The following is a 230,686-nucleotide window of genomic DNA, read 5'->3' on the forward strand; positions in this document are numbered from 1 at the left end:
TGCGGCCAGTGCGTCGGTTTCGCTTGGGTCAATTTCGCTAATCGCGGCAAACAGTCGGCGCTGTTCGGCATGATCGTCTAAAATAATCTGTGTAACGTCCATAGTTGATCCTTGTGTTTTTTTGAATGGCTTTTAAGTGAAGGCTAATTGACACCTCATTTTTTAGAGCTCTTCTTTTACGTGATTTTTTGAAGCCATTTATTGTTAAAGAAGACAGCAAAAGAAGTTACACCCCATACAGGTACGCTTTAAAACACAATTTAGATTGCTCGGTATTTCAATTTCATCTGACTCCAATAGAGGCTTCTTTTTGATTCCTGCTCTTTACTAGAGGCTTTAACAAAAAATCATAGGTTTGTTATGGTGAAGGAAAGAATGAGTAAGCGATGATCTACCTGTCTACTTTTCTATAAGGGTTGATATCCTGTCTCTTACACGATTTACCTTAAGGTATCAGAGCAAAACGGTTTTGATACCTTATGCAATCATTATCTTTTTAGCACCCGTCCTCTGCATAGGCGCTGTATTGTCTATGTTTAGGTCCAGTAACCAAGATAAGGAAGCTACCATGAGTGATACGTTTAATGTAAAAGATACGATCTCGGTTGATGGTAAAGCGCATGCCTACTACAGTTTGCCAAAATTGACCGACACCTATGAGAACATCAGTCGATTGCCATACAGCATGAAAATCGTCTTAGAAAACCTATTGCGTAATGAAGACGGTGGTCAGTCGGTAGGTAAAAACCATATCGAGGCGGTGGCCAATTGGGATGCGGGGGCTGAAGCCTCAAAAGAGATTGCGTTTATGCCAGCGCGTGTGGTATTACAAGATTTTACTGGTGTGCCATCGGTGGTGGATCTGGCTGCGATGCGGGATGCGGTGGTGAAGCTTGGCGGTAAAGCGGAGCAAATCAATCCCTTTATCCCAAGTGAGCTGGTGGTTGATCACTCTGTACAGGTCGATGCTTATGGCCGTGAAGACTCGCTGGATTTAAACGAAAAAATCGAATTTAAACGTAACCAAGAGCGTTATGAGTTTTTGAATTGGGGTAGTAATGCCTTTAAAAACTTCGTTGTGGTGCCGCCTGCAACGGGTATTGTGCATCAGGTCAACCTAGAGTACCTCGCTCGCGTGGTGATGGCCTCTGAGGTCGACGGCGAGCTAACGGCTTACCCTGATACCGTGTTTGGTACCGACAGTCATACGACCATGATTAATGGTATTGGTGTGCTTGGTTGGGGGGGGGGCGGCATCGAAGCGGAAGCGGCCATGCTGGGTCAACCTTCCTCAATGCTGATTCCCCAAGTGGTTGGGTTCGAGCTGACCGGGAAATTAACGGAAGGCGTGACCGCCACCGATCTGGTACTGCGTGTGGTTGAAATGCTGCGTTCCCACGGAGTGGTGGGTAAGTTCGTTGAGTTCTTCGGTGAAGGCTTACACAACATGCCGCTTGCCGATCGTGCCACCATTGCCAATATGGCGCCGGAATATGGGGCGACGTGTGGCATCTTTCCAATAGACCAAATGGCGATTGATTACTTGCGACTGTCCGGTCGCGATGAATCTCAAATCAAGCTGGTTGAACAATATGCCAAGAAGCAAGGGCTTTGGCATGATGCCGACACGCCAGCCGCAACTTACTCAAGCAAGTTAGAGCTTGATTTATCGTCTGTACAACCTGCCATGGCAGGGCCAAATTTACCGCAGCAGCGCATCAATCTATCGGATATGCATAAGAAATTTGGGGAAACCCTCGCGCAGATGGCAAAAGGTCGTACCCCTGAAAGTGACGCCAAAGCGCGGTTTGATCACGAGGGTGGAGAGAAAGAGCAGGCAGAGGACTTAGCGGCTGAGCCAAAACAATTGGGGTCAGATGAAAATAGAGCTCAAATAGAGCTCAAATAGAGCACTGACTCCATACGTATTCCCCAGACACATATTATGCTATTTTTTAAATTTCTTATCCTAATGTAATCCATGCTTCATTCAATCCTCAATCCAGCTTGACCTATCGAGTCGGCAGGCTTGTGTGCCGAGCCTACAGCCCCCAAAACCTGTTGTCACAATCCCTTGTCAAAACTATACTGTATAAATATACAGTATATGGGTTTTGCGCATTATGAAGGTCACTTATCTTGGCTCTGCTGAATCGGCCGCTTTTCTTTCAGCTAATAAGTTAAATATCCCACTCTATGTTGAGTCTGTGTCGGCTGGGTTTCCGTCTCCAGCTCAGGACTTTGTGGAGCGTACGTTAGACTTGAACGAGCTGTGCATTCAGCACCCGAGTGCGACCTTTTTTGTTCGCGCTCAAGGGGATTCTATGGTGGAAGCGGGGATTCATTCAGGATATATCTTGGTGGTGGATCGCTCATTAACGGCTCGCCATGGTGACATTGTGATTGCGTGTCTGCATGGTGAGATGACGGTCAAAACCCTTGAATTAAAACCTCATGTCTTACTCCGTCCGAAAAACAAAGCCTATCGTCCGATTGAGATCACAGAAGAATCCCAGTTGGAGATTTTCGGTGTGGTGACTGGGGTTGTCCGTAAGCTTGAGCGTGGCTGATGAATACTGCCTGAATGCGTTACTCCTGTTTGGTGGATGACAGGTTATAGCGGAAAGGGCACCGTATTCTCAGCCTCACAGGGCATCAGGCCTCAATGGTCTATGAAGCCTTAGCATCTGTCCTCAGCGTAGACCTCTGGATGAGTTGATCAACCGCTTCACGACCGTTATCTTGCTCAACAGCAAACAGTGAGAGAGTTTGTTCCACATCCAATCCCGGTTCTATTTTCAAAGCCAGTTCACAGTATGTCGTCATGTCGCTACCCAAGTACGTTTGTGTCATGTCATTAAAGACCAATAATGACAGCTTGTACATGTTACCGTCAGATCTTGGTATTACCACTCTGCAAAGGTGCGCAATAGAGCTTACTATTCTAAAATGGATTAACTTATATTGATCTTTAGAGGGTACGGGCAATGAACTCGATTAGTTTTAAAAGTAGCTTCGATGTGCTTGGCTTAGATTCAGAAACAACTGAAGGTTTAAAGCGTCGCGCAGAGCTAATGAATAAGGCTAGAGATTTGATTAAAGAAGCCGGTGGGGTGCTTGTGAGAGACGAAGCGGGGAAGTTTTCTAGTACATTCAAAGTGCCATCAACTCATTACGATTTACGAATGGATCAACTTGATGACTTAGTGCTCGAGGAGATCGTTAAGTTTCGCAAACACTCCGAAGAGGTCGAGGTTTGTATCGATAACCTCTGAAAATCATAAGTCATGAGAGTAGATAGTCATTTAAAGGCGTCTACTGAACTAGTGGCGATTCAAAGTAGGGTCATTGAATTGGTTTCTCTTAAGGATCATGATCTAAATAAGTTCAGTTTGACATTAAATTAGTAGTGCGTGATATTGGTAGTTCAATAAAAGTTCATGGAAGAACATATGAATCAGCAGCAACTCGTTACCTCATTACTTCAAGTTCTTGAATCCATCACACTCGAAGATATTTCAAATATTCCAGACGATCACCAACATATCGTGGCTGAGCGAATAGAGCAGCTGCACGATGTGGTTCGTGCCATGAAAGATATGGAAAGGGAGATCGTTTATTGAGTTTCATGGGAAAGCTTCCTTTTATATCTGCGATAACCAGAGTTGATTATGAAAACGCATTTAAGAGAATATACTACATAAAAATAGGAAGAGGCGTTCTTAAAGGTGCTTGCTAGAAAGCTTAAATATAAAGTAAGAGTTAAAGGAATATAAAAATGAATAAGCATCTAAATATTTTTACTACTTATGCAAAAGAGAATAGAACCTATCAATTAGAAAATGATCTAACCAGGTCGCTTGCAATATGCTTACAAGAAGACGCCTTGTTTTGCCACGAAATTCTAAAGACTATTTTAACACCAGTAATTTTTGATCAGATATTTGAAGATTTTGAAGGTGAATCAAATGTTCAAATAGAGATACAGAAAAAGTCAAGCCAAATATCGGAATTCGATAAGGCTTATGCTGTTTCTATAAGTGAATATGAGATGTCTGATTTCTGGTCACAAACGGATAATACTGACTATGATCCTATTTGTGATCTAGTGGTGACTGTAAATAATATATTGATTGTTTTTGAGACTAAGCGGGACAATATTGATTGTACACAACAGCTATACAACCAAATTTTTAATATATTCAAAAATCAAAATAGAGACATTAGCGATTGCCGAAATGAAATTGAATCGTTTGATTTGAACTGGAAGAAGTTAATGGCGATTGCAGTAAAAGTAGCTAGTTTTGAAAAAACGGTTGGCAATAACAATCGTTTTCTTAATGATTTTATAGGTTTAGTCAGAGATCATAATTATAATTGGTTACCAGAGACCCCTATTGGTTCATTGAGGAATGTCAATTCAAAATCGATTTATTCAAGAATTGAGTCTGCGTTAAGTGAGTTTTGTAATAATGATCCGGTTGTAAGTAAGTTAACTTATAACGATAGATCAGGTACTGACTTCACAAAAGGGTGGGCTAATGAACTCCTATTTTACATAGATGAAAATAAAGGAGATTTATGTGTTGAAATATACCCAGGCAATACTAAAAGTCAGGGGTATTATATTTTCCATAAAGAACCTAAATTTAATAAAGAACTAACTATTGGAAATAAAAATTATCCCGTGACTATTGGGTATCATATAAAGTTTATGGGGCAGCAATATATAACAGGGCTCTGGCTTAGAGATGAAGATTTCAATAAAAATCTATTTACTAGAGATAATTTTTATAATCAAACTGGCCGAGTATATAGAGAAGATTGGCCCCTCACAGAGAAACTGCTAGATGAGTATATTAATTCTGATTGGAAATCTGAGTGCAATTGGTCGGAAAAAATAATCAAATCAAATAGATCATTGTTTAATATTTCTTTTGGTTACAACGTTTCAATAACTATTCCGTTCATTGATTTGGCGAAAATTGATGTGAATAAAAATGATATATCATCGTTAGCAAAACTAATTGGAAGTATTTATAGAGCATTTGAAACAGAGCTGATTGTTGAGTAGGGCATACACTGCGAGCAGACTATGGAACAACTATCTATCAGGTTAAGTGAAATTGATACGCTAGAAACATGGAAAGACCATGTAAAGGCCTTTCTAGATCTGAAGCAGCGGAAGCCTATGAAAGAGCGCAACCTCTATGGGTGCATAGGATGATTTGCCAGAGCAAGCTCTATTTACACCCAGATATTGTTAAAGAACTAGAACAGACAAGTTGGATACCAAATTATCTTCATAAGAGGATGATATGGGCTAGCCTGATTGCTTCTGATGAAAGTCAGAATAGTAAGAAGAGAATGTACAGGATAAAAGATAGCCTTATCAGGAAGTATGGTAAGGATTGGTGGGAAGATGTTTACTCTCGTCTCAAGCCTGTGTACGCAGCCAAAGAAAGAATAAAGAGAATTCACTCTGGACCAGCAGTATCAGCCTTTATTGCTAAAACATACATTGGCGCAGAGGTCGAAGATGATGAACGAATAGAAGCGCTAATGATGATTCCGAAATCATAAATCGCACTATGTGAGGAGCTATGCCTAAACACACACCGTCGATGGCAAAGAACAAGATTCGCAGAAGTCTTGTCTCAATCATTGATCCGTACCCTTCGAAAAGTGAAGTCGATCAGCTTTGGGAATATTTTGAGTCACGTTGTGCTTACTGTGGAATATCAATTAACCGTGGTTCACGCACTGGCCACCTAGATCATTTGATTCCATCATCAGAAGGCGGCAGTAACAGCATTTACAATCATGCTCTTTCATGTGCTAGATGGGTAATCCCCCGAAAATTAACAGCAGTCAAAAGTAGAATTTTCTCGTAATCTAAACGCAGGAGGTTCTGCATGAAAAAGTCACGTTATACCGATAGCCAGATCATGGCGATTTTGAAGCAAGCGGAAGCTGGCACACCGATTCCTGAACTATGTCGGGAGCACGGAATGAGTGCGGCTTCATTCTACAAATGGCGAGCAAAATACGGTGGTATGGATGCATCACTAATGGCTCGAATGAAAGAGCTTGAAGAAGAAAACCGTCGTCTTAAAAAGATGTATGCTGAGGAACGCTTAAAAGCTGAGATCATTCAGTAAGCCATGGCAAAGAAGTGGTAAAGCCATCTGAGCGAAGAATGATGGCTTTGGATGCTGTAGCAACTAGGGTGGTGAGCATTCGTTTGGCGTGCTCGGCTTTTTCGATTAGTGAAACCTGCTATCGTTATCAGAGCCAAAACAGCGATGAAAACACACAGATTGCAAAGCTACTGGTCAATCTGACCGTAGAGCAATCGGATTGGGGCTTTGGGCAGTGTTTCAACTACTTACGCAATACAAAGGGCCACTCTTGGAATCATAAGCGCATTTATCGCATCTACTGTGAGTCGGCTCTGAACCTACGCATTCGCCCAAGACGACGGCTTAAGCGAAATGCACCGGAACCACTAAAAGAACCGACAAAGACGAACCAAGTCTGGTCGATGGACTTTATGCATGACCAACTGGCAGATGGACGAAAGTACCGTCTGTTTAATGTGATCGACGACTATAAACGTGAGGGATTGACCATGGAAGCAGGCTTCTCCTTGCCGTCACAAAGAGTGATTCGGGTTCTGGATCAACTACTGGAGTGGCGAAAGAAGCCTATAGCACTTCGCTGTGATAACGGTCCGGAGTTCATTAGCCATGAGTTCGTTAAATGGGCAAAAAAGAAAGGCATCAGAATAGACTATATTCAGCCAGGTAACCCTCAACAAAATGCGTATATGGAGCGTTACAATCGAACGGCGAGATATGGATGGGTCAGCAAACATCTATTTGATACGCTTGAAGAAGTCCAAGACTATGCAACAGAATGGCTGTGGTTTTACAATTATGAAAGGCCGCATACTGCCAACGGAGGTAAGCCACCTCTAATGGCTGCTTAACCTCTACTTTTGAACTGAGTTAAAAAAGGGAGAATTACCGATGTAATGGAGATGAGAAGCTTAAGAAATCTTGGCAATCATTTCTTAAGCAAAAAGCAAAAAGCAAAAAGCAGGAAGCTCAGAGGTGTTTCAAGAGAGGAAGGAAATAATCACTACTTGGTTATCTCAAGTATTGGTTGCACCGACCGATCGCGACGTCACTTCGCAAGCAGAAGAAATCATTGAAAAAGCAATCGAAAGCTTTAGAAATCCGTTGATGAAATGAGAGATTTGCGAAGAAATAGCTCTTAAGTTGGCTTGATAATAAGCTTGCTGAAGCCTGTGTTACTTGGAATGACCCCCAATAGTTGGACATTCCAATTACTGGGGGTCAGTTGATTGATCGGCATTTTATTTAAAGAAAGCCTGGAATCAGGCTGGTTGCTTAGAGGTAGACCATTTGTAGTTTCATTCCGGTTTTACTGGTGCCAGTTATAGTGTCATTTACTTCATTCAATGAATTCACTTCAGTGATGAGTTGTTTCAGTTTGGTCTCTTGATGTTTGAGAACATCAATGGCCTCAGGAATGTTTTTATTGAGTGAGTGAGAGCCAAGGATCGTTATCTGGCGACGGAAAATTTCAAAAGGTGAGAGGTTAATTTTGGCATCTTTTGGGCATACACCATAGAAAATGATGTTCCCGCCACTGTTTGTAAATGAAATCAATGACTCTGCAACCGCAGATATGCCTGTAGCATCAACGGTTAAGTCATAGGTCTGTAATTCATTACTTTCACAAACTGCTGTAAACCCAAGCTTTGATGCGAATGATGCTCTTTCCTGATTGATGTCGACAACCGTCACATCTGTAATCCCCCTCGCGAATAGAGCAATGCCAAGCATTAACCCCATTGGACCCGCGCCGTATATCAAGGCGTTCTGTGTCTTAGAAAGGTTTGCAACGCCTAAAGCGTTTAATACGCAGGCCATCGGTTCTGCAAGAGCAGCGACTTTCATATCTAGGTTTTCAATGGGATGAAGATTTTCTACTTTAACGATGCTGTATTCACCAAAACCACCATTTTGAGTCACCCCATAAGCCTCTAAATTTTCACAAAGATTGGTCAATCCTTGTTCGCATGATCGACACGCACCGCAGGCTATGTTTGGATCAACAATGACTTGGTTCCCTACTTTTACTCGATCGCTTTTAGCGTTTACTTCCACGACAACGCCAGAGTATTCATGCCCTGGTACGACTGGGTATGCGTCTTCTCCATAGTTTCCTTTCAGGATTTCAATATCTGTATGGCACAGGCCGCATGCAGAGGTTTTAACCAGTGCTTCACCTTCCTTTAAGGTGGAAGATTGATTGATATTTACGAGATGGCTTGAATTTTTAGCTTCGAAAACGATGGCCTTCATAATCACTATCCTTTTTATATTTGTTGTCGTTTTTTGATAAGGACCAATGTACTACCTAGCATAATTTATCCAACATTTTTTACTCAAGTAAAAAAATAATTGACTCGTGTGTTTTTGTGGATTAGCTTTATCTCTGAAGCCTGACTTCAACCACTTACAATTAAAATAATTTAGAGGTAGCTCCATGTTTCAAAAGCTCACAAAAAGCTCAGGAATGACTGCATTAGCACTTAGTGTTCTAGCAGGGGCAGGTGCAGGAACGCTGCAAGCTGAGACCTTAACGATTGCTACGGTGAACAACGCTGACATGATCATCATGCAAGAGTTATCACCCAAATGGGAAAAGAAAACCGGTAATAAACTTAATTGGGTGATTCTGGAAGAAAACGTATTACGCCAACGTGTTACAACAGACATTGCGACGAATGGTGGCACATACGACATCATCACAATTGGTGCATACGAGGCGCCACTTTGGGGTAAGAATAACTGGTTGGTGTCATTGGATGATTTCGATAGTTCTTACAACTACGACGATATTTTTCCTACTGTTCGCAATGGTTTGACAGCGGACGGTCATCTATATGCTGTTCCGTTTTATGCGGAGAGTTCATTCACTTTCTATCGTAAAGATCTATTTAAAGCAGCAGGCTTGACTATGCCTGTTAATCCTACGTGGACCCAAATTGAAGAATTTGCGGCTAAGCTACACAAACCAGATCAAGAGCAATATGGCATTTGTTTACGCGGTAAAGCCGGCTGGGGCGATAACATGGCGGTATTCGGCACTATGGTTAACGCTTTCGGTGGTCGTTGGTTCGACATGAACTGGAAACCAGAGCTGGATTCTCCAGAATGGCTTAATGCTCTGACTTTCTACACGGATATCGTGCAGAAGTATGGGGCACCGGGTACACCTAATAATGGTCACAACGAAAACCGAGCGATGTTTGCATCCGGTAAGTGTGCCATTTGGGTTGATGCTACCTCTGCTGCGGGTTACATCTACAACCCTAAAGAATCCAGCGTGGCCGATGTCACTGGCTTCGCTGCAGCGCCTTCAGAAGTAAGCGAAAAAGGTAATGGTTGGTTCTGGGCTTGGGCATTATCTGTTCCTAAGTCTTCTAAAAATGAAGACGTCGCAAAAGACTTCCTAGCTTGGGCTACGTCCGAGGAGTACGTCAATCTTGTGGGTGAGGAGAAAGGCTGGGTTGCTGCACCTCCAGGAACGCGCAAATCCACTTATGCTAATTCTGATTACATAAAAGCTGCACCGTTTGCTAAGACGGTTCAAAAACAAATTCTGAGCGCCGACCCTGCAAATCCGTCTGCTAAGCCAGTTCCATATACTGGTGTTCAGTTTGTGGCAATTCCTGAGTTTCAAGGAATTGGAACATATGTGGGGCAAATGGTCTCAGCGTCACTAGCTGGCACAATGTCGCCATCTGAGGTGTTAAAAGCTTCTCAGAACTACGCGCGTCAAGAAATGACCCGTTCGGGTTATATCAAATAAGTACAACGATTTATTAGATAAATCATTTCCATAACGAGCAAGCCATGCTTGCTCGTTCCTTCAATCGAATCAGAGATTTTTGCTATGTCAACGCTACACTCTCGAAGAGCAGCGAAGGTTATGCTGACCCCGTCGGTTTTGCTTTTGCTGGCTTGGATGGTCATCCCATTAGGAATGACCCTCTACTTTTCGACCTTGCGCTATAACCTTTTAATGCCTGGAGCCACGCCATTTGTCGGGTTTGAAAACTACTACTGGTTTTTTAAAGATCCAGCATTTGGTGTTTCCGTCCTTAATACGTTAATCCTTGTAGGTGGTGTATTGATCACCACAGTAGTAGGAGGCGTACTGTTAGCGTTGCTGCTAGAGCAACCCATTTTTGGTAAGGGTATTGCTCGTATATTGGTTATTTCACCATTTTTCGTCATGCCAACTGTTTCTGCATTGGTCTGGAAAAATATGTTTTTTAACCCAGTGAATGGCTTGTTTGCTTATGTTGCTAAGCTATTCGGGTTCCCGCCTTTTGATTTCTTAGCTCACGCGCCGTTATTTTCAGTGATTGTAATTGTCGCTTGGCAATGGCTTCCTTTTGCTGCGTTGATTTTCATTACCTCCCTGCAAAGCTTGGATTCCGATCAGATTGAGGCATCTCAGATTGATGGTGCCAGTAAGTTCCAACGTTTCATCTACATCGTGGTACCGCATTTGACTCGCGCTATGACGGTTGTTGTCCTGATTCAAACGATTTTTTTGTTGGGTATTTTTGCTGAGCTTCTGGTTACGACTGGCGGTGGCCCAGGGGTGGCTTCCACCAACTTAACCTTCTTGGTCTATGTGCGTTCGTTGTTGCAATTTGATGTAGGAGCGGGGGCTGCTGGGGGGATTGTGGCGGTCATTCTTGCCAACATCGTAGCGTTTTTCTTAATCCGCATTATTGGCAAGAATCTGGAGGCATAAATGGCACGTCAAGTCACAAATCGATATCGAGTGTTGGTAACGCTGGCAGCGTGGTGTGTTGCGCTCACTTTGTCCTTTCCAATCATATGGACACTGCTTACTAGCTTTAAAACTGAAATTGAAGCGATTGCATCACCACCTAAGTTTTTCAGTTTCGATTGGACCATTGAAAACTACTTTATTGTTCAAGAGCGGTCAGACTATTTTCATCACTTTTGGAACTCAGTTGTTATCGCTATTGGCTCAACTTTACTGGCCCTAGTGATTGCAATTCCAGCTGCTTGGTCTATGGCTTTCGTTCCAGGTCGTCGTACCAAGGATATTTTGATGTGGATGCTTTCAACCAAGATGATGCCGGCGGTAGGTGTATTGATCCCTATCTATTTGTTGTGCAAAGACTTTGGTCTTTTGGATAGTCGTATTGCTCTCGTCACGATTCTCATGCTGATGAATTTACCCATCGTAATTTGGATGTTGTTTACCTACTTAAAAGAGATTCCGGGTGAGATTTTAGAGGCTGCCAGAATGGATGGTGCGAATCTTAAAAACGAGATTTTGTATGTATTGGTACCGATGGCCGTTCCAGGTATTGCATCAACGCTTTTGCTGAACGTGATCCTGTCGTGGAACGAGTCTTTTTGGACCCTCAATTTAACGGGCGCTAATGCGGCACCTCTCACTGCATTCATTGCGAGCTACTCAAGCCCCGAAGGCTTGTTTTACGCCAAATTGTCTGCGGCTTCCATTATGGCCATTGCGCCAATCTTAATTTTGGGGTGGTTCAGTCAGAAGCAACTCGTTCGTGGCCTTACTTTTGGCGCAGTAAAATAATTTTAGGAATTAAAAAATGGGCAAGATTGTACTTAAAGACGTCACTAAATCCTTTAACGACGTAAATGTTATTCCTCCGTTGAATCTAGAAATTAACGATGGTGAATTTGTTGTATTCGTTGGTCCATCTGGCTGTGGTAAATCGACGTTATTACGCCTCATCGCTGGTTTAGAAGATACCAGTAGTGGACACATTATGATCGATGAGAAAGAGGCCACGAATATGTCACCTTCAGATCGAGGTTTGGCAATGGTGTTCCAGAGCTACGCCCTGTACCCCCATATGACGGTCGAAAAGAATATGGGCTTTCCTTTGAAAATGGCGGGCATGTCTGCTGCAAACATTGAAGAGAAAGTCAAAGCGGCAGCCGAAACATTAAATCTCACACAGTATCTCGATCGAAAACCTGGACAGTTATCAGGGGGGCAACGCCAACGTGTTGCAATCGGTCGAGCTATTGTCCGCCAACCTTCAGCGTTTTTGTTTGATGAACCGCTTTCTAATCTTGATGCGGCGCTTCGAGTGACCATGCGCCTTGAGATATCTGAGCTCCATCAAAAGCTGAAAAGCACCATGATCTATGTAACCCATGATCAGGTAGAAGCGATGACTATGGCTGACAAGATTGTTGTATTCAATGCAGGAAACATTGAGCAGGTTGGAACGCCTGTAGAGCTGTATCGAACACCAAAAAATATGTTCGTGGCAGGCTTTATTGGAAGTCCGAAAATGAATTTTGTTACGGGAGATGTGGCTGCTAAACAGGGCGCTACAACGTTAGGTATTCGTCCTGAGCATATTGATGTTTCAGCAGACCAAGGTGAATGGGAGGGGACTGTTGTTCTGGGAGAGCACTTAGGCTCAGATACCTATTTTTACATCGATACTGAGATGGGAGCTATCACTGTGCGCCAAAGTGGTGAAGTCGGCTTTAAAAATGGAGACCGAATTTTCTTAAACCCACAGGCCAATATGATCCATTTATTTGATGAGCAAGGCGTCCGTATAGCGGACTAAATACTGATTTTAAACAACTAAACAGACTTTTAAAAAATAAGAGAGATAACCATGAAATTACAGAACAAAGTTGCCATTGTTACAGGTAGTGCTGACGGTATCGGTAAAGCGATTGCAAAGCGCTACTTAGCTGAAGGGGCTCGGGTTGTTGTTGCCGACATCAATGAAGCAAAAGCTCAAGCAACTGCCGAAGAGTTAGGCGGGCTATGTATTGCTATTGCTGTGGACATTACTAAATCAGAATCGCGTCAGGAAATGATTCAGAAAACCGTTGAAGCGTTTGGGCAGATCGACATTTTGGTCAATAACGCTGCTGTCTTTAACATGGGGCCATTATTGGATGTGACAGAGTCAGACTTTGATTTTGTCTTCAATGTAAATGTCAAGGGCTTGATGTTCACGTTGCAAGATGTTGCCAAGCAAATGATTTCCCAAGGCACCAAAGGTCGCATTATCAACTTCTCTTCTCAAGCGGGTCGCCGAGGCGAGCCTCTTGTCGCTACCTACTGCGCAAGTAAAGCTGCGGTGATCAGTCTGACTCAATCCGCAGGGCTGTCGTTAGCTCGACAAGGTATCAATGTCAATGCGATTGCCCCAGGCGTGGTGGATACGCCAATGTGGGACAACGTAGACGCATTGTTTGCTAAGTACGAAGGCCTAGAAATTGGTCAGAAACGCAAGATGGTAGGTGAAGCGGTGCCTTATGGCCGCATGGGGCATCCTGAGGATCTTACCGGAGCTGCGGTATTCCTAGCCTCAGAAGACAGCGAATACATCGTCGCCCAGACACTTAATGTGTGTGGCGGTAACTGGATGAGCTAAGTCGTCGGGTGATGATATGAAAGAAGTTTTGACGTTAGGAGAAATATTAGTGGAGGTGATGGCTAAGAACATTGGCCAGACCTTTACTAAAGCTGGGGAGTTCCTTGGACCGTTTCCAAGCGGAGCCCCTGCGATTTTTATTAATCAGGTCGCCAAAATGGGGGTTCCTGCCACCATGATTGGATGTGTTGGTAAGGATGATTTCGGCAAGGTTTGTCTAACTCGCTTAGAAGAAAGTGGCGTGGATTGCAGATTGATAGAGACTCATGAAGATCGTCCTACCGGTACAGCATTTGTGACCTATCACCAAGATGGAAACCGAGATTTTATCTTTAATATTCAACACAGTGCAGCGTCTCTGTGTCGTTTGAATAGCGCAGCAATTATGGCGCTACAGAATTGCTCTGTGTTCCATATTATGGGTTCGTCCATTAACACCCCAGATATGATTGGACTTGTACGTAGTGCTATTGCACTGGTCAAAGAAGGCGGGGGCTTAATCTCTTTCGATCCTAATGTGCGCAAAGAGCTTTTGAAAGATCCAGTTGTAGTGGGCTTTTTTAATGAAGTACTGAGTAAAACCGACATCTTCATGCCAAGTGGCGATGAGCTACTGGCGTTAACAAACACAGAATCTGTGGAATCGGCTCTTAAAGCACTTTGGGTCATAGGAGTACGGGAAGTTGTTCTGAAAAAAGGGCAGCAAGGGTGTGATTATTTTGATCGCAACAATGTTATTTCCAAGCCTTCTTTCTCCGTAAAAGAAGTGGATGCAACGGGAGCCGGAGATACTTTTGGCGGAACGTTTGTGGCGTGCCGTGTGCTGGGTTATCCCCCTGAACGTTCACTTCAGTTAGCCAATGCGGCAGGCGCTTTGGCCGTGAGTTCTATGGGGCCGATGGAGGGCGCTGCCAGAGAAGGCGAACTGGATGTCTTTATATCTAATTGGCACACGCAGGAGGAAGTAGAGCATGCCTAATTCACAAACACTTAAACAAGTAGTACTGGCAAATCGAGAGGGTAAAGGGAGAGGTATCTACTCTGTTTGCTCTGCTAATCGATATGTCTTAGAGGCAGCCATGCTGGAAGCTCATGAAAATGGTTCCGAGTTGTTGATTGAAGCGACCTGTAATCAGGTGAACCAAGAAGGTGGCTACACTGGCATGACACCTGCTGATTTTGTTGATTACATTGAGAACATCGCTAATACATTGTCTTTTGATATGACTAACGTGATTTTAGGCGGTGATCATTTAGGTCCGAATCCTTGGCGTAAGTTAACGGCGGATGAGGCGATGACCAAGGCAATGACCTTAGTCCAAGACTATGTGGCTGCAGGGTTTAGTAAGATTCATTTAGATGCCAGTATGTCTTGTGCGGATGACCCAGTGCCGCTTCCGCCAGAAGTCATTGCGGAACGTGCAGCGCAGATGTGCAAGGCTGCCGAGTCAGTCGTTGTCAATGTTAAGCCCCATTACATCATCGGGACAGAGGTGCCGGTACCGGGTGGCGCTCAAGAAGATTTGGAAGAGTTGGCCGTGACCAGCACGATCGACCTGAGTGAAACCGTCGCGACACATCAGACATTGTTTGCTGATTTAGGGATTGGATCAGCTTTTGAAAGAGTTATAGGTGTGGTGGTTCAGCCAGGAGTGGAGTTCGACCATGCGACTGTGATTGAGTATCAACCAAACAAGGCCTTGGAATTAAAGTCTGCGATTCATCAATTTCCTGATATGGTGTTCGAAGCACATTCAACGGATTATCAAACAGAAACCTGTTTGTCTGAATTGGTTAAGGATCATTTCGCCATTCTCAAAGTTGGGCCGGGGTTAACGTTTGCATTTCGAGAGGCTGTTTTTGCTTTAAGCCATATTGAAGAGGCTTGGATCAAACCTGATCAGCGTTCCAACATTCGACAAGTGATTGAGTCAACAATGGTAAATAGCCCAAAATACTGGGAAGACTATTATCACGGTGACTCGGAGTCCTTAAGGTTTGCTCGCCAATACAGTTTCAGTGACCGTTCACGCTATTATTGGAACTACGATGCGATTGAGGAAAGTCTTGATCAATTGATTGAAAACTTGTCGAGCAATCCACCTCCTTATCCTTTAGTGAGTCAATTCATGCCATCTTTGTACAATCAGGTACGGGAGAAACATCTAGCGGTTTGTCCTAAACGACTGTTGCATGACTATATTCGGTTAGAACTAGGTAAATACGCGCGAGCTTGTAAGCAGTTTGGCGCAGCCGCTTAGCTGTGTAACAATCCTCACTTATTTACGCATGTGTGTTGGGGAGTCCTATTGAAAAAAGTTAATACCATGGAAGAGTTTGCAGGCTTAGCTGGAGTCTCTCGTCCAACGGCTTCTAAATACTTTGAAAACCCAGAAGCGGTAGGCGTTCGTTCCAGACAGAAGATTGAGGCAATGCTGGAAAAGGTGGATTATCGCCCCAACATGCTCGCTTCGATGTTAATGCGCAAAGAAACGAAGATCATAGGTGTCTTGATCCCCTCTTTAGGGGATCCGCTTTATGCTGCTATTGTTCGTTCTATTGAGCTGCATGCCATGTCTTTTGGGTACTCTGTGCTGATTGAATGTTCGTATGGCCAGCCAGACGTCGAAGAGCGTGCCATTGATAACTTGCTAGCGCTTAAAGTGGCTGGGATTTGTTATGCGCCATCTGGTATAAAAGCTATCGAAGGTCGTTTACAACGGATCCAGAACGAGCTTCCATTTGTGTTTTTTGATGCCTCGTTTGAAGGCGTTAAATACAGCGTCCAAAATGATAACGATCAGAGTATTGAATTGATCACAGACTACATGATTCAAAGTGAACGCAAACCAGCATTCTTTCCTATGCCTGACGTGAACAGTAATGCGAATGAGAGGATGTCCACTTATAAGCGAACCATGATCAAGCATGGTTTAGAGCCTAATGTTTTACCGGTCGATACAGAGATATGCTGGGACTTCGAGCGTTGGGGAAAAGAGCAAGCACTGAAAATGATTCGTATGAAGCGGATCAATGAAAACGGTGTCATTTGTGCCAACGATCGAATTGCCTTTGGGGTGTTGTCGGCGCTGTTTTCGGAAGGATTACTGAGTGCGGATTTGAAGCATCAAAGCATTCCGATTACTGGTCATGATAATCAACCTTTGAGTGAATTCACGTGTCCTCCATTGACGACAGTTGCGCAAGATGTAGAGGGTATCGGTAAATTGTGTGTTGAAAAAATACTAAGCCTAGCGGGAACAAAGAATTTTCAATTGCCCGATGAAATACTGCTGAAAGCGAAATTGGTGTTAAGAGAATCGGCTTAATAGAACTAAGGGGGAGGCTAAAGCGAAGAAGCTGCTCTCCGCGTTAGCCTGTCTAATTCAATAAATGTTTTATTGCATTTTATGGTTTTTAGTGTGTTTTTTGATCAAGTTTCGCTTTTGGGGTAAAAGTTAACAGATCAATTCCAATTTTGTTCAATAATGAGAACGCAACCATGCGGTCTACAGCGTCAAAAAGTTAACTTTCTCCGTTTCTGTTGGAATTAAACCGTTAACTTTTTAGCCCGAATTTCCCTCTAATCGCCCCAATGCTATATGCACAGGGGCTTTCAGCGTTTTTATCGCAAAATACCGCCTAAAATGCCTACAAAGAGACGTATCTACAAATAAGTGGGTTGATTATCTCGCGTAGCGAGCCGTAGCTAAGTCGTACTTCTGGCTGAAAGCGAGCACTTTTGATTCGGCACATGGCACGTCTTAGCTGTAACGACAGCAAAATGTGATTAAACCAATTTTAGGTTTCAGGACCGCTCGTAAGTCATTTAAACCGTTATCGACATTGTACTGATTTGAGTCTATAGGCACTGCCTCGCGGCCATTGAATTGCTCAACAGCAAACAGTGAGAGGGTTTGTTTCACATCCAAGCCCGGTTCTATTTTCAAAGCCAATTCACAGTATGTCGTCATGTCGCTACCCAAGTACGTTTGTGTCATGTCATTAATGACCAATAACGTTGACTTTTACATGTTTGAAGATAGTGCGCTATTTTTCTATGACGCTAGCTAGTAGCTAGTAGCTAGTAGCTAGTAGCTAGGATTTTTTAGATTTCCGTTTGGTAAGAGTTTTGCTAGCAGAATATGCATGGTGCATGTGTCTCTTAATTTTTTGCTTGTCGCTGAATGGGTATTCCGAGATGTATGCTGTGTAGATTCAGTTTAGGTTGCTTGAAATCAATTTGAGTCTATTTTGTGCGAACTACTTTGTGATGCACTATGATTATGCAATGATAATTTTTTATCAAAAATAAAAAAATTAATAATTTAATGACCATGTTTAAAGAAAAATCAATATGAACAATAAGTTAGATCTATTTAAAAGCATTGCGGCATTTTTGGCACAGCAGATGCAGGACTGTGAATTCGTGATACATGATTTAGTTGATTTAGAGCATTCGATTGTATTTATTGGTAACGGTCACATTAGCGGCCGGCAAGAAGGAGACTCTGCAACAGATTTGGTGCTCAGGGTACTGAAAGATAAGGAATATTTAAAATCAGATTACACATCGATTTACAAAAGCGTTTCTGCTGATGGCAAGGTTTTTAATTCATCAACTTTCTTTATCAAAGATGATACGCAACTACTTGGATTATTGTGCGTTAATCAAGATCTGACCAAGTATCAAGAGTTATATGATTCTGTTTCATCTGTGTTGGGCCTCACATCCAGACCAGAAAGGGCGAGTACACCGGTTAATGAACGACTGGTTCCTGCAGTAGATAGTTTACCAATCAATGTTATTGACGAAGTGCTACATAGAAAGGTCGTTAATGTAAATCATTTAACGAAGGAAGAGCGGTTGGATGTGGTACGAGAACTGGACAGAAAAGGTGTGTTTATTCTTAAGGGGGCAATTAGTGAAGTAGCCAAAACGCTAAAAGTGTCTGATGCGACAATGTACAGATACCTTCAAAGCATTAGGTAAAAAAATTTACCATCAAATGATAAAAAATTATTAACAAGATAAAAAAATCGCAATAGGAACAGTATGAATTTTATTAACACAGTAGAAGCACCCATGCCTGAAGGTGCATATGCACAAGCGACATATAGTAATGGTTTTGTTTTTGTCTCAGGGCAACTGCCATTGACGAAGGAGGGAAGTTTAGTTGAAGGCGTATCTACTCAAACCCAACAAAGTCTTATAAATATTCAAGCAATACTGGCTGACAAAGGGCTGTCTAAAGAGAGTGTTATGAAGGTTCAGATTTTTACGACAGATCTTTCTGCTTTTGCTGAAATCAACGATGTATACCAAACATTTTTTGGAGAGCATACACCTGCTCGAGCGGTGGTTGAGGTAAGTGCTTTGCCGAAAGGGGCGTGCGTTGAAATTGATGCAGTTGCTGTTTACGAGGATGGGTTATGAAAAATCATATGATTGATGCTTTCTCATCTGTTTCCGGAGGGCTGTTTGATACTGTCATCAAAGCTGATGTTGGTGAAGGGGCTGGAAAAATTATTGAGTCCGGAGGCACTATTTTAGCTTGGGCTGATCCGGATTTCCCAGATCCTGCAATGCCTGAGAGTGTCAAAAATGCTCTCTTGAACAGCGTAAACGAAGGCGTCTCTTCGCACTATGTTATGCCAATCGGGCCAAGAGAACTTCGCGTGGAGATTGCTAAAAAAATAGGTCGCCAAACGGGATTAGACTTAGACCCCAGTCGAAACATCATTGTGACACCAGGTTCAGACTCGGGACTGTTTTATGCGATGTATCCTTTTTTGGAAGCCGGTGTGGATGTTCTGGCTCCAACTCCCACTTATCCGAATAACTTAGTAAACGTTGCTCTTATGGGGGCTAACGTTATCGAGGTTCCAACCTCTAAAGAAGATAATTATCAAATTCGTAAAGTAGATTTGGAACGGAACCTAACGGCCAATACAAAGATGTTGGTGATCTGCCATCCGAATAATCCAACTTCCGTGGTTTATCGCCCTGACTCTATTCGCGAGATTGCTGAGTTCGTGATTGAGAATGACTTGATTTTAGTATGTGACCAAGCATTTGAAGACATCATTTTCGATGGGATTGAATTTATCGCACCTGCGTCTCTCGATGGCATGCTGGATCGGACAATTACTGTTTGCTCGTTGTCTAAAGGGTATGGCCTGAGCGGACTGCGTATAGGCTATTTGTACACCAGCGATGTCTTGATTGACAAATATTATGGTGCTGCCGTCAACATTCTCGGTGCGCCGTCTCACCTCTCTTGTGCTGGTGCAATTGCTGCATTGAAAGATGAGTCAATTATAGAAGAACGGAAAGTACGCCTTGGTCAAAGGCGAGATAAAGTCGCGCAAATCTTTAACAGTATCCCTGGAGTCAACTGTAAAAAGCCGGAAAGTGGCATTTTGCACTGGGTAGATGTGAGTGAGGTGACGGCTGATGGTGAAGAGTTGACCCAGTTCATTCTGCAAGATCAAAAGGTACTGGTGAATCCGGGCGGTCAATATGGTTCTGGTTACGAAGGAAGCCTTCGGATGATTTTCGGCTGCTTCCGTGACAATGATAATTTATTCAATGCATGTGAGAGGGTTAAAAATGGAATCGTTAACTTTAAACAGCGCTAAGCCAAATGTAGCGAGCAGTGCACCAATTTTTACTAATAAAATGGTTGCTTTGCTCCCGTTAGGATTGTTTTTTATTTCCTGTATGGCTCTCTTCTCGCATTACAAGACATATGATATGCATGTCTTGGCGGGGGCAGCATTTATCAGTCTTATGATTACTGGATTATTTGCATCAAACAAAAACGCATTTTGGGAGTCCGTTATAAGAGGGATTTCCAGTAAGGAGAGCGTTACCATCCTACTACTGCTGTTACTTATCGGGATGTTTTCTCAGATGATTAAGGTAAGTGGTCTAACTGATGGCCTGATTTGGTTTGCGCAATCTTTTAGGTTTTCTGAAGGCGGATTTGTTGCGTTTACATTCATTGCTGTTTGTATCGTAGCTACGGCAACAGGTTCCTCTATCGGAACCATGTTTGCGGCTTTTCCAGTATTTTTTCAAACGGGTGTTGATATAGGAGTGGATGGTGCATTGCTGGCTGGTGCTATTGCATCTGGTGCCATATTTGGCGACAACTTAGCTCCTATCTCAGATACAACAATCGCCTCGGCTTCTACGCAAGTGAGCAAGAAGACAGGCCTTACATCTGATATAAGTGGCGTTGTACGTTCGCGTTTTAAATACTCTGTTGTTGCGGCCATTATAACGATTATTGCGTATTTATTATTATCAAATGGGCATGCGCTGAGCTATGACACCTTTATACGTGAGGTCTCTCCATTTAATCTGATTATGCTGATTCCGGTCGCGGTACTTTTAGTTGTCGCTCGTATAACCCAAAATATTTTTGTTGCCACCAGCACTGCTCTTTTATTTGGAGTGATATTGGGAATTGCCTCGGGTGTGTTCGGTATTGAGCAAGTCTTTTTCTCAGATGGCTCTTTAGGTAACCATGCATCTGGTTTCTTGGCCGATGGCATCAAAAATATGATGGGCACAGCAATCTTAGTGGCGTCCATATTTGGGATTATGGGAGTCATCAAGGCAGCTAAGGTGGTTGAAGCGATTACTGAAAACTTGATGAATTCTGCTATCTGTCAAACAGCGAGAGGATTTGAATTGGTTAGTGCTGTATTGCTTAACGTCGTAACGATGCTATTTGGCGGCGTCACAAGCGCAACAATTTTATCCGTCGGGCCGATTATTAATGAAGCGGGCCAAAAGCTCAACATTCATCAATATCGTCGCGCGAACATCTTAGATGGTTTTTCCAATTCACTTGCCGTCGTTGTTCCTTTTTTCAGTGTATTCGTCTTCATAGCTGCTGCTTTGAGTGGGATAGAGCCGAACGCTGTCGCGGCTGTGTTCGTATACCCAGTAGCTTTATTTTCTGTTCTCATGCTATCTGTATTGACAGGTTTTGGGCGCAGATATGAGGAATAGACTAAATTCGCCATACATTTAAAAAATGTTCTCTAAGGGATATGAATAAGATGAAAAGCTGGGTGATATGCCCAGCTTTTTTCGTAAGGCGGATGCTGAACTCTGTACTCTCATTAATCTAATGATATCCATTTCAGATATTCAGTTGAATAAGGTTCGCTTTCTTCACGGTATTGCTTCAATCGGGCTAATACTTTGCTTTTCGAGTTGTTTAGATGAAGCTCCAGGGCCTGACCCGCTGTAACACCATCACCACGTTTCATATGCTCGAGTATGTCTAAATGTTCCTGCATGAAAGGATCATTTTCTGGCATTGCGAGATGATCACCAAGCAAGTGTTTGCTCACGAAGAGGATGGGGCGGGTACGTGCAAGCATCGCAAGAATTTCATTATTGGCACCGAATTCAAGCACTTCTTTATGTAAATCATTCTCGAGTGAATCAAGTTGTTCAGGTTTTACGTTTGGGTATAAGCGAGCAATCGTTTGAATTTTATCAATATAGTGGTTCAGTGTCTCTGTCGGTATGAGCTCAGTTGCTCTTTCTACCATATAAGGCTCCAATACAATTCGTGCTTCATACAGAGCACTTAGCCTTTGATCATTTAGCGGTACGACGTGCCAGCCACTATATCTTTCATGCTCAACTACACCGAGACTTTGTAAGCGAACAAGGATGTGTTGAGTTACCGCTCGGCTGACGTCGAAGCATTGAGCCAGTTTAAGTTCATTAACTTCCCATCGGCCCATCATGGAGCTTAATACCGCATCTCTTTCAACCTTAACAATAAGATCGCTCCACGGCATTTCCCTGTTAACTGTCACAGTCCCTACAGTCTTTATTTCATCAACACTGATCTGCCTTCTTATGACCTCGCTAGGTGCGCTGCCAACGAGATAGCCTCTGCCGTCAAAACGACAAATGAGCTCTTCATCAAAGAGTTTTTGAAGTGTTTCCCGAACAGGGGAACGGCTAGTCGAAAAGACTCGAGCAATGTTGCTTTCTAATAGAACGAGCCCTTGTTCAAGGGCTCCGGACTCAATTCCATTTTTTAAAGTGCTGTAAAGCTGATCTTTTAATGTTTCAGCCATATTATATTTAACCTTCTTTTACAACTGACATTAGGTTACTGCACCGATTGGCCAAGGCACAAATTCATTGTTACCGTATCCTAATGGTTCACTAGCGCTCTCTGTCCCAGAGGCTATAGCAAGAATTTTTTCAAATATTTCTTCGCCAACTTCCGCTATCGATTTATTGCCATCGGCAATTGTTCCGCAGTTTATATCCATATCTTCTGAGATACGATTAAACATTGATGTATTTGTTGCTAACTTGATACATGGAACGGGTTTAAAGCCAGATACTGAGCCCCTGCCTGTTGTGAAGCAAACCACATTTGATCCAGAAGCAATTTGTCCAGTAACAGATATCGGGTCGTAGCCTGGACTATCCATGAAGTTAAATCCTGTCACTGAACGCTTTTCTGCGTAGAGCAGTACATCGTTCAAACTAGAGGTGCCTCCTTTTGCGACCGCACCCAATGATTTTTCAAGTATGGTGGTTAATCCTCCTGCTTTGTACCGGGGCTTGGGTTATTGTTCAGTTCAGCGTTATTTATTTTTGTATAGTGTTTCCACCAATCAATGCGATCCAGTAACTTCTGTGCAACATCCTGACTGATTGATCGATCTAGTAGTAGATGTTCTGCACCATAGATTTCTGGTGTTTCCGCTAGGATTACGCTTCCCCCATGTTTGACTATAAGATCTGCCGCATAACCTAGAGCGGGATTGGCAGTGATACCAGAGTAACCATCCGAACCGCCACATTGAAGTGCAACACACAGGTGCTTTAGTGGAGCTTTAGTGCGAGCAACTGTTGGATGCGATCTCGCTAGTTCTAATAGTGTTTGATGCGCACGTTCAATACTTGCTCTCGTTCCGCCAGCATCTTGAATGTTGAAATATGATGTGTTGCTGAAGGGTAATCCCCCCGAAAATTAACAGCAGTCAAAAGTAGAATTTTCTCGTAATCTAAACGCAGGAGGTTCTGCATGAAAAAGTCACGTTATACCGATAGCCAGATCATGGCGATTTTGAAGCAAGCGGAAGCTGGCACACCGATTCCTGAACTATGTCGGGAGCACGGAATGAGTGCGGCTTCATTCTACAAATGGCGAGCAAAATACGGTGGTATGGATGCATCACTAATGGCTCGAATGAAAGAGCTTGAAGAAGAAAACCGTCGTCTTAAAAAGATGTATGCTGAGGAACGCTTAAAAGCTGAGATCATTCAGTAAGCCATGGCAAAGAAGTGGTAAAGCCATCTGAGCGAAGAATGATGGCTTTGGATGCTGTAGCAACTAGGGTGGTGAGCATTCGTTTGGCGTGCTCGGCTTTTTCGATTAGTGAAACCTGCTATCGTTATCAGAGCCAAAACAGCGATGAAAACACACAGATTGCAAAGCTACTGGTCAATCTGACCGTAGAGCAATCGGATTGGGGCTTTGGGCAGTGTTTCAACTACTTACGCAATACAAAGGGCCACTCTTGGAATCATAAGCGCATTTATCGCATCTACTGTGAGTCGGCTCTGAACCTACGCATTCGCCCAAGACGACGGCTTAAGCGAAATGCACCGGAACCACTAAAAGAACCGACAAAGACGAACCAAGTCTGGTCGATGGACTTTATGCATGACCAACTGGCAGATGGACGAAAGTACCGTCTGTTTAATGTGATCGACGACTATAAACGTGAGGGATTGACCATGGAAGCAGGCTTCTCCTTGCCGTCACAAAGAGTGATTCGGGTTCTGGATCAACTACTGGAGTGGCGAAAGAAGCCTATAGCACTTCGCTGTGATAACGGTCCGGAGTTCATTAGCCATGAGTTCGTTAAATGGGCAAAAAAGAAAGGCATCAGAATAGACTATATTCAGCCAGGTAACCCTCAACAAAATGCGTATATGGAGCGTTACAATCGAACGGCGAGATATGGATGGGTCAGCAAACATCTATTTGATACGCTTGAAGAAGTCCAAGACTATGCAACAGAATGGCTGTGGTTTTACAATTATGAAAGGCGCATACTGCCAACGGAGGTAAGCCACCTCTAATGGCTGCTTAACCTCTACTTTTGAACTGAGTTAAAAAAGGGAGGATTACCATAAGAATTGGGTTATCCATAACTTTTATCCTGATTCGAACTCGTACACATGGTCTTTAGAGCTTTCAAAATCAGGTGTAAAGTATGTTTCTTGTTAATCGTTAATCGTTAATCGTTAATCGTTAATCGACTCTCGGCTTTATCGAAGTTGGTGTAAATTTAGTCTAGCTTTCTTTTCTCCCTAGGTTGATTTTGAGCAGAATGGAATTCAGTAAGATGGAAGTGTAAAAATCCGTTTTCCTCGATGATTTAGAAGAAAATATTACTTATTTTTTTAAAAGAACTAACCGACATCCGTACGATAGCTGTGCAATTAAACTGTCCACTATTATCATTGCTTTCACTTAGTACGCTGAGCAACTATGAATAGCTTCATGAACCATAATAGTGCATGAATTTGTGAAAAGTTAACGGTTTAATTTTATTTGTATGATTTTTGATCGATGAAGGGCTTGCGATGAAAAGTTAACGGCTCAATTTAAATTTGATCAAAAAACGATCGCGAAAGGGTGCGATCTGTGGGGCAAGAAAGTTAACGGTCTAATTTGTTGCTCCCAGGATTGGATTCAATAAATTAAACCGTTAACTATTTAATTGCACCGTTAACTTTCTCCGGTTTCCATTAAATTAGACTGTTAATTTTTCAGCCCGAATTCTCCTCAAATCGCCTCAGTGCTTGATGCACTGGGGCTTTCAGTGTTTTCTTCTCAAAATCCCGCCAAAAATGGAGTTGAAGCGTTAACTTTTGAAATTCGCACTAATACGGTGCGCCTGTCGAATGAAATAACGAATCTAGTTTAAGTAGGATTTATCCGTATTCAGGCTGTAGCTACGTATAAGCAACTTGCTTCGAAGGTAATTCATAAAAGGGCTGGAAGACATTACACACTCCTTGTGGATATTTTTATAAAACTGTATAGATATACAGTTTATTTTTGCCTTCGCAAGTTGTTTGCCTGTTTTCATAATCTGAGTGTGGTTCAGTTTCTCGATTTGTCATAGAAGCGTCAACGAAAAAGTATTAAGATCAATAACTAACCAATGACACATCCAGAATAACGTGCTGTGGACAAGTGATATAACGCGCATTCTCGATTTCATGTTTTGAATTGCTATGGGGTAAGCTAGGAAAATGATTTTAAAACAGAGCATGAGAAGGTATTTCCTGAGCTTTCCAGTATTGCTTAGATAAGCATGCGCACTATTAAAATGTTATGTGTACTCATTGATACTCGGCGTATTACGAGCCACTTGGATTTTTTCTAAAAAAGAATAAGAATCTTCAAGTAAGTTTGTTGGCATATTCATACCTTTATTGAAATCAATCCTAGCTTCAAGTAAATCAAACATATTGAATCTGGCATTCATTTTAGCATCACCTTCAGGCGTTCCTCTCATGTCACTCACACTTCCATCGCTATTAACTTTTAAAAGTGATGAAGGTAAAAATGCTGAGCTTAAATCACCTTCTCCAGCTTTGATTAAAGCATTGGCAAGATCCATGGATTCTTTGTAACTCATATTCTTAGGGTCAAATGATTCAGAAAGTTCACGAATAATCTGTTTTTCCGGCTGCATATTGCCGGTAACGGGTGTATTGGGTGGCAAATTATTGCCGATTTTCTGCGCTGACGTTATAGGTGGTAATGCGCTTGTTGAGCTTCCAATTTGCATAGTTAACTCCTAATATTGATGGCTAAAAATTAGTTAGCAAGCCATATGCCAATAAACTGGTGCGTACAAACACATAACAAGTTGCAGCAGTTCGCGCCTTCGACGCCGGACGCTCGTACCTCGTACCTCGCGCCGCTGTGCAAAGCGTTAGAGCCGTAGCTGACCAAGGCCATAAGGAGTCGTTTTGGATAAGTTTCCGCCCGAAGTAGTTGATAGGCTAAAGAACTATGTATACCGGCTTATCGATCCGCGCAATGGCGAGACCTTCTATGTTGGTCGAGGTATTGGAAATCGTCTGTACTCCCATATTCGTGACGAACTGGGGAATGAATCTGACGTGGTTGGCGACAAACTAAGAAGGATTAGAGAAATACGCCTCGCTGGTTTTGATGTTGCACATGTTGTGCATCGGCACGGGATGGAACCCTCCGTAGCAAAGGAGGTAGAAGCAGCGCTTATCGATGCGTATTCCGGGCTTACGAATGTAATGGGCGGAGAAGAAAGCGGAGAGCGAGGCGCGATGCACGCTGATGAGATCGTTCGAGAGTATCTTGCTCAACCGGCAGTATTCGAGCATCGAGCATTGTTGATCAGTGTAAACAGAAGTGCATCGGAACGACCTTTATACGAAGCGACACGATTTGCTTGGAAGCTCAGTCAAAAACGAGCAAAAGAAACAGAAGTAGTTTTAGCGTCTGAAAAGGGCATTATTCGAGGTGCGTACATCCCTGAGAAGTGGTTGGAGGCGACAGCTGATAATTTCCCAGGACGTCCTGACCGGCCCGGAAGATTAGGTTTTGTCGGTCGCAAAGCACCAACTGAAATTCAAGAAATGTATGTTGGGCGGCGGGTACCTGATGATTACCGCTTCGGTACAGCCAATCCGATCCGCTATACATGGAAGTGACACAAAGCTCTAACAATCGCATCCAGCCGACACCAAAAGGCGGCGCGGCTGATGCGTGGCGTTAAAGCTATGCGTATGGTTGCGAAGTAAGGAGCTGCATTTAGAAGTTTATCACTCTGTTAAGAGTTAATTCGATTAGCTTTTTTGTGGTTATTCCTTTGCTACTTTCTAAGCAATAGTGCCAGTTTGCCTTCTTGAATCGTTAGGTTTGGCGTTTGTTTGCCGATTAATACTAGCCATACTTTAATCCTGGTTAGGTTCATCTCTTTGCCAACTGCGGCATGGGGGGCTTACTGTTCTTCTCTGATTTCTTAGACCCTTCTTTGCAAAATGCGCGTGATTTACCCATTTCGTCACACACTGTGCACTAATCTTTATGTTGTCATGTCTTAAAGGGTGGCTTTGGCAAAACATCATAGCCATCTACATAGGCTTACTTTGGTCTATGTTTAAGTCCAGTCACAACGATAAGGAAGCTACCATGAGTGATACGTTTAATGTGAAAGATACGATCTCGGTCGATGGTAAAAAGCATGCCTACTACAGTTTGCCCAAATTGACCGACACCTATGAGAACATCAGCCGATTGCCATACTGCATGAAAGTTGTCTTAGAAAACCTGTTGCGTAATGAAGACGGTGGTCAGTCGGTGGGCAAAGACCACATTGAGGCGGTGGCCAATTGGGACGCCAAAGCCGAAGCGTCTAAAGAGATCGCGTTCATGCCAGCGCGCGTGGTGCTACAAGATTTTACTGGTGTGCCGTCGGTGGTGGATCTGGCCGCGATGCGGGATGCGGTGGTGAAGCTTGGCGGTAAAGCGGAGCAAATCAATCCGTTTATTCCCAGTGAGCTGGTGGTCGATCACTCTGTACAAGTGGACGCCTATGGTCGCGAAGACTCGTTGGATTTAAACGAAAAAATCGAATTCAAGCGCAACCAAGAACGTTATGAGTTTTTAAACTGGGGCAGTAATGCTTTTAAAAACTTTGTTGTTGTGCCGCCTGCGACGGGTATTGTGCATCAGGTCAACCTAGAGTACCTCGCCCGCGTGGTAATGGCCTCTGAGGTCGACGGCGAGCTAACGGCTTACCCTGATACGGTGTTTGGTACGGACAGTCATACGACCATGATTAATGGTATTGGTGTGCTTGGTTGGGGGGTGGGCGGCATCGAAGCGGAAGCGGCCATGCTGGGTCAACCTTCCTCAATGCTGATTCCCCAAGTGGTTGGGTTTGAGTTGACTGGTAAATTGACCGAAGGTGTGACTGCCACCGATTTGGTGCTGCGTGTGGTTGAGATGCTGCGTGCTCACGGTGTGGTTGGAAAATTCGTTGAGTTCTTCGGTGAAGGCTTACACAACATGCCGCTGGCCGACCGAGCCACCATTGCCAATATGGCGCCGGAATATGGGGCGACGTGTGGCATCTTCCCAATAGACCAGATGGCGATTGATTACTTGCGTCTGTCCGGTCGTGATGAAGCACACATCGAGCTGGTTGAGCAATATGCCAAAAAGCAAGGGCTTTGGCATGATGCCGATACGCCAGCGGCAACTTACTCAAGCAAGTTAGTACTTGATTTATCATCTGTACAACCTGCCATGGCGGGGCCAAATTTACCGCAGCAGCGTATCAATTTATCAGATATGCATGAGAAGTTTGGGGAAACCATCGCGCAGATGTCAAAAGGTCGTACCCCTGAAAGTGACGCCAAAGCGAGGTTTGATCACGAGGGTGGAGAGAAAGAGCAGGCCGACAACTTAGCCGCTGAACCCAAAATCGATGTGGATACCCAAACCGAAGACAGTAAGGCCTATCATCCGGCAAACGATGTCTTCTCAAGCGTCAGCATTGATGACAAAAAACATAAATTGCGTGATGGCTCAGTCGTTATCGCAGCGATCACCTCGTGTACCAATACCTCCAATCCAGCCGTGATGATTGGGGCAGGGCTAGTCGCCAAAAAAGCCGCGGCAAAAGGTTTAAAAGCCAAGCCTTGGGTGAAAACCTCCCTAGCGCCGGGCTCTAAAGTGGTCACCGATTACCTAGAGAAAACCCATTTAATGGATGAGCTGGAAAAAACCGGCTTTTACTTGGTAGGTTACGGCTGTACAACCTGTATTGGTAACTCAGGGCCACTGCCTGAAGCGATTGAAAAAGGCATTGAAGAAAACGATCTGGTAGCAGCAGCGGTGTTATCCGGTAACCGTAACTTTGAAGGTCGTATTCACTCACACGTCAAAGCCAGTTACTTGGCGTCACCACCGCTGGTGGTCGCGTATGCGCTAGCGGGCACCGTGGACATTGATTTGACGACTCATCCAATTGGTCAAGACCAAAATGGCGAAGATGTGTTTCTTAAAGACATCTGGCCGACCTCGGATGAGATCAATGAGCTGATCGCAAACAACATTGATGCCGACATGTTCCGTAAAAACTACGGTGAAGTATTTAAAGGCAGCCAAGCCTGGAATGCCATCAGTTCAGAAGACAGTCAGCTGTATCCTTGGAGTGAGGAGTCAACGTACATCAAAAACCCTCCTTTCTTCGATGGTATGACACTCGAGCCAGAAGGGATTCCTGATATCGATGGCGCGCGTATTTTAGGTCTGTTTGGGGACTCGATTACCACCGATCACATTTCGCCCGCCGGTAGCATCGCGCCTGACTCGCCTGCCGGCCAATACTTACAATCGCGTTGTGTGCTGAAGGAAGACTTCAATAGCTATGGCTCACGCCGTGGTAACGATGCGGTCATGACTCGAGGCACCTTTGCCAACATCCGTATCAAAAATACCATGTTGGGGGGCAAAGAGGGCGGCTATACCTATTACTTCAATGGGGACAGTGCCACGCTGCAAGATGGCGAAGAGATGCCTATTTACGATGCCGCGATGAAGTACAAAGCGGACCAGCGTCCTCTTGTGATTCTCGGTGGCGCGGCGTATGGCTCAGGTTCCAGCCGTGATTGGGCGGCGAAAGGTACCAGTTTGCTCGGCGTCAAAGCAGTTTTGACTAGCTCATTTGAGCGTATTCACCGCTCGAATCTAGTGGGAATGGGCGTATTACCTTTGACCTTTAAAGGCGACGAAAACGCGGCGACCTATAAGCTAGACGGCTCGGAAGTGCTAAGTATTACAGGGCTTGATAACGGTGAGAGTAAGAACGCGACGGTCACGGCCACTCGTGCCGATGGCTCGACTGAAGTGTTTGAGGTCAATGTGATGTTACAAACACCAAAAGAGTGCGAGTACGTGCGTCATGGTGGCGTTTTGCATTATGCGCTACGCCAATTGGCGCGCGAAAATATCGACGCAGCATAATGGCTTAATGTGTTTTTGATAGGACAAAAGTTCAACCCTGTAGCATTAGGGGTTGGGCTTTTTTGTTACTGAGAAAAAGTGTATGAAAGTGGGTAGCCGTCACCTGAGCATTGATTTTTGAGTGGATGATCCCCACCTCTTTTGTAAACACCATAAGAGGGTAAAAATATGAGTCGTCATTTTGAGCAAGCCGAAGGCTTGTGTGAAGAGAAAGATCCTGCCACGAATGGATTTGTTTTTAATCAAACCATGTTGCGTATCGCTGACCCTGCTCGTTCGTTAGATTTTTATACGCGTGTGATGGGGATGACGCTGCTGAAGAAGCTCGATTTCCCAGAAATGGAATTCAGTTTGTATTTTCTGACGTACGGTGAAGATTTCTCGGATGTCAGTTCCGATGACGAGAAGCGCACGGCGCAAACCTTCGGTCGTCCAGCGGTGTTAGAGCTAACCCATAATTGGGGGGATACGGCCGACACAGTCGAATATCACAGCGGTAACAGTGACCCACGAGGGTTTGGTCACATTGGCTTTCATGTGCCTGAATTGGAAAAGGCTTGTCAGCGTTTTGAAGATTTGGGTGTGACTTTCCAGAAAAAATTGGCGGACGGCAAGATGAACTACATTGCGTTCATCAAAGACCCCGATGGTTATTGGATTGAGATTTTCGACGCGAATCGTGTAAAAGGCTAAGCTGAGCTTTTTATCAGGCATAAGTGCGGTGTGCAAAACGCCTTCTGCCTACCTGCACTAAGTTTCAAATCCACATTGTGCGGCTGAGTATATTTTTCTCAGCCGCGTTCTTACTTAACAGCCTGCACAAACATACTAAATCTGTTTAAGCCAAACTGAGTTTGTGCTTCTTTAATGATGTGTCTGCCTATTGGTAGTGCTGACGTAGCCGCAGGAGATGGGGCGTTACACACATTGATGGTACGAGCCGTTCTTACGAATAAAAAGTCATCCACCAACTTACCGTCTTTAGAGACCGCTTGCGCTCTGACGCCTGCTGGGTAAGGGGTCAGGTCTGATTTTTCTACGGAAGGGCAATATTTTTGCACTTCTTTTAAATAGCCGCCTTTAAAGAGCGAATTTTTCAATTCCAATAGCCCAGGCTTGAGGTTGTCCATCAATACCTTGCGGATACCAGGGTAGCGAAGGCTTTCTAAGCTGTCCGAAAACGAAATATCGGTTTTACGGTAGCCTTCACGCTTCCACGCTAGAACAGCGTTTGGCCCTACTGTTACCGTACCATCAATCATGCGCGTTAGATGAACACCAAGAAAAGGCATGGCTGGGTTGGGGATAGGATATATCAAATGATTGACGATCTGATTGTGTTTTTCGGGTAACAAAAAGTATTCACCGCGGAAAGGACAGATTTGAAACTCCGGCTCAAGCCCTAGCATTCTCACAACTCGATCCGCCATTAAGCCAGAACAAGATATCAAATATTGGGCGTTATAAGCCCCGGTTGTTGTGTGTGCAGAGACTTCCTGAGGTGTTTCATTCAATCCAGTGACATTTGTGTTGTAACGAATCTCGCCACCGCGTTCAATCACATTACGGGCCATGGCTTGGGTGACTTGCTTGTAATTGACGATGCCACTGGATGGGACAAAAATTGCGCCGATGCCGGTGATGTTCGGTTCACGCTCACGCAGTTCGTCCGCGTTGAGCCAGTAACGTTCCAAACCATTGGCCTCGGTGCGCTCCCATAAGGCTTTCATGCGTTGCATTTCGAGCGCATTGGTTGCCACTAACAGCTTGCCGCATTCATCATAGGGTATGTTGTTCTCTTGGCAGAATGCTTTGGTGTCACGGTTACCTTCTAAACAAAACTGGGCTTTGAGGCTACCAGGCGTGTAGTAAACCCCTGCATGAATAACACCAGAGTTATGGCCCGTCTGATGTTCTGCGGGACCGGATTCTTTTTCAAGTACTAATAGCTTTTTATCTGGGTAGCGCTCAAGCAACTGCATTGCCGTTGACATGCCGATTATGCCGCCGCCAATAATCATAAAATCGTACATCTGTATTGTCTCTTGAAGAGTCCATAAATCGACATCACCGGCCGTGTCTCCGGTGATGTTCGGTAGACGTCTATTCTAGTGTATTTTGACCATTACTGGGTCGGGTTGCGTAAGGTTTTTGCGTGGGTGAAGTAACCACGCTGACGCATGAGCTCACGACGCAACCCTTGGTGTGCGATAAATTTGTCACGCCCATGTAGCCAGAAATGATTGTTGATGATGAGGAAAGAGCCGGTTGGGACAGGCACGGACAAAGTAGCCCTACTGGTTTCAAGAGATTCAGATAAGTCTGTTAACCAGTTCCCCTCGACATCATCTTTCGGCTGAACAAATTGATCGATGTACGACATGATGGGCTGCCCGCAACGATCAATATCAAACACAGCGTGAAAGATATCCTTGCTAGTGTTTTTGCTAGGTGGTGCGCTCCAGCGTATGCTTTGATGTGCCAAGGGGTCTGTACTGAAACGCTCAAGATCTTCCCAATCATCCAAGTGCAGCAACAACGAATTACCGCCTTCCATGTTTTGCTCGTCCACTTTCAGCATCATCACATAGTCAGTGTCTTGCTCTACGTATGTGCCATCGTTATGCAGCTCCATTACACGATGTGCTTGACGTAGATAACTGTCTGAGTTGTCTTCGTTTTTGACGACAAAACGCGCGTAATACTGGCCGCTCATGGCGTCAAAGTTAGAGCGTCCTAAAAGATGAGCGATGGCCGTTGTAAATTTGACCATATCTTCGGCTTGAGTGACTTCGTTCAAACCTTCAGGCGTGATCAACAAAGCGCCGCTGTTTCGATCAACAAGTGTTTCTACTAAGACAGACTGAAGTTGATCATCACAAAGCCTATTTAAAATGCTAGCAACACGAAATCGTAGCATCGATTTATATTCCAAGGCTTGTACCGGAAATTTTTCGACCTCTTTAAGAAAGGCAGTAATCAGTGATTGCTCGAAGTGAAGTTGAAGCAAGCGTGGGCTTTGCTCAGACGGCCTTAGAGAAAAGCTTGAATGGCTATGGCAGTTAGGCGAATTTGATACAGCGGCTATGGACATGGGGGCCTCGTTCATCTTTGTAATTTTTTGGGCATGACATTGTTGTTTTGAAAGTGGGTAAGCAATAAATAATATTTACGTTTTTTAAAAATATCTACATTTTTGGTTTTCGTCAACAAAATATCTACATTTACAGTTTTTGACGATAAAATTGCTTTGTGTGGCATTATGGGAATGGCTATAATCCGTTCACTCATACACCTTTGATATGGATGCTTCATGGCTACCAATGACGAAAAAAACAATCTGGTGAACCTTGCCTATGTTGCGCTAAAACGAGACATTACTGAGGGTGTATATCGACCCGGTGATAAGTTGCTCATGCGGGGGTTAAAAGAGCGCTACGAGATTGGCTCTGGCCCTATGCGCGAAGCGCTTTCACGACTTGTTTCTGAACACCTCGTCACCGCTATTAGCCAGCGCGGCTTTCGTGTTGCATCGATGTCGATCGAGGAACTGACCGATCTCTACTTTGCCCGTGCCCATTTGGAAGCCATGATTACCGAGCTTGCAGTGAAGTTAGGGGATGAAAGCTGGGAAGCAGGTGTGATTGCAAGTACGCATACGTTATCGAAAGTGGCTCAGTTAACCAGTGCTGAAGACATGTTAGGGCTGTGGGATGCCCGTCATAAAGCATTTCATCTCGCGATCGCCCAAGGCTGTGGTTCTGCTAAATTATTAGAGCTTCGACTGACGATGCTTGATCAGGTTGAGCGATATCGACAACTTTGGTTGCGCCATACGGTGTTTTCTGCTGATGCTTTAGAGGCGAAACGCGAAGAGCATCGACAGCTTGTTGAGGTATTACTGTCTCGAGATCACGTTAAAGCACGAGACATGATGTTCGAGCATATGACTGGCCCCGTGTCGATCATTTCAGAAATAATAGAAGCGCGAGACCTAGCCTGTCAGGCATAAATTAACTGTTTATTTAGTCATGCCTCTAAGCGCCCTAATTCATAACGTTTCATGTCGGGTCTTATCAGAAAAAGGCAAAAATTAGTATATTCGCATTGCGACGAGTCTTAGGAAGGTAATCTCGAAAAGCTTTATGGTAGGTTACGGAGTCTAAAATAATAGTTGAGTGTAATTGCTAAGGAGTCGCAAAATGCGTTTGAAGTCAGGTGTGATGGTCTTGGGTATGTTGCTAGGGGCGGGGAGTGTGCCTGCGTTGGCGGCGACATTTGAAGTACCTCAGAATTTTGAAATCATGTATGTGGACTTAGAAAGTACCAGCTTCGGAAATGATTTTGAAACGGATATAGAACCGGGCGAACGTCAGTTTGTAGTGCGATTTAACCAGCGTATCGGCGGTGGCAGTAATGCGGAATTTTTTGAGTCTCAGCCATACATTATTGATGTCAAAGTGAAACAAGATTCCGATATTGTTCTTCAAGCACCATATTTCTTCAATAAGAGCGATGCTGAGCGTTTCGCGAAAGCGCCTGAGTTTTCGTTAGTTGATGAAGGTCGAATGGATAAATTGGATTATCAAATCCGTATGCTACCAAAAAAATCAGGCTTTCAACCATCGCGTGATTACAAAAGTGAGATTCGTGAGTTTACAGCAACTTATAAGCAGCCAGTCGCAGATAAGCCTACAGCGGAGGCAAAACAAGTCGCGGTTACTGAAGAGCTTGAGATGCTTAAGTTCTGGTACAACAAAGCTGATGCCGCAACCCGCAAAGACATTCGTATTTGGATGATTGATCCCTCGCATAAAGCAGAACAGAGCAACAATGCCTACGATATGATGGTGTTTTGGTTCAAGAAAGCCTCTACAGAAGATCAAAAAGCCTTCCAAGTTTGGCTGTTAAGCGAATAATTGATGCTTTAGCCATGGGGTTAGATTTCAATGACGAATATCTGACTCCTTTGAATATTATCTAATACATCTATGATCATTTTAAATCTGATGTAGGGCTCTGAGTAGACAATCGAGCGTTCAATAGATTTGGCATTCGGTGATGACATGTGGGAAGAAGCGCTTTCAATACAAACCTTGTTTTCTTAAATGCTAAGCTTTGCCCAAGGTAACGGGGTTGCGTATGATGTTCGATTTAACAAAAGACGCTGTTATTGAGTGCTGATATGAAGTTTTATTTATCCCGAATGCGAGCTAAAGATATATGCCCGCCACGTAAGCCTTTTAGTAAAATTGTGTGGTCTTGGATAGGTTCCTTTTTAGGTATCTTCTTGATCGCAAGCTTGGGCGAACTGTGGAGTTTTAATCAAGATAGTATGCTGTTTTTGATTGGCTCGTTCGGCGCGTCCGCTGTGTTGATTTTTGGTGCTCCGCTTGCTGAGTTCTCTCAGCCTCGTAATTTGGTTGGCGGGCATTTTTTTTCAGCTTTGGTCGGGGTGACCGTCCATATAGCGATTCCAAGTGACGTTATTTTAGCCAGCTCGTTAGCCGTATCTTTATCCATCGCCACCATGCATTTTACACGTACTCTACATCCACCCGGTGGAGCTACGGCGCTTATTGCTGTGATTAGTGGGGCGCAGGTACAAAGCCTTGGTTACTGGTATGCACTCACTCCTGTATTGGTGGGGGCTCTAATCATGCTTATGGTCGCACTGTTTGTGAACAATATGTCTGGCAATCCAAAGCGGCATTACCCGGTTTATTGGTGGTAAAGAAGCGATTGGCATTTTCTGAGTCGATGGTACGCTCTCGTCTCATAACACATTAAGGTGAATCTGATGCGTACGGCTTGGAAACAGAACAAAGACCTTTTGTTGGTGTTACTTTTTGTTTTCTTTGGTTGGGTCGGTTTTATTGACCAATACGCCGAGGTATATATTAATGCTTCACTTGTATCCGCCGGCGCGTCGTTTGGTGTAGCGAAACTGTTCAATGCGACGGTGTCTGTTTTATCCACGATTACACTAAACGTGCCAGTGGTTGGCTCGATCCAAATTGGTCAGTTGTTAGACCCTCTAAACGATCTTGTCGAGGATTTTTCCTCGGTCATGAAATACGCGATCTCATCGCTTCTGATTCAAAAGTTTTTAGTCGAAATACTCCAGACAATCCATTTCAAAGTGTTCTTGCTGTTTTCTGGGGTGGTCTTTGTACTTACTAAATATACCTTTAAAGAGTATCGAACCGTCGCATATAAAGTGTTCCTGTTCGCAGTCATGTGTAAATTTTCGATTGCGGCGGTGGCACTCGGCAGTAGCTGGGTGGACAGCGCATTTATTGATGATGTCGTTCAAAAAGAAAACGCCATTTTAGAGGCGTTTCCCGTATCGCCAAGTCAGCTTGATGATACCTTAGACTTATCCAGTGAAATAAATAAACAGATTGCCTCTAAACTTGAAACGGCTCAACTTGAGCAGAAACTCATGCAAGTACAATTAGATACGTTGGCTACAGAGGAAGCGGAAAAGCAACAGCAGATTGACGAGATTGACCTGACGTTAGTTGAGCTATCAGGTGGCAAAACAGGGTTTTCTGCATTATTTGAAAAAGCCAGTGATGAACAGCAGTCATTAAACGCTCAACGAACGGTCTTGGCGCATCAGTTAAAGCGTATTCAATACGATATTGAAGCAACTGAAGATGAAATCGCTGAATCCAAAGAGACTGCTTCTGATCTAAAAGAGCGTTTAGAAGGAGAAAAAAGTACCTTTCAAAGCATCCGCGATGGCTTTAACCAAGTCACCATGGCCGCGAAAAACAAAATCACTGGATTTGTGAGTACGTTAAACCAATCGATGGATCATTTTTTAAATTTGATCGCTTTGTTTGTATTGAAAACCGTGATCATCCCACTAGTGTTTTTAGTGGCGACTTACAAAGTATTTGTCAGACTCTGGGGGATGACACCAGTGGCCAGGGCCAAGCATTTGCAAGATGCTGTTGTGCGCACTACATCTGAAAATCTGGATGGCCCCCAAAATACCTTTGATAAATAATTTTAATCAATTTCAGAAAAACCTTTATGTTGGCATTCAAACGCAAAGGCTTCGTTGCTGTTGGTTATACGCTCCTAAACGTCTCGTGTTGAAACACGATGTCTTCGCGGGTGATGTTGTTAATGTCCCGATGGCCAATGAAGGCCATGGTTAATTCTGCTTCTTGGTGGAAAATGTCGAGCATTTTGGCGACACCTGCTTTGCCCATTGCACCTAGGCCATAAACCATGGGGCGGCCTACCATGACACCTTTCGCGCCTAATGCTTTGGCGCGAATAATGTCTTGGCCGCTGCGAATACCGCTGTCGAGCCATACATCAATCTGATCACCAACGGCGGCAACGATTTCTGGTAGGGTACTGATTGATGAGCGAGCGCCGTCGAGTTGACGGCCACCGTGATTGGAAACGACGATGGCATCTGCGCCAAGTTTGACGCATTCTTTAGCGTCTTCCACTTCCATGATGCCTTTGATGATTAATGGACCTTCCCACACATCACGAAAATAGCGAATATCTTCCCAGCTAAGCTTTGGATCAAACGAGCTGGCAGTCCACTTCATTAAATCGTGCATATCATCGACGCCCGTGGCACAGCCTTGAATATTGCCGAATTCTCGGTTGTCAGTTTTTAACATGCCCAATGCCCAGCGAGGGCGACGAGCAATGTCAACAATATTAGGCAAGGTCAGTTTGGGCGGCGCGGTCATACCATTACGATGATCAGCGTGGCGGCGACCAATCATTTGCAGGTCAAGCGTCACGACGAGGGCAGAACAGCCAACGGCTTTCGCTCGATCAATCAGCTTTTTAGTGAATGCGCGATCTTTCTGTACGTATAGCTGAAACCAAAATGGTTGAGTGGTTTTTGCGGCGACGGCTTCAATTGAGCAGATACTCATCGTTGATAACGTAAACGGCACACCAAACTCTTCAGCGGCTTGTGCAGCAAGAATCTCTCCATCTGGGTGCTGCATTCCCAGCAAACCGACAGGTGCTAATGCTAATGGCATTTTGACATCATGACCCACCATGGTGGTTTTGAGTGAGCGAGGTTCTAAGTCTCGTGCCACACGTTGACGAAATAGAATACGATGAAAGTCAGACGAATTTAGTTCCAACGTTTGTTGTGTCCATGACCCCGACTCACAGTAGCCTTGAAACATTTTTGGAACGCGTTTGTGATAAAGACGCTGTAAGTCACTGAGTTCGCAGATGATGCTCATTTTATTACTCCTAAAAATGAATGCATGTGCAGGTAAGACGAGTGCCGCTTAGATGATCAAATGGAAGGGCGTTTAAATGTTCATAATAACAGTACTGCTAGGGAGATTTGTATTAGACGAAACGCTGATAGTAATACTTATTTAGTCAAACGCAGCTTTGCTCACATTTTTGCAACCTCAATCTGATAAAAAAGAGCTTTCCAATCATATTTGAAAGGTAGCGCTATGGAACGCTCCGTTTTATTAGATTTACTTCGTATTACTGCCATTGTATTGGTCTTTGTGGCACATTTCGGACAGCTATTAGATACTCAAGCAGGTATGTTTTTTGGTATCAAAAACTTCTACTACGTCAGCCTAGGTGGGGTTGGGGTGACGATGTTTTTAGTGTTATCCGGCGTGTTAGCGGGTTTGATGGATATGCAGCGTCCTATTTTTTACCCAACGTATTTATTCAAGAAAGTACTGCGCATTTATCCGTTATATTGGATGACGATACCCCTGTCTATGCTGGGTTATGTGCTTAATGGGTTAATGATGGATGGAACTTGGATGACGCTATTCCCCAATGGCTTTGTTCAAGATATTTCTGGCAGTCTGACAGGTTTTTATGCATTTATGGGACTGTGGGGTGGACCTTACAACCCGCCAAGTTGGTTTATAGCGCTGATTATGACCTTATATGTGGTCTTTCCTGTAATAGCGTATTTTATGCGTCGGGCACCTAATATCACACTCCTGAGCTTGCTCATTATCAGTATTCTAAGTCGTTGGTATGTGGGGCTGTATGGGGTTCCGTTTGTGCCGAGTAACTGGTTTGATGATATCGAAAGCTGGGCATATCGACTGTACGGCTTTATGCCTGGAAGACCGGGGGATTGGTTTGTTTTATGTCGTTTGTTTGAATTTGGACTTGGTGTCTGGTTGGCAATCATGTTGACACCTAAAGTGTGGACTATTTTTAATGGCTTTCCCCTCTGGTTGAGGCACCCCATAAGCATTTTAAGTGACTTGTCCTTCCCTTTGTTTTTGCTGCATTACCCATTCTTATTTCTGGTTGTCTGGTTATCAGAGTTGGACATGAACGTCAGTGTTGCCATTGTGGTTTTGATGACACTGTTAATGCTAATAGCGCTTTACGTCCAAAAATTGGACAGTAAATTGCCCCGTAAAGCATGGATGTCTGGAATAGATAAAGCACGTGATTAGAGCTGTCGCGTTATTCGCTTATGCCAATAATGGATAGCAATTTCACAATTTTGGATGCATAACATGCACTAACAAGTATTAGACTAAACTGTTTAGCGAATAAACAAATATCTTTAAGAATAGATTCTTAATCCTAGATTAAAAAAATAATTACATTAGGGGTTGGATATGACGATTTGTCTAACAGGATTTGATCACGAGGTCAGTGGTATTTCTGCCCAGTCTGTGTCGAGTTACTTAATCAGTAAACGCTTTGGCGAACATCAGCTAATTCTAGGTGCATCTTCCTCGTCGCAGGCTGACATCAAGTTTAAAGGCTTTGGTGAACTGTCGATTTCAGAGCATACATTCGGTTGTGCGGTACAAATGCATACGCCAATGATGTCAGATACGTATCACCTGCAAGTAATGTTAAGTGGTCAAAGTAAAGTACACTGCAACGGTACGACACAGCATCTAAATACTGGGGATGCGCTGATCGTACCGCCGCGCGCTTCTTTAATAAGCGATTACTCTGAAGATTGTCGCAAATTGATCATCCGTATTCCTGCAGAGTTTATGATGCAGACGGCGCGGGAGTTTGGTTACCACATGAACCACGACCGGATCCATTTTTGTTTTCAAAAGCAGCCTTTGCCAACATCGGGTTCTTTTATAAGTTTATTGGACGATATTTTGCAACAGCCACAAGGACAGTTGTGCGAGCGGGGGCTGATGTATTACAGCAAACTGTTGTGTAATGCTATTTTGGGCACATTCGAATGCAATCTTTGCTTAAGCCAAAGTGCTCAGCTTTCACAGCATCGTTACATAGAACGAATAAGAGATTATGTATTGAGCCACATTACCAGTGACATATCGGTAGATGAGTTAGCAGAACTTTGTCAGATCAGCCGTAAATCTTTATACAATTTATTTGAACGAGAGACAGGTTTAACACCATCAACCTACATACGTTGCTTAAAACTGGAAAGTGTTCATTCGGAACTGAGTCAAAACCAGAGTATTCGCAATGTAACGGAAGTGGCGCTTAAATATGGCTTTACCAATTTGGGGCGTTTCTCTGCACAATATCGTGATCATATTGGTGAGCTTCCCTCCCATACGCTTCGCAGCGTGGCGTGTTAACGTTGTTATTTTCCAGAGCAAAAAGATAACCCAAGCAAGGGGAGAGCTCGGGTTATCTTCGTACGGTTTTGTCTTAGAACTTATACATCGCCATTAGCTCAACCTGTTTACCTGCTGGACGAGCAGAGGTTCCTTGTGAGCTTGGTGGACGATTGGCTGCATTTTGGTCACGCAGTTCTACGCCGAACTCCACTTTAGGAAGATAGGTATAAATCATGTTTAGCGTCGTTTGTTGAATAGTATCTTCCGATAAAGCTGATTTGTCAGAATGTACTTGGCCATAACGAAGGTTGGCGCGCAGTTTGTCAGAGAACTTGTGGCCAATACCTGCGCTGAAGCCTGTTAGTGTGACCATGTCACCGTTCGCATCAACTTCAGTTACGCCAGAAGGGCCTGTATTACCTAAGTAGCCCCAACCTGCATAAACACCTGCACCTTCACCAGTAAAAGCACTTAGACTAAGTGATGTATCACCCATTTTAAATTTGGATGCTAATGAAATAGCCGCACCATAATCTGATTGGTCGTCGGAATTAACAGTAGGTGTAGTATCCACTTCACGACCTGTTACGGCTACGTTAAAAGCATGGCCGCTTTGTGTTCTTAGCGTGTAAGCAACTACAGCATCCGGCACATCAGCATTGGAGTATACTGGATCTTGAAGTGTGAAACGCCAGCCATTGGTTGTGTAATGCACAACTAGATCAGGGCGAATAGGTGCACCATTGCCTGCAATCGTACCAATACCTAGACCCCAAAAGTTGATCATTTCGGTATCAAATGGTGCATTTGCAAAGAACTGGCCATTCCAAGTTTGACCAATGGTTAGGTTGTCAATGTTGATGTAAGCGTGGCGTAGTCGCCAAGCGTAGCTGCTATCGCTAGAGGTATTGTTATCCCAAAAATCACCTTCGATAAAGCCTCGTACTTTATGGCCTTCGACCATGCTTGAAGTACCCAAGTTGAAGCGAGACTGACGGACGCTGCCTTCTACCGTATTTTTTCCGTTGTCTGGGCGGTCAAACACGGTTTCAGCTTTTAAATAGCCGCCTACGTTAAATTTTGTGCCGTTAAACTCACCCAGTTCAACCGCTAAAACCTGTGACGAAAGACCCGCTGCTAATACTGCTAACGCTACTTTTGTTTTAATCATCATACTTTTAAAGCCTTCGTTATTATCATTGTTAAAGGTAAATTTACTATCGCAAAGGCCTTGGGGATTCGATATTCAAATAGTGTAATCTTTGTACATTGTGTAAGAAATTAGTCCTTCTGGCTGGCTTTAAAAAATTACGGCAGCTTTTAAATACAGTATTACTTGCTTGTGTATTTCTAGTAATAGATTAAAAAACGTCCAGTTGTAACAAAAATGCATGATCTAGTGCGTTATAAAGGTAGCGAGGTAAATAACCTATGTATAAATACTTTTTAATGGGGTGCATTGAATGTCAGTACAATCTATTGAGTTTGAAGGAACGGATATTCGAGTGGCGGAATTGCAAACAGGGCGATACTTCAACAAAGCTGATTTGTTACGCGTTGCAGGGCGCAAACCACAACAGGAAACAGAGAGTCAATATCTAGATATCTTGGAAGCATCTAAGCTAGTAGGTTTTGAAAGAGAGACCTTGTTGAACGCTATGCAGTTATGGGCACCGCATTTGTGCCGAAATCGTATGGTTGAGCTGCACTAGTCCCATAGGGTTTGCAAAGCTTCTAAAAGCGCGTATTAATACGCGCTTTTTTTGTAATTCGAGAATGCATTCAGATAACCAATTTTTCGTTATCTGTAGTGGTGTTGTGGCACAATTCTTTCATGTCATTAGGCAAAAATTGGGCCATATCATATCGCCTCATACGGGGTAATGTGCGAAAATGACCAATTAGTCAAGAATTACTGCCGAGAAGAGGTTTCCATGAGCGTTCATGAAATTCGTCACCCCCTAGTTCAACATAAAATTGGCTTGATGCGTAATCAGAAGATGAGTACGCGCGGCTTTCGTTTACTTGCCTCTGAAGTGGGTAACTTGTTGACCTATGAAGCAACAAAAGATCTAGAGCTTGAAGATTACGAGCAAGATGGCTGGTGCGGCCCAACTAAATGTCAGCGAATTCGCGGTAAAAAAATTACGGTTGTGCCGATTCTGCGTGCTGGCTTAGGTATGTTAGACGGCGTACTAGAGTTGATCCCAAGCGCAAAAATTAGCGTGGTAGGCATTTACCGTGACGAAGAAACACTCGAGCCGGTGAGTTACTTTGATAAACTTGCAAGCGATATTGATCAACGTATGTCGTTGGTTGTAGACCCTATGTTAGCCACAGGTGGATCTTTGATAGCAACCATTGATCTGCTAAAGAAAAATGGTTGTGACACCATTCGAGCTTTGGTGCTGGTAGCGGCCCCGGAAGGTATTAAGAAAGTTCAAGAAGCGCATCCTGATGTGGATATTTATACGGCCTCAATCGATAGCCATCTGAATGAGCAGGGGTACATTGTTCCAGGGTTAGGCGACGCTGGCGATAAAATCTTTGGTACTAAATAAGAGAACGGTTCCCTTCACATGACAACTCAATCTGATAATTTACTAAGCGGTTGGCGCGTTATCTTGGCCGGTGCACAAATGCTGTTTGTGGCATTTGGCTCATTGGTGCTTGTGCCGTTGATCACTGGGCTTAATCCAAGTGTAGCATTGTTCACAGCGGGGCTCGGCACGCTAATCTTCCAGCTGTGCACAAAGCGTAGTATGCCAGTATTTCTTGGCTCTTCCTTTGCGTTTATTGCGCCGATTATTTTCGCGGTAGAAACATGGGGGCAAGCTGCGACGATGGGGGCACTATTTTGTGCTGGCTTGATTTACGTGCTGCTCTCTATTTTGGTGGCGCTGCGCGGACCGGGCTTCTTGCATCGTTTATTGCCACCTGTGGTGACAGGTCCAATTATTATGGTAATTGGTCTCGGTTTAGCGCCAGTGGCGGTTAACATGGCCTTAGGCAAAACCGGTGATGGCGCGGCACAATTGTTTCCTTATACCGATGCGATTCTAGTATCCATGCCAGCACTTTTAACAACCTTGCTCGTTGCAACGTATGCAAAAGGTGTTTTTCGTTTGGTGCCGATTATTGCGGGCGTGTTAGTTGGCTATATTGTTTCGCTGTTAATGGGGATTGTTGACTTTACGCCTGTTGATCAAACGGGTTGGCTAAGTGTGCCAGGCTTTATCATGCCTGAGTTTCAGTTAGCAGCAATCTTGTTTATGTTGCCTGTTGCGATTGCGCCAGCGATTGAGCACGTCGGTGACGTATTGGCAATTGGTTCGATTACGGGTAAAGACTACGTTCGCAAGCCTGGTTTACATCGTACGTTACTTGGAGATGGTCTTGCGACGTCTGCTGCCTCTTTATTCGGTGGGCCGCCAAATACGACTTATTCTGAAGTAACGGGTGCGGTCATGCTAACCAAAGCCTTCAACCCAGTTGTAATGACATGGGCAGCTGTGTTTGCAATCAGTCTGGCCTTCATTGGTAAGTTTGGCTCTATCCTGCAGACCATCCCAACGCCTGTAATGGGCGGTATTATGATTTTGCTGTTTGGGTCGATTGCTGGTGTCGGAATGAATATTTTGATCAAAGCACGCGTAGACTTAGGGGCACAACGTAACCTTGTGATTGTCGCTGTTACGCTTGTATTTGGCATCGGTGGCATGACGCTTGGCTCGTCTGACTGGCATTTACAAGGTGTTAGTTTGTGTGGCTTAGTGGCGATTACGTTGAATTTGATTCTGCCTAAAGCGGATGAAACCAACGATCTGCATGAAGAGCAGGATGTTGTAGAAGAATTGCTACACCACAAAAAATAGAGAGATAAAATGTGGGCATAGGCCCACTTAGACTGCTAATAAAGTCCTCGCCTTCGTGCGGGGATTTTTTTATAACTACCTCATGCTTAAAGAACATCTTCAAAGCCAACCAAATCTGCTAAAGGTTTAATTTGCGCAAACAATACTCAAAACGGCCTATTTAATGGCTTCAAGACTGATTGTTTAAAAGCTGAGTGAGAATGCAATCGCCCTCTGATTTTTAGAATTACAGTGCTTTAAAAACAAAACCCCAGTAAATATACTGGGGTTAGTCGACACGCTGGTTCGGTATAAGCCAACTTTTTATGGTTAATGTATGACAGTATGATCAATGTTGTTTTAAAAGCCGCTAAATTGGAGTGCTGGAGAAAGAGCTGGCTCATCTTTTGCCATTTTATCAACGCTGTAAATGTTCCAGCGCTTAGTTTGCGAAACTTGTTTAGCGTGCAAGTTGGCAATTACGCGACGGTTTTGGAGTCGCCCTTCAGGCGTTTGGTTTGAGGCAACTGGTTGAGTCTCGCCATAACCAATACCGCGAATTCTATTACGATCGATGCCAAATTGACGAATTAAAACCAAAGCTATCTCGTTGGCTCTATTTCGGGAAAGTTCAAGATTTTGTTGAGGGTCACCAACATTATCGGTATGACCTTCAATAACCACCGTTGAGCCAGGATTAGAATAAAGGAAATCAGCAATTTGCTGGATTTCGGGATAATATTGAGTTTTAACCTCATATCGGCCTGTATCAAACAACACTTGTAAATTAATCGATTTCTGCTTGGTGTCAATGGATGGACACCCATCATTATCAACTTTAGCATCTGCCATCGTTTCAGGACAAAAATCGCGAACATTAATGACGCCATCTTTGTCATCGTCAGCAAGGTTTTGTGGAAGAGTCTTACCGTCGTATAGCGATTCACCAGCTATGCTAAAACTAGCTAGTAATATGCTTACAAGTGTAATGGTGCATTGAGAGAATTTAGTAAGAGTCATTATTATACCCTGTTTCCACAGTTGTTTGTATTAACTATAGGCCCAGAGGCTTTAGGGCTCTAGACCTATATTTGTTAAAGCGATGTCTTTACTAAGTAGCTTTGTAAATATATGTAATCAAACGTTACCAAGACCCTGTATTTCGCATAGAAGCCCAAGGTTCTTGTTGCTCCAAAGAGCCGTTTTTTTGTAATAACTCAATTGAAATACCATTGGGGTCTTTGATAAATGCCATGTGTCCGTCACGAGGTGGGCGTAAAATGGTGATTCCCATGTTCTGCAAGTTTTCACAAGTCGCGTAAATATTGTCAACTTCAAATGCTAGGTGGCCAAATTGATCACCACCAGAATAAGTTCGGTCGTCCCAGTTGTGAGTTAGTTCTACTTCTGGGGCACCTTTTTCAGTGGCGTAGTAAATTAGAGAGAATTGACCTTGTTCGCTATCATGGCGGCGTGTCTGTATGAGACCTAACCCTTTCGTGTAAAAATCATGACTTGCTTCAGGGTTCGCTGTACGGATCATTGCGTGTAGATATTTGATGCTCATCTAGATTGTCTTCCGGTAATTAAAATTTCTTTTATAGTAGTGGAACCTAGATGCATGGGCAAAGCGTCAAAAGATCTTACGAGGACTTTCCTTAATCCTCCCAGACGTAGCGAATAGGTTCACCAAAGTCATCGTAAATTATTTTCTTTTGTGGCTTTCTTGGTTTCAGTGATGGAATCGGGGCGGGCTTTTTGTCGGATTTACGTTGCTGAAGGGCTGCGACAATATGATTTAGTGGGGTGCGTTCCTTTTTGGGCTCGATAAACCCCATGTTGCTCGTGTTATACTTACCATCTTGTAATCCAGAAGCGCCCATCTCGACTTGCTCTATTTCGCCTTGTTCGCGGATAAAGTTTTCGATCTGAGATTCGATTTCTTGTCGAGTTTGCGCCTTTGTCTTCGTTGATTTTGTCATAACGTCTGTTTCGAGCATTGCCTCATTCGGCTTAAAGAAGAATTACAAACCAATCATACTAATAGTAAGAGGTTGCTAGTGTCTATTGCCAATTTAATTGTCCATGAAGTTCAGAAAGAAGAAGGTGAGTCGAAAGCACTGTTGGTAGCTCGTCCAACAGAAAACCCAATTGATGCGGACGCTGAACAATTGGCTGCAAAGGTGACTAACCTTTTTAATCGCTCTGGCATGAATACTGGGCAGTTTTCCAACCCTGAAGGCAGTGAAGAGGGCAGTAAGCTACCTGCTCTTTTGCATAATCACTTTAATGGAGAAGGCTTTGATGATTTTGCCGCGTTTACAAAGGCATGTGCAGCAGAATACGTTCGCTTTTTAGAGCCAGTCAGTGAGGCTGAAGGTGGACTGCTTTGGTTTAATCATTATGAACTGGGCGGCGCTCATTTCTTGTTTATTGTGTTACTTAAGCGTAAAGCCGGTATTACTCTTGGTGAAGACTTGAGCTTTGCTCAAGTAAACCAGCTCGAAACAGATAAATTGCACATGGCGATGCGAGTGAATTTGTCTGCGTATCATGACCGTGATGACACTCGTTATATCGCTTTTCGTTTCGGTAAAGCACCTAAATGGGAAAGTGAATACTTTACCCAGTTCATTGGTTGCGATGAACCAAAAGTTGCTGCAAAAGAAACGCGTAAGTTAGTGGAGGCGGCGTCTGCGTTTTGCCAAAGCCAATCAATGTCTTCTAAAACAGCTAATGAGTTTAAACGTGCAGTGGCTGAGCAATGTCTTGAAAAAGCGGCTGAGCGTGAGCCGCTTGAACTGAATGATGTCGCAAAACAAATAGAGTCCCGCTTTTCGACTGATCAAGCCCATCAGTTTCTTGAAATGGCTGAGTCTGATGCCTTTCAGGTAGAAAAGGAGATTTTTGTTGAAAAGGCGGCGCTGAAGAAGCTTACGCGAGCGTCAGGGTCAAATCGTGCCCTAACGCTAAGTTTTGATACGGATTTACTGGGAGAAAGCATTGAATTCAATGCGGATACAGGCGCACTTACTATTAAAGAGCTGCCTCGTAGTTTATTGAAGCAGTTGATGTCACTTGAGTCCAAGTAAGACCATAAGCTCTGCCATTGACTCGAAAGTGGCGGATGCGCCTGCTTCGATTTGAGCCTCTGCGGGTAGAACGTCGCTAAATGCCAGTACGGTTGCGCCGGCAGCTTTGCCGGCTCGAATGCCAGCTAGAGAGTCCTCAATAACGATGCAACGTTCAGGTGATACTTGCAAAGCGTTGGCGGCGGCTAAATAGAGGTCAGGAGCGGGTTTTCCATGGGTGACGTCGTCAACAGCAAAGCGTGTTTTGAACTTGTGTGTTAAGTCGATTAGCTCAAGTTTAAGCTCCATCTCAGCCCGTTGCGCATTGGTCGCCATGGCAATAGGGCAAGTGATGGCATCGAGTAATTCTCGAATACCTTCGATTGGGTGAAGGTTCGTTTTAATGGCGCAATTAAATTCGTCCCGATAATGTTTCAGAAAATTATCAGGGAGAGGTTCGCCTAGCATGCTTTCTGCGAGAATGAGATTCTTATCAGTAGTAAAGCCCGCAAATTGCGTGTGCATAGTACGGTCGTCTAACTCAAGTCCTAATTCGTTCAACATACGCTTGAGAATATCGGAAGACAAAGTCTCGGTGTCGACGATCACGCCGTCACAGTCAAATAGAATGGCTTGGTAAGGGAAGCGCATAACAACTCCTAATAATTGAGTGGTTGAGCGAACAAAGTGTAGCGAGGGACGTTGAAGAAAGGGAGGGGTATTATTATTTTTCTCCCCAAATACTTTTTTGTTGTGAATTTCTTTCAGCTTACTCCGGTTTGAAAGATGTTTTAGTGGCTTGGAAGGTGTGCGCTAGCGCTATGCTTTTTTGACATAAGCGTGGTGGCAGAGGCCATGTTAAAGCTAGATTTGAGTGCTTTGCTAACGGCACGAAAGAATGTGGATGCGTTTTTAATAAATGCCGCGGTAGTGCTAGGTTTCGTAGGGTTAAAACCCCAGCTGTTTAGGAGCGCTTCGTATTGTTCTTGAGAGTCCTGTGTTTTCTTAGCTGCGCCAGTGTAGTGAAGATTGTAAAGCGCTGCAGTGTTTACGTCTTCTGATGTATACATAATGTATCTCCTTAGGTATTAAAGTTTTAAATGTAGTTTTATTACTACATTTAAAGGGTAGTTGTTTGCTGTGCGTACTTCAAACGATGCTTTTTCACTAAATAGGTTAATTTTTTTCATCAATTGGGTGGTGTATGTCTCAATATCGACCGTTATCAGGCAGCGGTAAAGAGTGGGTTTTTCGTCGTGGTGAACCTTTTGTGTCTGAACAAGATCGAGCTCAGATTTTACTTCTGAGTCATGTCGCTGGTGCTAATATATGGCGAGACTACATCTCTGATGCATACTTGTTTCCTGACTTGTTTGCTGATGAGGTGTGGGTAAAAGCGAATCGCTTAGGTAGTGTAGATTGGGAGACACTATGGGAATCTGATGAATTAGGGTTTCCGGTAGAGGCTCTAGAGCATTGTGATAATTGGGGGAGCGACACCAAGATTTATTTCTGCTGCCATGCTGATTTTGTGATTGAGACGACATGGGGTGTTTTTCTGCGTACTTGGAAAGCATTCTTGTTCTTGGACAGTGATGCAATTCTTGTGGGTCGTAAAAAGAAACAAGCGCTACAATTTTGTGAAAAAGGTGATGTGGCGTTGCTTGTTCGTTAGTGGTGTATAGTTTCAGCAGTTAATTGCTTTCATCCAAAATAGCGAAGGATAAACAAGTGCTAAATAACAATGCACCGACTACTAAGGGTGGTGCGGGGAAGAGGAGTACAAGCGTCCCCGTCCCAGCTCAAAGCGATCTTACAACCTTGCGTTTGGCTAGGTATTGCTCGGATTGACGGCGATAGTGTGCGTGTTTGATAGGCCTTTTTTCATCGATGAAGTCGCGCTGATACCAAGTTGGCATGAGCGTGATTATTGCAAGATATAGGTAAAATTCAATGACTGCCTTCATCATAGTGTGAGCCTTGCTTTCCTTGACCTTAACAAGAATCGTTAGTTTGTATTTTAGGTGATTCTAGGGTTTTTGCTGATTTTTCTTGTTTTTATTTATATAAAGTGAAGGTGTTGGCGCGGTTTTAGTGAGGAGACTTGTTTTATGGTGAGTGCTAAGTCGGGGTGTCGCGTCTTTTTCGACTCCACATGCTGTGATCATTAAACACTCGATAATAGTTGGCTAGGGCAGCGCTTTGTGTTTCTGCATTAGCTTGAGCAAGTAGCATGGCAACGACTTCCGCGGTGGCAAATTGATTGTCGTGCTTAGCGTGTCGCACTTTAAAAGATCGTTGAGCGTCGTCGCTAATCGCGAACGTGGGTATGTCATCAAGCCATCGACTTTGGTGGAGCATTTTGCTGGCCAGTCGCCATGTGGCATCTAGGATAATGACGTTTATAGGTGTCTCAAGCGAAGACGGGCGTTCTAGATCCTTATTTAGCTCAATCCTTTTTTCTGTATCGGGGAATAGAATGATGTTCCTTCCCTTAAAGTTATCCAGATGGTTTAGTAGTTCATCATCTGGGGTTGTTCGCGACCAGATGAATGCTTTTGTCTGTTCTGGAAATAGGTCTGCAATTAAGCGCCCGCTATTTGTTGGTTTGTGTATTTCTGTGTAGTGAAATAGCAGTGTGAAGTTTACTGGGCTGGTTTGAAGAGTTCTTTGGTCGCAAAAGCACGCGAACGATGCCATTAAACAACATGGGCAGCGTTCTGCGTTGGCACCTCGAGCTATAAATGCGCGCTGACTGTTTTGTTTGGCGACTTCTCTTAGTTTATCGACGCAATGTGGTTGATGCTTTCTAGTACTTATAGATGCGGGGGTGTTTGTCATAGAAGTTGTGTTTAGTGAGGTTATTCTAGAGCTGGTTAGTTTGACGGGTTTAAATATAATTTTCTATTAGAAATCAGTGAGCTTTACGCAAAATATGCAAATTTGATGGAATCACTGCAGAACCCTGAGTTGCTTACTATCTACTGGCTCAATGTCGCGCTAAGGTTAGCCTTGTGATGTTTGTATGAGTAGATTATGAGTCGTTACATTTCGCCAGTGTTGTACGTTTTACTGATGTTAATTGGGTGTGCGGCGTTTTTCTCAATTGCCGGTGTCCGAGTAGGTTTTATTGACCCACATACTGCTTTTGGGTTGCTGCGTAAAACTGTATTTGCCGCTATCGCTCTTACTATGCTTACAATAGTTTCGCTATTGGTCTGTCGTCGCGAATGCAGTGCCGGTGGTCGTCGATTTTTTATTCTTGTGGCGGTTGTTTCCTCAATCTACAGTGCAATGTGGGTCGGTTTGTATACTCAAAAGTCAGCATTGCCAGACTTGTATGACATCACTACTGATTTCGAAAATCCTCCAATTTTTATCAATATCGCTTTTTTGCGCAAAGGCTCTGAGCATGATCTTGTCTACAATGAGGCTTGGGCGTCATTACAGGAACGATACTATCCTAATGTTAAGCCGCTAGTTGTAAAAACCCCATTTAAGCAAGCCTATATTGAAGCAGTTCAGCTAGTAAAAGAGCGTGGTTGGGATCTGGTGTCCCAGTACCCTAGTGCTGGTGTGATTGAGGCTACGGCTCGAACCCCCATTTTTGGTATGCGTAATGATATAGTCATACGTATTACGCGACGTGATAATTTTGCTGTGGTGGATATGCGATCTTGTTCGAGATCTGGTAAGTCTGATCACGGTAACAATGCTGAGCGCATAACAGGATTTTTAGGGGAACTTGGTAATCGTTTGACGCCTGTTCCAAAAGGTCTTGCCTCCCGAAACTGATGTTTTAATGTTCACCCGCTGCTCACTTTTAGTTAGACTCAATGGGTCTGACACATGGAGTAAGTTACTGTGAATCGTCGTACTCAACAAAAAGCTACTACTCGAGCCAAAATAAAAGATACAGCTAAAAAATTATTTTCTGATCACGGTATAGATGCTACGACTACGCGCGAAATCAGCCGTTTGGCTGGTGTTGCAGTGGGCACCTTTTTTGTTCATTTTCCTGATAAGTTAGATTTAGTAAAAGAAATTTATTTTGATGAAATGGATGCTGCTTTAAACGCGGCGGTAGGGGCTTTCAAACCAACATCATCCCCCACTGAATATATTCTTCAAATTGCTCAAACCCTTTTCCCCTTCTATGCCAGTCACTTAGCGTTTACTAAAAATATCATGACCGATAGTGTGCTTAATGGTGGATTTCACACGCAACAGATGCTTTCTATTAGTGAGGGAATTAGTAAGCGATTTGAAGCGGTTGGTATTGATCAGAAAACAGCACGTATTTTTTCTGAGAACATGCTTGCTAATTATTGGTTAGTTTTTATTGAATCAATACCCGGTAACGCATTTCTTTCAGCGCAAGCGATACAGCGCTTAGAAAGTCTAAATCTTCCTTTTAAAGTGTCTTATGAAAATGCAGTCAAATAACGCTAGTCCTAGCGTACCTCGTTTGCTTTTCGGTAGGGGCCTTGGTAGTCAAAAAGTAATTGGGTGACTTGCCAATAACGTTTGGTCTGTTCGGCGATAACAAAGTCTGGGTGAGGTAAGTGTTCGATGAAAGGGGTGACTTGCTCTGCTTTATCAAACTCTACTGGTGTAGTGCCACCGCCAAGGCGACGGGAAAATTCTTGATTGAAGCTATCGCGCCCTTTTGTGAAGTCAAAATTATAGGTTTGTTTGAGTTCTTCACCATCTTCATCATGATAATGGATGGTTAGTTTGTTGCCGTTTATCGATATGGAAATGGCTTGGCAGCGTATGACTTTATGGCCTTTTAAATTTAACGCCTTTTTTAAAATGTCGTCTGGGTCGATGAGTCGTTCATGACAGTGCTGGCAATGACGTGCAGCGATGTCATTCTCTTCATTGCAGTATGGGCAGCGCTTGAACACAAAGCGATAATCGCATTGAAATTCACCGTCTAATGTCTCTACTAGTCCTTGGCATCGGCGACCATAGTGTTCAACAAGTGTGCCGTCCGCGGCTTTTATGCCCCAGAATATATTCTGATGCTCGCATTGCGGGCATTCCACTTGAACCAATTGAGACTTGCTGTTGGGTTTTTGCGAACCTATCTCGGGCTGGAAGACATCATAGCCGCTGTTGGTGTAATCTAAGATCAGGCAGTCCTGTTTATTGGGGTATAAGCGTAGACCTCGACCAACCATCTGCTGGAATAAACTAACCGATTCTGTGGGGCGCAATAAAGCGATTACATCCACGTGTGGTGCATCAAATCCAGTAGTGAGCACCGAAACATTCACTAGATATTTGATTTTTTGCTGCTTAAAGTCATGAATGATTTGGTCCCGCTTAGTGATCGCTGTGTCGCCAGTAACGATTTGAGAGTGTTCAGCCGGTAAGTACCCCATTATTTCTTTGGCGTGTTCAACGGTGCTGGCGAAAATCATCACCCCCAGTCTGTTTTTTGCTAGCTCTTCTATCTGTTCACAGATAGCTTTGGTGACACGAGGATGTTTGCTAACCAGTTCGTTGAGTTGTTGTTCAACGGGGGTCTGGTCTTCGTTGTATTCATTGCTGAGGAGCTGACTAAAGTCGTAGTGAGCAACTGCGGCATCAAAGACTTTAGGCTCTGTTAAGTACCCCGATTTTACTAGGCGTCGCAGTGGTAATTCATAAATACATTTTTTGAAAAACGGGTTGTCTGTTTCTCGCGCAAAGCCCCAATAATGGTTTTGATAGATCCAGCCGCTGTCTAGGCGGTAAGGAGTGGCTGTTAGCCCTAAGATTTTTAAGGCTGGATTGAGTTTTTTGAAATGCCGAATAACCGCATGATACTGGCCTTGTTCGGATTTAGGGATGCGGTGGCATTCATCAATAATGAGCAATGATAGAGGCTCATGATGCTGCTCAAGGCCACGAGCAATGCTCTGAATGCTGGCAAAGGACACTTTGTTTTGGGTGTCTTTTCGGCCCAGCCCCGCAGAATAAATCCCTGCATCGACGCCAAGTGCTGTGAGCTTTTGATGATTTTGTTCTACCAGTTCTTTTACGTGGGTCAAGCAGATCACTTTTTGCCGAGCTAAGCGGCACAGCTCGGCTATGACGAGGCTTTTCCCTGCGCCGGTTGGTAAGACAATCACAGCGGAATCGTCGGTGCTGCGAAAATGATTCAAAGTGGCGTCTACGGCCTCTTGCTGATAGTCACGTAGTTGATACATTTGCAAAGAAATCGTCTAATAATGAGTGTTCTCGCGGGCACGCTACAGTATCATTCGCCGCTTTACAATCTTCATAGATAATAGGTTTCCTTTATGAGTGTTATCCAGCCGTTCACCTCCCACACGCCGTTTGATCAAGTGGTTGCGGATATTTGTGAAAAGGGGTGGAGCGTGACAGATGGGTTCTTTTCAGAAGAATTGATTGGAGGGCTGCTAGCGGATATTTCGGAGCTTGATAACGCCTATATGAAGCAGGCCGGGGTGGGGCGCTCGAGTGATCATCAGGTCGTTTTGAATCGGCGCAGTGATTATATTCGTTGGATTGATCCAGTAACGTCCGCTCGTGCGGCTTTTTTGGATGCCATGTCAGAGTTGCGTTTAGCGTTTAATCGTCGATTGTTTATGGGGCTTTGGGATTACGAGGCGCATTTTGCACGTTATGAAGAAGGTGCTTTTTACGAAAAGCATGTGGATGCATTCAAGGGTAAAAGTAATCGTGTACTGTCAACGGTGCTGTATCTCAATGAAGCATGGGGCGATCAAGATGGCGGTGATTTTGTTTTGTTTGATGAACAGGATGAAAACAAAGAAGTGGGTCGCTATGCCCCAATTAAAGGGCGTTTGGCCGTGTTCCTGAGTGAAGATTTTCCTCATGAAGTGCTTACGGCTAAGCGAACACGTCACAGTATTGCTGGCTGGTTTCGCGTGAACAATAGCATTCAAAACAATGTTGACCCGGGTCAATAAAATTCGCAATCAACTCCTCTTTTCTCTATAATGCGCGCCTTCAATTAAAGGCTCTGGTTTTACGTTCCAGAACGCATTAGGAGAGATAGACGTGTCAAAAGTTGTTGTATGTGCTTTATATAAATTTGTTCAGTTGGATAACTACGAAGCGTTGCGTGAACCGCTTCGTCAAGTGCTAGAAGACAATGGTGTACGTGGTACTTTGCTGCTAGCAAGTGAAGGTATTAACGGCACGGTTGCCGGTACTCGTGAAGGTATCGATGCTATGCTGGCATGGTTAGCCCAACAACCGGGTTTGGATAATATCGTCTACAAAGAATCCTTTGATGAAGACATGCCGTTCTACCGCACCAAAGTTAAGCTGAAGAAAGAAATCGTTACGATGGGCGTTGAAGGTGTTGACCCTCGTAAAGTTGTCGGTACGTACGTTAAGCCAAAAGATTGGAATGCTCTAATTTCTGATCCTGATGTTGTGTTGATTGACACTCGTAATGACTACGAGTTCCAAATCGGTACTTTTGAAAATGCGGTAAACCCTAAGACCGATACCTTCCGTGAATTTCCTGATTACGTCAAAGAGAACCTTAATCCTGAGAAGAACAAAAAAGTTGCGATGTTCTGTACTGGCGGTATCCGCTGTGAGAAATCGACGGCTTATTTGAAAGAGCAAGGGTTTGATGAGGTTTATCATTTAGAAGGCGGCATTCTGAAGTACTTGGAAGAAGTGCCAGAAGAAGACACTATGTGGCAGGGCGAATGTTTTGTGTTTGATAATCGTGTTTCTGTGAATCATAAACTTGAAAAAGGTGAATACGGGCAATGTCATGCTTGTCGTATGCCGATCACAGAAGAAGAGAAGCAAGATGAGCGCTTTGAGCAAGGTGTTAGTTGTCCGCACTGCTTTGACAAATACACAGATGAGCAGCGTCGTCGATTCATTGAGCGTGAGCGTCAAGTGCAGCTAGCGAAAGAGCGTGGCGAAGCTCACATTGGTGCAGAAGTGCTAGATGCGGTTGAAAAGCACCGCCGTGAGAAAGAGTTAGAGCGTGAACGTCAGCGTTTGGCGGGTCAGCAAAAGAATTAAGGCTCTAAAGTTATTTAAAAGGTCAGCATCTGCTGACCTTTTTGCATTATAGGTAATAATGGATTTAGACAGTCACTCGACTTTTGCGTGTGTCTGCATTCCTTTTTTCTCTGAAAAAGCTTAAAATTCAGCGAATTATATGACCACGAATTTTGTAATACTGTATGGTCAAACAATTCAACGCTGTGTAAATCACAGCCCCAATCATCACCAGATTAGATTGCATGAGCTATCAAGTACTCGCACGAAAATGGCGTCCGCAAACCTTCCTTGAAATGGCAGGCCAAGACCACGTATTACAAGCATTAGTGAATGCGTTGCGGCAGCAGCGTCTACACCACGCCTATTTGTTTACGGGGACTCGCGGGGTAGGTAAAACCACCATTGCACGAATTTTCGCAAAATGTCTAAACTGTGAGGTGAATGGCATTTCTCCTGAGCCGTGCGGCGAGTGCGACAGCTGTCGTGAAATCACGGAAGGACGTTTCGTTGACCTAATTGAAGTGGATGCGGCGTCGCGTACCAAAGTCGAAGACACCCGAGAGCTATTGGAGAACGTCCAATACGCACCCACACGAGGGCGTTTCAAGGTGTACCTAATAGATGAGGTGCACATGTTGTCGAGTCATTCATTTAACGCTCTGCTAAAAACCTTAGAAGAACCGCCTGAGCATGTTAAGTTTTTGCTCGCGACGACGGACCCACAAAAACTACCTGTGACGATTCTTTCTCGCTGTTTGCAGTTTAATCTTAAAAATATGTCGGCACAGCGAGTGGTTGATTATTTACAAACCGTTCTTGGCTCCGAGCAAGTCAGCTATGACCAACCGGCCTTATGGCAAATTGGTCAAGCAGCTAATGGCAGTATGCGAGACGCGTTGAGCTTGACGGATCAAGCGATCGCATTTGGCGATGGTAAAATTACCGAAACTGGTGTGACATCAATGCTGGGGTTGGTCAATCAGACTCAGATTTTGTCTTTATTGGAATCCGTTGCAGCAAAAGACGCGGCTCAAACATTGACAAAAATCGAAGCGTTGGCAGATTATCAGCCGGACTTCATTTCAATCTGTGGTGCCTTGTTGGACGCATTGCACCGCGTGGCAGTTGAGCAGCAAGTGCCTGGTGTGCTGCAAGATCAGATGGGGGATTTAACGCGTATCCAGCAATTAGCACAAAATGTCTCGCCTGAAGAAATACAGGTGATGTACCAGAGTTTGTTAATTGGTCGACGTGATCTACCTTTGTCTCACTCGATTAAATCCGGCTTTGAAATGTTGATGTTACGCCTAATCGCATTTCGACCGGCGACTCAGATGACTGTACGTTACGAAGCGCCTTCTGAGCCCGTTGCCCCTTATCGTGAACCTGAACCGACAGTTGAGCAAAAAAAAACAGCTGAGCTGAATAGAGCCACTACGGTTTTACCTGCGAGTGATGCAGCACTAACACCTGCTGAAACTGAGTATGACCAAGTGGATGCGGCAATAGCGGGACCGGTTGAGACGCTAGCAGAAACGCCAGTTCCAGTAGCGCCTGCTGAACCGTCGTTGATGAACGAACAAACTCCGCCATGGGATGAGTCATTATCTGACGACGACAATGATTACCAAGCGCCGGTAGCGGAATATGCTGTGCCTGAATCATTGCCATCTGAGCCTGTTGTTACAGATTCTAAACCATTAACTGTGCCTGCTGCGCCTCCTCAGCCAAAAACGTCGGTCGACCCTAGCGCTCGTCTCTCTAAAATGCTGAATGACTCCAATGCAGCAGAAGAAGAAACGGACGATGAGGCCGATGAGCGAGCGATAGCAGAAACCTCAGACCCTTTCGCGATGTCGGCCTCTCTGGTGGAGACTGTTTCAGATAAACCGGCTTTAATTGATAAGCAGCCCGATACAGTTGCTCAGCCAGCATTGGCGATTCCTTTGCCTGACATTGCGCATTTTAAAGATATGACCATGAATCTATGGTGGTTGGTGGCACCACGCTTGAAATTAACGGGATTGGTCCAAAATATAATCATGAACTCTTGTTTGATGGACGCTTCAGAGCAAGGGGTAAAATTACAAGTTCCACTTGAATACGGGCATATGTTAAATCAAGCTCGTTATGAGCAAATACAAAACCAGTTATCGGAATTTTTCGCTGCGCCAGTGCCACTTATTATCGACACGCTGGCTGAAGTTGAAGGTGTGACGGCCGAAGAGTTTGCGGCAAGCAAGCGTGCCGAAGCGCTGCAAGCTGCGATTAATCATTTAAATGCGCACCCAGTGGTTCAAGCGTTAGCGGAAACGTTGGGTGGCCAAGTTCTTTATGACACAGTTAAAGTGAAAGCTTAATTACTATATTTGGAGAGAGTTATGTTTAAAGGTGGTATGGGCAACATGATGCGCCAAGCGCAAAAAATGCAAGAAAACATGCAAAAAGCCCAAGAAGAAGTGGGCAATATGGAAGTTGAAGGTCAAGCGGGTGCAGGCCTTGTGAAAATTACAATGACAGGTCGTCATGATGTGAAGCGTGTATCCATAGATGACTCTCTGTTTGAAGATGACAAAGAAATGCTAGAAGACCTAGTGGCGGCGGCCATCAATGATGCCGTGCGTAACATTGAATCAGCTTCTAAAGAGAAAATGGCAGCTGCGACAGAAGGCATGCCGATTCCTCCTGGTTTTAAAATGCCTTTCTAAGATAGGAGTGGACACTTGTTCAGCCCATTAATTAAAGAGCTGATTGAGTCCCTGCGCTGTTTACCGGGTGTTGGGCCTAAGTCCGCGCAAAAAATGGCGCTCTATTTATTAGAACGCGATTCCCAAGGGGCTGATCGACTCGCTCAGTCTCTTCGTCAAGCATTGGATAAAGTGGGGCGCTGTCATCAGTGCCGCACTTTGACGGAGGATACGCTCTGTCCTATATGCGCTGACGATCAGCGTAACAGCAGTCGTTTATGTATTGTTGAAACGCCTGCTGATGTGATTGCCATTGAAAGTACTAAGCAGTTTGATGGAATGTATTTTGTTCTGCTTGGGCATCTTTCCCCGATTGATGGCATTGGACCAGAAGAGCTTGGCTTAGATCGCTTAGAGACACTGGCTAAAGAAGTCGGTGTTGAAGAAGTTATCATCGCCACAAACAGTACCGTAGAAGGTGAAGCGACTAGCCATTACATTGCGCAAATGCTGAAACCTCACGGAGTAGACGTCAGTCGTATAGCTCAGGGTGTACCGATGGGCGGCGAATTAGAATATGTTGACGGTAATACGTTAGCGTTAGCATTAGAAGGCCGGAAAAGACTATAACATGGATATACAAAACCAAAATCTCGATATTGTTTGGGTGGATAACGATGCAGCACTGGCGAAGTGGTGTGAATACTGGTCCACATTGTCTTTTGTTGCAGTGGATACCGAGTTTGTGCGTCGCACGACTTTTTACCCAGTGACAGGCTTGATTCAAATTTCTGAAGGTAAGCAAGCGGTCTTAATTGATCCACAAACCATCGCAGATTGGTCGCCATTGCGCGCGCTATTGGTGAATGAAGACGTTATGAAAGTCTTTCATGCCTGCTCTGAAGACTTAGATGTCTTTGATCATCTTTTAGGCGTGTTGCCGACACCTTTTTATGACACTCAAATCGGTGAGGCGTTTGCCAGTGCACAATGGTCGTTAAGCTATGTTAAGTTAGTGAAAGCCTATCTTGATATCGATGTTGCCAAAGATGAGACGCGATCTGATTGGACACTTCGCCCTTTAACGGACGCTCAAAAACGTTATGCGGCCTTAGATGTTATATATCTTGCTGAAGTATACCCAATGCAGGTAGAGCGTTTAATCGCGAAAAACATGCTCGATTGGGTACTAGAAGATTGCGAAAGTCTTAAATGGCAATATTTGCAAAATAATGATGCTGAGCAGAATTGGGATGGTGTGAAAGCGGCTTGGCGTTTAAGTCCGAAAGGCCTAACGTTGCTGCGCTTACTGTACTTGTGGCGTGATGAGCGAGCTCGCGCAAACGATACGCCCCGTGGCCAAGTGCTGAAAGATCGTACATTATGGGCGTTGGCTAAGTTTATGCCGGATAATGCGCGTGATGTAGGCAAGACAGAAGAAATTACGCCTAAGCAAGTGCGCTTATATTCCGATACAGTGCTTGAAAAAATTGCATTGGTGAATGAATTGAGTGCCGATGAATACCAAAAACCCTTGCCTGCTCCACTGCCTTCCGAGGCCGGTGATTTATCAAAGGCGATGCGAGCGTATTCAAAGCAACTTGCTCAGCAACTGGAGCTGGCACCGGAAGTGGTGTTAAAGCGTAAATTGTTGGATCCCTTGATGCGACATGTTTATGAAGGCTCACCGATGGATTGGTCGAATCCAGCGTTTAATGGCTGGCGCAAAGATAAGGTGGTTGCACCTTTGTTAGAAAAATTCGCAAACTAATACTATTACTTACTGAGTAACTATCATGAGTCACATGATTATTGAAATTTTCCGCTCATCAAAAGTGGACGAAATGTACCTTTATGTTGAGAAAAACAAAGGGTTAAAGAACATTCCAGAAGCATTAATGTCTCGCTTTGGCGCGGGCATTAGTGCAATGACAATGCTGATTAAACCAGATCAAAAATTGGCTCGAGCGAACGCTACAGACGTTATGGAATCGATCAAAGAGAAAGGTTTTTATTTGCAAATGCCGCCCGCTCGGGAAGAATATTTATTGGATATGTATAAAGCGCCGACGGAAGCTCGTTACTGATGATTGCAAAGCGTTACGAACCTTTTTGGAAGACCACGCCGATGGCGCAAATGGCCCCCAGTGAATGGGAGTCTATTTGTGATGGCTGTGGCAAGTGCTGTTTACAGAAAATGGTAGATGATGAGACAGAAGAGGTGTATTACACCAACCTGTCGTGTCACCAATTAGATATTAATGCTTGCCGTTGTAAAGTCTATGATCAGCGCCTTGAAAAGGTCGAAGGCTGCTTGTCTCTTAGGCCGGAAGATGTCGCAGCGTTTGATTGGCTGCCCGACACTTGTAGCTATCGAGTACTGCATCAAACGGGCGATTTACCGAACTGGCATCCACTTGTGGTGGGCAGTGATCGAGAAATGAAAACTCAAGGCCTAAATGTTAGCCATTACGCCGTTAACGAAAACACCGTTGACGAAGAGCGTTGGGAAGAACATATAATCAAATGGGTACACGGAATGCCCGAGCCCTATGATCCTACTTATTAGGGCAATCCTTCGAATTAGCATATAAAGCAGTTGCTCAGGAGTAAGAAGATGGTTATACGAAAGCACGTCAACAGTTGTTTGGTGATGATACTTCTTACAATAGCCCCCTGGGCTGCTGCTGACACACAATTTCGTCTCATTGTAGACGCCTCTGGCAGTATGTTGATCAGTGATCCTGACAAATTAACCGCCGAGTCTTTAAAACTCATTTCCGATTTAGCACCTGAAGAACAAGCTACTCTGGGTGTCTGGCTATTTGGAGAGCGTGCCCGAGTGTTGCTACCAGAAGCACGTGTCAATCAAGAAACGAAACAGGCATTAAGCCAAGCTGTTAGTAATTACACGCCAGGTGATTTGAAGACGGATTTAGAATCGATCATTAGAATGTTGCTGCAAACACCTGATGCTGGGGATTTAGAGCCAGGCTTTGATCGCCATTGGATCTTGGTCACCGATGGTATGGTGGATGTAAGCTTGGATGAAGCGGTGAATGAAGCTTCTCGTTCTCGGATTATGAACGATTTGGCCAGTCAGTTGGCTGAACGTAATATCCATTTGCATACAGTTTCCATGACGGGATATACCGATAAAGAGCTGCTGTCATCAGTCTCGACGTTAACGGATGCGACACATACAGAAGTTGCTACGCCAAATGACTTGTTAGATACCTTTGATCGAGTCTTTTCACAAGCGGCACCGTCAGAAGAAGTACCTTTTGAAGGTAATACATTCTTTATTGATGACGCCATTGAAGAAGCCACCTTACTTATATTTCATGAGCAAGGCGTCACACCTAAAGTATTTTTGCCAAATGGTAAGCGGCTGAATATGGGGGCGCTGAATGTCTCTTATGTCGATGCGGATCATTACTTGTTGGTTACCATTACTAAGCCAAGTGTGGGGACATGGAGAGTAGAGGATGTCGATTTAGAGCGCAGTAACATTCGTGTGATCACCAAACTCAGTGCTCAGGCCACCAAAGTCGCTCCGGTTTTGTTTGTGAATGAACCTATTTATTCGACCGTCGGACTGTTCCAAGATAACACTCTGATTGAAGATCCCGAGGTACTGTCATTAGTTGAGACCAAGCAGAAACTGAATCTGCTGAGTGGTGAGAGTACGAAACAACTCCTTAATCGTCCATTACCCATCACTAATAATCAATTCAAGAATAAAATTGAGCAAATTACGGGTGAAGGCAATTATGAGTTGATTTCAGAAGTAGACGGAAAAACTTTTGTTCGCAAACTTAGCCAATTTTTTGCAGTGACAGCACCGATTTCATTGGAAGCAGAGCGCCAGAGTGAAAACTTAGTGGCTTTTTCTGCTAAGCCAACGAACTTGCGTTTGAATTTGCTTCGCAGTAATGCGCGTTTAATTATCACAAGTGGTGATGGTAGCGAAGAGTCTCTTGAAATGCCCTTAATTGGTGAGGGGTATTGGCAAAAAATTTACCCAGTTGCGCCAAACAGTGCGTTGAGTGCTCACATACGTTTAATCGGCATTACTCGAACTGGTGTTCGTTTCGAGTATTCCACGCCTTCATGGTATTTAAATCGTGACGGTGCCGATGTCGTAAAATTAAGTCAATCACGGGATGACGGTAAGGCTGCAATGGCGGCGGTTGCGGCGGTTGCGGCGGTAAACCGTGACTTGATGCCTGTTGTTGTAACACCACAAATTGCGGTGGTATCCCAGGAAGAAATGGAGGAAATCGATCCAGCCAGTCAGCAAGATGAGGCTGTCGATGCTCCTATTAATGAGTCGATAGATGACACTAAAGCGAAAGAAGAGCCTGCGGGACTTTCCAGTAGTGAATGGATACTATACGGCGCGCTAAATGGTGCCGGTGTGATTTTGCTAGTGGGTGGCTATTTAATCTTTCGTCGTATTCGTAAAAAACGTAAACAGCTAAAAGTAGATTAATTTAATGTGTGAGTTGCTTGGAATGAGCGCAAATGTGCCAACGGACATTTGCTTTAGTTTCTCGGGCCTACGTGCCCGAGGCGGTCGAACCGGTCCCCATAAGGATGGCTGGGGCATGGCGATGTATCGAGACAGCCACGTTTGGTCAATACACGATCCGCGGCCAAGTGCAGATTCAGACATGGCTGATGTGATGAGCAAAACCTCGTTGAAGTGTCACATTGTTATCAGCCATATTCGCCAAGCGAATGTAGGCAATGTGTGTTTGCCTAATACGCATCCATTTAGCCGATTGTTGTGGGATACAACTTGGAGTTATGCCCACAATGGCCAGTTGGATACACCTCAAAGTTTGTCGCTATTAACCCATTTCCCTCTAGGGACAACGGATTCCGAGCGAGCGTTTTGTTGGATCATAGAACAGCTGATGGCACGTTTTGGCGATACCATGCCCGATGTGCAAGCGCTTTCAGAAACACTTACCGAGCTATGTGATCGGCTCCGAGAGAAAGGTGTTTTTAATATGATGCTATCTAATGGGCAATATTTGTTTTCTTATTGCACCACTAAGCTTCATTGGATCACTCGTCGAGCACCGTTTAAGCCAGCCACTCTGTCAGATGAAGACATGACCGTTGATTTTAAAGAAGTGACAACTGATAAAGATGTGGTGACAGTGATTGCGACGCAGCCATTAACGGAAAATGAAACATGGCATCAAATGCGGGCGGGTGAGATGTGCGTGTTTGATGCGGGGGAGCTAGTTGTTCATATTAAGCCTGAGGTAGAAATGCTTGATGCGTAATTAGGGTTTGAAAAAAAACTATCGGATCTATATTTTTAATTGATTTCATAGATATCAATATTCTTTTTATAGTTAGCCCTACTTAAAGGGCGCCAATAGCTCTTAAAAACGCCATTCAAGGCGATCTACGTTAAGGGGAATATTTGATGAAACATTACACGTTATACTGTGCGTCTGATAATGGGTTTTGCAGTGCTGCTGAGACTACCTTAGTGCAGAACAACATTGCATTTGAAACAATTAGCGTGAACATTGCCAACGCATCTTCTGACTTGGTGGGTTTATTTGCCAACGACGCCACGCGAACTCCGCAAGTGTTTTATGGTACAGAATATGTCGGTAATCTAGATGATATACAGAGTTTGTTTCGTTCTGTTTAATTGTTTAAAGCAAACACAGTTTATATGAAAAAAAACAGGCCACAATTTGAGGGCCTGTTTTCATATTACAGCGGTAAGCTTAGCGAGTGATTACTGAACAAGTTCGTTGTCGCTGAATTCACCTTCAAATAATGCTGTAGACAGATAGCGCTCACCGGAATCCGGCAAGACCACTACGATTTTCTTGTCTGCAAACTCTGCTTCTTGGCTCAAGCGTTCTGCTGCAACCACGGCTGCACCACATGAGATTCCACATAAAATGCCTTCTTCGCGCATTAGACGTTTTGCCATGGCAATTGCGTCTTCGTTTGATACTTGCTCAACGCGATCAACAACAGACAGATCAAGGTTTTTAGGTACGAAGCCTGCGCCAATGCCCTGAATTTTGTGAGGTGCAGGGGTTGGTGTTTCTCCATTGATGGTTTGCGTGATCACCGGAGAGGCGGTTGGTTCAACGGCGACACTGGTGATCGCTTTGCCTTGCGTGTTTTTGATATAACGACTTACGCCTGTGATGGTACCGCCAGTACCCACACCTGCGACAAAGACATCAACTTCACCATTGGTATCGTTCCAAATTTCAGGCCCAGTTGTTTGTTCATGGATTTCAGGGTTAGCAGGATTGTCAAATTGTTGTAGCAGAACAAAGTTAGGGTCTTGAGCGATTTCTTGCGCTTTTTCGATCGCGCCTTTCATGCCTTTTGCTGGTTCTGTTAATACAATCGTGGCACCTAATGCCTTCATAACTTGGCGGCGTTCAAGACTCATGCTGGATGGCATAGTGATGGTAATGTCGTAACCTCGCGCAGCAGCAACGAAACACAAAGCAATACCAGTGTTACCACTTGACGGCTCAACAATGGCTTTGCCTTCTGTTAGAACACCACGTTTTTCCGCGTCCCAAACCATGTTAGCGCCAATACGACATTTAACGGAAAAAGCTGGGTTGCGCGCTTCGATCTTGGCCCAGATGTTTCCATTTCCAATGCGGTTAAGACGTACCAGTGGTGTGTTACCGATGGTTAAGGAGTTATCGTTAAATACTTGTTCAGACATTGGCCATCCTTATCTTTTGTTTAGTGATTGTATTCATTGAGTTCAATTGTAGTCGTCCACTATAACCGTATCCACTGAAACGATGTAAGAATTTTGAACTATAAGGTTAGATGTGTGCATCCTTTTTGAGTGGTCGATACAGTCAACGCCAATTGCCGCATTTAATGATAGAATCTGATCCATATTAAACAGTTACCATTCGTCAGTCGTCTGTATTGACGCCGTATTTGTAAGGTCCGTAGTACTTCATGCGAGATAACCAAGAAACCAATTTGCCAGGGCATCAGTCTGCTGAGCTTATGGCACGAGATCGTCACGCGATTACTCGAAAGCTAGAGACGCTTGAAAAACGTCGAAGGGAAGGTCTGCCTACTTCAAAGTTAGAAACCGAAGTGGCGCGATTAATTGAATCCTCGAAAACACTCTATCAGGCGCGTCAAGCACGCATGCCTAACATCACGTTTGATGAATCGTTGCCAGTTTCAGGGCGACGCGATGAAATCGTTAAAGCCATCCAAGAAAACCAAGTGGTGATCATTGCGGGTGAAACCGGGTCGGGTAAAACCACTCAGTTACCTAAAATGTGTTTGCAAGCGGGCCGCGGCATCGCCGGTCAAATCGGGCACACGCAACCACGCCGCATCGCTGCGCGCAGCGTTGCCGATCGTATCAGTGATGAATTGAATGTAAAACTGGGTGAGGCGGTGGGCTTCCAAGTCCGTTTTACTGATGAAAGCCAAGAAGAGACACTCATCAAGTTGATGACGGACGGTATCTTGCTGGCTGAAATACAGCAGGATAAATATCTGCAGAAATACGACACGATTATTATCGATGAGGCCCACGAACGCAGTCTTAATATCGACTTCTTGTTAGGCTATCTAAAGCGGGTATTGGATAACCGCCCTGATATGAAGGTGATCGTCACCTCAGCCACCATTGATGTTGAGCGATTCTCTCGTCACTTTAATAATGCCCCCATTATTGAAGTCTCTGGACGTACTTATCCCGTTGAAATTCGTTACCAGCCACTACTGAGCAAAGGTGATTCGGAAGAACTCGACGAAGATCAGTCGATGGAGCAGGGCGTATTAGATGCGGTGACGCTGTTGATCGCTGAAGAACGTGCTTCTGGTTACCGTGGAGCAGGCGATATACTGGTTTTCTTACCCGGTGAGCGTGAAATTCGCGAGACGGCTGAGTTATTGCGACAAGAGCAATTGCAAGGGGTGGAAGTTTTACCCTTGTATGCTCGATTAAGCAGCAGTGAGCAGCAACGCATTTTTAAATCCCACGGCGGGCGACGCATTGTGTTATCGACTAACGTGGCGGAGACTTCGCTAACGGTTCCTGGGATTCGTTATGTGATCGATCCAGGTTTGGCACGTATCAGTCGTTATAGTGTGCGTTCCAAGGTGCAGCAGTTACCGATCGAAAAAATCAGTCAGGCCAGTGCCAATCAGCGTGCGGGGCGATGTGGCCGTGTCGCGGATGGCATCTGTATACGTTTATATGACGAAGAAGATTACCAAAATCGCTCAGAGTTTACGGACCCTGAAATTTTTCGTACCAACTTAGCGTCCGTTATTTTGCAAATGGCCAATTTGCGTTTGGGCGCGGTAGAAAAGTTTCCATTTGTTGAAATGCCTGAAAAACGCATGATCAATGATGGTTACCGAGCGTTAACCGAATTAGGTGCACTGAAGAATGAGCGTCTGACCACCATAGGTCGTCAGCTTGCGAAACTGCCGATTGACCCTAAATTAGGGCGTATGTTGATTGCTGCGAACGATCATCATGTTTTAAAAGAAGTAGCGATCATTGTTAGTGCGTTATCAGTGCAGGACCCCCGTGAACGGCCGCAAGACAAAAAAACACAGTCTGATCAATGTCATGCCGTCGATAAAGACGAAAATTCAGATTTCATGGTATTGCTCAACCTTTGGCAGCGCTTTGAAGAGCAGCGCTTAGAGCTGTCCCAAAATCAGCTGCGTCAGTATTGTCGCAAGCAGTTTTTAAACTTCATGCGTCTACGCGAATGGCGCGATATTCACCGCCAGATCTTAATTGCTTGTAAGCAGCTGGGCTTCAAGGAAATTGAGCATGAAGAACGTCAATATGACGCTATTCATAAAGCGCTTTTGGCGGGGTTATTTACGCAGGTGGCCAATAAAATCGATGACTCTCGGGAAATGCTCGGTTGTCGATCACGTAAGTTAGCCATTTTCCCTGGCTCGATGCTGTTTAAACGTCCACCACAATGGATGATGGCCGCAGAGTTGGTGGAAACGTCTAAACTGTATGCGCGTATTGTGGCGAAGATTGATCCACAATGGGTAGAAGAATACGCCGCACCGTTTGTTAAGCGACAGTATTTTGACCCGCACTTTGAGCGTAATCAAGGTCGTGTTGTCGCCAATGAACAAGTGTCGCTTTATGGTCTGATCTTGATTGCGAAACGCCGTATCGACTACGGACATGTGAACCCAGAAGATGCGCGCGATGTCTTCATTCGCCAAGCGTTGGTAGAACACGGTTTAAAATCAAAAGCTAAATTCTTTCAATACAATCAAGAGCTCATTAGAACGGTTGAGACGCAAGAAGCAAAATTGCGGACCCGCGATATTCTGGTCGATGATGAAGCTGTGTATCATTTCTACAATACACGACTGCCAGAAGACGTACGAAATCAGAAAAGTGTTGAGTATTTTGCCAAGCAGAACCCCGATCTCTTATTGATGACGCGTGATGACTTAGTGAATCAGGACATTAACGTCGATGAATTTGCGTTCCCTGATAACTACTCATTGAATGGCGTTGCGCTGCCGATTGATTATGAGTTCGCGCCGGGCCAACAAAAAGATGGTGCCACATTAAAAGTGCCAGTAGGGTTGTTGCGCCAGCTGACCTTAGATGAGTTGGGCTGGGCGGTACCGGGTTATGTGAAAGAACGCTGTGAATCTCTTATTCGAGCATTGCCTAAAGCTTTACGACGTCGATTCGTGCCAATTCCTCAGTTTGTGGATCGTATTTACCCTAACTTATCCAAGGATAAAGGCGATTTGCTGGAGCAATTATCACTCCAAATTAAGCGCGAAACCTTGGTGGAAATACCGCTAACAGAGTGGAATGCAGAGCGTTTAGAAGGGCATTTGACACTGAGTATTGATGTTATCGATGAACGTGGCAAAGTGCTCGGCAGCGGCAAGGATTTATCGGAGTTGCAATCTCGCTTTGCCGAAATGGTTGAGAAAAGCTTTGCTAAATTTGGCACCAAAAAGCATGAGCAAGCAGAGTTAACCCAGTGGCCTGATCAAGACGTGCCTGAGCGTCAGGAGCTGAAACAAGCGGGAATTAAAGTTACCGCTTTTCCTGCGCTCGTCGCCAACGAGCATTCGGTCTCACTCAAAATGTACGATGACCCGAGCACCGCTGCAGAAGCTCATCGCAAAGGGGTGATCGCATTATTAAAAATAGCACTCCACAAGGACATGAAGTACCTTGAAAGAAATGTACCTAAATTGCGTGAATCCATGTTGTTATTTGCGCCGATTGGCAAGAAAGAAGTGCTACTCCATGATTTACTGGATGCCATCGTTGAAAAAGTGTTTTTGGAAGAGCAATCGTTACCAAGAACAAAAGATGAGTTTGAGCAGCGACTGACGTCACGTAAGAGTCAATTGATCTCTGTCGCTAATGAGATGGGTGTGCAACTGCATTCGGTTCTGTCAGCTTATCAGAAAGTTGCTAAACAAATGAAAGGCTCTATGCCCCTACCTTGGACGATAGTTTATGGTGATATTAAAAAACAGCTAGAAAACTTAGTCTATCCTGGGTTTATTGGCGCTACACCGCTGTTCTGGCTAGGTCAACTTCCACGTTATTTCAAAGGCGTGGAGGTGCGTTTAGAACGCTTTCAAAATCATTTGAACAAAGAAAACGCCGCAGTTAGTGAATTGGAAACGTTGTGGGCACAGTATGTACGTCAGAAAAAAGCGCATGATGATAAAGGCATTTATGACCCGAATCTGACGCGCTATCGCTGGTTATTGGAAGAGTATCGTATATCATTGTTTGCGCAAACAGTTGGCACTTTAGAACCAATTTCTGAAAAGCGCTTAGCAAAACAATGGCAAGAAGTGAAGAAGCTAGTTTAAGGCAAGGGAGTGAATAGAAAATGAAGAAAATTTTAGTTAGCTTAGGCTTCTTATTGGGATCTTTGTTCGCGGTAGCTGACACTGCACCTGAAGATCCATGGGAAGGCTTTAACCGCTCCATGTTTAGCTTTAATGAAACGGTAGATGCATATGGATTAAAGCCACTTGCTCAAGGCTACGATGCAATAACCCCCAATTTTATGCAAAAAGGGGTAAGCAACTTCTTCTCAAATCTAGGGGAAGTTCCTAATGTCTTTAATAATTTGCTGCAAGGTAAATGGGACGAAACAGCATCGTCAACATTCCGGTTTATTATTAATACAACCTTTGGAATATTTGGTCTTTTTGATGTGGCTACGGAAATGGGTTTGAAGCACTCGGAAGAAGACTTTGGTCAAACTCTTGGTTACTGGGGGGTAGATACAGGTCCTTACTTAGTCCTACCATTCTTTGGCCCTTCTACAGTTCGTGATGCCAGCGGCATGGTTGTGGACTATTCTTTATATGATGGTATGGATTTATACAATTTTACGGACGACCACAAATGGATTGCTCGTGGTGTTAATGTTGTTCAAATTCGTGCTAAATACTTGTCGGCTGAGCGTATGGTGTTTGGCGATCGGTATTCTTTTTTGCGGGATGTCTACATTCAAAACCGTGAAGGACAGATAAAAGGTAGTTCCAATTTGCGTCACAGTGACGGTTTGCAGACCAAAGAGAACCTTAGTTCTGATTCTTGGGTTGATGAAGGCAGTGATTCTTGGGCTGATGAAGGCAGTGATTCATGGGATGATGCAACTGACTCTTGGGAGGAACCTGAAACAGATTCATGGGGCGAAGAGTTATAATCCAAGCAGGCTTTCTAATGGTGTAGCAGGGGGTGAAAATGTTTCATAATTTTATGGTCTGTAGTGCCATAATATTTGGTGCCTCTTCAGTACCATCAGTACACGCTGAAAACGCTCCCCTTACATTTTTTACATGGGAAGACTTTGTAGATGAAACTGTTATTGAAGAATGGGAGGCTCAGACAGGTATACCCATTCATTTAGTTCTGTATGATGATGAGGGCGAACGTAACTTAGGGCTGTCTGGTCATAATGCTTCGAACATTGATGTGGTTGTAATTGATAATGCTACGATCAATATACTTTCACAAGCAGGGCACCTTTTTCCGGTAAGTCAGGAGCAAGATAGAGAAAAGTTTTGGCCTCAAGCATGTGGTAATTATGGGCGACATTATTTGTGGGGTACATATGGAATTGTGTACCGAAATGATAAAGTCGATGTCCCCATTACTAGTTGGATGCAACTCATGGACCCTGTGCCAGAACTTAGTGGCCATATAGGTATGTTAGGACAGGCAGATGAACTTCTCACTTCATCATTAGCTGCTTTAGGGTTTCCAATTGACACAGAGGATGAGTCTCATCTTAAAGAAGCGTTCAAACTTCTTAAGAAACAATCGCCACACGTAGCTACCTATGATTATATATATACATTCATTTCAACTTTTCCCGAAAATGAAGATATATGGTTAGCACCCGCTTACTCTGGCGATCAAGATGGACTTAATGAAAAACAAGGTGTTGATTATTGGCAATATGTAATACCTGATCAAGGTGCAGTTGTTTGGGTTGATTGCTTAGCTATTTCTATGAAGTCTAAGCGCAAGGAAGAAGCGCAAGCTTTTATTGACTATCTATCACGTAAGGAAATAAGTGCCAGAAATGCAGAGCGCTTTTGGACTGCATCGCCTTACAAAGATTCGATACCTTTTATTGATAAAGAAGTTCTAAATGATAAATCTATCTATTTAGACTCTGATGTTCTTTTAATGTCTACTCTGTATAAGGAATTGAAAGGAATGGATATTTTGAGAAGAACACGTATCAAGGACGCTTTAATTCGCTACTATGACTCTAACTAAGCGCTTATTTATCCTCGTTCTGCCGATTCTCCTTGTTGGAGTACTCGTTGCGACTGTAGGAGTTTATAGAATACAAACAGTTACATTGGCAGAAGTTGAGCAGAATAGACTCGACTTAAAACTGTTACAGGCAAAAATTGAGTTTGAGCGTGAAGTCAACATTAGTGCTAATATGCTATCGCTACTCCTAGAGGGTGAGACCCTTGCCGATTTTGCATATTACGTGGGTAGAGATGTCAATGAATACCTAGTTACTCAGCGTTTAGACTATCTCATTAATGAGGTTCTTGAGGATAAAGGGGCTCGTGTACTTTTAACTATTTTCAACAGTAAGGGCGAGTCACTCTACCACTACGAACGAAGCGATAACCCCTTTTCAGATTTACCTAGCTTTCTACCTGTATTTTCTAAAGCTCTAATCAGTAAAAATGAGATGAAGTCTGAAAAACTTATGTTTTTGGGAGGCGGAAAGCATGCCTATTTACTTGGGAAAAACATAAATTCTACAACCTTTAGGCATCCTCTTAGACCGACTATGGACGATTCGTTAGCTATAATAGCGACGGTCTATTTAACAAAATTTAATCAATTACTTGGTGGTATTAAAAGCCGCTATGGGGTTATACCTACAATAATTAATCGTAGTGCAAGTGTGAAACCTGGCACTTCAACTAATGTCCGATCAATTAGGTTATTACCAGATTTTTATTTGGAAGTAGAACTAACAGAGCAGTATTTAAGTCAATCACGCTCTTATTTAATTGGCTGGATGCTGGCTGCTTCAGTGATTCTTGGGATTATAATTACAGCCTTATTATTACTATTAATAAAGCGTTTTATCATCTATCCCATCGAATCGCTAGATCGACAGTTAACCTTGGTCATGGATGAAGATCAAAATAACATTCAAAAGCCTTTCGGTGAGGATGAAGTCAGTCGTTTAGGAATCAAATTTTATGATTTATATGATCAATTAAATGAGAACCTAAGAGAATCTCGAAATTTAGCTGTTACTGACTCGTTGACAAAACTGCCTAATCGAGCCCGTTTTCAGGAGTTCGCAAAACGTGCGTTAACAAGAGCTTGGAATCGTCATAGCTATGTTTCTTTAATATATATTGACCTAGATAACTTTAAATTTGTTAATGACCGACTTGGTCATGAAGCAGGTGATGAGTTATTACAATATACCGCTCAGACGTTTCAAACGTTATTACAAAGTGATGATCATAGAAATCAAAGTTCACTGGTGTCTCGTTTAGCAGGGGATGAATTTGCGATTGTTTTGGCTCACGAACATTTAGATGATCGGCTGTTATTAGCTTCCAGTTTGGTCAGCTTGTTTGATGGAGGGTTTAAGACAGAGCGTTACATTACGCCAGTTTCTGCAAGTGTTGGTATAGCGAGTTATCCTACTGACGGTGAGGATCTAAGAGAGTTAATTGCAAATGCCGATATGGCTATGTATCACGCTAAACGGACGGGTAAAAATCGCTTCTCAGCCTATTCGCATACGATTGCTCGCGCAGCACGTCGAGTTAAGTTGATTGAAGATGCGTTGAAGTTTGTTAACTGTGATGAAGAGTTCTCACTCGTATTTATGCCATTTGTAGATCAACATCATAAAATTAAAGGGCTAGAAGTCCTGCTGCGTTGGCATTCTCCAGATCTAGGGCAAATTACGCCGGATGAATTTGTCCCAATAGCCGAGCAAACGGGTAGCTATACCAAAATTGACAATTGGGTGTTTAGGAACGCTTTTAGTCGATTATCAAAGCTTCGAGAGTTGTTAGGTGAAGATATTGTTATCGCTATTAATATATCCGCAGGAGAGCTCGGGCAAGCTGCTTTTTCCGAGAGAATTATCAATCTTAAGGAAGAGTTTAATATCCCCGATCGTTCAGTTGAACTTGAAATAACAGAAACATTTGGTTACTTCGCAGTAGAACAAGTACTTTCGGTACTTAGAGAGCTACGTGATGCAGGATTTAATATATCGATCGACGATTTTGGCATCGGTTATACGCCATTGTTGCAGATGATTGACTACCCTGTCGATAAAGTAAAGTTTGATAAAGAGCTAGTCGATCGATTGACCAATGATGCCTATCATAAACTTATGGAGCCAACTGTAGAGCTTTGCCATATACAGAATATTAAAGTGACAGCTGAAGGTATTGAAACTATGAATAAATTTGATCTGTTAAAAGATGCAGGTTGTGACTATTTTCAAGGGTACTCTATTGCTCAACCTATGACACTTCCAGAATTGAATGAATGGTATAAACGCTATCAATCGTAGTTTAACCAGCATTAATAAAGAGGTGTCAGTCTCTTTATTAATGTGCTGGGGAAAGCTGTAGAATTTGGCCTGAGTCGGTACTGATTAACAAGCTCCCGTCACTGATTTCTATTACGTCACGTAAACGTTCATTTAGATCTTCGAGAAATCTTGTCTCATAAACTTGACCACTCTCAAGCTTAACGTTGTTTAGATGTCGAAGTGCTAAAGCGGTTGAAAGGAAATCACCATTCCATTCATCGAATAGATTACCTCGATATATTAGCAGTGAGCTTGGTGCAATTGATGGTATAAACACTTTCTTCGGCTCTTCCATACCTTCCTTGCTGGTTGATTCACCCACTTGGATTGGTGCCCAATATTCTTTTCCGTAAGACACGATAGGCCAGCCATAATTGGCACCAACACGGATCAAATTAATTTCGTCACCACCACGTGGTCCATGTTCATTGGACCATAAACGTTGGGTCTCTTGATCGAAGTAGAGTCCTTGAGGGTTTCGGTGACCAAAGCTCCAAATTTCAGGACGTATTTGACCATGACGGACATAGGGGTTGTCAGCTGGCGCGGTACCATCCATATTGACGCGAAGTATGCTGCCTGCATGATTAGATAGATCTTGTGCATTGGCTCGTTTGCCGCGGTCACCAACTGAGAAAAAGACATGTCCGTTATGATCAAAAGCAATTCGGCTGCCAAAATGCTGTCCTTTGGACGAGCTTGCGTCGGCAATGACAAGGTCTGTCCATTCTACGAGTGTATTGCCAGACAGCTTGGCACGTGCCAAAGCAGTGGTTGCTTCATCGGCTTTAGTTGGGTGAGCGTAGGTAAAATACACCCAACCAGTATCTTTAAAGTCAGGTGAGATAGCCACGTCTAGCAAACCACCTTGACCGAACCGCGCTATATCAGGTAGGCCTGAAAGTTCGACGGTATCTCCAGTCAAGAGATCTACTTTGAGTAATTGACCGTCTAAAATAGTCACTAGTACTGTGTCATTATTCAATTGCGCCATGCCCCAAGGTATGCCTTTGAGCTGACTGATTTTCTCTATCTGGAATTGAGGTTCTGCTTCCATTGCGTGGCCCAATATGCTTACAGACATCAGCAGGCTAATACTTATTTTCTTTACAAGTTGAAGCATAAAATCTACACCTAATTCGTTCTAGGACTTTCAGTATAGGTTTAAAAAGTAAAAGTGAAATGGCCGCTGTTCGGTATTCATATTCATTGCGGAAAGCTTGACCAGTGACTATAAAAGCAGCACGTAAACAAACAAAACGCGACATACAGTCGCGTTTTGGTGTGATCTTTTAAGAAAAAAGAAGTTTACAGTTTAGCTTCGATTAATGACTCTAATTTACGTTGATCGACTGCGAAGTTACGGATACCTTCCGCCAGTTTCTCTGTTGCCATTGCATCTTCGTTTAAAGCCCAACGGAAAGATTGCTCAGTAACCGGTTCACCTGCAGGGGAAACGTCAGAGGTAGGGATGAGTTTACGCTCTAGTTTACCTTCGTCTTTCTTAAGCTCTTCAAGCAGGTTAGGGCTTATTGTCAGACGGTCACAACCTGCAAGTTGTTCAATTTCACCGATGTTACGGAAACTTGCACCCATCACTATTGTCTTGTAACCGTGTTGTTTGAGGTAGTTATAAATTTCTGTAACCGATACAACACCTGGGTCTGTTTCTGCTGTGTACTCTTCGCCTGTCGATTTTTTGTACCAGTCGAGAATACGACCTACAAATGGAGAAATTAGGAATACGCCAGCTTCGGCACAAGCTTGAGCTTGAGCAAATGAGAACAGCAGCGTTAAGTTACAATTGATCCCTTCTTTCTCAAGTTCTTCAGCTGCTTTGATGCCTTCCCAAGTCGAAGCTGCTTTGATCAAAACGCGATCTTTCGGGATGCCAGCGTCTTCATACAGTTTGATCAAACGACGTGCTTTTTCGATGGTCGCCTCTTTATCGTAAGATAAGCGCGCATCCACTTCCGTTGAGATGCGACCTGGTACATACTTTAGAATTTCAGAGCCTACAATCACAGCTAGTTTGTCGTTAGCATCGATGATTTGCTGTGCCTTATCGCCACTTTGTTCTTTTGCCCAAGCAATTGCTTGGTCAATAAATGGGGCATACTCAGGAATTTGGGCAGCTTTAAGCATCAAAGAAGGGTTGGTTGTTGCATCTTCTGGAAGGTAATCTTTGATTGCAGTGATATCACCTGTGTCGGCAACAATCGTTGTGAACTCTTTTAATTGAGATAACTTAGTGCTCATTGCTCTTATCCTTTGCTTTCTCTTGCTGTTGTTTTACCAATTCGATAGCGTCAAGTAACACGTTAATTTTAGCGTCACTTTGATGACCGTTTTCTGAAAGGTAACGTCTAAATTGTTTACCACTAGGCATTCCTTGGAAAATACCTAGCAAATGGCGCGTCAAATGCATGAGACGCTCTCCATTTGCTAATTGTTGCTCTGCATACGGGAGGAAGCGCTCTAATGCTTCAAAACGAGTTTCAACCAATGGAGTACTGCCGTAAATTGTTGAATCCACTTGGCTTAGCACCCAAGGGTTGTTATAGGCTTCTCTACCCATCATCACGCCATCTACATGTTGTAAATGTGTTTGAGTCTCTTCTATTGTCTTTATGCCACCGTTGATCAAAATTTCAAGGTTAGGAAAATCTTTCTTCAATTGGTACACAAAATCGTATTTTAACGGCGGAATCTCACGGTTTTCCTTTGGACTCAAACCTTGCAAAATAGCGTTGCGCGCATGTACGACAAATGTTTCCACCCCTGCATTGGCCACTTTGCCAACGAAATCACGTACGATGGAGTAATCCTGTTGATTGTCTAATCCAATGCGGTGTTTCAGTGTTACGGGGATAGAGGTTGCATCCTGCATGGCCTTCATGGCATCAATGACTTTGTCAGGATGTGCCATTAATATGGCGCCAATAAGACTGTTTTGTACCCGATCACTTGGGCAACCAGCATTTAGGTTTACTTCATCATAGCCATACTCTTCCGCCATTTTTGCGCATTTAGCAAGCGCGGAAGCATCGGAGCCTCCAAGTTGAAGTGCAATAGGGTGCTCGCACCCATCATACTTTAGGAAGCGTTCAGGATTTTTGCCTTGTAGCAAAGCGCCTGTTGTTACCATCTCGGTATACAAGAGCGTATTTTTGGTAAGGCATCTTGCAAAGACTCGATAATCACTCGTCGTCCATTCCATCATGGGCGCGATGCTAAAGCGTCTATCGATTGTTTTATTTGTATTTTTAGGAGTAGTGCTGTTGTTTTCTTGCATTGTTATCGTATGAGTTATTTGTTTTGGCGTTGTAAAGGTAACGCTACCAGTTTATGCCACAAAAAACGCTAGCAAATTCTCGACATCGATCCATTTCAAGGCGTTGTGAAATTTTATTACTGAAACTTTGTCTAGTAGCCAAGTTTAAGTACTTATTATGTCATAAATTTACGTGTGAGGTGTACGTAATCCTTGAGCTGTTGTGAGACTTTCTTGCGAAAGTTTTTTCATAAAATCTCGTTAATAAATGTAATCTAATGCTCTAATAGCTGCGTATAAGTATATATATTTGGTTGATTTTTAGTCACATTTCAGCAATAAATTAAACTTCACTATAAGGTGGATGTTTTGTTAAAAAACGTTAATAAACTATTTTCAATTACCTTTTAGATCATTTTTAACGTTTCACACTGCAGTAAGGACAAGTAGATTATGGATACCAAGCGAATTACACTGCCAGAAAATTTCTCTTTTGAGCATCACAAATGGTTTAGTGATGAGTGCGATCAAGCTTTGAGGTATGCGCAAAAAATAGAATTGGTGTGCGATAAGGTTAAGTTTTTAGATTCTGCTGCTTTGGGTATGATTGCAAGGCTACAAAAACATCTTAACGAGAAGCACAGTAAGGACATTGTTGTCAGTGAGCCTACCGCTTATTGCGATGAAATACTGTCTTTAGCAAACATGTATGAGAACTACGTCGTACGAGACATGAATTATTGAGTAAAGCCACTTAAGCTTCTTAACGTAAGAGGTACTCCATTTTTGAGTATCTCTCTTCTCTAATTTACATGACTTTCATGCCATTGCATTTCATACTGAATTGATCAGCCTTCAATAGGCAACCTCTCAACTAAAATCACTGAGTTTTTCATAAACACTAGCCTGCACTTTAACAAATTTGATGTGAACAATGCGTCAGAAGAATTATTCTCACGTCCAATTCCTATTGAAGCGTTTGCTGCGATGTACCGGCCCCCAGTTCCTTTTAGTCGCTATTATTATTAGATGCTACTTGTCACTGATGTTTTCATTCTTGATCAACTAGTTAGCTTTATAAGTTTGGTAAATTACCAACATAACGGAAGAATAAGGCTTTTGAAAGTTTGGTTAAGCTCAAAATGATGACTGAAAACCGTCAATTTAGTTAGAATGCAACGGTTTTGTATGCTTGCCTAATTCCGACATTTCTGCCAGAAATTAGGCCATTCTAGGAGTTCAATCATGGCCACACCCTCGCAGCATGATCTGCGCAAAGACTTTCGTGCGTTACTTGAGAGCGACAATTGCTATTACACGGCTTCAACGTTTGATCCTATGTCTGCTCGTATTGCTGAAGATTTAGGGTTTGAAGTGGGGATATTGGGGGGATCAGTTGCATCCCTACAAGTATTGGCTGCCCCTGACTTTGCGTTAATTACGTTAAGTGAATTTGTTGAACAAGCTACTCGAATAGGGCGAGTGGCTCGTTTACCCATTATTGCCGACGCGGATCATGGCTATGGTAATGCGTTAAATGTTATGCGAACGATTACTGAATTAGAGCGCGCAGGCGTAGCAGCACTAACAATAGAAGATACTCTGCTTCCCGCTAAGTATGGACATAAATCGACTGATTTAATTCCTATTGAAGAAGCGGTTGGTAAAATTGAAGCCGCTTTAGAGGCGCGTATTGATCCGACAATGTCAATTATCGCTCGTACCAACGCTGCTCAATTATCGCTAGAAGAAACGATCGAACGAGCAAAGGCTTATGAAGTGGCTGGTGCCGATGGTATTTGTATGGTGGGTATAAAAGATTTTGCACATTTAGAAGCTATAAGTGAAAATTTAAAAATTCCACTTATGTTAGTTGCATATGGAAATCCTGAATTAAACGATCGTGAACGCTTAGCTAAAAATGGTGTTCGAATTGTTGTTAATGGTCATGCCGCGTATTTTGCTGCAATTAAAGCAACTTATGATTGTTTACGGGAGCAACGAGGTATTGCAGAAGGAACATTAAATGCCTCTGAGCTTGCTACACGTTATTCAACGCTCGATGAAAGCAGAGAGTGGGCACGAAGATTTATGGATGTTAAAGAATAAGTCAGTAAACTACAAAAAAGCCGAAAGATTATCAGACTTTCGGCTTTTTTATTATTTATTAATAATTTTCTTTGTGGGACGTACTTTTCTAAATATATTATTTTAGAAGATGTTTATTTTGTTGAATCGTCAATTTCATCAGCCACTTCATCTGCGCTATTTTCTACCGCGTCAACACTTTCGTCCCATGCATCACCCACAGCTTCTGCACCGTCTTCCATGGCATCAGTTGTGCTGTCGTAAGCATCTTCCATGGCATCAGCGCTATCATCATAAAGCTCTTCAGTTTTGTCTTTACCTTGTTCCAGCAGGCTAGACGCTTTCTCTTTGCCTTGTTCGATACGGAAATCAAAACATTGATCAGAAAAGTCTTCTCGTACTTTTGAATCTTCAATTTGTTGAATATTAGCTTTAGTACAGTTTTCTTGGTTTACAGTAGGTATTTTTTCACTGCAAGCAGTTGTGAATGCAGCAACTGCCATTAAGCCAATAATATATTTTGATTTAATAGTATTCATGATGCTTCCCTCTATTTGTTCGTCAAGTGAGTGTTTGTTAATCAGAATTTAATAGAGTTACATCCTATAACTGAATTAAATTTTTAAAAATTGAAAACCAAACATCTGAACTAGTGTTTGAATATTGGTAACTTTCAAGTGCTATATCCTGTAGCTGTTTTGTATTGTTATTTTTAATGTGGCCATTATCAATTCAAGTTTTTGTAAACATTTTTCTTTTGGTACTTCTTTCTTTTTTTATCAACACTAGGCTATTAATGTAAAGACGCATTTATGACAGGGCATAGCGGTTTATTATGGACACTAAAAAGCCCCTTTGAAGGGGCTCTTCAAAAAAACTCTTTACACTTTAAAGAGTCCGGCGAAATTGATCCACAGCCATTTTGTAGCAATACAAAGCTAATTCAGCATCATAACGGTCACCTTCATCACGCATAAACGCATGTTGAGCGTTTAGTTCGTGCCAAGAAAAATGTCGTTCAGTATCCATAAGTTGTTGATAAATTTTTTGTCGGCCTTCTGCAGATACATGTGGATCTTGTTTACCCCACACCATCGTTAACTCTCCTTTTATATCACCAGCAAGGTTGAAACTGTCATGTCCATCTTGGCATGGCAGAGAATTAGAGTGTATATCGGTAGCGTAGAGGCAATAAGTCGATAAAATTCGTTCGTTTAATGCGGCACGAAAGGCTAGGTGACCGCCAATGCACACACCCATTGCACCAAAGGTACCTGTACAATAACTCTGCTGTTCAAAGTAAGCGATCATTGCACTTGTGTCGCTATCGTGATGTTCAAGAGGTTTGGTAAATTTATCACTATTGCCTTTGTCCTTACCCGCATCATCATAGGCAAGTACAGTACCAATAGGATTAAGTTCGTGAAAAACTTCTGGAACGACTACAGCAAAGCCATGTCCCGCTAAAATACGCGCAGAGCGCTCAATGGGGGCTGTAATTTGGAAGATTTCAGAATAAAACAGGATACAAGGATAGATTCCTGAGGCTTGTGGTCGGTATACATGGCAGCGCATGGTGCCAGTTGGAGTATTTAAATCGATAATCTCAGTTTGGGTAATCATAGAATCTCAATGAGCAAGAGTAGAAGGGGTCAAGATAATAGAGGATACTCGTGTGCATGAGTAATCTACTTTCATTGCGCCGCTATAGCTTACACGGATTATTCACCAATTCACTCATAATAGTTGCTACTGTATAAGCTTATCCTTTAAACAATGGAGCTGGATATGAATATAAAGAAATGCTTAGGTTTGTGCGCGACAGTGATGCTGCTAACCGCTTGTGCATCGGGATCTCATATTGTCACAGGAACACAGCGACCAGCGATTGATGTGAGGGTGGTAAAGGTCTATTCCGAAGCACCCACGACAGAATATGAAGTCATAGGAAGTATCGAGGCCTCGAGCTCCCGTGGAATGACGCAACAGGGGCGTATGGATTCTGCGATCGAGGCTTTAAAAGAAGAGGCCGCAGAAATAGGTGCAAATGGCGTTATCATCAGCAATCTACCCAATCCCAGCGGTGGGGTTTCCACGCAAATCTCGACAGGAATTTCAGGTGGTTCACGAGGATTTTCGTCTGGATTGGGGACTGGAATCACAATCCATCCCGCAGAGATTAAAGGCACCGCGGTTTACGTTTTTGATGTGGCCGAGTTGCCGTCTATTAAGAATCCGATGTTAACTCAATAGTCATGTTGCCTAGTGCTTGAGCATCGTCTTTATCGTGGGTAACTAAGATGGCTGGAATGTTGGCTTCTTTTATACATTGGCCAACCAAGGCACGCATTTCTTGGCGTAGTGTTTGGTCAAGTTTGCTAAAAGGTTCGTCGAGAAGCAGTGCTCTGGGGTTGGACAATAGTGTTCTAAGTAAAGCAAGCCGGGCCTGCTGACCCCCAGACAATTCCTGAGGCAGGCGGCTACCATAACCAGGTAAGCCAATTTCGTTCAGTTTCTCGTTAACAATCTGTCTGCGCTCTGTTTTAAGAGCCTTTTGGTCTAATGCAAACAGCAGATTTTCTTCTACAGTCATGTGTGGAAACAACAGTGGGCTCTGTTGGAGCAGACCTAAGTGGCGTTGTTCGGCAGGCAGGTTGTCGATTCGTCTAGTTTGTAACCATATTTCCCCTCGACCGGTTAGCGCCCTAGGTAGTGTGCCTGATACATACCCTAGCAAGCTTGATTTACCCACTCCACTTGGCCCCATCAATACCAAACACTCCCCTTGGTTGACCGTTTCGCTTAGGGTGTTTATTAAAACCCCGTTTGGGCTTTCAATGAATATAGACTGTAATGTCAGCATAAAGCTCTCTTTAACGTAAGGCGCCATGTTGTCCAATAGCGCGGCAAAAGGGTGGCAAGATAAAAACAAATTAATGGTAAAATTGCTTGTGCTAGCGCTAACACACTGACCCATTTTCGATTGCCTGATGAGGCTCTTGCAACTGCTTCCGTTGTGAGGGTATTGATACGACCTTCACCTGCAATCAGTGTTGGTAAATATTGCGCCATACTTACGGAAAATCCAATCGCAAGTGCTGCTCCAATTGGGGCTTTCAATAAAGCGAGTTTGACCTGCCAGAAATTTCTAACGGGGGTTGCCCTAAGACGATTGGCTTGTTCCAAATAGCCTTGATCAAACGCTAAATAGGGGGCCTTCAATGTCAGGTATACATAGGGCATGGTATATAATGTATGCAGCCCAAGCACACTCCACCAAGTACCATTCCAGTCCAAATACAGCAGTCCAACTTGAATACCGAACAACAGTGTTATCTGCGGTAACAGAATGGCACTGAAAACAATGATGACGGCGAACTTTTGCTTTGGTCGAAATCGTTCAAATTCTAATAAAACCAGTGCTAAGCCAAGACTGATAAAACTGCTGCATAAGCCAAGAGAGAAAGATTGAGTGCTTAATTCAATCAGGTTTTGACCCGCACGAAAGACGTTATCCAGAGTGAAACTGCTGGGCCAGTTGTCTGGAAAACGCCAGCGACTTGTGAAGGCCCATAACGGTAAAACGAAAAGTGCGAGTATCGTTAAAGGAAAAATAACCATAGCACCCAGCATTCCGGCAAGTGTCGTCCAGCGTATCGATGATCTGCGCTGACCTAAAAGACTCAAACGTTTTCTGACTAAACCATAGCACCACTCACTTAATAACCAGAATGCAATGCATGCAGCCACACTGAAGGCCAATATCAATGCTGCAGCACTTGCTTGGCCGCGTAAGCTTAGTGAAGGATCATTAAACCAGCGTAACAAAGTAACGGCTAAAGTAGACGGGGTGTTGGGCCCAATAATCGTCGCGACATCAACAACGGTTAGGTTAAACGCTAACACCATAAATACCGGCAAGCGTACCAGTTTGAACAGCTGTGGTAACAGGGTGAAATGCCATGCGGTGATCGAGTCGTAGCCTAGTAAGCGTGTGGTGAGTAAGGTTTTATTCGGTTGCAGTTGTGATAACGCTGCTGCCATGGCAAACACCAGATAAGGTGTTTCTTTTATGACTAAGGCAATGATAAGGGCAATGCCTTCAGGGTCCTGCACTGTTAGCCAGTTTGGTGGTCTGTCAAACTGTGTCAGCCAAGGGCTAATCATGCGAACCAACCAACCTGATGGCGACAAAACAAACAGAGCGCCAATCGTAATAGCAGCATGCGGGATAGATAAAATGGGGGTGATGGTGCTTTGTAAGCGTTGAAACCATCGCGTTTCATAGGTGCAGACCACTAAGCTGCTAGCAAACCAGTAGGACAAAACAGTTGCCAGCACCCCAGTGAAAACACTGAGCTTTAAACCTGACCAAAACTCTGACTGGTTTAAAAGCTCGCGCCAGTGAACTAGAACAAACTGAGATGAGCCTAGTGCTGGATCAATGCCAAAACTGGGTAATAAGACGCCCAATAAGCCAAGTAATAGAGGGATAAAAAATCCCCCTATGATCACCCAGTACAGCAGCTGATTCGCACGATGTCCCATATAGACCTATCAATCAGAATTATTGTGCGTAGCGTGAGCGCCACTCCGTTTCAAGTGCTTCCATCCAAGAGCTGTGTGGCTCGGGTAGGGTGGTACCCAGTTCATCTAGGCTCAACGTTGCAATACCCTTAGGTAATGCATCAAAAGCGGCTTGTTGAGTTGGTGCGAGTTTCTGGTAATCGAGCACTGTTAAATCGCCCCAGACCGTCGGGTTTTGTTTATATGCTTGAGCTTCAGGCGACAATAAAAAGTTGGCAACGACCTGTGCGCCCGCTTTGGCATCGCTGTTATAAGGGATTGCCACGAAATGAGTATTACCAATCGTGCCAAATTTGAAAACGTATGAACGCACGGTGTCCGGTAAATTACCTTGGTCGATTTGAACCGAAGCTGCTGATACATCAAAACTTAATGCTACGTCAATTTCACGATCATCCAGTAAGCGCATCATTTCTTGACTGTTGGCAGGGAATGCTGCACCGCGTCGCCATGCCACAGGATGCAATTTATCTAAGAACTGCCAAAGAGGGGCGGTCACTTGGTCAAAGTCTACTTCAGAAACCGGTTTAAGCAATAAGACAGGATTACTTGTCAGCTCGTGCAGTGCTTGCTTTAAAAAAGTAGACCCTAAAAACTGTGGGGGCTCTGGATAGGTGATTCGACCAGGGTGCTTTTCTGCGTAAGCCAAGAGTTCACGCATTGACCGTGGTGGCTCTTCCAGTGTTGCGGTATCGTACATGAAAATGACTTGTGCCATGCCCCAAGGTGATTCCATGCCTTCCACTGGGGTCCCAAAGTCTTGAGATAAACTTTGACGTGCCTCTGGATTTACATACGCTGCGTAATTGGGTAAATCGTTTGAAAACGGCCCATATAGCAAACCATTTTCTTTCATAGCACGGAAATTTTCGCCATTGAGCCAGATCAAATCCACCGAACCACCAGAATTTTTGCCTGCAGTTTTTTCAGCCAAAACTCGACTAACCGTATTGGCGGCATCATTTATTCGGACATGTTTGAGCTCAACCTGATACTCGCTTTTAACTCGATCGGCGACCCAATCTATGTAAGCGTTAATGTTCTCTGCACCCCCCCAAGCATTCCAGTAAACAGTTTGACCTTTAGCGTGTTCGAGCGTGTTATCCCATTCGCTGTTATCCGTTTGCGCGAATGACAAGGTGGCTACACTTAACCCCATTGCTAAAATACAGGCTGAATAGAGGGTGTTCAGTGGCTTCATTTATGGCTCCTTAACGGTTTTGGTTCATCTATTAGACGTACAAAAATGTGTTTTCTTACAAGGATTTATTTTTTATTCGATTACGCTTTAGCGTACCATGACGTCCTAAAAGTAATCATCTGATTTTGCTTTTTTCAAAGACCTGGTGAAAGGATGAAAGAATATGAGCCATCAAGTGTATTCTCACACACTGCCCAGTGCGACGCCGGGCACTCAGAGAGTGGTCAAAGCGCACCACTTTGGTGAACTTGGATCACGTCCGAAAATATATCTTCAAGCTGGGCTTCATGCAGATGAATGGCCAGGCTTTTTAGTGCTCAACAACTTAATCAAAAAACTGATAGAAGCCGATGAAAAGGGCCTGATCAAAGGGGAAATCATCATTGTGCCGGTGGCGAACCCAATTGGTCTGGGGCAAAATTTTCATGGCTACATTCCCGGGCGGTTTGCTTTTTCAGACGGCGGTGGAAATTTCAACCGTAATTGGCCCCAATTGGGTGACAAGGTGGAACGACGAATTCACGAGCAAGTGACCAGTGATATTGAACAAAACACGGATTTAGTGCGTCAAGCAATTCGACAAGAGTTAATGGCTTTGCCTGAAAACAGCGAATTACAAGGACTGCGTAAAACCTTATTGGCGCTGTCCATGGATGCCGATGAAGTGATTGATCTGCATTGTTCTGGTGAGGCGTGCATGCATGCTTATGTCGCGCAAGAGTTTGAAACCTACTTTGCGCCTTTGTTAGGGCTGATGGGTGCCGACGTAGCGTTGTCAGAGCTTGAGACCGGTGCACATTCTTTTGATGAAACCAATGCCAGTATTTGGCGACATTTAAAAGCGCACTATGCACATTTAATACCTTGGGGATGTCGGTCATTAACATTAGAGCTTCGTGGTGAAAACGATATCTCTCACGATTTTGCTGAACAAGACGCCAGCGCTTTAATGAAGTATTTCATTTATCGCCAAGTGCTTGAGGGGGAAGCACCTAAGATTGACAGCCGTCAAGTGACGTTCTATCCGCTCGATGCGATGGATTTAGTCAAGGCACCAGTAGCCGGTATCGCGTGCTTTAATAAGTCGTTAGGTGAGGCTGTTGAGGCTGGCGAAGTGATTGGTGAAGTAGTTGATTTGATGGCCGATGACGTGATGCAAAGTGCCCATCCATTGATCGCCCGAGCGGACGGAGTGTTCTTTGCTCGTTTTCAGCGACGCTTAGTCGTTTGCGGTGAATCGATTGCTAAAATCGCCGGACGTGAGCATTTAGCGTTCCGCGAAATTGGTCATTTGTTTGAAGATTAAATAACGTCACAGATAGTAGGTGAACGTGAGCGAATATTCCTATACCGCAGAGCAGAATGCGGTCATACAACACGACTTAACTCGTCATGCCAAAGTGATTGCTGTGGCAGGTGCCGGAAAAAGTACAACTTTGATTGCTCGCATTACGCATTTGCTTGAGCAAGGTGTTGCCGCTGATAAAATTGGCGTGTTTATGTTTAATAAAAGCGCTCAAGAAGAATTTAATGGTCGCTTGGCCAAAGCGCTCACGCCATTTGGCTCGGCGCGTGTTCCCAATGTCATGACCTTCCATGCGTTCGGCATGCGTTTAAGCCGCCGCCTAGAGCAGCGTCAATTATTACCCACCGCCAAGCTTGTGACCGATGAGTTCTCTTTGGTAAAACTGATTCGTGAAGCGCGTCACCGCTTAATGCGCGAAAACATCGAGTTAGAGCTGCATGATGAGCGTGATTGGTTGGAAGACTTCCTGCTATTTATTGATCAAGTGAAAGCGGCCAGTATTACAGCACAAGAAGTATTTGAAAATGGCAGTTGGTCAAAAGAGTGCCGTCACTTTGTGGCACTCTATGATCAACTGGAAAGTCTAAGGAAGCAGTCTAATCTACGCTTTTTTGCTGACTTATTGGCGGACCCGTTTCAATTAATCCAGCACGCCGATTCTGAGCAACGACATTTGATTCAGACCATGGCACCAGAGTACGACTACCTTCTGATAGATGAATTTCAAGACATCAACCCTTGTCAGTACGAGTTGCTAAAAGCGCTTTATCAAGATCGCGCTCAGTGGATGATTGTCGGCGATGTGCAGCAATGTATTTACGAATGGCGCGGCGCTTCGCCAGACATTATGGCACGTCAGTTTGACACTGATTTTGTGACGGTTGATGCCTACCCATTAGCTTGTAGTTTTCGTTTTGGTCACAGTATCGGCATGATGGCGACCTGCGTGGTGTCACAGAATAATGTGCAACAGCTTGTATTAGGGCATGGAGCACAAACCGCCGTGGATTTTGCTCGTTCGGATTTGCCTGGGCGAGCGTTGTTAGGTGAGCTGAAAAATTGGCATGAACAGGGTGGTGATTTAGAAAGCTGCGCTGTATTAGTGCGTTTATACAGCGACATGGTCCCGGTGCAACTCGCCCTGATGCATAAAGGTGTTCCGTATCAACTTCACGGTGATTCCCCATTACTGGAAAATCGCCAGATTCGTATGCTGATGGCATATTTGTCTGTCATGGCAGGAGGTTTGCAAGATACTTCGCTGTTTTATGATAAAGCGGATGTTGAGTACTTGGTGACTGTGCCAAATGCCACAAGTGGGGCTCAAGATCGAAACCGACTATTGACTCAAGCAAGACAAAGCCCTCACTTAATTCCAGAGCTATTAGAGCGCCTAGCTGATCAAACAGAGGGCTGGAAAGGCAAGAAAATCGCCGATCGAGCAGATTGGCTGCGCAGCTTGAGTTTATATAAAAATGATCCTGCCCAAGGATTATTGCAAACCATCGATAAGTTAGGCATTTATCGCTACTTTGAGCACACCAGCAGCAAAGACATTCAAACCCAAGAAAAGATCGCCACCTGCGAGTCTTTTATGAGTTATGTGCGTGGTATGGCGAGCGATGCAGGATCGATTATCGCACAATTGGTCAAACTTAATGAACAGGATCAGCAGCATACGCATGGTGTTCATCTGATGACCATTCATAAGTCAAAAGGCTTGGAATTTGACTTGGTGATGATGTCCGGATTGCAGGAAGGTCGCTTTCCCTATTATGACGATGATTTAAGCAGTATTGATCGTCAAGCCGCCGCTGAAATGCAGGCCGAGCGACGTTTGTTTTACGTTGCGATGACGCGTGCTCGAAAGCGCTTGGTGTTTTTAGAGAGTCCCTCTGGCGAAGATGTGCGTCGTTTAAGCAGTGGTGGCTTAATCGGTGGGGCAACACGCTCGGGTAGCATGAGTCGTTTTATTTATGAAGCTCAGCCAGTGCCCATACAAAAGATGAGTTTGCATTGGCATGATAAAATCCCCTTAGAGTTATCGGCTGACTTAGATGATGTTCTACAAACGTATCTTGCCGAGCTGGGGGATGATGCCCCCAATGTGACATTTAAACAGTCTAAGACAGCTGTAAAAGGTGCATTAAAAGCCGGAGATAAAGTGCGTCATGAACAATACGGTCAAGGGGTAATCGTACGTCAAGAAGACACAGGCAAAAAAATGATCTATGTCGACTTCGCTGAAGAAGGCTTAAAACGTTTCAATCCCAAGCATACACGGCTAGTAAGGCTGGCCAGTCGCAACAATGAAGTATAACCGGAGTGAAAATGGGTATTCCATTAATTGATTTCTCGAAATTAACCAGTCCAGATAAAGTCGTCCGCAATCAAGAAATACGCTCACTTGATAGCGCCTGTCGCGAAATAGGCTTTTTCTATCTTATCAATACCGATCTCGACACAGCTTTAATGAAGCGTATTATGAAAGCGGCTAAACGTTTTTTTGATCAGCCGTTAGAAGATAAGCTAGCCATCGACATTAAAAACAGTATCAACCATCGGGGTTATGGTGCGGTTGGTGAAGAACAACTTGATGAGCTTAATAAGGCGGATTGGAAAGAAACATTTGATATGGCGTTAGACCTGCCAGCAGACCATCCCTTGGCGCTTAAATACCCCAAAATGTATGGGCCTAACCAAAATCCTAACGATCCAGTGGTGTTAGAAACACTGCATGATTACTATTTAACTGCGTTCAATGTGGCTCACCATGTTCTAACAGCTATGGCCGATGCTTTAACGTTAGAGTCAGACTTTTTTACTCGTTGCTTTAAAGACCACGTAACGGTGTTGCGAATGATCCATTACCCACCTCGTCCATCCGTTAATCATGATAATGGTGCTGGTGCTCATACAGACTACGGCTGTATAACGTTGCTGCTACAAGACGAAATAGGTGGATTAGAGGTAAAGCACCGTAATGGTGAGTGGATCAAAGCAACGCCAATGGAAGGGTCGCTGGTGGTGAATATTGGTGACTTAATGCAACGCTGGACCAATGATGAGTACACGTCTACTGCTCACAGAGTGCGAGCATCAGAGGCAGATGTACACCGTTATTCATTCCCTTTCTTTGTTGAGCCCGACTATGAAACAAATGTTGTCTGTGTTCCGTCATGTCAAAGCAAAGAGCAACCAGCGAAATACGACCCGATCTACAGTGGTGATTGGATTCAATCACGCTTTGATGCGACGTATGCTTATCGTGAAGACCATGAGCCAGCTTAATTAGTAGGCTTATAACGTTAAAACGCACTGTTTCATGAGAAAAGTGCGTTTTTTATAGATCTATTGTATCTAGAACTTAGTGGGCTAAGTAGCCACCGTCTACTGGGTAATAGCCACCCGTAACAAAAGAAGCACCGTCGGACGATAGCCATGCAACCATATGCGCAACTTCTTCGGGTTGTCCCAGTCGCTTCATCGCATGCTGAGATGCAAGCGCTTCAATCATGCTTTGATCTAAAGAGTCATCTACCAAAGGCGTATGTATGAACGCAGGTCCCACGGCATTTACGCGAATTCCTGATTCTGCATACTCCAGCGCGGTGGATTTGGTTAATCCAATTAGCGCGTGTTTAGTAGCGGTATAAGCGGACGCGTTGGCGAAACCCACTTGGCCAAGGATTGATGACATATTGATAATACTGCCACCACTTAATTGGGTCATGTATTTCAGTGCGGCGCGTTGGCAGAACATTGCGCCATCTAAATTGACGGCCATGACCTTACGCCAATCTTCGTCAGTGTAGTCGCCATTCGCTTTTAGTGGTCCGCCGATGCCTGCGTTATTCACCAAAATATCCAATCGACCAAATTCTTCCACCGTGACACGCATGGCCGCCTCAACGGAACTGGACTCAGAAATATCGACTTCAACAGTTAATACTTGATCTTCATAATCAGAGAGCACTTCCATAGCGGTTTGTAGCGCGTCTTCGTGTAAGTCCCAGATAGCAACAGCAGAACCAGAACTTGCTAACAGTTTGGCACAAGCCAAGCCAATGCCAGAAGCGCCGCCAGTGACGACGGCCACCTTACCGATAAGATCGTAATGAATCATCAAGTTACTCCATTAAACTGTATTGTGTATGTCGAACCTATGTCGCATATCGACATTGAGGGCAATCATGATTGGATTTTACTACAGTGTAATGTTTAACGCTTTACTCTCGTAATGATCAATGCCCACTTTGACCATATGTCCACTTTGGACAAGCTGCCAGCCATCACCTGACAGATCTAATGGTTCTGAGCCAATGACTACATGTTCTTCAAACTGCTTATAGTATAAAGAGGGCGCGTACTCGTCACTGGAAAATCGTATTGCCCACATGTTTTGACCATCGGATAGCATGCTGGTGAAGCGAAGAGGCTCTGCAATCCCTTTTTCTTTCATTAAAGTAAGAATCATTTGCAGTGTTTGGGTGACCGCTTGCACTGGGTCTTTATTAAGGCCGTTTGCAATCATCAATAAGAAAATGGCTTCAGAATCGGTGCTGCCACGACGATGATTATAAAGGTGCTCGGGTATCCACCGATCAATTTGCCAGCGAACTTGCTCGTACATTCCAATTTGACCGTTATGCATAAACAGCCAGTTTTTGTAACCAAAAGGGTGGCAATTTGAGCGAGCTGTGGAGGTTCCAGTGGAGGCCCTTACATGAGCAAAGAAGAGACCACTTTTGATGTGCCTCGCAAGGCTTTTTAAATTGCAGTCACTCCAAGCAGGTAATATTTCATGGTAAAGCCCCGGTTCTTCGCGTTCGTCGTACCAACCCAAACCAAACCCATCAGCATTTACGGTGACTTCAGATTTGCGGGCACTCAAGCTTTGGTGTATCAAAGAGTGGTCTGGTTCAAACAGCCACTCTTCTAAATAAATAGGCGTACCTTGATAGGCCATCCAACGACACATACAACCTCCGTCAAAAGTCAATTATAGGAGGGTAGACTACTAGAACTACCCATATAATGTACTTTTATTACACCTTAAAGTAAGCAATCTTACTAGTCAGTTGTGAAGCAAGAGATGCCAACTGGTCTGATCTGTCACTGATGGCGTTAATCGAATTATTCGTACGTTCCGCTATTTCTGTGATTGTATCAACGTTGCGTCGTACTTCAGTTGTAACCGTGGCTTGTTGCTCGGCTGTTGCTGATATTGCGTCATTCATTGTTCGAATCTGTGAGATGGCTTGACTAATGTCAGAGAGGGTGGCGCCTTCTTCACGAACTTGGCTTACCGCATTTGTTGAGCGCTCATGACTATGCTTCATAGCTTCAACGGCTTGTGTTGTACCTGTTTGCAACTGTTGGATCATCGCTTCAATTTGTTGAGTTGCATTTTGCGTATTTTGTGCCAAATGGCGCACTTCATCTGCGACAACAGCAAAGCCGCGACCTTGCTCCCCTGCTCGGGCGGCTTCGATCGCAGCGTTTAATGCAAGGAGGTTTGTCTGTTCAGCAATACCCAGAATGACATTCAAAATGTTATTAATTTCATCCGTGTTTTGTTTCAAATCGGTGATGGTGTTGGATGATTGACTGATTTCTTGTGCCAGTGCTTCAATGGTAGTGATAGTTGAATGAACAATGCGCATGCTGTTATCCGCTGCTGACTCAGCGTTATGGGCGGCTTGGCTTGCTTCTGTTGTCGACTCAGATACATGTACAGCGGTGCTTTGAATCTCATGAATAGCATTGGATATATGAGCGGTTTCAGTTCGTTGCGTGCCTACCATTTGTGTTGATTCATCAGTGATTCGGTTTAAATCGTTTGCTGCATCGGTAAGCGCTAGGCTAGAGGTTGAAACATCTTGCATGATGTCTCTTAATTTATCGACTAATTGGTCGAAGGCATTTTCGAGGGTGCCAATTTCATCTTTTCGGTCACTCGGGTGCTCGTTTCGGACTAAGGTCCCTGATGCCATTTCCTCAGCACGTTTAACCGCTTTTTTAAGAGGGTGAACAATGCCATTAATGATCATCAAGCTTAAGCCTAGGCCAATAAGAATTAAAACCGCAGCGACGCCTATATTGGTGTACAAGCCTTGCTCAAGTTTTGTCGATTGGTGTGTTGCTATTTGAATGTTGTACTCGTCAATAGTGGAGATAATGCTTTCCATGCTGGTATTAATGGTGGTTAGCATACTGTCTGCATTTCGACGAGCCTTGTTGGCTTGCATGGTTTTAAGTTGTAGCCACCACTCATAAGTCTCAGTGCTTGCATTTAAAAACTCAGCTTGTTGTGACTCAAGTGTTTCAATTTGACTGTTCAGTGAATCAAGCAACGCATTGGCAGGTAAAAGGGCTAACGAGCCTTTCACTGATTCAAGGCTACTTTTTAATTCAGCCGAGTAGGTTTGGAAATTATCAGACGATTCCTTAATCAGTTCTACGCCGTATCCCCCAATCGTTTTCGCGATTGATACTTGGAAGTACCCTCGCTCAAATTCTACCGTTTGCTTTAACAGCAGTTGTCGGGTTTTTTCTAGGTCTTTTACCAGTGTCAATGTATGCGAGGAGACCGACTGTAAGTCTTGAGCAACAGTTTTGCTGGTCAAAGCAGAGTTGATGGCAGTGATGAGGATGGCGATAGTAAAGAGCAGAACGAGTGATAAGATCTTTGTTTTTACGGATAAGCTTTTCATGGGGAGGCCTTTATAATAATGCTTTTGATTTCAGGCATCACAGTTCCAATGTGATGTCTTTATCTATCCATAAATGCAAGATTAATTCCAGTTTTTCTTTAGTAATCAGTAGTTTGCGTTTTTTAGTGGATGCTTTTTGATGCGAGTTGTTACTGTTCTGGTTAAGTGTAAACTTTAATGGAGACGAGTAGCGTCAGGTTCATTGTGTCGCTTTATGGCTTTATATATCGATTTTAGATAAAGAAGAAAAGGAGGTTTTCAAGAAGGGGTAATATACAGTCCACTTACTATGCAGATAAGGGGACTGTTTGAGTAATGATTACTGTGGATCGGATTCGATTAACACTTTTCCATCTTTAACTTCAAAAAAGAAGCAGTCACGGCGGTTTGTGTGGCAAGCAGGTCCATGTTGATCTACCTGTAACAGGACCGCATCACCATCACAGTCAAAAGCCATAGACACCAGGCGTTGACGGTGTCCTGAGCTTTCGCCTTTGCGCCAATAGGTTTGGCGAGAACGAGACCAGTAACATACTTGCCCCGTTTCTAATGACTCGCGAATGGATTTTTCGTTCATGTATGCCAGCATTAACACTTCTTTCGTATCATGCTGCTGTGCGATCGCTGCGATCAACCCGTCTTGATCCATTTTTAGATTAGCAAATATTTCGTCTAAACTTAGCTCTGTGCCTTTAGGCGACATTTCAAATGCTTTTAAACTCATTTCTCTACCTTTACTTCAGAGATGGCGCCTTTACCGATGCCTTCAAAGGCGTGTACTTCAATGGTATCGCCCTGGTTTTCTTTCGCGAGTTGCTGAGCGACATGGCTCGACAATGACTCGACGGTGGAATCGCAATCGAGCATATAGACTTGATTGCTGCGGATGATCAGTTCAAAGAGCCCTTGAGAGGCAGCATAACTGAAGTGATGATAACGTTTACCATTCTCATCAATAATGCCAATTAAGTCTTCTTGAGTGCCTAGATAAATATCATTCCAACGAGTAGACCAATCCTGATCTAGCATGCGGTCACGTTCTCCATTTCGATAAATTTCAATCACCGAACGATGACCATGAACGATACGTTGGCAGTTACCGTCGTGCTTTTTTAAACCGTGGCTATATTGATACTGCGCTTCGTTTGACTGTTCTGGATGGAAATGCACTGAAACGGCTTCCAACTCAGCTGGTAAAAGATCTAGGATTTGTTCTTCAACCCATTTGGCAGCATTGTCAGCTGTGACCTCATCGACGGGTAGCTGTGCAAAGGCTTGCTCTGGCGCAGTGCAGGCAAAACGCTGGCCGTTCTGATGCATAAACTCAAAAGAAGTACGGCCATCGTCCAGAGTTTTAATAATGCTGTTTTCATGGCTGGCTGGTACTGCTAATTTATGGTCAATGTGCGCATCAAGCCACTGCTTGATCATCTTTTTTACGATGCTAAAGTCACACACCATGCTTTCATCGTTTAGCTTCCCTGTTAGCACGATATCGGCTTGCCAACTTTCTCCTAACACACCACGAACAGGGCAGAAGTAAGAAAGGTCGACGTGGGTTAAGTTTTTAACAAACAGCTTCAACGATACATCCTCAAAAATTTATTGGCGGGTATGGTACTAAATGCGCTTACGGATACCAACGCTCCCGTACAAAAGATGTTAATTTAAGCACAATTGAAAAAAACTGCGCTAAGTGACTGAAAAATATAAGTAGATCGGTTGCACTTTGAATTTGGGTGCGTATAATTCGCTTCCAAGGTCAACGGCACCTTCTTTATGGTGTCTCCGCTGGTCCCCTCGCAACAATACATCGTTAATCTGGTCAGGTCCGGAAGGAAGCAGCCACAGCGATCGACTTGTGTGCCGAGGTGAGGCTGGTGGAGATGCCACCTTAATTCTAGCTGTAAATTAAAGCATAAAATGACAAATTTGAACCATAAGTTGTCAAATTTGCAGTATATGCTGACATAACCTATTTTTAAGTTGTTATTTAGTTACAACTTGCAGGTATCGGTTATGTACAATCGCAATCTCCGCAAACCCAGTCCAAACAAAAACATCTACAAATTTGTTAGTAGAAAAAATCGCTCAACTGTTATGTGCGAGAGTGGTCTAGAGTTTGATGCCTGTTTTCATCTTGAATTTTCCCCTTCTATCGCTTCCTTTGAGTCCCAGCCCACCGGTATTGAGTATCCAGCTGACAATAAGGTTCGTCGATATACACCTGATTTCAAAATCGTTAAAGACACTGGTGAGATTGAGTACATTGAGGTAAAACCTGAACGAATCCATTCAACCAAGAAATTCCGTGATGAGTTCGAACATAAAAGAGCAGCCTACAGTGCTTTAGGATTCAAGTTAATTCTGGTTTCAGAGAAGCAAATTCGTAGTGATAAATTGCTCTCCAATCTAAAAATCCTTCATCGATATTCAAGTACCAACCTTTCAGAGCTCCACAAGCTTGCCTTAACACATATCCAGAAATTCAAAAGCCTTTCCATACGTCAACTAGCTATCAAATTGGGAATACTAATCTGTGACTGCATTGCTGCATGTGCCTTACTCATTGGCATTGGTGCAATAAAAGCAGATTTAGAAAGCGATTTTTTATGTGAGAATTCGTTATTAAATGAGGCATAAGTATGTTTGATGACGAGTTTGACGATAATCCATTAAGAGAAGACGCTCAAAGCTCAAGTGATCAGCCTGATGAGATTTCATTCCTAGACCCTGACCTCGATTCTTATCCAAGTAATAGCCGCATAGAGGCTATAGCAAGATATGAGTTGATACTGTTTATCCGTGAACGACTTGCTGGCGGTTGGACTCAGAGAAATATTGATCCTTTAACTGATGAGTATTTCTCAGAAAATCGAGAGATTAACAAACCAAACTGGCGAACAGTAACTAGATGGCATAAAAAACTTTTAGAGCAAGGTGATACCCCAAAAGCCCTAATAGAAAGACATCATAATAAAGGTAATAGAAATAGAAAATTAGAGTTGGAACATGAGCGCTATTTTGAAGCTGCTATTGATAGGTTCCTTAAAGCAGAGCGTCCTAGTGTGGCAAGTGCTTATCGGTTTTATAAGGACCAATGTTTACTTCAAGGTCAAAATATTAACCCAATGTCTCAGCGAGCATTCTACGACAGAATTGATAAGCTTAATTTTTATGAGGTAGCTGTTAAACGATTTGGTAAATACAAAGCAGACATCATGTATGGCTATAAAGGGTCAACCATTAGACCTGAACGTGTCATGCAGCGTGTAGAGATAGATCATACACCATTAGATATCATCTTACTGGATGACGAAACGTCACAGCCAATAGGTAGGCCATATTTAACGCTTCTAAAAGATGTATATAGTGGGTGCTTAGTCGGTTATCACTTAACCTTTAAGGCACCTAGTTACGCTTCTGTTGCTAAGGCTATTTGTCATGCTATTCAGCCCAAAAATCAATCGTTTGAAGCATGGGGTGTTGTTTGGCCATGCTACGGTAAGATCGAGGTACTTGTGGTTGATAATGGAGCAGAATTTTGGTCTAAATCTTTGGAGCAAATGTGTTATGAGCTAGGCATAAATGTTCAGTACAATCCAGTGCGAAAACCTTGGCTTAAGCCCTTTATCGAAAGAAGTTTTCGAACCATTAATGACCTAATATTGATAGAGCTACCAGGTAAAACATTTCGAAGTATTGATACCCGTGATGAATACAATGCGGTTGAGCATGCTTCAATTAAGTTCAATCGTTTTATCCATGGTTTTGAAAAATGGATGGCCGAGGTATATAACTGCTCTGCTGATAGTCGAGGCCTTAAGGTGCCATCCGTTAAGTGGCAGGAAGGTATTGAGACCATGCCACCAGCCACCCTAAATGATGATGAAATCAGTGAACTTCCAAAATTGGCGGGGTTAAAAGAAAGTAGAGCGATACAATCATCTGGTATCACTTATCATTATCTACGATATGACTCAGACGCCTTAGCGGACTACCGTAAACAAAGCCTTTCAAGCGATCGATCGTATACCGTCACAATCAAAGTGGATGTAGATGACCTAAGCCATATCTACGTTTACTTACCGGAGCTAGAAAAATACTTAACTGTTCCTTGTGTTGATCAGTCCTACACTAAGAATCTGAGTTTAGATCAGCATTTAGTGAATAGATCGTTTGCTAAGGCGCATAATCGTCTAATAGGTAAATCTGATACGGACTTGGCTATGGCGAGGCAGGAAATCCAAGAGATATTGGCGGATCAGGATGATAAAGCAAAATCCTCTACTAAGATAAAAACAAGTAAGAAAGCTGCTCAATATAAAGGTTACAGTAACGAATCAGTGAAAAACAAAGTGGCTAATCCATCATCAGATGATGAGAAGTCCAATGCTGAGCATAGTGAGGTGTCAGAGCTAGAGACACTGTGGAACTCATTGAGGAAATGAAAAATGGGGTGACAGATGGGCTTAACCGATGCTGATAAGGCGAAATTGCGAGAGTTCAAGGACTGTTTCTGTCCATACACGCCTGTTAACGCTATTTTGAACGACCTTGAGTCTCTATATCAAAGTTCAGAGATTGGGGGAGAGCAGTTGTCCATGCTTCTTCGTGGTGACACGGGAACGGGGAAGTCTGCCATCATTAATCATTTCAGCCATGCTAAGAATGGAAGTCAGTCTGAATCTATCCCCGTTTTACTGTCACGAGTGCCCAGCAAGCTAACAGTTGAAGATATGACACGTCAGCTTCTGAGCGATCTGGGTGTCTTCGGCTCAACTACCCATCGCGCAAGAAACTCCCAAAGTGATGCTCATCTTACGAATCGCCTTCTTGATGCACTTAAAGTAAAAAGAACCAAGATGATTATCATCAACGAGTTTCAAGAGCTGATTGAGTTCAAAGGTGCTCGCGATAGACAGGCTATTGGTAATCGATTGAAACTGATATCGGAAGAAGCAGCTGTACCTATTGTATTGGCAGGTATGCCCTGGATTGATGAGATTCTAAATGACTCCCAATGGGCTTCTAGGCTTGCGACACGCACCCACACACTTCAATACTTCAGCCTTTCAAAGCGCCCACAAGAGTATCGAGAGTTTCTTGAGGCAATTGAACAGTACATACCATGTGATCTTGAAACAAGTCTTACTGACTTTGAAATAAGCCTAGCGCTTTTCGCAGCCTCTTGCGGGGAAATGAGACAGCTAAAAGCCATCTTGACTGAAACAATCCAGCTTTGCCTGATAAATGGTAAGCCGCTTTCCAAGCAAGCGTTAAGTAACTCGTTTGCCAACTTATATTCAGGGGCTGATAATCCGTTTGAAACGCCAAAAGAGAAAATCAAGATTCAAGAAGTTGAAATGCACTCGCAATACATTCGAGGCGATAGTACTCATCGTGCCTCTATACAGCCTAGAAAACTTTCGGAAATCATGACATTGAGTCAGATCCTTTCAAAGAAATAACGCTAATTGAATGATTTTTATCCAAAATTCCTTGGAAGGCTTCATTTTCTAAGGATTCCTTAATATACTTTTGGCTCTCTTGCTAAGAAAATCTTAGATTACGTTTTTTAAAGTAGCTAGGATCATGCAGAGCCCATTACCACAACGTCTTAAGAGTGCTAGAAAATTGGCAAAGCTTACACAAGAACAACTGAGTACAGAGCTAGGGTTTGATCGCTCGCATGGTACGGCACGTATCAGTCAGTACGAGACAGGTAAGCATGCCCCAGACTTTGCTATGGCTAAGAAAATGGCGGATGCACTCGGCGTGCCTGTGGCGTATTTATACTGCGATGATGACAAGCTTGCAGCGTTGCTTTTAGCTGCTTCTAGGCTTTCTAAAGAAGAGCTTGATGAGTTGGTTCAAAGTCTGTCCTAAGCATGCTGAGTTCAAATTTCTCTTGGAAACAATAAAATTCGATACACTGTCCAAATAAATTTTTTATAGATAGACCATGCACTTTACTAGCTGAGTAGCCTGAGATATTTGGTGATCGATTGCGTATATTGGCCACAGTCGGAGGAGTCTGAGTAATTGCAAAGGTTTCATTGATAGCTTTAAAAGCGAAATTCTAAATTTTCATTATGTGCCAGAAGCTGGCTGTTGACATCAACATATTGAAGAGAACAAGACGCGGCCCATAATTATTATTTGTCTTTCTCTGGGAGCCTACATTTAATGCCTCGTTTTCTCTGTTTATAGCTTCGATCTTAACAACCACTGCTCCGTACTTTGTAGGTCAAAAGCTTTTGCTCCATACCCTATGGATAGAGTGTTTTCTGGTAAGAGTTCATCAAATTTTTCGATGCGTTTTTCCAATACTTGTTGTGCTAGCTCTGTCTCTGTTGGGAGTTCTATTGAAGCAAGTTTGAGCAATGTTGAGCGAACACTTTCTAATGACGCTTTTTCTACTTCTATAACTCCTGCATATGCGCCAGCTTCAAAGCCATGTTGGATTAGCAAGGCGACAATTGTATTTACTACTTTGTCTCCAAGCCATGGGAATATATAAGTAGTATTGCCAACCTGAAGCAGTAGTTCTCTAGAGAGCTTTGCATCTTCGAAATATCGTACGCTTTCACCAAACAGTTCCCGTGCAGCTGAATCAGCGAAGTCGACTTTCAAATCTCCCACAGAAATTCTGTAGTCACCGTTTTTCAATATTTGGAACATCTCTTGCCGGACAACATCATGTATGTTCAAGCCAGCACCACCAAATTTAGGTGGCTTGCCACCTTTTGCATGCTCTACATAAATAACTTTCTTTTCGCTATCTATGTCGTTTACCTTCCAACGTTTTCCACCGAAAACAATATGCTGCCCTTCTAATACCACTGAATCTACAGGCAGCGTTCCGAGTGATTTGGTTCCACATACAATTCGGAACTCTTCAGGCGTTTTAAAAACAGCATAGAACGAGTAATGGCTTGTCAGCTTTTCTCCGAAAAGGCCAAGCACCAATTCACCACTTCCTAACTGAGTTATGAGCTCTGTTTTTCCCATGTGAACAAGTAGTGCTTTAAAGTTTTCAACATTAACGTTTTGAAAAGGGCCATCTTTACAGAGCAAACTAAATAATTGCTCTGCTCTAATTCCTCCCCATTGTGCAGTAACCGCAAGTACTTGATGAAGGAGTGTTGAGAAGTGATAAATTGATGTATCAGCTGGTTCATACCATTTACTGCCGATCAGAAGTCTGATCATGGCCAGAGACTGAATAAGCTCCAGTCTTAGCTTGTCGATGACGCTAGAGTCCTTTGTCAATTCAGCTTCAGCGATGAGCATTCTCAATATTGAGGCTCCACCTCGTCTTCCAGAGCGTCCCATTCTTTGACGTAAACTTGAAATAGAGTGGGGGGCTGTTACTTGAATTACTGAGTTTACCTTGCCGATATCGATGCCTAGTTCAAGAGTCATTGTGCAAACCGCTGTGGTAGGGTAATGCTCTTGTTGCAATCGCTTTTCTAAGCTTTCTCGAAGATCTTTAGATAGCGAACCATGGTGAGGAAAAAATTCATTCGGTACATTTTTTTCTTCACAGAAGTCGGATAATGTAGCCGCAATGCTTTCTGTACGGCTCCTGCTATTTGCAAACACAAGGTGATTTCCGCCTCGACAAAATTTAAATAAATCTTGGCAGATCGTATATTCGGCATCATTGGTAGACTCAGCTTCTAAGTTAGCAGGGTTTACATACCCTTTTACCTGAACCTTCAAGGTGGATGTCGAATGTGTATCTTTGATGATTTTACAAGGTAAAGAGCGATTAGGGCGAAGTGATAGAGGCACTTTCTCTAATTCACCAAGAGTAGCGCTCAAAGCTACTCTTGGGATTGGTGTTTCTAGTCTTCCGAGAAGGTGTTCAAGTCTATGAAGTAAAGAGAGTAAGTGATGGCCGCGCTCAGAACTAATAAAGGCATGAAATTCGTCAATAACGATATATTTTAAATTAGAGAAAGCAGCTTTGATCCAGCCTGAGTCTCTGATGAGTAATGACTCCAGTGACTCAGGTGTTATTAACACGACACCAGACGGCGATGCCTTTAATTTCTTCTTTCGGCCCTGTGAGCTATCACCATGCCAGGGGGTAACCGGTATTTCTAACAGGTCAGACAGACTTTCTAAGCGTCTATCTTGGTCATTTATAAGGGCTTTTAGAGGGCTAACGTAAAGGATCCCTACACCCGTTTCTTGAGGCACGATCGTGCTGAGCGCAGGCAAGAAAAATGCCTCTGTCTTTCCTGCTGCGGTTGAAGCGCTGATCAGCACATCTGTCTTTTCAGACAATATAGGTTCAATAGCAAGGCATTGTATTTCTCTTAAGCCAGTCCAGCCTTGTTTGAATATCCAGCGCTGAATCCGGTGGTCTAATTTTTCATGTTCATCAATCATAGTTTGAAGTCAGCAAATCCATCTTCATTGTCCTCTGTTTCGAGTTCAACATCGGAAGGCTTATCTTCATTAATTGCTACAGATGAGATTAGACTATGCCACGTAATTTGCGGGTTTTGGTCAATTACCGCGAGCATATCTAAAAATGCTTTAATGGTGTTACGTGGCGTTCGAAAATACGCATCTCCTATAGTTTGGCTGCAATGCTGTAAAAACGCTTTGAGAGATTCGTCTGGAACCAAGTACTTCGCTTTGTCGCCTTCAGCATAAACATGGCGCAAGTTTTTAAGCAAAATATAAAGTTCTTCAGGGGTTAAGCTAGCGAGGTGTAGGGCTGGTGACGAATAATCAATCACGCCTGCTTGTTTAGCAAAGCTGTTATCTGCCAATCTAGATTGAAGTGCTTCATAGCTATACAAGCCTTTACGTGGATCTAGCAGAAACTCATGGGTTCCGCCGAGAAGGAAGCCCAAATGCTCAGCGCTTCCTTGCAAGCAATCGTTTAGAATTCGAAGTATTTGTTCATAGTTAGAAGTTCTCGCTGTGGTGTTGTTCAACTTATACAGATTTACCATCTCGTCTAAGTTAACTAGAAGCCCTTGGTAGCCTGCTTGTCTGACAAATAAACTCATTAATTTCAGCGCATCATAAAAAGATGTATCCGAAATAATTGTTCGAACTCCTAGGTCATTTCGGGCATCGGTTTTAGTTGAATACTCTGCTCGTAACCATTTTATGGCGTTTGATTTTAATATGTCATCATCTTTCTCATGACCTATCCAATAAGCCTCAATAACTTTAGCAAAATCATATCCGCCAACGAATTCAGAAAGTAATGCTAATTTTTCATGGATAATTGAATTTATACTTTTTCCTGAAGTATCAGCTTCTTTCATTGCTTCTGTGATGAACTTTTCAACTACACTGGTTAAAGCATTACCATCAGGTTTGTTGCGAGTAGCCATGTTACGCATTAGCTCAGAGTAAAGGTTTCTAGCTTGACCAGCCGATGCATGAATACGTCTATCAGGAGATAAGTCTGCATTGACGGTTACAAGCTTATTCTCTAGAGCAATAGCGCGTACAACACTTAAAAAGAATGTTTTACCAGAACCATAATCGCCGATAATGAGCCTGAAAGCTGAACCTCCATCTGAGACCCGATTAATGTCTTGGATCAGAGCTTTTAATTCATTTACTCGACCTACTTGGATATGCTGGATTCCAATCTTAGGAGTCACACCTGACTTCAGAGATTGGATAATTGCATCCCTTTCTTTAGCTCGTATTCTTTTTGCAACCATTATTTATTCCTTCAATTCTTCTACGATTTCTAGATCGACATAGATATCACCATCGTCATCTAGAACTGGCGCATCGACTTTGTCATAAGCCCAGTCATTAATAGTTTCTAATGCGCCATCAACCATTATGTTTAGTTTGCTACACAGTTCATGAACTTCTTTGCGTGCCCACGACTCTTTAGTTATCAAAGTTTCAAAAAGTTCTTTGTAAGGGCTATCTAAACCTTCTTCATCGACATCAGCAGTGGGGTTCACTTCCAGTTCAACTTCTTCATCAACGGCAAATATACTCTCCAGCATACTCTTTGCGTCGTTGGTGTCACTTTCATGCATAGCCAGAATACTTTCATCCAACTGAAAGGTACCTTTATCAATTGAAACGTCTTTAGATGTGGCTGAGGTAGTTTGTTTACTGGAGGCAAACGCATGCATGTCACTTGTAACGAGTGATTTATCTAAACCTAACGAGATATATAACTTTTCAATTTGCTTAATTTCAGAAGTATCGATTTTTCCGTCAGCAAGAGCGATGGAAAGCATGAATTTTTTCAAGAATTCCACCTGTGGAGCGCCTAGTTTTTCAATTCTAGCTTTCAACCCCGTATTATTTACAGGGGCATTTAGACGCCAAGTTAAATATGCATTTAACGAGTTCTTTTCAGAAGGAGAGAGTTTGTCATCCTGGTTTATCAACGATTGTAAGGCGATTTTCTCATGATGATCTATAGAACCATCTATCGTGGCGACCATTGCCCCTAACCTAATTGCTAAACTTACTTGGTTGAATTTCGAGCTTGGCTCAAAAAAATCTCCATGGCCCGGTGAGAAGAGCACAATGTTGTCATCGATTTTCAATTTTGCATGGTGAAAACGTTGGTCTGGCGCAATACCTATTTCAGCCTTAGCAGCCAAGTTAGCGACTAGATCATTTTCTTTCTTGTTAAACGTCTTAGGGAGAGGTGTACCAGTATGAGTCCAGAAATCCTTGACTGTGGTTAGTCCATCATTTGAACTTATTATCTGAATTGCCCAAGACTTAAATGTTTCTATAACTGGTGAATTTGCTTCATTTGCCAGTTCTTTAGGTAATAACATCAACGCTGCAATATCACTCCTTGAGGTATCAGCTTTTCCTAAGTAACGGCTATAGCTGCTCAACTCTTCTGTACATTGTTCGGCAATAGGAATGAGCTTTTTAATTGGGCCTTTGAGAATACTTGGATCTGGTAAGTCACCTAACTCCAAATCAATCCCATGCACACCATTACTTGCCGCATGGTATGAAAGTCGCAGTTTAGTTTTATTGGGTTTTACGGAAATTCCTTCGCCAAACTTGTTAGAGAATCTAATTTGGAAAAGCTGGCTAAACTCTTCTTCACATCTACGGGCGGGAGTTTTTAGGGAATACTCGAATGTATTTTTTAGCCACTCTAAAGCTAAGGGGGCTGTTACAGGGGTTCCATTGGCTATAGTTGTTGCAAGTTTAACTTTGAATGACAATGCATTGTTAGTTTCTGGTATGTCTGACAGTCTATCTTCGAATAAGGTGGGTCTTTGAAGTGCCATTAGTTCGAGGAAATTAGCAGAGTATCCTCTGAAAGAACGATTTGCGTTGAAAACGCTATTGAGACGCAACACTTCTTCAAATATGGCTATGTATTCTTCATCAGATATTTGACTGGTGGATTTGTTTTCTATGACTCTTCTTTCAAACCCATAGAAATATATGAAGACATAACCAATTGGCGTATTAGGGTTTGAGCGATCTGAGGAGAGCCAATCTAGGTAAGCGCCTCTACAGCCTTTAGATAAGGATGCGTAAGTTGGCCAGTATCCTAAGGATTCATCAGTGTATATTTCTGAATGTACCGAGGGACTTAAAGCCGGGCGTTTTTCATCCACTAGAGATGGCTCTATACCGTACCCATCTAGTGAATTCATTACTCCACCATAGTAGAAGAAGCCTTTCTTTAACTTTCTTCCATTAATAGAAAGTTGTTCATCTTCACTTATCCATCGACCTTTTTGTTTGTTCGTTGTTTTTTCCGGCTCTCGGCCAACACTTGTATGAATAGTAAAAGTAGCAAAGTCATCATCTAGATAAGCATGATTAGACGTACTGGATATACTTATGCTGGAAGATCTTTCAGCAATACTGGGGGATGAGGTTCTACGTTCAGGTACTTTTGATTCTTCAGAAAAAGTTTGGGGAGTTTTTTGGGGGGATGGATTTTGTGCAGAAGATCTACTGTTCGCTTTACCTTTAAATAATCTATAAGCCAAATAAATTACAAATAACCCAATAATGAATTCCATTTTATTCCCTCTTTCCAAGGCTCGAATTTACGGAGCATGCGATCTAGCCCCTTGTTTTAGACTTATTTGGCTTTTGAAGTGATATAGCCAGTATTCTAGCCAAACTTTTCCAAGTTTTAGTGCCTGGATGCCCATTTTTCAGAATCCAGAAGAATTTTTCATGCTAGCGTGCCAGTAAAATCTATCCTATGAACAGCATGGATAATTTACTATCGTTCTTCAGTAGGCCTCGATAGCTTGCTTCCATATACCCAAACTGGCATTTGATAATACGGAATGGATACTCGATTTGGCAAGGCACAAGTATCCTAATTCACTATGTCAGTACAAGATCGTAATTGAATATGAAGACATATTTGGGAGCAACATCATTCAGCAGAAAGCTTGATTGCAAAAAAGTGACCAAAACTTCTGATTTGCGTACAGAAGCTGCCGAGTGCAGTGAGTATTATTATTGGGTTGAAGTTTCTTGACTTATTTCAGTTAACACCTATTTTCTAAGTATATCTTAGAAAATAGGTGTGCCGATGAATTTCCTTCCTAACCCTATTGAGCTATATGAAAACGAAACACTTGAAAGTGCATTGCTTAGGCTATGTCGTGCAAACCACTTCGAGCATTACAATGATCTTTCGATAGAGATACGTTCATGGTTGGAAGAGCATCACCCGACCATTGCGGGTGCTTTTCCTCTCGCTTTAGATGCCGTGAATGTCTATCACTCGAAGCAAAGTAGTGCGAAGCGGGTGCAGTCATTACAGCTACTCGAACAGTTGGTAGGCCTTCCTAAGTTTTCACTTTTAGATGTTAGCTTTAAGCATACTAACGCGGTTGATTCTGGTCATTTCGCTGAAGTGCGTTACAAGCAAATCACTATTCCTAAATCCTTTGTGCGAGCCTGTAATGTCCCTGTTTGCATAGAGTGTCTTCGGGAGTCTAACTATGTCCGATTTGATTGGCATATCAGCAAGGTAACTTGCTGTGACAAGCATAAAGTGAAATTGCTTACCAACTGCCCCTCTTGCAATACAACGCTCAACTATATGATAAGCGAAGACCCTAGTCGTTGTGTTTGTGGTTATAGCTTGTTTGGAGTTGATTCGAGTGAAGCGGGTATCGATGGCTGGCGTCGCTGGCCTAGCTTTGATCAGCAAGGCAAGCAACCATTTTCCGAGCAGCTAGCGATGTTGTTTTTCTTAGATAGGCATTTCCCAAAGTTAGGACACGAGGAGTTTAATGACGACCTTAAAGGTCACATCGAAGGGCACCTTCAAAAACTCATAGATCACAGTCTATTGATAGCAACTGACAAGATTAATCGACTGACATTTTCCTATCTAACAAATAACTTCTTGAGTGATGTGGCACAAATCAGCTGTTTACCGGATTGCATCAAAGAGAGTATTGCTAGTGTAGTGATCGAGCTGGCGTTAGAAACACCTCGTTCAACCATTGCAAACCTCGGTGATAGTTTGGTTTCCATACGAGAGGTAGCATTGATCACAGGCTCTACTGTCGAAGATATTTTTCGATTGTATGAGAGCGGTATATTGATGCTCGGAAAACGTATCCGCGATGAAGGGCGTCTTGAATCGTTTAATCCAGCTTTTCGATTAAGGGATGTAGCTGCGATTGTGCTCTCCTATTCTCGATACGGCTACAGCCAGTCAGCTTGGTAATGCGGGGTAATCCTGATGCACTTGAAAGATGAGTTACAGGCAGTAAAGACGTTAAAAGCCAAAGAACGATACGATCTCTTGAAAAAGCAATTTGAACTGTGTTCTGAAGGTATTGATGTGACCGGTAGTGAAGTCGATTGTTTAACCATCTTGGTCAATTTAATCGGCAAAGAAGCTGAAGAGCTGAATAGTTCGTTACATGCAAAGTGGATATTAGAGGATGAGACATTTTGGGTTAAGTTCCAAAAAGTTGCTTCTCAATTACATACCCATAACTTGAAATGGCCTGATTCCCGCGTAAATCTTCAACATCAAATCCGTGTTATACCCGAAACAGGGGCACTCCCAAAATTTGGTTGGTCAGGCAATAGCAGCGATTACCGTGTTGGCAGGCTATTGACCAGTACCTTTAATTGGCAGGGGGCAGAACACTCTCTCGTTTCTGTCTGGCTTGAGGATTTCGTCGAATGGCGTAAGGCATCTTACAAGCTGGGTATAACGAAAGCATTCTGGTATCAAATCAAACGTGAACTAGAAAATCTTTTTCAAGAAAGTCATTTCCCCGATGTGGTGGACTCCTATTCGCCAGAATTGCTATTTCCATACAAGGATCATTATTTAACCGTGACACCCGTTGTATCACATAGCACTCAGCTTTCAGTACAACATCTTGTTGGCTTACCTACTCACTCACTTAGTTTCCCTCATCCCAGTGCGCTAGGCATCTTATGTGGCTCTCTGGGCGGTCATGTGCGAATGCTTAAGCTGTCTCCTGTTCACAACCTAAGATCGAGGCAGAGTTCTTTAAATAGCCTCAGAAGCTATCTTGAGCCATATTCGCTGACCGCTAAATATGCGACAAACATCTATCGAGAGGTTACGGATGTAAAAATATATTCATCACTAAGACTGAAGAGAAAAGCAAGACTTAGGGTCTTGTGTGCCTTGGACAATATTTTAGAAGAATGGATGTCTCCGTTAATACAGGCAAAGCTGGCTTCGAAGAACATCAGTAAAATAGAAGGCTTGAGCCAAGAAGAGCAAAACTTCTTGAAGACGAGCTTTGTTGATATCGAGGACTTTTCCAGATACTTGAACCGAAAGCTGCATGGTGAGTTGGAGAGCAATAAATACACTCGCCATTTTAGCTATCACCAGCGTCTTGTAGGTGTGACTCAAAAACGGCTTATGAGTTTTCTAAAGCATGTGTTGTCTGAAAAGTCATCATCAGATGCTTCTGATGAAACATTTTTAGTTTTCAAGAGCTTGAGAATCAATGAAGCTAATGGTCTCAATAACCCCTTCGTTGCGGGCATGCCATCGATGATTGGTTTATACGGCTTTCTGCATCAATTCGAGCGACAGCTGAACGAAATATGCTCTGATGTATCCGTTGTAAGTTTTGCGCTTTATTGCAGTCACTACAGTTCACATGGGTCTATTGCTCTTCCTGCCCCAAGCATTCCTGATAAGGAGATGCGCATTAAGCGAAGTGGTGTTATGCCTGAGTTTAAGTTTGATGGGAAGTTTTCCATCATCGTTAAATTAAACCGCCTAACTGATAATGATGATCCTCTGGATATTGAGCTGATTAAGGCTGCGCTACCAGAACGGCTCTGGGGCGGCTCAGTGCATCCTCCTTACCTTTATGAGGATACTGAGTGGGCTTCCATTGTAAGTGGTGCTAACAACCTTAAGCAGTACATGGCTAGACACATGTTTTTTGGTAATTGGATATCGCCAGAAAAACAGAACAAACTAGACTTGAATGATTATGTGGAGCTATTAAAAGCCAATCACGACTTATCGCTCTGCTTGGTGGGCTATGATCTTTTGGAACCGATAAAGCCCCGCAACGTCATATCTGGAATTCATGCGTTTTGTGAGCCCCTGATCGATCTTTGTCGGCTCAAGCAAACCTTTAAAGTGATCAGAGGATCAAAGCCTTTGGAGCAGGGCCTATTTTGGCAATATGTGCCAGTATCACAAAACTGTACTACCTTGAGAGTAAGTCCAGTTTGTGGAGAAACTCATGCAGCTTCCCAATCAGCTGAGCTATAAACGCTCAATAAATCCTAGCAAAGCAATTTTCTACTATCGTCGTGATGATGAGCTTTATCCTCTTCCAGTAGAGCGGATGAAAATCAGAGGTAGTAAAAGCGGCTTTAGCGAAGCGCACACAGCAAAGGGAATTAAGGAGTCGGCAACGATCCATAGTCTAGCGACAGGTAACCCTCATACGATTGATACCTGTTATTTGCCCCCTGTTGCTGAATGCCTAGTGTGTCGTTTCTCCCTACGTATATCTGCCAATAGCCTAAAGCCAGACCGATGCTCAGATATGACCTTTAAAGATACTGCTCAACAATTTCTAAATAGCTACATAGATAAAGATGGCTTTAAAGAGTTAGCGATTCGATATGCGAAAAATATCGCCATGGGGACTTGGCTTTGGCGTAACAGAGAAGCGAATACCTTCGACGTGTTCGTGAAAACAAGCCAAGGCACCGAGTATAAATTTGAAAATGCTCATCAGCTTTTTTGGGATGCTGCTTGGCCAGCTGAAAAAAGTGATCTATTAAATGGCCTAGCAAGTGAGCTAGCTACAGCACTCTCTAGTGCTCGATACGTATGGCACTGTGATATTTGGGCTGAGGTTAAAATGCCATTTTGCTCCGAAGTATTCCCAAGCCAGTGTTTTGTTGACCATAATGACAAGCTAAGTGCGAGTAAGGTATTGCTTACGACTGATATTGATGGCGTCATGACCGCATGCTATAGCTCCGACAAAGTGGGCGCAGCAATACAAATGATCGATGACTGGTGGGATGAAAGCTGTGACTTCCCACTAAGAGTAAATGAGTACGCTGCTGACTATGAGAACTTGATTGCAAGAAGGCACCCGAGTACAGATCGAGATTTTTACCAATGCCTTCAAAAGCTCCCGTATTACACCGAAAAGCTTGTCAAAGCGGCGGTAACTGAGGATATCGACCCCGATGCACACTTTGTCGCATCGGTATTGGTTAAAGGTGGCATGTTCCAAGGAGGTAAGAGCTGAAACTCTACAGCATTTCAATCAGATACTTACCGGAAAAATGTGACCATGCATTATTAGCTGGTCGTTGTATCAAGGTGCTCCATGGGTTTATGAGCCGTAACGGACAATTAAATATTGCCGTATCATTTCCTCGATGGAGTGCAAAAACGGTTGGTAATCAAATAGTCTTCGTATCACCCGATAGCAATCTTCTCGACTTTTTGCTTGAACAGCCATACTTTCAGATGATGATCGACAATGGTCTTTTTGAAGCGAGTGATGTTGAAGATGTGCCGAAGTCAGAGAGCTTCGTTAAATTTGTTCGCAATCAATCTATCGACAAAATGACACCTGCCGCCAAAGCAAGACGACTTAGAAGAGCGCAAAAAAGAGCAATAGCACGAGGTGAAGAATTCGATCCCATCCCTCCCCAGTCAAAGGAAGTGGACTTCTTTCACAGTATTCCAATGGAAAGTTCGGAAAGTGGAATGAGTTATATGCTTAGGGTGCAGCGCTTTGAAGCCCACCGCGCGAGTAAGGTAGAGCCCTTTAAAGTTTGCTCTTACGGACTTTCGACTAACGAGAGTCATAAGGCATTAATACCATATTGTGTGACATAGATATTTTGATTAATAAAACAGATACTTATAAAGACTCTAGAAAATTAGGTTATTTCTGAGATTTTAGTCTAAATTCAATGTTATCAAGAAATTAAGCGTTATTCTTGATAGTGACCTGCCGCATAGGCAGCTGGAAAAGAACGCAGTAAAAACACTTTCCATAACACTCTGTGACCTGCCGCATAGGCAGCTGGAAAAAATTCTAAAAGACTCGCCAATATTTCTTGTAAATGACCTGCCGCATAGGCAGCTGTAATTAGGACTGGAAGTAAAAAGCCACATCGATGAACATAAACCTACCGAAAAGGTAGACACAGCCCATGGATGGGCATTAGCTATTGTAAAGTATTCAAGGAGAGAAACATGACATCTTGAATATCTTATATATAGCCGCATTAATTGTAGAAGTATGTTGAGGTTTCTTTAATTTATCGTAAGTTCTTAATCTGAAGGAGCTTAATTGTCAGTGGAAAATAGTATCCCTACTTATCATGTACTTGCTCTTTCGGGGGGAGGATATCGTGGTCTATATACGGCAACGGTACTCACTGAGTTAGAAAAAGCTATGGGTAGCCCCATTGCTTCACACTTTGATCTCATTTGTGGCACCTCTGCTGGTGGGATGCTTGCGTTAGGGCTGGCATCAGAAATTCCGGCTTCTAGGCTCAAAGCTACTTTTGAGGAGCGAGGTAGTAATATTTTCGGGAAGAGAAGCTTACTACGGAGGCTTTTAGGATTTTGGGTTACAGCTAAACATGATTCAGCAGGTTTGCAAGGTGAACTAGAGGCTCTTTTCGAAAACCGTAAAATTGGTAACTTAAAGCATCGAGTTCTCATACCAGCAGTCAACTATACAACTGGAATGGGGCAATTCTTTAAAACTCCTCATCACCCAACCTTTGAATTTGATCATGAAATGAAGATTATAGATACAGCTATAGCAACCGCTGCTGCTCCTGTTTATTTCCCTCTTGCTAGAAACGAACGTGGAGTTTTTGCTGATGGCGGTTTGGTAGGGAATGCACCTGGCTTATTTGGTCTGCATGAGGTCAAAACGTTTCTATCACCCAATAAGGATGCAAAAATCAGAGTACTATCCATTGGCACAATGACTCTTGGATGCACTATTCGTGGCGGAGCAAACCTAGATAGAGGAATTTTAAAGTGGAAAGGGGGGTTATTTGATCTAGTTATTTCTGCTCAAGAATCTTCTGTAGATTACATGCTAAAACAATCTTTAGGGGATGACTATTTTCAAATTGATGATAAAGCCACCCCTGACCAAAGTAAGGATGTTAAAGCCTTAGACAGGGTTTCTGTTGATGCAACAAATACTCTTAAAAATAGGGGGGTACATGCGGCTCAAAGAGCAATTGGAGATCCTAAATTTAAGGCATTCAGGGACCACAAAGCTAGCTCACCTACATTTTATCACGGCCCTAATAAGAATACCTCGGAGACAAAATGCTAAATCTAAGTCCTCTTTTTAACACTTCTACAGGTGAACCACATTTACTTAAAAACCTTGATATAACCAAAGATCAACGTGATGAAATAAATGAGGCGCGTAATGCTGTGAGGAATTGCTTGCGTGACTGTTTACCAAAAGTACTACAAGATCAATTTGATGTGTCGTCGCCACCTAATCCGCGTTTCTTCACTCAGGGGTCTTGGGCATACAAAACAATAAACGCACCTGCAAAAAATCCACAGCAAGCCGATATTGATGACGGTTGCTATTTGCCATTAAGCTTTGTGGCTAACACAGAACGCCCTAGCATAGCCGCCAATATATTTTTTAAAGCTTCAGAACAGGCTTTAAAAGCCTTACTTGAAATTAAAGGATGGCGACTAACCTCAAAGGCAACATGTATACGAGTTATCATCGCGGATTATGCTCACATAGATATCCCACTCTATGCAATCCCTGACAATGAATTTGTAACACTGTCTAAAGCATCAATGGAGCATGGTCACGGGTCACTGTCAGAGGCTATGAATAGGTCTGACAGGGATTCTTGGGTAGCATTGCCCCACGACAAGGTTTTGTTGGCTCATCGTGAGAACAACTGGATGCCATCAGATCCAAGACCGGTGAAAACTTGGTTTCAAACTCAAGTTGAAGTAAAAGGTGAGCAGTTTCGCCGAATAGTGCGCTACCTAAAGGCATTTCGTGATTGGAAATGGTCAACAGGTGGGCCTTCTTCAATTCTATTGATGACAGCCGCAGCACCATTTTTTGAAAAACACAATCAACGCGACGACCTCGCACTTTTAAATGTAGTAAAAGAGATCCCTGAGAAGCTTCGTAGTGGTGTTTACAATCCAGTAGATAGTTCGGAATCACTTACTGATCGCCTTGGTAAAGATGCGGTTGAAGAAGCCGCTCAAGCGTTTGAAGAATTTGAGAGAAGCTTAAGTTCAGCAATTTATGGTAGTCGTTCTACTACTGCTTGTATAACGATGCAAGAATTGTTTGGGAGTCGATTTCCTTATGATCCAAATCGCGTTGTTTCTGTATCTGTCGAAGATACAATCACTGCGACGCCAGCTAAAGCTGGCCCAAGTGAACTAGTAGGACGCACTAAAGCTGGATGAATGAACATATATTAATATCAGATGTAATTGATGCATTTAAGCAGGAAGACTTCGACTTTGTTGGTATGGCTGAAAATGGCTGGCCCATAGTAAAAGGTGATCTTAGGTTACCTCATATAAACAAAAGCTTTCCATGTGAAATTGAGATTGATCCAACTTTCGTTGATATACCTAAGGTGCGTCTGCTGGAAATTCCATCGGGGCTTCCTCCAGCTGTCCCCCATCTTGGTTCTGACGGGGCTCTTTGCTACATAGATAAAGGCACTATCGTATTAGATATATTTGATCCAATAGGCCAATCACTTGCGTGCTTGGATCGTGCGTCAGCCATTTTGGAGCAAATTATTAATAACGAAATATTAGAGGATCTTACAGAGGAGTTTTTTGCCTATTGGGGAAGCCAATATTGTTTCGTTGATATTCAGAATCAAAATTTAGGAAAACTAAATTGCATCATAGCTGAGGCAGAGAATGGAACCCCACTGTGTTTTTTAACGGACAATAGTGAGCGGACCTACATGAAGGCTGCAATGTTAGGCTACAAACCTACAGAGCAAACGGTGTTGACGTACCGAATACAGACAAAGGCTAGCCCTAAACCTTTTATTAGAAAATGGCCACCCAATACTGTTTCAGATATTTTAACGTGGCAAAGCTCCCTAGACCCCTCATGTAGAAGAAAGATTCATCAGCGTGTAAAGGAAGGACTTAAAAACAAAGATGCTAGTGGAATGCTAATCCTTATTGAGTCCCCACTAATGACCTATGGGTTCATTGTGTATTTTGACCGGCCATTGTCATCTCAAAAGGAAGTAAAAAAAGCTCGTGTAGATATTACTTTACAATTTTCAGTAGTACCTGTTTCAGTAGTTAAAATTGATGACCATTATCTAGCTCAACGAAACATTCCAGAACTGAGAACGCTTGCAGGAAAAAATTTAATAGTCGTAGGGTGTGGGACAATTGGTGGGTATCTATCTGAGATGCTTGTTAAAGCTGGAGCTGGCACTGGTGGCGGACTATTAACACTTGTCGACTTTGAAATCCTCCTCCCTCAAAATATAGGTCGACATCGACTAGGTTTTCCTCATATTTTAATGAACAAAGCCAAGTCATTGGGAATAGAGCTTAAATACTCCGCTCCAGGGGCTGAAATATTAGCCCTTCCAGTCGATGTAAGAACAGCTCACTTAGGAAACATAGATCTATTAATAGATGCAACAGGAGAAGAAGCACTAGGGCATTGGTTAAGCAGCAAATACCCCTTACCTTTACATATTCTAACAGTATGGATAGAAGGACCGGGGACTGCAGTTCGCTCACTTCTTAGATCTCATAATTCTAAAGCATGCTTCCGTTGTCTCAGCCAAATAAACAAAAAAGGGGATCTATGCTCTACAGTAGAAGCTATTCCTCAAATATTATCGGGTCATGGATGTGAGGGGTTATATGTGCCTTTTTCCGCTACTGCATCAGTACAGGCAGCTAGCCTTGGAGTTGAAGCGGTACTTGATTGGGCTAATGGCGTACATAGTCCCTCTTTACGAACTAAACTAATTGACTGCCAGTATGAACTGGCAACGTTTGATTGCGATCCGCTTAAAGATGAAGATTGTCCAATATGCAATTCATGAACTCTTGGAGTACTATGGATAAGCGAACCTTACTACATTTTTCAAATGATGTTGTCGACACCTTTTCTCGATACATACAGGCAAAAGATTCTGATTGTGAGGCTGGAGGATTAATTCTTGGGTCTGTTCATGGCCAAAATATGTTGATTAAAGAAGTGACGGAGCCAACAATCAATGACAAAAGATTCCGGTGTTTATTTGAAAGAATGCCATTTGGGCATGAAGCCATGGCACTTGCTAAGTGGACGACTAGCAAAGGAGTAACAAGATACTTGGGGGAATGGCATACCCATCCAGAGGATGATCCTTCACCATCAACTCTTGATAGAGCTGAATGGAAAAGCTTAGCAGAAAAACGTATTGATAAACGCCCTCTATTGGTAGTGATAGTAGGGCGAAAATCTCTTTATGTTGAACTCGTTCAAAGTAATGGGAAAGGATCTGTGTTAGTACCTATAAGTTAATATCAAACTGTGCTTGGGAGAATTAAACTTTTGATATTTTTTCATAAAGCTTTTTGGCTGCTTCAAAGGTATCAATACCATCACATGAGCGTTGAACTAGAGTGAGTTCTGCAAAGCCTTGGGTAGGTGAGTTTGTAAAATAGTGCCCTTTGAGTCGTTTGCCAGACTCAATAAGGTTTAGTTCAGCCGTACCAGTAGTTAATTTACGCTCATCAGGTTTTCTAATATAAAATTCGTATACATAACGTAGATGAATCGTTTGATGTTGCTGGTCTATGCTTAATGACTCAACAAGAGTCTTACTATCCTGATTCTCTGTATAAGACAGTAAGGAATAGCCTATATAAGTCTGCCTAATTACAAAAGCGATTGGAATAGATTGAGATTCTTCTGAATCGCCCACACCATAATTTGTAAGCAGTTTGCCAAACCAAATACCATGAATTATAGGTCGTCCAGTCCAGGAGGCTATTCTCTCTACTGTCCAAGGGCGACGGAAAGCCCATATTGAAATACAAATAGCCCAACTCACACTTGATATCATGCCAAAAAATAGAGCTTGGGCCATATTACCTTCAGAAAAAAAATGCCGAGCGAGCCCAACCAAGGATCCAATAAAAATGGTGGTAGTACAGACAAAAAGTAAGGCGTGTTGAAACTCTTTTACGGATAAAGCTATGTTCTTCATCTACTAGCTCCCTGTATATACATCTACACCATTGTGGAACAAATGAATTGAACCGTCGCTTGAGACAAGACCAACAAAAATAATTCCTGAAATTAAAGAAGCAAGGATAGCAGACATCATTCTTGCGCCTGAAGCGAAAAATTGAAGTTCTGCATCTTTAGGAATCGGTGGAGATATGTATTGCGATAAGTGACTTATCTTCCAATTGTTTGTATCAATGAAATGGAAGCCATCATGGTAGGGGCTGCTTATTTTTGAAACTGCACTTAATGTTGCTTCAATCTCATCGCTTTCTATTGGTACTGTTTTTAGACATTTATCAGTATCAATTAGCTGCGTATGAGGTAACTTCACTAAATTCTTATGAAACACAATACCTATACCTGAAAAGTCATTAGAACGATTAAATGACAAAGAGTTTAGGAGGTCGATGATTTTGCTTTGAAGGGCTACATAGCTCATAAACTAACTTCTCCTACGAAGTCTTCGCGAAAGCAATTTTGCACCAACTATACAGTTTTACATTGATCTTTAATACGGGTTTTGAAAGCTGATACTGGTATGTAGTTTGAAGACGTCTAAGCCAATGATGGCTTCTGATCAGGTGTTTGAGTGGTGATTTTATTACATCGTTCATACTGAGGGGTCTTGGACTATTGGTAAAAAGAAAGAATTTGTCATCTTATGGTTTAATTATTTGTCATCTTATGATCCAAAATGTTGCGTAACTCATTGATTCTTCGTTTTCCAATTTGTCACCTTATGCTTCAATCAACACTAGCAAAAGCTTCCCTTCGTAATAATTTTAACTTTCTTAAGTCCAACCTACTTTTTTCAACGTCACTATGACTTATTTAATTAAGTTTTAATTTGCTGAATTCATTTCTTTTCGTCTCCTAAGCTTACAAAACTCTACGCTTTATAGCCTACTCTTATAGTTAGGTTGAGGTATCGTAAAGTATTGGTTGATAAGTTGCTTTGTTGCATCAAATTCAACCTGTCCTCTAAAGTCGTAGTGAGTCACTTGAAAATGAAATCAATGAATCGATGGTTTATTGCTAGCTCCTTGCTTGTCATTAGTTTAGTGGCGGGCATTTGGATGAGTTATAATTTCAATTATCAGCAAATTTTTGAGCGAGAGCAGAAAGCACTAAGCGACGCATTAGAAGCTGAGAGATTTTTGTTTAAGGCTAAGCTAGATAAATACGCAAGTGATATCACGATTCTTCAATCAATCCCCCCGATCCAAGCCATCATCCAAGCCAAATCTGATCCACAAAATTCTGAAGAATTATACGTATGGAAGTCGCGTTTGGCCTCCATATTCAAGAGTTACTTGAACGCAAATGAAATGGCTTTTCAGTTGCGCTATATCGGTTTCGAAGAGAATGGCAAAGAGATAGTGAACGTTAAAAAAGAGGCGGGTGTTCCCAAAACAGTGCCGAATCGATTGCTTCAGGAAAAAAGCGGCAGGGACTACTTCTCAAAGATTCGGCTGAACCAATTGTCGGGTGTGTACATTTCAGATATTTCATTAAATCGAGATTTTAAAAGTATATCGATACCCTATACACCAACCGTCAGGGTTGCGGCTAAAGTAATGGCAAGTGACGGCGTACCATTTGGCTTTGTCATTATAAATATTTCAGCGAATGCAATTTTAAAAGAATTGATTTCAAAGGTTCCAAAAGAAGCATCATTGTATGTTACCAATGATAAAGGGGAGGTGCTTTATTATCCTGACGAATCTTTGAATTTTGCCTTTGAGCATGTCGACGTACCTGGTTGGGATACCCTTTACTCTGACTCCAAAGAAGTAATTACTTTAAAGGATGGCTCTCGGGTTAAGTTGATCAACCCCAATAGCTCAATCATTGCGAAAGTTAATTTTCCTCTTACCAGCGGACTGAACTCTCTTAATATCATTTTAAAGAAAGATATTGAGAGCATCCATGTTAAGGCAATGACGGCTACTTTTTATAGTATAGGCTGGATTTTTTTAGTTATTGTGGGCCTTGTATTTGCCATCTTTTCATTCCGCAAGAACCTTAAGGCTCAAACTGCTTTATCAATCGAGAAGACACAAAAGAGTATGATTGTTGAAAGTAGTCAAGATGCTATTTTGGGCGTGTCTATTAACGGGTTTGTTACAGAGTGGAACAATAGTGCTACAAAAATGTTCGGGTTAAGTCGCCAAGAAGTGATTGGTGAGCTTACTCGAGATGTATTTCTAACGGACTCCACGCAAACAGAAGATGAGTATATAGTCAGTCAATTTCTCAAAGGGCACAAAGTTAGCCCTTTTGAGTCAAAGCGACAAACCAATCGCAGTCAAGTGTTTGATGTTTCTATTTCGGCTTCTCCTATCCGCGATGAGCATGGTCAACTCATTGGCTTTTCAAAAATCATGCGTGATATTACCGAACAAAAGCGTGTATCAAGCGAGCTTGAGTCGCTGAATGCCTCATTAGAAAAAGAGGTGCAGCAGCGTACTGTTGAGCTTAAAAAGAGTTACAGTTTGCAAGCTGCCATTATGGATAAAGCGGCAACCGCTATTATTGCTACCAATACACAAGGTTATATTACGCTTTTCAATCCTTCTGCTGAAACACTACTGGGTTACTCTGCCGAAGAGTTGATAGGTAAGCAAACTCCTGGACTGTTTCATCTTGAAAGTGAGGTGATGCAGCGTGCTATAGAGCTGTCAGAAGAGTTGGATCAAAAGGTTGAGCCAGGCTTTGATGTGTTTGTCGCTAAAACGTTAGCTGGCTTACGTAATGATCGTGAATGGACTTATGTTACAAAGGCGGGTCATAAAATCCCAGTCTATTTATCTATATCTGCATTGTATGGCGAAAATGGTGAGGTTTCAGGCTTTCTTGGAATGGCGACGGATATTTCTGAATTAACGTCGAGTCGTAAGAAGTTAGAGACTCTTAAGGATCAATTGGCAAAAGCCTCCGAAATTGCTGATATTGGTATTTGGAGTTGGGATCCGAGCAATAACGACGTCTTATGGAACCAGAAAATGTATGACGTTTATGAGTTTGAGAATAACAACCTAGGGGTTCCTTTTAGTGACTGGGTTGAAATGATTGAAGAGACTGATAGGGAAAGGGCAGTTGAGCACTTCAGGCGCTTTACAGCGGAAGGCGGTGAGTCATCCATTGTGTTTGATATCGTCACCCCTCAAGGAAATAAGAAGACCATTCATGCTTCAGCGACCATCGAACGAGATCAGTTTGATGATTCTATTCGGCTTATTGGCATCAACAAAGACATCACTAAGCAGACGCAATACCAAAATGCCTTGAAAGAAGCGAAAGAGGCATCTGAACAAGCCAGTAGAACCAAATCAGAGTTTGTTGCCAACATGAGTCACGAAATTCGTACACCAATGAATGCCATCATTGGCTTACTAACTCTGTTGCGCAAAACACCATTAAATGAAAAGCAAATCGATTACATTGTTAAAACGGATTCAGCTGCACGTTCTTTATTAAGAATTTTAAATGATATTTTAGATTTATCTAAAGTCGAAGCGGGTAAGTTGGACATCGATCCGCATCCATTCAACTTACATGGCCTAGCTGACAATGTTGTATCACTTTTGAGTGCGTCTTTAGAGAATAAAGACGTTGAATTAATGATTACATTGGACCCAAAATTGCCGCAATGTATGACTTTAGATTCATACCGGCTACAGCAAGTAATTATAAACCTTGCTGGTAATGCTATTAAATTCACTAATAAAGGTCACGTGGCCATTAAGTTTAGTGCGGATAAAGCTAATGATCACTTTTTACATGTTGAAGTCATTGATACAGGTATTGGTATAGCCAAAGAAAAGCAGGCCACTGTTTTTGAGGCGTTTAGTCAGGCTGAGACATCTACGGTCAGATCGTTTGGTGGTACAGGACTTGGGTTGGTTATTTCGAAGACATTGGTTGAATTAATGGGTGGAAATATCAGCCTTAAGAGTGTGGAAGGTTTCGGCTCTAACCTTGAATTCTCTGTTCCCTTCTCTGATGGTTATGATAAAACAGAAAGTGATACAAAGTTGCTGCTTAATGTTTTGCTCATGGGTCATCAAAGCGAGGTGATTAATTCAACAAGTCGCATTGTTGAATCTTTTGGCTGGCGAGTAAATGCCGCCAAGTCAGGTGCTCAAGTGGAAAGCCTGTTTAGAGAGGCAGAGTCAAAAGATAAGCATTATGATTTGCTGATTTTAGACGTTAGTAATGTCTCAGAGGAAGATATTAACGTTATTTCGGATGACACTTATCTAAAAAGACAGGGCAACAAGGTTTCTGTACTTGCCTTAGTATCTAATTGTGAAGCACATTTGGAGAGTAAAATTCCTTCATATAGCTTTATTGATACGGTGTTAAAAAAACCACTTACACCTTCTGTTTTGTTGGATTTTGCCGCTTGTAATAATCTGTTGGGTTATACTGACATTCAAAGTACAACTAAGCAGTTGCTGGGTATAAAGGTTTTGTTGGTTGAAGATAACCCGATCAATCAGTTAGTGGCGAGAGAGTCACTAGAGGCAGAAGGCGCTGTTGTCTTAACTGCTGAGAATGGCTTGCAAGCAGTTGATTCAGTAAAGGAAAGTGGCGCTATTATTGATGTTGTACTAATGGATGTCCAAATGCCAATTATGGATGGCTATACCGCAACTAAAGAAATACGTGCATTAAAGAGTTTTGGTGAAATCCCCATTATTGCAATGACAGCGAATGCCTTGTTATCAGATAAAAAAGCCGCTGCACATGCTGGAATGGATGATCACATTAGTAAACCGTTTGATATTGATCAGTTGGTAAGAGTTATTGGTGCGTTTGCTAAGCCCAGTTTCACGTCAAACGATGATATAGATGTTGTAGATATTGAGAGTAAAAGTGTAACTCAGTTAGAGCTTAGCGACTTTAATTACAAAGCTGCACTATTAAGGCTTGGTAATAATCAGGGTATCTTTAGTGCCGCAATCGAGTCGTATGTTGCTGATGCAGAGACGATGTTGGTCTGCATCCCAAAAGCTATAGATAATGAAGACAAACATGATGTTATTAGAGCGGTACATTCTCTTAAAGGAGCATCCTTAACAGCAGGTGCTGAGAGAGCCGCTGAAAAGTTAGCTGAATTGGAGTCGGATTTAAAGCTGCATAATTACCAACATTATTCTGATAAAGTTAGGCAGGTAAAAGAGCTGGTTGCTAACGCTTGTTGCGCAATACAGTGTTATCTTTCGGGGCCGGCTAACAGTTCAGAGCAATTGCAAGGCGGCCTTAAAGAGGAATTGGTTACTCGTCTTGAAATGATTCAGTTACGTGACATGTTGTCACAGTCTAATATGAAAGTATTAGATATGTATATGGATCTAAAACGTAAGAATCAAGGGCCGTTTAAATCTGCTCTATCCGAGATTGATGGTGATATTCAGAATCTTGATTTTAAAAATGCACAAGCTCATCTTGAGCGGATTTTGAAAAGCGAACACTGATGGATTTTTTGAACCTTAAAAGTGCCGATGTTTTAGTTGTCGATGATCAACCATCAAATATTCAGTTAATGAACTTGTTGCTTAAAGATCATTACAATATTTTTATGGCGCGCTCTGGTGAAGAAGCACTTAAAATAGTCGAGAATCAGGTCCCTGATATTATCCTATTAGATGTTACGATGCCTGGGATGTCTGGATTGGAAGTATGTCGCTTGCTAAAACAAAATCCATTGTATGAAAACATACCGGTTATTTTTATTACCGCCTTAGGAGATACGGATGATGAGATTGAATGTTGGAAAGCAGGCTGTGTAGACTTCGTTCGTAAGCCCATTAATCACTACACTCTGATAAATCGAGTGAAAGCACATTTGACGCTTAAATTCCAATCTGATGCTTTAAGGAAAGTTGCTCTGACAGATGGTTTAACTGGTGTAGGCAATCGGCGCTCTTTCGATATAGATGCTCCTGAAGCGTTTGAAATGTGCGTGGACAATCAGGTGCCATGTGCAATCATTATGATTGATCTCGATTTCTTTAAAGGCTTTAACGATTATTATGGACATTTAGTCGGCGATGATTGCCTGAAATTAGTTGCAGAAACCGTTGCGAATCAAGTTCCGAAAGGTAGAGGTAAGCTTGCCCGTTATGGAGGAGAAGAGTTCGTTATGATGCTTACAGGACTTTCTGAAGAGACAATTGAAGGTGTTATAAAATCAACGCTGCAAAGTGTCGAAGATCTTAAAATTCCCCATGAGCAATCATTGTGTTCTAAGTTTGTGACGATTACAGCAGGCTGTGCAATGGTTAAAAGTAATAGGATAGTTCCACTAGAAGAAGTCATACGTCAGGCAGATGAACTGCTATATAGAGCAAAGCAAGCAGGCAGAAATCGATATATTAGTCTATCGATGGGTAACTAGCCCACAATACTGATTTTTAAATGATGTAACTTAGCTGATCGTCAGGAATCTGATTGTTGTTTTTATGAGCTTCTTTCTGTTTATACATACTATAATCTGCGGCATGCAGCAGCTCTTCTTGTGTTGTTGGTTGGTCAGGACTGTAAACCACGACTCCGACACTGATTGAAGTTTTGATGGCGCCCCCTTTCCAGTCTAAAGGCTTATTTTCAATATGTTGTTTAAGATAGTCCGCACGCTCGTTTGCTGTGGATTCTGCGTCTATCGAATCTAAAACAATTAGAAATTCATCGCCGCCCACTCGTGCGACAAAATCCGTCCCCTTTAGTTTATTGGTGGTTAACTGAGCAATATGCTTAAGCAGTTTGTCTCCTGCCTCATGGCCAAATCGGTCATTTACCTGTTTAAACGCATTGAGGTCAATATTTAGCAGGGCAAAGCCTTTGTTTCTTTTTGATGGCTTCATTCGATGTTCTAGCTGGCTGAATAAATAACGTCGGTTTGGAATCTGTGTCAGTTCATCTTTCAGTGACGCATTATGGGCGAGTTGATAAGCTCGATATAGTAAAAATACAGAGATATAGAGTATCAGTGCGCCAGTATAGCCAAAGAGCTGTGTGATTTTGCGTTCAAATTTGGCGTGGTCAGATAGACCAGAAGTGCTTTTTGCTGCGAGAAGCCATTGATTATTGGGCAAAAAAATTGGGAGAAGTTCATCAGGTGAGATGAAGGTATCTGCAGCGCCAAAGAACACTTCAACGTCACCTCCAACAGTCGTTCTTTTGATTGCAAAACTAGCATTATCAAAGTCATTTAGATTACTTTCATGAAGTATGTCTGCAAAGTTGAGTACAATGCTTGCGCTTCCCCAGTAGTTTTGATTAGTTGGGTAATCAAGAAAAATAGGGTATCTAGCAATGAGTGCTTGGCCGCCTTGAACTAGCTCAATGGGGCCGTCTAGATATACATCACCAGTCTCTTTGGCCTTCATAAGAGCCGCGTATTGTTCTGGTATAGATCTGAAGTCTAATCCTACAGCTGCTTCGTTTCCTTTCAGCGGGTATATGAGACTTAATACGTTATTAGGGGCAACCCCTATGTTGCGGATATTAGAAGATTTTTTGAGTAGATCTGACGCAATGTTTTCCCAATTATCAATTACTGTATTCGTACTGACTCTTAAGACTGTTGCTAGTGACCCAGCTATATAGACATCTTCATAGATAGTCGACTCAATTTTCGATCGAATTAAAGCGGTTTCACGACGAAGGTTTTGCTTCTCTTCCTGGGCCGCGCGATTCGTATTTAGCTCTGCATAGAATCGAATCATTAATGCTGAACTAATCCAGAAAACGACTGTAAAAGCGATAAATGTCTTTTGGCTATGTTGTTTGAAAATTCTAAGCATTTAAGTAGCTTCTCTATATTTCTAGGGCTCCTTTAGTCCATTAAAAGTAGGCTTAATTATTACAACTGTGCAAAAAAATAGTACCACAGGTTTGTGTTTAACAATGAGATTTTATGAAATTTTTGGTTAATGGGTAGGATTTATTCTACATGGTTTAATGTGGAGCATCTTTGAAACTAATAATCTTGGTAGCGTTTAGCAATATCAATAAACGTTTCTTCGATATTAGCAAATGCTTGAACTACTTTGGGATCGAAATGCGTTCCACTCCCTTCGAGCAAGATAGCTTTCGCCTTTTCATGGGTAAATGCTGGTTTGTATATGCGAGCTGAAATCAATGCGTCATAGACATCAGCAACAGCCATAATTCTTCCTGAAAGAGGAATATTTTCACCACTTAAAGCTTTCGGATAACCCGATCCATTCCATTTTTCATGCTGGCTTTCTGATATCTCGCGTGCATATCTTAAAAACGAAGTCTCATTATCCCCTACAGAGTCTTGCGCCTGTATTAAAGCTTGTGCACCAAGTGAGGCATGCGTTTTCATGATCTCAAATTCATCGGCGGTTAGTTTTCCAGGCTTAAGAAGAATATTGTCTGGAATTCCAACTTTTCCTATGTCATGGAGTGGCGCTGATCGGAAGAGTAAGTCAATGTTAGCGTCAGAAAGTTCATTGAGGTGATGTCCATTTTCTCTAAGATTTAGGGCTAAACTTTTAACATAATGCTGAGTGCGTCGAATATGATTGCCTGTTTCGTTGTCTCTGGTTTCTGCTAATGATGCTAAAGCATGAATAGTAACATTCTGAGTCAGGAAAACCTCGCGAGTACGTTCTTCAATTTTTTGTTCTAATACTTTATTTTGATTTTCTAAAAATGACTGTGCTTCTATCAATTGCAAAATATTTCGGATGCGAGTGAGAACTATCGCAGGAGAAAAGGGCTTTATAATATAGTCGACGGCTCCTAAAGCGAGGCCTTTTTCCTCATCTTGGTGCTCAGACATAGCAGAGACAAAAATAACTGGGACATCTTTGGTGTCTGGACGCTGTTTTAGTATTCTACATACTTCAAAGCCATCCATATCTGGCATCATAATATCAAGCATAATAATATCGGGTACTGTTACTTTTTCAATTCGTTCAAGTGCTTGTTTGCCTGTTTTAGCAACAATTACACGAAAATGGTCTCTTAATGTTCCAGATAATACAGTGATGTTTATAGGTTCATCATCAATCACAAGGACGGTTTTTTGCTCCTGAATTTCCATGTCCGCTCCTCGATAGTAGAATTAGCTTTTAACTGATACAGAGAAATAAAAAATCATATAATGCATCTTATATCAGATTTAGCACTCAATGATAACTCGGTAATTATACAAATTGGGTAATATAACTGGAGTATTATCATGTTAGGAATTGTATATTCGGATTTTGTGGTAATGATAAGCGTTTATATATTATGGAGGTGTATTGGACAGTATAGACTTGAGGTCATTGTGTTTTAAGTACGTTGGGTGACTAAATAAAATCACTGAGATGTACGTTGAGGTATTTATATCAAGCTATTTAAGCTGATTTAAAAGAAAGTGCATATTGAGATAATAGTTAAAGGTAGTGAGATAGGTTGGTAATTCAGTTGTCCTTATAGAGTATATTGCAGTGGAAAGCTAAATTTTCTCTTCTTAGGTTTCTGGTCGTAAATATAGTTATAGAGCTTTATTTAAGGAAACCTTAATCCTGCTTGTTGTATATTAAAATATTTGTGACTTTGTATCGTTAGGGAGTGGAGGATGGACTTTGCACGAAAAGCGCTTAAACGTGTTGTGCTTGTTAGTTTAGTTGTGAGCGTTATTGCTGGCTATGTAGCTTGGCAAGTTGCAGTAGAGAGTGCGGAGCGCGAATCCATTGATCTTACCTTGGAGGTCTCAATCGACACTATTGAGTATTACGAGTTGATAGCCGCCCCAGAAAATACGCTTAGCAAGGTTGCAAAAGTAGTGACTGAGGATTTAGTTGTGGGTTGGTTTGATGTTGTTGAGCTATACGATGCTAAGGGTCAGGAGTTAGCCGGTTCTGTAACTGAGCGTGGTGAGTCTATTGAGGCGCTTCTACCTGTTCATTATGCACCAAGCTATGAAGAGCCATCGTATGAGAGTATCACAACTAAATCAGGAGAGTGGGTGCTAAGGAATTTCATTCCTATTTACTCGGGCAATGTATTATGGGGATATCTTGAAGGTGTTAGGGTAGTCCCAGATTGGCAAAAAAAAGATATAAGAGACTATTCTTTTGTAGTTGCTTTGCTATCTGTTGCTGTAGCTTGGTTATGTGGGTTGTTTATTTACCCAATAATTGTTTTTTTAAATCGAGAGCACATTCGCCAAACAAAAGATATTCAGCAAGGTAGTTTGGATATGATGTTTGCTTTGGGTAAGGCAATCTCTTTGCGTGATTCTGATACCGGTGCTCATAATTATAGAGTTGTGTGGATATCGGTAGAACTGGCTGAACGTCTCGGATTAAGTACTGCTCAAATTAAGTCACTTATATTAGGTAGTTATCTTCACGATATCGGTAAAATTGCCATCACAGATGCAATCATGCTGAAGCCGGGCCGATTGACCTGTGACGAAATGGAAATCATGAAGGCGCATGTCAAAGAGGGTGTCGAAATGGTCAAGGGAATTGATTGGTTAGAGGCAGCTATTCCAGTTATTGCTTGTCATCATGAGAAATGGGATGGAACCGGCTATCCAGTAGGTTTAATCGGTAATCAAATCCCTTTAGTTGGTCGTATTTTTGCAGTGTCAGATGTGTTTGATGCATTGTGTTCAGAGCGTCCATATAAGCCCGCTTTCGACTATAAAAAAGCGTTTTCAATTATTAAGGAAGGTGCAGAGTACCATTTTGATCCCAGTGTTGTGAGCGCGTTTGAAGATATTTCTGAGGAGCTGTACGAACGTTTAAAGGATGCTGATGAGGAGTTATGTCGAGCATTAATGTTAGAGAAAATAAAGTATTATTTTTTCTAGTCTTCTAATATGGTGTGTACTGATTCGCAAAGATTAGATATTGGGAGGTGGCACTTGAAAATTGCTGTATTGGATGATTACCAAAATGCTGTAAAAGAATTAAACGCTTTTAAGGTTTTATGTGGTCATGATGTCATCGTTTTGAATCAGTCCTACTCTGAAGATTATTTAGTTAGTCTGTTGGTGGGAGTGGAGGCAATTGTATTAATTCGTGAACGTACAGTTATCACAGAATCATTGTTGAAAAAATTACCTGACTTGAAGGTTATTAGTCAAACAGGAAAGGTGTCTAATCATATCGATGTAGCGTTATGTCAGCGTTATGGAGTTGAGGTATTAGAGGGCGTTGGCTCACCTGTTGCGCCAGCAGAGTTGTGTTGGGGTTTAATAATGTCCGCTTCACGCTATATCCCGCAGTATGCCAATGCCTTACGAAGAAATCTGTGGCAAGAATCTAATGGGCTCGGTCTGGGTCGTACCTTAAAAGGTCTAACGCTAGGAATCTGGGGTTACGGAAAAATCGGTAAGCAAATTGCGCGTTATGCGCAGGCTTTTGATATGAAGGTGTTGATTTGGGGGGGTGAGTCTTCTCGTGAGCAGGCTATAAAAGATGGTTTGTCAGCTGCTTCTTCGAAAGCAGACTTCTTTGCTCATGCTGATATTATTTCTCTCCACTTACGTTTGAGTGAGCGCTCAAGAGGGTGTGTAACAGCGGAGGATTTAGCGTTGATGAAGCAAGATGTGCTGCTGGTAAATACAAGTCGTGCGGAGTTGATTGAGCCAAGTGCGCTGTTCGATGCATTACAACATTTTCCCGCACGCCATGCAGCGATTGATGTATTTGATGAGGAGCCTGCCCAATTAGTTAACGAGCCTCTATTGATGCTGGATAATGTGACGGCCACACCTCATATTGGTTATGTTGAGCAAAACAGTTACGAGCTCTATTTCGGTGTGGCTTTTGAAAACTTGGTAAATTGGGAAGAGCAAAGGTAAATGTGCCAATCTATGAGCTAAAGATAAATAAAGTATATTATTTATCATTTTACTCTAGTGGCAGTTCGACGGTAACCTTTAGACCGCCTAAGTCGCTTTGTGACGCTTCGATTGAGCCATTATGCTGTCGAATGGCATTTTCAGTAATAGCGAGCCCTAATCCGCGGCCTCCACTATGAGCATCCCTTGCTGTAGAAACACGATAGAACGGACGGAAAATTGCTTCGCGCTCCTCTTTTGGTACGCCGTCTCCATCGTCTTCAACGGTTAGCATTAAGCGGTTCGAATCTACCTGCATATTGATCAAGATTGTTGTTTTGCCGTAATAGATGGCGTTTCTAGCAATGTTTTCCAATGTACTCATCATGAGCTGAGGATGGCACAATAATGCTCTATCTGGAATGGTATTATAAGTAAGCGACTTTTCCATTTGTTCGGCTTCGTACTGGGTGTCTTCGAGTAGCGCTTCCCATAGGCTAGCTAGCGGCTGGCGCTCGCGGTTAATATGGCTGTCAATCTGCATCCGAGATAAATCGAGCAGATTGCTGATCATGGATTCTAGGCGCTGGGTTTCAGTATCAATTCGAGTGAGCTCAGGACTTTGGCCTTGTTTGCGCTGTGCTAATGAATTGGCCATACGTAAACGAGTCAAAGGAGAGCGAAGCTCGTGAGATATGTCTGATAGTAGTCGCTGTTGACGTGAGATCATCTGATTCACGGCTTTGACCATTTGATTAAAGCTAGCACCTGCTTGGCGGAACTCTGAGGTGCCTTTTTCTAGGCTCGGGTCGATATCAAACTCACCTCGGGCAACTCGTTTCGCAGCACGTTCCAAGCGACGAGCAGGTTGGCTTAATGCCCACGCCAGCCATAATAGTAGAGGCGTGCTGATGAGCATGGTGGCGAGTAACAGTTGAAATGGATGATCGAACAGTTGAATTAAGAAGCTAGGAGGACGGCTCCATTTGACGCCTACATACAAATAGTAATCCGTTTGTGCGAGTCGAATTGGAATGGGGCCAGATAGCATGTAGCGACCATACAATTTTTGCTGCGGAATATTTACGTTTTCAATGTTCGTCACTAGATTTCGGACTGCGCGCTCTTCGGAGGTTGGCCGGCCTTGCAAAGATAGAATGTCGCCATCTGCATCGGTAATAAAAAAATCAAAACCGGAGTCACGGCGCTTGTCAGAACTGCGGTGATCATCATGCTTGTTATTGCGACGATTGCTTGAAAGTTGTGAGACGATGAATTCGATGGAGCTTTGATCGGCAAAGTGTAGCTGGATTTTATCGCGGGCTTGAATCAAACGTTGATAATAGGGAGCAGGTATATCGCTTACTTTTCTTGGGTCAAAGTGCGGTAATGAAAGAACCGCCATTAATACTAGAAACATGGTAAACCAAAATATGGCGAAGATACGGCCATACAAACTGGCTATTTTTGGTAAGCGCATTATTCATCGCCTTCTGTTAAGAGATAGCCTCGACCTCTAAGTGTTTTAATGCGTGCTTTGCCGTTGTTCCAATCTGGTAGCTTTTTTCGAAGATTCGACACATGCATGTCTACAGCACGATCAAATGGAGCAAGGCGTTTTCCAAGTACATCGAGGCTGAGTGTTTCTTTGGTAAGAATTTGGCCGGGATGTAAAATGAAATGATGTAGCAATGCGAATTCGGTGCTGGTCAGCTCCAATAGGGTGTCGCTACAGTAAGCCTCGAGTTTGCCTGGGTAAAGCTTGATGTCGAAGTAGTCTACCGCCGCAGGTGAGGATGATTCTTGATGATGGCTTTGTGAGCGCCTTAAAATAGCTCGTATTCTGGCCAGTAATTCGCGTTCACTAAAAGGCTTGGATAAATAGTCATCAGCGCCCAATTCAAGACCGACTACACGATCAATTTCTTCTCCTTTTGCTGTCAACATCAACACTGGCGTGTCTGATGTTTCGCGAAGTCGCTTTAGGGTATCCAGACCATTTAACTTTGGCATCATCATATCCAGTAAAATGATATCAACTTTACTGGATAGCATTTCTAAGCCTTCTTCACCGTTGCTGGCGACCGAAACGGCAAAGTTTTCATACGTTAGAACTTCAGAAAGCAGTTCTGTTAATTCGGTGTCGTCATCTATAAGAAGAATGTTGGCCATGCGTGATTATTGTTAACCCATTAATACGGTTTAGATCTAGTTAGTTTACTGATAAATATAAACAAGCGTCATGTCTTTACGATCTTTTACGTTGCGCGGACGTTGCTTTACCTTGAAGAACTTATTCTAGATTTATGTGCTGTGAAGACAGCCTTATACACAGTATCTTATTGAAGGAAAAGAAATTATGAATATCCGTAAAAAAATGATGGTTGTAGGTTTGGCGCTTCCTCTAATGCTTGGTACGGCCAGTGCGTTCGCTGGCGGTAAAGATCATGATAAAAAAGGACGTGATCGTTGTGGGTCTGATGCTCACCTTATGCATAAACTTGATTTAAGTGATAAACAGCAAGATCAATTGAAAGCATTGCGCCTGTCGGCTCGTGAAAACATGAAAGCTCATCATGAATCAAAAGAGGGTGTTCGATCATCGCATCGTCAAGAGGCAGATGAGTTGGTCATGGCCGATAAGTTTGATAAAAAAGCGGCTGAGAAGTTTGCTCAAAATATGGCGGATCAGCAAGCTAAAGTGATGGTGCAGCGCATGATGGCGCAGCATGAAATGTATGGTGTGCTAACGCCTGAGCAAAAAGAGCAATTTACAGCATTGAAAAAAGAGGTATCTGATTCATGCAAAAGTGATAAGCCTCGTCATGCTAAGAAGCATCGCGATGTTAACAAACACGACTAAGCGTAACATTCGTAAATACCAGTAAATGTATGAAATAGGGCGCGCCCTGCTTCGATAGAAGTGGGGCTTTTAGTATTATGAACAGTACGCTATTTTGAATATAGGTATGCAATTATGAATTGCCGCTTTATATTTCTAAATGGTTGTTTAGGGTAACATTAGGATCTTTACATCCTCTCAAAGGTAAGGATTTGCTTTGGACGTCGTGCTTAATATTACCGCTCCTATCTTCTTTCTTATCTTATTAGGCTTCGCTGGCACGCGGTTTGAACTGTTGCCCAAAGAGGCGCTGCCAGCGTTGAGTCGTTTTGTTCTTTATTTTGCCTTGCCATCGGTGATGATTACCAAGATATCTGCGCTCGATTTAAGAGCTGTTGTCAACGTACCGTATATGTTTGTGTATGCACTAGGTGGGCTGGTGGCTTTTTTCATAACAGTAGCGATTGTTCGTTACGGGTTAAAAGAAGGTTGGAGTGTGGCGGCGGTTAGTGGCATGGGGGCGATGATGCCCAACAGCTCCTTTATTGGTTTTCCAATTCTACTTCAATACCTAGAAAATGCGCCCGCCCAAGCGTTTGCTATGGCATTGGTCGTGGAGACCATTATTTTCTTGCCTTTAGCGCTGATGTTAATTGAATCTTTTTACAATCATCAGCCAGGTATTGGGAAGCAGGTGTTTGTAAAAGTATTAAAGCGTATTGTACGCAATCCCATTATTTTGTCAGTTTTTGCTGGGGTGTTGTTGTCATTATTAGGCCTGCGTTTGCCTCATTTTATTAGCAGCAGTCTTGAGCTTCTCTCAATGGCTGCGGCACCGAGTGCGCTGTTTGTGATTGGTGGCTCCTTGGTAGGCGTGTCTATTGCTGGCAGCAAAGTTAGAACGCTGATCGTTGCTAGTATTAAATTGTTAGTATTCCCTTTGGTTGTTTTTATTAGCTTACAGGCTTTTCCGGATATGCCTATAGAGCTTCAAGTTTCGGTACTTGTTTTTGCGGCTATGCCGATGTTCAGTATTTTCCCGATTCTAGGTGGTGAATACGGGCAACGAAGCTTTTGTTCAAGCACCTTATTAGTGACGACTGTGTTGTCGTTCTTTAGTATCAGCGCATTATTGTTGTTGTTACATTGAGTTAGAAATGTGCGTGTTGGAAAGGTTTATACTAGGCCAGCTCAATTCGCTATTTCTTTAAATTGTCGTAAATAGTGAGAAGAAAGGCGTATTTGGCAAGATCTTACGGGCAATAACCGCCTATTATTACTCTCGACATCGCGTCATATATTTGCTCTGCCCGATATTGTATGCGAAGTCCTCTATGGAATGGTGATCTATTTCGATCGCTTTCAAATGGTTGTCTAGCTTTCATAAATGGGGGATTGCTAGGTGACCGCAGACGAAGTGTCCTTTTACACTGAGTATGCCGAAAGTGATTAACGTCACCCTTTAAGGGAAGTATGCGCGACTCTTCAACACCCCGCATACTTCCCTTTTTTTATTCCTTCTTAGTTCTTCTTTATCTGAATTTTCCTGATGCTTTCGCCACATTCAATTTCGTAGGCCAATTCAATCACCGAGGCGTGTCGCGCTTCTCCGTGAATATTTTTAAGTAATTGTTGCGCGGCTAAGCGTCCCATTTCTTCTCGCGGCGTTACGACTGTTGCTAGCAGTGGAACCATTGCTCTGGCGATATCGTGGCCATGGAACCCCGCGATACCTATGTCTTCTGGTACTCGTAACCCTTTCTTTTGGCAAGCATACAAAGCGCCGATGGCTAGGTCATCATTGGTGCAAAAGATGCCATCAATATTAGGATACTCAGACAGCACTTCTTCTAGGAATTTCGCACCTAAGGTAAACGATGAAGCTGATTGGGTTTCTTTGACCGCAGCCGTTAGGCCATTGGCCGTCATTGCTTGCTTGTAACCTGCAATTTTTTGCAAGGTACGTTCATCCATTCGTGCAGCAAAGTAGACGATATTGCGGTGACCATGGTTAATCATGGTTTGCGTCATTTCACGAGCTGCTGCGCTGTTGTTGATGCCAATGATATTCAGCGGGCTGGTCGATGTGGAGTCCATGATTTCGATGACGGGGATGCCAGCGTTCTCAAGCATCTTTTGAGCTTTGAGTGTGTGTTGGCTTTCTGAAATGATTAAGGCATCAACGTTATAGGACAACAGTGTTGCAATGCGTTGCTCTTCTAATTCTTGGCTGTAGCCAAAGTGAGCGAGCATGGTTTGGTAGCCTTCGGGCTCTAGGACAGTTTCGATACCACGAATGACTTCTGCAAAGACTTGGTTTGTTAGTGATGGTAGCAATACACCAACGGCGTGGCTTTTGGATTTAGAGAGAATGTCTGGCGCGCGATTAGGGATGTAGCCTAAGTCGTCCAATGCGTGTTGAATTTTATCGCGTAGTGAGTCAGATACTTGATCTGGTTTGCGGATAAAACGGCTCACGGTCATTTTAGTGACACCGACTCGTTCGGCCACATCTTGAAGTGTAGGGCGCTTTTTCTTCATCCTGTTAGGTCTTTTTCAAAGTGTTGTTAGCGGTAACATTACCACATAGAGGGTTCAGAACGTATCGACCAGACACCAAAAAAACAATCAATAATAAGAAGTTAGCTGACACTTGCGCTTTGCAGTATCAGCTATCAGGTTATCGTAATGCCAGTTCTGATATGCTTTTCGAAAAGACATCATCAAGCGAATGGCGAATATCGATTGCAATCACATCCGGCTCGTTCTCTGGCTCTACTAAGGTTTCAAATTGACTTTCCAGCATACTCTTTCCATTAAAGTAATGGCCATCACGTTTCTGGTGACGCTGCCAAATAGTGTCGAAATCACCTTGTAGATAGACAATGGCAAGGCCGTCAATATTGTTGCGCAAAATATCACGATAAGATGGCTTTAAACTCGAGCATGCCACCACCGCTGAATCGTTATCTCGTAGAATGTGATTAAGCGTGTTTAACCAACCGTAACGATCCTCGTCTGTGAGCGGAATACTTTGACGCATCTTTTCGACATTGTTCTCACAATGATAATCATCGCCATCGAAAAAAGGAAAACCGTAATGGTCTGCGAGTTTTTGTCCCATAGAGGACTTACCGCATCCAGAAACCCCCATTACAATGATTTTCTTTATCATATTAGTGTCTCTCCTGCGAAGCACGTGGTCGTGCTTCGCGATATCTGTAGATGTAGCAATTGAGTGGTTCTATACAAAAATATAAGCGTCTCTATTTCCACCAGATTGCGAGCTGAGGGAAGAAGATCACCAATGCCAGTACCATCACTTGAAGGGCGATGAAAGGCAGCAATGAGCTGAAAATTTCTCCTAAGCTAATGTCTTTTGGTGCAACCGATTTAAGATAGAAGGCTGCGGGGCCAAACGGCGGTGATAGAAAAGACACCTGCATGTTTAGACAGAACACAACACCAAACCAAACGGGGTCTAGTCCAAGATTGGTAATGATTGGCACAAAGATTGGCATGGTTAACAGCGCAACGCCGACCCAATCCAGGAACATCCCTAGTACCAGTAAGATCACCATCATGATCAATACGGTGCCCATAACGCTGCCGCCAGATAGGGATAGGATCGTCTCTTCTACAAAATCAATGCCGCCCATAAGGTTATAAACGCCAACCAATGCTGTTGCACCGATGCCGATCCAAATGATCATGCCGCAGGTGCTCATGGTCGCTTTAGCACTTTCCTTGAGCATGTCGAATGTTAATTCGCCTCGGATCCAAGCGCTGAAAATAATTCCGACAACACCCAGAGCGGAGGCTTCGGTCACCGAGGCGATACCGGTATAAATACTGCCTAACACTACGGCTACGGATAGGATGGGAAAGAATAGCGCTTTGAAATAGTTTGTGTTCTGGTCTTGAGCCAGCTCTTCGTCACTCGGAAGTGGGGCGTATTCTGGGTGCATACGACTGATGATGAGTACATAAGCCATATAGGAAAAGGCTAGGATCAAGGCGGGTAAAAAAGCCGACTTAAATAAATCGCCAATAGACACACTTGCTGTTAGGCCATAGATAATCAGCACGATACTGGGTGGCAGCATGGTGCCGAGTGCACCGCCAGCACAGGTCGTGCCGATCGCCAATTTTCGGTTGTAACCAAGGCGTAGCATTTGTGGCAGTGCAAGAATGCCCAATAAGACAGTCTCACCACCGATTACCCCTGACATAGAGGCAAGTATGATCGCGACCACTAAGGTCTGGACGGCGACACCGCCACGCACCTTGCGGCCAACGACTTTCATGGCATCGAATAAGTCTCTGGCAATGCCAGAGCGGTCGAGTAAGGCGGCCATGAGCACAAACATGGGTACGGCCAAAAAGACATAGCTGCCAACAAAGCTGTATAAGCGGCTAGTGACCAAGGGTAGAGCATCAATTCCAAACCAGCCGACGGCAAAAATGAGTGCCACCAGTCCTGTTACCATGGCCAACTGCATACCTGTAAGCAACAGTAGGATCATGGAAACTAGCATTAGTAGGCTGCCGTAGCCTATGCCCAAAGCGGATAAATCAAACATGCTATGACTTCCTTAGGTTCAGTATTTCTTGGATTAGGTGCAGAGCAAACTGAACCCACATCACGCACACGGTTATGAAGATGGTGATTTTCACGTAGGCAGGGAATGGCGGGTTCCAAGCAGAGCCGGATGTTTCAAAATGAATGTCGCCAAAAGGGGAAAAAATAGCACTTTCGGTCATTTGATACGCCGCATAGGCAAGTAACCCTGCAAAAATAAGCCCCATGATATGATGGAAAACATTCAAATATTGACGGGTGCGGTCTGAAACAGCATCGTAAATGAGGACTACGCGCACGTGTTTGTTGGTGGCTAGAGCATAGATGCCACCAAATACGAATAAACAGCCACCGATAAATGAAGCCGATTCGTGGACCCACATGGTCGGGGCATTAAACACATAGCGCATGACAACTTCGTAAAAAGAGATGCCGACGGTAAATAAAAACAGCAAGCTCAAGGCGTTACCAAGGCGTACGATGGCTTTATCTAATAGGTTTCGCGGCTGTTCTGTTGGATCTTCTGTCTGCGGAATAGGAGTATTTTTCTTCATGGGGTAGGGTCCAGTTTAAAACAGGCGCTAGGAAATCGGCTTATGACCGGTTGTCCAGCGCCTGTTTTGTTTGGCATCAAGGCTTCTTAGGTGTTAAAGAAGGCCGTTTTCTTCTAGGTAAGTTGTCACAGAGTCATACACTTTTTGTGCATTTGGAGACTCTTTTGCAAACTCTTCCCATTGCGTACGAGCGATCGCTCGGAATTTTTTACGTTCTTCTGCAGACCAATCATGAATAGTGATATTTGGGTCTTCTTGAGCCGCTTTAACGGCTTTCTGATCCGCAATACGAAGCTGTGTTGTAATATCGTTGGCGAAGTCACGTACTGAAACGGTCATGATGGCTTGCAGATCTTCAGGCAGCTTGTTCCATTTCTTCAAACTCATTGAGATATCAATCAATGGTAATGAATGGAAACCTGGCTGAACGGGATGGGGAGCAATATCATTCATGCCCGCTTTTTGGTTTGTCGAAAATACAGTGTAATCTGCGGCATCAATAACGCCTTTGCTAAGACCTGTGAAAACTTCAGAACCTGGTAAGTTAACGGGTGTTGCACCGGCTGCCGCGAATACTTTTTGCACCAAACCTTCAGGAGCGCGAAGTTTAAGGCCTTTTAGGTCATCAACACCGTCTAAAGGTACGCGCGAAACGAAGGACTCTACGCCCGTCGTTGAGCCACCAATGAACTTTACACCATAGGGTGCGTACAGTTCGTTCATTAGTTCGTAGCCGCCGCCATAATTAATGTATTGCAATAATTGGCTTGTATCAGACCAAGCACCAACGGTATTGCCAATTAAACCGAACGCTGCATCTTTACCCGAGAAAAACTCAGTTGCCGTTACTTGGCCATCAAGAATGCCCATTTTAATACCGTCCAAAGTTTCTGTGTGTTTGAACACACTGCCGACAGGTAATAGGTTGATTTTGATGCGACCGCCTGACATTTCTTCCACGCGCTCAGTCCACTCTTTCTGAACTTGGAAATTTTTGTCGCCAGATGGGTCTGATGATTGGAATTTAAAGGTGAAATCAGCAGCCAGTGCAGATGTTGAAAGTGCGCCTGCAATCGTGGCAGTAAGTAACGTCTTAGCAAATTTGCTCATGATGTTTTCCCGCTATTTATTGTTTTGAAGGAAGATAAAGTCACAAGTGACGAAGGTATGTTACCGGTAACTTTTACGAATGTTACCGGTAACTTTTGCTGCTCGTCAACAGCCATTTATAGAAAATATGAGTCTTAGTGAGCGCTGCTTCTCTGAGCGTTCTAGAAACCTATAAAAATTAACGAGTTAGATAATTAGAAAAATACTGCGATGGAAGAAAGTGAGAAATCGGATCGTTTAACTCAGGCATTGGTCTTTTAACATAACGCGTTTTAGTTCATTTTGTAGCCAAGTTAATGCAGGTCCTTTGGTAAGACCTCTGGGCCAGATAATATCAATAGGGGCTTGCCAAGTTTGATGATCAAAGCTGACATCAAGCTTAATAAGTTCTTTTTTATCAATATAGGGTTGGGCTAAGTAAAGCGGAAGATAACTCCAGCCAATGCCTTGTTTCACTAATGTAAGTGCGTTAAGCGTGCTTGAGCACCACCATACGTTAGGTGTCACGCTCATCAACATTGGGGATTCCAATTGCTGGCTGCCACGTATGGCAATTTGCCGATAGGGGTATAAATCGGGTTCGTTAATGCTTTCTCGTCGTGCCAGTTCATGATCAGGGTGACAGATGGGAACCATTGGTATCTGGCCAATGTAACAGAAATCCACTTCTTTGATGGCACTAATTTCAGAGACCATAATGCCAAAAGAAGCCTGATTATTAAGTAGTAGTGGAATGATGTCGGGTGAGGGATGAGTTTGAATGTCTAGTTGCGTATAGGGGAATTTATGACTGAAAGTGGCTAAGACAGAGGCAACGGCAGGTGTCATCAAAGCATCGTCTAATGCAATCCGTAAATTACTTTCTTCTTGTTGGTTGATCGCTTTAGCCATTTGTACAAACTCTTCCGATTGCGCTAGTAAGGCTTTTGCGCTGCGATAAAGGCGTTCGCCAGCAAGAGTCAGCGTGGGCTTTCGAGTACTACGATCAAACAGCTCGACATCTAGATCAATCTCAAGTGCGCTAATGGCGTGACTGACTGCTGATTGGGCTTTTCCTAGGCGTCTAGCGCAGGCGGAAAAGGACCCTAAGTCGGCGGATAGTACTAACATACGGATGTGTTCTAAATTTTGCATATCTAATAAATCGATAGTAACTAACTTTCAACCATCATATATCCAGATATTATAAAGGGCAATACGGCATGTTTGCTGGGCACAACTGAATAAGTGGAGGTGGATAATGGGGTGGATATATTTGTTGTTGGCTGGACTGACTGAGATTGGTTGGCCATTAGGTATGAAGATCGCGCAAGAATCGTCTATTAAATGGCCCGGTCTGTTGATGGCTGTATTTTTTTTAATCACCAGTGGCTTATTGCTATGGCTAGCGCAAAGAGATATTCCAATGGGGACAGCTTACGCTGTTTGGACTGGCATTGGTGCTGCGGGTACGTTCATTGTTGGGGTGATGTTTTTCAACGATCCTACCTCGCTTATTCGATACTTAGGTATTTTATTGATTATCAGCGGTGTTATCGTTCTTAAGTTGGCTCACTAATGATAATTATGGTGGTTTATTTTGTAGTGGGTTACTGGCTGTAATATAGTTTTTACTAAATAGCAGTATTGTTGTACCCACATTTTACTTTAAGCCTGACGAGGGGATTGTTGTGTTATCCAGAGAAATTAAAGATGCTGTCATTGAGATTATTCGTGACGTGGCGAGAGAAGAAATACTGCCTCGGTTTCGTGAATTGTCTGACGATGCTATCTCAACCAAATCTGGCTTTGATGACCTAGTAACTGTCGCCGATTTGGCGGCTGAAAAAGCGATGACACAACGTTTTCAAGATCTAATTCCAGATGCTCAAATAGTGGGAGAAGAATCTGTTGCTGCAGATGAAAGTGTATTAGACAAACTTGATTCCCAAGAGTTGGTTTTTGTTATTGATCCAATTGATGGCACATGGAATTTTGCTAATGGGCTGTCAATTTTTGGTGTATTGATTGCAATCGTTTATCAAGGTGAGACGATTTTCGGGGTGCTATACGATGTGGTAAACGATGATTGGGTCGAAGCCTCGAAAGGAGAAGGCGCTTGGTTTGTTCGACCAGGAGAGGCACCTCGTCCATACCGTATTGAAGAGCAGACAACTGACATCAAATTAGTCGGCTTTTTTTCCCCTTTCTTGTTTAAAAACTCCGAGCGTCGCTTAAAGGCGGCAGATTTGCAGCCTAAGTATGCACGAACCATTGCACTTCGTTGCTGTTGTCATGAATACCGTACTTTACTTAGAGGTAATGTTGATTTTTCAGTGAGCCCAAAAACGAATGCATGGGATCATGCTGCAGGCATCTTAGCCTATCAAGAGGCCGGTGGGGTAGTCCGTATGTTAGATGGTCAAACCTATCGGCCTGCAATCCGTAAAGGTGTCATTGTCGCGGGAAGAAACACAGCAGTGGTTGACGCTATTTGTAGAGATGTCTCTCCGATAGTGGCTGACTAAACGCTAAAACATAAATATCGATAAACCATTCTTTATACGTTTAAGACCCCCATGTAAAATTAAAGACATACAAATTTGTGTGTCTTTAATTTTTTTTAGTATTGGCTGCTATATTAAATAACATACTTGCTTTGACCGTGCTGTATTGCAGGGTGTGGCGAAACCTTGATGTTGCCGTGCTTTGTCGGTAAAAAGTTAGTATAGATGTATTGAATTAAACGATTAGGCCATAGTAACTAAATGACTTTAACAAACGTGCCCTTTTGCTCAGAGCCCATTCATTGGACAGACTCTTTTTCTGGTGTCTTTTCAAAGCTTTATTCGTTAGCCAGTTTGTTTGAAAGAACAGGCGCTATTTCCCATTGGTCAATGGTGATGAAAAACGGTGAGGGCTTATACATTGAAGAGGGCGTTATTCAGTCAATGTCGGTATCTTCGTTTAAGTCACTTGAATGGTTTGAGTTGAACGAAATTGCCTACTTAGGCGTTCCTTTGTACGTAGACTCACAATTTATTCAAGACTCCCTCCCTGTAATTTCAGCACTTATTCCGACCGTAAAAGAAATTGAGCAAGATGCCTTGTTTGAGGAGGTTGTTAATATTGCTGACAGTTTACCCTTGTTGGTGTCTTACGTAGATCGTGATTTACGTTATCAATATGTTAATAATCGTTATGAAAAGACTTTTAATCTGCCAAAAGCCGAAATTGTTGGCAAAGAAATTTGGACTGTTATAGGAGATGAGCAGTTTCGTAAAGTCGAGCCTTCTCTAAAAAAAGCGTTGGCTGGTGAGTCAATAGAGATGCAGTTATCGGCTGTTCATCAGTTCAGTTCTGGTGCTAAGACTGATCGCCACATTATTTGTAACTATGAACCTCGGTATGAAAATGATGAGATTGTGGGGGTTTATGTATCTGTTCGAGATCAAACACCCTTAAAGCGAATTACGCAAGCTCTGAAGCGTTTCTATGAATTAACATCACAGACTGGATTATCGCTTGCAGAGAAAGTAAATGAAGTATTGGCTCTTGGCTGCGAAATTTTAAACTTACCTGTTGGAATAGTGAGCAATGTCGAAGAGCAGAGATATTTGGTTGCTTACAGTCATTCGCCCAATGGTGAACCCTTGCCAGGTACCCAATTTGAGCTAGGCGATTGTTATTGTGTGCATACATTGCATCGAGATCAAGTCACTGGTTTTCATCATGCTGGCAAAAGTGACATCGCAACTCATCCTTGTTACCAAAATTTTAAGTTGGAAGCTTACTTGGGTGTTTCATTAAAGGTGAATGGTGTAGTTGAGGGAACCCTTAATTTCTCTGGATTAGAGCCAAGAGAAGAAGACTTTAGTGAAGATGAATATGAGTTAGTTAAGTTATTTGGTCAATGGGTTGAAAATGAGTTAACTCGAGAAAAGACCAGGCAATCGATTATTGCGGCTGAACAAAAGCAAAGGTTGATTTTAGGGGCTGTCAGTGACGGCATAGTCGGAATTGACCGATCTGGTTGCATTACTTTTATGAACTTAGCCGCTGCGAAGCTAATGGATGTTGATGTAAATAGCATGATGAGTGAATCCATTCTTTGTTTGCTTGGCAAGTCTAAAGAGATAACCGATGAAATTTCCCATATTGAAAGCCTCATTGTCAAAGCGATAGAAAACGATGAAAAATTGTCGAATATTGATACTGATTTTTGTCGTAAAGACGGTTCTTCTTTGGCCGTAAAGTTTTCTTTTACTCCCGTATTGCAAAAATCAGACGATGACGTCAGCTATGTTTTAACGTTTCAAGATATTACTCTGCAAAAGCATGCACAAGATGCATTATTGACTCAGATGGAGCTTTTTAAGTCCCTGTTTGTGAATGCTCCGGAAGCTATTGTGGTATCGGACATCAATCGACGCATCGTCATGGCAAATCCGCATACGTTAGAGTTGTTTAGTTATCAAGAAGATGAATTGGTAGGGCGTACACCTGACTTTTTATACGCTGATAAAGAGGGGTTTGAGCGTGTAGGTCTAGCTTACGACTCTCCTAATATACCAGATCGTGAAGAATATAGGATGGTGTACAAGCGCGCTGACGGTTCAGAGTTTGTTGCAGATAATGTACGCAGCAAAATCACTGACTCTGAAGGCAATTTAAAAGGCTTTATTGTGCACGCCCGTGACATCACAGCCCGTCTTGCAGTTGAGGAAGATGTCGTAAGAACGAAAGATCGTTTAAGTGTGGCAACAGCGGCAGCGGGAATAGGTGTATGGGAGCGTGATGTAAATAGTGAAACCATTTGGCTAGATAAGCGTATGTGTGAATTGTATGGTTTGGAATATACGGAAGCACCCAAAGCATACGAAGAATGGGCGTCCTTGATTCACCCTGAAGATCTTATGCATGTCCAGAAAGCTTCTTCACAAGCGCTTGATGCGAAAAAAGTATTAAGTGCTGAGTTTAGAATTGTCAGAAAAGACGGATCTGTTCGATATATCAAAGCCCATGGGCGCGCTGCGTTCGATAGTAAGGGGTGTCCAACGCATTTATTTGGTACAAATTTAGATGTGACCCAACAATACGAAACAGAGTTAGTTTTAAGAAATGCTCGTGAAGAAGCCATTCGAGCAAGCCAGGCAAAAAGTAATTTTTTAGCCACCATGTCTCATGAAATTCGAACCCCTTTAAATGGTGTGCTCGGAATGGCCGAAATCCTTGCTGGTTCTGCGTTAACAAAACAGCAGCATAATCAATTGGATATTATTCGTAACTCAGGGGAAGGTTTGCTGGAGCTGATTAATGAAATATTGGACTTTTCAAAAATTGAAGCTGGTCATTTAACCATTGAATCGATGGACTTCGACTTAGAAAAGCTAGTGTATGACTTATCACAACTATTAGTGATTAAGGCAGAAGCGAAAAATATTGATTTGCTTGTAAAGTTTGATGTTAACGAGATGCCCTTGGTTCGTGGCGATGCTTATCGAATACGACAAATATTGATGAATTTGGTTGGAAATGCGATCAAGTTCACCGAAACGGGTCATGTTTTAATCTTGGTGCGTACAAAGCAACAGACAGGTAGCCCTGGTATTCAAGTGACTCTTGATGTTCAAGATAGTGGCATTGGCATTTCTGATGAAGCTCAAGGTCAGCTTTTTCAGGCTTTTACTCAAGCAGATAGCTCAACCACGCGTAAATTTGGTGGCACAGGTCTTGGACTTGCGATTACAAAGCAATTGGCAGAGCTAATGGGTGGAACTGTCGATGTAAACAGTGAATTAGGTAAAGGGTCCACGTTTTCCGTTACGTTACCGCTTGAAGTCATAGATCAAGTGGTAACGGATAAGCCTCGTAAGGTGCAAGAGTTTTCAAAAATTTTAGTTGTCGATGATAATACAACGAATCTTGCGATTCTAAAGAACCAGTTAGAGCAATGCGATTTAAATGCATTCTATGAACAAGATTCAATGGTAGCTTTAGAGCGTATATTAGATGCAGCAAATCAAAATGAGCCCTACGATGTGCTTATTTTGGATTACTTAATGCCTAATATGGATGGCTTGGAGCTTTGTCATCATCTGCGTGAACAGTTGGATAAAAAAGATTTCCCTAAAATTTTAATGATTTCTTCCGCAGGGAATTTGGAAAATCAAGATATGAATGGCGCTGGTATTAATGTTTGTTTGAATAAACCTGCAAGTATTCAAGATTTGAAAAGAGGACTCAGCAGTTTAAGTAGTTCTAGCGTTAATACTGAGTTTATTAAGTTATCCTTATATCAGGATGATAATCATAAAAATTTAGAGTCTAGGGAACAATTGTCTGCTTCTATTCTTGTGGTTGAAGATATGAAAGCAAACCAAGCAGTAGCAAAGGGTATGCTTTCGCAAATAAATGTGAACGTTATAATTGCAGAAAATGGTGTAGAGGCCATTGAATATTGGCTGAAAGAGAAACCTGATCTAATCTTAATGGATCTGCATATGCCGAGAATGGACGGAATAACGGCAATCAAACAAATTCGTGAAAGAGAAATAGATACAGGTCAGCGTGTGCCTATTCTAGTCTTGACGGCGGACATTCAACCAGAGAAAGTCACCGAAGTTCAAGAGGCGGGGGGTGATGGCTTTATTTCTAAGCCTTTTCGAGCCAATGACTTAATAAGTACTGTCTCTTCTTGGTTGGAAAAAACTGAAACATCATCTGAAATCGGAAGTGAAAATATGGACTTATCAAAACCTGAAAATAATAATTCCTTAGATGAGAGCGTGCTGTCCTCCCTTGAAGAAATTTTAGGGGACCAAGTGCAAGATATTGTCATGGCTTTTTTACAAGATGCTGAAGAAGTAGTTGTAGGTCTAGATGACGCGTTAGCTAATGACAACATCGACGGCATGTTTCGTCCCGCACACAGCCTTAAATCAGTTGGCGCTAATGTAGGTGCGATGGAGTTGAGTCGTTTAGCTGCGGCACTTGAGAGTCAAGCGAAAGAGGGTAAGGTTTCTGAGCCTGCCCTTTTTGTCGATCAGATAAAACAGGAACTCTCAAATGTTAAAGCTCAACTACAAAGACTAGGAAGGCTTCCTTGAAGATACTGATAGCGGAGGATGCACCTTCAGATCGTATGTTATTAAGACTTCATTTAGAAAAGCTGTGCCATGATGTTGTGGAAGTGAGTAATGGAGAAGAGTTATTCAAATACTTTAAACATCATAGCAGCGATTTAGATCTGTTAGTGGTTGATTTAAATATGCCTTATAAAACAGGTGAAGAAGCGGTCGATGAGATCCGTAATTTACAAGGCAACTATGATGCCAGCTGGGTTCCTATTATTATATTAAGTGGTTCAGATTCTGATGACGATGTGCTGCGTTGTATACAGGCTGGTGCTGACGATTACTTAACTAAGCCCATTCAGCACAAAGTGTTGGCGGCTAAGCTTTTGGCGATGACTCGTTTAGCGGAAATGCGTAAACGTCTGGTTTCAGCAAATATGCGCTTAGAAGCTTTATCAACAACTGACTACCTTACAAGTTTGCCAAACAGACGATCGTTTGAAAAAAATTTAGCAGAAGAAATGGCGAAATCTTATCGCCACGATCAAAATTTGAGTGTTGCTATCTTCGATATCGATCATTTTAAGCAGATTAACGATACCTATGGTCATGAAGGTGGGGATGTTGTTTTAAAAGAAATAGCAGCACGTTTTAATCGGTTTAAACGTGCAGGCGATGTGTTTGGTCGTATTGGTGGAGAGGAGTTTGGTTTGTTTCTTCCTCACACAACTTCGCAAGAAGCAATCACTGCTTGCGAGCGTTATCGTAAGCTACTATCAGCGAATAAGTTTACATATGACTCATTTGTAATTGAACTGACAGTAAGTGTAGGTGTATGCACTTATGAAAATGAAAAAACTCAACTTGAGCTAATCAAATGTGCTGATGAAGCATTGTATCAAGCGAAACATCAGGGAAGAAACCGAGTTGTTTTTCAGCAGGTCAAATAGTGAATGCTAACGTTGCGCACATAAAAAAAAGCCGAGCAGGGTAATGCTCGGCTTTATTGTTTCTGGGGCAATGATTTTGTCGCTTCCCCCAGATTCAAACTCACATAGCGGGGGTTATGCCACGTTTGCTTGCTCGTTGGCGCTGGCAACTTTTTGGTTTACAGTTGCTAGCACAGCTTGAATGGAGGCTGACACGATGTCGTTATCGATTGCGACGCCATTGAAGCGATCGCCATCAATATTGGCTTGAATATAAGCAATCGCTTGAGAGTCACTGCCATTTGTTAGTGCGTGCTCTTGGTACTGTACGATGTCTACACGAATGCCAAAGTGACTGCTTAGCGCCGTTGTGAAAGCCGACAATGCGCCATTCCCTTCGCCCTCAATGCTGATAGAGCCATCTTTGTGCGTTAGTTCAGCGGTTACTGAGTCGTGATCTTTCTTGCTTAGCTCGTAGTTTCCTAAAGCATAAGGCGCGTTAGCCGTCATGAAGCTTTCTTCAAATAGGCGCTTCATGTCAGCAGATTTTACAACACCACCGTCTTCTTCAGAGAAGCGTTGAACAATAGGGCTAAGCTCAACTTGCAACCAACGAGGTAATGCTAAGCCGTACTCTTGCTCTAGTGCAAATGCAACGCCGCCTTTACCTGATTGGCTATTTACGCGGATGACTTCTTGGTAGCTGCGACCAACGTCCATAGGGTCAATTGGCAAGTAGGCAACATCCCATGCTTTATCTTCTGTTTGGTGGGCCAAGCACTTCTTAATCGCATCTTGGTGAGAGCCAGAGAATGCTGTGAACACCAATTCGCCAGCGTAAGGGTGGCGTGGATGAACGGGAAGCTGTGTGCATGACTGAACTACGCTGACAATACGGTCCATATCACCTAATGACAACTTAGGGTCAACACCTTGGCTGTACATGTTCATCGCAATGGTCACAACGTCCATGTTTCCGGTACGTTCGCCATTGCCTAACAATGTGCCTTCGATACGATCAGCACCCGCCATTAAACCAAGCTCTGCAGCAGCAACGCCACAGCCACGGTCGTTATGTGTATGCAAGCTAACAATAATGCTTTCGCGGTTTTTAACATTACGGCAAAAGTATTCGATTTGGTCTGCAAAGCGGTTTGGCGTCGTCACTTCAACGGTAGCAGGTAAGTTAATAATGCACTTACGCTCAGGGGTCGGCTGCCACACATCAATAACAGCATCACAAACTTCCACTGCGTAGTCTGTTTCAGTACCAGTGAAACTTTCTGGAGAATACTGAAAGACCCATTCTGTACCAGGGTTTTTCTCCGCATGGTCTTTAACGCACTGAGCGCCTTTTATCGCGATTTGCTTAATGCCTTCTTTGTCTAGGCGGAACACTTGTTCACGTTGAGTGGTCGACGTTGAGTTATAAACGTGAACAACGGCTTTTTTAGCACCTTTCAAAGATTCGTAGGTACGCTCGATTAACTCAGGTCGTGCTTGAGTCAATACTTGAATATATACGTCATCAGGCACTTGGTCTTCTTCAACCAACCAGCGAACAAAATCAAAGTCTAATTGTGAAGCCGCAGGAAAGCCTACTTCGATTTCTTTAAAGCCTACGTCAACAAGAAGTTTGAAGAATTCTTTCTTTTGTTCCACTGTCATCGGCTCAACCAATGCTTGGTTACCGTCACGCAGGTCTACACTTGCCCAAAGTGGTGCAGTGGTAATTTCTTGGTCTGGCCAAGTGCGATTTTCTAAGGCAACCGGTGTAAACGGACGATATTTAGTGTGATCAAAAGAACTCATATTCTTTTCCTTCCATAAAATGAGTAGGCGGGTAGCCTATGTAGATTGAGATGCGGTTAGCATCTTTCGACACAAATAGTGTAACCAAATTCTATCGGAAAATGATTGCGTTTTAACTATTAATTAAAGGTGTTTTTGGAATAAAATTGCTCAAATTGTTATTTTTTAAGTAGAGGCTGCTTATGAAACTGGACTTGGATAAAATTGACGTGCGCATTTTGCAAGAATTGCAGCAAGATTCTAGCTTAACTAATCAAGATCTTGCTGATCGCGTCGGTCTTTCCCCCTCGCCTTGCCTACGTCGAGTGAAGGTCTTGGAAGAGAGTGGCATAATAGATCGAAAAGTAACTTTGTTAAAGCGTTCCGAACTTGGGCTCAAATTAACGGCTTACATTCAAATCAGCATGGATCGACATACACCGGACCGCTTCAGTGTTTTTGAAGAGCAAGTTAATTCTTTCCCCGAGGTGCGTACTTGTAATTTGGTTACAGGACAAAATTGTGATTATTTACTTGAAGTTGTGGTCGAGGATATGGAGGATTACCACGATTTTCTGTTAGGGCAGTTAACTCGTATTCCTGGAGTGAGCGGTGTGCAGTCAAGCTTCTTATTACGTAGCGTGAAAGAGAATACCTCTTTGCCATTAGGACACTTAATTTAGTTTTCCTTACTCAGGGGGTTGAAAACACTTTATAATGCTCGCATATAGAGCATAATTTTTGTAAGAGAGCAGTATCAATGGATCAATTAACGGTTAAACGTCGAGTAGTGATTCCGGTGCGAGCTGGCGACGTCATGGCCGAATTCATTTCTTTTAATGGCGATGAAAGCGGTAAAGAGCATATTGCTATTTCATTTGCAGGCACAACGACAGAGAAAAATGACATACCGCTTGTGCGTCTTCATTCAGAATGTTTGACCGGCGATGTATTCGGTTCCGGACGTTGTGATTGTGGAGAGCAATTGGATGAGGCGATTGATCGCATTAACGTCGAGGGAGGTTACATTCTGTATTTGCGTCAAGAAGGGCGTGGCATTGGTTTGTATGCAAAGTTGGATGCTTATGCATTACAAGATCAAGGTTACGATACTTATGAAGCAAATGAAATGTTGCACCTACCTGATGATGGACGAGATTTTTCTATAGCAGCGCGCATGCTTCAGGCATTAGGTGTGGAGAAGGTTCGTCTTTTGACTAATAACCCCGATAAAGCAGAACAGCTTACGCACAATGAGATTAATGTGACGGAGTTAGTGCCCACGGCTGTCCATGTGAATCAGCACAATCGTAATTACTTAGAAGCAAAAGCTCGTCGTAAACACCACACATTGAAGTTTGATTGAGTCAATTAATTTAAGCATTTAAAAAGGGAGCGTTAGCTCCCTTTTTAAATGCTGGATATGAAGGGTGAAAGGTTATTTCTTTTTCTTAACCTTTTTGGCTACGGTCGCCTTTTTAGGGCTTGGTTTCTTTTTGCCTTTCGTCAAACTTGGCGATCTGATTTTGGTCTTAGGTTCCATGCCAGCAATCTTGCTAAAAGAAATTGGCGCTTGCATGTAGCGTTGAATTTTTTCCATCATCGGCAAATCATGAATATCTACTAACGAATAGCACTCGCCTGGATTGCCTTCGCGTGACGCTCGACCTGCGCGGTGAACATAGGAGTCAGCACGGCGTGGCAAGCGTACGTTAATGACTGTGTTTATCTCAGGGAGATCAATGCCTCGAGCTGCAACGTCGGTTGCTACTAGAACTTGCAAACGACCTTTCTTCATTTGCTTCAAGTGGTCATTACGATCGCTTTGCTTCATTTCGCCATGAAGGCCATCGCAGCGAAAACCCCACTTACGAATACGTTGTACCCAAACGTCAACATGGTCTCGATTGGAAACAAAGATAACGGCTTGTTGAACGCGCTCTTGACTTACAAGGTGCTTCAAAAGAGCTTCTTTGTGAGAATCATCATCTACACGAAAGGCTACTTGTTTGATCTGAGTTGGTACATTGCGCGGTGAGTCAGTCAACTGAATGATTTCAGATTCTTCTCGCAATAAAGACTTTGCAAATCGCCCCATTTTCTCGCCATCTATAGTAGCAGAGAACATGAGAGTTTGATGATCAGGTAATTGTTTTGAAAGGTGTCGAACGGTATCAATAAATCCCATGTCTAGCATGCGGTCCGCTTCATCAATTACTAGCATTGAGGTATCACTAAAATCCATCCAGCCTTTTTCGTCAAGCTCAACTAAACGACCCGGTGTTGCAACAAGAATGTCGCAAGTCTCACTAAGTTGCTGTTGTTGCATGCCGTAAGGCGTGCCGCCAACTATTAACTGCAACTTAATACGTGTATGAGTAAGCAGTTGTTCAAATACTTGAAATATTTGTCGCGCTAATTCACGACTTGGTGCAAGCACTAGTGCCTTAGGGGCAAGAGTTGAGTCTTCGCCACGATCTAATATGTGTTGTACAACAGGCGCAGCGAAGGCAATGGTTTTACCTGTACCTGTTTCGGCACAAGCAAGGATGTCTTGTGCGTCCATAGCCAATGGAATGGCGTGCTCTTGTATTGGTGTCGGCTCACTCAGGCCCATCTCTTCAATGGCTTGTGTGATAGTAAAATCCAGATCTAATTCGGAAAAGGACATGTATGCTCTCAAATGAAACGTAAATTGTGCCGTGATTGTACCATTGTCCGTTTCAATCCGTTGGTTTCTTTCATTTAATTTCAATAAATAGTGATAGTCATTAGACCGATTTTAGGGAATGAAATAAAATAGCGGAAATTATAGAGGCTTGTACCCATGCATTTAAGCGAAGAGTTAGTTGTTGAGCAAACCCAAAATTGGGTACGTTCATTCATAGTCGATATGAATGTTTGTCCATTTGCTAAACGTGAGGTTGATCGCGGTACAGTTCGATATGTTGTGATTCGTTCGCGACAGCCTAACGTAGCATTAGAAGAGTTGATGGCTGAAATTGACTGGCTTGATCAGCACCCTGAAGCCGAAACAACATTGATGATTTTCCCTACTTTGTTTTCGGATTTTTTGAGCTACTTAGACTTTGTCGACGATTCAGAACAACTCATGTTTGATCAAGAGTGTGAGGGTGTTTATCAATTAGCTACCTTTCATCCGAAGTATTGTTTTGCAGGGACGGAAGAAGATGATGTATCAAATTACACCAACCGCTCGCCGTATCCGATGCTGCATATTTTAAGAGAAGCCAGCTTGGAAAAAGCCATTGAGTTTTATGGTGATACGGCCGAAATTCCTGAGCGAAATATTAAGCTTATGGAAGAAACAGGCCATGAAGCGCTGGCGAAGCTAATACAGCAATGCATGGTCCAGCCATAAGAGACGTTTTAATTTTATAAGTGCGCGTGTATAGTGCGCGACCTTAACCAACCCCCTTGGAGTAAATATGCCAACCAATATAGGACGCATGAATTGCTTGCGCGTAGTCAAAGAGAAAGATTTCGGTGTCTATCTCGATGCTGAGCAGTTAGGTGAAATTTTGTTACCAAAACGCTATGTACCTAATGGTCTTCGTGTTGGCGATGATGTGGATGTTTTTGTTTACTTGGATTCCGAAGATGAACTGATTGCCACAACTTTAGTTCCTAAGGTTCAGGTCGGTGAATTTGCGGCATTGCGTGCTATAGCGGTTAACCAAGTGGGGGCTTTCTTCGATTGGGGCTTGGCAAAAGATCTTTTAGTGCCCTTTAGTCAGCAGAAAACCCGAGTTGAAGAAGGACAGGTTCATTTACTGTTTGTATACTTGGATCAAATTACGAATCGCATTGTTGCTACAACAAAAGTCGATCCACTGCTGAATCGTCAAGAGCCGGAATATCGTACTGGAGAGCAGGTAGACATTATTGTTGGCGATCGCACGGATATTGGTTATAAGTGCATTATTGATAGTCGCTATTGGGGCGTTCTTTTCTTTCAAGATCTTGTTGGGCGTGTATACAAAGGCGACCACATGAAAGCTTACATAAAACGCGTGCGTGAAGATGGTAAGATCGACCTAAGTTTGCAGCAAACGGGCTACAAAAAGGTCGTTACAATCTTAGACCAGATTATGGAGCACTTGGAGAAAAATGAAGGTGAAATGCATTTGACCGATAAGAGTGCGCCTGATGAAATCTTTAAAGAATTTAAAGTAAGTAAGGCGACTTTCAAAAAAGCACTGGGCGCTTTATATAAAGACCAGAAAATCAATCTTGGGAAAGACAAAATCACGCTGAAAAAATAAACTAAACGGCGTTGTTGGTTTTGATTAAAAGCTCCTAAAATTGACTTAGGAGCTTTTTTTTGTGGTCTTCTAAATGAGCGGTATCATTCAATGCCGCGTAAAACGCGTCTTGAATGGGGGTGACGCTTTTGGGGGTTTCTCGGTGGAAAAAGCCAGAAATGTACTCATTTTCAGTTTGACGAATGTTACGAATGTCTTCATACATTGAAGAACAGTTCATCGCAGTGAGTCGAGCAACATTGGCAATACGTCTGTGTAAATGCTCGGCTGTGATATCTTCTACGAGCAGTTTAAAGCGAAATTCCTCACAATGCATAGCGTTTGCCAATTCATCCACAGCCGCATCAAAGATGGGACGAATGGGTTCTTCTAACACTTCCCCATTTCTAATAGAAAAAATAGCGGTGAGCGGGTTGATGACTGCATTTACGGCAAGCTTTTCAATCAAACGGCGCTCAATGTTTCGACTTTGTACGTCTGGAAAAGGGAAGTCAGTGCCGAATATATTGTCGTCCTGCTCCTTCAATAGGCCGAAAAAGCTGTCACCGTCTCCGGTCTTTTTTACTCGACTACTATTGAGCTTTAGGGCACCTTCACTGGTAATACCTGCCCATAAATTTTGATGCTTTTTAAGGTGAGGGATTAGATCCTGCTGTGCTCCCAAGCCGTTGCAAAGTGTCGCAATTAATCCACGTTTCTTTGTGTGCTTGCGAACATCAAGGTAGGCAGCGACCAGATCAAAAGCTTTGGTGCAAAGCAAAGTCTTAGTGTATTTTCCTTCTAGTTGGTCAAGGCTAATAAACTCAATATCACTTTGTGTGTTGCGAGTATTGCCTTCTTCATCTACGTCCTCGAGATTAAGAGGGTCGTTAGGGATGTCGCTGCGGCACAACACGGTCACCCGTTCGCCATGTTGTCGTAACTTGCTCGCCCAAAGTAAGCCGATCGCTCCATTACCGACAACTAACCACGCATCTTTTGTCATTTAAGCCTCGTACTTGAAGTTTTTTAACATTAAGCCTGCTATTATGCCGCCCCAAAGAGTAAATATCGAATGGAGGAGGCCGTCATGCCATCTTTTGACATTGTTTCTGAATTAAATTGGCACGAAGTAACGAATGCCGTAGACCAATCTAATCGTGAAGTAACGACACGCTACGACTTTAAGGGCGTTGATGCAAGTTTCGCGATCAAAGATAAGCAAGCTGTTGTGCTTGAGGCGAAGGCTGAAATGCAGTTAAACCAAATGATGGATATTTTAAGCCAAAAGTTGGTTAACCGTGGTATCGATCTAAAAACCATAGAACGTGGCCCAATCGTTGAAGGTAATTTACGCGCTACACAAGAGATCAAGCTCAAAGAAGGTGTGGATCAAGCGGAAGCGAAGAAAATCGTTAAAATTATCAAAGACAGCAAAATCAAAGTGCAGACACAAGTTCAAGGCGAGCAGCTGCGTGTAACGGGTAAGAAGCGTGATGAATTGCAGCAAGTGATGCAGTTACTGCGTGGTGCTGACTTGGAACTGCCTGTTCAGTTTAATAATTTCCGAGACTAACTCGATGATTCAGGAATGAGAAACAAGAGGCGCTTAATGTGCCTCTTTTTGTATGAGTCTCTGTCCAGATATCTGCCAACCTTCATTTTCAAGGCGAGACTTTTGACGAAAATACGCATCAGAATTTTCATTAAAGCTGATGCGCTGTTTGCTGTTAATAACTCTATGCCACGGAATGTTTGTGTCGTTAGGGAGTTGCTTTAAAATTCGAGCCACTAGGCGCGCGTATCGCGCATTGCCTGCTTGCTTTGCCAATTCACCGTATGAAATGACATCTCCGCTAGGTAAGTGTGCAAGAATAAATAGAACTTGAACTTTAAATGCTTCGGTCTCTTGATTCGCCAAAAAACACCCTTAAATAGTCATCATACAAACAGAGAAAAGAAGGTTAACATGCGTTTTGCATTATTGCTGTTTATTCTAGTTCCTATTGTTGAACTAAGCGTTTTGATCCAAGTTGGATCTAAAATCGGTAGTTTTACAACGATTGCCTTGGTGTTTCTAACTGCCATCATTGGTGTGACATTGATCCGTCGTCAAGGTTTTGCTACGTCCATGAAAGCGCAAGAGAAGATGCGTCGTGGAGAGTTGCCAGCTTCTGAAATGGCCGAAGGGATTATGTTGGCGTTTGCTGGTGTTTGTCTTTTAATTCCTGGTTTTGTAACGGATGCGCTTGGTGCATTGCTTTTGATTACACCGTTTCGTCAGGCAGTTGCCGCTAGGGTGTCGTTAGATTTTCTCAAAAACCGTATGAACATGCGTGCTCAATGGAGCCAACGTGATGCGAATGGTAATTTTACTCAAGGCAACATTATTGAAGGTGATTATCAGCCAGAGTCAGAGAAAAATGATTCAAAACCAGAAAAAAACGATCATATCGAGAAAAAATAGTTCATGTTGGCCCTTGAAAAATTCCTAGGCAACCACATTAACGAACTCGATAACGAATCCCACCAGAAGAGTGGGGCTAATCCGGCCAGGGGAGTCCTGGTATTGATTAACTTTGGAGATATAGATCAATGAATATTCGTCCTTTGCACGATCGCGTCGTTGTTCGCCGTAAAGAAGAAGAAACAACAACTGCGTCTGGTATCGTTCTGCCAGGTTCTGCTGCAGAAAAACCTACTCAGGGTGAAGTTTTGGCTGTGGGCACGGGTCGTATTCAATCGAATGGTGATGTGCAAGCATTAGCTGTTAAGGTTGGTGACACTGTGTTGTTTGGCCAATATTCAGGTCAATCCGTTAAGCTAAACGGAGAAGAGTTACTGATCATGAAAGAAGATGAAATCTACGGCGTAATTGAAGCCTAAGTCTTGTTTCTGATTAATCAACGATTAGCAAAATTAATAAAATTTAGGATTAGAGAAAATGGCTAAAGAAGTAAAATTCTCAGACAGCGCTCGCCAAAAAATGCTTAAAGGCGTTAACGTCCTTGCTGATGCTGTAAAAGTAACGCTAGGTCCAAAAGGCCGTAATGTCGTAATCGAAAAATCTTTCGGTGCGCCACTTGTAACAAAAGATGGTGTAACCGTAGCCAAAGAGATCGAACTTGATGACCGTTTTGAGAACATGGGTGCTCAAATGGTTAAAGAAGTATCTTCTCAAGCAAATGATGTTGCAGGTGACGGTACTACTACGGCAACAGTACTAGCTCAAGCGTTCGTAACTGAAGGCCTTAAAGCAGTTGCAGCGGGTCGTAACCCAATGGATCTTAAACGTGGCATTGATAAAGCTGCAAATGCAGTAGTAGAAGAGATTGCTTCGCTATCTACGCCATGTGCTGATACTCGTGCAATTGAGCAAGTAGGTACTATTTCTGCTAACTCTGATCACTCAGTAGGCAAGATCATTGCAGAAGCCATGGAGCGTGTAGGTAAAGAAGGTGTTATCACTGTTGAAGAAGGCTCAGGTTTTGAAGATGAGCTAGCAGTGGTTGAAGGTATGCAGTTCGATCGCGGCTACCTATCTCCTTACTTTATCAACAACCAAGAGACAATGAGTGCAGAGCTTGAAAACCCATTCATCCTTTTGGTAGACAAGAAAATTTCAAACATCCGTGATTTGCTTCCGACTCTAGAAGCTGCAGCAAAAGCGTCTCGTCCGCTATTGATCATTGCAGAAGACGTTGAAGGTGAAGCGCTAGCAACACTAGTTGTTAACTCTATGCGTGGTGTTGTAAAAGTTGCAGCAGCAAAAGCACCTGGTTTTGGTGATCGTCGTAAAGCGATGTTACAAGACATTGCGATTTTATCTGGCGCGACCGTTATTTCAGAGGAAGTCGGTCTTTCTTTAGAGGGTACAACGGTTGAACAGCTTGGTACTGCTAAGCGCGTAACGTTGACTAAAGAAAACACAACGATTGTTGATGGTGCAGGTAACAATGCATCTATTAATTCTCGTGTTGAGCAGATCCGCGCTGAAATGGCGAACTCTACGTCTGATTACGACAAAGAAAAACTTCAAGAGCGCGTTGCAAAACTTGCTGGTGGTGTTGGTGTAATCAAAATCGGTGCAGCGACTGAAGTGGCGATGAAAGAGAAGAAAGCTCGTGTAGACGATGCGCTTCATGCAACTCGTGCAGCGGTTGAAGAAGGTGTTGTAGCGGGTGGTGGTGTTGCTCTGGTCCGTGCTTTATCTAAGCTTGGCGAACTTCGTGGCGATAACGAAGATCAAAATGTTGGTATCACACTGGCTCTACGTGCGATGGAAGCCCCAATGCGTCAGATCGTATCTAATGCTGGTGATGAAGCATCTGTTGTTGTAGACAAAGTTAAGCAAGGTGAAGGTAACTATGGTTACAACGCTGCGACTGGCGAATACGGTGACATGATTGACATGGGTATCCTTGATCCAGCTAAGGTAACTCGTTCTGCTCTTCAGGCTGCCGCATCGGTTGCTGGTCTAATGATCACTACTGAAGCAATGATTGCAGACCTGCCTCAAGAAGGTGGTGCTCCTGCTATGCCTGATATGGGCGGCATGGGCGGCATGGGAGGGATGATGTAATCCGAAAGGATGCATTAATCTCTTGATTTAAAAGCCTCGCATTTTGCGGGGCTTTTTTGTGTGTCCAGATTGAATTTGATATTGATTCTCATTACTATGTTTTGTTTGTATGTGATCATAGGGAATCAAGCCATTGAGTTCAAATCAGGGAGCGCTTAGTCGATCCGTATTATTGGAAATTATTCAATCCAAGCGATTTGGTGTGGAGTATCAGCCAATCGTAGATCTGTCAACAAATGATATCATTGCTTACGAAGCGTTATCGCGATTTTACAGTTCAGAGGGGGAGGCGATACGTCCCGATTTAGTTTACGCTTCTCTCCATGAAAACCCTATTACGCTGTTTCAAGTAGAGTATGCGCAAAAACAGCTTCAACTTGAGCATCGTCCGCCCGAAACCTTGTTCGTTAATTTAGACCAGGATGCTTTTTTTGCGACCGATGTTGAGGTCTATAATAACCCGTTTATCCAGCTGATTCGCCGTCAAGAGAAGGGCAATGTGGTGGTCGAGTTAATTGAAAACTCAGAGATAAATGATGCCATTATGAGTTTATCGATGATCGAAGCATTTGACGCACTTGATATCGATACGGCTTTAGACGACCTGTGTCATCCCCATTCAATGATTTCAGTGTCGGTTTTGCAGTTAGTTAAATGGGTAAAGCTAGATCGTTGTGTGCTACGAATGGCGCATAATGAAGTGTTTATGAAGTTCGTACGCCAAATGATTGAATTTGCACGGACGACAAATAAAAAGATTATACTCGAAGGGGTTGAGACCCAAGCAGATTTAGAAATGGCTAGGAAGCTCAGAGTAGACTGTGTTCAGGGCTTTATATATCGCCCTGACTTTATTAATAAGATGCCAGAATGTTAAGAAAGTCTGATATTAGCCAAACCATTGATTCTAAAGCTATTGATAAATCATGGGCCGTATTAGATACTTGATCAATACTTGTCGTTAGTTTTTTACAAGAAAGGGAAGCTTATGCTCAGAAAAACGCTGATTAGTTTGGCTGTATCCAGTGCATTATACATGTCCAATGGATATGCATTAGAGCTGGGCGAACTAACTTCCCAGTCTCAAGTTGATGAACCTTATCGTGGGCGCATCCAGCTAACTGACGCTAATGGCCTTACTCCCAATGATATTACTATACGCCTAGGTTCTGAGAGTGAATTCAGACAAGCTGGTGTAGCTCTGACGAGTACGTTATCTCAACTAGACTTCAACGTGGTAAGAGAAAACGGTCAGTTAGCCGTGGTTATTCAATCTGATACTCCGTTAACAGTGAATCAGCTTAACTTTGTGTTGGCTGCTCGATGGCCAAACGGTCAAGTAGTCCGTGAGTATCGAACGCCGTTGAATCAAGCCGCATTGGTAGAAAAAGCTCAGCCTGAAGTTGTTCAATCTGTTACTCCCCAAGCTACCGCACCTAAAGACCAAGTCTTTCGTCGTGAAACGTCTCAAGCTAAAGCTCTTACCGATAAGGGCCAGTTAGATGTTGAAAAAGGGAACACTTTATGGTCCATCGCTGGCTCAAATCGTCCAAGCAATCAGCTAACAATTTATCAGACGATGATGGCGATTCAAGCATTAAATCAAGATGCTTTTTACGCGAACAATATTAATTTATTACGTGAAGGGGCAGTTTTGCGCCTTCCTACACAAGAGCAAATTGCTTTATTTAATAAAGCCACCTCTGAAAAAGAGTTTGAGCGTCAACATTCAGCTTGGATGGCGTTGAAACGAGCTGGGCGTCTTGATGAGTTAGTGTCTAAAGAGCAAATGAATACTCAGGCACAAACCAATGCAACTGCAGAGCGTCCTAAGACAACGGAAGATAAGTTGATGCTTGCTTCCGGTCAAAGTGTGCTGCCAGAAGAAAATGCGAGCTCTAACGAAGCGGATGTACAGCGTATCAGTGAGTTAGAAACTGAGTTGTCTGCTACGAATGAGTTGTTGGATAAGGAAACTCGTGAAAAAGCTGAATTGAATGACAAGCTTGGTGAGTTGAATGATCAGCTTGCGACGCTTGAGCGTCTTATTTCACTAAAAGATCAGCAAATGGCAGAGTTGCAGCGCCAATTCACAAGTGCTCAACAAGCCATGCAAGAGCAAATGAATACCGTTGATCAGTTATTGGAGGCTGATCAGCTTCGTCGAGAACAAGCGGCTGCTGAAGAAGCCTCTTGGATGAACAAAATATTTGGAAATCCTATCATTATGTCAATTGCAGGGGTCGTTCTGCTATTGATAGGCTTGTTGATTGGCATGCTAATGAAGCGTTCAGGTCGAAAAAAATCTGATAAAGGTAATAAAGACGATTCTCAAGAGTTTGATTTGGCCCCTGTAGCTGCTGTGGCTGCTGCACCGGCAGTAGCAGAAGCTGTTTCACCTACTCCTTCACCAGAGCCGATTGATGAACCAGAAGCGCCAATTGAAGAGGAAGATCCTTTTGCTTTTGATTTTGAAGTGGATGTGCCTGAAGAGGATAGTTTTGATGGGTTCGATGAATCTGTTGCATCTTCTGAAGTAACCTCATTAGCTGATGATGAGACGGATGCTTTTGATGAGTTTGATATTCCAGAATTAGACGACAGTGCTGAGGTTAGTGATTTCGAAGATGCGCTCGGTGCTGAGATGGATGAGTTGGCAGACGAAGATGTCGATGCCGCTGTTGATGATCCTTTTGCTGAGTTCGAAGTAGAAGACGCTACTGAGACTGCATCTGACGAAGATCTATTTGAAGAAGCACAACAAAATGAAAGTTCAGAACAATTAGCAGAAGAAGATGTTTTGGATGTTGAAGACAGTGGATTTGACTTAGAAGATACCCTTGCTGAGCTGGATTTGCCTGCTGAAGAGGCTGAAGATAGTTTGGATGTTCCGGAAGACTTTTCTGAAGAAGAGTCTTTTGTAAATAGTCTTTTGACTGATGATCAAAGTGACGTAGATGAGTCAGCGGTTTTTGATGCTGAGCCAGACACTGCTTTAGCAGATAGTATCGATGAAGTATTGGCTGAAGCGCAACAAGAAGAAGACTTCGGTGGTCTAGATGTTCCTGAGTTTGGTCCTGAACAAGCCGCTGAAGACACGGCTGAAGATGATGACGAGGAAGAAATTGATTTCTTTGATGCGAGTGGTGATGAAGTCGCTACAAAGCTTGATTTAGCGCGAGCGTACATGGATATGGGTGATGAGGAGGGGGCGCGTGTTATACTTGATGACGTAATTAATTCTGGCAATGAAAGCCAGGTTGCCGAAGCCAGCAGTATGATGGAGCGCATGTTCCCAAGTGAGTAAACAAAAAGTAGTCCTCGTTGTAGAGTATGACGGGGCAGTCTATAAGGGGTGGCAAGCTCAAAAGTTTGATGTTGCCACTGTTCAAGAATGTCTAGAAGAAGCCCTAAGTAAAATTGCAAATCATCCGGTTACTGTGATTTGTGCTGGTCGAACAGATGCCGGAGTGCATGCAAGTGCGCAGGTTGTGCATTTTGAAACAGAGTCTGATCGACCGATCAGAGCGTGGACTTTAGGGGTCAACACTAACCTGCCACCCGATATTTCTGTTAAGGCTGCACGAGTTGTCGATGCAGATTTCCATGCTCGTTTCAGTGCGCAAAGCCGCCGCTATCGGTATGTTATATATCAGTCTGAATTTCGCCCAGCAGTTCTAGGTAAAGGTGTCACTTGGACTCACAAATCATTAGATGTTGCAGCTATGCAGCGCGCGTGCGAGTTCTTTAAAGGGACGCACGATTTTACCTCTTATCGGGCGGTTGGTTGTCAAGCAAAGAGTCCTGTACGTACTATCCTAAATTTTTCTGTCGATCAGTATGGTCAGTACATTGTTTTAGATGTCAGGGCAAATGCCTTTTTACATCATATGATTCGCAACTTCGCAGGTGTTTTGATGACGATTGGTGCAGGCGAGCAGCCTGTTGAATGGGCAAAGCAAGTACTTGATGCTAAAGATCGTTCCCAGGGAGGTGTCACTGCGCCGCCATATGGCCTTTACTTTGTTGATGCTGAGTATCCAAGCCATTTCGAAGTTCCCAAGCCACCATTAGGTCCTCATTTTTTACCGTTTAAAGTGGAGCCAGAGTATGAGTTGCCGCGTTAAGATTTGCGGAATAACAAATGTTGAAGATGCCCTTCATGCTATTAGCGCTGGGGCTGATGCACTGGGCTTCGTTTTTTATGAAAAGAGTCCTAGATACATCTCACCTGAAGTGGCGAATGGTATCGTTGCGCTTCTGCCTCCATTTGTTGTGCCTGTTGCGTTGTTTGTAGATGCAGAGAATTCATTTATAGATTCGGTAATATCTGGAAGCAATCGTTGGGTTATTCAATTTCACGGTGATGAGTCTCCGCAGAGCTGCGCTCAACATGAAGTACCTTTTTATAAAGCCATTCGCATGAAGCCTGGACTAGACTTGTCAGTTGAAGTAGCTCGTTATCCTGATGCGATGGCAATACTTTTAGATGCTTATAAACCGGGTGTGCCTGGTGGTACTGGTGAAACATTTGATTGGCATTTGATTCCTGAAAACTTAGCAAAGCCTGTTATTTTAGCGGGTGGTTTGACAGCCGATAATGTTTCAGAAGCGGTACAAGCTGTTCGTCCCTATGCTGTCGATGTAAGTGGTGGGGTAGAAAAAAACAAAGGACTTAAAAATCCCGAAAAAGTGACCTTGTTTATAAAACGAGCAAAAAGTCTTCTTCCTTTACTTTAAGAAAGAGGGTGTTGTTATTTAGTATTCATTGATGACCGGAAGGTTGCGTTTGATAGCATTTTATTCGTCAATATGACTCCAGAATGGATGATAGATGTAGTAGAATGCTTTTTAATTAACTGCATTGATTTGATTTGCCTTTAATGCCTATGACATCGACTTTTTGAACAACGAAAATTTACTCAGAAGTATAAGGGCACCGTTGGAGTGTCTCTATTGAAAGAGTGCTAGGTTTGCACCTTTAAATACAGATGGCGCAGACAGGTATGTTTAATCTTTGCAAAAAATATACCTACTGATTGATGTTTGCTTTGGTCTTCGCGGCGTGCGAATGACTTATGGCTAAATAACTTTTAAGGCAGTGTCATCGTCGGTAGTGTTTGGTAAGCGTCTTTGCGAAAGCCAAATGTCGCATACAAGATCAAGATACTGATGCCTTGCACGCTATTTCCCCGATGCGTTCGGAACTATGAAATAAGCAATAGGCATTAGATTGTTAAAATTTGGAGAGTTAAATGAGCAGTTGGCTAGATAAGTTTGTTCCTTCGATCATGCGTAATGAAACGAAGCGTGCACAACAAGGCAGTGTGCCTGAAGGTCTTTGGAAAAAATGCCCAAAGTGTGACAACGTTTTATATCGTCCAGAGCTTGAAAAGAACTTAGATGTTTGCCCTAAATGTGAGCATCACATGCGTGTCAGTGCACGACGCCGTTTAGATATTTTCTTGGATAAAGAGAATCGCACTGAAATTGCAGCTCAGTTAGAACCTGAAGATAAATTGAAGTTTAAAGATTCTAAGCGTTATAAAGATCGTCTGGTGGCAGCTCAAAAAGCAACAGGTGAAAAAGATGCTTTGGTTGCAATGGAAGGTACTTTGAATGGTATGCCGGTTGTAGCGGTTGCATTTGAGTTTAATTTCTTGGGCGGCTCAATGGGAGCGATCGTTGGCGAGAAATTTGTTCAGGCAGCCAATGTTTGTCTTGAGAAAAATATTCCGTTGGTGTGTTTCTCTGCTTCAGGTGGTGCTCGTATGCAAGAAGCACTTATTTCTTTGATGCAGATGGCCAAAACAAGTGCGGCACTTGAGCGTATGAAGCAACAAGGTATCCCTTATATTTCTGCAATGACCGATCCTGTGTTTGGTGGTGTATCTGCATCACTTGCTATGTTAGGTGATTTGAATGTTGCAGAGCCCAATGCATTAATTGGTTTTGCTGGCCCTCGTGTCATAGAGCAAACAGTACGTGAAAAGTTACCTGAAGGTTTCCAGCGTTCGGAGTTTTTATTGGATAAAGGCGCTTTGGATATGATTATTAAACGTGAAGACATGCGTGATCGTTTGTATAACATCCTATCGATTTTGACTCATAAAGCAGCTTAACTGAATGTCATCAACATCTCTTGAAGGTTGGCTCTCATATATTGAGAGCCAACACCCTTCTGAAATAGAGCTTGGTCTTGCACGAGGCCAATCTGTTCTAGATAAACTACATCTAGGTCGACCTAAAGCAAAAGTCATCACTGTTGCAGGTACGAATGGTAAAGGCTCGACTTGTACCATGCTGACTCGGTATTTATGTGATGCTGGTTTTAAAGTTGGTACCTATACGTCACCACATTTTCTGCGTTTCAATGAGCGTGTTTCAATCAATGGACAGGAATGCTCTGACGAGCTTTTATGTGAAGCTTTCGCTGTTATCGAAGCCACACGAGGTGATACGCCTCTAACTTACTTTGAGTTTTCCACCATTGCTGCCCTTTGGGTGTTTGATCAGCTAGAGTTGGATTATTGGGTGCTCGAAGTTGGGCTTGGTGGGCGCCTTGATTCGGTTAACATGGTGGATACAGACGTAGCGGTTGTTACTTCCATTGCGCTTGATCACGTTGATTGGTTGGGCGATTCTATCGACGTTATTGGCCGTGAAAAAACTGGTATTGCTCGTTCTGGCAAACCTGTTATCAGTGGTGTCGTTAATCCGCCAAAATCTATTGCAGCAGTGGCGAAAGAAATCGACGCACCTCTTATTCAAAAGCATAAAGATTTTACCTTCACTCAATCCGAAAGTTCATGGGGTTGGAGTGGGTTAGGTCGTTCTTTTGAGGGCCTGCCGCTGCCTAAACTGCCGCTTGAAAATGCAGCAACTGTCATTGCTGTTTTGCTGAAGCTTGATATTAGTGTAGATGTTGCGTCACTTACTCGTATGTTTACAGAAGCAAGCTTGCTAGGACGTTTTCAGCGAGTTGAGTCAACCCCCACGCTTTACATTGATGTTGCTCACAACCCAGAGGCTGCACAACAACTTAAGCAGCAAGTGGCGCGTTTGAACACGCCTGTTATTGCTGTCTGTGGCATGCTTAAAGACAAAGATATTAGTAGTGTCTTGGAAACGTTAAAAGACAGTTTCTCAGAGTGGCACTTCTTAGATTTGCCCGGGATTCGCGGTGCGAAAGCAGCGGAGCTTGCGCCATACGTTAGTCAATCAAACAGCTACCATGATATTTCGTCCGCGTTGACTGCTGCAAGAGACTCGGCGCGTCAACAAGGTGCGACGGTAATTGTATTTGGTTCTTTTGTTACCGTTTCTGAGTACTTATCTACTCAGTAAACAAAGGGGAAGCTCATGATGCTAGATGCTAAATCAAAATATCGTTTAATTGGTGCTGGCCTCTTAATAATATCTTCAGCGGTATTGTTACCTCTTGTACTAGATGGCGAGCGTCCTGAGTCTTTGGACGTTCAGATCACTGTACCTGACAAGCCTTCATTCCCAGAGGTTGTTATTGCACCTGTGCAACCTATTGATGAATTATCAGACGATACCGAAGAATTTCCTGATCCAAATACTATTCAGTTGATCTCTGAGCCTGAAGAGTCTTCCAAAATGGTGCAGCAGGCTGAGCCAATTCCTGAGGTTAAGCAAGTGACTCCGGTGGAGAAACCTGCAACGGTGAATAAGGAAGTGGCACCTGTTGGCGAGCGTTGGACGTTGCAAGTAGCCACCTTTGGCAAAAAAGATAATGCATCACGAACGCTAAAGCGTTTACAGGACGCTGGGTATCCTGCTTATGTCATGACCAGTAATTCTTTATTTAAAGTGTTTGTTGGGCCTGAATTAAAGCGTGATGCTTCTGAGAAAATGAAAAGCAAAGTTCTTAAGGAATTTAAGCTCAGCGGAATTGTCGTCAAATATTCTCCAAATTCGTAATAGTTACTCGTTGGTTGCTTGGATTAACGTGAACTTTTGGTAAACTGCGCAGCATTAGTAAGAGGTAAGCGTGGAACATATTCAATCTATCTCAACGCTTGATTGGTTAATCATTGCGGTAGTGGTGTTGTCGTCTCTTCTTAGCTTAAAACGCGGTTTTATTAAAGAAGTAATGTCTTTAATAACTTGGGTGGTAGCTTTTGTCGTTTCGGTGAAGTTCACTACACCTTTACAGTCCTTGTTAATTGATCAAGTTCAAAATGATCAAATACGTTACATTGTTGCGTTTATTGGGTTGTTTGTCGTGACATTAGTGATTGGTGCATTGGTCAGTCTTGTTTTAGGCTCGTTAGTGCATGCTACCGGTTTAAGTAGTACCGATCGTGTGATTGGTATGTTATTTGGTTTTGTTCGAGGTGCGCTGATTGTGGTGGCTTTTATCTCTCTTTTGAGCTTGAGTCCTGCTGTTGAGAAGTCCGATATGTGGAAGTCTTCTCAGCTTGTTCCGCAACTTGTTGTATTAAAAGATTGGGTACGTGAGATGTTAGGCAAGGGGAGTGAGGCATTTGACTCTTCTCTTATCGAACGTACTTTAAATAGTTAATCACACATTTGTGTGAAGTGTTAAATAGACGGCAAAGTCGTTTCCCCTAATCACGAGGTATATATACATGTGTGGTATCGTTGGTGTAGTAGCCACGTCGATGGTTAATCAAGCCATCTTTGACGCTCTTACGGTTCTTCAGCATCGCGGTCAGGACGCTGCGGGAATGGTTACAAGCCATAATGGATTATTATGCTTGCGTAAAGATAACGGTCCAGTAAGTGAAGTGTTTCGCACACGACACATGAAGAAGCTTCACGGTAATATCGGTATTGGACACGCACGTTATCCAACTGCTGGTACATCGAGTTCAGCTGAAGCACAGCCGTTTTACGTGAACTCTCCTTATGGTATTTCTCTTGCCCATAATGGCAATTTGACCAACACTGCCAAGCTAAAGCGAGAAGTTTTTGAGTCAGATTTACGTCATGTCAACACAACATCTGATTCAGAAGTGTTGGTAAATGTATTGGCTCATGAGTTACATGAAGAAGGTAAGCTCGTTCCAACGCCTGAAGATATATTCAATGCTTTAGAGCGTGTTTATAAGCGTATTGAAGGTGGTTATGCTGTTGTCGCTTTGATCACTGGATACGGTATTCTTGCGTTTCGCGATCCAGACGGTATTCGTCCGCTTATCTATGGATCAAAAGAAACTGAAAACGGTACTGAGTACATGGTTGCTTCTGAAAGCGTTGCGCTGGATGCAGCAGGTTTCAAAATTGAACGTGATATCCGCCCAGGCGAAGCGCTTTTCTTTGATGTAAAACATACTGTACATCAACGTCAGTGCACGGAGGCTAAGGTGCCGCGTCCATGTTTGTTTGAGTATGTATACTTTGCTCGTCCGGACACTGTGATCGACAATATTTCGGTTTATAAAGCTCGTATCAACCAAGGTGATCGGTTAGCTGCGAAAATTAAGCGCGAATGGGCAGATCATGATATTGATGTTGTTATTCCTATTCCTGATACGAGTCGTACTGCTGCATTGCAGATTGCGCAAGAGCTAAATATTCCATTCCGCGAAGGCTTAGTGAAGAATCGTTATATTGGGCGTACGTTTATTATGCCAGGTCAAACGGTTCGTAAGAAATCAGTCCGCCAAAAGTTGAATCCAGTGCCATTTGAGTTTAAAGACAAAAATGTATTGCTGGTTGATGACTCAATTGTCCGCGGAACTACAAGTCAAGAAATCATTGAGATGGCTCGTGAAGCAGGTGCTAAGAAAGTGTATTTAGCGTCGGCGGCACCAGAAGTTCGATACCCTAATGTTTATGGTATTGATATGCCTGCTGCTACGGAATTGATTGCTTATGATCGCAATGTTGATGAAATCTGTAAGTTGATCGGAGCGGATCGCTTGATTTTCCAAGATTTGGATGATTTGATTGCAGCTTGTATTGATGAAAAACATTCAGATGTGCGTGAATTTGATACCTCTGTATTTGACGGCCGTTATATTACTGGCAACATTGATGCCGCTTATCTACAAAATCTTGCAGATGCTCGAAGTGATTCAAGCAAATCCTCTGCTGAGAATGCGACAAACAATGATCTAATGCATCCAATGTGATTCATTGGCTTAGTGAACGTTTGTTTTTGCTGATACTAAGCCAGGTATAATACCTGGCTTAGTTGTTTTTAAAGAGTCAACTTGGAGTGACCTATGTCTGAATATAAAGATGCTACGCTCGCCGTTCGAGCGGGTATTCGTCAAACCCAAGAGCAAGAAAATAGCGAAGCGATTTTCATGACCTCAAGCTTTGCTTATTCCAGCGCAGCGGAAGCAGCCGGGAAATTTTGCGGCGAGCTAGAGGGCAATGTCTACTCACGCTTTACTAATCCTACTGTTGAGATGTTTGAAAAGCGCTTGGCGGCTCTTGAAAAAGGTGAGGCTGCGATTGCGACTTCATCAGGGATGGCAGCTTTAATGACGTTGGGTTATTCATTGTTGAAAGCAGGCGATAAGGTGGTTTGCTCGCGCAATATTTTTGGCTCAACGGTTAAATTTTTCAATGCTTACATGGCTAAATACAATGTTGAAATAGCCTATGTAGATGCAACAGATTATGAAGCTTGGGAGCGTGAAATCGATAGCAACACACGGTTGTGCTATTTTGAGACACCGTCCAACCCATTATATGAAGTGGTTGACGTAGTAAAGGTGTCTGAGCTTGCTCATAAACAAGGTGCTTTGCTTTGTGTTGATACTGTATTGGCTACTCCGGCATTGCAAAACCCACTGACACAAGGTGCTGATATCGTTATGCAGTCAGCGACGAAATTTATCGATGGGCAAGGTCGATGTTTAGGTGGAGCGCTGATTGCTTCAAAAGACATTGTTGGTCAATTTGTCGCCTTTATGCGAAGTGCTGGACCAGCAATGAGCCCCTTCAACGCTTGGGTGTTACTGAATGGCTTGGAGACGTTGAGTCTCCGCATGAAGGCGCATTCTGCTAATGCTATGGCGTTAGCGGAGTATTTAGATAAGCACCCTAAGGTGACTAAAGTTAACTATGGCGGCTTGCCTTCTCACAAATACCATGAGCTAGCCAAATTGCAGCAAAAAGACTTTGGTGGTGTTTTATCATTCGAATTGGAGGGTGGGCGAGACGCCGCGTGGACATTTATCGATAATGTTAATTTGATGTCTATAACTGGTAATCTAGGTGACACTAAAACACTTGTAACTCACCCAGCAACCACAACACATGGTCGCTTGACAGACGATGAAAAAGAAAAAGCAGGCATCAAAGAAGGGCTAATTCGTCTTTCGGTTGGTCTTGAAGATATCGACGATATTATTGCTGATGTTGAACAAGCTTTGGCACAAGTATAAAGCAAAGGTTTTAGCGAATAAAAAAAGAGCAGCTCAGTCTGCTCTTTTTTGTGATCAAGTTGTTTGTTATTCGTCTTCTTGATCTAAAATAATTTTTTCTTGTTCTACTCGCCTTGTAGATGCTGCTGTACGTAGTACTGATTTTTGAGTTTCAAGTACTAGTTCGTCGATAAATTCGGAGACTTGCTCTTCTATGGCAGTAAACAACCAGCCAGAACGACCAGGCTTCTTATAAATAAGTTTTGCCTTAACCTGGCCGATGACACGATCATTTTCGTCCATAATAAACGCGATTTGCTCTCCGGCTTCAATAGCTAAATCTAGATCACTTGCTAGGGCGACACCATCCATGCTGATGTCAATGCAGTCAAGCTTATATATACCACCATCAAATGTTAGTGTATGTCCTTTTGGAATGACCCTAACAGCATTGCGACGTTCGCTTGATTGATATTCAAAGTTTTGATCGCCACTCATCTAGGCGCTCTCATTAAACCAATGAAATTCTGCATATTCTATTTATCACCATTTATGGGTTTGTCTTTATCTCGCTGTAAGACAAACTCGACACGACGATTTAGTGCGCGATGCTCTTCGGTATCATTGCGAACTAATGGAATACTGTCAGCATACCCTGTGGCAGTCATTCTTTCTGGTGGAATGTCGTTCTCCAAAAAGTAGCGCAAGGTTGTGGTAGCTCGGATGGCAGACAGTTCCCAGTTGCTTGGAAAGCGAGCAGTACGAATAGGGATGTTATCGGTATGTCCTTTGATATTGATGTTGTAATCAGGATACCTGTTGAAAATGCCCAGCAATGTTTCATATATGGGTTCGGCGCTGTAAAGAATGTCTGACTCACCCGATTCAAATAATGATTGACCATCGATTCGGATAGTTATTTTTTCACCGTCTTCAAATACAGCGACTTGGCTCTCGAGGTTATTGGCTACAAATTTGCTCATCACATCATTGGCAATTTCGTTTACTTCCTCACGAACTTCTTCATCAATAGGATCTTTTGCGTATGTGATTTGTTCGTTGGTTGCCATTTGAGGCTCAGCAGGTTTGATGGTCTCTGTGCCGCCACCTGAGTACTTAAGCGGCTCTTGACGAACAAGTGCACCATTACTATTCAGAGCGATCTGAATGGACGAAAGAGCGGCCACTAGGGTGGTTTCTGTCATTCTAGATAAGCTGTAAAGCAAGATGAAAAAAACCAGTAGCAATGACATTAAGTCTGCAAAGGTAAATATCCAGCCAGCGGTTTCTTCATCTTCAAATAAAGGGTCAGACATGGCTAATCTCCGCCCATTCCCGCAGGTTTGCGCTGGTGCGCTGGGATGTAAGAAGAAAGTCGTTCGTATACTGCAAGGTAATTGTTACTGCCTAATAAGCTGACAGTACCATCGCGAATGATTTCAAGTGTTTGAATCTCTAGAATAGTTCTTGCTTTTAGTTTGCCTGCAATTGGATTGAAAATAACGGTAGCAAGTAAAGAACCATAAAATGTGGTTAATAGTGCGACAGCCATAGAAGGGCCAATCGTTTCAGGGTCATCCAATTGAGAAAGCATTTGAATTAAGCCGATCAGTGTCCCAAGCATACCGAAGGCAGGTGCGTAAGTGCCCATTTTTTTAAACACATCTTGTACGACGTAATGACGCATTTTGAGAGAGTCTATGTCGGCTTGGAGTGTATTTCGAATGTAGTCTTCGTCTGAAGCATCAGACGCCATGGCGAGAGCACGCTTTAAAAAGGGAGAATCAGCATCGACACGACTCAAGGCAATTAAGCCCTCACGACGCGCAATTTTTGTCAACTGCAGCATAGTTTGAATCATAGCTTGAGGGTCTTGCTTGTCTTGAGCAAAAACAATGAACATTGCTCTTAAGGCAGCCATCGTGTCCTTGAACTGAAATGTAAGTAGTGTGGCGGCTATGGTGCCACCAATAACAATCATGATGCCTGGTATATTAACAAATATTGTAAAATCACTGCTGCCAAGAAAAATGGCGGAAACGATTAAAGCGATACCAGATATTATTCCTATAAATGATGCAAAATCCATCGATGTAACTGCCTAATTTTAACGAAAGAATAAACCCATTATGTATAGGGCATAAACACACCACAAGTTTAAAATGTAAGTTTTTGTACTTATTGTTTACATAATCAAGACTTATTTAGTTTTCGTGCGCCAAGCACCAATAAACAAGGCGTTAATAAAAGTGTTAACGGCGTAGCAAACGCAAGCCCACCAGCTATGGCAGTTGATAGTTGTGTCCACCATTGTGAAGAGGGGGCGCCGACGCTTAATTCTTGGTGAATGAAATCAATGTTCAGCTGGAATACCATCGGTAGTAGGCCGAGTACAGTCGTTATTGTGGTTAATAAAACGGGTCTTAAACGTTGTACGCCGGTACGTATAGCTGCTTCTTTTGTGGATAGGCCTAGCGCCTTTAGACCATTAAATGTATCGATCAAAACGATATTGTTGTTCACAACGACCCCAGCTAATGCAATCGTGCCCACGCCACTCATTACAATACCAAATGGTTCACTCTTGATTAATAGTCCTAAAAACACACCCATTGTTGAAAATAATACGGCGCTTAAAATCAACAAACACTGATAGAAATTATTAAACTGGGTGACAAGAATGATGGCCATTATAAAAAATGCCACGCCAAAGGCCTTGGTTAAGAAAACACCTGCTTTTTGTTGTTCTTCAGTATTGCCCCGAAATTCATAAGTAAGGTCTTCTGGCAGGTCGGCTTTTTCAAGTTTGTTTTTAAAACCTTGGATCACTTGATCGACCACCAGTCCATCTTTAACGTCGGCAGATATTTTGATGGCACGTTTTCCATCTACTCGATGAATGTGGCCTTGTTTAGGTGCGGCGACACGCTTGACAAAATTACTGATGGGAACGACCCCAAGAGCAGTTGTAATATGAAGCTGATCAAGCTGATCTAATGTCCGCTCATTTTCAGGGAATCGGAGTACGATATCAATTTTGTCCTCCGCGCCATCAGGAAGGAAATCTCCCAGAGTGATGCCTGTGGTGACTAACTTAACTACATTGCCAAGCATATCAACACTGACGTTATACTTACTTGCTTCTGCTCGGTCGATCTCTAATCGCCACTCTATGCCAGGAAGAGAGCGATCATCGCTTACTGAAATGATTTCAGGCTGATTTTGTAGTTCCGATACGATTTGATCAGCAGAATCATTAAGCACAGAGCTAAAGTTAGAAGATAGCTGTAGCTCAATATCTGAGCCAGATTGAGGGCCACCTTGTTCTACTACTGTTGTGACTTTAATGCCTGCGATCAATTGAGCTTGTTGTCGAACCTCCTCTAAAATTTTGCTCGCTGGTCGGCGCTCGTGCCAGTCAATGAATTCCATAGTGATGGTGCCGATGGCATCGGCTGAACCATTATTAGGCGGTGTGCTGTAAGTGGTGCTAACAACACTTTTTAATTCTTTGAATGGCAGTATTTTAAGTTCCACTTGACGGACTAAGGCATCTTTTTCAGCTAACGCTAAATCGCCTCTAGCACGAACCTCCAAGTTGGCAACTTCAGGCTCAACATTGGGGAAGAATTCAACGCCCTTGCCGAAGCTTACATATAAAAAAACAGACGCGATAAGCATTAAAATAGCCGTTAAAAGTACTAGAACAGGGTGTTCTACTAAGCGTGTTAGCAAGCGACCATACATACCTGCAAGACCCGTTAACTTTGTCAGGTCACTTCTCTCGTGTAGTTCTGGCGCGGCCATAAGAGTGCTATCGTTAGGGTTACTTTTACCAATAATCGCACCTAGGGTAGGAAGGAGAATGAGCGCCATCAAAAGTGAAGCCGCTAGCGTGGCAATTACAGTAATAGGTAAGTAACGCATAAATTCGCCGACAATGTCGGGCCAAAACATTAGTGGCATAAAGACCGCAATGGTCGTAGCCGTGGAGGCGATAATAGGCCATGCCATGCGCTTGGCGGCTTCACCATACGCTTGTTGTTTAGTGTGACCTTCCGCTAACTTTCTGTCAGCATACTCTATGACAACAATGGCGCCGTCTACCAACATGCCAACGCTGAGGATAAGCGCGAACAGAACCACCATGTTAATAGTGAAGCCCTGTATATTGAGTAACAGAATGCCTGTTAAAAATGCGCCGGGGATAGCAAGGCCGACAAGAATGGCGGAGCGTAACCCCAGCGCCCAAACGATGACAAACATCACTAATAAAGTCGCCGCTAACACATTATTAAACAGGTCGTTTAGTGAGGTTTCGATTTCTTCGGATTGGTCTTGAGTAATGCTGTATTGTAAATCGTTAGGCCAATTGGATTGGCTCTGCTTCACAACGTGTTTAACCGCATCAATGGTATCAATAATGTTGGCTCCTACACGCTTTGATACCGCGAGTGTAATGCTTGGCTGACCATTTGCTCGTGCAAAACTGTGGGCATCTTCAAATGTAAGCTCACCCACGGCAATGTCTTTCAGTTGTACAATTTGATGATCAGAAACTTTCACCGGCAAATTCATAATGTCCTGCTCGGTTTTCAGAAGTCCTGGGACCTTGATAGGAAATCGTCCTGCGCCAGTATCCAAATTACCAGCTGCAACCAAACGGTTGTTTGAAGACAGTAATGTTGCTACTTCACTTAACGACAATTCGTAGCTATCTATCTTTTCCTGATCAATGATAATTTCCGCTTGTTGCTCACGATCACCGCTTATTTTCGCTTCTAGTACACCTTCAACAGATTCAATATCGTCTTGAAGGCGGTTAGCAATGCGACTTAAAGTGGCAAACTCTAGGTTGCCGTACAGATTGATTCGAATGACCGGAAAGGTCGATAAATTGATCTCTGTAACAGTGGGTTCATCGGCATCACTAGGGAGCTCACTTTTGGCACGATCTACTTTGTCTTTGGTATCTATGATGGCTTGATCGATGTCGACACCCGAGAGAAACTCTAAAATAAGTGATGCATGACCTTCAGAAGCAGTCGAACGAATCTCTTTGAGCCCTTCTACACTGCGTAGCTCTTGTTCAAGCGGGTGCACTAAAAGACTATCAGAGTCTTCGGGTGAAATACCTTCTAAGGAAACAGAGACATAAGCCATAGGTATGGTGATATCAGGGGTGCTTTCTTTCGGAATCTCAATATAAGAAACGGTACCTGAAATAATAATTAGTGCGAACAACAATAAAACGGTTCGTGAACGAGAGAGGGCGGCATTAATGATGGCATTCATGACTTATCATTATCCTCAACAGGTTGCACTTCGACTTTATCGCCTGCATTAACAAACCCTTGTCCTGTTGTAATCAACTTAACGGTATCAGGCAGACCTTTTACATAGACATGACTCCGTTCAGAACGAACCACGACGACCTCATGAACTTCAACAAGATTGTTATCTGAAACAGTTTTAACAGACATTTGGCCGTCTTCACTTATGCTCAATAAAGCAGGAGATAGTTTGTGAGCTAAGGCTTCCGATAGGGGGATTTGTATGGTTGTGCTCAGTCCTGCTGAAATGCTGCTATCTAAATTTGGAATTTCAATTTCGATTGGAAAGGTACGCGTCCGCGAATCTGCGAGTTTACTGATAAACTGAATGTTGCCCATAACACGATGACCACCGTTGATTTCAATAGCAACAGGACGATCTAGGCTGATATTTGCTAAATCGATTTGTGGAACGTTCGCAGTAATCTTCAAAGGTGATAAATCAATGACCTCTGCAACGAGTTCACCGGCATTTAACCACTGGCCAGTTTGAATGGACATATTATTAATAAAGCCGGAAAAAGGTGCGCTAATATGGTGGTTCTCAAGATCTATTTGAAGTGAAGTTAAATTCGCTTTCGCATTTGCTAATTTAGTTTCAGCAGAAGCAACGCTAACATCTGATGTTAGTTTTTGTGATGTAAGGCGTTTTATCCCTTCGAGTTCTAAGGTGTTTTGTTTGATCAATGCTTCAGCATATTGGATTTTAGAGCGAAGAGCACGATCATCAATTGTTATTAGATTGGCACCAGATTGAATAGTGTCACCTTGTTTGGCATTTACTGAGGTTACACGGCCAGAGCTTTGAGCAGTAATAGAAAGAGTGTGATTAGCTTCTGTTTGACCACTCAACTGCAACGCATCTTGTATTGTCTGCGCATTGCTAATTTGTGTCTGCACTTTGAAGGGGGAAGAAGTGGCAGATTTGATTGGTTCATTATCAGGGGTGTTTTGATTCGTTTGAGATTCATTGACTTGGCTTGATTGAGCGTGTGTTATGCCATGGCCTCCGATAAACATCCATGTAATCGCTATTACAGCAATGCCTACTGCTAAAATAGGCCCCTGTTTTAGTTTGCTCGTCATGCTGAACTCCATCAAATAAGCTATGGCTATTATTTTGTGCAAATTATAAGCGGCTTATATAGGATTCTGACAGACTTTTATGACTAAAAAATATAGATGGCGTCAAAGGAACCTATATAGTGGCTTAAATTAGTCGTTTGGATTTTAGGAAATTGATTAAAAATCAACGTAAAAACGCGGCTTTTGTTAAAACTCCACGGCGAACAGTGATAACATGATGCCACTAAATTGACCCTGTATTTACGGAATTCTATGAGTTTATTAACACTCGACCAAGTGAGTGTGGCTTTTGGCCACAATCCGTTACTAAATAAAGTCAGCTTTTCAGCGGAAGCTGGAGAGCGCGTGGCCATTATTGGTCGCAATGGCGCTGGTAAATCCACATTCTTAAAAATCATTGCCGGTGAAGTGATCCCGGATGAAGGTGTGATTCGTGTTGAAGGTGGCATGCGTGTCGCTCAGCTTCCTCAAGAATTACCTGCGGCAAACAATAAAACGGTTCGTGAAATTGTCAGCGAAGGCGGTGGCGACTTGCATGCTCTAATGCAACGTTACAATGAACTGCTGGAGAATTATGATGATGCGCACCATGACGAAATGGCGCACATTCAAAACGAGCTGGATAAACGTCAAGGCTGGGATCTGGATCAACGTGTGAATCATATGATTCAACGTTTAGCGCTACCCGCAGACAAATTGATGTCTGAGTTGTCGGGGGGCTGGCGTCGCCGAGTTATCCTTGCTCAAGCATTGCTGTCCAATCCTGATGTTTTACTTTTAGATGAGCCAACTAACCATTTAGATGTACCAACAATCGAATGGATGGAAGGACAACTAAAGCAATTTCGCGGCTTGATCTTATTTATTACCCATGACCGTCGCTTCCTAGAAAATTTGGCTAACCGCATTATCGAATTAGACCGCGGTAATATATTGTCTTTTTCTGGCACGCTTTCCGGCTTTTTGGATTTCAAAGAAAAGCTATTGGAAGAAGAAGAGCGTGCGAATGCGTTATTTGATAAGCGATTAGCGGAAGAAGAAACATGGATTCGCCAAGGGATCAAAGCACGTCGTACCCGTAATGAAGGACGTGTACGAGCTTTGAAAGCCTTACGTGAAGAGCGTAAAGAGCGTATCAACCGCCAAGGTGCGGCTAAAATGGCGCTGGAAAGCAAAGACAAATCCGGTAAATTGGTGGCGGAGTTTACCCAAGTCGCGCACTCTTTTGCTGATAAAGTTATTTTGCGACCAATGGATCTGATCGTGAGCCGTGGTGATCGTATTGGTCTGATTGGCCCTAATGGTTGTGGTAAAAGTACCTTCTTAAAAATCTTATTAGGTCAGTTATCGCCGGATTCCGGTTCGGTGCGTCAAGGCACTAAGCTTGATATTGCGTACTTTGATCAACTTCGTGATCAATTAGACCCAGAGAAAACAGTTGCGGACAATGTCGGTGAAGGCAAAGACACGATTGAAATCAATGGTCAAAATCGACACATCATTGGTTATCTTCAAGATTTCTTATTCCCACCTGAGCGCGCTCGAACACCTGTTAAGGCCTTGTCTGGTGGAGAGCGAAATCGTGTTTTATTAGCCAAGCTGTTTACACGTCCTGCGAACTTGTTGGTAATGGATGAGCCAACTAATGATTTGGATGTTGAAACACTCGAGCTTTTAGAAGAATTGCTTATGAGCTATGACGGTACGTTATTGTTGGTGAGCCATGACCGTGCTTTCTTGGACAATGTGGTAACTAGCACAATCGCCTTCGAAGGGGATGGTGTGGTGCAAGAATATGTAGGTGGTTACGAAGATTGGATTCGTCAAGGAGGCAAGTTCCCAGATGAGTCCAGTGCTGAAGTAGAGAAACCGGTGAAAGTTGAGAAGAAAGTTGAAGCTCCTAAGAAAGCGCCTGAGCCAGTTAAGCCAAAGAATAAGCTTAGTTATAAATTACAGCGTGAATTAGACGGAATGCCTGAACAGATTGCGCAATTAGAGCAGCAACTTGAAACGTTGACTGATACAACAGCGTCTGCAGATTTTTATGCTGGCGACCCTGAAAAGGTTCAAGCGACGCTTGCTAAGCTGAGCGAAACAGAACAAGCACTCGAAAATGCGATGGAGCGCTGGGTCGAGTTAGAAGAAATGCAAAACGGATAAACAAAATGGCAGATGAAATTAAATCAATAGGCTTTGTAACGCGCTTTTTTGGCGCGTTCGGCCAGTTTTTTAAGTACATGGGTAATGGTCAATACGCAGCACGATGCTCAGCCGTAAGTGATGGTCATAAGTTTGCGTCAGAAGTTGAACCTGAGGTGGTGACTAAAACAGTTGAAGTCATCAAAGAAGTAGAAGTTCAGGCCCCTAAACTTGATACCGTAAATGAAGACGGTGCGTTGCAACTCCTACAGTTGTTGCAACAAGAAGCACGTTTTATCGATTTTGTGAAAGAAAGTGTGGATGGCTACAGCGATGAAGACGTCGGTGCGGCTGCACGTCAAATTCATGCCGGTTGTGCCAAAGTGGTTAGTCAATATTTCACTGTCGATGTTGTTAATGGTTCACCAGAAAACAGTCGTGTGGAAGTAGCTGCGGACTATGATCCGAAGTCGATCAAGCTAGAAGGACGAGTTCAAGGTGATGGCCCTTACGCAGGGACATTGATTCACCCAGGCTGGCAAGTCACTGCAACCAATTTACCCAAAGTTACCAATACCGAGAGCCTACACATTTTGGCGCCTGCGGAAGTGGAGGTTTAAGTGTCACAATATTTTATTGGTATCGATTTAGGAACAACACACTCTGCAATTTTCTATGCTGAACAGGGTGATGATGCAACGTTAAAGCAACTTAATATTCCTCAGCTTACGGCGGCTGGTCGTGTTGAAGAGTTGGCCTTGTTACCATCTTTTGCCTATTTTCCGCATGCAACAGAATTTTTAGAGAGTGATCGACAATTGCCATGGGGCAATGTCGATGTGGTTATCGGAGCACTCGCTCGTGAATTAGGCGCTAAGTCTCAGGGACGTATGGCGCAAAGTGCGAAAAGCTGGTTGTGCCATACGCGCGTGAACGCGGACGAACATGTTTTACCGGTGGATGCACTCGAAGAAGTTGAGAAAGTCTCTCCTGCTCAAGTCACTCAATGGTATATAGAGCACCTTGTTAACGCTTGGAATTACGCATTCCCGAATGCGCCGATGGCAGACCAAGATGTAGTCATTACTGTGCCAGCATCGTTTGATCCTGCAGCTCGAAGCATTACGGAAAATGCCGCTCAAAATGCTGGATTGCGTGCGCGTTTAATCGAAGAGCCATTGGCCGCGTTCTATGCCTGGTTAGCGGACCAGCCAAAATGGACTGACTCGTTAAACGTTGATGATCACATCTTAGTTGTGGACGTAGGTGGGGGGACAACCGATTTATCTTTGATTCAAGCGGTTGATCAAGACGGCAGTTTAGGTCTTGAGCGTGTTGCTGTAGGTCGTCACATCCTGTTGGGTGGTGACAACATGGATATGACGCTAACTTACCACCTAGCAGGGCAATTAGCGCAGCAAGGCACTCAATTGGAGCCATGGCAGATCTCTGGTTTGACGCAAGCCTGTCGCGAAGCCAAGGAGCGCTTGCTCGGTAATCAAGAGATTGCAGAAGCCTCCGTTGTTGTTCCGAGTCGTGGCCGCAGTTTGTTTAATAACAGTATCAAAGCGACCCTGACGCAAGCGGACGTTCAGCAGCAATTGCTTGAAGGCTTTTTTCCTGCGGTAACGCTAGGTGAGCGCGCTCAACCTGGTCAGCGCTCAGGTTTCGCAGCAATTAACCTAGATTACGAAGCCGATCCTGCAATTACACGTCATATTTCAGAGTTTTTAGCAACGGTTGAAGTGGTTCCTAATAAGGTACTGCTGAACGGTGGTGTGTTTAACGCTAAGCCTATTCGTGATTTGCTGGAGCAGCGCTTACAGGAAATGTTAGGTGAGCATACTGAGTTGACTATGCTCACGCCTGCACACCTTGACTATGCTGTGGCCAAAGGTGCTGCTTTCTATGAGAAAGTGCAACAAGAGGGCGGTGTTAAAGTTAAAAGTGGTTTAGCGGCCAATTATTACATTGGCGTTGCTAGTCCTATGCCTGCTATTCCAGGCATGGCACCTCCTGTCGACGCATTATGTGTCGCCCCTTTTGGTCTTGAAGAAGGCTCAGATGAGCAAATGCTGCCTAATGAGTTTTCATTAGTCGTGGGTGAGTCGGTGATCTTTCGCTTCTTCCAATCGCAAAATGCTGACGTCGATACATTAGGCAAAGTCACGTCTTCATTCTCTGTGCCTGCGTTGCGTGAATTGAGCCCCTTATCGATTGCGCTGGATGCGGGTCATTACCAAGAAGGTGATATGGTACGTGTCTGTTTATCTTCTCGTGTAACAGAGCTTGGGTTGTTACTACTGCAAGCCCATGACGTAAAATCAGATTTGGTATGGACCATCGAATTCCAAGTTAGGGAGTCTTAATGTCAAACGCTCGATATCGTATTGGTATTGATTTGGGAACCACGAACTGTGTGGTTTCCTACCTTGCGGCGGGCGAGACAGAGCCCAAACTTTTGGACATACCGCAATTTATGGCGGATGGTACAGTTCGTCCTTCTACGCGGCTTCCTAGCGCTATTTACTTACTCGCCAAAGACGAAGTGGGCAAGATCGAGCCTGTTTTGCCTTGGCGAGGCCAAGCTACTGATTTGATTGTGGGTCATGGTGCTTTAGAGCTTGGTCAACGACGCTCTGGACAGTTGATTCAGAGTGCTAAAAGTTGGTTGAGTCACCGACAAGTGGATCGCCGTCAAGCGATTTTGCCATGGGGGACAGAATCTGCTCGTCAGATTAGTCCTTTGCAAGCAAGTACCTTGTTGCTGGAGCATATCCGTAAAGCGTGGAATCACGCTTTTCCGAAAAATTTATTAGAGCATCAAGATGTTGCATTGACCTTGCCAGCGTCATTCGATGAGGAAGCTCGTGCATTAACGTTAGAAGCCGCTAGAAATGCCAATTACGGTGATTTATATCTGTTAGAAGAGCCACAAGCAGCGTGTTATCACTTTATTCGCGATCAGGACAACTTAGATGTCTTAGCGCGAGGAAAGATGCTGCTTGTCGTTGATATCGGTGGTGGGACGACGGATTTTAGTTTGGTACGTATTGGTCAAACGAGTCATGGGAAAACCACGCTTAAGCGTGTTGCGGTAGGTAATCATTTGCTGTTAGGGGGGGATAACTTAGATCAAGCGTTGGCTTATCAACTCGATCCTCGTCAAATTTCAGCCTTGTCAGCGTCTCGTTTAGCGGCATTGGTTCAACAAACCCGTAAAGCCAAAGAGTCTCTACTCAGCGAGGATGCGCCTGAATCGGTCACTCTAACGGTATTGGGTGGCGGTAGTAGACTGATTGGTGGCTCTCAGAAATTCACGGTTGATCGCGCTCAGCTAGTGGAGCAAGTGGAATCTGGCTTCTTGCCGATGGAGACCATCACTGCAGAGGTTCTAAAAAGTGACTATGCCGTACATACATTAGGTTTGCCCTATGAGAATGATGCCGCTTTTACACGACACTTAGCGGCTTTTTTGCGTGCCCATGAAAATGAGATTCGCAACGCGACAGGTTCTTCAATGCCTGACGTGGTGTTGTTTAATGGCGGTTTGTTTAACAGCCCGTTGTTAAAGCAGCGCGTATTGAGACAATTGAACAATTGGTCAGAGCAGCCGCTAGTGATATGCGATGCTTCTGAGCCGAATGATGCGGTCGCAAAAGGTGCAGCTCAGTATTTGCGAGCACTGGCTGGTGAATCAGAGCGCATTGAAAGTGGGGTGCCGCACAGTTTGTTGCTAAAGCTTGCGGATGGGCAATTTTTAGGTTTGCTCCCAAAAGGCACATCGAAAGAAGAGTTGGTAGAGCTTGATCAAACATTTAGCGTAAAGATGGGGGAACAGGTTCAGTTTCCACTTTATCGCTGTGATGACCACCTAAGTTGTGATGTAGGTGAACTGAAATCGGATGAAGCAGGTTTACACTTTGTTTCTAATTTGGTGACTGAGCTGGACGGTTCGAGTGATTCGTTGTCAGTCGAAGTAAATCTTGCCGCGACCATGACCGAAGTCGGTGTGCTTGAGGTATCGTTGCGCTCGGCAAAGTTGAACGATCAATGGACGTTGCATTTTGGCGTTGCTAAGGCCACACAAGAGCAATCTGAAAATGATCAAGAAGGCCAACTGCACCAGAGCATGGGACAAGCGGAAGAGCACTTAGTGAAGTGTTTTTCTGCCGCTGGCCAAAAAGAGTATCCAGACTTGGTTAAAGCTCTTAAACAAGATCTTGATCGTTTGTTAGGTGACCGTGATGAGTGGAGCTTAGCGACATCTCGCCGCTTGGTAGATAAATTGTTGGCGGTTAAAGGTGGCCGTACAAAGTCGCCTCAGCACGAGCGCCAGTGGTTGCAACTTATCGGGTTTTGTTTGCGTCCAGGTTATGGCGCAATGGGGGACGAGGCACGTGTTGAACAGACATTTAATGCTACTAAACAAGGCCCTAAGCATGATCAAGCCCCTGTTTGGGGACAGCACTGGACGCTTTATCGACGTATTGCGGGCGGATTGTCTGTTGCAACCCAAGAGAGCCTTTATAAGCAGTTTGCGCAATATTATTCGCCCTCAGGTCAGCGATCACGAGATAAGCAAAAAGCGTTAGCAACAAAATCAAGTGATGACATGATTCGGATGGTTGGCGCCCTAGAGAAATTACCGACCGAGCGTAAGCTTGAAAGTATTGATTGGCTGTCTAAGCGTCTTAAAAAATCATCGGAGCCAGACACGGCTTGGTGGTCGGTAGGTCGTTTGGCTTCACGACGTCTGTTGATCCATAATGAGCAGAATCGACTTGATGAAAAAGTGGCAATAAAGCTTACCCAAGAAGCGTTGAGAGAAGACTGGAAAAAGCGTAAGCAAGCTGGACTTGCGGCTGTATTGATGGTTCAGCTGACGGCTGATGAAGCGTCGCAAGAGCTGAGCGCTTTGCGAAAAAAAGTGTCTGACAAACTTAGAAAAGATAAATGCCCAGCTCAGTGGCTACAGCGGCTGGAGGCGTCTTCCTCAGAGTTGAGTGATTTTGAACTGTCTAAGTTGGTTGGCGAAACCTTACCAATTGGACTATCTTTAGGGTAGTCTGCTGTTCAGCAGAGCTTTTCACCTAGTGTGATGGTTAAAGGGGAAGCCTATGCTTCCCCTTTTTTGTCGTTTATTCTCGCAAAAAGTATTGCTGCCGTTGCCTAGTATTTTGAGTTCAATTAGGGGAGCGCTAAAGGTTGCTTGGCAACCAAAATGCCATTGCGATCACAATAGATGTGGTCGCCATTGGAAATCGTAATGCCGGCAAATGAAAGTGTCTTACCGACTTCCCCAAGCCCTTTTTTCTCAGTCGGCATTGGATTGGCGCAAATGGCTTTAAGGCCTAACGGAACTTGGGACTGTGCAACCACATCGCGAATCGCCCCATGAATGACAATGCCTTCCCAGCCATTACTCGCTGCTTTCTCGGCGAGCATATCTCCAAGCAAAGCGCGACGCTTACTTCCGCCGCCATCGACGACAAGAACTTTGCCCTTGCCTGATGTTTGCACAAGTTCACGGACACGGCTGTTATCTTCAAAACAATAAACGGTTACCGCTTCACCGTGGAAATGGTCGCGACCACCATAATCCTGAAAAATAGGCTCGGCAATTTGAATGTGGTTAGGGTAAAGGTCACATAGGTCTGGAAGAATGTCTTTCATTACGATTCCTAGAATAATTAAAACTGACTTCACTCTAGAGACATACACGACGGGGCGCTATAGCACCCCGTTTATGTTCGTTATTTTAAGCGCTGTTTTACGAGTCGTCAGTTTCTAATGCGCTCAAATCAAGTAGATCATGGTTGGCGGCAATTTGCAGTAGGCTCATAATTTGTTCATCAGGGCTCAGTAATTGCAGAGGCGTATGTTCACCTTGCTCTTCACGTGCTTGATGAATATTGACGTCACGTTCGCTAAACCATTGTTCAATTGAGTTGATTTCAAAAGAAGGTTCTAGGCCTTTTGTGTCATATAAGGTCTCGATTAAGATTTCAACGATTTCGGCATCGATAGCATACATTGTGTCTGTATCAAGTTCGGTTGCCCATTCGGTCAAAATATCTTGAGCTTCGTAGCCGAATTCGTAGAGTTGTTGTTCATCTAAATTTTGTATATTAGGTTCAATGGCGTGACTATGAAGCCATTCGTCATCGGGTGTAACCAATACTTCTTTCACTTGTCCATCGTGTGTCGACCAAGTAATTAGTATTGGAAAGTGCGGTTCGTCTGTTGAGTTAGCGACAGCGCTTATGAATATCGGTAAACTTGCCATAATGTAATTTAACAGCCTAACGTTAAGGAAGAATGAATGACTAGCCGACTCAAAATCAGCAGTTTCTTTGATGGCGGTAATATTGATGTAATCGACGCCACGGAGCCGGACAATATTAGAGTAAATATCCCCAAAGATACACACTCTGACTTCTACCAGTGGTTCTATTTTCGCCTTCAAGGCGGCATGGGTGAGCAATGTGTCATTCGTTTTGAGAATGCCGCTGATGCTGCTTTTGCTGAAGGTTGGGAGGACTATCAAGCGGTTGCATCGTATGATCGTGAGAACTGGTTTCGTGTGCCAACTGAGTACATTGATGGTGTGTTAGAAATTACTCATACACCTGAGCAAGACAGCGTTTATTACGCCTACTTTGCGCCATATAGTTATGAGCGTCATTTAGATATGGTGGCTTGGGCAGCAAGTTACGAAGACTGTATTACACATCATATTGGTGAAACGGCCGAAGGTCGTGATATCACTATGTTAGAGATAAGTAAGACACAGGGGTTAGCCAAGAACATCTGGATTATTGCACGTCAGCATCCTGGTGAAACGATGGCTGAATGGTTTATTGAAGGTTTGTTAGAACGTCTGTTTGATGAGTCTCACCCGATGGCCCGTGCATTGTTGGATCAATGTCGTTTCTATGTCGTGCCAAATATGAACCCAGATGGTGCTGCGCATGGCAACCTGAGGGTAAATAGTAAAGGTGTCAATCTTAATCGAGAATGGAAGCGCGCGACACAAGACCGCAGCCCTGAAGTTTTAGCTGTACAGACGAAGATGTCTGAGACAGGGGTTGATTTGTTTTTAGACATTCATGGTGATGAAACATTGCCAGTGAATTTTGTCGATGGTTGTGAAGGTGTTCCTAATTTCGATCAGCGTATGGCTGACATGGAAGCCATCTTTGAAGATATTTTTACGGCGGTCAGCCCTGATTTCCAAAATGAAATTGGCTACGAAAAAGTGCGCTACGGAGAAGAGACCTTAACGGTTGCTTCAAAGTGGGTTGGTAATACCTATCGTTGTTTATCGCTAACATTAGAAATGCCATTCAAAGACAATCAAAATCTACCAGATGATGTGGTGGGGTGGTCACCAGAGCGCTCAAAAATTCTTGGAGCCGATGTCTTGTATCCTATTTATCATGTGATCAATAGTGAGCATATGTAGGTGCTACGATTACTATTTTGTAGGCCAGCACTAGGTAAGTAAAAAAAGCCGAGCCCATCACTCGGCTTTTTTATTTTAAACAGTACTCTGCTTAATACGACATTTTTTGGGTGAAAAATGGATTTTTACAGTAATTCTGCGCGCTTCATTGTTCTATGAGTACATTCGTCAGTATGGTGTTTAAGCAACCATGGAGATGTATTATGACAACCAAATACAAACATGTAGGGATAGCTTCGGTGGCTTTCATTGGAGTATTGATTCTGGTAATTCACCTTACGTTACCTTATTGGGTAACAAGCTTTTTAAATAAACGTCTTGAACGAATTGACGACTATAGTGGCCATGTGGATCACGTCAGTTTATCCCTCTTTCGCGGTGCTTATCAAATACACGACCTTAATGTCGTTAAAGTAGATGGTTCAAAAAAAGTGCCTTTTTTTCGAACTAAAGAGATAGACATTGGCTTGAGTTGGTCAGCTTTATTTAAAGGCGCAATTGTTGCCGATTTAGTATTTTATGAGCCAGAACTGAACTTTGTGGACAGCAAAAGCAATCAAAATGACCAGTCTGGTGTAGGGAATGATTGGCGCAAAACGATAGCAGAGCTTTCACCTATAACAATTAACCGTGTAGAAATAGAGAATGGCACTGTTGCATTCCGAAATTTTGAATCAACCCCTCCTGTAAATGTTCAACTAAATAATATAGATGCGACTGTTACCAATCTTACTAATGTGGGGAACAGCTCGGGTCGTGTTGCTAGTTTAGATGTTAAAGCCAATGCATTAAATGATGCTCTTATGACAATAAATGCCGAATTTGACCCTCTTGCAAAAGCCAACTTCGTAGCGGCGCTGCATTGTGAAGAAATCAGTCTGCCTATGCTGAACGACCTTGCTAAAGCGTACGCTGGCGTTGATTTTAATGGCGGAACAGGCGAGGTAGTGTCTGAGCTTGAGGCCAAAGATGGTCGGTTGACTGGCTATGTTAAGCCGTTGTTCAAAAATGTAGATATATTTGACTGGGAACAAGATGTAGTTGAACAGAATGAAAACCCTTTTCGCATAGCTTGGGAGGGGATTACAGGTGGTTTAGCTGAGCTTTTTACTAATTCAGATTCTGACCGATTGGCGACTCAGTTAAACTTTTCTGGCAGTTTAAATGAGCCAGATATCAGTACTTGGCAAGCGATTGTAAATACGGTGAGCAATGCATTTTTCGATGCTTACAATAATGGATTTGAAGGTTTGTTCGAAAAAGTAACGGATGAATCGCCTACAAGCGTTGATACATGATTTTAAAATGGTACAAAAAAGCCGAGCTAAATGCTCGGCTTTTAAATTTCTGAACAACTCGGTTTAACCGCGTCGTAAGAAAATAGGGCGAGGATCAGCGACATCGCCTTGGTAAGCCACATTGAACGGTTTGTTCAGTGTTAAGGCGATATCGAGGTTAACGTCTTCGGCAAACTCGAAGCTGTTAAAGCCACAACGAATTAGATAACCTTGCTGGTCGGCCATAAAGCCACCCAGAGCGCGAATTTCACCTGTGTAGTTTAAACGTTCGCGTAGCAAACGGGCATAGCTAAAGCCACGTCCATCCATGAAGCTTGGGAAGTTAATACCAATTACTTCGAACTGGCTAAGGTCAAGGCCGGCAAGAGGCTCTACACCTTCACCTGCATCAATCCAGATACCGGCAACATTTCCAATGCTGTCTTGGTTATCTAACCATTTTTGCATTGGAACAATGGTAGTGTCGGATGCTGACGCATCAACGTCTTGTTGCCATACAAAAGTATTATCGACGATCTCGCCGTTCTTAATTAGCTTTGGCATAAGCGGCCTCTTTGAATGGTTTGATACCGATACGGCGGAACGTATCGATGAAGCGCTCTTCTTCGGTTCGGTTATCAACGTAAACATTAATAACTTTCTGAATTACGCCGCCAACTTCTTCTTGGGCAAAGGATGGGCCAAGAATCTTACCGATGGACGCATCATGACCTGAAGCACCACCAAGAGAGACTTGATAGAATTCTGCGCCTTTCTTATCAACACCTAGAATGCCAATATTGCCGACATGGTGGTGACCACAAGCATTCATACAACCAGAGATGTTTAAGTCTACTTCACCAATGTCGTATAAATAATCAAGGTTATCAAACGTTTCTTGTATTTGGTCAGCGATCGGAATGGATTTTGCGTTTGCAAGACCACAGTAATCACCACCAGGGCAACAGATCATATCTGTTAGTAAGCCTAGAGTAGGTGTCGCAAAACCGTTTTCTTTGGCTGCTTCCCATAGTTCAATAAGCTGTTCTTGACGAACATCGGCTAGGACAAGGTTTTGCTCGTGACTAACACGTAGCTCACCGAAGCTGTATTGGTCTGCAAGGTTAGCCGCTTTCTCCATTTGATCTGCTGTCGCATCACCTGGTGCTTGACCTGGCTTTTTAAGTGACAGCGTGACAATGCGGTATCCAGATTTCTTGTGATCAAATGTATTACGTTCATACCAACGAGCAAATGCGTTGCTGTCTGCTAATTTTTCAGCAAGTACAGAAGGTTGATCTTCCAAGGCTTCGTATGCAGGTTCTGTAAAGAAGCTTGCTAAACGGTCAAACTCGCTCATAGGCACGGTGCTTTCTGTGCCGCGCAAGTGCTCCCATTCTGCATCAACACGCTTACGGAACTCGTCAATTCCCAGTGCTTTTACAAGAATCTTAATGCGCGCTTTGTATTTGTTGTCACGGCGACCGTGCTGGTTGTACACGCGAATGATCGCATCTAGGTAGGTCAACAAATCTGTACGAGGAATAAAATCACTAATGGTTTCTGCAATCATTGGTGTACGGCCTAGACCTCCACCTACAAGGACTTTGAAACCTACTTCACCGGCATCGTTTTTCTTCAATTGAAGACCGATATCATGTACTTGTACTGCTGCACGATCTGCTGACTCAGTCGCACACACAGCAATCTTGAATTTACGTGGCAAGAATGCAAACTCAGGATGGAATGTTGACCATTGACGGATTAGTTCACAGTATGGACGAGGGTCTGCAACTTCATCAGCAATGACGCCAGAGTATTGGTCTGTTGTCGTGTTACGAATACAGTTACCACTTGTTTGCACAGCATGCATTTCAACTGTTGCAAGCTCTTCTAAAATGTCTGGCACATCCTCAAGTTTGGGCCAATTCAATTGCAGGTTTTGGCGCGTACTAAAGTGGCCATAGCCACGATCGTAGCGGCGAGTGATGTCAGCAAGAAGGCGTAGCTGCTTGCTAGACACCATGCCATAAGGAATGGCGATACGTAACATCGGCGCGTAGCGTTGGATGTATAGGCCATTTTGCAAGCGTAAAGGAAGAAACTCTTCTTCTTTAAGCTCATTATTCAGGTAGCGGCGAGTTTGGTCGCGAAACTGCGCAACACGCTCTTCCACTAGCTGCTGGTCAATTGCGTCGTATTGATACATAAAAGACTGAACCGTTGTTATATAAATTCTTAGGTGTGTTAAATCTAACAAAATTCCGTTATTCCTAAAATGAATATTTCTCTATATCTTTAAAAAAAAATGGACTAACAGCCGGATATTGCTTATTTCAATTAGGGAAAAATACCTTAGTTGTTTACTAGGTCTTCTGTTTTGCCTTTAGACTGGGTTACCATAGCGTTATATAGAACATCACACGTTTCAATAAGGGTGAGTATGAACATTACGATTACTGACAGTGCGCAAGTGTACCTATCAGGTCTTTTAGACAAACAAGGCGTTGAGGGCATGGCTGTGCGCATGTTTATTCAACAACCTGGAACACCGTATGCTGAGACTTGCCTAGCGTACTGCCGACCAGACGAAGTAGTAGAAACTGATGAACTTGTTGATCTACCAAAACTTCGTGTTTATTTGGAGGTAAACTCAGTTCCTTTCCTAGACGAAGCCTTTGTAGATTACGCTACGGAAAAAATGGGTGGTCAGCTTACGATTAAAGCGCCAAATGCTAAAATGCCCAAAGTAAGCCCAGACAGCCCGATTGAAGATCAAATCAATTATGTTTTGTATTCTGACATCAATCCAGGTCTTGCTGCCCATGGTGGTGAAGTCAAGTTAGTAGAAGTAATTGACGGAGAGGTAGCAGTACTTCAATTTGGCGGTGGTTGCCAAGGTTGTAGTGCAGTAGACCTAACTTTGAAAGAAGGTGTTGAGAAAACCCTGATCGAAAAAGTACCGGGACTAAAAGGCGTTAAAGACGAAACCGATCACACGGTGACAGATAACGCATTCATGTAATGTAAGTTATGCGCTTTTAAGACACACAAAAATGGAGCCAATATTAGGCTCCATTTTTCTTTCTGAATTTTGTTTCGTTGTTACGAACGTGAGCGCTTAGGCAACACGTCTTTTAGTGTCTCGGCCATTGTTAACAAAGTTTTCTCTGTGGCTTCCCAGTCGATACACGCATCGGTAATGGATACACCGTAATTCAAATCAGCCAAATTCGCAGGTACTTTTTGGTTACCCCAGCCGATGTTGCTTTCAATCATTAGCCCCATAATTGAGTTGTTACCCTCAACGATTTGGCGTGTTGCATCCAATGCGACTTCTGGTTGGTGCTCAGGTTTTTTAGCTGAATTTTCGTGTGAGCAATCAATCATGATGTTATGTTTAAGACTTGCTTTGGTCAATTCGGCTTCGCTTTGCGCTACGTGCTCAGAGCTGTAGTTTGGTAAGCCATTACCACCACGCAATACAAGGTGACCGTATTCGTTACCTTTTGTGTTTACGATGGTAACTTGGCCACCTTCATTGATGCCCAAGAAAGAGTGTGGGTGTGATACAGACTGCATCGCATTCACTGCAACGGTCATAGAGCCATCTGTACCATTTTTGAAGCCGACTGGACCAGAAAGACCGGATGCCATTTCACGGTGAGTTTGTGATTCGGTAGTACGAGCTCCAATTGCTGACCAGCTAATTAAGTCTTGGTAGTATTGTGGAGAAATAGGGTCCAGCGCTTCAGTTGCTAGCGGTAAGCCCATTTCAGAAAGGTCTACCAACAATTTGCGAGCGATACGCATACCTTTGTTGATATCAAACGTGCCGTCAAGGTTTGGATCGTTAATTAGACCTTTCCAGCCAACCGTTGTGCGCGGCTTTTCAAAGTAAGTACGCATAATAATGTAAAGTGAATCACTTACTTTTTCCGATAGCACTTTAAGGCGACGTGCGTAATCTAAAGCGGCTTCTGGGTCATGGATTGAGCATGGGCCAATGACAATCGCCAAGCGATGATCTTTACCATCCATAATGTTTTTAATAACGTCACGTGAACTAGCAATTTGTTCACGAATATCATTGTTTAACGGAAGCTCTTTTTTTAGTTCTTGAGGGGTAACTAAAGAACTGAATGAGGCAATGTTTAAATCCTCAAGGCGTGAATCACTCATCTCTAAATTCCTAATATAACTTTTTGTGCAATACGATTGCTTGTTTTTTTATGTGATGAATACAGTACCTTTTTTCTTTTTAAGAATGAAGCCTGTTTGGTAAGAAAAGTACGTTAAATTCATCTTGAAATGAAAAAGGCACTCAATTTGAGTGCCTTTTAAAAAGTGCTCTTTCAAGTTTGTTTGTTAAAAGAACAAATACTTCACGCCAAAGCTAGCCAGTGCTGTCGCTAGTATGGGTTGCAAGACCTTGTTGGGGACGAATGACGCGGCCTTGGTGCCAATGTAAATGGCGGGTATTGAACCTATTAAAAGCCCTGCTAATAAATTGTAGTCGACATTACCAAGTAATACGTGTCCGAGGCCTGCCACTAACGTTAGTGGTACGGCATGTGCCAAATCGGTCCCTACCACATTACGAGCTTGCATTGCAGGAAACAGTAACATCATCATGGCGGTACCTAATGCGCCTGCACCGACAGACGTAAGCGTTACAAACACTCCTAGTACTAAGCCGCAAATAAAAATAGCAACTGTACCGTCTTTTTCAGTCATGTTGGGTTTAAATAGCCCACTTAAACGTTTTCGGAATATGATGACGGCTGCAGTAATGATTAGCATGACACCTAACGTGCTGGTCAAAAGGTGTTGATAATGCTCGGGATGCTCGAAGTTAGATAAGGCCCAAACAGTTAGAAGAGAAGCAGGTAAGCTTCCGGCCGCCATAGCGCCCATAATACGCCAATTCACATTGCCGCGTTTGGCATGCATGACAACCCCTGTGCATTTCGCGATACCCGCATACAATAGGTCAGTGCCAATTGCTATGTGTGGAGGAAAGCCAAACATGAGAAGAAGAGGAGTCATTAATGATCCGCCACCAACACCAGTAATACCAACTGCTAAGCCAACGCCAACGCCGGCCAATATGTACCAAATGAAATCCATCGTTTTCTATCTTTGTCAGATTTAGTGTTGGCAACCATAGAGCTTTTTTACTATTCTATAAAGTAATATTTTTTCATGTTTTTAACTCTTTTTAGAATAAGGATAATCGGCGAATGAAGCTACAGCAGCTAAGGTACATTTGGGAAGTCGCTCGACATGACTTGAACGTCTCCGCTACAGCTCAAAGTCTTTTTACTTCTCAGCCTGGCGTGAGTAAGCAAATTCGCTTATTAGAAGACGAATTAGGCATTGAGGTGTTTGCTCGCAGTGGCAAGCATTTAACACATGTTACGCCCGCGGGTGAGCGTATTATAGCGTTGGCAGGTGAGATTCTTAATCAAACGCAGAACATAAAAAAAGTAGCAAAAGAATTCAGTGATGAGCGTAAAGGTTCCCTTGATATAGCAACCACGCATACTCAAGCTCGTTATGCTTTACCTAAAGTCATTCATGATTTTATTGATGGCTACCCTGATGTAACACTGCACATGCATCAAGGTACACCAATGCAAATTGCCGAAATGGCAAATGATGGTGTCGTGGATTTTGCAATTGCGACAGAAGCCTTAGAGATGTTTGGCAATCTTGTGATGCTGCCTTGTTATACTTGGAATAGATCTGTGGTGGTACCTAAAGATCATCCTTTAGCAAACGTTGAAAAGCTAACGCTTCAGGCTTTAGCTGAGCATCCTATTGTCACGTATGTCTTCGGTTTTACGGGGCGCTCTCAGCTTGATGACGCTTTTCAATCAGCTGAACTCGAACCTAATGTTGTTTTTACGGCGGCTGACTCTGATGTCATCAAGACCTATGTTCGCTTGGGATTGGGTGTCGGTATCGTGGCAACGATGGCATACGATGAAGCTGCTGATAGTGATCTAGTAGCATTAGATGCGTCGCATTTGTTTGCCGATAGCACGACTAAAATTGGTATCCGAAATAACACCTTTATTCGTGGCTATATGTATAAGTTCATTCAGTCGTTTGCGCCGCATTTAACTCAGGATCTTGTGATACAGGCAATGGAGGCGCCAACGCGTCAAGATGTCGAAGTGCTTTTTGAGCATATAGAATTACCGCGTTACTAAATGGTAAATTAATCAAATACTTTTAAAAAAGAGAGCCTAGGCTCTCTTTTTAGTTATGGCGGGCAGGCTAAACAGCTTGGTCTGTGGTGATGACTGTCGGAAGGATATTCGAATGCAAATACTCCATAATTCCAGTATCCACGCTTTTTTGTAAGTCTTTTACACCTTGGTTGCCAAACATGCGGTTGTATTCGATCAGGTAAGGAGTAGCGCCGACCATGGCAACATCAAATCCACCGTGATCAATTCCTAAAGTACTGGCAACATACTCTACAAGCTCTAGTGCTTCTTTTGGAATCAGTGCAACTTCGACTTTACCTCCTTGGCTAATATTATTGTAAAACCCTTGCTCGGCCTGTAACCGCCAATATCCAGCAACAACTTTATTGCCAACCCATACGATACGTAAATCACGGTCAATGGGAAGATATTCCTGAGCATAAATAACCGAAGATTTTTCGGTGTATTCTCGCCATTGGATAGGGTTGTCGATTAAAAACACGCCATTTCCCATACTGCTTCGGGGGATTTTTGCCACAAACGGTGTTGGCATAATGTCCCATATACGATCGGCTTCGTAGGGGGTGTTCGAAACAATTTCTGTATATGGGTGATTCATGGGAATGATCGCCATAAATGTCCGTGTCATTTCTATTTTGTCATGACCTATCATGTAAGAAGACAAACTTGGGAAAATTTGTTTTTTAAGGCCATGAACAAGCGCATTTAATTGCCAATACTCTGGAAAGAGAATCCAGTCGGCTGCACGAATGGCATCAAGATGCGCATACATGTTTTCAGGCTTAATGTAGTGGACATTAGGAAGGTGAAGTGACCTAAGTGCGTCAAAAGAAATAATTTTCAATTTAGCCAACCTGCGAGTTAAGAGGACGCGATAGTAAGACCAATTAGATAAATCTCAAAGTCTTATTTTTGATTGTTTTGTCAGAGACGACTCGGGACATTGAAGTGCCATAATAAAACAGAAATGCGCTTACAAAACCAGTGTTAAGGCATACTTAAGAATAGTAATGTAGCGTTAAAAGTATTAAATATTGAATACGTTAAGGCAGTCGTAGCATGAGAATATTAGTGGTTGAAGATGATACGTCATTGGGTGATGGGCTTTGTGTGGCTTTAAAAAGGGAAGGGTTTACAGCGGATTGGCTGACGGATGGCTTGCAAGCCATGCAGGCGATTGAGCAAGAAACCTTTGACTTGGTGATTCTTGACCTTGGTTTACCGAGAATGGATGGTATGTCGATTCTAACCAAAATCCGTGAAAAAGCCATCGTCGTTCCTGTTTTGGTGTTAACGGCACGTGATGGCATTGATGATCGAGTGGGTGGCCTTGATGCGGGCGCAGACGATTATGTCGTAAAACCCTTCGATCTAGTCGAAATAATGGCTCGAATTCGTGCGATTGTACGGCGTTCAAAAGGCAGGGCTGTTTCCTTAATTACACATAATGACATTGAACTTTCACCTGATAGCATGCAAGTGACGTATCAAGGAAAGGGCGTCACACTGACTCGTAGAGAATATGTATTACTGTCTGAACTGCTTTCTAGGCCAGGTCATGTCTTTACCCGTGATGCATTAGTTCAGTCTCTCTATGGTTGGGGGGAAGAGGTAGAAAGTAATGCCTTAGAAGTTCATATCCATCACTTACGTAAAAAATTCTATTCTGAACTGATACGCACTATTCGTGGTGTCGGGTATGTAATAGAAAAACCAGTTGGAGACTAGGCTTGCTTCAGAATAAGTTACCTAACTCGATTAAAAAAAGAACCCTAGTATTGGTTATGTCAGTGTTTGCTTTCACCAGTATTTTGTTGGGTATTGTGGGGGTGATTGCCGCTAATCATGAAGTTGAGGAGTTATTTGATGCGCGATTAGCACAACAGGCACGTTTATTGTTACATCTTACCAATGATGACATTAACGCGGGAAAAGACGCCCCGACGTTCGTTTATCCAAGTGTCATTAGTGACTTTGAGCAGTATGACGTTTCAGAGGCAGGCCATACTTATGAAAGTAAGGTGCATTTCAGCATATGGCGAAATGGAAAAGTGGTTGTAGCGTCAGACAGTCTCTCTATTAAGCCAGAGGTTGATGATGGAAATGGCTTTGGTTATGCCGATAATGGCGCATTTGAGTGGCGTACATTTGAATTGAAAGCGAGACTAAATGGGGGTGAAAACTCACGTATTGTTGTGGCTGAACGATCTGATGTGCGTGATGAAATGGTGACAGAAATAGTGCTTAATTCAGTGTTACCAGAATTAATTGGTTGGCCTCTGATCGCTATTTTTGTGTGGATGGCTGTAGGTGTCGGCTTAGAGCCTTTAAAGCAGCTTACTTCAAGAATTAATCGAATTGAGCCATCAAAATTAAGGCCTGTGAGCGTTGACAATGTGCCAAAAGAACTGGTTCCAGTACAGCAGTCTATTAATAGCTTATTAGCTTCAATTGATGACTTGATGGCGCGTGAAAAACGATGGATTGCAGATGCTGCTCATGAATTAAGAACGCCATTGGCTGTATTAAATCTCCATGCTCAAAATGCCGAATCCGCTGTCACATATGAAGAGCGTAAAAAAGCGCTTGAGCAAATGCGCTACGGTGTGGAGCGAAGTACGCGTATTGTCGCTCAGTTACTTTCCTATGCTCGAGTAGAAAGTCAGCTTTTACGGACGGATTATAGTGCATTAGATGTGTTGAAGCTGACACGTAGGGTTGTTGCTGATTTGTATCCAATGGTATTTCAAAAGAACATTACTATTGAAATTGATGAGTCGCAGGACGGTTTAACGCTTCCAATAGAAGAAAGTCATCTTGAAATTATTCTTCAAAACCTGATTTCTAATGCGGTTAAGTTTACACCAGAGCAAGGATTCATAAACATTAATTGGCAGCTTGAAGATAACTTTGTCATTTTGTCATTTAAGGATACTGGGCAAGGCATTGAAGAATCTGAACTAGAGCGCCTAACGGAGCGCTTTTATCGTGGTAGTGATCAGTCTGGTGCTGGCCTTGGATTATCGATTGTCGCAACTATCGCTAATCATTATCATGCAAAATTATTATTTTATAGCAATAAGCCCAGTGGTCTAGGCGTTCAAATTCGCTTTCCTAGGCAGTAAGTCATTCGGTAAACTCAATTTAATTATGTAATTCAAACACCGCTAAGCGGTGTTTTTTTATGGCGACAGGAGTCTCTATGCCGGTATGGGCAAACATTTTAGTGTTAACTTTTATGGCTGGTTCCGCCATTCCTTTAGGTGGATTATTGGCAACCGTGGACTCCATCCGCCCCAACTGGCTAGATGAAGAGCTACGCCACAGTATTACGGCGTTTGGCGGTGGTGCTCTTTTATCGGCCATTGCACTGGTTTTAGTGCCTGAGGGCATTGAGTCATTCTCTGTAATCATCAGTACGTTATTGTTTTTAGCAGGTGGTTTGCTCTTTATGTGGGTCGATATTTGGCTTTACCGACATAACACATCTGGTGGGCAATTGGTTGCTATGGTCTCAGATTTTATTCCAGAGTCTATTGCATTAGGCGCTTCTTTAGCGCTCGGTAAAGGGTCCTCATTGTTACTTGCTTGTTTGATTGCAATGCAGAACCTCCCAGAAGGGTTTAATGCATTTCGTGAGTTGAGAGAATCAGGCCAGTATAGTTGCCGAAAAATACTTTTGTTGTTTGTCATGCTAGCACTTACTGGACCCATTGCGGGTCTAGCGGCTTACTACTGGCTATCTAATTATGAGTCAATTATCTCTGGTATTATGTTGGTTGCTGCAGGTGGGATCTTGTATGCGGTTTTTCAAGACATTGCACCTCAGGTGCGTTTAGAAAAACACTGGGCACCACCGTTAGGAGCTGTGCTCGGTTTTGTACTAGGTTTAGTCGGATATATGTCACTCCACTAAAACGATACAAAAATAAAAATGTATACAAAAAAATAATCTGATATGCTTGCTTTTCTTAAAGGGAGTAATTCATGAGAGACGTATTTTCAGACATTAGCTTGGGTGCTGTTGTAGCCGGTTTTGTAGCCGTTTTAATAGGGTTTGCCAGCTCAGTGGCAATTGTGTTTCAGGCAGCTGATGCTGCAGGTGCGACAGAAGCAATGAAAGTTTCTTGGATTATGGCCCTAGGTATTGGCATGGGGGGGACCTGCTTCTTTCTATCTTTATGGTACAAAGCGCCCGTTATTACAGCATGGTCTACTCCTGGTGCTGCACTGCTGGCTACAAGTTTAAACGGTGCAACTTACGCTGAGTCTATCGCTGTATTTATCTTTGCTGGTGCGCTTGCGTTGATATTAGGTTTGTCTGGCTTATTTGATCGGTTAATGCGTTGGATTCCGTTACCCATTGCATGTGCAATGCTTGTGGGTGTTCTGTTTAACTTTGGTGTTGAAATTTTTACATCACTGGAAGCCAGCCCTGTTGTTGTATTGGTGATGTTACTGGCATACCTTATTAGCAAGTTAATCTTGCCTCGCTATGCGGTTATCGTTGTTTTAATGGCCGGCGTGATCATGGTTTTACTTCAACCTCATGCAAATTTTGCCGAAATCCCGTTATCAATAGGTTCACTGGAATGGGTGACACCCAAATGGAATACCTCCTTAATTTTAGGGGTAGGGGTGCCACTGTTCATTGTTACTTTAACGTCTCAAAATATTCCAGGTGTGGCGGTAATGCGCGCTAGCAATTATGAAACACCGGTCTCAAATATCATCTCTTGGACTGGTTTGAGCACTGTTCTATTAGCTCCATTTGGAGGTTTCGCATTTAATTTGGCGGCTATTACCGCAGCAATTTGCAGTGGAGATGAATGCCATAGGGACCCTTCGAAGCGTTATATTGCTGGCTTGTCAGCTGGGGTGTTTTACACCATTGCCGGCTTTGCTGGTGCTACCGTAGTAGGATTGTTTTCTGTTTTTCCCACCACCATGATTGCGGCTTTAGCAGGGATTGCTTTGTTAGGTACAATTGGAGGTAACTTAAAAGCTGCATTTGATGATGAGCAATACCGAGAGCCTGCGCTAATTACTTTCTTAACGACAGTGTCAGGTGTCTCTTTTTTTGGTGTTGCGTCTGCATTTTGGGGAATTTGCTTTGGTTTGTTGGTGTTAATGATTCAGAAAATGAAAAAAGAGCTGTAAAACATATGCTTGAGTTATTAGACCAACTGAAAGCAGATATAATTAATGGTCGGTTGGATCGTGGTTGTCCATTACGTCAACAAGAGCTTTCAAAGCGTTATGGCGTCAGTCGTATTCCTATTAGGGATGCGATATCAGTATTACGTAATCAAGGTTGGTTGGTCGCGCATGGTAAAGCAGGGGTGATGGTTCCTGAATTAAATTGGAAGGAAGCAGAAGATTTGTATCAAATGCGCTCTTTACTTGAGTGCCAGCTATTAGGGTATTCTTTCCCTAATATTACCTACGAGTCATTAGGTAAAGCCCGAGACATCAATCTACGCTTAAATGCTTGTGATCTTTCAATGCTAGAGAGAGGCCGTTTAAATTGGGAATTGCATGCTACGCTTTATGAAGTTGCGAATAGGCCTACGCTTTTCAATATGGTAGCTATACTGAACGAGCAAGTTAGACGATATATGGGGTTTCAATATGGGCCTTTACAATATCGTAATACCAGTCAAAATGAACATGAAGAATTGCTGGATTTGTTGGCTCAAGGTCAATCAGACCAAGCAATCAAATTGCTTCGTCAACATATTGAAGTGGCGGGACAGCAATTGGTTGAGTATCTAAAAGCAACCAGTTAAACGTATTATCAAGGATTTAGTTTAGTGGACAGAGCTCTCTTTCAAAATAAAGCCGCTCAAAATTCCTCTGTATATAGTGGGTTGCAGGCGTTGGTTGCTGATGAATTTGAGAATTCACGTGTTTCCATTCGTCAGATGCTTCAGGGGCTAGGTATTCAGCATGTCGATCAAACATCAAGTGGTAAAGGTATTATTGATTCATGTCGATCCCGACATTATGACATTATCCTTTGTGACTTTCGCTTAACAGGTAATAAAAACGGTCAACAAGTACTGGAAGAGTTACGTCAGTTGTCGCTTTTAAAACCAACAAATATTTTTATCATTGTGTCTGCTGAAACTAGCCGAGATGTGGTGATGGGAATTATGGAGTCTCAGCCAGACGAATATCTTTCAAAGCCTTTTACCCAAGCAGTTTTGGCTCGACGATTGGAAAGACAGTTTCATCAGTCTCAAGCGTTATCCAAAATGAAAGGGCTTTTGTCGAAGAAGCAATATGTTGAATTAATTCCTGAATGCGTTAATCATATTAATCAAGAGGGGCGATATTCCCCATGGTGTAAACGTACTCTGGTTGATGCCTACTTAGAGACTGGTAAGTTTTCTATGCTTGAGAATCTCTGTCAGACTGAGCTGGCTGTTCGTGATTTAGATTGGGCGCTCCTTGGTCTGGCAAAAATGGAAGCAAAAAAAAACAATCCTCAAGCCGCTATAGCAATGCTTGAAAAGCTCTTAAGGCTCTTTCCGCAAACAATAAGTGCTTACGATTTGTTGGCTGAATGCCTTGAAAAATCAGGACGGTTGGATGAGGCTCAGTCAATATTAAGTGATGCAATCAAAATCTCACCGCGTATTCACAAACGTCAAAAACACATGGCCAATGTGAGTATGGCAAATGGCGATCCACAGGCCGCTTTAAAAGCCAGTCAGCAAACAGTACGTTTGGGTATTAATTCTATCCATGAAAATCCTGATGATTATATCCAATTAATTGATATTGTTTCAGAATCCGCAGATTCAGTTGAAAGTAGTGTTGATCGCAAACGACTATTAAGTGAAGCCAGTCAAGCTCTGACTGTTATTAGTAAGCGCTTCGCCAATGACGATACAGTTAAATTTCGTAAAAGCTTGGCAGAAAGTCGGTTTCTTGCTTCACAAGGCCAGCAGCGTGAGGCTGAGAAAGCCTTGGAGTCTGCTAAGCAAATAGCCTCAGAATTAGTCGATGGTTTGCCTCAGGACCTTGTAGTCGAATATGGAAAGACGCTTTACGGAGCAGGCGAACATGAACAAGCTGAAATAATGCTGGCTTCTCTGGTGGATGATCAAACAATCAGCGATGATTTGAAGCAGCAAGCAGCAGATTTTTTAGATGAGCCTGTGAGCTCTTCTGCAAAAGCTAAAGCAAAAGAGCTGAATAAAGAGGGGTTAAGTTGCTACTCTAAGAAAGATTATGTGGTTGCCATTAAAGAGTTTAAAACTGCATTAGAGTATTCACCCCGTCACCCAGGTCTGAATCTTAATCTCGTACAGACTTGTTTGAAACTCATGGAAACCAATGGAAAAGAGTCCCACATGCTGGCGGAGTGCACAGAAGCTTTGCAGCGTCTTAGGCATGTCACACCATCCCATAAACAGTATAAACGGTTAATAGCTCTAAAAGAGTACCTTACTAAACACTACAAAGTTGCGTTTTAGGAGATAGAGCATGTCCGAAAAAAATCAATTATCATTCAAAAAAGTGATTGGCGCATCCGTTAAAGATATGCGTAATTCTTTAGGTCAGGTCCAATACAAGCTTGATAATATGCTGGCTGAGAAAACTGATGCCAAGGAGCTTTCAGAGCTTTCTGATGCACAGTATGAAATGGTACGTATGCAAAATGTGATCAATCAATTACATGGTTTGTATTTGCTTGAAAGTGATACGTTAACGGTTCAAATGTTAGAAACGTATGTTCTTGAGCTTGTAGAAGATTCTTTAGCAGGGCTTGAAACATTGCTAAAGCATAAGCAAATAGAAGTGGAGTTGGATGCTGAAGATATCAGCTGGTATGTAGATCCTCATTTAATTGCCAATGTTTTGCAAATTATTTTACTGAACGCGATCCGCTACACTGAAAATAAAATTTCACTAGTGCTTAGTCAAAATGACGACGGATTACTGATTTCAGTAATCGACAATGGTAAGGGGTACCCTCAGTCTGTGCTTGATAGTTTTCAGTCGCTGGTTGCAGGTGAGTCTATTGCGAATGTTTCAAGTCAAAACACAAGTTGGCTGTACTGTGAAAAAGTAGCTTTGCTTCATAAGAATAATGAACTTAAAGGTTATACTCGATTAAGTAACGATCCTGATACTGGTGGTGGTCGAATTGACTTACTAATTCCTTAGTAAGAACCTCGCTATAGCGAGGTTTTTTATTGTGGCAAGTAAATTGCCAGTTTTGCGCCGCCTAAAGTTTCCGAGGATGCTTTAATGATATAGCCCTTGCGATCTTCTGAGTTGTGGGCTTGTGCAGACAGGTCAGCAAAATATAGGCCTAACCCCGTATTTTTTTGAAATAGAAGTTCATCTTCTTCCTCTGCTGTTTGCGCAAAACCTTTGCCATCGTCTTCGATCGCAATAACTAAGTAGCTATCTTCCATGTAAGCACTTATATGTATGCTCGACTGAGCAAATCTCAAGGCATTATAGACACCGGTGCTAACAACCGAGGTCATAAGTCGTTCATCAAATACAGCGGTTAATGATTCGTCAGTATTAAATTCTAATGATAGATTTTTTGCCGCAGCAGAGGGAGCAAGGGCGAATACCTGATCATCTAAAAACTCTTCTAGAGCGTGATAATCATAAAGAACTTCGTATCCATCTGAAGCGAGTCGGTATAAATATAAGTATTCAACCCATTCATCATTCAGTTGTTTCATGCCTTCTTCGATTTTACCCAAAGACTTCTGGCCACTCTTGTCTAGGTTGAGGCTTTTTAATGCCTCAAGTTGATACAAAATTGTGCCGAGATGATTTTTGCTTTCATGAATGGCGCTGGCTAGAATTGTACTGATATCGATTTTATCCATAGTTATGTTACCTTAAGCTTTTTTAAGGTGGTCAATGCGCTTTTTCGCGCTTGCACATGGAGCAGATGCTTGACCTGCTTCAATATCATGATTCCAAACTTCTTCAATTTGATTCATCGTTTTCTTGTCGCCGAGAGCGGAATACAATTCCATCTCAAGTAAATACGCCTCAGTACGAACTTCTGGTGACTTAAAGAAATTTTGGTGAACTTTGTTTAGCGTAGTTTGAAAGTTATCAATTTGTCGAGATGGGATATCACCTTCTCGGGCTAGAGCAACAATGGATGTCATATGTTGTATATACACATCGGCACCATTAAAACAAGAATGCTTCGCAAGAAAAACCGCTCGCCGAAATGACATCTCCGCCATTAGATTATCTTGAACTTCAAGGCTTAGCTTACCAAGTTCTATTTGTCGTAAAAGGTTTTTTGGTGACCGCCCAACAGCGTCCACTAAAATAGCCTGCGCTTCTTCATGTTCGCCTTTCTTGATTAGCGCTTTCGCAAGCCAGTCGTAAGCGCTAACAAAAAATTTATTGTCTAAAGTGAGTTGGCGAAATTTAGTTTCAGCTTTTTCAATATTGCCAAGAAAGTAGTGGCACTTTGCTTCACCAAAAGCAGCCCACGGCATACGTGACTCTTTTCGGCAGGTTCTAAATACGGTTAATGCCTCTTCGTAACGCTCTAAGCTAATTAGAGAGTCACCCACTATTCTGTTGCATCGACTTATTAATGCAGGGTGTTTTTCAGAAACAACTTTCGCTTCGTTTATTGCAGTTTCGTAATCATTCTGATCTAAGGCTTTGTTAACCTTTAAAAGCTGCTCTTTGTTTTCAAGGAGCTTTAACAGTCGTCGCTCCAACATAGCTTGAGAGAAAGGCTTCGTGATGTAGCCATCAGGGGCATACTCAATAGCACCCATGACCATTTCAGTCGATGTTTCAGCGGTTACCATCAAATAAGTAGAGGTGTTGGGGATAAGATGCGAGTGTCGAACTTCTTCAAGCAGCTGTTGACCATCTTTACCGTTCCCTAAGTTGTAATCAGATAGGATCACGTCATAAGGTCGACTGCGTAAGAGCTCAATTGCACTTTCAGCTTTCATTGCTATCTCAATAGATTTAAAGCCGAAATCATTTAGCATTTTTTTCTGCATGATTCGTGCTTCAGCCATGTCTTCTATCAGTAATGCTGTTTTATCTGAAAAGTTTGGCTTGCTCATCCCGGTTGAATCTCTCTGCTACTTATAAGAAGGACTTATTAGGGTTGGCAACAAGGTCTTCTGAAAAGATTTCATCTTCATCCGAGGTCTGTTGCGGAATTGTATAACTTTCGCTAGCCCATTCACCCAAATCTATCAGTTTGCATCGTGAACTACAAAAAGGGCGATCTTTATTTTCAGTTGACCAAGGTGATTTTTTGCCACACGTTGGGCATGCAATTAGTGTTTTCGTTTCCATTAAGTTCTTGTTAGTAGTGTCATTAATTTATTATGTAACATACCGACTTTAACACTCAAATCTGCGCTGTTACCAGTGTTTTCCAAGATAAAATCGACTCTACTACAACGGTCCTCGTTACTTAGTTGGCTATCTAAAATCCGCTCAACTTGAGCTTTGCTGTTGTGATCACGTGCAACAACCCTATCTAATTGTAGACTACGAGGAACATTCAGCGCGATGGTGTATTGGCAAAGGGTATGTTGAGATGTTTCAAAAAGTAGTGGATGAACCAAAAGCGCGTATGTACCCTTCAACGATTCAATGTGTTTTAACAGGCGTTCACGAATGGCTGGATGTGTAATTGACTCTAGCCAAGCTCGTTCGTTTGGATTTTTAAAAATGACATCTCGCAAAGCACTTCTATTTAAACGGCCATCACTCTGTAAAATGTGAGACCCGAAATGATCATGTATCTGCTTTAAGCAGTTCTCACCTGGCTCAACTACTTCTCTTGCTACGTTATCAGCATCGACAAACTCAATGCCTAGTTCAGCAAAAAGGAGTGCTGCTGTACTTTTTCCTGAGCCAATTCCACCAGTTAAGCCAATTAATGTTGTTTTCACAAAAAATATCCTAAATAAAAATAGCCAAGTGCCGCGGTAATTAAGTATGGGCCAAAAGGAATTTTGCTACTTAGTCTCTTTCTCATGACTAATGCGCCCATCAGTCCTAAGACAGAAGCAAGTAGCAGGATAGGAGTAAATGCTGAAAAACCGAGCCAATATACCAAAACGGCCAACAACTTAGCATCACCTAAACCAATGGCTTCTACGTTTCGTAACTTTAAAAAAATATACCGCAAAGAAAAAATAAAAAAGTAGGCAAATAAAGCTGCGCTAATGTTAGCTAATACTTCTAAATGTCCTCTCATTTGAAAAAGAAGGGTGGCACAGCAGAGAACAACAAAACTGCACTCGTCAGGTAGCCAATAATCTTCAGCATCTATGATCAAAGCACAGATCAATGCGCAGACTAATATCAAAGTGATGCCAAATTCCGTTGAGATTGGATACATCCAGTACAAAGGTAACAGTAATGCGGCCGACGACAATTCTATGATGGGGTAACGAAGTGAGATGCTCTGCTGGCAATGGCTGCAGCGCCCACGAAGTAATGCATAGCTAAGTAGTGGAATTAGATGGAGGCATTTAATTTTGCGGTTACATCTAGGACATAATGATCGACCTTGACTGAATTTCAAAGGGTCAGGTTCGTAGTAGGGGAGCTCAAGAAATTCGTGGGCTTCTTTTCTCCACTCTGCCGCAGCACGGTGTTGCCAGCGATATGTTAACGCGGACATTGTACTGCCTATGCAAAGAACCATTACGATATACAGCAATAAATTAATATCAAAAGCCAAAGGTATTAACATCCATTAAAGGGGCGTAAAGGGCAACGAGCGTATGGGTAACGAATACCGCAGCGATCACTATACCTAAGATTGGAAATGCTTGGGAGAGCCGTTTTAGAATTGATTCATTGCGATCTTTCCAATATCGAATCGCTTTTTCAATTGGTGTATAAAGATCGCCGCTACTTGCTAGCTGCTTTAGCTGTAGTAAATCGGTTTTCATAAACCAGCAGTGTGGTAGTGCTTCATCTGCTGCGGCTCCTGATCGAAGCAGCAACATGCACTTATAAAGCTGCAGTTGGTCTTTCCCACTGCATAGCCTCGAAATAGCATTTTGCAATGGTTCACCGCTTTTTAGTAAAGCCAGTAACATACTTAAAGTGTTGTACTTCCGAAAACTGGCGATATGTTTGCATAAAAAAGGATAAGCGTAACCAAATCCGACCCAGTAATAAAATACGAGTGTCATACATGTTATACCAGCCCAAACAGTTGATATCTGAATAATAGATTCGTGAGTTAATAGCTTATTGACCACAGCTAATATAAGTGCTGCTTGAATAATTGCCGCGGGGTAATTAAGTGACTTTAGAAGCTGTTGGCTTAGCTGGATTTGGTTCGTTAAAACCTGCCGACTAACAATAAGTGCGGCCAGTTTGCTCTCTTCCGTTCCTTCTTTGGGGATGTGGGCAGCAATCAATCGTATACTTTTAGGTAGAAAAAAGCTGAGAACTACAGAGACGCTTTCCCCCTGATGGAGCAAGCTTCTGATCGCAATAATCTGGTACTGCGATGTTGCGTTAAAGTTAGTGTGCTCTTGAGTTATTAAGGCGCTTTGAAGGTTGTGACCATTCTCACATAAGCGGATGACTTGATTTAGCCACTGGAGACAAGTCAGTGGTTTAAAGGGCCTAAGGTTGATTTCTTTGATCGCTTTAGGAGATGTTTGATTAACGACAGCAAATTCATAAGCCTCAGATTTATGCTGGAACGGTAAAATACATCGTTCAGAAATGAAGAACCATCTCATGGTGTTTTGCCCTCTAAGTGTTCCCATAAAGTTGGCTGCTCGATAAGTGTCTCGTAACAGGAGGGAAGTTGCTCATCCCACTGAGGTTTTAAGCAGTTAAAAATAGGCGTTTGTTGCTCATTTTTGTATTGCATAGACTGATGAATGACGAGTTTCAAAGTGCTAACCAAAGCAAAAAAATCTACATTCCAGTTTTTACAACGATGGACAATATTAAGGGCGCTATTGGTATGTAGTGTTGCCATAACAAGATGACCTGTTAAGGCTGCGGAAATAGCTAAGTCCGCTGTTTTCGCGTCTCGTATTTCTCCGACCATAATGACATCGGGATCTTGCCGCATAAATGCTTTCAGCAAATCATGCGTACTGATGTCTAAAGACGGATTAGGCTCAAATTGATATAAGGAAGCCATTGGTTGTTCAACTGGGTCTTCTATTGTGTAAATAGTGCGTGAACCATTATTTATATGACTAAGGCAGGAATATAGAGTGGTTGTTTTACCGGATCCTGTAGCACCGCATACTAATATTAAGCCATAGGGTTGGGTAAGGTTCTGTTTCAAGGCGCTTAAAGTGCGAGGGTTCATACCAAGAGTATCAATTGAGCGGTTGATAAATGGTGTTAGGATCCTAAGCGCGAACTTTTCACCATGTTCTGAGTTCATAATACTGACACGTATGCAGTATTCTTTGCTCTGGTAAAGGTGATTAAATTGACCTTCTTGAACACGCCTAGTTTCTGCAATATTTAATTCGGCTGCAATCTTGATCCTATTAGCAAGTGCAGCGCCATTAATGAATGGTTCCATTTCGCTCAATAGGCCAAAGCAGCGCCACCGGATGTAGGCGACGCTATCTTGTATTAATACATGCACGTCTGAAGCTTGTTTCTCAATAGACATAGACATTAAGTGATCTAAATTCATGGTTAGCCCCTAATCTTGAGAGAAGGCGTTACAGTGACTAGGAATCAAGCTATCTGCGAGTGTGGAGTCACATAACCATTGTCCAGTATTAGCGCGAGAAAAACGAATAAACTGGTTTTCTTGTATGGCAATATCGTCATTCAAGCTGATGGTTACCGTGCCTTGTAAATTATCGATTTTAGTCAGTGACACACTTTTAATCAGTTCATTTGAAGAATGATCAGGTTTGAATGTATTAAAAGTAGTTGCATCAGGAAATTTAGAATGGATCAGTAAGTATTCGTCTACATTGCTGGTGACAGTATTACCGTAGAGCTGAACATCCACTAAATTGGCTTTAGCGATATGCTTTTCAAAGGATGGGGCGGCAAACGAAGCCAAAATGGAAATGATCGCGATGACGACCATGAGCTCAATTAATGTAAACCCAGATTGATGAGAAAGCGTGTATTTCACCATAAGTTCCTCCATGAACAATAATGGTATTAGGCACCTACATCCTGTAAGTGTTTGTTAGTTTTAATATTTAAGCGACTAAGTCAATGTTTGATCCTGATGTAACAGTCTCCTTGGTGATATTATAAGCAGATGCAAGCGTAGATTGGCTCCGCATTGAAGTGTTGTTATCACGAGTGTCGACTTCTTCACCTTGTGCTTTTTTCGAAAGGTCAGCCATAGCTTCAGACATTTGTTGCTGGGCTTCATTGGCGACAGAGCGATCCGCACTTGATGGTTCTGCTGGTGCTAATGCAGCACGATATACTTGACGCATTTTTTCGATGGTAGCTTGTGGGTCATTTGCTATTGGACTTACGTCAATTGAAACTTCACCATCAGTAACATAGCGCTTCCCGTCAGGCCCTTGTTCATAGCTATAAGATGGGCTGCCAGCGTATTGACCACCCGTCGAGGCATGGGCTTGTTCATGAATACGGACTTCCTCGTCTCGTGCTTTCATGTCGTTAACTTCTTGCTGTTCTTCATCAGTCAACGTTGGCCCTGACTTTTCGTCAGAAGGTTTATCAGCGTCGTCAGAATCACTTTTTGATAGAGTTTTGTCATTCATCGACGACGGGGATTGCTCTTCTTGGTCTTTAGCAAATAGTGCTTGCGCATCTTCAGAAACATTCACTGTGTAGTCTGAATTTGCGCGGGTAAGAGAAGTGGATTCTTCTGGAGTATCAGAAGAAGTATTGGTCGCATAAGCACTGCCACTCGAGTTTGAGCGTTCTGTAGTGAAGCGTTGAGCTTCTACTGAGTGTTGAATGCTGCCAGACATAAATAAGACCATTTAAGTATTACTTTAAATTTACTCAAATGGTCCTATTTTGTCTAGATTCTGAACAATAAAATTCTATTAATTTTGTTTTTGGCCTGCTTGGATCGCGGTGATAGCAATAGTGTAGACAATGTCATCCACTAATGCGCCACGAGAAAGATCATTAACCGGTTTTCTAATCCCTTGTAGCATTGGCCCAATGCTAACTACCTCGGCGCTACGCTGAACCGCTTTGTAGGTGGTATTGCCAGTATTCAAGTCTGGGAATATGAAGACCGTCGCTTTACCAGCCACCTTACTATTAGGCGCTTTTTGATTAGCTACCTTTTCCATGATGGCAGCATCATATTGAAGAGGGCCATCAATCAAAATATCAGGGCGGCGCTCTTGTGCAATGCGAGTTGCTTCTCTTACTTTGTCAACATCGTTTCCAGAACCCGAACCTCCAGTACTATAACTTATCATTGCCACACGAGGCGTGATGCCAAACGCTTTGGCTGACATGGCGCTTTCGATGGCTATTTCGGCGAGCTGTTCAGCGCTTGGATCTGGGTTGATCGCGCAGTCACCATAGACAAGCACCTGGTCTGGTAAGCACATGAAGAAGACAGAGGAAACGAGGCTGGCGTCAGGAGATGTTTTGATCAATTGCAGTGAAGGACGAATTGTGTTTGCGGTAGTGTGCATTGCACCGGATACCAATCCATCTACATCATCTTGCTGTAACATCATGGTTCCAAGAACTACATTGTCTTCCAATTGCTCGCGAGCCACAATGTCAGTTAATCCTCTATGCTTACGGATAGCGACCATAGGCACTACGTATCGATCACGTATTGTATCTGGATCAATGATTTCAACACCAAAGTTAAGATCTATGCCATTGTTTTGAGCAATACGCTGAATCTCATCTGGGTTGCCTAGCAGCGTACAGCGTGCAATTCCGCGCTCAGCACAGATAGAGGCAGCTTGTATTGTGCGAATTTCTTCTCCTTCTGGCAAGATGATGCGTTTGTTCAATGCACGTGCTTGTTCGATTAGACGGTATCGGAAAGCAGGAGGAGAAAGTTTGCGCTCTTCGTCATTTAGCGCAAAAGTATTGATCCAGTCATGATCAATACAGCGCGCGATGTGTTCTTTTACTGTTAAAATACGGTCTTTATCATCCAAAGGGATTTCTTGATTAAAGGATTGCATCTTAATTGCTGTTTCCCAGCTGTTACTATCCACTGACAGTATTGGTAGCCCTTTTGCCATTGCTTTACCGCAAAGAGCCATTAGTGCATCACTTGGCTGATAGCCACCAGTGAGTACTAATGCAGCGATTTTTGTATCGTTTAAAGCTGCGATCGCCGTTGCCATAATCACATCGGTTCTGTCGCCAGGAGTAAAAACCAGAACACCTGGGCGAAGTGCTTCTAGCATATTTTCAACGCCACGAGCACACAAGGTGTATGAGTGAATACGACGAGACTCCATTTCACCAGCATTAATGATATTGGCAGTCAGAAAATCAGCGACATCTTTTACTCGAGGCAGTGTAAGTTCTTCCGACACCGGAATTTGACCCAGCAAACTAAAATTACGTTTGAAAATTGGGCGTTTGGCGAAAGAGTCACCGTAAGACTTCATACCCAAAGAGCCTGGCAGGGTTTTGTTAAGTATACATCCGATGACATCATCAGCTTTTATGCCACCATATGACCCTGCCGCAATTTCCACATGATGCTCAAGCTCTGTGACGCGCATTTCATTTGGTGCTGTAACCAAAACAATACCTGCATCAAGGGTTCGGGCAATAGCCTTATTTAGTCGTGTGGCGTACGGGTGTCCTGGGATCTGCGCCAACCCCTCAACAATGACGGTTGAATCAGGTTCAATGCTGGCTTGGAATCTGCCGACTACTTCTTCCATTAGCTCATCTATGGCATCGTTGTATAAATACCGCTCAGCTTCATAGAGAGGGATAGGGTCAGCGGGTCGTAATGAGGATCCTTGGGCGACCATTGCGGTGGAGCGATCAGGACCATTGTCGCCAGGGTGGGGTTGAGCAATGGGCTTAAAAAAACTGGCTTTCAATCCTTGTTGTTCTAAGGCCCGAACAAGACCGACAGATACGGAAGTGAGACCAACCCCAGGGCCTGTAGGTACAGTCATTAAAACATTAGTAGACATGAATACGTTTCCCTTTTCCGCATTATTTCGAGGCTGAACTCTCAATCAAAGACAGAGTATCTTGTGCAATGAGTAATTCTTCATTTGTGGGAATAACCCAAATATTAGTTTTACAGTGATTTTCACTTATCAATGAGACTTCGCCACGAGGACTGATCTGGTTTGCGTGTAAATCCAAATGTATCCCCATCATGGCTAGCCTCTGACAAATCTTTGCGCGTATAACTGGGGAGTTCTCACCTATCCCTCCCGTAAAAACGATATGATCAACAGATTCTAGATTTGTAGCGACGGAAGCCAGATGTTTAGCGGTTCTTGAGGCAAACATATTCAAAGCTAACTCGGCGCGATCATCTCCTGCCGCTTGAGCAGTCTCAATAGTACGGCAATCATTTGAAATTTCTGAAATGCCTTTTAAACCACTATCCTTATTCAAAATGTCCAATGCTTCTTTCATGGAAATTTTTTCAGCATCACTGATAAAAGCAAGTAAGCTAGGATCTAAGCTACCACTCCTAGTGCCCATCATGAGACCTTCTAATGGCGTAATGCCCATGCTCGTATCAACTGAATGACCCGCTTTTATGGCACACACACTGGCACCATTTCCCAAGTGCGCAACCAGTGTGTTCTGTAATGCGAAATCTGAGCCAAGGGTTGCAAGTTTTTGTGCTATGTAACGATAGCTAGTGCCATGAAAACCATATTTTCGGAAATGGTGTTCTCTATATAAGCGCATTGGTATTGGGTAAAGATACTGGTCAGCTTCTAATGTTTGGTGGAATGCGGTATCAAAAACAGCGACGTGAGGAATGTCACCAAACAGTGCTTGAGCTACTTCGATGCCTTTAACATGAGCTAAGTTGTGCAGAGGGGCAAAGCGAGCGCATTGCTCTATGCCACTTAATACCTCAGAATCAATGACCACAGAGTTACTAAAAGTTTCACCACCGTGAACCACTCTATGACCTACACCAACAATGTTTAGTGCTAAATCGGTATTAGAGTCGATCCAATGTTTTATGGCTGTAACTGCACCGCGATGGTCATGATCATGCAGTGCTTGCACTGTTTTATTGCCAGCATACTTAAATGATATGGCACTATGCTCTGACCCTAAACGTTCGGCAATACCTTCTAAAATAGGCGGGTTATCAGTACCGTCCATTATGGCGAATTTTAGAGAGGAACTGCCGCAATTGACGACTAATATCTGCTGCATATTTATATGTTTTCCTCAATAACTCGAAGGGATAAATCAATCGCCTGAATATGCTTCGTTAGCGCGCCTACAGAAATAAAGTCGACACCAGTGAGAGACACATCTTTGATATGTTGATCTGTCATGTTACCAGATGCTTCAAATTTCACTTTAGGTGAGAAAGTGTCTACGGCTGTTTTCATGTCCGATAAAGAAAAATTATCTAGCATTATGATGTTAGCACCTGCGGCTACAGCCTGTTCAACTTCCTGAAGATTCTCAGTTTCAACTTCTATCGGTTTGCCAGGTGCAACTTGCTTCGCTTTTTCAACTGCTGCCGTAATTGAGCCTGCAGCCATGATATGGTTTTCTTTAATCAAGAAAGCATCATATAAGCCAACACGATGATTAGATGCGCCCCCTACGGCAATGGCGTATTTTTGAGCCAAACGAAAACTAGGGATCGTTTTGCGGGTATCTAAGATCGTTAACGACTGATTTTCTACTAACCGTGCGTATTGACGTGAAATAGTAGCGGTGTAAGACAGCATTTGGATGTAGTTAAGCGCTGTACGCTCCCCAGTTAAAATGCTGCGCGCATTCCCTTTTAGCTTAAGAAATGCTTGGTTTGCTTCAAGATCAGCGCCTTCTTTAGCCAGCCACTGAACTTCAACACTTGGATCAAGCTGTTCAAACACTTCATTGGCCCAAGCCTGACCACAAAGCACGGCGGGTTCGCGCGTCAGTACTTGCGCGACTAAAGTATTTGATTCAGGAATGAGTTGTGCAGTGATATCGCCAGAACCAATATCTTCTTTTAAAGCGATTTCTACATGTTGTTGAATGTGTTTTTTAAGTTGCTCAGAAAGGAGGGTCATTTAAATGTCCAGTTAATGCGCTTGAAATTTTGTTGTAATTGTAACGAGTATCAAGACTTTAGTCAGTTTAGAAATAGGTTTTGTAACATTTGTTAAAAAATGAGGTGATATCAATCATAATAAATATTAGTTATGGTTGGTATTTGCATCGTAAATAGGCCATGAATACCTACTGTAGTATCTATAAAAGTGCTCTTTTTGTACGAAAAACAATCACTTTGAACGCTTGTTTAACGTGCTTAAGACAGTATCTTTACATCAGTATCTATTCCTTAGTGGCATTAGATGGTAATCTTAGGTCCGATTTTTGTACCAACTCACGGGAATAACGGCCACTGCGACGCACGCTTACGCATGTAGATCGGGCAACGGAAGCAGGTAACTTCAGTATTCATCAGCTTTGCTGAAGCTGTTAAAGTGGTATCAGTTAACGCCAAGTTTAATCTTCTGTAATACGCAACAGTGTGCAGAAATTGATCAGGGCAAAAAGTTTGTTAATCAAACTTAAAATACGGAAATAGGCTAACTCAAGATGATGAGTGGTCGATATGATAACGAAGAGCATCTAACTAGAATAACAAAGCTTGTTCGCGATCAAGCTTAAGTTTAATAAGCAACAAAGATTAGGTTACTTTATAAACTTTAAGTATCGGCTGGGCTCGCGCAGTATGCGAGCTCGAAATGTCTGTTTAAACTACTCTTAGGCTACTAAACAACCAAATGTGCCTAGGGGTTTGAGATCTGTTCTTATAGCGGGGGTTATAAACACTATGACGGAGCAGCATATCCTCGAAGATATCGATCCTACTGAAACAAAAGAGTGGGTCGATGCGCTCGAGTCTGTCCTTCGAGAAGAAGGTCCTGAACGTGCCCAGTATATTCTGGATCGCCTAAGTAAAGAAGCTGTTAAATCAGGCACTCCAATGCCTGCTTCAATTACTACGCCATACCGTAATACTATTGCGCCACAAAACGAGAAACCTCTACCAGGTGACTTGTTCATGGAACGTCGCATTCGTTCTATTATTCGCTGGAACGCATTGGCGATGGTAATGAAAGCTAACCGAGTAGATTCTACTTTGGGCGGCCACATTACGAGTTTCTCATCTGCAGCTACTTTGTACGATATCGCGTTCAACCACTTCTTCCGTGGTTCAAGCGAAACCCAAGAAGCCGACATGGTGTTCTTCCAAGGTCATATCTCTCCAGGTATTTACGCACGTTCTTTTATTGAAGGTCGTTTAACTGAAGAGCAAATGGACAACTTCCGTCGTGAAGTGGATGGCAACGGCCTGTCTTCGTACCCACACCCATGGTTGATGCCTGAATACTGGCAGTTCCCTACGGTATCAATGGGGCTTGGGCCACTACAGGCGATTTACCAAGCTCACGTTATGAAGTATCAAAACAGCCGTGAACTTGTCAATCAAGGTGACAGAAAAGTATGGGCATTCTTAGGTGATGGCGAGTGTGATGAACCAGAATCACTAGGCGCTATCGCTTTAGCTGGTCGCGAAAAACTTGATAACTTGATCTTCGTAATCAACTGTAACCTTCAGCGTCTTGATGGCCCTGTTCGTGGTAACAGTAAAATCGTTCAAGAGCTTGAAGGCGTTTTCCGTGGTGCTGGTTGGAACGTAGTTAAATGTCTATGGGGTCGTCATTGGGACCCGCTATTTGAAAAAGATGACAAAGGTCTTCTTCAAAAACGTATGGACGAAGTATGTGACGGCGAATTGCAGAATTATAAAGCAAATGGCGGTGCGTACACGCGTGAACACTTCTTTGGTAAATATCCAGAGCTGTTAGAAATGGTTAAAGATTTGTCTGACGATGACATTATGAATCTTAACCGTGGTGGTCACGATCCATATAAAGTCTATGCAGCATATGCAGAGGCAACCTCTACTAAAGGTAAGCCGACGGTTATCCTTGCCCAGACCGTTAAAGGTTACGGCATGTTCAAAGCTGCAGAAGCGCAGAATACTGCTCACCAAACTAAGAAGCTGGATGAAGAGTCTCTTGCTCAATTCCGTGATAAGTTTGGTATCCCGATCAGTGATGATGAATTAAAAGATCTGCCTTATTATCGTCCTGCTGAAGATAGCCCAGAAATGAAGTACTTGCGCGCTCGTCGTCAGGAGCTTCATGGTGACTTCCCAGTTCGTCGTAAGGATTGTGAAGCACTTGATGTGCCATCACTTGAAGACTTTAAAGCTCAGTTGAAAGGCACGAATGGTCGCGAAATTTCTTCGACTATGGCGTTTGTTCGTTGTTTGAACAACATGGTTAAACACAAAGGCATTGGCAAGCGTGTTGTACCGATTGTTGCAGACGAAGCGCGTACCTTTGGTATGGAAGGCATGTTCCGCCAGCTAGGCATATACTCAGCTGCAGGTCAGCGCTACACACCGCATGATCATCAGCAAGTAATGTTCTACAAAGAGTCTGAAAAAGGTCAGATTCTTCAAGAAGGTATCAACGAAGCAGGTGCTATGTCTGCTTGGTTAGCATTGGCTACTTCATACAGTAACAGTAACTATCCAATGATCCCTGTCTACATCTACTACTCAATGTTTGGTTTCCAACGTATTGGTGACTTAGCTTGGGCAGCAGGTGACTCACAGGCTCGTGGCTTCCTACTGGGTGCTACAGCTGGGCGAACAACGCTTAACGGCGAAGGTCTACAGCATGAAGATGGTCACTCGCATATCCTTGCGGGTACGATTCCTAACTGTATTTCTTATGACCCTACATATTCATACGAAGTTGCTGTTATCGTACAAGACGGCTTACGTCGCATGTATGAAGAGCGTGAAAGTGTTTTCTATTACCTAACAGTAATGAATGAAAACTACGAACACCCTGATATGCCTGAAGGTGTCGAAGAAGGCATTCTGAAGGGTATGTACAAGCTTAAATCTGTTGAGAAAAAAGGCAACAAAGAAACTGTTCAGCTTCTAGGTGCTGGTGTCATTCTGCGAGAAGTAGAAGCAGCCGCTGAAATCTTAAGTGAAGAGTTTGGTGTTAATTCTGATGTATGGAGTGTGACATCTTTCAATGAATTGCGTCGTGAAGGTTTAGACGCGACACGTTGGTCTATGCTTCACCCGACAGAAGACGCACGCCTTTCTTACGTTGAGCAGTGTTTAGGTGGCAAGGGTCCAGTAATTGCGTCAACTGACCACATTAAACTTTATGCAGATCAAATTCGTCCATTTGTAAACGGTACTTATAATGTTCTTGGTACTGATGGCTTTGGTCGAAGCGACACCCGTGCAAAACTTCGTCACTTCTTCGAAGTGAACCGTTACTGGGTAGTGGTTTCTGCGTTGAGTGCTTTAGCGAAAGACGGCAAAGTAAAAGCTGAAATCGTGGCTGAAGCAATCAGCAAATTTGACTTGGATCCTAACAAGCCAAACCCAGTTACCTGCTAATTAGCGGATTAATCGGGACTGAGTCGATCTAAGATCGGCTCAGTGAGTTAAAGTTTGATGCGTCTATACGACAAAGGAGATTTCCGTGAGTACTGAAATTATTCGAGTACCGGATATTGGTGGCGCGACTGACGTCGATGTAATCGAAGTTAGCGTGCAAGTTGGCGACATTATTGAAGTTGACCAATCAATTATTGTTTTAGAGACAGACAAAGCGTCTATGGACGTCCCGTCTCCAATGGCAGGTAAAGTAACAGCGATCTCTGTCAAAGAGGGTGATACTGTTTCTGAAGGCAGTGACGTCTTGACACTTGAGGTTGAAGGCAGTGAATCAACGTCTGAAGACACTAAAGAAGCGTCATCTGAGCCTGCTGAAGAAGCACCAGCACAAGAAAAGCAACCAGCCCAGAAGTCTGCTGCAACAGAAACGTCTGAGCAAACTGTTTCAGTCCCAGATATTGGTGGTGCAACAGGTGTGGATGTTATCGAAGTTTGTGTTGCTGAGGGTGACGAAGTTCAAGAGGGTGATTCCATCATTGTTCTTGAAACTGATAAAGCCTCTATGGATATTCCTGCACCTACGACGGGCAAAGTTTCTAAACTACTAATCAAGGAAGGCGATACCGTTTCTGAAGGCGACGAAATACTTGTGCTAATGGCAGAAGGTGAAGTGGACGCTGAGCCAGAAGCTGAAGTACAAGATAACGCTTCAAACGCTGACGCAGAAACAGAGTCTGAGTCACAAGAATCAGATGATGAACCTGCCCAATCAGGTGGTGTTGAGTCTGTCAATGTTCCAGACATTGGTGGTGCAACAGACGTTGATGTGATTGAAGTAAGCGTCGCAGTTGGCGATAAAGTTGAAGAGGGTGATTCAATCATCGTTCTTGAGACAGATAAAGCGTCAATGGATATTCCGGCTCCTAAATCAGGTACGGTTAAATCTGTATCGATTAAAGAGGGAGACAAAGTATCTGAAGGTGCCTTGATTCTTGAGTTGGAAGTGGTAGGTGCTTCAGCGCCAGCTAAGAAAGCTTCAGCGCCGAAACAGTCTTCTGCTAAGCAAGAATCTTCTAAATCAGAGGCTTCAGCACCTAAGCAAGCCGCTGCCAAAGAGTCAGCATCAGCCGATCAAGGTGCAGTGTTGTCTTCACCAAGCAAAAAAGTACACGCTGGACCTGCAGTACGCTTGCTCGCTCGAGAGTTAGGTGTCGACCTATCGTTAGTTCGTGCAACTGGCCCTCGCGGTCGTATCACGAAAGAAGATTTGCATGCTTATGTAAAAGCAGCGGTTCAAAAAGCGTCTTCTACACCTGTTGCATCAGCAACATCTGATGGTGCTGGTATTCCACGCGTACCTGAAATTGATTTTGGTCAATTCGGTGAAGTTGAAGTGGTGAAACTGAGTAAGATTCAAAAGCTTACGTCATTCAATATGACTCGCTCTTGGCTGAATGTTCCTCATGTAACTCAGTTCGATAAAGCGGATATTACAGATCTAGAAGAATTCCGTAAGAGCTTGAAACCTGAAATGGAGAAACAAGGTGTTAAATTGACGCCACTTCCATTTATGATCAAAGCTGTTGCGCAAGCGTTAGTTAAGAACCCTGCATTCAATGTATCTCTTCATGCAGACGGCGAAAGTGTCGTGCAGAAGAAATATGTGCACATTGGTATTGCAGTGGATTCTCCTGTGGGTCTTGTTGTTCCAGTATTGCGTGATGTTGACAAGAAGTCTGTTGTTCAAATTGCTGCAGAAGCTGGTGAGTTGATCAAGAAAGCGCTTGGAAAACAATTGAAACCTGCTGATATGCAAGGCGGCTGTTTCACTATTTCTAGCCTTGGAGCTATGGGTGGCACAGGCTTCACACCAATTGTTAACACGCCTGAAGTGGGTATTCTTGGTGTATCTAAAGCTGATGTAGAGCCTCGTTGGAACGGTAAAGAGTTTGAGCCACGTACAATGCTTCCATTGTGCTTGTCTTACGACCACCGTGCTGTTAACGGAGCGGATGCGGGTCGATTTATGACGTATCTAAATGCTTTGCTAAGCGATGTGCGTCGTTTAACGCTATAGTCATAAAGCGATTAAATGATGTCCAAAAGGCAGCCTAAGGCTGCCTTTTTTGTGTCTAATCACTGAAGAAATCTAGAATCTTATCTTGTTGCCACATCGCATCTTTGTAGCCTAAATCTATCAAAGCAGAGCAATACTCTGGTGTAAAAAGAAGGTAGCTAGCAGCTGATGATGCGTTGCCAGTTTGGTTGCCACTTGCGGTTCTGAGTAGTTTTTGGATGTGTCTGGGTAAAGAGTCCAAATGTTCATTTGCTATCACGTTGAGACCTTTTGATGGCGAGATTACCAGTGTTTTACGCAAGGGTAAATCGGCTGGACGCTTATCTTCAGGTACCAGAGAGAGCAGTCGATTAAGGGTTTCTATGTGAGTTATATCGTCATCGACGGTATCCAAAAAAGCACTGTTAAAGAGTTGGCCGAGCACTTGTACGATTGAGGGCTGCAAACTATTTTGATTATCTTTTAAGTAATTCCAGTCTTTTGCTTGTCTATTGTCGCTAACCCCAATGATAAACAGTTTCTCCGCTCCTAAGCGTATCGCAGGTTGAATGATTGAGCCAAGTCGGACGGCTCCATCGCCATAATAATGATCACCCACTTTCTGTGATGGAAATATGCCAGGAATTGCGCTTGAGGCGAGTAAATGCTCGATAGAGATAGCTTGTTTTACACCGGTCTTACGCGCGCTCTGCCAATCTCCAATGTTCGTATTGGATGACTGATAAAAAGTTGTAGAGTTACCGTTCGAGTAGTTAATAGCCGTTATCGCAAGCGTTTCTAGTAAGCGTTGATTTAACGCGATCGATACGTCGTCTAAGTTTAAATGTTTGCGCAGTAGTGCTTCCAGCGGTCTATTCACCATCAGAGAGAGTTGGCTGCCGTTTCTTTGGTTTAGAAAAATATTGGCAATGCTGCGAGTTATTGAAGAAGCAATCGGCCAGCGGCTTACTTGATAAACTTGTTCGGTGGTTAAATTGCGCCAAATATAGGAAAGTTGTCGAACACCATGTTTAAAATTGTTGGCTCTTGTCGCTAGTAAAGCTGCATTTAGGGCACCGGCAGAGGTACCACATAAGATTTGAAAAGGCAGAGTCTGATGATGGGGAGCTATTTTTGCTACGCCTTGTAAAACACCAATCTGATATGCACCACGGGCACCACCGCCAGATAACAATAATGCAGATTTGCTTAACGTCATGTACTTGTTCCTTATACAGCTTAGGCACACTTTAAGTATAGTCTAAAATTTCATGTACTAAGGGAGGGCAAGTGATACAACTAAAATTTCGTGATGACACCAAAAAGTGCAAGAAAACGACTTTAGTGGTCATATTTGGTGCATCAAGGACGATTTTAAATAATGAATAATTTGTATTGCCTTTTTTTAGGAAAATCATGGCCTTACTTTCTGTTATAAATTGTGTGAATGGATGGGCTTCTTTCTGATAATAGAGCTTTATCTAGAGTTTAGTTCTGTTGAGATAGTGTTACTTGGTGAATGTGTTTTATTCTGATAATAGTGCTTAAATCGGTAGGTTTACCTATTCGGGGTTGTGGTATGCGTTTTGCTCTTACAAATGATAGCTCCACTTAAGAGAGCGGAAACAATTATAAAACCATAGAAGGGTGAACTATGACGCAATTAGTTAGTGATGCGATGGCACTAAGTCGATCTGAAAAAAAATGGCTTAAGTGGTTCGGTCCAAACGGAAAGGTGAATTTAGGGTGGAGTTGTTTTTTAAATAGGAAGGCTTATAAAGACATAGAAATGACGTTTGAAGGGGTGGCCGATACCCGTGTTAGATTATTAAAGCAATTCACAAATAATGTCTGGGAGCGTTTAGAACAAACATCCCAAACTTTACCTAAAGTAGATAAAAGCTACATTAGCAGTACGCTAGAGAAGGTATCTGAATCGCTACCAGAAGCATCTGAAATTGCTTTGATTCATGACGGCATCATTTTTCATTCCACAGTAGCTTCTCGAAATGGCCAAAAACATGATCAACCAAAAGCCCTTGAGCGAGCAAAATATAAACCTTTTCTTCATGGTCCATATCCTGACTCGATAACTCTTGAACTTGGGGGCACAACATCAAAGTTTCATGATCAAATGACGATGATGTTTTATCAACCAGTTATTTATGATCAGGAAGTAATGTTCCTTATAGTTCGCATTCCTAACGATGTGTTTAGCGATCTTATTCAGCGTGAAGCAGGTCATGTTTTCAGTGAATCTGGCGATAATTACTTGTTCATGGTGAAGTCAACATTCGATCAGAATTTAAAACCAGGCGTTGCTTTAAGTCGTTCACGTTTTGAAGATGATACTTTTTTTCTTGGTGAAAATTTAAAACAAGGTGTTACTACTGCATACGGAACTGTGAAAATTAAAGCTCATACAGAGCTAGAAGTTATGTTTACTGATCCTGCCACTGGACAGCTGCATCCTGGAGTGCGTGAAACGATAAAAAACGGTAGCAATCTCTTTGTAAAATACCCAGGCTACTCAGACTATCGTCACGTTCCAGTAATTGGAAAGGGCATTACTTTTTCGTTGAAGGGCTCTGACGATCGCTGGGGAATGATGTGTGAGGCCGATGTAGAAGAAGTCTATCGCCCAAGGTCTGTCAAATACACTATGATGCGTATGTATTGGGGCTGTATGTTACTGACATTGGGTGTCCAATTTAGCTTAAATGCTTTTACTAGCTTACCTATTTTTGCGTCTTTAGGTATTTCAACGGCACTAGCTTTTTTACTGTCTTTAATATTTTCAGCGCAAGGTCCAGCGAAACTTTCAAGGCAGCTCGGAGGGATGGCTAAGGTCATTCGTGGGCTTGCTGAAGGGGAAGGAAATTTGACACAAAGAATGGATGTTTCTCGGTTGCCGCCTAATGAAGCTGGGCTCCTAGGTAGGTGGATAAACAGTTTCGTTGATAATTTGGATCAGATAGTAGGTGAGGTCATTATGTCTGCAAAACAAGTTACTGTGTTAACGCAACAAATGGCAAACTCTAATGAAGAGGCCTCGCTAGCTTCAGAAGCAGTGCAGAATGCTGCGAGTGAGTCATTAGACGTTGTGCAATCTCAAAACGGCTATGTCGAGAATGCTAGCGAAAGTGTTGGCGTTATGAAAGCCACTATGGAGCAAGCAGTTCATGGTGCTCACAAGCAATACATTTTAGTGCGTCAAAGCACTGAAACCATTCGCGATGTTGTCCAAACTTCAGCAGATTCTGTCAATCTTCTTAGTCAGCAAGCAGATGAAGTTGGGAGGTTTGTTGATGAAATAACCGACATTACCAGTCAAACTAATCTGTTGGCGTTGAATGCAGCAATTGAAGCCGCTCGTGCAGGTGAATATGGTCGCGGCTTCTCTGTTGTAGCTGATGAGGTCCGCGCGCTCGCTAATCGGACAGCTGTGACCGCCGCTGACATAGGCAACGTTGTTAAGGGCATTAAGTCAGAAACAGATCGTGCGGTCTCGCTCATGGAGCAAGGTATCAATGATGTTAATGACAGTCTGATAAAAAATGAGGCTGCATCAAACGACAGTGACACCCTATCTCATGTCGCTTCAGATATGTTTGAAATTATCGAGCAAATATCAGTTACTACCCAAAAAAATGGTGTTCATGCTCAACATGTGGCTGTGAGTGCTTTACAAATGGGGTCAAGTATTCGTTTGGTGAAAGCGAATTCTTATGAAGTGCAAGCTAGAGCAAACGAGCTTTCACGTCTAGTAGGCCTTTTTAAAGTAAGTGCGGCCTAACTAAGGAGAATTGATAATGACTAAAGCCGAGATGGCATCGCTGAAAGTGGGTTTAGTACCCTATTTTCAGCCTATCGTCGAGGTTTCTTCAGGCTGTATAACTGCGTTTGAAGCATTAGCACGTTATGTTGATGATCAGGGTAATGTGACTTCAGCAGCTTTTTTGTTCAGTGATACCTCGTTATCCTTACAGCAAAGAAGAGAAATTGATCAGCACGTAAGAGCTCAGGCAATTGCCAAGGCAGCGCTTTTGCCTGACGATACTCGTCTAACTCTAAATATTTCCCCTGAGCTGATTGAATACGAAGAGCATTCCCCTGTTATTCATACAGTAAATATGATCGCTAGGTCTAACCTTCATCCTAATCAGGTGGTTATAGAACTACTTGAGACAGAAGGAAAATTATCAGATCTTAAAACACTAGTTACGGCTTATCGAGGGGCCGGTATGCGTATAGCAATAGATGACTTTGGTTCAGGCTTTTCTCATTTTGATCGGGTAATCGCTGTTGAACCTGATGTAATTAAGCTTGATATGAGGCTGTTAAAGCAGGCGTCAGTGGGTGGTTTACTCGCGGGCTCTGCGGTTAAAAGCATTGTAGATTTCTGCACAAAAAGTGGTGCTATCATCGTAGTGGAGGGCGTTGAAACCGAAGAAGAGTTTTTCTATGGACTAAGTTGCGGTGCTCACTACATGCAAGGATATCTATTTTCTTCTGCACAGCCCATTTTTCTGGCCAAAGAAACATTTCAATCCCAAATCAGCACCTTACGAAAATGCTTTTTTGAGCGCAAGAAAAAATCCACACTTCAAGCATCTGAGCGTTACAATTTCCTAGTAAAAACACTTGAAGCTGTGGTCGCCCTCGATTTGGAAAGTGTGTGTGTAAAGCACAAAGTAGAGGCTAAATTAGCGACTATACTGGGGATTTTACGGTATTTTGTTGCAGACATGGAAGGATATCAGCAATCCCCCAACTATGTTCTTAATTCTGAAGGGAACTTTGTAGACGAACAGACACCTTGGGTGGCTGTTAATTGGTCTTGGCGGCCTTATTTTAGCCAAGCCTGTTGTTCAAAGTTTGCAATTGTGTCGAATGAATACCTTGATATTCATTCTGGTAGGCATTGTAAAACAGCAGCAGTGCGCCTTAAAAACGGTAACGTTCTAATGGTAGATATTGATGTTGCAGATTAATTTGTATAGCTAAATTATTGATTTTACGTTCAATAGGCGTTGCAAGCGGCAAAGTAATTCAGGAATATAAAACGATCAACTTTCTAATTAAGGGGCTTTAATAATATGGCAATTCATCCTCAAGCAGGGCAGCTCGCTCCAAATGAGTCATTGGTTAATATCCCTAAGCTCATTAGTGCTTATTACACTTTACATCCTGATGCACAGTTTGATGCCGAGAAAGTCAGCTTTGGAACGTCTGGGCATCGTGGTAGTGCTTTTACTAAAAGTTTTAATGAAACGCATATTCTCGTGATCTGCCAGGCAATTTGTGAATACAGGCAGTTGCACAGTATTGAAGGGCCGCTTTATCTTGGCAAAGATACGCATGCACTGTCTGAAGCGGCTTTTACTAGCGCGTTACAGGTGTTGGTTGCAAACGATGTAACCGTTCGAGTGCAAAAAGACGATGGCTATACGCCTACACCGGTTATTTCGCACGCCATCCTAACGCACAATCGCGATGTATCGGCGCGACCTGAGCGTGCTGATGGTATCGTCATTACGCCGTCTCATAACCCCCCGGAAGATGGTGGTATTAAGTATAATCCACCTAAAGGTGGTCCGGCCGATAAAGATATTACCGACTGGATAGCGGAGCGCGCTAACGAGCTTATGTGGCATGACATGAAAGGCGTCAAGCAGGTTGAAGTCGTTGAGGCGCTAAGCAGTGATCTTGTGGAGCCATTTGATTACATTGAGCATTACGTTAGTGACCTAGATAATGTTATTGATATGGCCGCTATTAAAAAAGCCAATGTACGTATTGGTGTGGATCCGTTAGGTGGTTCGGGCATTGGATTCTGGAAACCAATTGCTGAGCGCTATGGTTTAAATATTGACGTTGTAAATGATCGTGTAGATCCTACGTTCTCGTTTATGCCACTTGATAAGGATGGGCGTATTCGTATGGATTGTTCATCGCCCTATGCCATGGCAAACCTTCTAAAGATTCAAGATCAATTTGATGTAGCCGTCGGGAATGATCCCGATTACGATCGCCATGGAATTGTCTGTCCTGGTTATGGCTTAATGAATCCTAATGCCTACCTTGCAGTGGCCATAGAGTATCTGGCGACACATCGAGATTGGCCTGTTGATATCCAATATGGTAAAACGTTGGTATCCAGTGCAATGATTGATCGTGTAGTGGCAGATTTAGGTAAAACGTTGTGTGAAGTGCCTGTTGGCTTTAAGTGGTATGTTGATGGTCTATTCGACGGTACCTTAGCCTTTGGTGGCGAGGAGAGTGCGGGGGCTTCATTCTTACGCAGAGATGGCACTGTTTGGACAACAGACAAAGACGGCTTCATTATGGCTTTGTTGGCCGCTGAGATATTAGCTGTCACGGGCAAAAATCCTGCTCAGTTAGCTGAGGAGCAGGCTAAACGATTTGGTCAGCCTTACTATAAGCGCATTGATGTTGTTGCAACACCTGAACAAAAAATGATTCTTTCAAAGCTAGAAGCGAACTCTGTGCATGCGCAAAGTTTGGCGGACGACCTTATCGTAAGTAAGTTGACCCATGCGCCGGGCAATGATGCAGCAATAGGCGGCTTAAAGGTCTCTACCGACAATGGTTGGTTTGCTGCCCGGCCATCTGGTACAGAGAATGTTTATAAGATCTATTTAGAAAGCTTTGTCTCCGAGTCTCACTTAGCTCAACTGGAACAAGAGGCCGTTGAGCTGGTTAATTCTGTATTGGAGTAATGAGCTTGTAGAAGAGGTTATGTCAAATAACCTCTTCTAGCCGACTTTGCCATTTATTTAAATTAAAACCGAGTGTTTGAGTTAATTGCGAACACTGATCTTTTTGTTCTTTAAGGTTCAGATTGTGGGGAACATTTGTAGCGAATACAACCCAATTACCACAGCCTGTGTCCAACGCTGTCAAGGTGTTAAATTGCTCAAGTAAAAAGTGTTTAAGGTCACTATGGTACTGGTGCTCATCCCAGCAGTTTAATACTAGCATCCCATTTTCTTTAATCTGATTTTTGGCCTGTTCCAAAAAGGTTTGCGTGGCAACACGCTTGTCCATACCAAAGTGTTGATATAAATCTGTAAACAAAATATCAAACTTCTTTGACTTATTATTTTGAACGAACTCAATAGCATCTTCCGTAATCACTTCTATTCGTTTACTTTTAGGTAAGCGAAAGAATTCTTCTGCAATGGCAATAATTTCAGGCCTTAGCTCTACTGCCGTAATGTGTATGCCGCTCACGGCTTTACTCAGCGCATGGACTAGCGCGCCACCCCCTAATCCCAATACGCAGGCACGTTTTGGCTTGCGGTCAATTAACGCCAATAACATGGCTTGGGTATATTCATGTTGCAGCACATGTGGCTGCTTTAGATTGATGCGACTTTGTTCGTCACCATCGGCAAATGACAGTGTGCGAAATTTACCATCGTCAAATACGCGAATGACACCGTGTTCATCCTGCGTTTCGTATACTAAGGACATTGCTAATCTCTTCTTGAAAAAGAAAAGACCAGACGGGTGTCTGGTCTTTATTGGCATGATACGGATTTTTTGCGTTAAGCTAAATCAGCTTTTATATGTTCTAGTAGTATTTGAGCAGGGTGTTTAACGCTAACATCATCCATGCGCTTTGTTTGACAGCGGCAAGAATAACCCGTTGCGACCAATTTATTATTCAGTGTAGGATCGTTAACCTTCTCTTTCCATGACAAGTTGTAAATTGCCTCAGAGGTTGGCTTGTTACTAGATTCATGGCCATATGTACCTGCCATACCACAACAGCCGACATTTTCAACGGCTAGCTTTAGCCCTAAGAGCTCGTAAACACTTTGCCAGTCTTTAATAGACGGCGCTGCATTGGTTTTCTCGGTACAGTGAGCCATCATATGAAATGTCTCGTCTTTTACTGAAATGGCTTGTTTTTCTAGATGGGTAGATTGGTTTGCCAGCCATTCTTGCATTAATTGAACTTTAGGGATGGGGCGGCTGGTGCCGAAAGTCTTAGCATACTCAGAGCGATACGTTAGCGTCATAGAGGGATCAATACCAATCATGGGAAGTCCGTAAAATGCTAAATTTTGAAGCATGTCCAGATTTTTCTTGGCAGCTTTCTCAAAAGGTCGCAAAAAGCCATGTACATGCAATGGTTTACCGTTGGGCATGTAAGGCGCTAAATAGGCCTGAAAGCCAAGGCGACTTAATAGTTCCATAACATCTAACACGAGTTCCGTTTCAAAATAGCTGGTGAAAGCATCCTGAACAACAATTACGGCACGTTTACGGTCTTTTGGGCTTAATGCTTCAATGGCCAAAGGTGTCGCTAAACGAATGCCACGACTGGACATTTCGCGTTTTAAGTTATGTTTCGATAGTTTGGGGCTGTCTTCAAAACCAATTACCTTGCTGATTAGGCCTTTGGTGAAACGATTCCCTACCATCCAATTATAAGGCTGAGGGAAAGCAGCCATCGTTGGCATCATATACTCCAAAGAACCTACAAAATAGTCTTTTGCGGGTCGAAGGTAGCGGCTGTAATACAGTTCTAAGAACTTGGCGCGAAACTCTGGCACGTCGACTTTTATCGGGCATTGGCCGACACACGATTTACACGCTAAACAGCCCATCATAGACTCATGCACTTCATTGGAAAAGTCGTATTCACCACGTCGTTTTGCCAATGTATTGCGTAGCTTTGGAATAAAGCTGGTAAGAAAGCTTGTGTGACGTGTTTTGTGACTTTCTTTTAATACATCAACCCCTTGCTCGCTCATGCCTCGAAGCCATTCTCTCATTAAAGAGGCGCGACCTTTGGGTGAGTGAATACGTTGACGGGTTCCTTTCCAGGACGGACACATAGCATCGTTTGGGTCAAAATTAAAACAGGCACCATTACCATTACAGTACATACCTTCTTTAAATTGATCACGATTGATCAATGGAATTTGACGGTCCAGTTGGCCACGCATTGGCACTTCGTCGATTTTAAGTAAATCTGCACCTAATTCATAAGGTGTGGCGATTTTACCAGGGTTAAGTTGATTACGAGGATCAAAAGCACCTTTGATTTGTTGGATGCACGGGTACAGATCACCAAAAAAAGCTGGAGAGTATTCTGAACGAACGCCTTTGCCGTGTTCGCCCCAAAGCAGCCCATGATATTTCTGAGTTAACGCGACTACTTTATCCGTGATTTCTCGGATCATAGGTTCTTGCGACTCATCCTTTAAATCAAAAGCAGGCCGCACATGTAATACACCAGCATCTACATGACCAAACATGCCATAGGTCAAACCATAACTGTCTAATACGTCACGAAACTCCATTATAAAGTCAGCAAGATGTTCAGGCGGTACCGCTGTATCTTCAACAAACGGGATAGGGCGCTTTTCGCCTTTGGCGTTACCCAATAAGCCAACGGACTTTTTACGCATGCCCCAAATTTTATTTACGTTATCGTGACCGTTTGCAACGGTATAGCCAAGAGCACTGGCATTTGGATCGGCACTAAGCGCATCAAGTCGATCGGTTAGAATTCTAACGCGGGCTATTACTTCAGCTTCATTGTCACCCGTGTATTCAACAAGATTAACGCCTTGAGCATCTTCACCAGATTGTTCTGGAAAAAATTCTGCAACCGAATTCCAGATAATATCGCCTTTAGCCAATCCCAACACTTTAGAGTCGACGGTTTCAATTGATGTCGGCTGTGCGCTAAGTAATTCTTTAGCATGGCGTAAAGAGGCTTCGAAGCTGCTGTACCGGATATTGACTAAGGTCGCAAAGGTAGGGATTTTGAGAAGATTTACTTTTGCTTCTACGATAAAGCCAAGTGTTCCTTCTGAGCCACAAAGGATGTTGTTAAGGTTGAATTGGCCGTTATCGTCGCGTATGTGCGCTAAATCATAGCCTGTCATGCAGCGGTTCAGTTCTGGGAAGGAGTCATTAATAGCATCTTGTTTGGTCTGTGCAATGGTATCAATGACTCTGTGTGCGTGGGCCGCGTAATCAGACCCTTTCTTAATGGTATTGAGTGAGTCTTCATCGATAGGAGCACTACTGATTAATTCACCATCCAAAAGTACTGTTTTTAACTCCAGCACATGGTCACGAGTTTTACCGTACATGACCGAGCCTTGACCACTTGCGTCAGTGTTGATCATCCCGCCAATGGTTGCTCTGTTACTGGTAGACAGTTCAGGAGCAAAGAATAAGCCATCTGCCTCAACTGCTTTATTCAGCTGATCTTTGACTACACCCGTTTGTACACGTGCCCAACCTTCCTTGACGTTTACCTCAAGGATTTTGTTCATGTGCTTGGATAAGTCCACCACCAGGCCATCTGTTAGAGATTGTCCATTAGTGCCCGTTCCGCCGCCGCGAGGGCTTAAAACAATACCGTGAAATTCTGTTTCATTAGAAAGGCGAGTTAGCAGTTGAATATCTGCCACTGAGCTTGGATAAATAACGCCCTGGGGTAGGACTTGATAGATTGAGTTGTCGGTCGAAAGTACGACTCGATTGGCATAATCTGGATTGGTGTCCCCTTGGAATCCTGAGGTCTTCAAGCGCTCGATAAATGCGAGGTATTTAGCTTGTACTGGCGAGACCTCAGACAGTTTAGGAATCATGTAGTGTTCTCCGATGTGTGCAAACTTTGCGAAATGATTCTATCAAAGAAAATACGTGTAATGGCGGCTTTTAGATGAAAAAATAGTACTAACAACATTCTAAATATTCATGAAGCGACTTAAATTGTTTTGTTTTTGCTTCATAGCGACCTTTTGGGGGGCTTTTTGCAGTTTGATACTTTATTGATGCCAGGTCCGCCTGATGATTCCGGTAATGAGTTTTTGATTTATCGTGGCGATTTGGAATGTAATATTGCACCCGGTAATAAGCAGCATAAGCTTAAATATCATATGCAGCAGGCGTTAAGTGAAGGGTGTCAATATGTTGCTACATTTGGTGGACCGCATTCTAATCATGTAGCCGCATTGGTTGCTAGTTGTCAGTTACATGGGTTAAAGCCATTGATTGTTGTTCGTGGCGAAACTTGGGCAAAACTAACGCCTACGTTACAGTCAGCTGTTGCTTCGGGTGCTGTACTGTTTCCAAGTACTCGACAAGATTATCGCCTCGGGTTAGCGTCTGAAATAAAACAGACCATTGATAGCTATTATTCTAATGTTTACTGGGTGCCAGAGGGTGGGGCAGGCCCCTTGGGTGTCATGGGATGCTTTGATTGGGCTAAAACCATAAGTCAGCATTCCAAAGCAGAAGGTGCTCATTTTTGTGTTGCAAGTGGCACGGGGGCGACTGCAGCGGGGTTTGCATCTTCAGGCATCGATTCGCTTAGCGTTTTTTCGGCTTTAAAGGGGACGCACAATCTTACCGAAGATGTTCAGTCTTTGTGTCGACAAGCTGGCTTAGATATTACGGCACAGTTGTCGACGTATGATGAGTGCTTACATGGTGGTTTTGGGCGTATAAGTAAAGAGCTGGTCAATTTCCTACGAACGCTCTACAGGTTAAATCCAAGTATAATATTAGATCCCATTTACACTTCTAAGATGGTTTATCAAGTATATCAATTACAAAATAAAGGGCTTTGGCCTCACAGGCGTACATTATTTGTTCACACTGGTGGGTTACAAGGATGGTTAGGGGTGAAAAAAGATCAGCAGCCATACAGCGACCCTGAGCGATATTCGTGTTAATTCACATTGCCTGATCGGTTGCCTAATAGCTAAGCCTTTAGCTTCGTGTTACATTCTTACGTAATTTGGTTTATCCATAATTGTTTGAAACCAATAGATATTTAATTGCAATAAATGGCTAGTGCTTAAATCAAAGGCTAGTGAGAGCAAATCAGTGACAGGAAAGATTGATTAAATGAGTCTTTTTAGACGAATTGGTATTATCGCTCGCTTAGATAAACCACAAATCCTTGAGACAGTAACACGCCTAACCGATTTTCTTATCGAGCAAGGGGTTGAACCTGTGCTAGAAGAAGATTTGGCGACAATGATGTCAGGTGCTCAAATTTCGGCCGCGCCGCTGAAAGAGCTGGGTGACTGTTGTGATTTAGTGATGGTTGTTGGTGGCGACGGCAGCTTCCTCGGTGCTGCAAGAGCCATCATTGATTACGATGTTCCTGTGCTAGGTATGAACCGTGGCACCTTAGGCTTTTTGACGGACATTTCACCCACCGATTTTGAGAAAGAGTTGGAGCCAATTCTTCGTGGTGAGTACTTAGAAGAAAAACGCTTTATGATAGAAGCCAAAATCAAACGTCAAAATCGTCCAAGTGGTGAAGGGGTTGCGTTGAACGACTTGGTTCTTCACCCAGGTAAATCTGCCCGTATGATTCGTTTTGATCTCTTTATTGACGATCAGTTTGTCATGAATCAAAAGTCAGACGGTTTAATCGTGGCAACTCCAACGGGTTCTACTGCATACGCTTTATCTGCAGGTGGCCCAATTATGTTGCCAAAACTCAATGCCTTGGTGCTGGTGCCGATGCACCCACATACTTTAAGTAATCGTCCAATTGTGATTGATGCTGATGCTAAGATTCGCATCGTGGTTTGTGAGTCTAACCTTACCTACCCCAGTGTTAGTTGTGATGGACAGCTAAATATCACGGCCGCTCCGGGTGATGAAATTCACATTACTCGTCGTAAAGGCTTTATTCGTTTGATACATCCTAAAGATCATGATTTTTATGATGTCTGCCGTACTAAACTAGGATGGCAATCAAGCTATCGCCAATAGAGGCGGTCTAAAACTATGGTTTTAATCTACGAATTTGCTGTCAACGAACACCCTCAAAATCTCAGTAAACTGCTTTGGCAGCAACGAATCAGTCATCGTATTGTTCAAGCTAGTGGCCATGATCAATTATGGATCCTAGACCCCTCGGACAGTGAAGAAGCACTAAATATCCTGCAGCTTTGGCAGCACGATCCAGATGTGACACTGTCAGAAAATGACCGCCCCAAAGCAAAAAAAAATCGTCCCAATAGTTTTCAAGATTGGCACAAATCTCCTATGACTTTGGCGTTATTAATTTTAACGTCCGTTGTTGGTCTCGTCACAGGACTTGGTGATTATCTTGATACCGTAGAATGGTTTACGATTTCTTCTTTCGACATTATTGGAAATCGTATTCAGTTCGACCCACTTACAGAAGTATTAGCAAAAGGTGAGTATTGGCGACTGATTACGCCTGCATTTATACACTTTGGTGCAGCTCATTTAATTTTCAATGCTCTATGGGTGTGGGAAGTAGGTCGAAAAGTTGAACGTCTGACGGGGGCTTTTGTATGGCTGATCTTTGCAATATTTGTGATGGTTACCAGTAATGTTGGCCAGTACTTAATAAATGGATACCCCCTATTTGGTGGATTATCTGGATTAGTTTATGGACTAGTGGGCTTCGCATGGGTGATGCCAATTCTAATTCGTGGCTGGCCAGTGATCATTTCGAAGCCATTAATGGCATTCTTTATTGTCTGGTTATTAATTGGTTATACCGATGTGCTATCAGTATTTGGTTTAGGGTCTGTGGCAAATGAAGCACATTTATTGGGTTTGGTATCAGGGCTGGCCTTTGCTGGGCTCTATAGCGTGATATGGAAGTTATTCAGAAAAAATTGATGTAACCAACAAGAGTTGGGTGTGAGTGACTTATGAATTTTAAAGATATGATCGATAACATGACCCCGGAAATTTACGGGCGCTTAAAGCAGGCTGTTGAATTAGGGAAATGGCCTAATGGTGTCAAGTTAACACCAGAACAGGTTGAACTCTGTATGCAAGCGGTTATTACCTATGACTACTCGAACAAACCTGAAGAGCAGCGTGTTGGCTACATTGACCGAGAAGTGCACAGCAGCTGCGGTAGTAAGAAAGAAACACTAGAACATGACACTGTGAAATGGGTCAGCAACCCGGATGCAAAAAAATGACGCATGGTAATCTCAGAAAAATGATGGCCAGCGCTGATTCAAATGGCAAAGTCAGCTATCAACTCAGATTGAATGATGAACGGCTTCCTTTAGAACAGGCAATTGGCCAAAAAGTGTCGATTCAGTTTAGCGGCCAGATTAACTGTATCCACTGTGGTCGATCGAGTAATAAGTCGTTTAGCCAGGGTTACTGTTACCCTTGTTTCAAAAAACTGGCCGCGTGCGACACTTGTATTATGAGCCCAGAAAAATGTCATTTCCACAAAGGTACATGCCGCGAGCCTGATTGGGCTGAAAAGTTCTGTATGCAGAGCCACTATGTTTATTTGTCAAATACAACCGCTTTGAAAGTTGGCATTACGCGTGGTGATCAATTGCCCACTCGCTGGTTAGATCAGGGGGCAACTCAGGCTCGAGCGATGTTTCTAGTAGATAACCGTCGCATGTCTGGCTTGGTAGAAACCTTGTTTAAAGGTGAAGTGGCAGACAAAACTAATTGGCGCAACATGCTTAAAGGCAGTGATCTGACTATTGATCTAGCCGCGGAACAGGAACGACTGATTAATAGGCTTTGGGAAGGGCTAGATAGCCTGCAAAATGAATTCGGATTGCAAGCCATACAAGAGCTTGATGATGATAATGTGACGCATGAATTCGACTACCCTGTTTTAGAATACCCAACCAAAGTGACAAGTATCAATGCTGAAAAAACGCCCCTAGTGGAAGGCACGTTAATGGGCATTAAGGGCCAATATTGGATACTTGATACAGGGGTTATCAATTTACGGAAATACACCGGATACGAAGCGGCCTTTACGCTATAGGAGCCAAATCATGGCAGAGCAACAACCGTCAGCAATTTTTTTAAAAGACTACACAGTTCCAAATTTTCTAATCGATAAAACGGAATTGACGTTTGATTTAGACGAAACACAAACGATTGTTACTTCGCGTTTGCATCTGCGTCGTAACCCTGAAAGTGAGGCTCGTACATCGCCGCTTGAATTGAATGGCGGTGAGGATGTGAAGCTAATTGGTGTGGCGATTGATGATTACACGCTTCCCAAAGCAGAGTACGCAATTAAAAATGACAAGCTGGTGATTACCGCAACGCCTGATGAGTTTGTCCTGACTTGTGAGACGCTGATCGAGCCACAGAATAATACCAAACTTGAAGGGCTGTACCGTTCATCTTCAATGTTTTGTACCCAATGTGAAGCCGAGGGTTTCCGTCATATTACCTATTACCTAGATCGTCCTGATGTCATGTCGGTGTTTACCACAACAATTATTGCCGATGAGTTACGTTATCCCGTGATGCTGTCAAATGGCAATGAAGTGGCGCGCGGCAAAACTGAAGAAGGTAAAACCTTTGTTACTTGGCATGATCCGTTTAAAAAACCTGCGTACTTATTTGCCTTGGTTGCGGGTAATTTAGAAGTATTGAACGACAGCTTTACCACCATGAGTGGTCGAGAGGTTGCACTACAGATATTTACCGAGAAGCACAACATCGACAAAGTCGACTTTGCAATGGACTCTTTAAAGCGTTCTATGAAATGGGACGAAGAAGTGTATGGTCGCGAATACGATTTAGATATTTTTATGATCGTTGCTGTTGATGATTTCAACATGGGCG

The 230,686-nt window shown here is 43.1% G+C and carries 201 protein-coding genes, 1 other RNA gene and 3 pseudogenes (2 of these 205 only partly in view); 126 read left to right on the forward strand and 79 right to left on the reverse strand.

Annotation, left to right across the window (positions count from 1 at the left end; all coding sequences use genetic code 11):
* On the reverse strand, positions 1-102 hold the start of the coding sequence (locus tag AYW75_RS10040; RefSeq protein ID WP_067099029.1) for a hemerythrin domain-containing protein. 429 nt of this gene lie to the left of the window's left edge; the window shows 102 of its 531 coding nt (coding positions 1-102); the start codon lies at positions 100-102; the stop codon falls past the left edge of the window.
* Positions 103-568: 466 nt separating this feature from the next.
* Here AYW75_RS10040 and AYW75_RS10045 point away from each other — a divergent pair, with 466 nt between their 5' ends.
* A complete protein-coding gene (locus tag AYW75_RS10045; RefSeq protein ID WP_197478940.1) occupies positions 569-1,909 on the forward strand; it encodes an aconitase family protein in 1,341 nt (446 codons plus the stop codon).
* Positions 1,910-2,123: 214 nt separating this feature from the next.
* Entirely contained in the window at positions 2,124-2,570 is a 447-nt protein-coding gene (gene umuD / locus AYW75_RS10050; protein ID WP_067099032.1) for a translesion error-prone DNA polymerase V autoproteolytic subunit, read from the forward strand.
* A 100-nt stretch (positions 2,571-2,670) separates the two neighbouring features.
* Here the strand turns inward: umuD and AYW75_RS10055 are convergent, their stop codons facing one another.
* Positions 2,671-2,886, reverse strand: a complete 216-nt coding sequence (locus AYW75_RS10055) for a hypothetical protein (protein ID WP_067099035.1) — start codon at positions 2,884-2,886, stop codon at positions 2,671-2,673.
* 101 nt (positions 2,887-2,987) lie between these two features.
* On the opposite strand from AYW75_RS10055, the gene AYW75_RS10060 reads away from it, so the two are divergent.
* The 7 genes from AYW75_RS10060 (at position 2,988) to AYW75_RS18805 (ending at position 7,256) form a co-directional block, all read left to right on the forward strand.
* Positions 2,988-3,275 (forward strand): hypothetical protein, encoded by a 288-nt coding sequence (locus AYW75_RS10060; RefSeq protein ID WP_067099037.1) that lies wholly within the window; start codon positions 2,988-2,990, stop codon positions 3,273-3,275.
* Between the two features lie 177 nt (positions 3,276-3,452).
* Complete coding sequence (locus AYW75_RS18800; RefSeq protein ID WP_156490842.1) at positions 3,453-3,623, forward strand: hypothetical protein; 171 nt, start codon at positions 3,453-3,455, stop codon at positions 3,621-3,623.
* A 155-nt stretch (positions 3,624-3,778) separates the two neighbouring features.
* On the forward strand, positions 3,779-5,074 hold the full coding sequence (locus tag AYW75_RS10065; protein ID WP_067099040.1) for a hypothetical protein: 1,296 nt from the start codon (positions 3,779-3,781) through the stop codon (positions 5,072-5,074).
* A gap of 149 nt (positions 5,075-5,223) precedes the next feature.
* Entirely contained in the window at positions 5,224-5,583 is a 360-nt protein-coding gene (locus AYW75_RS10070; RefSeq protein ID WP_067099043.1) for a hypothetical protein, read from the forward strand.
* 41 nt (positions 5,584-5,624) lie between these two features.
* Positions 5,625-5,894 (forward strand): HNH endonuclease, encoded by a 270-nt coding sequence (locus AYW75_RS19230; protein ID WP_407943038.1) that lies wholly within the window; start codon positions 5,625-5,627, stop codon positions 5,892-5,894.
* A gap of 21 nt (positions 5,895-5,915) precedes the next feature.
* A protein-coding gene (locus AYW75_RS10080; RefSeq protein ID WP_407943037.1) for an IS3 family transposase occupies positions 5,916-6,991 on the forward strand; the annotation gives its coding sequence in 2 pieces (ribosomal slippage) (positions 5,916-6,159 and positions 6,159-6,991; 1,077 coding nt in all).
* A gap of 124 nt (positions 6,992-7,115) precedes the next feature.
* Positions 7,116-7,256 (forward strand): hypothetical protein, encoded by a 141-nt coding sequence (locus AYW75_RS18805; protein ID WP_156490843.1) that lies wholly within the window; start codon positions 7,116-7,118, stop codon positions 7,254-7,256.
* Positions 7,257-7,415: 159 nt separating this feature from the next.
* On the opposite strand, the gene AYW75_RS10085 is transcribed toward AYW75_RS18805, so the two are convergent.
* Entirely contained in the window at positions 7,416-8,396 is a 981-nt protein-coding gene (locus AYW75_RS10085; RefSeq protein WP_067099049.1) for an alcohol dehydrogenase catalytic domain-containing protein, read from the reverse strand.
* 184 nt (positions 8,397-8,580) lie between these two features.
* Here AYW75_RS10085 and AYW75_RS10090 point away from each other — a divergent pair, with 184 nt between their 5' ends.
* From AYW75_RS10090 to AYW75_RS10125, 8 genes are all read left to right on the forward strand, one after another.
* Entirely contained in the window at positions 8,581-9,909 is a 1,329-nt protein-coding gene (locus tag AYW75_RS10090; protein ID WP_067099052.1) for an ABC transporter substrate-binding protein, read from the forward strand.
* Positions 9,910-10,029: 120 nt separating this feature from the next.
* Positions 10,030-10,866, forward strand: coding sequence for a carbohydrate ABC transporter permease (locus tag AYW75_RS10095; RefSeq protein WP_231886184.1), 837 nt, complete (start codon positions 10,030-10,032; stop codon positions 10,864-10,866).
* A complete protein-coding gene (locus tag AYW75_RS10100; protein ID WP_067099058.1) occupies positions 10,867-11,697 on the forward strand; it encodes a carbohydrate ABC transporter permease in 831 nt (276 codons plus the stop codon).
* Positions 11,698-11,713: 16 nt separating this feature from the next.
* Positions 11,714-12,715 (forward strand): ABC transporter ATP-binding protein, encoded by a 1,002-nt coding sequence (locus AYW75_RS10105; RefSeq protein ID WP_067099061.1) that lies wholly within the window; start codon positions 11,714-11,716, stop codon positions 12,713-12,715.
* Positions 12,716-12,766: 51 nt separating this feature from the next.
* Complete coding sequence (locus AYW75_RS10110) at positions 12,767-13,537, forward strand: L-iditol 2-dehydrogenase (protein ID WP_067099064.1); 771 nt, start codon at positions 12,767-12,769, stop codon at positions 13,535-13,537.
* A gap of 16 nt (positions 13,538-13,553) precedes the next feature.
* Positions 13,554-14,516, forward strand: a complete 963-nt coding sequence (locus tag AYW75_RS10115) for a sugar kinase (RefSeq protein WP_067099067.1) — start codon at positions 13,554-13,556, stop codon at positions 14,514-14,516.
* Positions 14,509-15,798, forward strand: a complete 1,290-nt coding sequence (locus AYW75_RS10120; protein ID WP_067099070.1) for a D-tagatose-bisphosphate aldolase, class II, non-catalytic subunit — start codon at positions 14,509-14,511, stop codon at positions 15,796-15,798. The genes AYW75_RS10115 and AYW75_RS10120 overlap by 8 nt, the downstream gene beginning before the upstream one ends.
* 48 nt (positions 15,799-15,846) lie before the next feature.
* Positions 15,847-16,866: a LacI family DNA-binding transcriptional regulator gene (locus tag AYW75_RS10125; protein ID WP_067099073.1), complete on the forward strand. Its 1,020-nt coding sequence runs from the start codon at positions 15,847-15,849 to the stop codon at positions 16,864-16,866.
* A gap of 435 nt (positions 16,867-17,301) precedes the next feature.
* On the opposite strand, the gene AYW75_RS10130 is transcribed toward AYW75_RS10125, so the two are convergent.
* Positions 17,302-17,538, reverse strand: a complete 237-nt coding sequence (locus AYW75_RS10130) for a hypothetical protein (protein ID WP_067099075.1) — start codon at positions 17,536-17,538, stop codon at positions 17,302-17,304.
* Between the two features lie 356 nt (positions 17,539-17,894).
* Between AYW75_RS10130 and AYW75_RS10135 the strand changes: the two genes are divergently transcribed.
* The 4 genes from AYW75_RS10135 (at position 17,895) to AYW75_RS10150 (ending at position 21,563) form a co-directional block, all read left to right on the forward strand.
* Positions 17,895-18,530: a helix-turn-helix transcriptional regulator gene (locus AYW75_RS10135; RefSeq protein WP_067099077.1), complete on the forward strand. Its 636-nt coding sequence runs from the start codon at positions 17,895-17,897 to the stop codon at positions 18,528-18,530.
* A 63-nt stretch (positions 18,531-18,593) separates the two neighbouring features.
* Entirely contained in the window at positions 18,594-18,974 is a 381-nt protein-coding gene (locus tag AYW75_RS10140; protein WP_067099079.1) for a RidA family protein, read from the forward strand.
* Positions 18,971-20,179: a pyridoxal phosphate-dependent aminotransferase gene (locus AYW75_RS10145; protein ID WP_067099081.1), complete on the forward strand. Its 1,209-nt coding sequence runs from the start codon at positions 18,971-18,973 to the stop codon at positions 20,177-20,179. Before AYW75_RS10140 ends, AYW75_RS10145 begins: the two co-directional genes overlap by 4 nt.
* Positions 20,151-21,563: a Na+/H+ antiporter NhaC family protein gene (locus AYW75_RS10150; protein WP_197478941.1), complete on the forward strand. Its 1,413-nt coding sequence runs from the start codon at positions 20,151-20,153 to the stop codon at positions 21,561-21,563. Before AYW75_RS10145 ends, AYW75_RS10150 begins: the two co-directional genes overlap by 29 nt.
* Positions 21,564-21,676: 113 nt before the next feature.
* On the opposite strand, the gene AYW75_RS10155 is transcribed toward AYW75_RS10150, so the two are convergent.
* Both AYW75_RS10155 and AYW75_RS19235 read right to left on the reverse strand, forming a co-directional pair.
* Entirely contained in the window at positions 21,677-22,654 is a 978-nt protein-coding gene (locus AYW75_RS10155; protein WP_067099084.1) for a GntR family transcriptional regulator, read from the reverse strand.
* Positions 22,655-22,684: 30 nt separating this feature from the next.
* Positions 22,685-23,523, reverse strand: a pseudogene (locus AYW75_RS19235) (hypothetical protein).
* Positions 23,524-23,619: 96 nt separating this feature from the next.
* On the opposite strand from AYW75_RS19235, the pseudogene AYW75_RS10170 reads away from it, so the two are divergent.
* Positions 23,620-24,694: pseudogene (locus tag AYW75_RS10170) on the forward strand (IS3 family transposase).
* Between the two features lie 1,251 nt (positions 24,695-25,945).
* Here AYW75_RS10170 and AYW75_RS10175 read toward each other — a convergent pair.
* Positions 25,946-26,407 (reverse strand): hypothetical protein, encoded by a 462-nt coding sequence (locus AYW75_RS10175; protein WP_067099087.1) that lies wholly within the window; start codon positions 26,405-26,407, stop codon positions 25,946-25,948.
* Between the two features lie 184 nt (positions 26,408-26,591).
* Here AYW75_RS10175 and AYW75_RS10180 point away from each other — a divergent pair, with 184 nt between their 5' ends.
* The 3 genes from AYW75_RS10180 (at position 26,592) to gloA (ending at position 31,329) form a co-directional block, all read left to right on the forward strand.
* Entirely contained in the window at positions 26,592-27,314 is a 723-nt protein-coding gene (locus AYW75_RS10180; RefSeq protein WP_067099090.1) for an LEM-3-like GIY-YIG domain-containing protein, read from the forward strand.
* A gap of 481 nt (positions 27,315-27,795) precedes the next feature.
* The gene (locus AYW75_RS10185) at positions 27,796-30,636 is read left to right on the forward strand and encodes an aconitate hydratase (protein WP_067099093.1); all 2,841 of its coding nucleotides are present in this window, start codon (positions 27,796-27,798) and stop codon (positions 30,634-30,636) included.
* 168 nt (positions 30,637-30,804) lie between these two features.
* Entirely contained in the window at positions 30,805-31,329 is a 525-nt protein-coding gene (gloA, locus tag AYW75_RS10190; protein ID WP_067099095.1) for a lactoylglutathione lyase, read from the forward strand.
* Positions 31,330-31,439: 110 nt separating this feature from the next.
* On the opposite strand, the gene lhgO is transcribed toward gloA, so the two are convergent.
* Both lhgO and glaH read right to left on the reverse strand, forming a co-directional pair.
* Entirely contained in the window at positions 31,440-32,669 is a 1,230-nt protein-coding gene (lhgO, locus tag AYW75_RS10195) for an L-2-hydroxyglutarate oxidase (protein WP_067099098.1), read from the reverse strand.
* Between the two features lie 92 nt (positions 32,670-32,761).
* On the reverse strand, positions 32,762-33,730 hold the full coding sequence (gene glaH, locus AYW75_RS10200) for a glutarate dioxygenase GlaH (RefSeq protein ID WP_067099101.1): 969 nt from the start codon (positions 33,728-33,730) through the stop codon (positions 32,762-32,764).
* Between the two features lie 219 nt (positions 33,731-33,949).
* Here glaH and csiR point away from each other — a divergent pair, with 219 nt between their 5' ends.
* From csiR to AYW75_RS10220, 4 genes are all read left to right on the forward strand, one after another.
* Entirely contained in the window at positions 33,950-34,648 is a 699-nt protein-coding gene (gene csiR / locus AYW75_RS10205) for a DNA-binding transcriptional regulator CsiR (protein WP_067099105.1), read from the forward strand.
* 190 nt (positions 34,649-34,838) lie between these two features.
* Positions 34,839-35,555 carry a YccT family protein gene (locus AYW75_RS10210; protein ID WP_067099109.1) on the forward strand — a complete coding sequence of 239 codons (717 nt, stop codon included), beginning with the start codon at positions 34,839-34,841 and terminating at the stop codon, positions 35,553-35,555.
* Positions 35,556-35,821: 266 nt separating this feature from the next.
* Positions 35,822-36,370 (forward strand): HPP family protein, encoded by a 549-nt coding sequence (locus tag AYW75_RS10215; protein ID WP_067099112.1) that lies wholly within the window; start codon positions 35,822-35,824, stop codon positions 36,368-36,370.
* Positions 36,371-36,436: 66 nt separating this feature from the next.
* On the forward strand, positions 36,437-37,654 hold the full coding sequence (locus tag AYW75_RS10220; RefSeq protein WP_067099115.1) for a hypothetical protein: 1,218 nt from the start codon (positions 36,437-36,439) through the stop codon (positions 37,652-37,654).
* 64 nt (positions 37,655-37,718) lie between these two features.
* On the opposite strand, the gene AYW75_RS10225 is transcribed toward AYW75_RS10220, so the two are convergent.
* Positions 37,719-38,879 (reverse strand): alpha-hydroxy acid oxidase, encoded by a 1,161-nt coding sequence (locus AYW75_RS10225; protein ID WP_067099118.1) that lies wholly within the window; start codon positions 38,877-38,879, stop codon positions 37,719-37,721.
* Positions 38,880-39,104: 225 nt separating this feature from the next.
* On the opposite strand from AYW75_RS10225, the gene AYW75_RS10230 reads away from it, so the two are divergent.
* Both AYW75_RS10230 and AYW75_RS10235 read left to right on the forward strand, forming a co-directional pair.
* Entirely contained in the window at positions 39,105-40,088 is a 984-nt protein-coding gene (locus tag AYW75_RS10230; RefSeq protein WP_067099121.1) for an acyltransferase family protein, read from the forward strand.
* Positions 40,089-40,256: 168 nt separating this feature from the next.
* A complete protein-coding gene (locus AYW75_RS10235) occupies positions 40,257-41,216 on the forward strand; it encodes an AraC family transcriptional regulator (protein ID WP_067099124.1) in 960 nt (319 codons plus the stop codon).
* A 73-nt stretch (positions 41,217-41,289) separates the two neighbouring features.
* Here AYW75_RS10235 and AYW75_RS10240 read toward each other — a convergent pair whose 3' ends face one another.
* Positions 41,290-42,372: a porin gene (locus tag AYW75_RS10240; RefSeq protein ID WP_067099127.1), complete on the reverse strand. Its 1,083-nt coding sequence runs from the start codon at positions 42,370-42,372 to the stop codon at positions 41,290-41,292.
* 289 nt (positions 42,373-42,661) lie between these two features.
* Between AYW75_RS10240 and AYW75_RS10245 the strand changes: the two genes are divergently transcribed.
* The 3 genes from AYW75_RS10245 (at position 42,662) to AYW75_RS10255 (ending at position 45,073) form a co-directional block, all read left to right on the forward strand.
* Positions 42,662-42,910, forward strand: a complete 249-nt coding sequence (locus tag AYW75_RS10245; protein ID WP_067099131.1) for a hypothetical protein — start codon at positions 42,662-42,664, stop codon at positions 42,908-42,910.
* Between the two features lie 222 nt (positions 42,911-43,132).
* A complete protein-coding gene (upp, locus tag AYW75_RS10250) occupies positions 43,133-43,759 on the forward strand; it encodes a uracil phosphoribosyltransferase (protein ID WP_067099134.1) in 627 nt (208 codons plus the stop codon).
* An 18-nt stretch (positions 43,760-43,777) separates the two neighbouring features.
* On the forward strand, positions 43,778-45,073 hold the full coding sequence (locus tag AYW75_RS10255) for a uracil-xanthine permease family protein (protein WP_067099136.1): 1,296 nt from the start codon (positions 43,778-43,780) through the stop codon (positions 45,071-45,073).
* Between the two features lie 339 nt (positions 45,074-45,412).
* Here AYW75_RS10255 and AYW75_RS10260 read toward each other — a convergent pair whose 3' ends face one another.
* The 3 genes from AYW75_RS10260 to AYW75_RS10270 form a co-directional block, all read right to left on the reverse strand.
* On the reverse strand, positions 45,413-46,072 hold the full coding sequence (locus AYW75_RS10260; RefSeq protein ID WP_067099139.1) for an OmpA family protein: 660 nt from the start codon (positions 46,070-46,072) through the stop codon (positions 45,413-45,415).
* A gap of 124 nt (positions 46,073-46,196) precedes the next feature.
* The gene (locus AYW75_RS10265; protein ID WP_067099141.1) at positions 46,197-46,619 is read right to left on the reverse strand and encodes a VOC family protein; all 423 of its coding nucleotides are present in this window, start codon (positions 46,617-46,619) and stop codon (positions 46,197-46,199) included.
* Between the two features lie 91 nt (positions 46,620-46,710).
* Positions 46,711-47,034 (reverse strand): hypothetical protein, encoded by a 324-nt coding sequence (locus AYW75_RS10270; protein ID WP_067099609.1) that lies wholly within the window; start codon positions 47,032-47,034, stop codon positions 46,711-46,713.
* A 78-nt stretch (positions 47,035-47,112) separates the two neighbouring features.
* Between AYW75_RS10270 and AYW75_RS10275 the strand changes: the two genes are divergently transcribed.
* Positions 47,113-48,144 carry a nucleoid-associated protein gene (locus AYW75_RS10275; protein WP_067099143.1) on the forward strand — a complete coding sequence of 344 codons (1,032 nt, stop codon included), beginning with the start codon at positions 47,113-47,115 and terminating at the stop codon, positions 48,142-48,144.
* Here AYW75_RS10275 and AYW75_RS10280 read toward each other — a convergent pair.
* Together AYW75_RS10280 and AYW75_RS10285 are read right to left on the reverse strand one after the other, a co-directional pair.
* A complete protein-coding gene (locus AYW75_RS10280; protein WP_067099145.1) occupies positions 48,127-48,774 on the reverse strand; it encodes an HAD family hydrolase in 648 nt (215 codons plus the stop codon). The two genes, AYW75_RS10275 and AYW75_RS10280, sit on opposite strands and share 18 nt — an antisense overlap.
* Before the next feature lie 140 nt (positions 48,775-48,914).
* The gene (locus AYW75_RS10285) at positions 48,915-49,193 is read right to left on the reverse strand and encodes a hypothetical protein (protein WP_067099146.1); all 279 of its coding nucleotides are present in this window, start codon (positions 49,191-49,193) and stop codon (positions 48,915-48,917) included.
* Positions 49,194-49,327: 134 nt separating this feature from the next.
* Between AYW75_RS10285 and AYW75_RS10290 the strand changes: the two genes are divergently transcribed.
* On the forward strand, positions 49,328-49,798 hold the full coding sequence (locus AYW75_RS10290) for a DUF2947 family protein (protein ID WP_067099148.1): 471 nt from the start codon (positions 49,328-49,330) through the stop codon (positions 49,796-49,798).
* A 446-nt stretch (positions 49,799-50,244) separates the two neighbouring features.
* On the opposite strand, the gene AYW75_RS10295 is transcribed toward AYW75_RS10290, so the two are convergent.
* Entirely contained in the window at positions 50,245-50,964 is a 720-nt protein-coding gene (locus AYW75_RS10295) for a tRNA-uridine aminocarboxypropyltransferase (protein ID WP_067099149.1), read from the reverse strand.
* A 195-nt stretch (positions 50,965-51,159) separates the two neighbouring features.
* Between AYW75_RS10295 and AYW75_RS10300 the strand changes: the two genes are divergently transcribed.
* Both AYW75_RS10300 and AYW75_RS10305 read left to right on the forward strand, forming a co-directional pair.
* Entirely contained in the window at positions 51,160-51,918 is a 759-nt protein-coding gene (locus tag AYW75_RS10300) for a DUF1499 domain-containing protein (protein WP_067099151.1), read from the forward strand.
* A 69-nt stretch (positions 51,919-51,987) separates the two neighbouring features.
* The gene (locus tag AYW75_RS10305) at positions 51,988-52,569 is read left to right on the forward strand and encodes a TetR/AcrR family transcriptional regulator (RefSeq protein ID WP_067099153.1); all 582 of its coding nucleotides are present in this window, start codon (positions 51,988-51,990) and stop codon (positions 52,567-52,569) included.
* An 8-nt stretch (positions 52,570-52,577) separates the two neighbouring features.
* Here AYW75_RS10305 and AYW75_RS10310 read toward each other — a convergent pair whose 3' ends face one another.
* A complete protein-coding gene (locus AYW75_RS10310) occupies positions 52,578-54,323 on the reverse strand; it encodes a DEAD/DEAH box helicase (RefSeq protein ID WP_067099154.1) in 1,746 nt (581 codons plus the stop codon).
* Between the two features lie 93 nt (positions 54,324-54,416).
* Between AYW75_RS10310 and AYW75_RS10315 the strand changes: the two genes are divergently transcribed.
* From AYW75_RS10315 to AYW75_RS10365, 11 genes are all read left to right on the forward strand, one after another.
* Complete coding sequence (locus tag AYW75_RS10315) at positions 54,417-55,070, forward strand: 2OG-Fe(II) oxygenase (protein WP_067099156.1); 654 nt, start codon at positions 54,417-54,419, stop codon at positions 55,068-55,070.
* 91 nt (positions 55,071-55,161) lie between these two features.
* On the forward strand, positions 55,162-56,154 hold the full coding sequence (trhO, locus tag AYW75_RS10320) for an oxygen-dependent tRNA uridine(34) hydroxylase TrhO (protein ID WP_067099158.1): 993 nt from the start codon (positions 55,162-55,164) through the stop codon (positions 56,152-56,154).
* A gap of 224 nt (positions 56,155-56,378) precedes the next feature.
* The gene (dnaX, locus tag AYW75_RS10325) at positions 56,379-58,496 is read left to right on the forward strand and encodes a DNA polymerase III subunit gamma/tau (RefSeq protein WP_067099160.1); all 2,118 of its coding nucleotides are present in this window, start codon (positions 56,379-56,381) and stop codon (positions 58,494-58,496) included.
* A gap of 21 nt (positions 58,497-58,517) precedes the next feature.
* Complete coding sequence (locus AYW75_RS10330; RefSeq protein ID WP_067038353.1) at positions 58,518-58,844, forward strand: YbaB/EbfC family nucleoid-associated protein; 327 nt, start codon at positions 58,518-58,520, stop codon at positions 58,842-58,844.
* Positions 58,845-58,859: 15 nt separating this feature from the next.
* The gene (gene recR / locus AYW75_RS10335) at positions 58,860-59,453 is read left to right on the forward strand and encodes a recombination mediator RecR (protein ID WP_067099162.1); all 594 of its coding nucleotides are present in this window, start codon (positions 58,860-58,862) and stop codon (positions 59,451-59,453) included.
* Position 59,454: 1 nt separating this feature from the next.
* The gene (rnd, locus tag AYW75_RS10340) at positions 59,455-60,594 is read left to right on the forward strand and encodes a ribonuclease D (protein ID WP_067099164.1); all 1,140 of its coding nucleotides are present in this window, start codon (positions 59,455-59,457) and stop codon (positions 60,592-60,594) included.
* A 25-nt stretch (positions 60,595-60,619) separates the two neighbouring features.
* On the forward strand, positions 60,620-60,910 hold the full coding sequence (locus AYW75_RS10345) for a YcgL domain-containing protein (protein ID WP_067038356.1): 291 nt from the start codon (positions 60,620-60,622) through the stop codon (positions 60,908-60,910).
* Positions 60,910-61,392 carry a YcgN family cysteine cluster protein gene (locus AYW75_RS10350; RefSeq protein WP_067038357.1) on the forward strand — a complete coding sequence of 161 codons (483 nt, stop codon included), beginning with the start codon at positions 60,910-60,912 and terminating at the stop codon, positions 61,390-61,392. Before AYW75_RS10345 ends, AYW75_RS10350 begins: the two co-directional genes overlap by 1 nt.
* Before the next feature lie 48 nt (positions 61,393-61,440).
* On the forward strand, positions 61,441-63,318 hold the full coding sequence (locus AYW75_RS10355; RefSeq protein WP_067099166.1) for a vWA domain-containing protein: 1,878 nt from the start codon (positions 61,441-61,443) through the stop codon (positions 63,316-63,318).
* Positions 63,319-63,322: 4 nt separating this feature from the next.
* A complete protein-coding gene (locus AYW75_RS10360; protein WP_067038359.1) occupies positions 63,323-64,123 on the forward strand; it encodes a class II glutamine amidotransferase in 801 nt (266 codons plus the stop codon).
* Positions 64,124-64,269: 146 nt separating this feature from the next.
* On the forward strand, positions 64,270-64,503 hold the full coding sequence (locus AYW75_RS10365; RefSeq protein WP_067099167.1) for a glutaredoxin: 234 nt from the start codon (positions 64,270-64,272) through the stop codon (positions 64,501-64,503).
* A 90-nt stretch (positions 64,504-64,593) separates the two neighbouring features.
* Here AYW75_RS10365 and cysK read toward each other — a convergent pair whose 3' ends face one another.
* Positions 64,594-65,559, reverse strand: a complete 966-nt coding sequence (cysK, locus tag AYW75_RS10370; RefSeq protein WP_067099169.1) for a cysteine synthase A — start codon at positions 65,557-65,559, stop codon at positions 64,594-64,596.
* A 248-nt stretch (positions 65,560-65,807) separates the two neighbouring features.
* Between cysK and hrpA the strand changes: the two genes are divergently transcribed.
* The 4 genes from hrpA to AYW75_RS10390 are packed head-to-tail and all read left to right on the forward strand — an operon-like array spanning position 65,808 to position 73,948.
* Positions 65,808-69,716: an ATP-dependent RNA helicase HrpA gene (gene hrpA, locus AYW75_RS10375; protein ID WP_197478943.1), complete on the forward strand. Its 3,909-nt coding sequence runs from the start codon at positions 65,808-65,810 to the stop codon at positions 69,714-69,716.
* A gap of 20 nt (positions 69,717-69,736) precedes the next feature.
* The gene (locus tag AYW75_RS10380) at positions 69,737-70,564 is read left to right on the forward strand and encodes an MlaA family lipoprotein (RefSeq protein WP_067099170.1); all 828 of its coding nucleotides are present in this window, start codon (positions 69,737-69,739) and stop codon (positions 70,562-70,564) included.
* Between the two features lie 38 nt (positions 70,565-70,602).
* Positions 70,603-71,646 (forward strand): polyamine ABC transporter substrate-binding protein, encoded by a 1,044-nt coding sequence (locus tag AYW75_RS10385; RefSeq protein ID WP_067099172.1) that lies wholly within the window; start codon positions 70,603-70,605, stop codon positions 71,644-71,646.
* Positions 71,633-73,948: a putative bifunctional diguanylate cyclase/phosphodiesterase gene (locus tag AYW75_RS10390; RefSeq protein ID WP_082856481.1), complete on the forward strand. Its 2,316-nt coding sequence runs from the start codon at positions 71,633-71,635 to the stop codon at positions 73,946-73,948. The genes AYW75_RS10385 and AYW75_RS10390 overlap by 14 nt, the downstream gene beginning before the upstream one ends.
* 37 nt (positions 73,949-73,985) lie before the next feature.
* Here AYW75_RS10390 and AYW75_RS10395 read toward each other — a convergent pair whose 3' ends face one another.
* From AYW75_RS10395 to dusA, 3 genes are all read right to left on the reverse strand, one after another.
* Positions 73,986-75,092, reverse strand: coding sequence for a PQQ-dependent sugar dehydrogenase (locus AYW75_RS10395; protein WP_067099175.1), 1,107 nt, complete (start codon positions 75,090-75,092; stop codon positions 73,986-73,988).
* 185 nt (positions 75,093-75,277) lie between these two features.
* Positions 75,278-76,228, reverse strand: coding sequence for a transaldolase (gene tal, locus AYW75_RS10400; RefSeq protein ID WP_067099176.1), 951 nt, complete (start codon positions 76,226-76,228; stop codon positions 75,278-75,280).
* Positions 76,218-77,264 carry a tRNA dihydrouridine(20/20a) synthase DusA gene (gene dusA / locus AYW75_RS10405; RefSeq protein WP_067099178.1) on the reverse strand — a complete coding sequence of 349 codons (1,047 nt, stop codon included), beginning with the start codon at positions 77,262-77,264 and terminating at the stop codon, positions 76,218-76,220. The genes tal and dusA overlap by 11 nt, the downstream gene beginning before the upstream one ends.
* A 432-nt stretch (positions 77,265-77,696) precedes the next feature.
* On the opposite strand from dusA, the gene AYW75_RS10410 reads away from it, so the two are divergent.
* Positions 77,697-77,987, forward strand: coding sequence for an STAS domain-containing protein (locus tag AYW75_RS10410; RefSeq protein WP_067099179.1), 291 nt, complete (start codon positions 77,697-77,699; stop codon positions 77,985-77,987).
* A 501-nt stretch (positions 77,988-78,488) separates the two neighbouring features.
* On the forward strand, positions 78,489-79,352 hold the full coding sequence (locus tag AYW75_RS10415) for an isocitrate lyase/PEP mutase family protein (RefSeq protein ID WP_067099181.1): 864 nt from the start codon (positions 78,489-78,491) through the stop codon (positions 79,350-79,352).
* 113 nt (positions 79,353-79,465) lie between these two features.
* On the opposite strand, the gene trbK is transcribed toward AYW75_RS10415, so the two are convergent.
* Positions 79,466-79,870 (reverse strand): entry exclusion lipoprotein TrbK, encoded by a 405-nt coding sequence (trbK, locus tag AYW75_RS10420; protein WP_067099183.1) that lies wholly within the window; start codon positions 79,868-79,870, stop codon positions 79,466-79,468.
* Positions 79,871-80,219: 349 nt separating this feature from the next.
* Positions 80,220-80,954 carry a dienelactone hydrolase family protein gene (locus AYW75_RS10425; protein WP_067099185.1) on the reverse strand — a complete coding sequence of 245 codons (735 nt, stop codon included), beginning with the start codon at positions 80,952-80,954 and terminating at the stop codon, positions 80,220-80,222.
* A 165-nt stretch (positions 80,955-81,119) separates the two neighbouring features.
* Here AYW75_RS10425 and AYW75_RS10430 point away from each other — a divergent pair, with 165 nt between their 5' ends.
* Positions 81,120-81,584 carry a hypothetical protein gene (locus AYW75_RS10430; protein WP_067099187.1) on the forward strand — a complete coding sequence of 155 codons (465 nt, stop codon included), beginning with the start codon at positions 81,120-81,122 and terminating at the stop codon, positions 81,582-81,584.
* On the opposite strand, the gene AYW75_RS10435 is transcribed toward AYW75_RS10430, so the two are convergent.
* From AYW75_RS10435 to AYW75_RS10445, 3 genes are read right to left on the reverse strand one after another with little or no spacing between them, the layout of a single operon-like run.
* Positions 81,559-82,194, reverse strand: a complete 636-nt coding sequence (locus AYW75_RS10435; protein WP_067099189.1) for an ATP-binding cassette domain-containing protein — start codon at positions 82,192-82,194, stop codon at positions 81,559-81,561. The genes AYW75_RS10430 and AYW75_RS10435 overlap by 26 nt on opposite strands.
* The gene (locus tag AYW75_RS10440; protein ID WP_067099191.1) at positions 82,188-83,879 is read right to left on the reverse strand and encodes an ABC transporter permease; all 1,692 of its coding nucleotides are present in this window, start codon (positions 83,877-83,879) and stop codon (positions 82,188-82,190) included. The genes AYW75_RS10435 and AYW75_RS10440 overlap by 7 nt, the downstream gene beginning before the upstream one ends.
* A gap of 19 nt (positions 83,880-83,898) precedes the next feature.
* Positions 83,899-85,119: an ABC transporter substrate-binding protein gene (locus AYW75_RS10445; RefSeq protein ID WP_067099193.1), complete on the reverse strand. Its 1,221-nt coding sequence runs from the start codon at positions 85,117-85,119 to the stop codon at positions 83,899-83,901.
* Positions 85,120-85,282: 163 nt separating this feature from the next.
* On the opposite strand from AYW75_RS10445, the gene AYW75_RS10450 reads away from it, so the two are divergent.
* The 3 genes from AYW75_RS10450 to AYW75_RS10460 are packed head-to-tail and all read left to right on the forward strand — an operon-like array spanning position 85,283 to position 89,716.
* Complete coding sequence (locus AYW75_RS10450; protein ID WP_067099195.1) at positions 85,283-86,425, forward strand: succinylglutamate desuccinylase/aspartoacylase family protein; 1,143 nt, start codon at positions 85,283-85,285, stop codon at positions 86,423-86,425.
* 25 nt (positions 86,426-86,450) lie between these two features.
* Positions 86,451-88,745, forward strand: a complete 2,295-nt coding sequence (locus tag AYW75_RS10455) for an ATP-dependent helicase (RefSeq protein WP_231886189.1) — start codon at positions 86,451-86,453, stop codon at positions 88,743-88,745.
* An 11-nt stretch (positions 88,746-88,756) separates the two neighbouring features.
* Complete coding sequence (locus AYW75_RS10460; protein ID WP_067099199.1) at positions 88,757-89,716, forward strand: isopenicillin N synthase family dioxygenase; 960 nt, start codon at positions 88,757-88,759, stop codon at positions 89,714-89,716.
* Positions 89,717-89,792: 76 nt separating this feature from the next.
* Here the strand turns inward: AYW75_RS10460 and AYW75_RS10465 are convergent, their stop codons facing one another.
* From AYW75_RS10465 to AYW75_RS10485, 5 genes are all read right to left on the reverse strand, one after another.
* A complete protein-coding gene (locus AYW75_RS10465) occupies positions 89,793-90,551 on the reverse strand; it encodes an SDR family NAD(P)-dependent oxidoreductase (protein WP_067099200.1) in 759 nt (252 codons plus the stop codon).
* Between the two features lie 81 nt (positions 90,552-90,632).
* Positions 90,633-91,406, reverse strand: coding sequence for a class II glutamine amidotransferase (locus AYW75_RS10470; RefSeq protein WP_067099201.1), 774 nt, complete (start codon positions 91,404-91,406; stop codon positions 90,633-90,635).
* A 67-nt stretch (positions 91,407-91,473) separates the two neighbouring features.
* Positions 91,474-93,141 (reverse strand): methyl-accepting chemotaxis protein, encoded by a 1,668-nt coding sequence (locus AYW75_RS10475; protein ID WP_067099203.1) that lies wholly within the window; start codon positions 93,139-93,141, stop codon positions 91,474-91,476.
* 319 nt (positions 93,142-93,460) lie between these two features.
* On the reverse strand, positions 93,461-93,865 hold the full coding sequence (gene hisI / locus AYW75_RS10480) for a phosphoribosyl-AMP cyclohydrolase (RefSeq protein ID WP_067099205.1): 405 nt from the start codon (positions 93,863-93,865) through the stop codon (positions 93,461-93,463).
* Positions 93,862-94,725: a 6-carboxytetrahydropterin synthase gene (locus tag AYW75_RS10485; RefSeq protein WP_067099206.1), complete on the reverse strand. Its 864-nt coding sequence runs from the start codon at positions 94,723-94,725 to the stop codon at positions 93,862-93,864. The genes hisI and AYW75_RS10485 overlap by 4 nt, the downstream gene beginning before the upstream one ends.
* 205 nt (positions 94,726-94,930) lie before the next feature.
* Here AYW75_RS10485 and ffs point away from each other — a divergent pair.
* The 5 genes from ffs (at position 94,931) to AYW75_RS10510 (ending at position 99,030) form a co-directional block, all read left to right on the forward strand.
* Positions 94,931-95,027: signal recognition particle sRNA small type (ffs, locus tag AYW75_RS10490), an RNA gene on the forward strand.
* A gap of 133 nt (positions 95,028-95,160) precedes the next feature.
* Positions 95,161-95,784 carry a TnsA endonuclease N-terminal domain-containing protein gene (locus AYW75_RS10495; protein ID WP_067099208.1) on the forward strand — a complete coding sequence of 208 codons (624 nt, stop codon included), beginning with the start codon at positions 95,161-95,163 and terminating at the stop codon, positions 95,782-95,784.
* A gap of 2 nt (positions 95,785-95,786) precedes the next feature.
* On the forward strand, positions 95,787-97,592 hold the full coding sequence (locus tag AYW75_RS10500) for a Mu transposase C-terminal domain-containing protein (RefSeq protein ID WP_067099209.1): 1,806 nt from the start codon (positions 95,787-95,789) through the stop codon (positions 97,590-97,592).
* Between the two features lie 15 nt (positions 97,593-97,607).
* The gene (locus AYW75_RS10505) at positions 97,608-98,612 is read left to right on the forward strand and encodes a TniB family NTP-binding protein (protein WP_067099211.1); all 1,005 of its coding nucleotides are present in this window, start codon (positions 97,608-97,610) and stop codon (positions 98,610-98,612) included.
* A 124-nt stretch (positions 98,613-98,736) separates the two neighbouring features.
* On the forward strand, positions 98,737-99,030 hold the full coding sequence (locus AYW75_RS10510) for a helix-turn-helix domain-containing protein (RefSeq protein WP_067099213.1): 294 nt from the start codon (positions 98,737-98,739) through the stop codon (positions 99,028-99,030).
* A gap of 318 nt (positions 99,031-99,348) precedes the next feature.
* Here the strand turns inward: AYW75_RS10510 and AYW75_RS10515 are convergent, their stop codons facing one another.
* The 4 genes and pseudogenes from AYW75_RS10515 to AYW75_RS19020 form a co-directional block, all read right to left on the reverse strand.
* Positions 99,349-101,544 (reverse strand): DEAD/DEAH box helicase, encoded by a 2,196-nt coding sequence (locus tag AYW75_RS10515; RefSeq protein WP_067099215.1) that lies wholly within the window; start codon positions 101,542-101,544, stop codon positions 99,349-99,351.
* The gene (locus AYW75_RS10520; protein ID WP_067099216.1) at positions 101,541-102,848 is read right to left on the reverse strand and encodes an ATP-binding protein; all 1,308 of its coding nucleotides are present in this window, start codon (positions 102,846-102,848) and stop codon (positions 101,541-101,543) included. The genes AYW75_RS10515 and AYW75_RS10520 overlap by 4 nt, the downstream gene beginning before the upstream one ends.
* Positions 102,849-102,851: 3 nt before the next feature.
* Positions 102,852-105,164: a tellurite resistance TerB family protein gene (locus AYW75_RS10525; protein WP_067099218.1), complete on the reverse strand. Its 2,313-nt coding sequence runs from the start codon at positions 105,162-105,164 to the stop codon at positions 102,852-102,854.
* Positions 105,165-105,345: 181 nt separating this feature from the next.
* Positions 105,346-105,450 (reverse strand): annotated as a pseudogene (locus AYW75_RS19020) (IS5/IS1182 family transposase); the annotation flags it as partial.
* A 241-nt stretch (positions 105,451-105,691) separates the two neighbouring features.
* Here AYW75_RS19020 and AYW75_RS10530 point away from each other — a divergent pair.
* From AYW75_RS10530 to AYW75_RS10560, 8 genes are all read left to right on the forward strand, one after another.
* Complete coding sequence (locus AYW75_RS10530) at positions 105,692-106,843, forward strand: TniQ family protein (protein ID WP_067099219.1); 1,152 nt, start codon at positions 105,692-105,694, stop codon at positions 106,841-106,843.
* Positions 106,844-106,858: 15 nt separating this feature from the next.
* Positions 106,859-108,904 (forward strand): type I-F CRISPR-associated protein Csy2, encoded by a 2,046-nt coding sequence (locus AYW75_RS18810; protein WP_156490844.1) that lies wholly within the window; start codon positions 106,859-106,861, stop codon positions 108,902-108,904.
* Positions 108,876-109,904 (forward strand): type I-F CRISPR-associated protein Csy3, encoded by a 1,029-nt coding sequence (gene csy3 / locus AYW75_RS10535; RefSeq protein ID WP_067099221.1) that lies wholly within the window; start codon positions 108,876-108,878, stop codon positions 109,902-109,904. Before AYW75_RS18810 ends, csy3 begins: the two co-directional genes overlap by 29 nt.
* 17 nt (positions 109,905-109,921) lie before the next feature.
* Entirely contained in the window at positions 109,922-110,503 is a 582-nt protein-coding gene (gene cas6f / locus AYW75_RS10540) for a type I-F CRISPR-associated endoribonuclease Cas6/Csy4 (RefSeq protein WP_269447784.1), read from the forward strand.
* Between the two features lie 466 nt (positions 110,504-110,969).
* On the forward strand, positions 110,970-111,974 hold the full coding sequence (locus tag AYW75_RS10545; protein WP_231886190.1) for a CBASS cGAMP-activated phospholipase: 1,005 nt from the start codon (positions 110,970-110,972) through the stop codon (positions 111,972-111,974).
* Complete coding sequence (locus AYW75_RS10550) at positions 111,968-113,101, forward strand: CBASS cGAMP synthase (RefSeq protein WP_067099224.1); 1,134 nt, start codon at positions 111,968-111,970, stop codon at positions 113,099-113,101. Before AYW75_RS10545 ends, AYW75_RS10550 begins: the two co-directional genes overlap by 7 nt.
* Positions 113,098-114,735: a ThiF family adenylyltransferase gene (locus AYW75_RS10555; protein ID WP_067099226.1), complete on the forward strand. Its 1,638-nt coding sequence runs from the start codon at positions 113,098-113,100 to the stop codon at positions 114,733-114,735. The genes AYW75_RS10550 and AYW75_RS10555 overlap by 4 nt, the downstream gene beginning before the upstream one ends.
* A 14-nt stretch (positions 114,736-114,749) precedes the next feature.
* Positions 114,750-115,199 (forward strand): Mov34/MPN/PAD-1 family protein, encoded by a 450-nt coding sequence (locus tag AYW75_RS10560; RefSeq protein WP_231886191.1) that lies wholly within the window; start codon positions 114,750-114,752, stop codon positions 115,197-115,199.
* A gap of 22 nt (positions 115,200-115,221) precedes the next feature.
* On the opposite strand, the gene AYW75_RS10565 is transcribed toward AYW75_RS10560, so the two are convergent.
* A complete protein-coding gene (locus AYW75_RS10565; protein ID WP_067099230.1) occupies positions 115,222-115,887 on the reverse strand; it encodes a Cap15 family cyclic dinucleotide receptor domain-containing protein in 666 nt (221 codons plus the stop codon).
* Positions 115,888-115,890: 3 nt separating this feature from the next.
* Positions 115,891-116,349 carry a diadenylate cyclase gene (locus AYW75_RS10570; RefSeq protein ID WP_067099231.1) on the reverse strand — a complete coding sequence of 153 codons (459 nt, stop codon included), beginning with the start codon at positions 116,347-116,349 and terminating at the stop codon, positions 115,891-115,893.
* 568 nt (positions 116,350-116,917) lie between these two features.
* Here AYW75_RS10570 and AYW75_RS10575 point away from each other — a divergent pair.
* The gene (locus AYW75_RS10575; protein WP_082856482.1) at positions 116,918-121,393 is read left to right on the forward strand and encodes a PAS domain S-box protein; all 4,476 of its coding nucleotides are present in this window, start codon (positions 116,918-116,920) and stop codon (positions 121,391-121,393) included.
* Positions 121,393-122,316, forward strand: coding sequence for a diguanylate cyclase domain-containing protein (locus AYW75_RS10580; protein WP_067099235.1), 924 nt, complete (start codon positions 121,393-121,395; stop codon positions 122,314-122,316). The genes AYW75_RS10575 and AYW75_RS10580 overlap by 1 nt, the downstream gene beginning before the upstream one ends.
* Before the next feature lie 16 nt (positions 122,317-122,332).
* Here the strand turns inward: AYW75_RS10580 and AYW75_RS10585 are convergent, their stop codons facing one another.
* Both AYW75_RS10585 and AYW75_RS10590 read right to left on the reverse strand, forming a co-directional pair.
* Complete coding sequence (locus tag AYW75_RS10585; RefSeq protein ID WP_082856483.1) at positions 122,333-123,724, reverse strand: diguanylate cyclase domain-containing protein; 1,392 nt, start codon at positions 123,722-123,724, stop codon at positions 122,333-122,335.
* A gap of 176 nt (positions 123,725-123,900) precedes the next feature.
* Positions 123,901-124,995, reverse strand: coding sequence for a response regulator (locus AYW75_RS10590; protein ID WP_067099236.1), 1,095 nt, complete (start codon positions 124,993-124,995; stop codon positions 123,901-123,903).
* Between the two features lie 522 nt (positions 124,996-125,517).
* Here AYW75_RS10590 and AYW75_RS10595 point away from each other — a divergent pair.
* Both AYW75_RS10595 and AYW75_RS10600 read left to right on the forward strand, forming a co-directional pair.
* Complete coding sequence (locus tag AYW75_RS10595) at positions 125,518-126,759, forward strand: HD-GYP domain-containing protein (RefSeq protein ID WP_067099238.1); 1,242 nt, start codon at positions 125,518-125,520, stop codon at positions 126,757-126,759.
* 54 nt (positions 126,760-126,813) lie between these two features.
* Positions 126,814-127,755, forward strand: a complete 942-nt coding sequence (locus tag AYW75_RS10600) for a D-2-hydroxyacid dehydrogenase family protein (protein WP_067099240.1) — start codon at positions 126,814-126,816, stop codon at positions 127,753-127,755.
* Positions 127,756-127,804: 49 nt separating this feature from the next.
* On the opposite strand, the gene cpxA is transcribed toward AYW75_RS10600, so the two are convergent.
* A complete protein-coding gene (gene cpxA / locus AYW75_RS10605) occupies positions 127,805-129,214 on the reverse strand; it encodes an envelope stress sensor histidine kinase CpxA (protein WP_067099241.1) in 1,410 nt (469 codons plus the stop codon).
* Complete coding sequence (locus tag AYW75_RS10610; RefSeq protein ID WP_067099243.1) at positions 129,214-129,906, reverse strand: response regulator; 693 nt, start codon at positions 129,904-129,906, stop codon at positions 129,214-129,216. The genes cpxA and AYW75_RS10610 overlap by 1 nt, the downstream gene beginning before the upstream one ends.
* A 187-nt stretch (positions 129,907-130,093) precedes the next feature.
* On the opposite strand from AYW75_RS10610, the gene AYW75_RS10615 reads away from it, so the two are divergent.
* Both AYW75_RS10615 and AYW75_RS10620 read left to right on the forward strand, forming a co-directional pair.
* On the forward strand, positions 130,094-130,597 hold the full coding sequence (locus AYW75_RS10615; RefSeq protein WP_067099245.1) for a Spy/CpxP family protein refolding chaperone: 504 nt from the start codon (positions 130,094-130,096) through the stop codon (positions 130,595-130,597).
* A gap of 205 nt (positions 130,598-130,802) precedes the next feature.
* The gene (locus tag AYW75_RS10620) at positions 130,803-131,726 is read left to right on the forward strand and encodes an AEC family transporter (protein WP_231886198.1); all 924 of its coding nucleotides are present in this window, start codon (positions 130,803-130,805) and stop codon (positions 131,724-131,726) included.
* A gap of 371 nt (positions 131,727-132,097) precedes the next feature.
* Here AYW75_RS10620 and gntR read toward each other — a convergent pair whose 3' ends face one another.
* The 6 genes from gntR to AYW75_RS10650 all read right to left on the reverse strand — a co-directional run bounded on the left by gntR (position 132,098) and on the right by AYW75_RS10650 (position 137,956).
* Positions 132,098-133,117: a gluconate operon transcriptional repressor GntR gene (gntR, locus tag AYW75_RS10625; protein WP_067099248.1), complete on the reverse strand. Its 1,020-nt coding sequence runs from the start codon at positions 133,115-133,117 to the stop codon at positions 132,098-132,100.
* 139 nt (positions 133,118-133,256) lie between these two features.
* Complete coding sequence (locus AYW75_RS10630) at positions 133,257-133,751, reverse strand: gluconokinase (protein ID WP_067099250.1); 495 nt, start codon at positions 133,749-133,751, stop codon at positions 133,257-133,259.
* A gap of 91 nt (positions 133,752-133,842) precedes the next feature.
* On the reverse strand, positions 133,843-135,159 hold the full coding sequence (locus AYW75_RS10635) for a TRAP transporter large permease (RefSeq protein ID WP_067099252.1): 1,317 nt from the start codon (positions 135,157-135,159) through the stop codon (positions 133,843-133,845).
* 1 nt (position 135,160) lies between these two features.
* Positions 135,161-135,712, reverse strand: a complete 552-nt coding sequence (locus tag AYW75_RS10640) for a TRAP transporter small permease subunit (protein WP_067033836.1) — start codon at positions 135,710-135,712, stop codon at positions 135,161-135,163.
* A gap of 93 nt (positions 135,713-135,805) precedes the next feature.
* Complete coding sequence (locus AYW75_RS10645; protein WP_067099254.1) at positions 135,806-136,822, reverse strand: TRAP transporter substrate-binding protein; 1,017 nt, start codon at positions 136,820-136,822, stop codon at positions 135,806-135,808.
* A 237-nt stretch (positions 136,823-137,059) separates the two neighbouring features.
* Positions 137,060-137,956 (reverse strand): LysR family transcriptional regulator, encoded by an 897-nt coding sequence (locus AYW75_RS10650; protein WP_067099256.1) that lies wholly within the window; start codon positions 137,954-137,956, stop codon positions 137,060-137,062.
* A gap of 106 nt (positions 137,957-138,062) precedes the next feature.
* On the opposite strand from AYW75_RS10650, the gene AYW75_RS10655 reads away from it, so the two are divergent.
* The 4 genes from AYW75_RS10655 (at position 138,063) to AYW75_RS10670 (ending at position 144,827) form a co-directional block, all read left to right on the forward strand.
* Positions 138,063-138,380 (forward strand): DMT family transporter, encoded by a 318-nt coding sequence (locus AYW75_RS10655; protein ID WP_067099257.1) that lies wholly within the window; start codon positions 138,063-138,065, stop codon positions 138,378-138,380.
* A 112-nt stretch (positions 138,381-138,492) separates the two neighbouring features.
* Complete coding sequence (locus AYW75_RS10660) at positions 138,493-139,329, forward strand: inositol monophosphatase family protein (RefSeq protein WP_067099259.1); 837 nt, start codon at positions 138,493-138,495, stop codon at positions 139,327-139,329.
* A gap of 240 nt (positions 139,330-139,569) precedes the next feature.
* Positions 139,570-143,910, forward strand: a complete 4,341-nt coding sequence (locus tag AYW75_RS10665; RefSeq protein WP_067099260.1) for a PAS domain S-box protein — start codon at positions 139,570-139,572, stop codon at positions 143,908-143,910.
* Complete coding sequence (locus tag AYW75_RS10670) at positions 143,907-144,827, forward strand: GGDEF domain-containing response regulator (protein ID WP_067099262.1); 921 nt, start codon at positions 143,907-143,909, stop codon at positions 144,825-144,827. The genes AYW75_RS10665 and AYW75_RS10670 overlap by 4 nt, the downstream gene beginning before the upstream one ends.
* Before the next feature lie 114 nt (positions 144,828-144,941).
* On the opposite strand, the gene leuA is transcribed toward AYW75_RS10670, so the two are convergent.
* Positions 144,942-146,618 (reverse strand): 2-isopropylmalate synthase, encoded by a 1,677-nt coding sequence (gene leuA / locus AYW75_RS10675; RefSeq protein ID WP_067099263.1) that lies wholly within the window; start codon positions 146,616-146,618, stop codon positions 144,942-144,944.
* Between the two features lie 188 nt (positions 146,619-146,806).
* On the opposite strand from leuA, the gene AYW75_RS10680 reads away from it, so the two are divergent.
* The gene (locus tag AYW75_RS10680; RefSeq protein WP_197478947.1) at positions 146,807-147,280 is read left to right on the forward strand and encodes an Lrp/AsnC family transcriptional regulator; all 474 of its coding nucleotides are present in this window, start codon (positions 146,807-146,809) and stop codon (positions 147,278-147,280) included.
* Between the two features lie 77 nt (positions 147,281-147,357).
* Entirely contained in the window at positions 147,358-147,963 is a 606-nt protein-coding gene (gene ribA, locus AYW75_RS10685; protein ID WP_067099267.1) for a GTP cyclohydrolase II, read from the forward strand.
* A gap of 72 nt (positions 147,964-148,035) precedes the next feature.
* Here ribA and AYW75_RS10690 read toward each other — a convergent pair whose 3' ends face one another.
* A complete protein-coding gene (locus AYW75_RS10690) occupies positions 148,036-149,268 on the reverse strand; it encodes a DEAD/DEAH box helicase (protein ID WP_067099269.1) in 1,233 nt (410 codons plus the stop codon).
* Positions 149,269-149,424: 156 nt separating this feature from the next.
* Here AYW75_RS10690 and AYW75_RS10695 point away from each other — a divergent pair, with 156 nt between their 5' ends.
* Together AYW75_RS10695 and AYW75_RS10700 are read left to right on the forward strand one after the other, a co-directional pair.
* Positions 149,425-149,979 (forward strand): DUF1415 domain-containing protein, encoded by a 555-nt coding sequence (locus tag AYW75_RS10695; RefSeq protein WP_067099271.1) that lies wholly within the window; start codon positions 149,425-149,427, stop codon positions 149,977-149,979.
* A gap of 67 nt (positions 149,980-150,046) precedes the next feature.
* Positions 150,047-150,883, forward strand: coding sequence for a CvfB family protein (locus AYW75_RS10700; RefSeq protein WP_067099273.1), 837 nt, complete (start codon positions 150,047-150,049; stop codon positions 150,881-150,883).
* Between the two features lie 34 nt (positions 150,884-150,917).
* Here the strand turns inward: AYW75_RS10700 and AYW75_RS10705 are convergent, their stop codons facing one another.
* Positions 150,918-151,868 carry a ketopantoate reductase family protein gene (locus AYW75_RS10705; protein WP_067099275.1) on the reverse strand — a complete coding sequence of 317 codons (951 nt, stop codon included), beginning with the start codon at positions 151,866-151,868 and terminating at the stop codon, positions 150,918-150,920.
* An 84-nt stretch (positions 151,869-151,952) separates the two neighbouring features.
* On the opposite strand from AYW75_RS10705, the gene AYW75_RS10710 reads away from it, so the two are divergent.
* On the forward strand, positions 151,953-152,438 hold the full coding sequence (locus tag AYW75_RS10710; RefSeq protein WP_067099276.1) for a YajQ family cyclic di-GMP-binding protein: 486 nt from the start codon (positions 151,953-151,955) through the stop codon (positions 152,436-152,438).
* A gap of 33 nt (positions 152,439-152,471) precedes the next feature.
* On the opposite strand, the gene AYW75_RS10715 is transcribed toward AYW75_RS10710, so the two are convergent.
* A complete protein-coding gene (locus tag AYW75_RS10715) occupies positions 152,472-152,783 on the reverse strand; it encodes an MGMT family protein (protein ID WP_067099278.1) in 312 nt (103 codons plus the stop codon).
* Positions 152,784-152,831: 48 nt separating this feature from the next.
* On the opposite strand from AYW75_RS10715, the gene AYW75_RS10720 reads away from it, so the two are divergent.
* The 13 genes from AYW75_RS10720 (at position 152,832) to AYW75_RS10780 (ending at position 166,837) form a co-directional block, all read left to right on the forward strand.
* Positions 152,832-153,329, forward strand: a complete 498-nt coding sequence (locus tag AYW75_RS10720; protein WP_067099279.1) for an FxsA family protein — start codon at positions 152,832-152,834, stop codon at positions 153,327-153,329.
* A gap of 128 nt (positions 153,330-153,457) precedes the next feature.
* Positions 153,458-153,748 (forward strand): co-chaperone GroES, encoded by a 291-nt coding sequence (locus AYW75_RS10725; RefSeq protein ID WP_067038281.1) that lies wholly within the window; start codon positions 153,458-153,460, stop codon positions 153,746-153,748.
* Positions 153,749-153,806: 58 nt separating this feature from the next.
* A complete protein-coding gene (gene groL / locus AYW75_RS10730; RefSeq protein WP_067099281.1) occupies positions 153,807-155,444 on the forward strand; it encodes a chaperonin GroEL in 1,638 nt (545 codons plus the stop codon).
* Between the two features lie 133 nt (positions 155,445-155,577).
* Entirely contained in the window at positions 155,578-156,321 is a 744-nt protein-coding gene (locus AYW75_RS10735) for an EAL domain-containing protein (protein WP_067099283.1), read from the forward strand.
* 111 nt (positions 156,322-156,432) lie between these two features.
* The gene (locus AYW75_RS10740; protein WP_067099285.1) at positions 156,433-158,751 is read left to right on the forward strand and encodes a FimV/HubP family polar landmark protein; all 2,319 of its coding nucleotides are present in this window, start codon (positions 156,433-156,435) and stop codon (positions 158,749-158,751) included.
* A complete protein-coding gene (gene truA / locus AYW75_RS10745; protein ID WP_067099286.1) occupies positions 158,744-159,571 on the forward strand; it encodes a tRNA pseudouridine(38-40) synthase TruA in 828 nt (275 codons plus the stop codon). The genes AYW75_RS10740 and truA overlap by 8 nt, the downstream gene beginning before the upstream one ends.
* Positions 159,555-160,184, forward strand: a complete 630-nt coding sequence (locus AYW75_RS10750; RefSeq protein ID WP_067099288.1) for a phosphoribosylanthranilate isomerase — start codon at positions 159,555-159,557, stop codon at positions 160,182-160,184. Before truA ends, AYW75_RS10750 begins: the two co-directional genes overlap by 17 nt.
* A gap of 515 nt (positions 160,185-160,699) precedes the next feature.
* Complete coding sequence (gene accD / locus AYW75_RS10755; protein ID WP_067099289.1) at positions 160,700-161,566, forward strand: acetyl-CoA carboxylase, carboxyltransferase subunit beta; 867 nt, start codon at positions 160,700-160,702, stop codon at positions 161,564-161,566.
* Between the two features lie 4 nt (positions 161,567-161,570).
* Positions 161,571-162,791 (forward strand): bifunctional tetrahydrofolate synthase/dihydrofolate synthase, encoded by a 1,221-nt coding sequence (gene folC / locus AYW75_RS10760; RefSeq protein WP_067099291.1) that lies wholly within the window; start codon positions 161,571-161,573, stop codon positions 162,789-162,791.
* A gap of 15 nt (positions 162,792-162,806) precedes the next feature.
* Complete coding sequence (locus tag AYW75_RS10765) at positions 162,807-163,391, forward strand: SPOR domain-containing protein (protein WP_231886192.1); 585 nt, start codon at positions 162,807-162,809, stop codon at positions 163,389-163,391.
* Positions 163,392-163,461: 70 nt separating this feature from the next.
* On the forward strand, positions 163,462-163,995 hold the full coding sequence (locus AYW75_RS10770; protein WP_082856485.1) for a CvpA family protein: 534 nt from the start codon (positions 163,462-163,464) through the stop codon (positions 163,993-163,995).
* Between the two features lie 67 nt (positions 163,996-164,062).
* Positions 164,063-165,571, forward strand: a complete 1,509-nt coding sequence (gene purF / locus AYW75_RS10775) for an amidophosphoribosyltransferase (RefSeq protein WP_067099292.1) — start codon at positions 164,063-164,065, stop codon at positions 165,569-165,571.
* Between the two features lie 93 nt (positions 165,572-165,664).
* Positions 165,665-166,837: an O-succinylhomoserine sulfhydrylase gene (locus AYW75_RS10780; protein ID WP_067099294.1), complete on the forward strand. Its 1,173-nt coding sequence runs from the start codon at positions 165,665-165,667 to the stop codon at positions 166,835-166,837.
* A 66-nt stretch (positions 166,838-166,903) separates the two neighbouring features.
* Here AYW75_RS10780 and AYW75_RS10785 read toward each other — a convergent pair whose 3' ends face one another.
* The 5 genes from AYW75_RS10785 to AYW75_RS10805 all read right to left on the reverse strand — a co-directional run bounded on the left by AYW75_RS10785 (position 166,904) and on the right by AYW75_RS10805 (position 173,235).
* Positions 166,904-167,314 carry a PilZ domain-containing protein gene (locus AYW75_RS10785; protein ID WP_067099296.1) on the reverse strand — a complete coding sequence of 137 codons (411 nt, stop codon included), beginning with the start codon at positions 167,312-167,314 and terminating at the stop codon, positions 166,904-166,906.
* Positions 167,315-167,352: 38 nt separating this feature from the next.
* Complete coding sequence (locus tag AYW75_RS10790) at positions 167,353-168,132, reverse strand: OmpA/MotB family protein (RefSeq protein ID WP_067099298.1); 780 nt, start codon at positions 168,130-168,132, stop codon at positions 167,353-167,355.
* A 2-nt stretch (positions 168,133-168,134) separates the two neighbouring features.
* Complete coding sequence (locus AYW75_RS10795) at positions 168,135-168,905, reverse strand: motility protein A (RefSeq protein ID WP_067099300.1); 771 nt, start codon at positions 168,903-168,905, stop codon at positions 168,135-168,137.
* Between the two features lie 104 nt (positions 168,906-169,009).
* Positions 169,010-172,111: an efflux RND transporter permease subunit gene (locus tag AYW75_RS10800; protein ID WP_067099302.1), complete on the reverse strand. Its 3,102-nt coding sequence runs from the start codon at positions 172,109-172,111 to the stop codon at positions 169,010-169,012.
* The gene (locus AYW75_RS10805) at positions 172,108-173,235 is read right to left on the reverse strand and encodes an efflux RND transporter periplasmic adaptor subunit (protein WP_067099304.1); all 1,128 of its coding nucleotides are present in this window, start codon (positions 173,233-173,235) and stop codon (positions 172,108-172,110) included. The genes AYW75_RS10800 and AYW75_RS10805 overlap by 4 nt, the downstream gene beginning before the upstream one ends.
* Positions 173,236-173,487: 252 nt before the next feature.
* Here AYW75_RS10805 and AYW75_RS10810 point away from each other — a divergent pair, with 252 nt between their 5' ends.
* The 4 genes from AYW75_RS10810 to AYW75_RS10825 are packed head-to-tail and all read left to right on the forward strand — an operon-like array spanning position 173,488 to position 180,442.
* Complete coding sequence (locus AYW75_RS10810) at positions 173,488-175,395, forward strand: ATP-binding cassette domain-containing protein (RefSeq protein ID WP_067099306.1); 1,908 nt, start codon at positions 173,488-173,490, stop codon at positions 175,393-175,395.
* Between the two features lie 5 nt (positions 175,396-175,400).
* The gene (locus tag AYW75_RS10815; protein WP_067099308.1) at positions 175,401-175,994 is read left to right on the forward strand and encodes a DUF2760 domain-containing protein; all 594 of its coding nucleotides are present in this window, start codon (positions 175,401-175,403) and stop codon (positions 175,992-175,994) included.
* Positions 175,995-177,743, forward strand: a complete 1,749-nt coding sequence (locus AYW75_RS10820) for an Hsp70 family protein (RefSeq protein ID WP_067099310.1) — start codon at positions 175,995-175,997, stop codon at positions 177,741-177,743.
* Positions 177,743-180,442 carry a hsp70 family protein gene (locus AYW75_RS10825; protein ID WP_067099312.1) on the forward strand — a complete coding sequence of 900 codons (2,700 nt, stop codon included), beginning with the start codon at positions 177,743-177,745 and terminating at the stop codon, positions 180,440-180,442. Before AYW75_RS10820 ends, AYW75_RS10825 begins: the two co-directional genes overlap by 1 nt.
* Before the next feature lie 122 nt (positions 180,443-180,564).
* On the opposite strand, the gene AYW75_RS10830 is transcribed toward AYW75_RS10825, so the two are convergent.
* Positions 180,565-181,050, reverse strand: a complete 486-nt coding sequence (locus tag AYW75_RS10830; RefSeq protein WP_067038261.1) for a putative 4-hydroxy-4-methyl-2-oxoglutarate aldolase — start codon at positions 181,048-181,050, stop codon at positions 180,565-180,567.
* 97 nt (positions 181,051-181,147) lie between these two features.
* Positions 181,148-181,663, reverse strand: coding sequence for a hypothetical protein (locus tag AYW75_RS10835; protein ID WP_067099313.1), 516 nt, complete (start codon positions 181,661-181,663; stop codon positions 181,148-181,150).
* Between the two features lie 36 nt (positions 181,664-181,699).
* Between AYW75_RS10835 and AYW75_RS10840 the strand changes: the two genes are divergently transcribed.
* Together AYW75_RS10840 and AYW75_RS10845 are read left to right on the forward strand one after the other, a co-directional pair.
* On the forward strand, positions 181,700-182,842 hold the full coding sequence (locus AYW75_RS10840; protein WP_067099315.1) for a M14 family metallopeptidase: 1,143 nt from the start codon (positions 181,700-181,702) through the stop codon (positions 182,840-182,842).
* A gap of 203 nt (positions 182,843-183,045) precedes the next feature.
* Positions 183,046-184,140, forward strand: coding sequence for a DUF748 domain-containing protein (locus tag AYW75_RS10845; protein ID WP_067099316.1), 1,095 nt, complete (start codon positions 183,046-183,048; stop codon positions 184,138-184,140).
* Between the two features lie 63 nt (positions 184,141-184,203).
* Here the strand turns inward: AYW75_RS10845 and AYW75_RS10850 are convergent, their stop codons facing one another.
* Entirely contained in the window at positions 184,204-184,683 is a 480-nt protein-coding gene (locus AYW75_RS10850; protein ID WP_067099318.1) for a DUF934 domain-containing protein, read from the reverse strand.
* The gene (locus AYW75_RS10855) at positions 184,667-186,328 is read right to left on the reverse strand and encodes a nitrite/sulfite reductase (protein ID WP_067099320.1); all 1,662 of its coding nucleotides are present in this window, start codon (positions 186,326-186,328) and stop codon (positions 184,667-184,669) included. The genes AYW75_RS10850 and AYW75_RS10855 overlap by 17 nt, the downstream gene beginning before the upstream one ends.
* 234 nt (positions 186,329-186,562) lie before the next feature.
* Between AYW75_RS10855 and nfuA the strand changes: the two genes are divergently transcribed.
* Complete coding sequence (gene nfuA, locus AYW75_RS10860; RefSeq protein ID WP_067099322.1) at positions 186,563-187,144, forward strand: Fe-S biogenesis protein NfuA; 582 nt, start codon at positions 186,563-186,565, stop codon at positions 187,142-187,144.
* A gap of 80 nt (positions 187,145-187,224) precedes the next feature.
* On the opposite strand, the gene AYW75_RS10865 is transcribed toward nfuA, so the two are convergent.
* Both AYW75_RS10865 and AYW75_RS10870 read right to left on the reverse strand, forming a co-directional pair.
* Entirely contained in the window at positions 187,225-188,301 is a 1,077-nt protein-coding gene (locus AYW75_RS10865; protein WP_067099324.1) for a 3-deoxy-7-phosphoheptulonate synthase, read from the reverse strand.
* Positions 188,302-188,487: 186 nt separating this feature from the next.
* A complete protein-coding gene (locus AYW75_RS10870; RefSeq protein WP_067099325.1) occupies positions 188,488-189,249 on the reverse strand; it encodes a sulfite exporter TauE/SafE family protein in 762 nt (253 codons plus the stop codon).
* 113 nt (positions 189,250-189,362) lie between these two features.
* On the opposite strand from AYW75_RS10870, the gene cysB reads away from it, so the two are divergent.
* Positions 189,363-190,337 (forward strand): HTH-type transcriptional regulator CysB, encoded by a 975-nt coding sequence (cysB, locus tag AYW75_RS10875; RefSeq protein WP_067099327.1) that lies wholly within the window; start codon positions 189,363-189,365, stop codon positions 190,335-190,337.
* Positions 190,338-190,404: 67 nt separating this feature from the next.
* On the opposite strand, the gene AYW75_RS10880 is transcribed toward cysB, so the two are convergent.
* On the reverse strand, positions 190,405-191,202 hold the full coding sequence (locus AYW75_RS10880; protein WP_067099329.1) for an ATP-grasp domain-containing protein: 798 nt from the start codon (positions 191,200-191,202) through the stop codon (positions 190,405-190,407).
* 215 nt (positions 191,203-191,417) lie between these two features.
* Between AYW75_RS10880 and AYW75_RS10885 the strand changes: the two genes are divergently transcribed.
* From AYW75_RS10885 to AYW75_RS10915, 7 genes are all read left to right on the forward strand, one after another.
* A complete protein-coding gene (locus AYW75_RS10885) occupies positions 191,418-192,086 on the forward strand; it encodes a response regulator (RefSeq protein WP_067099330.1) in 669 nt (222 codons plus the stop codon).
* Positions 192,087-192,088: 2 nt separating this feature from the next.
* Positions 192,089-193,483: an ATP-binding protein gene (locus AYW75_RS10890; protein WP_067099332.1), complete on the forward strand. Its 1,395-nt coding sequence runs from the start codon at positions 192,089-192,091 to the stop codon at positions 193,481-193,483.
* A 77-nt stretch (positions 193,484-193,560) separates the two neighbouring features.
* Entirely contained in the window at positions 193,561-194,274 is a 714-nt protein-coding gene (locus tag AYW75_RS10895; protein WP_067099334.1) for a ZIP family metal transporter, read from the forward strand.
* A 71-nt stretch (positions 194,275-194,345) separates the two neighbouring features.
* Positions 194,346-195,518 carry a benzoate/H(+) symporter BenE family transporter gene (locus AYW75_RS10900; protein ID WP_067099336.1) on the forward strand — a complete coding sequence of 391 codons (1,173 nt, stop codon included), beginning with the start codon at positions 194,346-194,348 and terminating at the stop codon, positions 195,516-195,518.
* Between the two features lie 5 nt (positions 195,519-195,523).
* A complete protein-coding gene (locus tag AYW75_RS10905) occupies positions 195,524-196,147 on the forward strand; it encodes a GntR family transcriptional regulator (RefSeq protein ID WP_067099338.1) in 624 nt (207 codons plus the stop codon).
* Between the two features lie 24 nt (positions 196,148-196,171).
* Positions 196,172-197,842 (forward strand): response regulator, encoded by a 1,671-nt coding sequence (locus AYW75_RS10910; protein WP_067099339.1) that lies wholly within the window; start codon positions 196,172-196,174, stop codon positions 197,840-197,842.
* 10 nt (positions 197,843-197,852) lie between these two features.
* On the forward strand, positions 197,853-198,536 hold the full coding sequence (locus tag AYW75_RS10915) for an ATP-binding protein (protein WP_067099341.1): 684 nt from the start codon (positions 197,853-197,855) through the stop codon (positions 198,534-198,536).
* A gap of 26 nt (positions 198,537-198,562) precedes the next feature.
* On the opposite strand, the gene AYW75_RS10920 is transcribed toward AYW75_RS10915, so the two are convergent.
* The 12 genes from AYW75_RS10920 to nadC form a co-directional block, all read right to left on the reverse strand.
* Positions 198,563-199,222, reverse strand: coding sequence for a sensor histidine kinase (locus AYW75_RS10920; RefSeq protein ID WP_067099343.1), 660 nt, complete (start codon positions 199,220-199,222; stop codon positions 198,563-198,565).
* Between the two features lie 12 nt (positions 199,223-199,234).
* Entirely contained in the window at positions 199,235-200,446 is a 1,212-nt protein-coding gene (locus tag AYW75_RS10925) for a response regulator (RefSeq protein WP_067099344.1), read from the reverse strand.
* A gap of 22 nt (positions 200,447-200,468) precedes the next feature.
* Entirely contained in the window at positions 200,469-200,684 is a 216-nt protein-coding gene (gene yacG / locus AYW75_RS10930; RefSeq protein WP_067099346.1) for a DNA gyrase inhibitor YacG, read from the reverse strand.
* Positions 200,684-201,289, reverse strand: a complete 606-nt coding sequence (gene coaE, locus AYW75_RS10935; RefSeq protein WP_067099347.1) for a dephospho-CoA kinase — start codon at positions 201,287-201,289, stop codon at positions 200,684-200,686. Before coaE ends, yacG begins: the two co-directional genes overlap by 1 nt.
* A complete protein-coding gene (locus AYW75_RS10940; protein WP_197478944.1) occupies positions 201,286-202,086 on the reverse strand; it encodes a prepilin peptidase in 801 nt (266 codons plus the stop codon). Before AYW75_RS10940 ends, coaE begins: the two co-directional genes overlap by 4 nt.
* Positions 202,076-203,134: a type II secretion system F family protein gene (locus AYW75_RS10945; RefSeq protein WP_156490845.1), complete on the reverse strand. Its 1,059-nt coding sequence runs from the start codon at positions 203,132-203,134 to the stop codon at positions 202,076-202,078. The genes AYW75_RS10940 and AYW75_RS10945 overlap by 11 nt, the downstream gene beginning before the upstream one ends.
* On the reverse strand, positions 203,104-204,033 hold the full coding sequence (locus tag AYW75_RS10950) for a GspE/PulE family protein (protein WP_067099353.1): 930 nt from the start codon (positions 204,031-204,033) through the stop codon (positions 203,104-203,106). The genes AYW75_RS10945 and AYW75_RS10950 overlap by 31 nt, the downstream gene beginning before the upstream one ends.
* Positions 204,034-204,042: 9 nt before the next feature.
* The gene (locus tag AYW75_RS10955) at positions 204,043-204,492 is read right to left on the reverse strand and encodes a pilin (protein WP_067099354.1); all 450 of its coding nucleotides are present in this window, start codon (positions 204,490-204,492) and stop codon (positions 204,043-204,045) included.
* A 67-nt stretch (positions 204,493-204,559) separates the two neighbouring features.
* Complete coding sequence (locus tag AYW75_RS10960; protein WP_082856501.1) at positions 204,560-205,312, reverse strand: putative metalloprotease CJM1_0395 family protein; 753 nt, start codon at positions 205,310-205,312, stop codon at positions 204,560-204,562.
* A gap of 78 nt (positions 205,313-205,390) precedes the next feature.
* Positions 205,391-207,487, reverse strand: a complete 2,097-nt coding sequence (pta, locus tag AYW75_RS10965) for a phosphate acetyltransferase (RefSeq protein WP_067099358.1) — start codon at positions 207,485-207,487, stop codon at positions 205,391-205,393.
* Between the two features lie 22 nt (positions 207,488-207,509).
* The gene (locus AYW75_RS10970) at positions 207,510-208,709 is read right to left on the reverse strand and encodes an acetate/propionate family kinase (protein WP_067099360.1); all 1,200 of its coding nucleotides are present in this window, start codon (positions 208,707-208,709) and stop codon (positions 207,510-207,512) included.
* Between the two features lie 2 nt (positions 208,710-208,711).
* Entirely contained in the window at positions 208,712-209,566 is an 855-nt protein-coding gene (gene nadC / locus AYW75_RS10975; protein ID WP_067099362.1) for a carboxylating nicotinate-nucleotide diphosphorylase, read from the reverse strand.
* A gap of 770 nt (positions 209,567-210,336) precedes the next feature.
* Between nadC and aceE the strand changes: the two genes are divergently transcribed.
* A complete protein-coding gene (aceE, locus tag AYW75_RS10980) occupies positions 210,337-213,003 on the forward strand; it encodes a pyruvate dehydrogenase (acetyl-transferring), homodimeric type (RefSeq protein WP_067099364.1) in 2,667 nt (888 codons plus the stop codon).
* A gap of 85 nt (positions 213,004-213,088) precedes the next feature.
* Positions 213,089-215,080: a dihydrolipoyllysine-residue acetyltransferase gene (gene aceF, locus AYW75_RS10985; protein ID WP_067099366.1), complete on the forward strand. Its 1,992-nt coding sequence runs from the start codon at positions 213,089-213,091 to the stop codon at positions 215,078-215,080.
* Between the two features lie 55 nt (positions 215,081-215,135).
* On the opposite strand, the gene AYW75_RS10990 is transcribed toward aceF, so the two are convergent.
* Entirely contained in the window at positions 215,136-216,278 is a 1,143-nt protein-coding gene (locus AYW75_RS10990) for a patatin-like phospholipase family protein (protein WP_067099368.1), read from the reverse strand.
* Positions 216,279-216,713: 435 nt separating this feature from the next.
* Between AYW75_RS10990 and AYW75_RS10995 the strand changes: the two genes are divergently transcribed.
* From AYW75_RS10995 to pgm, 3 genes are all read left to right on the forward strand, one after another.
* Positions 216,714-218,855 carry a methyl-accepting chemotaxis protein gene (locus tag AYW75_RS10995; RefSeq protein ID WP_067099370.1) on the forward strand — a complete coding sequence of 714 codons (2,142 nt, stop codon included), beginning with the start codon at positions 216,714-216,716 and terminating at the stop codon, positions 218,853-218,855.
* 16 nt (positions 218,856-218,871) lie between these two features.
* A complete protein-coding gene (locus tag AYW75_RS11000; RefSeq protein WP_067099372.1) occupies positions 218,872-220,053 on the forward strand; it encodes an EAL domain-containing protein in 1,182 nt (393 codons plus the stop codon).
* 105 nt (positions 220,054-220,158) lie between these two features.
* Entirely contained in the window at positions 220,159-221,802 is a 1,644-nt protein-coding gene (gene pgm, locus AYW75_RS11005; protein ID WP_067099374.1) for a phosphoglucomutase (alpha-D-glucose-1,6-bisphosphate-dependent), read from the forward strand.
* Positions 221,803-221,824: 22 nt separating this feature from the next.
* Here pgm and AYW75_RS11010 read toward each other — a convergent pair whose 3' ends face one another.
* The gene (locus AYW75_RS11010) at positions 221,825-222,559 is read right to left on the reverse strand and encodes a spermidine synthase (protein WP_067099376.1); all 735 of its coding nucleotides are present in this window, start codon (positions 222,557-222,559) and stop codon (positions 221,825-221,827) included.
* A 74-nt stretch (positions 222,560-222,633) separates the two neighbouring features.
* Positions 222,634-225,705: a D-2-hydroxyglutarate dehydrogenase YdiJ gene (gene ydiJ / locus AYW75_RS11015; RefSeq protein ID WP_067099378.1), complete on the reverse strand. Its 3,072-nt coding sequence runs from the start codon at positions 225,703-225,705 to the stop codon at positions 222,634-222,636.
* Between the two features lie 165 nt (positions 225,706-225,870).
* Here ydiJ and AYW75_RS11020 point away from each other — a divergent pair, with 165 nt between their 5' ends.
* From AYW75_RS11020 to pepN, 6 genes are all read left to right on the forward strand, one after another.
* Positions 225,871-226,794 carry a 1-aminocyclopropane-1-carboxylate deaminase/D-cysteine desulfhydrase gene (locus AYW75_RS11020; RefSeq protein WP_067099380.1) on the forward strand — a complete coding sequence of 308 codons (924 nt, stop codon included), beginning with the start codon at positions 225,871-225,873 and terminating at the stop codon, positions 226,792-226,794.
* 175 nt (positions 226,795-226,969) lie between these two features.
* The gene (locus AYW75_RS11025; RefSeq protein WP_067099381.1) at positions 226,970-227,851 is read left to right on the forward strand and encodes an NAD(+) kinase; all 882 of its coding nucleotides are present in this window, start codon (positions 226,970-226,972) and stop codon (positions 227,849-227,851) included.
* Between the two features lie 15 nt (positions 227,852-227,866).
* Complete coding sequence (locus AYW75_RS11030) at positions 227,867-228,736, forward strand: rhomboid family intramembrane serine protease (protein WP_067099383.1); 870 nt, start codon at positions 227,867-227,869, stop codon at positions 228,734-228,736.
* A 32-nt stretch (positions 228,737-228,768) separates the two neighbouring features.
* Complete coding sequence (locus AYW75_RS11035; protein ID WP_067099385.1) at positions 228,769-229,047, forward strand: YeaC family protein; 279 nt, start codon at positions 228,769-228,771, stop codon at positions 229,045-229,047.
* On the forward strand, positions 229,044-229,871 hold the full coding sequence (locus tag AYW75_RS11040) for a DUF2797 domain-containing protein (protein ID WP_067099386.1): 828 nt from the start codon (positions 229,044-229,046) through the stop codon (positions 229,869-229,871). Before AYW75_RS11035 ends, AYW75_RS11040 begins: the two co-directional genes overlap by 4 nt.
* Positions 229,872-229,881: 10 nt before the next feature.
* Positions 229,882-230,686: the start of an aminopeptidase N gene (gene pepN, locus AYW75_RS11045; RefSeq protein ID WP_067099388.1), read on the forward strand. Its footprint extends 1,829 nt past the window's final position; only the first 805 of its 2,634 coding nucleotides appear in the window; its start codon is at positions 229,882-229,884; its stop codon lies off the right edge, out of view.

Source organism: Marinomonas atlantica, assembly GCF_001639725.1.
GTDB lineage: Bacteria > Pseudomonadota > Gammaproteobacteria > Pseudomonadales > Marinomonadaceae > Marinomonas > Marinomonas atlantica.

What these genes read in the sequence shown, in the direction of transcription:
- AYW75_RS10245 (WP_067099131.1), top strand. Translation starts at nt 42,662, where the DNA reads ATGTCAGTACAATCTATTGAGTTTGAAGGAACGGATATTCGAGTGGCG.
- AYW75_RS10830 (WP_067038261.1), bottom strand. Translation starts at nt 181,050, where the DNA reads ATGAAAGACATTCTTCCAGACCTATGTGACCTTTACCCTAACCACATT.
- AYW75_RS10295 (WP_067099149.1), bottom strand. Translation starts at nt 50,964, where the DNA reads ATGACAAACACCCCCGCATCTATAAGTACTAGAAAGCATCAACCACAT.
- AYW75_RS10585 (WP_082856483.1), bottom strand. Translation starts at nt 123,724, where the DNA reads ATGCTTAGAATTTTCAAACAACATAGCCAAAAGACATTTATCGCTTTT.
- AYW75_RS10665 (WP_067099260.1), top strand. Translation starts at nt 139,570, where the DNA reads ATGACTTTAACAAACGTGCCCTTTTGCTCAGAGCCCATTCATTGGACA.
- AYW75_RS10615 (WP_067099245.1), top strand. Translation starts at nt 130,094, where the DNA reads ATGAATATCCGTAAAAAAATGATGGTTGTAGGTTTGGCGCTTCCTCTA.
- AYW75_RS10290 (WP_067099148.1), top strand. Translation starts at nt 49,328, where the DNA reads ATGTCTCAATATCGACCGTTATCAGGCAGCGGTAAAGAGTGGGTTTTT.
- AYW75_RS10350 (WP_067038357.1), top strand. Translation starts at nt 60,910, where the DNA reads ATGATTGCAAAGCGTTACGAACCTTTTTGGAAGACCACGCCGATGGCG.
- AYW75_RS10970 (WP_067099360.1), bottom strand. Translation starts at nt 208,709, where the DNA reads ATGCAGCAGATATTAGTCGTCAATTGCGGCAGTTCCTCTCTAAAATTC.
- AYW75_RS10065 (WP_067099040.1), top strand. Translation starts at nt 3,779, where the DNA reads ATGAATAAGCATCTAAATATTTTTACTACTTATGCAAAAGAGAATAGA.
- AYW75_RS10240 (WP_067099127.1), bottom strand. Translation starts at nt 42,372, where the DNA reads ATGATGATTAAAACAAAAGTAGCGTTAGCAGTATTAGCAGCGGGTCTT.
- AYW75_RS10110 (WP_067099064.1), top strand. Translation starts at nt 12,767, where the DNA reads ATGAAATTACAGAACAAAGTTGCCATTGTTACAGGTAGTGCTGACGGT.
- AYW75_RS10835 (WP_067099313.1), bottom strand. Translation starts at nt 181,663, where the DNA reads ATGGCAAGTTTACCGATATTCATAAGCGCTGTCGCTAACTCAACAGAC.
- AYW75_RS10840 (WP_067099315.1), top strand. Translation starts at nt 181,700, where the DNA reads ATGACTAGCCGACTCAAAATCAGCAGTTTCTTTGATGGCGGTAATATT.
- AYW75_RS10945 (WP_156490845.1), bottom strand. Translation starts at nt 203,134, where the DNA reads ATGGGAACACTTAGAGGGCAAAACACCATGAGATGGTTCTTCATTTCT.
- AYW75_RS10765 (WP_231886192.1), top strand. Translation starts at nt 162,807, where the DNA reads ATGATGCTAGATGCTAAATCAAAATATCGTTTAATTGGTGCTGGCCTC.
- glaH (WP_067099101.1), bottom strand. Translation starts at nt 33,730, where the DNA reads ATGTCCATAGCCGCTGTATCAAATTCGCCTAACTGCCATAGCCATTCA.
- upp (WP_067099134.1), top strand. Translation starts at nt 43,133, where the DNA reads ATGAGCGTTCATGAAATTCGTCACCCCCTAGTTCAACATAAAATTGGC.
- AYW75_RS10470 (WP_067099201.1), bottom strand. Translation starts at nt 91,406, where the DNA reads ATGTGTCGTTGGATGGCCTATCAAGGTACGCCTATTTATTTAGAAGAG.
- AYW75_RS10145 (WP_067099081.1), top strand. Translation starts at nt 18,971, where the DNA reads ATGAAAAATCATATGATTGATGCTTTCTCATCTGTTTCCGGAGGGCTG.
- AYW75_RS10515 (WP_067099215.1), bottom strand. Translation starts at nt 101,544, where the DNA reads ATGATTGATGAACATGAAAAATTAGACCACCGGATTCAGCGCTGGATA.
- AYW75_RS10610 (WP_067099243.1), bottom strand. Translation starts at nt 129,906, where the DNA reads ATGGCCAACATTCTTCTTATAGATGACGACACCGAATTAACAGAACTG.
- pta (WP_067099358.1), bottom strand. Translation starts at nt 207,487, where the DNA reads ATGTCTACTAATGTTTTAATGACTGTACCTACAGGCCCTGGGGTTGGT.
- AYW75_RS10705 (WP_067099275.1), bottom strand. Translation starts at nt 151,868, where the DNA reads ATGACAAAAGATGCGTGGTTAGTTGTCGGTAATGGAGCGATCGGCTTA.
- AYW75_RS10120 (WP_067099070.1), top strand. Translation starts at nt 14,509, where the DNA reads ATGCCTAATTCACAAACACTTAAACAAGTAGTACTGGCAAATCGAGAG.
- AYW75_RS10810 (WP_067099306.1), top strand. Translation starts at nt 173,488, where the DNA reads ATGAGTTTATTAACACTCGACCAAGTGAGTGTGGCTTTTGGCCACAAT.
- AYW75_RS10950 (WP_067099353.1), bottom strand. Translation starts at nt 204,033, where the DNA reads ATGAATTTAGATCACTTAATGTCTATGTCTATTGAGAAACAAGCTTCA.
- groL (WP_067099281.1), top strand. Translation starts at nt 153,807, where the DNA reads ATGGCTAAAGAAGTAAAATTCTCAGACAGCGCTCGCCAAAAAATGCTT.
- tal (WP_067099176.1), bottom strand. Translation starts at nt 76,228, where the DNA reads ATGAGCACTAAGTTATCTCAATTAAAAGAGTTCACAACGATTGTTGCC.
- AYW75_RS10115 (WP_067099067.1), top strand. Translation starts at nt 13,554, where the DNA reads ATGAAAGAAGTTTTGACGTTAGGAGAAATATTAGTGGAGGTGATGGCT.
- AYW75_RS10780 (WP_067099294.1), top strand. Translation starts at nt 165,665, where the DNA reads ATGTCTGAATATAAAGATGCTACGCTCGCCGTTCGAGCGGGTATTCGT.
- purF (WP_067099292.1), top strand. Translation starts at nt 164,063, where the DNA reads ATGTGTGGTATCGTTGGTGTAGTAGCCACGTCGATGGTTAATCAAGCC.
- AYW75_RS10720 (WP_067099279.1), top strand. Translation starts at nt 152,832, where the DNA reads ATGCGTTTTGCATTATTGCTGTTTATTCTAGTTCCTATTGTTGAACTA.
- AYW75_RS10435 (WP_067099189.1), bottom strand. Translation starts at nt 82,194, where the DNA reads ATGCTGACATTACAGTCTATATTCATTGAAAGCCCAAACGGGGTTTTA.
- AYW75_RS10280 (WP_067099145.1), bottom strand. Translation starts at nt 48,774, where the DNA reads ATGCGCTTCCCTTACCAAGCCATTCTATTTGACTGTGACGGCGTGATC.
- AYW75_RS10060 (WP_067099037.1), top strand. Translation starts at nt 2,988, where the DNA reads ATGAACTCGATTAGTTTTAAAAGTAGCTTCGATGTGCTTGGCTTAGAT.
- pgm (WP_067099374.1), top strand. Translation starts at nt 220,159, where the DNA reads ATGGCAATTCATCCTCAAGCAGGGCAGCTCGCTCCAAATGAGTCATTG.
- trbK (WP_067099183.1), bottom strand. Translation starts at nt 79,870, where the DNA reads ATGAATACTATTAAATCAAAATATATTATTGGCTTAATGGCAGTTGCT.
- AYW75_RS10650 (WP_067099256.1), bottom strand. Translation starts at nt 137,956, where the DNA reads ATGCAAAATTTAGAACACATCCGTATGTTAGTACTATCCGCCGACTTA.
- AYW75_RS10390 (WP_082856481.1), top strand. Translation starts at nt 71,633, where the DNA reads ATGACTCTAACTAAGCGCTTATTTATCCTCGTTCTGCCGATTCTCCTT.
- AYW75_RS10865 (WP_067099324.1), bottom strand. Translation starts at nt 188,301, where the DNA reads ATGAGTGATTCACGCCTTGAGGATTTAAACATTGCCTCATTCAGTTCT.
- AYW75_RS10785 (WP_067099296.1), bottom strand. Translation starts at nt 167,314, where the DNA reads ATGAGTGGCGATCAAAACTTTGAATATCAATCAAGCGAACGTCGCAAT.
- umuD (WP_067099032.1), top strand. Translation starts at nt 2,124, where the DNA reads ATGAAGGTCACTTATCTTGGCTCTGCTGAATCGGCCGCTTTTCTTTCA.
- AYW75_RS10440 (WP_067099191.1), bottom strand. Translation starts at nt 83,879, where the DNA reads ATGGGACATCGTGCGAATCAGCTGCTGTACTGGGTGATCATAGGGGGA.
- AYW75_RS11000 (WP_067099372.1), top strand. Translation starts at nt 218,872, where the DNA reads ATGACTAAAGCCGAGATGGCATCGCTGAAAGTGGGTTTAGTACCCTAT.
- cpxA (WP_067099241.1), bottom strand. Translation starts at nt 129,214, where the DNA reads ATGCGCTTACCAAAAATAGCCAGTTTGTATGGCCGTATCTTCGCCATA.
- AYW75_RS10150 (WP_197478941.1), top strand. Translation starts at nt 20,151, where the DNA reads ATGGAATCGTTAACTTTAAACAGCGCTAAGCCAAATGTAGCGAGCAGT.
- AYW75_RS10260 (WP_067099139.1), bottom strand. Translation starts at nt 46,072, where the DNA reads ATGACTCTTACTAAATTCTCTCAATGCACCATTACACTTGTAAGCATA.
- AYW75_RS11030 (WP_067099383.1), top strand. Translation starts at nt 227,867, where the DNA reads ATGGTTTTAATCTACGAATTTGCTGTCAACGAACACCCTCAAAATCTC.
- AYW75_RS10475 (WP_067099203.1), bottom strand. Translation starts at nt 93,141, where the DNA reads ATGAAAAGCTTATCCGTAAAAACAAAGATCTTATCACTCGTTCTGCTC.
- AYW75_RS10825 (WP_067099312.1), top strand. Translation starts at nt 177,743, where the DNA reads ATGTCAAACGCTCGATATCGTATTGGTATTGATTTGGGAACCACGAAC.
- AYW75_RS10530 (WP_067099219.1), top strand. Translation starts at nt 105,692, where the DNA reads ATGAATTTCCTTCCTAACCCTATTGAGCTATATGAAAACGAAACACTT.
- cysK (WP_067099169.1), bottom strand. Translation starts at nt 65,559, where the DNA reads ATGTCTGAACAAGTATTTAACGATAACTCCTTAACCATCGGTAACACA.
- AYW75_RS10955 (WP_067099354.1), bottom strand. Translation starts at nt 204,492, where the DNA reads ATGGTGAAATACACGCTTTCTCATCAATCTGGGTTTACATTAATTGAG.
- AYW75_RS10790 (WP_067099298.1), bottom strand. Translation starts at nt 168,132, where the DNA reads ATGTCTGACCCTTTATTTGAAGATGAAGAAACCGCTGGCTGGATATTT.
- AYW75_RS10100 (WP_067099058.1), top strand. Translation starts at nt 10,867, where the DNA reads ATGGCACGTCAAGTCACAAATCGATATCGAGTGTTGGTAACGCTGGCA.
- AYW75_RS10525 (WP_067099218.1), bottom strand. Translation starts at nt 105,164, where the DNA reads ATGGAATTCATTATTGGGTTATTTGTAATTTATTTGGCTTATAGATTA.
- AYW75_RS10070 (WP_067099043.1), top strand. Translation starts at nt 5,224, where the DNA reads ATGATTTGCCAGAGCAAGCTCTATTTACACCCAGATATTGTTAAAGAA.
- AYW75_RS10570 (WP_067099231.1), bottom strand. Translation starts at nt 116,349, where the DNA reads ATGAGCTATGTAGCCCTTCAAAGCAAAATCATCGACCTCCTAAACTCT.
- AYW75_RS10800 (WP_067099302.1), bottom strand. Translation starts at nt 172,111, where the DNA reads ATGAATGCCATCATTAATGCCGCCCTCTCTCGTTCACGAACCGTTTTA.
- dnaX (WP_067099160.1), top strand. Translation starts at nt 56,379, where the DNA reads ATGAGCTATCAAGTACTCGCACGAAAATGGCGTCCGCAAACCTTCCTT.
- AYW75_RS10495 (WP_067099208.1), top strand. Translation starts at nt 95,161, where the DNA reads ATGTACAATCGCAATCTCCGCAAACCCAGTCCAAACAAAAACATCTAC.
- AYW75_RS10845 (WP_067099316.1), top strand. Translation starts at nt 183,046, where the DNA reads ATGACAACCAAATACAAACATGTAGGGATAGCTTCGGTGGCTTTCATT.
- AYW75_RS18810 (WP_156490844.1), top strand. Translation starts at nt 106,859, where the DNA reads ATGCACTTGAAAGATGAGTTACAGGCAGTAAAGACGTTAAAAGCCAAA.
- AYW75_RS10090 (WP_067099052.1), top strand. Translation starts at nt 8,581, where the DNA reads ATGTTTCAAAAGCTCACAAAAAGCTCAGGAATGACTGCATTAGCACTT.
- AYW75_RS10385 (WP_067099172.1), top strand. Translation starts at nt 70,603, where the DNA reads ATGTTTCATAATTTTATGGTCTGTAGTGCCATAATATTTGGTGCCTCT.
- gntR (WP_067099248.1), bottom strand. Translation starts at nt 133,117, where the DNA reads ATGAAGAAAAAGCGCCCTACACTTCAAGATGTGGCCGAACGAGTCGGT.
- AYW75_RS10135 (WP_067099077.1), top strand. Translation starts at nt 17,895, where the DNA reads ATGAACAATAAGTTAGATCTATTTAAAAGCATTGCGGCATTTTTGGCA.
- AYW75_RS10580 (WP_067099235.1), top strand. Translation starts at nt 121,393, where the DNA reads ATGGATTTTTTGAACCTTAAAAGTGCCGATGTTTTAGTTGTCGATGAT.
- AYW75_RS10510 (WP_067099213.1), top strand. Translation starts at nt 98,737, where the DNA reads ATGCAGAGCCCATTACCACAACGTCTTAAGAGTGCTAGAAAATTGGCA.
- AYW75_RS10565 (WP_067099230.1), bottom strand. Translation starts at nt 115,887, where the DNA reads ATGAAGAACATAGCTTTATCCGTAAAAGAGTTTCAACACGCCTTACTT.
- AYW75_RS10960 (WP_082856501.1), bottom strand. Translation starts at nt 205,312, where the DNA reads ATGTCTGGCAGCATTCAACACTCAGTAGAAGCTCAACGCTTCACTACA.
- AYW75_RS10695 (WP_067099271.1), top strand. Translation starts at nt 149,425, where the DNA reads ATGCATTTAAGCGAAGAGTTAGTTGTTGAGCAAACCCAAAATTGGGTA.
- AYW75_RS10310 (WP_067099154.1), bottom strand. Translation starts at nt 54,323, where the DNA reads ATGTATCAACTACGTGACTATCAGCAAGAGGCCGTAGACGCCACTTTG.
- dusA (WP_067099178.1), bottom strand. Translation starts at nt 77,264, where the DNA reads ATGCAAGAAAACAACAGCACTACTCCTAAAAATACAAATAAAACAATC.
- AYW75_RS10380 (WP_067099170.1), top strand. Translation starts at nt 69,737, where the DNA reads ATGAAGAAAATTTTAGTTAGCTTAGGCTTCTTATTGGGATCTTTGTTC.
- folC (WP_067099291.1), top strand. Translation starts at nt 161,571, where the DNA reads ATGTCATCAACATCTCTTGAAGGTTGGCTCTCATATATTGAGAGCCAA.
- nfuA (WP_067099322.1), top strand. Translation starts at nt 186,563, where the DNA reads ATGAACATTACGATTACTGACAGTGCGCAAGTGTACCTATCAGGTCTT.
- AYW75_RS10725 (WP_067038281.1), top strand. Translation starts at nt 153,458, where the DNA reads ATGAATATTCGTCCTTTGCACGATCGCGTCGTTGTTCGCCGTAAAGAA.
- AYW75_RS10560 (WP_231886191.1), top strand. Translation starts at nt 114,750, where the DNA reads ATGGATAAGCGAACCTTACTACATTTTTCAAATGATGTTGTCGACACC.
- rnd (WP_067099164.1), top strand. Translation starts at nt 59,455, where the DNA reads ATGGATATACAAAACCAAAATCTCGATATTGTTTGGGTGGATAACGAT.
- AYW75_RS10210 (WP_067099109.1), top strand. Translation starts at nt 34,839, where the DNA reads ATGCGTTTGAAGTCAGGTGTGATGGTCTTGGGTATGTTGCTAGGGGCG.
- AYW75_RS10175 (WP_067099087.1), bottom strand. Translation starts at nt 26,407, where the DNA reads ATGCAAATTGGAAGCTCAACAAGCGCATTACCACCTATAACGTCAGCG.
- AYW75_RS10215 (WP_067099112.1), top strand. Translation starts at nt 35,822, where the DNA reads ATGAAGTTTTATTTATCCCGAATGCGAGCTAAAGATATATGCCCGCCA.
- AYW75_RS10255 (WP_067099136.1), top strand. Translation starts at nt 43,778, where the DNA reads ATGACAACTCAATCTGATAATTTACTAAGCGGTTGGCGCGTTATCTTG.
- AYW75_RS18800 (WP_156490842.1), top strand. Translation starts at nt 3,453, where the DNA reads ATGAATCAGCAGCAACTCGTTACCTCATTACTTCAAGTTCTTGAATCC.
- hrpA (WP_197478943.1), top strand. Translation starts at nt 65,808, where the DNA reads ATGCGAGATAACCAAGAAACCAATTTGCCAGGGCATCAGTCTGCTGAG.
- AYW75_RS10700 (WP_067099273.1), top strand. Translation starts at nt 150,047, where the DNA reads ATGCCAACCAATATAGGACGCATGAATTGCTTGCGCGTAGTCAAAGAG.
- AYW75_RS10430 (WP_067099187.1), top strand. Translation starts at nt 81,120, where the DNA reads ATGAATATAAAGAAATGCTTAGGTTTGTGCGCGACAGTGATGCTGCTA.
- AYW75_RS10550 (WP_067099224.1), top strand. Translation starts at nt 111,968, where the DNA reads ATGCTAAATCTAAGTCCTCTTTTTAACACTTCTACAGGTGAACCACAT.
- leuA (WP_067099263.1), bottom strand. Translation starts at nt 146,618, where the DNA reads ATGAGTTCTTTTGATCACACTAAATATCGTCCGTTTACACCGGTTGCC.
- AYW75_RS10445 (WP_067099193.1), bottom strand. Translation starts at nt 85,119, where the DNA reads ATGAAGCCACTGAACACCCTCTATTCAGCCTGTATTTTAGCAATGGGG.
- AYW75_RS10895 (WP_067099334.1), top strand. Translation starts at nt 193,561, where the DNA reads ATGCCGGTATGGGCAAACATTTTAGTGTTAACTTTTATGGCTGGTTCC.
- AYW75_RS10750 (WP_067099288.1), top strand. Translation starts at nt 159,555, where the DNA reads ATGAGTTGCCGCGTTAAGATTTGCGGAATAACAAATGTTGAAGATGCC.
- AYW75_RS10740 (WP_067099285.1), top strand. Translation starts at nt 156,433, where the DNA reads ATGCTCAGAAAAACGCTGATTAGTTTGGCTGTATCCAGTGCATTATAC.
- AYW75_RS10795 (WP_067099300.1), bottom strand. Translation starts at nt 168,905, where the DNA reads ATGGATTTTGCATCATTTATAGGAATAATATCTGGTATCGCTTTAATC.
- AYW75_RS10925 (WP_067099344.1), bottom strand. Translation starts at nt 200,446, where the DNA reads ATGAGCAAGCCAAACTTTTCAGATAAAACAGCATTACTGATAGAAGAC.
- hisI (WP_067099205.1), bottom strand. Translation starts at nt 93,865, where the DNA reads ATGAGTTTAAAAGCATTTGAAATGTCGCCTAAAGGCACAGAGCTAAGT.
- AYW75_RS10355 (WP_067099166.1), top strand. Translation starts at nt 61,441, where the DNA reads ATGGTTATACGAAAGCACGTCAACAGTTGTTTGGTGATGATACTTCTT.
- AYW75_RS10300 (WP_067099151.1), top strand. Translation starts at nt 51,160, where the DNA reads ATGAGTCGTTACATTTCGCCAGTGTTGTACGTTTTACTGATGTTAATT.
- AYW75_RS10655 (WP_067099257.1), top strand. Translation starts at nt 138,063, where the DNA reads ATGGGGTGGATATATTTGTTGTTGGCTGGACTGACTGAGATTGGTTGG.
- AYW75_RS10460 (WP_067099199.1), top strand. Translation starts at nt 88,757, where the DNA reads ATGGGTATTCCATTAATTGATTTCTCGAAATTAACCAGTCCAGATAAA.
- AYW75_RS10710 (WP_067099276.1), top strand. Translation starts at nt 151,953, where the DNA reads ATGCCATCTTTTGACATTGTTTCTGAATTAAATTGGCACGAAGTAACG.
- cysB (WP_067099327.1), top strand. Translation starts at nt 189,363, where the DNA reads ATGAAGCTACAGCAGCTAAGGTACATTTGGGAAGTCGCTCGACATGAC.
- AYW75_RS10345 (WP_067038356.1), top strand. Translation starts at nt 60,620, where the DNA reads ATGAGTCACATGATTATTGAAATTTTCCGCTCATCAAAAGTGGACGAA.
- AYW75_RS10225 (WP_067099118.1), bottom strand. Translation starts at nt 38,879, where the DNA reads ATGAGCATCATCTGCGAACTCAGTGACTTACAGCGTCTTTATCACAAA.
- AYW75_RS10155 (WP_067099084.1), bottom strand. Translation starts at nt 22,654, where the DNA reads ATGGCTGAAACATTAAAAGATCAGCTTTACAGCACTTTAAAAAATGGA.
- AYW75_RS10805 (WP_067099304.1), bottom strand. Translation starts at nt 173,235, where the DNA reads ATGACGAGCAAACTAAAACAGGGGCCTATTTTAGCAGTAGGCATTGCT.
- AYW75_RS10885 (WP_067099330.1), top strand. Translation starts at nt 191,418, where the DNA reads ATGAGAATATTAGTGGTTGAAGATGATACGTCATTGGGTGATGGGCTT.
- yacG (WP_067099346.1), bottom strand. Translation starts at nt 200,684, where the DNA reads ATGGAAACGAAAACACTAATTGCATGCCCAACGTGTGGCAAAAAATCA.
- ydiJ (WP_067099378.1), bottom strand. Translation starts at nt 225,705, where the DNA reads ATGATTCCTAAACTGTCTGAGGTCTCGCCAGTACAAGCTAAATACCTC.
- AYW75_RS10235 (WP_067099124.1), top strand. Translation starts at nt 40,257, where the DNA reads ATGACGATTTGTCTAACAGGATTTGATCACGAGGTCAGTGGTATTTCT.
- lhgO (WP_067099098.1), bottom strand. Translation starts at nt 32,669, where the DNA reads ATGTACGATTTTATGATTATTGGCGGCGGCATAATCGGCATGTCAACG.
- aceE (WP_067099364.1), top strand. Translation starts at nt 210,337, where the DNA reads ATGACGGAGCAGCATATCCTCGAAGATATCGATCCTACTGAAACAAAA.
- AYW75_RS10315 (WP_067099156.1), top strand. Translation starts at nt 54,417, where the DNA reads ATGAGTGTTATCCAGCCGTTCACCTCCCACACGCCGTTTGATCAAGTG.
- csy3 (WP_067099221.1), top strand. Translation starts at nt 108,876, where the DNA reads ATGCAGCTTCCCAATCAGCTGAGCTATAAACGCTCAATAAATCCTAGC.
- AYW75_RS10640 (WP_067033836.1), bottom strand. Translation starts at nt 135,712, where the DNA reads ATGAAGAAAAATACTCCTATTCCGCAGACAGAAGATCCAACAGAACAG.
- nadC (WP_067099362.1), bottom strand. Translation starts at nt 209,566, where the DNA reads ATGACCCTCCTTTCTGAGCAACTTAAAAAACACATTCAACAACATGTA.
- AYW75_RS10265 (WP_067099141.1), bottom strand. Translation starts at nt 46,619, where the DNA reads ATGAGCATCAAATATCTACACGCAATGATCCGTACAGCGAACCCTGAA.
- AYW75_RS10095 (WP_231886184.1), top strand. Translation starts at nt 10,030, where the DNA reads ATGCTGACCCCGTCGGTTTTGCTTTTGCTGGCTTGGATGGTCATCCCA.
- gloA (WP_067099095.1), top strand. Translation starts at nt 30,805, where the DNA reads ATGAGTCGTCATTTTGAGCAAGCCGAAGGCTTGTGTGAAGAGAAAGAT.
- AYW75_RS10645 (WP_067099254.1), bottom strand. Translation starts at nt 136,822, where the DNA reads ATGAGCAAATTTGCTAAGACGTTACTTACTGCCACGATTGCAGGCGCA.
- AYW75_RS10140 (WP_067099079.1), top strand. Translation starts at nt 18,594, where the DNA reads ATGAATTTTATTAACACAGTAGAAGCACCCATGCCTGAAGGTGCATAT.
- AYW75_RS10995 (WP_067099370.1), top strand. Translation starts at nt 216,714, where the DNA reads ATGACGCAATTAGTTAGTGATGCGATGGCACTAAGTCGATCTGAAAAA.
- AYW75_RS10285 (WP_067099146.1), bottom strand. Translation starts at nt 49,193, where the DNA reads ATGTATACATCAGAAGACGTAAACACTGCAGCGCTTTACAATCTTCAC.
- AYW75_RS10630 (WP_067099250.1), bottom strand. Translation starts at nt 133,751, where the DNA reads ATGATAAAGAAAATCATTGTAATGGGGGTTTCTGGATGCGGTAAGTCC.
- AYW75_RS10900 (WP_067099336.1), top strand. Translation starts at nt 194,346, where the DNA reads ATGAGAGACGTATTTTCAGACATTAGCTTGGGTGCTGTTGTAGCCGGT.
- AYW75_RS10270 (WP_067099609.1), bottom strand. Translation starts at nt 47,034, where the DNA reads ATGACAAAATCAACGAAGACAAAGGCGCAAACTCGACAAGAAATCGAA.
- AYW75_RS11040 (WP_067099386.1), top strand. Translation starts at nt 229,044, where the DNA reads ATGACGCATGGTAATCTCAGAAAAATGATGGCCAGCGCTGATTCAAAT.
- AYW75_RS10850 (WP_067099318.1), bottom strand. Translation starts at nt 184,683, where the DNA reads ATGCCAAAGCTAATTAAGAACGGCGAGATCGTCGATAATACTTTTGTA.
- AYW75_RS10410 (WP_067099179.1), top strand. Translation starts at nt 77,697, where the DNA reads ATGGATACCAAGCGAATTACACTGCCAGAAAATTTCTCTTTTGAGCAT.
- AYW75_RS10220 (WP_067099115.1), top strand. Translation starts at nt 36,437, where the DNA reads ATGCGTACGGCTTGGAAACAGAACAAAGACCTTTTGTTGGTGTTACTT.
- AYW75_RS10635 (WP_067099252.1), bottom strand. Translation starts at nt 135,159, where the DNA reads ATGTTTGATTTATCCGCTTTGGGCATAGGCTACGGCAGCCTACTAATG.
- AYW75_RS10855 (WP_067099320.1), bottom strand. Translation starts at nt 186,328, where the DNA reads ATGTATCAATACGACGCAATTGACCAGCAGCTAGTGGAAGAGCGTGTT.
- AYW75_RS11025 (WP_067099381.1), top strand. Translation starts at nt 226,970, where the DNA reads ATGAGTCTTTTTAGACGAATTGGTATTATCGCTCGCTTAGATAAACCA.
- AYW75_RS10920 (WP_067099343.1), bottom strand. Translation starts at nt 199,222, where the DNA reads ATGGATAAAATCGATATCAGTACAATTCTAGCCAGCGCCATTCATGAA.
- AYW75_RS10815 (WP_067099308.1), top strand. Translation starts at nt 175,401, where the DNA reads ATGGCAGATGAAATTAAATCAATAGGCTTTGTAACGCGCTTTTTTGGC.
- AYW75_RS10915 (WP_067099341.1), top strand. Translation starts at nt 197,853, where the DNA reads ATGTCCGAAAAAAATCAATTATCATTCAAAAAAGTGATTGGCGCATCC.
- AYW75_RS10365 (WP_067099167.1), top strand. Translation starts at nt 64,270, where the DNA reads ATGAAACATTACACGTTATACTGTGCGTCTGATAATGGGTTTTGCAGT.
- csiR (WP_067099105.1), top strand. Translation starts at nt 33,950, where the DNA reads ATGGCTACCAATGACGAAAAAAACAATCTGGTGAACCTTGCCTATGTT.
- AYW75_RS10055 (WP_067099035.1), bottom strand. Translation starts at nt 2,886, where the DNA reads ATGTACAAGCTGTCATTATTGGTCTTTAATGACATGACACAAACGTAC.
- AYW75_RS10185 (WP_067099093.1), top strand. Translation starts at nt 27,796, where the DNA reads ATGAGTGATACGTTTAATGTGAAAGATACGATCTCGGTCGATGGTAAA.
- AYW75_RS10130 (WP_067099075.1), bottom strand. Translation starts at nt 17,538, where the DNA reads ATGACACAAACGTACTTGGGTAGCGACATGACGACATACTGTGAATTG.
- ribA (WP_067099267.1), top strand. Translation starts at nt 147,358, where the DNA reads ATGGATCAATTAACGGTTAAACGTCGAGTAGTGATTCCGGTGCGAGCT.
- AYW75_RS10870 (WP_067099325.1), bottom strand. Translation starts at nt 189,249, where the DNA reads ATGGATTTCATTTGGTACATATTGGCCGGCGTTGGCGTTGGCTTAGCA.
- AYW75_RS10415 (WP_067099181.1), top strand. Translation starts at nt 78,489, where the DNA reads ATGGCCACACCCTCGCAGCATGATCTGCGCAAAGACTTTCGTGCGTTA.
- AYW75_RS10595 (WP_067099238.1), top strand. Translation starts at nt 125,518, where the DNA reads ATGGACTTTGCACGAAAAGCGCTTAAACGTGTTGTGCTTGTTAGTTTA.
- accD (WP_067099289.1), top strand. Translation starts at nt 160,700, where the DNA reads ATGAGCAGTTGGCTAGATAAGTTTGTTCCTTCGATCATGCGTAATGAA.
- AYW75_RS10990 (WP_067099368.1), bottom strand. Translation starts at nt 216,278, where the DNA reads ATGACGTTAAGCAAATCTGCATTATTGTTATCTGGCGGTGGTGCCCGT.
- AYW75_RS10555 (WP_067099226.1), top strand. Translation starts at nt 113,098, where the DNA reads ATGAATGAACATATATTAATATCAGATGTAATTGATGCATTTAAGCAG.
- AYW75_RS10085 (WP_067099049.1), bottom strand. Translation starts at nt 8,396, where the DNA reads ATGAAGGCCATCGTTTTCGAAGCTAAAAATTCAAGCCATCTCGTAAAT.
- AYW75_RS10500 (WP_067099209.1), top strand. Translation starts at nt 95,787, where the DNA reads ATGTTTGATGACGAGTTTGACGATAATCCATTAAGAGAAGACGCTCAA.
- AYW75_RS19230 (WP_407943038.1), top strand. Translation starts at nt 5,625, where the DNA reads ATGGCAAAGAACAAGATTCGCAGAAGTCTTGTCTCAATCATTGATCCG.
- AYW75_RS10520 (WP_067099216.1), bottom strand. Translation starts at nt 102,848, where the DNA reads ATGGTTGCAAAAAGAATACGAGCTAAAGAAAGGGATGCAATTATCCAA.
- AYW75_RS10045 (WP_197478940.1), top strand. Translation starts at nt 569, where the DNA reads ATGAGTGATACGTTTAATGTAAAAGATACGATCTCGGTTGATGGTAAA.
- AYW75_RS10230 (WP_067099121.1), top strand. Translation starts at nt 39,105, where the DNA reads ATGGAACGCTCCGTTTTATTAGATTTACTTCGTATTACTGCCATTGTA.
- AYW75_RS10450 (WP_067099195.1), top strand. Translation starts at nt 85,283, where the DNA reads ATGAGCCATCAAGTGTATTCTCACACACTGCCCAGTGCGACGCCGGGC.
- AYW75_RS10395 (WP_067099175.1), bottom strand. Translation starts at nt 75,092, where the DNA reads ATGCTTCAACTTGTAAAGAAAATAAGTATTAGCCTGCTGATGTCTGTA.
- AYW75_RS10575 (WP_082856482.1), top strand. Translation starts at nt 116,918, where the DNA reads ATGAAATCAATGAATCGATGGTTTATTGCTAGCTCCTTGCTTGTCATT.
- AYW75_RS11010 (WP_067099376.1), bottom strand. Translation starts at nt 222,559, where the DNA reads ATGTCCTTAGTATACGAAACGCAGGATGAACACGGTGTCATTCGCGTA.
- AYW75_RS11035 (WP_067099385.1), top strand. Translation starts at nt 228,769, where the DNA reads ATGAATTTTAAAGATATGATCGATAACATGACCCCGGAAATTTACGGG.
- AYW75_RS10465 (WP_067099200.1), bottom strand. Translation starts at nt 90,551, where the DNA reads ATGATTCATTACGATCTTATCGGTAAGGTGGCCGTCGTCACTGGCGGC.
- AYW75_RS10360 (WP_067038359.1), top strand. Translation starts at nt 63,323, where the DNA reads ATGTGTGAGTTGCTTGGAATGAGCGCAAATGTGCCAACGGACATTTGC.
- AYW75_RS10505 (WP_067099211.1), top strand. Translation starts at nt 97,608, where the DNA reads ATGGGCTTAACCGATGCTGATAAGGCGAAATTGCGAGAGTTCAAGGAC.
- AYW75_RS10105 (WP_067099061.1), top strand. Translation starts at nt 11,714, where the DNA reads ATGGGCAAGATTGTACTTAAAGACGTCACTAAATCCTTTAACGACGTA.
- AYW75_RS10330 (WP_067038353.1), top strand. Translation starts at nt 58,518, where the DNA reads ATGTTTAAAGGTGGTATGGGCAACATGATGCGCCAAGCGCAAAAAATG.
- AYW75_RS10425 (WP_067099185.1), bottom strand. Translation starts at nt 80,954, where the DNA reads ATGATTACCCAAACTGAGATTATCGATTTAAATACTCCAACTGGCACC.
- AYW75_RS10590 (WP_067099236.1), bottom strand. Translation starts at nt 124,995, where the DNA reads ATGGAAATTCAGGAGCAAAAAACCGTCCTTGTGATTGATGATGAACCT.
- AYW75_RS10905 (WP_067099338.1), top strand. Translation starts at nt 195,524, where the DNA reads ATGCTTGAGTTATTAGACCAACTGAAAGCAGATATAATTAATGGTCGG.
- AYW75_RS10690 (WP_067099269.1), bottom strand. Translation starts at nt 149,268, where the DNA reads ATGTCCTTTTCCGAATTAGATCTGGATTTTACTATCACACAAGCCATT.